We start from the raw sequence: 227,406 nt of genomic DNA on the forward strand, positions 1-227,406 counted from the left end.
CCTTGCCGGGCTCGCCGGGGTCCTCGCGTTCAGCGCCGTGCGCACGGACTCCCCGTGGCCGGGCCAGGGACCTGGCATCTGGCTCGCCGTCGTCGCGGTCGCGGCGGCAGTGACCTTGGGGACCGTCCTGTTCACGGCCCGCCGCACCCTGCGGACGCCGGCCGTGGCGGCGGTGACCCTGGTCGCGTGAGCGGGCGGCGGACTGTGGGTCCGTCTGTCGGGGCGGTATGCACTGGCACCTGTCCGGCCGAGTGGCCACGATGGACTCGAAGGACGACGGTTTCCGCCGCCAGGATCCAGGCCTCGGAGGGGACGATGACGTCAGACGCCCGTTCGGGAAGCGCCGAACCGTGCGACGCCCCGCAGGAGTCGGCCTCCGCCTCCGACACGGCGGACCGGATCGTCGAGCTGCGGGAAGAGGTCGACCAGCTGAAGGAGGCCGTCACCTCGCACGCCACGGTGGACCAGGCCATCGGCATGGTGGTCGCCCTCGGCCGGGTGTCACCCGACCAGGGCTGGGCCGTCCTCCGGGAAGTCTCGCAGCACACGAACATCAAACTGCGCACTCTCGCGGAAATTATTCTCGTCTGGGGGCGGCAGGGAGATCTGCCGCCCCGTCTGGGGGCGGCAGGGAGATCTGCCGCCCGATATTCGCGCGGCTCTGGAGGACACGCTCGACAAGTACGGGCCCGCGCAAATCCCCGACGGTCCCCCCGCGCCGTAGCCGCGGAATTTGTTTGGATCTGATCCACCCAGGTAGTTCAGAGAGAGGTGGCCCGCTGGCCAACCGCTCCCGGGAGGGTTCGGCAGTGAGCTCGCCTCCGACCGCCCGGACGGGGCAACCCCCCGGGCGGCCGGGTGTTCCACCCCGAAACCGCCCGGACACCGCCTAGGCCGCATCGGCGAGCACCTGTTCGCGCAGGGTGGCGCAGCAGTCGCTGAGGAGGCGGGAGACGTGCATCTGGGAGATGCCGAGCTGATCGGCGATGCAGCTCTGCGTCATGCCCTGGAAGAAGCGCAGGTAGAGGATGGTCCGTTCGCGCTCGGGGAGCTCGCATAGGGCCGGTTTCACCGACTCGCGGTCGATGACCAGGTCGAATCCGGCGTCGGGCGCGCCCAGCGCGTCGTTGAGCGCGTAGCCGTCGTCCCCGCCGGGCAGTTCGGCGTCCAGGGAGAGGGCGGAGAAGCTGTCCAGGGCCTCGAGACCGGTGCGCACCTCGTCCTCGCTCAGGTGCGCGTACGCGGCGATCTCGGCGACGGTGGGCCGCTGGCCCTGCATCGTCTGTGACAGGTCCTTGAGGGCCGAGCGGACCCTGTTGCGTACGTCCTGGACGCGGCGCGGGACGTGCAGGGTCCACATGTGGTCGCGGAAGTGGCGTTTGATCTCGCCGGTGATGGTGGGGACGGCGTAGCTCTCGAAGGCGTTGCCGAGCTCGGGGTCGTAGCGGTCGACGGCCTTGACGAGGCCGAGCGCGGCGACCTGGTTGAGGTCCTCGACGGACTCACCTTTGCCCCGGTAGCGGCCGGCGACACGTTCCGACATGGGCAGCCAGGACCGGATGATCTCCTCGCGCAGCGCCTCCCGCTCGGGCCCTGCGGGCAGGTCGGCGAGGCGGACGAAGGCCGCGGCGGTGTCGGGGGCGTCGTCGTGGGGGTGTCTCTTGGTGCCGGATGTCATGCGCATGGTGCTCACAACTCCCTCAGGGGTTGCCGACGGGGCAGTCCCCATGGGAGGGCGAGCACAAAGAACCGGACGGGAGACACCGGCGATCTGGCGAACCAGCTCCCACGGACGTGCCTCCTGTCCGAAGCACTGAGGTGACAATTCCCCCATATCGGTCAGCCAAACTATCCGGGAACAATCCCCGGAGGATCACCCAAAGAACGTGACGCCGGGCGAGGGGACGATTCTGGAGCGTCACGAACCGGCCGCGAATCCCTATTCGTACGCCATCCGTACGACATCCGTACGCAGTGAATTCACGGCGTGATCTCCGCGCGATCTCCACACCCGCCGCCCGGCAATTCACCATGCGATGCGCCGCGCGAACGAGCGATTTCGGCGCCGGATTCCCGATGCGCATCCGAGGCGGGGCACGCCGGTACAGGGGCTGGACACGCCGGCACAGGTGACGAGCCGGCGCGCCGGACGGGCTTCAGGACGGGCTTCGGGACCGGCTTCAGGGCAGGTGCACCGCAATAGCGGGGCGCGCTGCCGACATGCCCAATTCGGATGACCGGCCGGGGTGTTGCCGTCCGCGCGGCACCGGTCCCCGGCGGCCTGCACACCCCTCACCCCACCGCGACACGGGTTGACGGGGCAGCCGCGCCATGGAAATCTGATACTCAATGCGGAGAATACAGTTCTCGCCCGAGTGGCGCCCCGGTGCGCCGCTGGCCCGCGCCGAGGGCCGGGTGGCCATCGAGCGGCTCCTCGACCGCACGGCCGACATCAGGCTCCCCGAGCGCGTGCACGGCCCCGAGGGCGAGCGCCGGTACGGCTACATTCCGACGTACATCCTGCGCGGTCTGACCAACCTGAACGTCGAGTTCACCCTCGCCGCGGAGTCGGCGCGGTGAAGGCGAAGGTCGACGAGGACCGCTGCCGGGGACACGGGGTCTGCTGGTCGCTCTGCCCCGAGGTGTTCGACCTGACCGACGACGGCTACGCGGTGGTGCGCACGCCGGAAGTACCCGCCGAGTTCGAGAACACCGTGCGTACGGCGATGGGCAGTTGCCCCGAGCGCGCGATCACGGTGGAGTGGCCGGTTGTGGCCCGCGCGGCGTGTGGACGACCTCGCGGAAGCCGAAGTCGGCGAGCCGCGCCGGGCCTCACGTGCACTTGTACGAACTCACGTGCGGCCGGCTCGTGTCCGGACGGCGGCGCACAGACCGCCGTCCACCAGGAGGTCGATCCCGCTGAGGACCGCTTCGTCCAGCGCGAGGCGGTGCGTATCGGGCCGCTCGGCGCTCGTATCTGCTCGGTGTCCCCGGGGCGGATCGACACTCCTGCACCCCGCGCTTGGTCCACGCGTACGCGATGCCGGTGTCCTCGATGCCCGGCCCGACGGCCTCCTGGACGCGGTCGAGGAACCGCTCGTCGAGCGGCTCGTCCAGCACCGCGTCGACGCCGGATCGGGGTCGGTGCCGCCGAGCGGCGGGGCCATCGACGCGAAGCACACCAGGGCCGTGCCCTCGGTGGCGAGCGGGCGGAGCGTCCGGGCCGGCAGCGCGGTCCCGACGAGGTCGACGGTGAACACGCGACGCCAGTCGGCCACGGTGGGCGAGATGCCCGCGGCGTGGGCGACGGCGCGCAGGGTGCCCAGTTCGCCGACGCGTGCGGCGAGCCCGGCCAGGCCCTCGACGACCTTTCTTCGTACCATCGGATGCGTGCCGTTTCCCAATGGATCCGGGGGTTGCGGCGTGGGTGTTCAGGTTGTGTTCAGGCCCCTCGCGGGCCCTGGCAACTCCTGCACCAGAAGCACCAAAGCAATGGCAAAGACCCCTGTGGCCAGCGCTGTTCGCCATGTCATCGTGCGGGCATGAGCACAGAGCACCTCACCCGCCGTCGTCGCGCCGCCGGCCCCGCCCATCTGGCGAGCAAGGTTCCGGAAGTCACCGTCTACTTCTGGGTGATCAAGGTGCTGACCACCGGCATGGGTGAGACCGCCTCGGACCTGCTCGCCAAGAAGCTGGGGCCGATCCCCGCCGTCGGCCTCGGCGGGCTGGCCCTCGTGGTGGCGCTCTCCGTCCAGCTCAAGGCCCGTCGCTACGTCGCCTGGATCTACTGGACGGCGATCGTGATGGTCAGCGTGTTCGGCACCATGGCCGCGGACGTCCTGCACGTCGGCCTGGGCGTCCCGTACACGATCTCCACCCCCTTCTTCATGGCCGCGCTGGCAGCCGTGTTCGCCGTCTGGTACGCCAGCGAGAAGACCCTCTCCATCCACAGCATCCACACCCGCCGCCGCGAGCTCTTCTACTGGGCCACCGTGCTGGCCACCTTCGCGCTCGGCACCGCCGCCGGTGACCTCTCCGCCACGGTCGGCCTCGGCTACCTCGGTTCGGCCGTGCTGTACGCCGTCGCCATCGCCGTCCCTGCCGTCATGCACAAGTGGGGCGCCCTCAACGCGGTGGCCGCCTTCTGGACCGCGTACGTCATCACCCGCCCGCTCGGCGCCTCGGTCGCCGACTGGATGGCCCTGAGCCACGCCCGCGGCGGCCTCGACCTCGGGCTGGGACCGGTCACCCTGTCCTGGACCGTCGCCATCATCGGCTTCGTCGGCTACCTGGCCGTGTCCCGCAACGACGTCGCAGACGCCGAACGTCTCGCGTAGGACACCGGCCGTGCGGGTGTGACCGACGGGGTCGCCCGGGTGAGGAGGCACACGGGCGGCACCTCCGTCGACGTACGACTGTCCCGGGCGCGGCCCCGGTGGACCGCCACGGCCCTCCACCCGCCGCGCCCCGGTACCGCCGCAGCGTCACTCCCCGCCGCCGTCGCACAGCGGCCGGCCGGTGCTGCTGGCGGGCGGTCGGGCAATCAGTTCTTCTCGGACGACACCCACCACGACCACATCCACCGGGGGGGCACCACCTGACGCCCGCACCGCGCTCCCGCCACGCGTCAGCAGATCCTCGGCAGCTGTTCCCCGATCGGCAGGTCGACCACCCGGGTGCCGCCCAGCCCGGTACGTGCCACCACCATGCCCGGATGGGCGTCCACGACCTCGCCGATGATCCTGGACTCGGTACCCAGCGGGTGCGCCCGCATGGTGTCCAGGACGGCGTCGGCGTGCTCCCGGGGCACGAACGCCACCAGCTTGCCCTCGTTGGCCACGTACATCGGGTCGAGGCCCAGGACGGCGCAGGCGTTGGCGACGGCCGGCGGGACCGGGACGTCACGCTCCCGGATGACGACGCCGGTGCCCGAGGCCGCCGCGATCTCGTTCAGGGCGGCGGCCAGCCCGCCCCGGGTGGGATCGCGCAGCACATGCAGATCCGGGGTGACGGCGAGCATGGCGTCGACCAGACCACCGAGCGCCGCGCAGTCGCTCTCGATCTCCACCCCGAACTCCAGGCCCTCACGCACACTCATGATCGCCACGCCGTGCACGCCCATCGCGCCGCTGACCATCACGACATCGCCGGGCACGACCCGCTGCGGACGCAGGTCGACGCCCGCCGGGATGAGTCCGATACCGGCCGTGTTGATGAAGATCCCGTCGCCGTGCCCGGCCTCCACCACCTTGGTGTCGCCGGTCGCGACCTCGACGCCCGCGGTCCGCGCCGCCGTGCCGAGCGCCGCGGCGACGCGGGCGACGGTCTCCATCTCGACGCCCTCCTCCAGGATGAAGCCGCAGGAGAGGTAGGCAGCCCGGGCGCCGCTCATGGCGAGGTCGTTGACGGTGCCGTTGACGGCAAGGTCACCGATGCTGCCGCCGGGGAAGAACAGTGGCCGCACCACGAAGGAGTCGGTGGAGAAGGCCATCCGGACACCGCCCAGCGAGAGTGCCGCCGCGTCGCCCATCTGTGCGAGCACATCGCCGCCGAAGGCGGGCGCGAAGACGTGCTGGACGAGTTCGGCGGACAGCGCTCCGCCTCCCCCGTGGCCCATGACGATCCGCGGTTGGTCGCGCAGCGGGGCCGGACAGGTCCAGGCGGCGGGGTCGAGTACGGGCGTACGGAGTTCGGTGGTGCCGGTGGTCTCAGACAACGGGGGTCGCCTCCCGGGGCGCGGGGGTGAGGTCCAGGCGCCGGTACAGGTAGTACGCGGCGCAGGCGCCCTCGCTGGAGACCATGGTGGCGCCGAGCGGGGTGCGGGGGGTGCAGAGCGTGCCGAACGCCTCGCACTCGTGCGGCTTGAGCAGGCCCTGCAGGACCTCGCCGCTGCGGCAGGCGGCCGGTTCGCGGGTCTGGATGCCATCGACCGAGAAACGGTACTCGGCGTCGTAATCCCGGTACTTCGGGGACAGCCGCCAGCCGCTGTCGGGGATCACCCCGATGCCGCGCCAGGCCCGGTCGGTGACTTCGAAGACATCCTCCAGCATGGCCCGTGCGGCAGGGTTCCCTTCCGGGCGGACGGCACGGGGGTAGGCGTTGTCGACGGTGTGTTCGCCGCGCTCCAGCTGAGCCACGGTCCGGCGTACGCCTTCGAGGATGTCCAGGGGTTCGAATCCGGTCACGACGATCGGTACCCGGAAGCGCTCCGCCAGTTCCGGGTACTCCCCCACTCCCATCACGCTGCACACGTGCCCGGCCGCCAGGAAGCCCTGGACGCGGCAGGTCGGTGACTGCATGATCGCCTCGATGGCGGGCGGTACGCGGACGTGGGACACCAGCAGGCTGAAGTTCGGGATGCCGAGCTTGCGGGCCTGATACACCGTCATCGCGTTGGGCGGCGCGGTCGTCTCGAAGCCGATGCCGAAGAAGACGACCTCGCGGTCGGGGTTCTGCTGGGCGATCCGCAGGGCGTCGAGCGGCGAGTACACGACGCGCACGTCGCCGCCCGCGCCCCGCACCTGGAACAGGTCCCGTCCCGTGCCGGGCACACGGAGCATGTCGCCGAAGGAACAGAAGATCACCCCGGGCCGGGAGGCGATCTCCAGCGCCTTGTCGATGACCTCCAACGGGGTCACACACACCGGACACCCCGGTCCATGGATCAACTCGACCTGATCCGGCAGGAGTTGGTCGATGCCGTGGCGGATGATGGTGTGCGTCTGTCCGCCGCAGACCTCCATCAGCGCCCATGGCCTGGTCACCGTGGAGTGGATGTCGTCGAGCAGCCGACGTGCCAGGTCGGGGTCCTGGAACTCGTCGATGTACTTCACTTCCGCGCCTCCTCTCCCGCGGACGGCAGGGTCTCGCCCGCCTCCGCGGCCATCTCCCAGGGGTCGCCGAACTCCTCCTGCAACAGGCCGAGGGTCGCGAACAGTTCGAGCGTCTGCTTCGCCGACTCCTCGTCGAGGCGCTGCAGGGCGAATCCGACGTGCACGATGGCGTACTCGCCGACCTGGAGGTCGGGCAGGTACTCCAGGCACACCTCCTTGACCACACCGCCGAAGTCGACGTTGGCCATCCGGGTGCCGTCCCGTTCCTCGATGTCCAGCACTCTGCCGGGTACCGCCAGGCACATGGGCCTCTCCTCGCTGTTGGTCAGTCGTTGGCTCGGGTACGGCCCTCGGCGCGCGCGGCCACCACGAGCTGCCCGAGGGCCAGACCGCCGTCGCCCGGGGGGACCAGGTGGTGGCGCAGGACCGTGAACCCGTCCGCGCCCAGGGCCGCCGCGCAGGCGGAGGACAGCAGGGAGTTGGCGAACACCCCGCCCGTCAGGGCCACTGTCTCCACCGCGTGCCGTTCACGCGCCAGCACACAGACGCGGTGCACGAGCCCGGCGACGGCCCGATGGAAGCGTGCCGCGACGACGGCCGGTCCGGCACCCGCGCGCAGGTCCTCGACGATCGCCGCGAGCACAGGTGCGGCATCCGCGAGAACGGGACCCGGATCCGGATCCACCCGGCCGCGCGGACCGGGTGCATGTCCGCCGCCGCCCGGCGCGGAGCCCATGTCCGCGGGCAGCGAACGGCAGCCCGGTGCGGGCCCGGCCGCCGCCCATGGCGCACCACCGCCCGGCCCGGGAACACCGGCCGCCCGTGGCGGGCCGTCGCCCGGCTCCGGGCCGGTGCCCGCCGGTGGCGGGACGTCGGTCAGTTCTGCCGGCCGTAGGACGAACTCATATGCGACAGGGTCCCCGGCGGGAGCCTTCAACGCGGCCGCCTCCAGCTCCATCGCCGCCTGGGCCTCGTAGCCGGCCGCGTGGCAGACGCCCGCGAGGGAGGACACCGCGTCGAAGAGGCGGCCCATGCTGGAGGTCGGGACGCAGTTCAGGTCGCGCTCCAACTGCCGCTCCAGCACGCGCCGTTCGTCGGGCGGGCAGGCGCTCACACAGGCCAGCCCGTCCGACCAGTCGATCCCCGCCGCGCGCAGATGCGCGAGCGCCATCCGGTACGGCCGTCGCACCGCCGCGTCACCGCCGGGCAGCGGCACATACGCGAGGTGCCCGAACCGGGTGAAGCCGTCGTAGTCGGCGAGCAGGATCTCCCCGCCCCACACCGCCCCGTCGTCGCCGTAGCCCGTGCCGTCGAAGGCGACCCCGATCACCGGCCGGCTGCCGTCCAGCCCGTGTTCGGCCATCGCGGCGGCGACATGGGCGTGGTGGTGCTGGACGCGTACGACGGGCCGGCCCGCCGCGTTCCGGTCGGCCCAGCGCGCCGAGCGGTATGCGGGGTGCCGGTCGGCCGCGAGCAGTTCGGGGCGTACGGGGGTGATGGACTCCAGTTGGCCCACGGCGCGTTCGAATGCGTGCTGGGTGGCGAGGTCGTCCATGTCGCCGATGTGGGCGGACAGCCAGGCCCGGCGGCCCTCGCCGAGGCAGAGCACGTTCTTGAGGTCCCCGCCGACGGCGAGGGCCGGGCGCACCGGGACCGGAAGGGTCAGCGGCAGGGGCGCATGGCCGCGCGCGCGGCGCAGCGGCAACAACTCGCCGTCGCACACGCGCACCACGGAGTCGTCACACGGCACATGGATCGGCCGGTCGTGGGTGAGCCAGCCGTCGGCCAGCCCCGCCAGCCGCTCCAGCGCCTCCCCGTCGTCCGTGACGATCGGCTCACCGGACACGTTGCCGCTGGTCATGACGAGGAGCGGGGGCCCGTCGGGGTCACCGGGCAGTCCGAACAGCAGGTGGTGCAGGGGGGTGTACGGCAGCATGACGCCGAGGTCGGGGCTGCCGGGCGCGACGGAGTCGGCGGGCCGCGGTGCCCCTGCCACGGGTACCTCCCTGCGGCGGCGCAGCAGCACGATGGGCCGGGTGACGCCGGCGAGCAGGCTCCGCTCCTCGGCGCCGATCCGTACGAGGTGCCAGAGGTCGTCGAGGCTCCGGGCCATGACGGCGAAGGGTTTGTCCCCTCGGGCCTTGCGGCGGCGCAGCAGGGCGACGGCTTCGGGGTTCGTGGCGTCGCAGGCCAGGTGGTAGCCGCCGAGGCCCTTGACCGCGAGGATCGCGCCGGCCGCCAGGAGCCGGCGGGCCTCGGCGACCGGGTCCGCTCCGGCGACGGGCTCCGGAGGGCCGCTCACGTCCGGTCGGGGGACGAGCAGCCGCAGTCGTGGGCCGCAGGCCGGGCAGGCGACGGGTTGCGCGTGGAAGCGCCGGTCGGCCGGATCGGCGTACTCGCGGGCGCAGTCGGAGCACATCGGGAAGCCGGCCATGGTCGTGTGGGAGCGGTCGTAGGGCAGACCGGTGACGATGGTGAACCGGGGGCCGCAGTGCGTGCAGTTGATGAAGGGGTGGCGGTGGCGCCGGTCGGCGGGATCGGCGAGTTCGCGCAGGCACTCGGCGCAGGTGGCCGTGTCCGGCGGGATCAGGGTGCCCGCCGGTCCGCCGGTGCGGGAGGCGAGGATGGTGAACGCGGCGTCACCGGTGACGGGTACGTCGTCGTGGTGCACGGAGTCCACGCGGGCCAGCGGCGGTGCCTGGGCGGCGATGCGGTCGCAGAACCGGGCGACGGCCGAGGGGGCGCCCTCGACCTCCGCGATGACGCCCTCGGGGGTGTTGGTGACATGGCCGGACAGTTCGAGGCCGGTGGCGAGGGTGTAGACGTACGGGCGGAAGCCGACGCCCTGCACCACACCCCGTACGGTGACCCGCCGGCGCAGCGGTGTCCCGTCGGCGACGGCGGCCGGGGAGGGCGGACCGCTCACGAGTGGGAGCGCGCCATGGCGCCGGTGCCGTGCGGGTGCTCGTGGCCCTGAGGGTGCTCACGGCCTTGCTGATGCTCATGGCCTTGCCGATGCTCAGGGTCGTGCTGGTGGTCATGGTCGTGCTGGTGGTCATGGCCGTGGTGGTGATGGCCGGTGTGTGAGGCGCCGTCAGGTCGGCGTGCCATGACGGGCTCGTGGAGCGGGACGCCGTCCGCGGCCGCCAGCGCCCGGTCGAGCAGGGCGCCGACGCCCCGGTCCCGGCGGGCCGAGGTCAGCAGTACGTCCACTCCGGGGTTGACCCGCTGGACGTTCGCGCGGAACGCCGCCTCGTCGAACTCGACGGCCTCGGCGATGTCGGTCTTGGTGACCACCACCAGGTGCGCGAGGCCGAAGGCGGTGGGGTACTTGAGCGGCTTGTCCTCGCCCTCGGTCACGGAGGCGAGCACGACTCTCAGGGTCTCTCCGAGGTCGTAGGAGGCAGGGCAGACGAGGTTGCCGACGTTCTCGACGAACAGCAGCCGGGTGTCGTCGGGCAGCCAGCCCTCCAGGTGGCGGCCGAGCATCCCGGCCTCCAGGTGGCACAGCCCGTCCGTGAGGACCTGTTTGACCGGGACGCCCGAGCGGGCCAGCCGCTCCGCGTCGTTCTCGGTGGCGAGGTCCGCGGTGAGCGCCGCGACGGGCACGGACCGCTCGCGCGCGAGCCCCAGTTCCCGTTCCAGCAGGGCGGTCTTGCCGCTGCCGGGGCTGGAGAGCAGATTGACGACCGTGGTGCCGCGGGCCGCAAGGCCGGCGCGCAGGGTGTGCGCGGTCTCGTCGTTCTTGGCCAGGACGGCCTGCTGCAGGTCGACCACACGGCACATGGTTCAGCGCTCCTCGGAGATCGGTTCGCGGGGGTGTGCGTGCGTCGGGCCGTCCTGCCACTGCACGCTGAGGATCTGGAGTTCCCGGCCCGCCAGCAGCTCTGTGGTGGCTCCGCCGCACCGCGGGCAGGTCAGCACGGGTGGCATGCCGACGGCCCATTCGTGCGCGCAGGGTGCGCAGCGGGCGCGTCCCGGCACGGCTTCGGTGACCAGTTCGGCGCCTTCCAGCACTGTTCCGGCGCAGGCCAGTTCGAAGCAGAAGGAGAGGGCGTCGGGTACGACACCGGCCAGCTCGCCCACCTGAAGCCGCACCGAGCGTACGGCCGTGACATCACCGGCCCGCTGCGCCGCCTCTTCCACCTGGCCGATCACCGCCATCGCGAGGGACATCTCGTGCATCGATCGGTCTCCGTCTCGGGCAGGGCGTCCGCCGCCCCTCATTAGAGGGGAGGCGTCCGATGGCGGCGGACCGGCACGCCGTCGCCGGCCGGCCGCGTACGCCGTTCGCCGCAACAGCACGGCACGGCGCGCGTGGCAGGGTCGTACGACCGGAAGGGCGTCGGCTCACATGCTCCGGATCCGCAGGTAGCGTCTGAGGTCGGGCAGGATCTGCACGAGGACGGCGGCGAAAGCGGCGGCCAGCGCGCCGCCGACGAGGGTCTTGATCATGACTTCTCTCCTCACTTCGCGGCTTCGCCGACCGTGGCCCGCGGCGCGGACTCTCCCGGTTCGTCGGCCCGCAGCAACTCTTCGATCAGCCGGACGGCCTCCGGCACGGCGGCCGACACCGGCGGGCTGAGCCCGATGCCCTCCTCGACGGAGGCGGGTTCGCAGCCCACGACCAGCGTGCGGCGCGGCGGCTGCCCGCCGGTTGTGGCGCAGAGGGTCCCCAGCAGCGCGAGCACCGTGTCGGGGGTCATCCGGTGGCCGTCGAGCGGTACGCCGTGCGGCTCGCCCGCGTCGGCGCTGTCGTACTCGATGACGTACAGGGTGCCGGGGTGCTCGCCGCGCGCGGTGGCGTCCACCAGGATCAGGGTGTCGTAGCCGTCGAGGACCTGGTACGCGAGGTGCACGCCCCGTACGCCGATGTCCACGGCCTCGACGTGCGGGGGCAGTTGCCGCCCGGTGAGCGCGCGCACGGTTTCCACGCCGAAGCCGTCGTCCCCGAGGAAGATGTTCCCGATCCCGGCGACGAGTACCTTGCCGCGCTCCTGGCGGGGTGGGTCCACGGGCAGGCTCATGCCTCGTCCTCCAGCGGTTCGACCTCGTCGGGCTGGAAGTAGAGGAAGCGGCCCTGTTCGCGGCGGATGTCGGCGCCCGGATCGTCCTCGACCGTCACCGCCAGGTGCACTCCGCCGTCCACGTCGTGCAGCACGGCCTCGACCTTCGCCGTACGGCCCGCCAGGAACAGGTCCTGTGCGTCGGTGCGGCGCAGGCCGGGCCGCAGCAGCACCCGGCTTCCCGCGCCCAGCGAGCGGCCGTCGACGACGATCCGGTCCTGCCCCGGGTCGAAGCCGGCGTCGCTCGCCGGGTCCCACCACGGGGTGTCGGGACGCGGCACGCCGAACTCGTCGGGGAAGCCGCCCGCGGCCGCAGCGGACGCCGTTCCCGTGCCCTCGCCCGCTCCTGTCACCTCGCGCAGACTGCGTACCGCCCCGTGCAGGCGCTCCAGGACCTCGGGCGGCATGGTGTCCGCCAGGTCGATCACGGCGGCCGCCCGGTCGTCGGTGCCCCGGGCCTCGCGCTTCTCCTCGTCGGTGAGCGCGGCGGTGCGCAGGGCGAGGATCTCGTCGATCTCGGTGGCGTCGTACAGAGCCCCGGGGCTCTCCGGGGCGATCGCCGGGTGGTCCTCCAGGATGATCGGCGAGGACAGCACCACGTCTCCGCGCCCGGGTTCGCCGGCAAGGACCGGCCAGGTGTGCAGATTGCGGCAGGACGCGACCGCGCCCTTCGCCCACTCGGGGGGATCCGTCATCGACAGGAACGACCCCGCGCTGAGCCCCATGAGGAGGTGGGTGGCGACCAGGGAACGCGGGAGGGCCGCGTCCCGGTCGGCCGCCGTGCCGTCCGGGGGTGCCCAGGTGCTGGTGTTCTCGACGATCGCGGTCAGCCGCAGCACGCGGTAGGGCCCGTCGAGTTCGCTCGCGGACAACCGGAGTACGCCGCTCGTCTCCTCGTAGCGGCGGACCGTTCGGCCGACGACACGACCGGACTCGTCGAGGACGGGCTCGGTGTCCTCACCCGCAGGGCGGTCGAAGGGGACCCGCACACCGTCGCCCAGGAGTTCGTCGATGGGCACGACCGCCTCGACGCGCTCCTCCGTTCCCTCGTCCCAGGGGACCAGGGTCCGGTCGCCGAGCCGGAGTTCGGAGACCGTCTCGAAGCCGCCGTCCGGGCGCGTCTGTTGGACCGTGCGGCGCCGGGCGCGCAGGAAGCGCAGCTCGACCGCGAGGGTGGCGTCCGCCTTGGGTTCCATCAGGCATTCGGTGTGCTGGAAGTCGTACTCCTCGCAGTCGGCGCCCCAGGCGGGCGGGACGAGCACGCCGAACTGCCAGCGCAGCCGGTTCTTGGCCGCGGAGGCACGGTACGGGTAGAGCACATAGCCCTCGAAGAGGACGGCGTCGGCCACCTGCCGGGCGAGGGCGAGGCGGGCCTCGGTCTCCGGGGCGAACGTGGTCACGCTCACGGAGCGGTCCTCCCGGTGGTGCTGGTGCTGCCGGTGAGAGTGAATCTTCGGGGTGGTGCGGGAGCCGCCCCGCCGCTCTCGTCGAGCAGGGCCCGCACGGTCGCTTCCCAGGAGGGCAGGGCCCGTCGGGAGCGGAAGGCGAGCAGGGCGTCCATGGTGTCGCGGGGCAGCCGGATCCAGCCGCAGCCGGGGAAGTGCTGTTCGACCATCTCCCGCCAGGTGGCCACCGGCATCCGGAAGACCGCCTCCCGGTCCCATGGGACGGGTTCGACGCGGAAGCCGCCCGCTCCGGTGAACGCCGTGCCGGAGAACAGCATCAGCAGCGGCACCTCACCGCTGGTCAGCGCGGTGAAGTAGCGGGTCGCGGCGATGTCCATGTCGTATGTGCACGGTACGACGAGGTCCGTCTCGGTCTCCCCGGTGAAGGCGGGGACCATGACGGAGACCTGGGCGAACTGCACCGGCTGGAGGGTGCTGCCCCAGCGCGAGCGCTCGCCGAAGAGGTCGGCGAGCCCTTCGGCCTCCGCGGTCTCGTAGCCGCGTCTGGCGGGCTCGATACGGATCTGGCAGCGCAGGGCCATGGCGTGGACCGGTTCGTCGCCGGTCGCGGTGATGCGCAGCCGGAAGACCAGGGTCGGTCCGGCGGCGAACCGGTCCGCGCGCACGCCGGTGCAGGTGAAGGCGAACTCCGTCACGCCGGGCCCTCCTCGCGTACGGGGCGGGCGCGTCGCCCGACGTGTTCGAAGAAGGTGTCGAGGGCGGCGCGGGCCTCGGCGCCGCCGTCGAAGCCCTGCCACAACAGGCGCATCCGGCCGACCAGTTCGTAGCAGATGTCGACGGGCACGAGATAGCTCTCGCAGCGGCCCTCGTGGCGGCGCAGCAGCAGCGCCTCCACATCGGGTTCGAGCAGTTCGGCGAGGCGGCTGTCGCCGAGGACGGCGGTCCACGTCGCCGGATCGAGCTCGCTCTCGGTGGCCCCGGCGGGGCTCGGATAGAGGGCCACCAGCCGGTCGAGCGCGGCGTTGCGGAAGAAGAAGGCGACGCCGACCGGGATCTGCAGCGCCTCCCAGGCACCCTCGTCGAGGTGGTGGTCCGGGTCGGTGAGGTAACGGTCCGGAACCGCGCGGAAACGGCCGCGTGCGGCGCCCGGCTGTTCCATCAGCAGGGCGCAGGACGTACAGGCGCAGACGATGGCCCGGTGCTCGATGTCCACCAGGTGGCGGTGGCGTGCCTCGTCCACCGCCACCGCGCACAGTCCGCACCGCTCCGGCCGCGGTTCACGTCCGGTCAGGAACCGGCGCAGCCCGGAGCCGCGCGTGGCCGGGCGGGGAGCCGGGGGCGCGCTCATGGGGCTTTCGCCGGGGCCGGGCGGGCGGTGGTGCCGGCGCGGGTCCCGGGGCCGGTGCCGATCTGGAGCAGCGTGGGCTCCCCCGAGCGGCCGGCGGCCTGTACCTCGACCGCCGTGACCTCCGGCGCGAAGCAGGCGAGCGCGTCCTCGGCCGCCTGCTGGGCCGTCGTACCGCTCGCCGCGCAGCCGCATCCGCCGCCTCCGGCCGCCCGCAGCCGGAGGGTGCCCGTCTCCTCGTCGAAGTCCACGACGTCCAGTTCGTGGTCGCGGACGCTGTCGAGCGCGCGGTTGATACGGGTCGTCCGGTCCTCGGGGTGCAGGTCGTGCAGGACGAGGAGGCTCGCGACCAGTTCGTCGCCGAGCAGCCCCGCCAGGGGATCACCGGGGGTTCTGCGGCCCACGGGCGTGGACAGCAGGTGGAGCATCCGGGCCAGGCCCGCCCCGTAGAAGTCCATGAGGGCCTGGACGAGTTCCTCGGCCGCCGCGCGGGTGGCCGGGTCACCGGTGGTGGCGAGCCGGTCGAGTACGTCCTCGATCCGCTGCCCGGTGCGCACCGCGTCGACCGCCGGTGGCGCCTTCGTCGCGTCGACGGTCGTGCCCGCGCTCATCCGCCCAGTCCGCTCAGGCCGGTGGGCATGTGCATCTTCTGGACGGTCTTGCCGCCACCGACGTACATGTGCACGCCGCACGGCAGACAGGGGTCGAAGCTGCGGACGGCACGCATGATGTCGATGCCCTTGAAGTTCTCCGGGGAGTTCTCCTCGAAGATCGGCGTGTTCTGCACGGCGTCCTCGTACGGGCCGGGCGTGCCGTAGGTGTCCCGGGTGCTGGCGTTCCACGGGGTCGGCGGGTACGGGTGGTAGTTGGCGATCTTGCCGTCGCGGATCACCATGTGGTGGGAGAGCACACCGCGGACCGCCTCGGTGAAGCCGACGCCGATGCTCTCGTCGGGCACCTCGAACTTCTCCCAGGTCTGGGTGCGTCCGGCGCGGACCTCCTCCAGCGCCTTCTCCGCGAAGTGCAGGGCGACGGCGGCGGTGTAGGCCTGGAAGTAGGTGCGCGCGCGGTTGCGTTCCAGCGCGTTGCTCCAGCGCGGGATCTTCCACTCGAAGGTGGTCTCGGGCTTGGTCATGGTGCGCGGCAGGTTGATGACCACGCTGTGACCGGTCGCCTTCACATAACCCGTGTCGACGAGACCGGACAGGGCGGTGGACCACAGGCGGGCGATGGGGCCGCCGCCGGTGTCGAGGGCGAGGTGGTCCTTGCCGTCGAACCAGCGGGGCGACATGACCCAGCTGTACTTGTCGTCGAAGTTCCGCTTCTGCGGGGCGGGGATGGTGTGCTGGTTCCACGGGTGGCGCGGGTCGACGGGGTTGCCGAGCGGGTCGTGGGTGACGAACTGCTCCTGGCCCTGCCAGTCCTCGTAGTACGAACTGCCCAGCAGGATGCGGATGCCGAGGTTGATCTTGGTGAGGTCGTTGGTGACGAGCTTGCCGTCGACGATCACACCGGGGGTGACGAACATCCGCCGGCCCCAGTCCGTCATGTTGGCGTAGGTGAAGTCGCAGTACTCGGGGTCGTTGAGCGCGCCCCAGCAGCCGAGCAGCACCCGTCGGCGTCCCACTTCCTCGTACCCGGGCAGGGCCTCGTAGAAGAAGTCGAACAGGTCGTCGTGAAGGGGGACGACCCGCTTCATGAACTCCACGTAGCGCATCAGACGGCTGAGGTAGTCCGTGAAGAGCTGGACGGAGGCGATGGTGCCGACGCCCCCCGGGTAGAGCGTGGAGGGGTGCACATGGCGGCCCTCCATGAGGCAGAACATCTCGCGGGTGTAGCGGCTCACCTGGAGCGCCTCGCGGTAGAACTCGCCTTCGAGCGGGTTGAGGGACCGCATGATGTCGGCGATCGTGCGGTAGCCGTGCTCGGCTGCGTGCGGTGCCTCGGTGCGCTCGGCGAGTTCGAGGACGCCCGGGTTGGTCTCCTTGACCATCTTCTCGCAGTAGTCGACCCCGACCAGGTTCTCCTGGAAGATGTTGTGGTCGAACATGTACTCCGCGGACTCGCCGAGGTTGATGATCCACTCACCGAGGTGCGGGGGCTTCACGCCGTACGCCATGTTCTGCGCGTACACCGAGCAGGTGGCGTGGTTGTCCCCGCAGATCCCGCAGATGCGGCTGGTGATGAAGTGCGCGTCGCGGGGGTCCTTGCCGCGCATGAAGACGCTGTAGCCGCGGAAGACGGACGAGGTGCTGTAGCACTCCGCGACCCGCTTCTGCTTGAAGTCGATCTTCGTGTGGATTCCCAGGCTGCCCACGATCCTCGTGATCGGGTCCCAGGCCATCTCCATCAGGCCGCTACCGTCGCCGGCCGCCTTCGTCTTCGGTGCCATCGTGTGTGTCGTGCCCTTCTTCGCGCGGGTGGTCCGGGAGGGTGTGGACGGGGTGGTGGAGCTGCGTCTCAGGTGGGGCGGGGGTTCACCACGGCGGCCGGTATCCGGTGGTGATCTTGTCTCCCGTGTGGCGCCACTTCGGCTCCTTGTCCACGGTGTTGATCGTGAGCGACCTGAGTCTGCGGACCACGGCGCCGTAGGCGCCGCTGGCCTTGGAGGACAACTTCGCGCCCGGAGGTTCGTCCATGAACGGCATGAACTTGTCGGGGAACCCGGGCATGGTGCAGGCGATGCAGATGCCGCCGACGTTCGGACAGCCGCCGATGCCGTTCATCCAGCCCCGCTTGGGCACGTTGCACTTGACGACCGGGCCCCAACAGCCCAGCTTCACCAGGCACTTGGGCGAGTCGTAGGTCGTCGCGAACTCGCCCTGCTCGTAGTAGCCCGCGCGGTCGCAGCCCTCGTGCACCGTGGCACCGAACAGCCAGGACGGGCGCAGTTTGTCGTCGAGGGGGATCATCGGTGCGGAGCCGGCCGCCTGGTAGAGCAGGTACGTCAGCGTCTCGGCGAAGTTGTCGGGCTGGATGGGGCAGCCGGGGACGCAGACGATGGGGATGCCCGCGTGCGACTTCCACTCCCAGCCGAGGTAGTCGGGGACGCCCATCGCGCCGGTCGGGTTGCCCGCCATGGCGTGGATGCCGCCGTACGTGGCACAGGTGCCGATGGCGACGACGGCGAGCGCCTTGGGTGCGAGCCGGTCGATCCACTCGCTGGTCGTGATCGGCTGGCCGGTCTCGGGGTTGTCGCCGAAGCCGCACCAGTAGCCCTCGGGCTTGATCGACTCGTTGGGGATGGACCCCTCGACGACCAGCACGAACGGGTCGATCTCGCCCCGCTCCCCCTTGAAGAACCACTCGATGAACGTGTCCGCGCCGCCGACCGGACCGCATTCGAAGTCGATGAGGGGCCAGTGGACGGCGATCTTGGGCAGACCCGGCAGATCGCTGAGCGCGATCTGTTCGATGCTCGGCTGCATGGCCGCCGTCAGCGCGACGGAGTCGCCGTCGCAGCTCAGCCCGGCGTTGATCCAGAGGATGTGGATCGTGGGCGTCTCGTCGGCGGGCGCACCACCGGCGTTCGTCGCGCCGGCCGTACTGGGTGTCGCCGCTGTCATGGGACCGCCTCCTCGGGGAGGTGAGGGACAAAAGCCTGTATTTCGACCATCAGCTCTCTTGGTACCAGCCATCCGGCCGACGTGAGAGGTCTTCCTGGGCCGTTCCAGTGACAAGCGCCCGCGCGGACCGGCCGGCCTCCGGCTGTGTCCTGGCGGCTGTGGCGGCCGTGGTCGCCGCGAGGTCGAGGTGCGGCGGGGTGGATTCCGGTCGTCGCTTGTGGACGAACGCGCGGCGCAGGGCGTGATAGGAGGCGTCCGGGTCGTCGAAGGTGCGGCGCATCCTGGTCAGCTCCCGCTCGCGGAAGGCGGCCAGGGGCTCGCCGCACTCCTGGCGTTCGAGTTCGGCCTTCTTCGCGGCGATCCGGGACGGTGATCCCGGCAGTGCCGCCAGCCGGGCCGCGAGGCGGCCGACCTCCGCGGCGAAGTCCCCGGGAGCGCAGTCGACCACCCGGTCGACGAGCCCGAGGTCGCGGGCGCTCGCCGCGCTCATCGGCAGGGCCTCGCCCAGGAGCCGGCCGGCCGTCGTCGCTCCAACGCGGCGCGGCAGTGTGTACGTCCAGTACTCCGAGCCGTACAGGCCCATGAGCCGGTAGTGCGGGTTGAGTACGGCGCCGGCGCGGCACCAGACCTCGTCGGCGGCCAGGGCGAGCATCATCCCGCCCGCCGCGGCGTTGCCCGCGACGGCTGAGACCACGAGCCGGTCCGTGGTGGTCAGGACCGCCTCGACGAGGTCGTCGATGGCGTTGATGTTGGCCCAGGACTCGGCGGCGGGGTCCTCGGCGGCCTCGATGACGTTGAGGTGGATTCCGTTGGAGAAGAAGTCCCGCTGCCCGCCCAGCACCAGCACCGAGGTGGGCCGCGCACACGCCTGCCGGTAGGCGTCGAGAAGGCGTCGGCACTGCGTGGTGCTCATCGCTCCGCCGGGGAATGCGAACGAGAGAACTCCGACGCTCCCCTCCTCCCGGTACCCGATGTCCGTCCAGGTGCGCCGGCGCGGGTCCGCGCGATCCGGTGCGGCGAGCTCCGGCAGGGACGGCAGCCGGTCGCCGAGGGCCTGCACGGCCGGCAGTTTGTACGTGGGCGGCTGTCCCGGGAGGCGCCTGCGCCGCAGCTCGGGGATCCAGACGGCACCGTCCGTCGTGGCCCGGCAGATCGCCCCGGCCCGGGTGGCCAGCAACTCCCCCGGGGCGCCGCGCAGGCCGCCTTCGTGGTGGCCGCCGTGCAGATACCACTCGGCGCCGCACAGCACGTCCAGCACGCCGGGCTGCGAGTCCGCCGCGCGCAGCTTGCGCAGGACGGTCTCCGTGGAGTCGGCGTCCCAGTCGATCCGCCGGACGCTCTGGTCGAGGTACGGGCGGATGCGCACCGGGGTGTATTCGGCGTGGGCCGGACCCTGCGGGCGCGGGGTGTGCGTTCCGGAGGCGAAGCGTTCCACGGCGAGCAGGACGGCCGTGAGCGCGGCGTCGGCGATCTCACCCCGGTACAGGTCGCTCTTGCCCACCGGCGGGACCGCGCAGTCGACGGACGCCCAGACGTCCCCGGCGTCCATGTCCTCGTCCGCCTGAAGGACCGTCACTCCCCATCGGTCGGCGCCCCGCTGGATCGCCCAGTCCAGCGAGGACGGCCCCCGGTCCCCGAAGGGCCCCGGGTGGACGATGAAGCACGGGTACGCGGCCCACACCTCGCGGGGGATCGCCGTCTTCAGCATCGGCGCGAGCACGAGGTCCGGTGCGTGCCGTCGGACGGCCTCGGCCAACGGGCGCTCGGGCAGCGCGAGTTCCACCGCGACCGTGTGCCCGTGGTCGCGCAGTTCGACGTGGACGCGCTGGGTGAGGCTGTTGAAGGCGCTGGCCACGAGCAGGATGTGCACGGCGAGCTCCGGCGGCGGACGGTGCGGGCGGCGACGCCCCGGTCGACTGCGATGCTCGGACACGCCGAACCGCCGGGCCTCGACGACAGGCTGAGGGGTCACCCGAAAGCGGACGCCTACCCGCCACCCGGCGGCCCCACGGCCTGATCCGAACGACAGGACCTAGGCCCTGCGGTCTCCCGGACCAGGAGTCCATGCCGCGCGTACGGCCGGGCGACGAGGTGGGCGAGGTACGACAGGCCGGCCGAGAAGCCCACCAGGCTGCCGTGCCCGGCCCTCTGGTGGGCAGGTCCGGGTGGTGGCGGGTGGTGATCAGGCGCCCGCGGGGTCGTGTTCGTAGGGGCCGGTCAGGGTGCGCGAGCGGGCGACGGTGACCTGTGGACGAGGTGGAACGAGCCGTCCGCGTGGCTCAGGTTCGGCGCCCACACGCCGCCGGAGTCGGGGTACCCCCGGTCAGGTCGAGCAAGCGGGTGCTGTCCAGGTCGCCGCCCCGGGCACCACTCGAACGTAGAGGTCGCCAGGTAGAAATCGGCTCCCACGCGGAGGATGGACGGGTCCGGATGCGAGGCGGCGAGGACCGGGTTCCGGACGGTCTGCGCGGTCCGCTGCCGCATACGTCTCGTTAGACGGGCGATGGTCGAGAGCGGGTGAAGATCGAGAGCGGGTGGTCGAAGAGGACCGTAGTGTCGAACACGTTCGCAGGCAACGGTGGTTCTGCCGCCGAGCGCCCGTCCACACCGAAGGGATCGGAATCGATGAACGACGTCACGACCGAGAGCCAGGTCCGCTCGCTGAAGGAGGCCGTCGGGCGGTACGGCATCTGGAGCGTGGGCCTGCGCTCGGAGGATCCGCAGCGGCGTGGCGAGCGCGCCGAGGCCGCCGCCGAGCTGGAGCAACTCGGCTTCGGCGCCGCCTGGTTGGGCGGCAGCAGCACAGCAAAGAACGCGGCGCCGCTCCTCGCGGCGACCGAGCGGCTCATCGTGGGGACCAGCATCCAGAGCATCTGGACGCAGGACGCCTTCGCCAGCGCGGCGGCCTTCGCGGAACTGGAGACGGCCCACCTCGGCCGCTTCGTGCTCGGCCTCGGGGTGAGCCACGCCAAGATCACGGACCAGTACCGCCGCCCCTACGCGAGCATGGTCGCGTATCTGGACGCGCTGGACGCGAGGGGAGTGCCCGCGGGACGCCGGATGCTCGCCGCCCTCGGCCCGAAGATGCTGGAGCTCTCACGCGACCGCGCCGCCGGCGCGCTCCCCTACCTCGTGACGCCGGAGCACACCACGCAGGCCCGCGAGATCCTGGGCGAAGTCCCGCTGCTGGCACCGGAGTTCAAGGTCGTCCTGGAGACGGACCCGGACCGCGCCCGCACTCTCGCCCGGGGCGTCCTCGCCCTCTACCTGTCGCTGCCGAACTACACCAACAGCTTTCTGCGGCTGGGCTTCGCCGAGTCCGACTTCGCGGACGGCGGCAGCGACCGCCTCGTGGACGCGCTCTTCGCCTGGGGCGACGAGGACCGTATCCGCGCCCGTGTCGAGGCCTTCCACGCGGCGGGCGCGGACCATGTGGCGCTCCAGGTGGTGACCGAACAGACCCCCGACTCCCTTCCGCGCGAGGAGTGGCGCCGACTGGCGGGCATCCTGCTCTGACTCTTCCCCGCGCTTCCAGGGTCTTGCCGGCGCCTGGCGCCCTGCGTGGTGGCTCACATGGTGTAACGCGCTGCACCATCGATCCGGGGGCCGGTCCCTCGTGGCGGCGGGCGGCCGGCGGCCTCGTCGCCGGCCGTCGGAAGAAGCCGGTCCAGGCGGTCGACCAGCCCTGGTACTGACCGGTCGGCCACCCCGCTTCCTCTGCCCCTCGCCCAGTCGCGCCCGCATTCCTCTGAAGGGACCCTCCCATGGCCGCTGGCCTCCGGCGTGGACGCCGGACCGGACTGCCTGCGGAAAGCCGACACGATCGGCGACAAGCCTGCACGTCGTAACGGCGCCCCGACGGCCGCTCGGAACGCCGACCGCCCGGTATCCGGGGCGGCGAGGGTCAGGCGCGGCGTGCGGCCCACACCGTGCGTTCGGTGCGCACACCCAGGTCGATGCGGCGCACGATGCTGTGAGGGCTGTCGGTGTCGAGCAACCGGTCGAGAGCGGTCAGGTCCTCGGCCGTCAGGGCGGATGCCACGCTGCCGCGCATGCGACGCAGACCGCTGAGTGCGTAGCGGCCCGCCGCGTCGGTGCGGGGCGGGCCTAGGTCGACGGTGATGGTGCGTTCGCCCTCGACGGTGAAGCCGGCTTTCGTCAGCTTGGTCCCCCAGTCTGCGCCGCGGTGGGGGACCTGCTCGGCGTGGTGGTGGCCGAGTGCGGCATGGCAGCGCTCCTCCAGACCGGGAGCGTCTTCCGGCGCGCCTTCGGGCAGGAACCGGGGAAAGCCCGCCAGCTCGACGACGGCGAACAACCCGCCCGGTGCCAGCAGGTCGTGGATCCGGCGCAGGGCGCGGTCGGGGTCGGGCATGTGATGCAGGGAGGCCGATGCCCAGACCAGCTCCGGCGTGCCGAGTTCGGGCCACGCCGTCGCGTCGAGGTCGGCCCGCACGATGCGTACGCGGTCGGCCGCTCCGGCTGCGGCCGCCTTCTCCTGCAGGCGGTGCAGGTGGGCGGCCGAGAGGTCGACGGCCGTCAACTCCGCCTCGGGAAAACGCTCGAGCAGAGCGAGCGTGCCGGCTCCGGTCCCGCAGCCCAGATCCACGATGCGGCGGGGGCTGGTCCCGATGGGCAGCCAGGCGGTGATGGACGCGATGTGTTCGGCGAGTACTTCCGCGTCCAGGTCGAGGATCTCCGCCTGGTCGCCTGCGTCGTGCTCGTGCTCGTGAACATGGTGCGCGCCGTGGTGCGCTGTGTGCGGGGAGGGGTGGTTCATGCGCCCACGCTAAGCGGGTCGTCCGCGTGCGACCTGGCGGGTTGCCGAACGCGCAAGACGATGGCCGACTGGACTGCGGAACGCGCAAACGGTCACGATGACGGGCGGTTCGCCTTACCGACGGCCTCGGCGCGCTGGTGGCCGCGGCGGGCGTCGCGGTCGAAGATGCCCAGGATCTCGCACGGTCCGCCCTCGGCGCCGATGGCGTGCGGGAGCATCGTGGGGAACTCCGCCGCCTGGTTGGTCTCGATCCGGAAGCGCCGGTTGCCCAGGAGCAGGCTCGCGGTGCCGGAGAGGACGACGAGCCATTCGCGGCCCGGGTGGGCGCGCATGCGCGAGGGGCTGTCGGGCGGCGGGTCGGTCATGCGCTGGCGTACGACGGTCATGCCGGGTTCTGCCTTGATGGGCCAGCGCATCAGCCCATGGGCCGCGTCGATCATCGGGCTGGAGACGACGTCGTCCGCGGCGGTCTCGACCAGTTGGTCGAGGGAGGTGTCCAGGGCGCGGGCGAGGGTGACGAGCTGGTCCAGGGCCAGGCGGCGCCGGCCGTTCTCGATGCGGCTGAGCGTGGACTGGCTGACCCGGGCGCGGGCGGCCAGCTCCTCCAGGGACCAGCCCTGGGCCACGCGCAGGGCACGGATGCGTTTGCGTACGAGGCTGTCCAGCTCACCAGCGTCTTGCGTCATGGGCAACAGCGTATGCCTGCGCGGCAAGGACCCCGCCACCAGGGCGGGGCCCTTCACCATGCCGGTCGAGCCGCCGTACGGCTATACGGTCAGCGGCGGAACAGAATCAACGGCGGCCGCCGTGACCCTCACCGTGACGCCCACCCACGTCATGACGGTCACCAACGTCGTGACGGTCACCAACGTCGTGACGCCCGCCCACGTCGTGACGGTCACCAACGTCATGGCGGTCACCCACGTCATGACGCCCACCCACGTCGTGAAGGCCACCCACGTCGTGACGCCCACCCACGTCACGACGGTCACCAACGTCATGGCGGTCACCCACGTCATGACGGTCACCAACGTCATGGCGGTCACCCACGTCATGACGGCCACCCACGTCATGGCGGCCACGCACGTCGTGACGCCCACCAACGTCATGACGCCCACCCCCGTCACGACGGTCACCAACGTCGTGACGGCCACCCACGTCACGACGGCCACCGTGCTCGCCGCGGTACTCGACACCGCGCTCACCCCGATAGCCGCCGTCGCGGTTCCCGGCGTGACGGGCGCCCCAGGAGAAGGTGTCGACCAGGCGGCCGTGCTCGTCGCGCAGGGCGGCCGTGTCGGAGCGGTCGCCCCACACGGAGGCGCGGCGGTCCTGGTAGAGGTCGCGGGAGTTGTCACGACCCATGCCGGTGTGGACACGGACGACGGAGCGGCCGTCCAGCCGGTAGTGGTGGAAGGTGTACGTGTGACCGTCACGGTCCGACAGCGTCCAGCCGCTCAGGTTCACCGCACGGCGGGCGCTGTTGATGACCTCCACCCACTCGCTGTTCAGCGACCGGTTGGAGCGGACCCCGTGGCCCACGAAGCCGTGCTGCACGTCGGCGATTCCCACGGCAGCATGGTGTGGCGTGCGGTCGGCCGCGGACGCCGGCAGCGCCGCCGCCCCGGCCACCGCCACCGCCGTCAACGCGACGGCGGCAAGACGACGAACGCTCACAAACGCAGAAGCGGACACAAAGCCCTCCTACTGGGTGCTGGCATCCCGCGGCCGTCCGACGCGGTCCGTTCCGGGGTGCGTGTGCGGGTGTGCGGCCTGCTGGCCGACGCGCACACATTGCTCCCACCCCTGGACGATTCAGGCGATACATGAGTGCTGTTACCGATCATCCATATTTCCGTGACACTCACATGCATCGTCCATTTATGTCCTGAATGCGACGTTTTAGCGTTTCTTCAGAGGGCTTTCCCTTGCGGGCACACGCCTCGGACGAGTCCCCGTGACGCTCCGCCCCTCCACGCTCGACCGTGCCATCACCCGAAAGTGGATCACGACCCCCGGAGGGCATCCGGCCCCATCGGACAGGTTTGGGCTGAGCTTCCCAGGTCAGGCGTAGTCGTAGAGCGCAGAGGAGAGAGGCATGTGTGCGGAGCACCAGACGAACTCCCCCGACACCGCAACCGCCCCCGGCCGGCTGCGTTCACCCGGACCACGCAGTCCGGCCGAGGCACGCGAGGCGGTCAGGCACGCCCTCGAAGAAGGCGTACGACGGTCCGGCGGGCGCGGCAACGCGGGCGATGACCTCGCCGTCGGCGACGCCCTGCTCGTCGCCTCGGAACTCACCACCAACGCGATGCTGCACGGCGGCGGTGTCACCGAGTTCGAGGTGATGCTGGTCGACCGGGAAGTACGCCTGTCGGTGAGCGATCACAGCCGGGAACTGCCCACGCCGGCACAGCAGCCCGACGAGCCGGGATCCATGAGGATCGGAGGTCATGGCTGGCCGATCATCTGCCGCCTCGCCCGCGACATCACCATCGCGGAGCTCCGCGCCGGCGGCAAGCGCATCACGGCCGTCGTAGCACTCTCACCTCAGTAGGACTGGACCAGGACTGCGACTGGGACTGGGACGACAGGAAGACGACCCCCGTCGAACTCCTTTGGTCAGCCGCCGCCGGAACGAGTTCACGCGGTGAGGGCCTGCCGGGGCGTGCCTGTCGCGGAAGGTGCGCGTCGCACGACGGGGCGCACCGGATATGTGGTCTTCGCCGGATCCACCACCGGGTCGCCCAGCTCTATCCGGCCCGCCGCGTGCAACGCGTCGCACTCGTCCGTGGGCAGGGCCACGTAACAACCACCGCGCCCGGAACCGGAACTGAGGGGCTGCCAGTAGCCGTAGCGGCGCCGCCCGTTGGCATGCACGGTGAGGCAGACGGGAACACGCTGGACGGTGATCAGACGCAGGACCTCGGCACCGCCGGGGCCGAGTGGAGCGGGCGTACGCGGGAGGGATCGGAGCATCGTCAGCGGGCTCCGATCAGGGCTCGCGGCACGGCGCGGCGTCGGAGAGCGGGCGTCATGTGCGGGCGGCCTTTCGACAGGCGGGTTCGATCGCGTACCGCCGGGAGCGGTGACGTTCTCGCTGCTCGGCATTGTTGCCGAGGGCACTGACAATGCGGTCGGGCTGCTCCGGGGCACTCCCCCGGTCCCGTTCACCGCTGGTGCGGGAGAGTCTGTGCGCGAGCGTCCTGTTCGCCCTGGACGAAGGGGTCGTCGGCGGGGTCGTAGGGTCCGGCGTGGTCGGCGAGCGTCCCGGTGACCCGCTCCCACTCCTCGACCTCCGCCCGTGCGACGACCGCGTCCCGGCCGGTGAGCGAACCACTGTGAGCCGCCTTCCGTGCGGCGGCCAGCGCGGACCTCGCCTCGTGGTGCCCCATTCCCGTGGCCGAGCGGCGTACCCGCGCCCAGGCGGCACGCTCTTCGCCGGAGGGCTCCGGCACCTCGCCAACCATGTCGTCGACGGGACCGGACGCTCGGTGCTGCTCCAGGCTCACTGCTCCACCTCGTTCAGGTGCGGGGGCTGATGTGTCCTTCGGCAGTCCCGTGTGCCCCGGTCACGCGAACCGACACCTGCCGGCGGCGAAGAAGCGCTCACCAGGGCAGGAAGGCGTGCACGTCCTTGCCGTCGGGCCGCACCACGACGCTCACCTGATGGCAGAGCGCGTGGAGGAGGTGCCAGCCGATTCCGCCCGCGCCATGGGCCGGGTCTACGCGGCGAGGCGCGGGCGGCGTCGTGCTGCTGTCGCGGAGCGTGACATGCACGCCGTCGAAGGTGGGGCGGATCCGGAGTTCGAAGGGGCCGGGAGCGTACTGGACCGTGTTGGCGGCCAACTCCGTCACCACCAGCAGGATGTCGTCCCAGTGCTCGGCCGCTCCGGGCGGTGACGTCCGCGCGAGTTCGCACAGATATTCGTCCGCCACGAGGCGGGCGTCGGTCACGTTGCGCAGCTGTCCGGGGAAGGTGCTGGTGAGTCCCTGGGGCTCGTCGCCCGGCACCTTCTCGTCCCCGTTCGGGTCGCTTTCCATCGCGCCTCCCGGTCTCGTCGGCGGGATGTCTTGCTCTTCATCGCGCCACGCGTCGTCGCACAGGGCGTCCTCGCACCGCGCGGGCTTCGCCCACCCTTCGGGACCGCGTCCCTACGATCCGGCGTCCCGGGACCTGCGGGCGACCGTACGCCGCCTCAGCGCGCGTCGTTCGGTCTCACTCGTACCGCCCCAGACGCCGATGGTCTGCCCCGTGTCGAGCGCCCAGCTCAGGCACTCCTCACGGACGGGGCAGTGTCGGCAGACGGCCTTCGCCTCTTCGACCTGCGGCAGCGCGGGGCCCGTGCTGCCGATGGGGAAGAACAGATCGGGGTCGACGCTCCGGCAGGCCGCGGACTCGCGCCAGTCGTTCATGGGGGCCTCCTACGATCGCGATGGTCTTGCGCGATCTGTTGTTCGTGGGACTTCGGTCCTCCTTCGGGTCACCCTTGATCGCACCTGCGAAACAGCCGGTTTCGTGTGGACAGCACCGTTTGAGCGCGGAACAACGCGGACAGCCGTGTACGGGCACGGCGCCCCCACATGCCCGTTCGGCGCGGCGGGGACGCCCGAGTGGCAAGATGGGACCGCAGATGAGCAGCGTCGGCGCTTCGACGAACAAGCAGGTGGCACATGTCGCACGAGCCCGGCGAGGTCTGGGAGCAGTTCGCCGTCGCGCTGGCGGAAATGGCGCGGGATCTGCTGGCCCAGGAGTCGGTCCAGGACACACTGGACCGCATCGTGGAACATGCGACCGTTCTGATCAACGGTTGCGACGACGCCGGCATCCTCACCGTGCGGCGGGGCGAGGTGCATCCTCTGGCGGCGACGAGCGACGTGGTGCGACGTGCGGACCAGATCCAGCAGGACCTGCGGGAAGGCCCGTGCTTCGACGCCGTGACCGACCGTCAGCAGGTCTACACCATCGAGGACTTGAGCCAGCCGCACGAGCGTTGGTCCCACTTCGCCCCCGAGCTGAGGAAGCTGGGTATGGGGAGCGTGATGGGCTTCCTCCTCTTCACGGAGGACGACGAGCTCGGCGCCCTCAACCTGTACTCCCGCCGGCCGCACACCTTCGACGAGGCCGCGCAGCGGGCCGGCTGGATCCTCGCCTCGCACGCGGCCGTGGCCTTCTCCGCGGCCCGTACGCATCAGCAGCTCGGTGACGCCCTGGAGACCCGCCACGAGATCGGCGAGGCGATGGGCATCCTCATGGAGCGCTACAAGCTGTCCGAGGACTCGGCATTCAAGCTGCTCAAGAAGGCGTCCCAGGACCACAACATCAAACTGCGCGAGATCGCCCGCCGCATCTGCGAAACCGGCGAAAAGCCCCGCTGACCGCTCCGGGCGCAACGGGCCGCGATCCGGGACGAGCGACCCGGCGGAGGCCGCCGAAACAGTCGCCGACCTGCTGTGACTTCGGCCACCCCCTCTTGCCCCGGCAAAGAAGGCATACCTAAGTTTCGTTTCATGGCCCCACATACCCCCCCGCCTTCCGACGGCACCCCCGCGCTGGTCGACTTCCCCGTCGACCTCACCGCACAGGAGGTGCGACGACAGGCCCAGGTCCTGGCCGCCCTCGGCCCCGACTGGGACCCGATGGAGGTCATGCGCGGCGAGGAGGCCGCGTACGACCTGCTGTACTCCGGTCTCGACGAGGAGCAGCAACGCCTGTACGACGACCTGGTCGCGGCCGGCGTGCTTCCCCGGCGCGGAGGCGGCCATGCTGCCGCTTGACCCGCAGGCGGACCGCGGGCGCCGCGCCTGGGTGAGCTGCCCGAACTGCAACGACAGTCGCGGGTGCGCACCGTGCGAACAACGGCGCACCTGCTCCGACCACTGGCGCTATCTGCTCTCCAACACCGGCAGCCTGCTCCACCTGCAGTGCCCGTCCTGCACGCATGTGTGGGTCCATGAGAGCGGCTTCGGTGCCACCCGCTCCCTGTGGAACCGCATCACGAGCGGCCGCCCGGATCCTCGCTGATCGCTCCCGGTCACAGGGCGTGCGGGTCGGTGGGTACCCGCGGTTCGTGGGGGACGTAAGAGGCGATGAGTGCGGCTGTGTCGTCGTGGAGACGGTTGCCGCTGTAGGCGAGCAGATCGTGGTGGAGCCGGTCGAGGAGTTCCCGGGGCGGGAGGACGCCCCAGGAGCGGATGCGCTGGGCGAGCGGGTAGAAGGCGCCGTCCCGGTCGCGTGTCTCGGTGACGCCGTCGGTGTACAGCAGGATCTGATCGCCCGGCCGAAAGGGATGTTCGTCGGCGCGGTACGGCTCTCCTACGAGCACGCCGAGGTTGAGGGGCGGTGAGGACCGGTCCGTCTCCAGTTCGGTGACTTCGGCGGCGCTGATGAGCAGAGGGGGCGGGTGGCCGCAGTTGACGATCCGCACGACACGGTCGGGGGTCACGATTTCCGCGAAGACCGCGGTGACGAAGCGCTCGGCCATGTCGCTGGCGGCGTAGTCGGCGGCCCGGCGGCTCATGCTGGTCTCCACCCGGCCCGCCAGGGCTGCGAGGTCGGGTTCGTCGTGGGCGGCTTCCCGGAAGGCGCCGAGCAGGGCGGCGGCGGTCTCCACGGCGAACAGCCCCTTGCCTCGGACATCGCCGATCACGAGACGGAGGCCGTACGTCGTGGGCACCGCCTCGTAGAGATCGCCGCCGACGCGTGCCTCCGCGTCGGCGGAGAGGTAGAAGCTCTCCACCAGGATGTCGCCGACGCGGTGCGGAACGGGCCTGAGCAGGACGCGCTGGGCGATCTCGGCCACGAAGCGCACGGTGGCCAGGGTGCGCTCCCGTCTCATCCGGCTGACGGCCAGGATGGTTCCCAGGGTGCCGATGAGAGCGGTGCAGAAGTAGGCGGCCACGTAGTGGCGATCCCACAGGTAGCCGACGGAACGTCCGGCGCAGCACGGGGTACCGGCCAGAACCCCTTCGAGCGCCACGGCGAAGACGGTGACACAGACGACCATCACGGGGCCGTGGGCGAAGGCGGCCACCAACGGGAGAGCGATCAGCAGGAAGCTCACCGGCCACTCGACGGGCGTGATGGGTTCGATCGCCAGGACGGCCGCGACGTAGAACAGGGGTAGCCAGCGCATCCACAGGGGCGGTGCCGGCAGCGAGCGGCCCGTGCTGTTCGGGTGCGGTGCGGCGCTCTCCGCCTCCGCGCCGCGGCCCCGCCACCTCGTTTGATGCAGCCTGTTCACACGGAGCTCCCGGCACACGGTTTCGGCAAGACGCCCAGCCTGGTGGGCCTCGGCACGGCGTACCGGTCATTGCTCCACTCAACGGCATGTCAGGCATCGGATCGCCGACGACACACCCGTGACCGCCCCTGTCTCGGGGGCGTGCTTCAGAGTGCCTGGAGCTGGGTGAGCAGGCTCAGGGTGTCGGTGTTGACCCAGTACTCCGCGAACTTGCCGTCCCGCATGCGGAGTGTGTCGGTGCCGGTGAAGGTGACCACGGTCCCCGGCTGGGCCTTGGCGCCGGGGAAACCGCCGGCGTAGGTGCCGGTGGCTGTCCAGCGCACCGACGCGTAGCGGCCGTCGACCAGCGGCGGGACCTCCATGGTGAAGCGCAGGTCGCGGAATGCCGCGCGGGTCTGGCCGATCCAGGCCACCAGGCCGTCGACGCCCCGTATGGAGCTGCCGTCACCGCCGCCGAGGAGGGCGGCGTGGACCCGGAAGCCGGGAGAGATGATGCCCGGGGCCTGGGCGGAATCGCCGTTCCAGAGCCGCAGCCACGCGTCGAGCATCGCCTTCGGCTTCCGCTCGGCTCCGCGGCGGTCGTGGGCCGTGACCGTCCGGTCGGCCGCGGTGGTCGGTGAGGTGGCCGCGGCGGCCGTCGTGGCGGTGAAGGCGAGAGCGGCGATCGCCGCGGGGACCAGCAGCCGTGCCCGGTGGCGCCTCGGGGTCACGGGGGTGGCGGTCATGGCGGATCCTCGTGTTTCGGGTGGGAGAGGGATTGCGGGGGAAAGGTGTGCGCTCGGCGGCAAGGTGCGCGATCGGCGGTTACGGAAGGACCCGCTACGGGTTCAGCACGACCTTCCCGGCGACGGTGCCGGACTCGGCCAGCCGCAGGGCGTCGGCGACGCGGGTGAGGGGCAGTTGGGCGGCGATCTGGGCGGTGACGTCACCGCGCTGGAGGGCCTCGAAGACCTCGGTGAGGTCGGCGCGCAGCCGGGCCCGGAACCGGTCCTTGGCCAGGGCCCGCCCGGCCCAGACGTTGAAGAAGTAGGCGCGGCGGCGGTTGGGCAGCGTGTTCCACAGCCACACCCGGCCGAGCAGCTTGAGCACGGGCCACTGCTTGGACCCCTCGTCGTCCCGGGTGGAGGCGCTGCCGTACGAGACGAGCGTGCCGCCGGGCGCCAGGAGGTGCCAGGAGTCGACCGCGCTGCGGCCGCCGACGTGGTCGAAGACGGCGTCCACCCCGCCGGGAGCGAGCTCGCGAACCCGTGCGGCCACGTCCTCGGTGCGGTAGTCGACGGGGATGACACCCCGCTCCCGCAGCCCGTCGTGGTGGCGCGCGGACGCCGTGCCGATCACCTTCACGTCCGCGGCCTGGGCGAGCTGGACCAGGACCGAGCCGACGCCGCCGTTGGCACCGTGGACCAGAATGGTCTGCCCCGCACGGATGCGTGCCTTGCGGTGCAGCATCTGCCAGGCGGTGATGCCGTTGACCACCATGGTCTCCGCCTCCGCCGCGCCGATCCCGTCCGGCACCGGCACCACGTCCGCCGCGTCGACGAGCACGTGGCTCGCCCAGCCGCCGACCTTGACCAGCGCGGCCACCCGGGTGCCGGCCAGACCGGGCTCGACGCCCTCGCCGGTCGTGAGGATGGTGCCGACCAGGTCGTAGCCGGGCACGAACGGGAACGCCGGCTGGTCGTAGTACCGGCCGCGGCGCATCTGCTGTTCCGCGAAGGAGACCCCGGTCGCCTCCATCCGGATCACGACCTGGCCGGGGCCCGCGGCGGGGACGGCTCCGTGCCGGATCTCCAGCTCTTCCGGCTCCACCTTGCCCGGCAGTACGACCTCGACGAGTCCTTCGGCGTTCATGACGACCTCCACTGCGCTCCGCGTCGGTTACTCACTTTTGCGTTCGTTAGAAGTTATAACGCAGCAGGAATGAGAGAGTCAAGAATTTTCGTGATACCTTCTAACTGCATCTTGAATCTATAATCCTCCCGACTGCGGAAAGGTGGCAGGCCATGGCCGACACGGGCACGCAGACCCCGCGCGAGCGCTACCGCGCCCACGTACGTGCGGAGATCAGGGAACGCGCATGGGAGCAGATCGCCACGGCAGGGGCTTCCGCGCTCTCCCTCAACGCGATCGCCAAGCAGATGGGCATGAGCGGGCCCGCGCTCTACCGGTACTGCGCCGGGCGCGACGAGCTGATCACCGAGCTCGTCAGGGAGGCGTACCGAAGCCTCGCCGACACCTTCCGCGCGGCCTCCGCGTCCGGTGCCGACCTGGCCGCACTGGCGCATGCCCTGCGCGGGTGGGCCCTGGACGACCCTCAGCGGTACTTCCTCGTCTACGGCACGCCCGTCCCCGGTTACCACGCGCCCGACGACGTCACGGGGATCGCGTCAGAGATCATGACGACCCTGCTCGACGCCTGCGCCGCGCCGACCCCGGACGGCCCCGAGGCCCTGCGCCGGGCCCTGACCTTCTGGACCCGGCTGCACGGAGTGCTGTCCCTGGAACTCGCCGGCCACTTCACCGGGATGGGCTTCGACCCCGCCGTGATGTTCGCCGCCGAACTGGACGCCCTGCCGCCGCGCTGACGAGATGCCTGTTCGCAGGACCGCCGACGCCCCGCTCCTCGTACTCAGTCAGGCGCGACCTCCTCCGGAACGACCACCTGGTCGACCATGCGCTGGATCTGTTCCGCGGGGAGGGCCACCGCCATGGCCCAGTAGTAGATGGCGAGGCTGAGGACCGTGACCGCCGCCATGTCCCACCACAAGGGGAACCACGGGTGCTTGAGGGGGCCGAAGTCGCTGGCGTAGACGATGAGGCCCATGCCGATCAGATAGGCGGGGAGCCACTGGGCCGCACGCAGATCGAGTTGGGGCGTGAGCGGGTTCATCCTGAACACGCGGTTGGCGATGAGGATGACGTAGCCGATCAGGATCGCGATGCCCAGCTTCCAGTCCGTGGTCCAGCCCGACCACAGGATGAGGAAGTTGGCGACGACGAAGGCCAACGGGGACATCCAGCCGCCGCCGGGCAGCCGGTACGGGCGGTCGACGTTCGGGAGGCGGCGGCGGAAGACCCCGAAGGACAGGGGCGCCCCGGCGTACATCAGCACACTGGCGCTGGTGATCAGCCCCACCAGCGAGCGCCAGCTCGGGAACGGCAGGAAACACACACAGCCGACCACGAAGGCGGCGATGAGGCCGGCCCAGGGCACCCCGTTCCGGGTGGTCGCCTCGAAGGACGACGGCACATAGCCGTTGCGGCTGAGTCCGTAGGAGACCCGCGAGGAGCCCGTGATGTAGATCAGGCCGGTGCCTGCGGGCGAGACCACCGCGTCGAGGTAGAGGACCGCGGCCAGCCAGCCCAGACTGATGACCGTGGCGACCTGCGCGAACGGACCGGTCAGGGTGTTGAAGGCGGCGGTGGCCCAGGTGCCCTGGATCTGGGAGGCGGGAAGCGCGGCGAGGAACGCGACCTGAAGCAGGATGTAGATGATCGCGCCGATCACGATCGAGCCGATCACCGCGCGCGGGATGTCGCGTTTCGGGTTGGCGCTCTCACCGGCGAGCTGGTCGGCCTGTTCGAATCCGAGCAGCGCGAAGATGATGCCGCTGGAGGAGACCGCGGACAGGATGCCCTTCGCGCCGTAGGGGTTGAACCCGTCGGCGGCGGTGAAGTTGCCGACGTGGAACTGGGCGATGGCGAACACGAAGATCGTCAGCAGCGGGATGCCGACCTTCCACCAGGTCGCCGCGCTGTTGGTGCGGGCCAGCAGGCGGATGCTGAGGAAGTTGATCGCGGTGATCACCGCCATCAGCCCGACCGCGACGGCGATCCCGGAAGCGGTCAGGATGTGTTGGCCCCCCTGGGTCTTCAGCCAGCCGTTGGCCCATGAGTAGTGCTGGCCGTACGTGATCATGGCCAGCACCTCGATCGGTGCCACCGTGGCCGCCTGGAGCCAGGAGAACCAGCCGAACGACGCTCCCGCCGCGCCACCGAACGCGTAGTGCGGGAAGCGGGCCGTACCGCCGGACACCGGATACATGCCGCCCAGTTCGGCATGCACCAACGCCAGGATGAGGATCACGACGCCGCCGATCCCCCAGGAGATGATCGCGGCCGGGCCCGCCGCCGCCAGGGCGCCCTGCGCGCCGAACAGCCAGCCGGACCCGATGATCGACCCCTCCGAGGCCCAGATCAGCCCGATGAATCCGACTTCTCGCCTCAGGCCGGGAGGCCCGGCATGGGTGGCGGGTGCCGCTTCGGTAGCGCCCATGACCCTCACCCCCGCACCAAAGGGGACGTACGTCGCAATGCCGCGATATCGACACTTTAACGTCCGAGTGATACGAGCACGAGCGGCATGACGAGTCCGTATCGCGTCGACAACCATTGACATGCACGCAACACGTTTCCAACACTGAACCCCAAAGGTCCATACCTTCTAAGGCAGTTGAGAATGGAAGGGGTTCACCCATGCGACGTGTTACGCGTCTTCGCTGGGGCCTGTCCGTCCTGTTGGCCCTCGGCACCTGCACTCTGGGGCTGTTGCCCGTCGAGACGGCGACGGCACAACCGCCCAGTCCCCGCCCCCTCTCCCCCGGCCTGGTCACCGCCATGCAACGGGACCTCGGCCTCACCGCGTCGCAGGCCCGCGCCAGGGGCGCGCGTGAAGCGGCCGCCGCGAAGCTCGCACCGCGGGCCGAACGAGCGGCGGGGCGGACGTTCGGCGGTTCCTGGTACGACCCGGCGCGCGGCACCCTCGTCGTCGGAGTCACCGACACGGGCACCGCGGCCGACGCCGTACGAGCCACCGGCGCCACGGTCGTACGGGTCACGCACACCGCCCGGACGCTGGACACGGCCAAGGCCGCCCTCGACGACACCGCCACGTCGGACGGCGCCCCCACAGCCGTCCGCAGTTGGCATGTCGACCCCCGTACCAGCAGCCTGGTGGCCGAGGTCCGAAAGGGCGCGGAACACAGTGCCGCGGTGACGGCGTTCCTGGCGCCGGCGCGCGAGGCAGGTCTGCTCACGGTCCACACCTCCGCCACCGCGGAGGCGCCTCGCACGTTCTCCGCGGGCACCGTCGGCGGCGACCCCTACTACATCAACGGCAACACCCGCTGCTCCATAGGCTTCTCCGTGGTGGGCGGCTTCGTGAGCGCCGGGCACTGCGGCTCGGCCGGCAGTTCCGTGGCCGGCTGGGACGGCTCGGCGATGGGCACCTTCGCCGGATCGTCGTTCCCGGGCAACGACTACTCGTACATCCGGATCGGCAACGGCTGGTGGACCGTACCGGTGGTGCTCGGCTGGGGCACCGTCAGCGACGTACTCGTCCGCGGCTCGGCCGTGGCCCCCGTCGGCTCGTCCGTCTGCCGCTCCGGCTCCACCACCCACTGGCACTGCGGCACCGTGCTGACCCAGAACGAGACCGTCAACTACAGCCAGGGATCCGTCTACGGCCTCACCGGCACCAGCGTCTGCGCCGAACCCGGCGACTCCGGCGGCTCGTTCATCACCGGCGACCAGGCCCAAGGTGTGACCTCGGGCGGCTGGGGCAACTGCACGAGCGGCGGCCAGACCTGGTTCCAGCCCGTGAACGAGATCCTCAGTACATACGGACTCACCCTCGTCACCGCCTGACATCCACGGGCCGCGGGCCGAACGTTCCCCACTCGGCCCGCAGTCGGGGAGAAACGCTCCCGCGGACACCGGCAAGTCACTGCTGACGGAGATCCTTCACCCGGTGGAGCTTGCCCAGTGAGCGCTCCAGGGTCTCCGGGTCGACGATCGCCACCTCGACGGTGACACCCACGCCGTCCTTGACGCCCTGGGCGATCGCCTTCGCGGCCGCCTCCCGCTGCTCGGTCCCGGCCCCGGGACGCGCCTCGACGCGGACGGTCATGTGGTCCATCCGGCCGCGCCGGGTCAGCTGCACCTGGAAGTGCGGGGCGACACTGGGTGTGCGCAGCACGATCTCCTCGATCTGACTGGGGAAGACGTTCACACCGCGCAGGATGATCATGTCGTCCGAGCGGCCGGTGATCTTCTCGATGCGGCGGAAGGCGGGCCGGGCGGTGCCGGGCAGCAGCCGGGACAGATCGCGGGTCCGGTAGCGGATGATCGGCAGGGCCTCCTTGGTGAGGGAGGTGAAGACCACCTCACCCTCCTCACCCTCGGCCAGCACGGCGCCGGTGAACGGATCGACCACCTCGGGGTAGAAGTGGTCCTCCCACACGTGCAGCCCGTCCTTGGTCTCGACGCACTCCTGCGCGACACCCGGGCCGATCACCTCGGACAGGCCGTAGATGTCGACCGCGTGGATGTCCATGCGCTCCTCGATCTCACGGCGCATCGCCTCCGTCCACGGCTCGGCCCCGAAGATGCCCACCTGGAGGGAGGTCGTACGCGGGTCGACGCCCTGCCTCTCGAACTCGTCGAGCAGGGTGAGCATGTAGGACGGGGTGACCATGATGATCTCGGGCTCGAAGTCCTGGATGATCTGCACCTGGCGGGCCGTCATGCCGCCGGAGGCGGGGATCACCGTGCAGCCGGCACGCTCGGCGCCGTAGTGCGCGCCCAGGCCGCCGGTGAACAGGCCGTACCCGTAGGAGATGTGCACCTTGTGGCCCGCACGACCGCCGGCCGCGCGGATGGAGCGGGCGATCATGTCGGCCCACATGGAGAGGTCGTTCTCGGTGTATCCGACGACCGTGGGGCGGCCCGTGGTGCCGCTGGAGGCGTGAATGCGCCGCACGTCCGCCATCGGGACGGCGAACATGCCGAAGGGGTACGTCTCCCGCAGATCCGCCTTGGTGGTGAAGGGGAACCGGGACAGGTCCTCCAGGGAGCGGCAGTCGTCGGGCCTGATCCCGGCCTCGTCGAACTTCCTGCGGTACAGCTCCACGTTGTCGTACGCATGTCGCAACGTCGCCCGCAGCCGGTCGAGTTGGAGCTCCCTCAGCTGCTCGCGGGTGAGGCGCTCGCCCTCGTCCAGCAGATCCTGGGGAAGCGGCTCTCCCAGGCGGGCCGGGCGGGGTCCCGTGGCCGCGCCGGCCGTCTCTGCGGTCTTCATCGCGACTCCTTCGTCGTCGTGCCTCTGATACTGCGGCTGCGTCCGCGGAACTCCGCGATCACCTCGTCGCCGCGCAGCACGCTCACGTCGTAGATGCCGCTGCGACCGAACCGGGTGCGCTCCCGTGCCGTGGCCACCAGGACATCACCCTCGTACGCCGGGGCGACGAAGTCGATGTCCGCCCCGGCCGCGACGGTCACGGGTCCGTGACTGTTGCAGGCGCAGGCGAAGGCGGTGTCGGCGAGCAGGAACAGATAGCCGCCGTGGGCGATCCCGTGTCCGTTCACCATCGACGGCGTCACGGTCATCCGGAGCACGGCGGTGCCTTCACCCTGCTCGAGAAGCTCGATGCCCAGCGCCCGGGACGCCTCGTCCGCGGCGAACATCGCCTCGGCGGGCGTCGCCCCGGCCGATGTCGCTCCTGTGGCCTGCGTCACTTTTTTCACCACCTTGTGTCCCGACCGAACATTCGGTTAGCGTGCGGCACGGCCTAGTAATCCAGCATCACCACTGCCTGTCAAGAGGTGGAACGCATGCCCCAGAACCTCCCCGAGCGTCCGGACTTCTTCGCCCGTCACCGCGCCCTGCTGGAGCAGGCGGTCGCCGCCACCGCGAGCCGCGGCCACTGGACCCCGTATCCGGAGTCGCCCAGCAAGTCGGTGTACGGGGAGGACGCGGCGAAGGCCGGGGAAGCGGCCTTCCAGGAGCGGCTGGGCGGCCACTTCGAGCTGCCCGGCCACCCGGCGAGCGGCACGACCTCCGCCACGGAGACCTCCCCGTACGGCTTCCCGCTCGGTGTCACCTACCCCCGCCTCGCACCGGACGAGGCCGTGGCCGCCGCGAAGGCCGCCACCGGCTCCTGGCGTGCCGCGGGCCCCGACGCCCGGGCCGGGGCGGCGACGGAGATCCTGGCCCGGCTGAACGCCGCGAGTTTCGAGATCGCGCACGCCGTGCAGCACACCACCGGCCAGGCCTTCGTGATGGCGTTCCAGGCGGGCGGACCGCACGCTCAGGACCGCGGTCTGGAGGCGGTGGCGTACGCCTGGGCGGAGCAGAAGCGCCATCCGGGGGCGGCCCGCTGGAGCAAGCCGCAGCGCAAGGGCGGTCCGCTGGTCATGGAGAAGAAGTTCACGCCGGTCGGACGCGGCGTGGCGCTGCTGATCGCCTGCAACACCTTCCCGACCTGGAACGGCTACCCCGGTCTCTTCGCCAGTCTGGTCACCGGCAACCCGGTCGTCGTCAAACCGCACCCGGGCGCCGTCCTGCCCCTGGCGATCACCGTGCGGATCGCGCGCGAGGTGCTGGCCGAGGCCGGCTTCGACCCGAACCTGGTGATCCTCGCGGCGGAGAGCGCCGAGGAACGTACGGCTTCGGCGTACGCCCTCCACCCGGACGTACGGGTCATCGACTTCACCGGCTCCACCGCCTTCGGCGACTGGCTGGAGAGCCATGCCCGCCAGGCCTCCGTGTACACGGAGAAGGCGGGCCTGAACACCGTCGTCCTGGATTCGACGGACGACTACCGCGGGCTGCTGGGCAACCTGGCCTTCTCGCTGGCCCTCTACAGCGGGCAGATGTGCACCACCCCGCAGAACCTCCTCGTCCCCCGCGAGGGCTTCGCCACCGACCAGGGCGTGAAGACCGCCGACGAGTTCGCCGCCGACCTCGGCGCGGCGCTCGACAAGCTGCTCGGCGACCCCGCCCGCGCGGCCGGCACGCTCGGGGCCATCGTCAACGACGGGGTGCGGGAGCGGCTGGAGGAGGCGGCCGGGCTCGGTCGTACGGTGCGGGCGTCCGCGCCGGTCGAGCACCCCGAGCACCCGGACGCGGTCGTCCGTACCCCGCTGGTGGCCCGGCTTGACGCGGACGCCGACCGGGAGACCTACACGCGCGAGTGGTTCGGGCCGGTCTCCTTCGTGATCGGCACCGACTCCACCGAGCACAGCCTGCGGATCTTCCGGGAGACCGTGCGCGCACACGGCGCGCTGACCGCCGCCGTCCACTCCACCGACGAGGACGTACTCACCGCCACCGAGCTGGCGGCCCTCGACGCGGGAGTGCACCTGTCGGAGAACCTCACCGGCGGCGTCTTCGTCAACCAGTCCGCGGCCTTCAGCGACTTCCACGGCAGCGCCGCCAACCCGGCGGCCAGCGCCACCCTCTCCGACCCCGCCTTCGTCACCGGCCGCTTCGCCACGCTCCAGTCGCGTCGGCCCGCCACCGCCGAGGAACACACCGAGGAGTCCGCAGATGCCTGACGAGATCTTTCTGATCGACGGCGCCCGCACCCCGCAGGGCCGGTACGGAGGCGCACTGGCCTCCGTACGGCCGGACGACCTGGCGGCTCTGGTCGTCGGCGAGGCGGTGCGGCGCAGCGGGGTACCGGGCGAGGCCGTGGACGAGGTGATCCTCGGCGCGGCCAACCAGGCCGGTGAGGACAACCGGGACGTGGCACGCATGGCCGTGCTGCTCGCCGGCCTCCCGCACACCGTGCCCGGTTACACCGTCAACCGGCTGTGCGCGTCCGGGCTGACGGCGGTCGCGAGCGCGGCCCAGGCGATCCGGTCCGGGGAGGCCGACCTCGTCGTCGCTGGCGGTGTGGAGTCGATGACCCGCGCGCCCTGGGTGATGGCCAAGCCCGGCACCCCGTGGGCCAAGCCGGGCGAGGTGCACGACACCTCGCTGGGCTGGCGCTTCACCAACCCGCGTTTCACGGCCGCCGACCGGGCCGTACCGGCGGGCGCGGGCCCCGAGACGGCCAAGGTGACCCTGTCGATGGGGGAGACCGCCGAAGAGGTCGCCGCGCTCGACGGCATCACCCGCGCCGACTCCGACGCCTTCGCGCTGCGCAGCCATCAGCGGGCGGTGGCCGCGCAGGAGGCGGGCCGCTTCGACCGCGAGATCGTGCCGGTACGGGTGAAGGACGGCGAGGTCACACGCGACGAGGGTCCGCGCCCCGGCACGACCCTGGACAAGCTCGGCACCCTGCGGACCATCTTCCGGCCGGACGGCATCGTCACGGCCGGTTCCGCCTCGCCGCTGTCCGACGGCGCCGCCGCGCTGGTGGTGGCGAGCGCGGCGGCCGTCGAGCGGTACGGCCTCATCCCGCGCGCCCGGATCATCACCGCCGCCTCGGCCGGCGTACAGCCCAACCTGATGGGGCTCGGCCCCGTCCCCGCCACCGAGAAGGTCCTCGCCCGGGCCGGCCTGGAGAGCGGCGACCTGGACGCGGTCGAGCTGAACGAGGCCTTCGCCGCGCAGGCACTCGCGGTGATGCGGCGGTTGAAGCTCGACGAGGAGAAGGTCAACGTCGACGGTGGTGCCATCGCCCTCGGCCATCCCCTCGGCTGCTCCGGCGCCCGCATCCTGCTCACGCTGATCGGCCGGCTGGAGCGCGCGGACGCCCGCCGGGGCCTGGCCACCCTGTGCGTGGGGGTCGGCCAGGGCGTCGCGATGCTCGTGGAGCGCGTGTGAGCGCCGCGGACGAGTCCCCGCTGGTCGAGGAGCGCGTATGAGCGGCATGTACGAGACGTTGCTGGTCGAGGAGCGCGACGACCGGGTCGTCGTCACCCTGCACCGCCCCGAGGCCCGCAACGCCATCAGCGGGCTGATGATCCGCGAACTGCACGCCGTGTGCGACCTGCTGGAACGTGACCCGAAGCTCCTGCTGCTGACCGGGCACGGCGGTGTCTTCGCGGGCGGCGCCGACATCGCGGAGCTGCTGCGACGCGGCCGTGACGAAGCCCTTCAGGGCATCAACAGCCGCCTGTTCGAGCGGGTGCGCAGACTGCCCATGCCGACCCTCGCCGCCGTCGACGGCTGGGCGCTGGGCGGCGGCGCCGAACTCTCGTACGCCTGCGATCTGCGCATCGCGGGACCGGACGCGGTGTTCGGCAACCCCGAGCCGGGGCTCGGCATCCTCGCCGCGGCCGGGGCCTGCTGGCGGCTGCCCGAGCTGGTCGGCGAGTCCGTGGCCAAGCAGGTGCTGCTCGCCGGACGGAACCTGGACGCACGGGCGGCGCTGGCGGCCGGTCTGGTCATCGATGTCGTACCGGCCGACCGGCTCCTCGACGAGGCGCACACGCTGCTGGACCGGATGGCCCGCTTCTCGGCCGCGGCCCTGCGCCTGACCAAGCTCGTGGTCGACTCGCCGGGCGCCCATCCGATCGCCGACGACCTGGCGCAGGCCGTGCTGTTCGAGGGACAGGACAAGCGGGAGCGGATGACTCGCTTCCTGGAGAAGAGGAGCAGGGCATGAACACCGCCGCGACAGGCACCGCGTCCGCACCCTCCGTCGTCGGCGTCATCGGCGGCGGCCGGATGGGGGCCGGTATCGCCCAGTCGTTCGCGGCCGCGGGCTCGTCCGTGACCGTCGTGGAGAGCGGCGAGCACGCCGCGGCCGCCGCACTGGAGCGGGTCGCCACCGGGCTGAAGCGGGCCGCCGAGCGCGGCAGGCTCGACGCGCCCGCCCAGGACGTGCTCGGCCGGGTCTCCGTCGTGGGCTCGGTCGACGAGCTGCCGCGGACGTCCGATCTCGTCATCGAGGCCGTCCCCGAGGACGCCTCGCTCAAGGCCCGGCTGCTCGCCGCCGCCGAGCGGGCCCTGAGTCCGGCGACCGTCCTCGCCAGCAACACCAGCTCCCTGTCGGTCACCGACCTCGCGTCGGCCCTCTCCCGCCCCGGGCGCTTCCTCGGCATGCACTTCTTCAATCCGGTACCGGCCTCCGAGCTGGTCGAGATCGTCGTCGCCCCGGAGACCGAGGACGCGACGGTAGGGCTGGCGCTCGCCTGGACGCACGCCCTCGGCAAGAAGGACGTCGTCGTCAAGGACTCCCCCGGGTTCGCCAGCAGCCGCCTCGGCGTGGCGCTGGGCCTCGAGGCGATCCGCATGGTCGAGGAGGGGGTCGCCGGGCCGGCGGCCATCGACGACGCGATGAGCCTCGGCTACAAGCACCCCATGGGCCCGCTGCGCCTGACCGACCTGGTCGGACTGGACGTACGCCTCGCCATCGCCGAGCACCTGCACGCCACGCTCGGGGAGCGCTTCGCGCCGCCGCGGCTGCTGCGTGACAAGGTCGCGCGCGGCGAGCTGGGGCGGAAGACTGGGCAGGGTTTCTACACCTGGCCGTGAGGGCCCCGGCCGCGCCTTGGCCCCGGATCCGGCGCCCTGGTCCCGGGTTCTGGTCCCGTGCCCGGCCCCGGGCCCTGTCCGGCCGGACGAAGGTCTTGCCCGGCCGGACGAAAACCGTCACACTGAAACCGAACGAATGGTCGGTAGGGAAGCTGGTATCGATGACCACGACACACTCCGCCGCCACCGGCGCCGACGGCGTCGGGCCGGCGGCCGAAGAGCGGCTCCAGGAGCACTTCGACGCGACCGTCGCGCGTGACCAGCGGGTCGAGCCGCGCGACTGGATGCCCGAGGGCTACCGCAAGACGCTGATCCGGCAGATCGCGCAGCACGCGCACTCGGAGATCATCGGCATGCAGCCGGAGGGTGAGTGGATCACCCGCGCGCCCTCGCTGCGCCGCAAGGCCATCCTGTTCGCGAAGGTCCAGGACGAGGCCGGGCACGGGCTCTATCTGTACTCGGCGGCCGAGACCCTGGGCGCCGACCGCGCCGACCTCACCGAGCGACTGATCGAGGGCCGCCAGAAGTACTCGTCGATCTTCAACTACCCCACCCTGAGCTTCGCCGACGTCGGTGTGATCGGCTGGTTCGTCGACGGCGCGGCGATCTGCAACCAGGTGCCGCTGTGCAGGAGTTCCTACGGTCCGTACGCGCGCGCCATGGTGCGGATCTGCAAGGAGGAGTCGTTCCACCAGCGCCAGGGGTACGAGCTGCTGCTGACCATGATGCGCGGCACCGACGCCCAGCGGGCGATGGTCCAGGACGCGGTGGACCGCTGGTGGTGGCCCTCACTGATGATGTTCGGCCCGCCCGACGACAACTCCCCCAACTCGGCCCAGTCCATGGCCTGGAAGATCAAGCGCCACAGCAACGACGAACTGCGCCGGCGTTTCGTGGACATGACCGTCCCGCAGGCCGAGAAGCTGGGCGTGGTCCTGCCCGACCCCGAGCTGCGCTGGAACGAGGAGCGCGGACACCACGACTTCGGCACCCCGGACTGGGACGAGCTGATGCGGGTCATCAAGGGCGACGGACCGTGCAACGCCGAGCGGATCTCCCGGCGGCGGACGGCCCACGAGGAGGGCGCCTGGGTCCGTGAGGCGGCCACCGCCCACGCGGCCAAGCAGAGCGAGCGAGCCCGGAAGGAAGCGGCGGCATGAACGACATCGACGGCAAGAAGGACGGCTGGCCGCTGTACGAGGTGTTCGTACGCGGCAAGCGCGGGCTGAACCACGTACACGTCGGCTCGTTGCACGCCGCCGACGACGCGATGGCCCTGACCCACGCCCGCGATCTGTACACGCGTCGCAACGAGGGCGTGAGCATCTGGGTGGTGCGCTCGGAGCACATCGCCGCCTCCACCCGCGACGAGAAGGACCCGTTCTTCGCGCCGAGCGCCGACAAGGTCTACCGCCACCCGACGTTCTACGACATCCCCGACGACGTCCCACACATCTGAGGAGCAGGGCATGAGTGACGACCACGTCTACCTGACCCTCGCCGAGGGACACGAGGACGACACCCGCTGGGCGTACGGCACCGGCTTCGAGGACCCTCTGCACGGGATCGACACCACCGTGCCGGACGGGCTGGACGCCGGGGAGCTGGCGGCCTCCTGCGTCGCGCTCGCCGACGACGCGCTCGTGTGCGCCCAGCGACTGGCCGAGTGGACCACCCGTGCCCCCGAGTTGGAGGAGGAGGTGGCGCTCGCCAACATCGGCCTCGACCTGCTCGGCCAGGCCCGCCTGCTCTACGCGCGGGCCGGCCAGGTGGACGGCACGGGCCGCGACGAGGACGCGTACGCCTACTTCCGCGACGCCGACGACTTCCGCAACGTACGCCTGGCCGAACTCCCGAACGGGGACTTCGCGTTCTCCGTCGTGCGGCTTCTGGCACTGTCCAGCTGGCGGCTCGCGCACTTCGGGCGGCTCGCCGCGCACCCCGACCCTGTGCTCTCCGCCATCGCCGCGAAGGGCGTCAAGGAACTGACCTACCACCGCCAGTACGCGGCCGAGTGGGCCGTGCGACTCGGCGACGGCACGGCGGAGTCCCACCGCAGGATGCGTACGGCCCTGGAGGGGGTCGCCCCGTACCTGGGCGAGTTGTTCACGGCCTACGACGTACGCGACGAGGTCGTCGCCGTGCTGCGTCAGGTGACCGAGGCGGGCGGACTGCCCATGCCCGTGTACCGGCCACTGCCCGGCTCCGGACGCACGGGCGAGCACACCGAGCATCTGGCGCCCCTGCTGGCCGAGTTGCAGAGCGTGGCCCGCGCCCACCCGGAGGCGACATGGTGACCGTCCTGACCGACGTGCGACGGGCCCGGCACATCGCCGAACAGGTGCCCGACCCCGAACTGCCCATGCTCACCCTCGCCGACCTGGGCGTGCTGCGCGAGGTGTCGCTCGCCCCCGACGGCACGGTCGTCGCGAGCCTCACGCCGACCTACTCCGGCTGCCCGGCGATGGCGGAGATGCGTGCCGACGTGGCCGCACGACTTGCCGCCGCCGGATACGAGCGCGTCGAGATCCGTACCGTCCTCGACCCGCCGTGGACCAGCGACTGGATCACCCCGGCGGGCCGCCGCAAGCTCACCGAACACGGGATCGCCCCGCCCGGCGCCGCGCCTCGCCACCCGGCCGGACCGGTGCCGCTCGTACTGACCTCCCCCACGCTCGGCTCCGCTCGCGCGGGGGGACCCCCATCCCGGCGGGCCGCCGTGCCCTGCCCGCGCTGCGGCTCGGCGGACACGGAGGAGACGTCCCGCTTCGCCGCCACGTCCTGCAAGGCGCTCTGGCGCTGCCGCGCCTGCCTGGAACCGTTCGAGTACGTCAAGGAGATCTGATGGACGACCTGATGGAGTCGGCCGCCCCCGCCCCGGCGGTGCGCCCGCGCACCCGCCGTCGGCCGGCCTTCCACTCCCTGCGGGTCGCCGCCGTGCAACCCCTGTGCGAGGACGCGGCCACGGTCAGCTTCGACATCCCGGCGGAGCTGGCCGAGGAGTTCGCCTTCGCTCCGGGGCAGTCGCTCACCCTGCGGCGCGAGATCGACGGCCGTGACGAGCGCCGTTCGTACTCGATCTGCTCTCCGGCCGGATCGGTGCCGCGCATCGGGGTGCGGGTGGTGCCGGGTGGCCTGTTCTCCGCATGGCTGGTGCGGGAGGTGCGCCCCGGAGACACGGTCGAGGTCATGGCCCCGACCGGCGCCTTCACACCCGACCTCACCACCCCCGGCCATCATGTGCTGATCGCGGCGGGCTCCGGCATCACCCCCATGCTGTCCATCGCCGAGTCGGTCCTGGCCGCGGACTCCCGCTCGACGGTCACTCTGTTCTACGGCAACCGGCGCACCGACACCGTGATGTTCGCCGACGAACTGGCCGACCTGAAGGACCTCTACCCGGCCCGGTTCCAGCTCGCCCACGTCCTCTCCCGCGAGCCCCGCGAGGCCGAGGTGCTCTCCGGCCGGCTGGACGCCGAGCGGCTGTCGGCGCTCGTCGGCTCGCTGGTCGACGTGGCGGGGGCGGACCACTGGTGGCTGTGCGGCCCGCACGGCATGGTCCGCGACGCCCAGCGGGTGCTGGCCGGGCTCGACGTGCCGGACGACCGGGTCCACCAGGAGCTCTTCTACGCCGACGACGAGCCCGTGCGGGAGGTGCACCACCAGGACACGGCCACCGAGGGCCCGGTCAGCGAGGTCACCATCACGCTCGACGGCCGCTCCACGACCGCCGCCCTGCCCCGCGGCCGGAGCATCCTCGACGGCGCCCAGAAGACCCGCCCCGACCTGCCCTTCGCCTGCAAGGGCGGCGTGTGCGGTACCTGCCGGGCCCTGGTCACCGACGGCAAGGCCGACATGCGCCGCAACTTCGCCCTCGAACCCGCCGAGGTCGACGCGGGGTATGTCCTTACCTGCCAGTCGTTCCCGGTCACGGAGACGCTCGCCGTCGACTACGACAGCTGACGCGGTCGTCCATCACCATCGCCATCTCCATCCTCGGGAATGGTTGCGGCAGCTCGGCGTGACATCCGTCACGCCGAGTTCCCGTATCAACGTGGTGCGGTAGTACATGGCGCCTGGGCGATATAGCCAGACTTGCCACCCGCAATCCGACATACACGCGCATGTTCCTCTGGCATATGCCAAACGCGGTCGCGACACGTCGCCCTCCGGGCACATGAAGCATCCTGACGGATCGTCAGGTCATGCCGCGCTCCGGTCAGCCGGGTCTGCACACCCATGCGCCCGATTCAAGGACGTTCGGGGTCTACGAGGCCGGGTAGTAGTGGCGCTCGTTGCCGCTTACTCACGCAGCTTTTAACAATGGCGCCCGAAACGGCGTCACCACAGCTCAGGCACAGTGTCCGTGCGGAGCCGGCCCACCGGTGGCGCCCCCGCGACGACCGAGCGAGGCCCGCATGAGCAAGCACCGCAGGAAGACGCGCCACCGGCAGATCACCATCGCTGCCGTCGTGCTCAGCGCGCTGGCAGTACCGACCGCCGCCATGGCCTGTATGAACGACCAGAGCGCCCCAGGCGCCAAGTCCTCCAGTCAGTGGCAGGGCTGGAAGAACTGGCAGAACTGGCAGAACGCGTCCCTGCAGGAGCGGTGGAAGGGCGGCGGCTGGACCCCGCGGACCCAGGAGCCGACCTCGCAGGCCACCACCGCGCCCGCCGCACCTGAAGCGCCGGCCACGACGGAGCCCGCCGCGCCCGAGGCGTCCGAGGCTCCCGCCTCCACGACTCCCGCCGCACCGGAGGCTCCCGCCTCCACGACTCCCGCCGCACCGGAGGCTCCCGCCTCCACGGCACCCGCCGCACCGGAGGCTCCCGCCTCGACGGCACCCTCCGCACCCGAGGCACCCGCCAGCGCGTCCCCGAGCACCGCGGCCACGAAGGCCCCGGCATCCGCCGCCGTGGCCCGTGTCCTGGCGCTGGTCAACAGTGAGCGCGGCAAGGTCGGCTGCTCCCCGCTGACCCTGAACGCGAAGCTCTCGAAGGCCGCCCAGGATCACAGCGCGGACATGGCGAGCCACCAGAACATGTCGCACACGGGCTCCGACGGTTCGGATCCCGGTCAACGGATCACGACTGCCGGCTACAGCTGGAGTGCGTACGGCGAGAACGTCGCGTTCGGATACTCCACCCCCGAGGAGGTCATGGCGGGCTGGATGTCCAGTCCCGGCCACAAGCGCAACATCCTGGACTGCGGTTTCAAGGACATCGGCGTAGGACTCGCACAGCCCGGCAGCTACTGGACGCAGGACTTCGGCACGGCCCGCTGACCTACGCCTCGCGGCGGCCTCCGTCAGCCTCCCCCGTTGCCGCCGCACGGCGTGAAGGAGCCGAGCGGAACACCCTGGTCCGCCGTTTCGCCGACCCGCTCGGCGAACCGGATTCGGCTGCCCCAGGACGGGACGGCGCCGGGGCAGCCGCCGCGACCGGCCCCGGACGACGGTTCGGGAACGGCCGGATAGGGAGCGGCCGGGTCGGCAACCACCGGGTCGGCAACCACCGGGTCGGCAACCGCCGGCTTGTGGAGCAGGAGCAGCGCCGCGTCGTCGTGCAGTCGGCCGCCCACATGCGCCAGCAGTTCGTCGTGCAGCGCGGTGAGGGTGCGCGCCGGCTCGTCGCACAAGTGGCGCGCCAGTCCCTCGGCGAGCGGGTAGAACTCACGGTGGTGGTTGCGGGCCTCGGTGACCCCGTCGGTGTAGAGCAGCAGCTGATCCCCGTCGGCGAAGGGCAGCACCTGAAGGCTGGGAGTCTCGCCCGTGAGAGCGCGCAGCCCGAGCGGCGGGGCGGGATGGGTGGGATCCACCGGCACGACGTCCCCGGACGCACGCACCAGCAGCGGCGGCGCGTGCCCGCAGTTCACCACCTCGAGATGCCCTGCCTGCGGGTATCCGGCCACCACGGCGGTGACGAAGTCGTCGGTACCGAGGTTGCGCGCCAGGCTCCGCTCGATCCTGGCGACGACGGCGAGGAGGTCGGGCTCGTCGTAGGCGGCCTCCCGGAAGACGCCCAGGACGAGTGCGGCGGTACTCACGGCCGGCAGCCCCTTGCCGCGCACATCCCCGACGATCAGCCTGACGCCGTACGGAGTGGGCAGCAGCGCATAGAGATCCCCGCCGATACGGGCCTCCGCCGCCGCCGCGCTGTAGCGGACGGCCACCTGAAACGGCCCGACGGTCGCCGGTACCGGCCTGAGCAGTGCGTGCTGGGCGGCCTCCGCGACCGAGCGGACGGCAGCGAGCACCCGCTCACGACGCCCCCGCAGCGCGCCGGACAGGCCACTCGCGAGAGTGACGGCCGCCAGCGCGGACAGCACGGCCGCCACTTCGCGGCCCGGCATACCGTCCCGGATCCCGAGCGCGGCACCCAGCACCGCGGCGAGGAGACCGACGCAGAAGACCCCTCGCGGCCCGCTGGTGGTGGCGGCCAGCGCGGGCCCGGCCACGAGCAGGGAGAGCCAGATCATGCCCGCTCCACCGAAGAGGTCGACGAGCACGACGACGAGAACGATCAGCACGGACAGTACGGGCGTGCCGGAGGCCAGGTGTGCGGCGGCACGTGTCCGGGCCGATGCCCCGGGACCGGCCACGCGGTTCCTGAACGGCTCTATCGGCCAGGGGGCGCCACCGTGGTCTCGGGCCTGACTCATGTTTCGTCCGCAGTCCTCACCGTGCGTCGCCCGCACTCCGGAAATGTCTGTTTCATCCAGGAAACGGGTTCGACTCGGACGCGACAAGGACAGGGATTTCAGATAGTGAGCGACAGGCTCCTGGTCACGCGGTTCGCGGTCGGGATCAGCCGCTCCAGAACCTCCTCGAGCCGGGAGAGGCGGTTCACCGGCAGCGAGACTCCGAGCGAGCCGAGCGTCTCCCCGCTGTACACCGGCACCGCGACACACACCGTGCCCAGCGCGTACTCCTCCAGATCCGTGACGGCCGGATCCATCGGCGAGGAGTCCAGCCGCCGCAACAGCTCCAATGGACTCGTGATCGTCCGCGGCGTGAGATCCGCCAGGGAATGCCGCGAGAGGTACTCCTCGCGCGACTCGTCGTCCAGCTCCCGCAGCACACACTTGCCCAGCGCGGTCGCGTGCCCAGCGTCCTCGAACCCCACCCACAGATCCACCCGCGGCGCCCGGGGACCGTCGACGATCTCCGCGACCCGGATCTCGCCCTCCTCGTAGAAGGTGAGATACGCGGCGGCCGCCACGCCGTCCCGCAATGCCGCCAGCGTGGGACGCACCCGCCCCAGCAACGCCTGCCCGCGCCCCGTACTGTGCAGTGACTGCACCTTGTCCCCCAGCACGAAGCCGCCGTCGTCCAGCTTCCGCACATACCCGTCGTGCACCATTGTCCGCAGCAGGTGATACGCCGTGGCGAGGGGCAGCCCCGTCTCCCGCGCCAGCTGCTTGGCCGGCACACCGTTCTCGTGTGCGCCCACCGCCTCCAGCAGACGAAACGCCCGCTGCACGGACGTGATCAGCGTGGGGCCGTCACGAACACCCATACGACCAGCCTGCGCCGGACACGCCGCACGAGCAAGGCGGCACCGCCCCACCCGACTCCGCGCAGGGATCCGGCGTACGGCCGATGCCCTGGCTTGAGGGCGGAACGGCGCGGCGGGAGGCTGGAGAGGACGCCCGCGACGCGCGCCTGGTTCCCTCCGGGCGCTCCTCCGGGCTCTGCCGAGGCGAGGACGAGGGTAAGAACCCATGGACAGCGAGCACGTCGCATCCGGAGGAACGGTGCCGACGCCCGTGCCGGAGGACTCCGCGGTCGTAGTCGACGCCCGGGGATCGGTCATGGTGTGGAGTGGCGGAGCCACGCAGCTGCTCGGCTACGAACCCGAAGAGATCGTGGGCCGCCGCGCCACCGACCTGCTCGCCGCCGACCTGCCCGCCGCCGCGCGGCGCCGCATCGCCGACGGGCGCCAGTGGGCCACCGAGGTGGCGCTTCGGCACCGGGAGGGGGGTCGTGTCGTGGTGCGGCTGCGGGGCGCGCCGCTGGTGGACGCGGCGCGCCGGAGGCTCTGGCTCGTGACCGGCGCGGCCCTGACGAACCCTGCCGGACCGTCCGACCCGAACGCGGCCGCGATGTGGGGCCGCACGCTGGCGCAGCTCCCGCTGCCGGTGGCGGTCTACGACCTCGAGGCGCGGCTCGTGGCCGCCAACGAGGTCATGACGCGGGTGATGGGCAGGACCGAGAAGGAGATGCGGGGCCTGACGCTGTCGGAGATCGAGCCGAGCTGGCCCTTCGACGAGTACGACCGCCTCCAGCGGGAGGTGCTGCGCACCGGTCAGATGATCTTTCATGAGCAGCACGGCCAGGCTCCCGGCGAGACAAGGGAGCATGCGTGGTCGTTGTTCTTGTCGCCGTTGAAGGACGAGAACGGCAGGGTGCACGGTCTGTCGGCGGCCGTGTTCGACACCACCGAGCAGTACTGGGCCCGACAGCGCCTGGCCGTGCTCAACGACGCGAGCCTGCGCATCGGCAGCACCTTGGACGTGACCCGAACGGCCGAGGAGCTGGCCGAGGTGGCTGTGACCGGGTTCGCCGACTTCGTCACCGTGGACCTGCTGGAATCCGTGGCGCAGGGTGAGGAGCCCCAGTCGGTGCCGCCCGGCGAGCCGGTCACGGTCCGCCGCGCCGCGCAGCGGTCGGTGCTGAGGGGCTGCCCGGAGTCGGTGGTCGCCTCGGGCGGCACCACTCTCTACCCGGCGGATTCGCTGCCGGTGCTGGCGCTGGTCAGCGGCCGGGGCACCCGGCATCGGTCGGACGATCCGGCGCTGCGGGCGTGGGTCGAATCCTCCCCGGCCCGCGCCGAGACCGTGGGCAAGTACCTGATCCACTCGGTGATGATGGTCCCGCTGCGGGCCCGGGGCGTGACGCTGGGCATGGTGCACTTCCTGCGGCACCGGACGCCGGAGTTCTTCGGCGAGGACGATCTGCTGCTCGCGGAGGAGATCGCCGCCAGGGCCGCGGTCAGCGTGGACAACGCCCGCCGCTACACCCGTGAACGCCGCACGGCGCTGGCACTCCAGCGCAGTCTGCTGCCCGAGCGGCCACCGGCTCTCACGGCAGTGGAGGTCGCCTACCGCTATCTCCCGGCCGGCTCCGGCGCGGACGTCGGAGGGGACTGGTTCGACGCGATCCCGCTGTCCGGTGCTCGGGTCGCCCTGGTCGTGGGCGATGTGGTGGGCCACGGCATTCAGGCCTCCGCCACGATGGGGCGCCTGCGGACCGCCGTACGGACGCTCGCTGACGTCGACCTCGCCCCCGACGAGTTGCTCACCCAGCTCGACGATCTCGTCATCAGGCTCGACCGGGAGGAGGGTCCGGAGGCGCGCGGACGGGCGGAGGAGACGTCGGGGGAGATCGGGGCCACCTGCCTGTACGCCGTGTACGACCCCGCGTCCCGCCGCTGCACCCTGGCCCGCGCCGGGCACCCGCCGCCCGCCCTGGTCAGCCCCGACGGCACCGTACGGTTCCTGGACCTGCCCGCCGGTCCGCCGCTCGGTCTCGGCGGCCTGCCGTACGAGTCCACCGAGGTGCAACTGGGCGAGGGCAGCCTGCTCGCTCTCTACACCGACGGCCTGGTCGAAGCCGCAGACCGGGACATCGACGTCGGGCTCGAGCTGCTGCGCCGGGCGCTGAGCAGCCCGGCCGAAACGCTGGAGGAGACCTGTGACCAGGTGCTGGACACCGTGCTGACCGGCCGGCCCGCCGACGACACCGTCCTGCTCCTGGCCCGTACCTCCGCGCTCGACGCCCGGCAGGTGCGGACCTGGCACCTGCCGCGGGACCCCGCGGCCGTCGCCGGGGCCCGCAAGGTGGCGGGCGAACAGGTGGCCGCCTGGGGGCTGGATGAGACGGCGTTCGCCACCGAACTGATCGTCAGCGAACTGGTCACCAACGCCATCCGCTACGGCGAGGCGCCTATCCAGCTGCGCCTCATCCGCGACTCCACACTCATCTGCGAGGTCTCCGACGGCAGCAGCACCGCCCCGCACCTGCGCCGGGCCCGCGTCTTCGACGAGGGCGGGCGCGGACTGCTGCTGGTGGCCCAGGTCGCCGAACGCTGGGGCAGTCGCCAGACCCCCACCGGCAAGACCATCTGGGCCGAACAGCCACTGCCCGCCTGACACCAGGACGTCCTCGTGCCGGCACCGACCGTGGCGGTCGTGGCGGTCGTGGCGGGCTCACGGCACCGGTCGTACGTCGGGCGGGCGCCGCCGTGCGGAGTTCACGAGCCGGTCGGCGAGCGCCACGACGAGGTCGCGGAGCTCGTCCGGTCGCTCGATCACGAAGGGCCGATCGAGCGACGCGAGCACCGGAGGCAACCAGTCGAGCCGTTCCACACGCAACCGGACACGCAACCAGCGCTCGGAATCACCGTCCTCGCGGCCCGCTGCCGACGGCTCCTCGACGATCGCGACGCTTGCCGGCAGCCGGACGCGGATCTGCTCGACCGTCCCCCGGATCCGCAGGATCACTTCGTGCCGGTACGGAGCCTCGGCGAATCCCGACAGAACGCGCTGCGCCGGATCGAGACCAGCGGGCGCTTCGAAGGAGCCGGGCAGGGACCTCGCGTCCGCGATGCGGTCGAGCCGGAACGTGCGGTCCTCGCCGCTCTCGGGCTCCGCACCGGTTACGTACCACCGGCCCGAGTGGACGACGAGCCCGTACGGGTGCACCGTGCGAACGCTGTGCCTGCCGTCTCCGGCGGTGTACCGGATCGAGACCGGCCGGCGATGGCGGATCGCGTCGGCGATCGAGAGCAGGACCGTGCTCTCCGGTGCGGCTGCCTGGTCGGGCGGAGCGGTGAAGGCGAGGGAGTCGAGCACGGCGTCGAGCCTTCGGGCGAGGCGCTTGGGCAGGACCCGCCGGATCTTGGCCGTGGCCGTCTCCTGGGCGGTGCCCGCGGTCGTCGGCAGCCCGGCTCGGCGACCGGCGATCAGGCCGAGCAGCACGGCCAGCGCTTCGTCGTCGCCGAGCATGAGCGGAGGCATGCGGTGGCCGGGGGCGAGCCGGTATCCGCCGTAGCGGCCGCGCACCGATTCGACCGGCACGTCGAGGTCGACCAGGTGGTCCACATACCGCCGCACGGTGCGTTCGTCGACGTCGAGCCGCTCGGCGAGTTCGGCGGCTGTCCTGATGCCGCCCGACTGCAGGAGTTCCAGCAGGGTGAGCACGCGAGCTGTGGGCCGGGACATGCTCAGAAGTATCTCCGCAATACCGGGCGGAATGTGTCCGCTATCCCTCCTAACCTCCGGGAGTACGAATCCCACCGAACTCACCGGGAGATCACCGTGAACTTCGTCTCGATCCGTGTCATCACGGGCGATGTCGCACGCCTCGCCGACTTCTACGAGCGCGCGACCGGCACGCGGGCGAGCCGGCCCCACCAGGACTTCGCCGAGCTCAGGACGGCGTCAGCCACTCTCGCGATCGCAAGCACGCGCACCGTGCCGCTGTTCGCGCCTGACGCCGCCCGTCCCTCCGACAACCGTTCCGTGATCATCGAGTTCCTCGTCGACGACGTGGACGGCGTGTACGAGAACCTGACCGGCTTCGTGGAGGACTTCGTCAACAAGCCCACCACCATGCCTTGGGGCAACCGTTCGCTGCTGTTCCGCGACCCCGACGGCAACCTCGTCAACTTCTTCACCCCGGTCAGCCCGGACGCCGTCAGGAAGTTCCCTTCCTGACGACGCGGAGGCGGAGCCGTCAGGCTGGCCTGTCAGGGGCTGAGCTACGCCACGAAGGTGGCTTCGCGCACCGTGGTCATGAGCGACGTGCGCGGCGGGAGGCGTAGACCGCCCCGGCGCCGAGGGCGACCACCAGGGCCGCGCCGCCCGCGATGGTGCCGACCGGAGCGCTCGCACCCGTCTCCGCCAGCGGCGGCGCGCTGTCGCTGGGCGACGGCTTGGGGGTGGCGGGCGGTGTCGACTTCAGCGGGGGCACGTCCGGCGTCGTGGGAGGCGTGGTGGTGGGCTTGGGGCTGGTCGGAGGCGGGGTCGTCTCCTCGGCGGGAGGCTGTCCACCCGCGGGAGCCGTGGGCGTGCCCGGGGTGGCCGGGGTGGTCGGGGTCGACTCCGACGGCGTCGGGGTGGGCGAGTCCGACGGGCCGGGAGTGCACGGCTGTTCGCCCCCGTTCCACGCCGCTATGAGGTGGTAGGGGGTGACGACGTTGTCGGGCTCGTAGGGCACGGGGCCGTGCCCCTCCCCCGTCTTGCCGTCGTAGGTGATGTCATCGCCGTACAGGTCGATCTGGCCGTAGCAGTCCGGTGTCTTCACGGTCAGCTTCTGCCAGGTCCGCTTCGCGTCGTCCGCACCGGCGACATCGTCGGCGGTGAGGTAGACCGTGGCCTTGTCGACCAGGCTCTGGTGTCCGGAGACGTACCAGTTCGGCCCCTCGGTGGTGTACTCGGCGAGGGACACGGGGTACTTGCAGCCCTCCCCGACGGTCTGGCCCGGGGCCAGCCGGACCTGGACGCTCCCGGGAACGGTGTCCCATTGATGGAACCCGCCCTGCGAGGTCCAGTCGGCGCCCACGACGTTTCCGTCGGCGCCGACGATGCGGTACTGGACCGTGGCGGACTCGCACGCCCCGGCGGTCGTGGCACTGGCCACCCCCGTGCCGAGCACGGGCACGGCGGCGGTGGCGAATGCGGTTGCGGCGAGCACAGCCAGAGTTCTGGGGTGTTGCGAACGCGACAAGATGAGCCTCTGTGAAATCGAAAGTGTGGGAGGTGGTTGCGCACGAGTGACGAACGCGGACGGCAGAACTGGATGACCCGATGCAAGAACCGGCGCACGGACCAACGGAAGTACCGACGGAGAAACCGGCGGAAGGCATGTCGCCCAAGCCACTCGTGTCGCTTCGCTCACTTCAGACGCGGCGAAGCGAGCTGGATTCTTCCAACTTTTGACAACTCCCGTCAATCCTTCACGGGTTGAACACTTCCTCCATGGAACGCACCCCAGCTGTACGGGACTTACGAGATCGGGTCCGCACGGCTGCGACGGTTCAGGAAGCCAGGTCCCGGTGCCGACGCAGCAGTTCCGCTATCGAGCGGCGCAGGCAGCCGGCGTCCGAGTCCGCGTCCGCGTCCGCATCCGGCTCCGTGGCTTTGTCGGCGAGGCATGACGGCGAGCACACCGTCGGCGTCCTCCCGGTCTGCTCGCGGCAGTCCGCCGGGGCCCCGACCAGAGTCTCCAGGTCCTGGAGGAGCTGTGCGGTCCGCTTCGCCTCGTGGGCGAGCACGCGCACCCGAGCGCTCTGACCACCGATCTGCCGTCGGCTGGCGATCAGTTGCTCGTACTCCGCCACCGTGAGGGCGACCGCCTCACGGCCGCCGAGGGTGATGCGGCGCGGCTGGGGTCGTCCGGCCACTCGGTTCCTCCGCTCCTCGCCCGGGTGACGCCCGGACAACGCGAGAGGGCCCCCGGATGGTTCCGTGGGCCCTCACTCGTGTGTCGGGTCATGTCAGCTGGGAACGGCGACCCGTCGGCTCGCGGCGGCCGTCACCGGCTTGGGATTCAGCAACCGCTCGGCCAACTCGCCGAAGACCAGGCCGAATCCGCCCCACAGGACGGTCTGGATGGCCAGCGCGGAGAGACGGAACCGCCACAGCAGGGTGGCGGGGAAGTCCTTCGGCACCTCGTTGATGACCGGCAGGAACGCATACGCGAGACCTATCACGACGGCGAAGGCGGCCACCGCGGCGACGGTGGCGTACCAGGTACCGATCCTGGGTGCCAGCCGCTTGCCCAGGATGGTGGCGGCGATCGCGAGGAGCACGCTGAGCACCATCATCAGGAAGTACAGGGTGGTCCGCTTGCCGATGGTGTCGGGGTTGCCGACCGACGGCGGGTTGGCCGGGTACTTCAGGAACGGCACGACGTACACGGCCAGCAGCGCGCAGCCGGACAGCAGCAGTGCGGTCGCCCGCGGGCTGAAGCGGCCGACGCGGCCGAGCGCGAAGGAGAAGGCGAGCGCCGCGATGCCGCCGAAGGCGATGCCGTAGACCAGGACGCCGGTGGCGAGACCGGCGGTGGACTGCAGGGAGCGGGAGACGATCTCCATCTCGTGCTCGTGGGAGTGGGCTTCCTCGTAGCTGATCGCGCTGTCGACGTTCGGCTCACCGAGGAAGTAGGCGGCAACCAGGGCGAGCAGGCCGGCACCGAGGCCGGCCAGCATGCCCCGCACGAGCAGATTTCTTACCGTTGCGGAGTTCATGGAGGTACCGGGGTTCCCCTCGCTCAGTGGCAGGGGAAGCCGAGAAGGTGGCGGGCGTCGTGTACCCACTCATGGACGTCCGAGCCGGAGACGACGGAGGTGGCGCCCTGTTCGGCACCGACGAAGTACAGCAGGACGAGCATCAGAATGCCGAAGAAGACCGCCCACGGAGCTATCGCCTTGAGCGGCAGCTTGGCGGGAACAGCGGGGGTGGTGGTTGTCGGCTGAGCGACGGTCTGCGCCATGGCAGGACCTCCTCGGGAGTTCGCGTCCCATCTCGGTGGTGCACTGGACGACGGCTACGGGTCTGACTCACGAGAGGTCCCAGAAGGCTGGAGCCTCTCGTTCACAGTGGCGCGACCGTGCCGGTTTCCCACCGGCTTCCGTCTTGCCGTCATCGATATCGCACCGACCGTACCGCGTGTCGGGTGCTGGGCCAAGACCGCCCCACCTGGCGTGATCTTCCTCTCGCACCAGGTGCCCGATCCCGAGTGAACAGCGGATCAGCGGTGGCGAACCCCAGCCGAGTTCGGGGCCGGCCTCGCTCTCCCCCAGCGTGCGAGCCCCGCGGCGGGGCGAGCACGTGAGCCAGAAGGAGACGACGAGGTAGGAGACCCCGACGGCCCACAGGGCCGTGCCGGGTGACAGGGCGTCCGCTCGGCGGCCTCGTCGTCCACGCCATCGAACGCCACCTGGCCGCGCGGCCGGACACCGACCTGGTGCCGGCCCGGATCAGCTACGACATCCTGGGCCGTCTCGCCCTCGACGACTGCGAGATCCGGGTGGACACCGTCCGCCCCGGCCGGGCCGTACGACCGCCTGGATGTACCCCGGTGTCGACCTGACGGTCCACCTCCACCGCCAACCCGAAGGCCACTGGACCGGCCTGGACACCACGGCGTCCTCAGCGTCCGCCCCATACCGGACCGCGCTTCGTTCCGCCGTCACGGTGCGTCGGGAGCGGCTTCGGGGCAGCGCCCCGCGGGGCCGGGACGACGCCCGTCGTCGATCGAGCTCCGGGCGATCCGGCACGCACATGCCCACCTCGACGGAGATCGCGCCCGGTACACGCTCCCCCATCTGCACCGCAAGATAAATGACCGTAACATGAGAAAAGATCCAAATATCCAATACATTCCCGCACGGGCTGCGTATACAGATCATGACGTCAGAATCGAAGGTCACGTCAAACGCATCCGGAAGCACTGCCCGCCATGCCCGGGCAGGCGGCCGACCCGGCCTCGGCGAAGCTGAATTGCTCGCCTCTGATCTTCGAAGACCTGATCTCCGATCCACCTCGCCGTCGCACGACGGGCACCCCGCAGACCTCGACATGGAACACGCTCTCGCGGAGGTGCTGGCCGAGGTCGTGTGCATCGAGCGGGTGCCCGTCGACAGTCACTTCTTCGACGACCTGGGTGCCGATTCCCTTGTGATGGCGCATTTCTGCGCCCGGCTGCGGAAGAGGGCGGATCTGCCTTCGGTGTCGATGAAGGAGGTCTATCAACATCCCACCATAAGAGGCCTGGCGGCTGCGGTCCCGGCCCCCGCGGCCCCTCAGTCGGCGCCCGCACCGACCCCCGCCCGGGCCTCGCAGGCCATGGGCCCGCCCACCGACGCGACCGCGAGCACGGCGGAATACGTCCTGTGCGGATTCCTCCAGGCCATCGCCTTCCTCGGCTACACCTGTCTCGTGGCCGTGGCCACGGCATGGGGGTACGAGTGGATCTCCGCCGGGTCGGGCGTGTTCGATGTCTATGTGAGGTCGGTGCTGTTCGGCGGCGCTGGTTTCCTCGGGCTGTGCGCCCTTCCCGTCCTCGTGAAGTGGACGCTCATCGGGCGGTGGAAGCCGGGGCAGATCCGCATCTGGTCACTGACATACGTACGCTTCTGGATCGTCAGGACGCTGATCCGTTCGGATCCGCTGGTGCTGTTCGTCGGCTCGCCACTGTACGTGCTCTATCTCCGAGCGCTCGGTGCCGACATCGGGCGGGGAGCCGTGATCCTCTCCCGCAACGTGCCTGTGTGCACCGACTTGCTCACCATAGGTGAGGGCACCGTCATCCGGAAGGACTCCTTCTTCTCCTGCTATCGCGCCCAGGGGGGCGTGCTCCAGGTGGGCCCGGTCAGTATCGGGAAGTCGGTGCTCGTCAGCGAGGCCACGGTGATCGACATCCGGACAGCGCTGGGCGACGGAGCCCAGCTCGCCCATGCCTCGTCGCTGCACAGCGGGCAGGCCGTGTCCGACGGCGAGCACTGGCACGGATCACCGGCACAGCGCACCGAGGCGAACTTCCAGGTCGTCGGCGAGATGCCGCACGCCACGCTCCGCAGAGCCGTGCACAGTGTCCTGCAGTTGGTGGGCGCGTTGTTCTTGTACGTGCCGCTCGTCGTCGGTGGCACAGTCATGTTGCTGGTCGCGGTTCCGCAGCTCAACATGCTCATCGAGCCGGGGCCCTCGGCCCTCACCAGCGGCGCGTTCTATCGCGATGCCGCGGTGGCCGCCGCCGTGCTGGTCCTCGGCGGTGTGGCGCTCGGCCTCCTGCTCATCAGCGTTCTGCCCCGTGTGCTCCGTCGCGCGGTCGTACCGGGCCGCGACTACCCCTTGTACGGATGGCGTCACTCGGTGCACCGAGCTGTCGCGCGGCTTACCAACAGGCGGTTCCTCACCCGCTTGTTCGGTGACAGTTCCGGCATCGTCCACTATTTGCGCGGCATCGGCTACGACTTCTCCCCCATCGAGCAGACGGGGTCGAATTTCGGTTGCGATGTGCGGCACGAGAGCCCGTTCCTGAGCTCGGTCGGCAGCGGAACGATGGTGGCCGACGGCCTGTCGATCGTGAACGCCGACTTCTCCAGTACCGCGTTCCGGGTCTCCCGGGCAGCGATCGGGGCCCACAGCTTCCTGGGAAACCGCATCGCCTATCCGGCGCGGACACGCGCCGGCGACAACTGCCTTCTGGCGACGAAGGTCATGGTCCCCATCGACGGCGAGCTCCGCGAAGGCGTGGGCCTGCTGGGCTCACCCAGCTTCGAGATCCCCCGGTCGGTCCTGCGCGACAGTCGGTTCGACCGGCTGGCGAGCGGCGAAGAGCTCCGCCGTGGGCTCGCGGCGAAGAACAAGCACAACGCGGCCACCATGGGCTGGTACCTGCTGGCGCGGTGGATCTACGTTCTGGGTGCCGCGCTGCTCGCCGCCGGGGCCGTCGACACCTACCCGCGGCTGGGCGCGGCCGCTCTCGCGCTGGCCGATGTGCTTGTTCTGGTCTTCACCGCGGTGTACTTCGTGCTGGTCGAGCGTGTCCTCACCGCGGTGCGCCGGCCGGGCGCCCTGTACTGCTCGATCTACGATCCCCGGTTCTGGTGGCGCGAGCGCTACTGGAAGGTGCCGTCGGAAACCTATCTGCGCATGTTCAACGGCACTCCGTTCAAGAACGTGATCTGGCGATTGCTGAGCGTCCGGATCGGGCGCAGGGTTTTCGACGACGGCTGCTACGTGACCGAGCGGCCGATGGTGTCCATCGGTGACGCGTGCGCGCTGAACGCGGGAAGCATCATCCAGTGCCACTCGCAGGAGGACGGCACCTTCAAGTCCGACGGCATCACGCTCGGCCGCGGCTGCACGGTCGGTGTCGGTGCGCTGGTCCACTACGGCGTGACAGTGGGCGACGGCGCGGTGCTCGCCCCCGACTCCTTCCTGATGAAAGGGGAGGTCGTTCCCTCGCACTCCTGGTGGGGCGGGAATCCGGCCCGGGAACTGGATCAGGGCTGCGACCAGGCAGGAAGGTGCAGCTGATGACCATCGCACCCGACGTCGATGTGGTCCAGCCCGACGACGAGGACTTCTGGCGGTCCGTTCTCAGCCGCGGCGGTGTCACCGTCCTTCCGCGCTGGTCCCGCACGCAGGTGCCGGGCGTTGCGGAGCACGAGGTGACGATCCCGGAAGACCTCATGGCGGCAGCGCGTCGGCTGTCCGACGACATGGCCGTGCCGATCAGCTCGGTCCTGCTGGCGGCGCACGCCAAAGTGCTGGCCGCGTTGTCAGGCGAGCGCGAGGTCACGACCGTCTACACAGCCCGGCCGGGGGCCTGGCCGCTGCCGTGCAGGATGACGACAGACGCCCCGTCGTGGCAAGCGCTGGTACAGGAGGCCCGGCGGGTCGAAAAGGACCTGCTGACGCACCAGCAGGCCCGGGTCGAGGACCTGGAGCGTGAGCTGGGCCTGCCCGGACCGCTGAGCGAGGCCTCGTTCGTACCGTTCCCCGCCGTCCGCGCCTCCAGTGCCGGCCCGGGTCGAGACCTCCCCGCGGGCACCGTGTTGCAGGTCGTGTTCGCGGAGTCCGACAGCGGACCCGTCCTGCGGTTGCGCTACCGTCGCGATGCGCTGGACGCCCGGTGTGCCGCACGGATCGCCGGCTACCACCTGACCGCCCTGACCCTGATGGCCGCCGGTCCCGGCTCCCCGCACGGGCCGCAGAGCCTGCTGTCCGCCGAGGAGATCCGCTACCAGCTCGACGGGCTCGCCGGACCACGGCGCGAGCTTGCGCATCGCTGTGTCCACGCCCTGTTCGAGCAGCGTGCACAGGACCACGCGGGCACCGTGGCCATAGTGCACGGGGCCCGGCAGTGGACGTACACGGAGCTCAACGAGCGTGCCAACAGCGTCGCTCGGGCCCTGCTTCGGCGGGGGGCGAAGCACGAGGACGTCATCGCGGTGGTGACGGAGCGCAACCTGGACTGGGCGGCCGCCGTCCTGGGAATCTTCAAGGCCGGGTGTGTCTACCTGCCCATCGAGCCGCACTTCCCCGCCGAACGCATCGCGACCACGCTCTCCCGCGCCGGATGCCGGCTCGCGCTGACCGAGCTCGGCAGCACCGCCGCCCTCTCCCGAGCGGTCGCCGCACTGCCCGAGGTGCGGACCCTGCTCATGGACGCGGCTTACGACGAGATCCACGAGACCGGGAACCTCGACATGGACGTGGCCCTGGACCAGCTCGCCTACATCTACTTCACCTCCGGCAGCACCGGAGAGCCCAAAGGCGCGATGTGCGAACACGCCGGGATGGTCAACCACATCCACGCCAAGATCGGCGACCTGGGAATCGACGACGGGCAGGTCGTCGCCCAGACCGCGCCGCAGTGCTTCGACATCTCCTTGTGGCAACTGCTGGCGGCGCTCATGGTCGGCGGGCGGACGCTGCTGGTTCCCCAAGAGGTGATCGAGGACATCCCGCGCTACCTCGACACCGTTACCGACGGCCACGTCAACGTCCTGCAGGCCGTGCCGTCGTACCTCGATGCGGTGCTGTCCTTTCTCGAGAAGCGCCCGCGCGCACTGCCGGACCTGAGGTGCGTCTCGGTGACCGGCGAGGCGCTGAAGAAGGACCTCGTAGAGCGCTGGTTCCGCGCCCAGCCCGGGATCAGGCTCCTCAACGCCTACGGGCTCACCGAAACGTCGGACGACACCACTCACGAGGTCATGGACCGGGTGCCGGACACCGAGCGCATCCCGCTCGGCCGTCCGGTGCACAACGTGCGGGTCGGCGTCGTCGACGAGAACCTGTCGCTTGTGCCGCTGGGCGCACCAGGTGAGATCGTCTTCGCCGGAGTCTGCGTCGGCCGCGGCTACGTCAATGATCCCGAGCGCACGCGCCGGTCGTTCACCACTGATCCCTACGACGGCGAACGGCTCTACCTGAGCGGCGACTACGGCCGCTGGCTGCCCGACGGCAAGCTGGACTTCCTCGGCCGCCGGGACAGTCAGGTCAAGATCCGCGGCTTCCGCGTCGAGATCGAGGAAGTCGAGAACGTCCTGCTGAACGTTCCCGGCGTGCGCGCGGGCGCCGTCGCGGTCGCCCAGAGCGATCGGGGCGGGAGCCTGGTGGCCTTCTGCTGCGGTGAGCACCCGCTCGCGGACAGCGCCATGCGGGAGCACCTGCGGCGGAGGCTGCCCAGCTACATGCTTCCCTCGGCCTTCCACTGGCGTGCGGACCTCCCGCTGACCGCGAACGGCAAGGTCGATCGCAAGGCCCTGGCGTCGCTCGCCGGGGAATTCGGCAATACCGAGCCCCACCACGGCACCTCCGACGCCACGGCCGCACGGCGCGGCGAATCACCGCGCACACCGACCGAGGAGCGCCTGGCCGCTGCCTGGGCCACCGTGCTCGGCGTCCGGCAACACCAGATCGGCAGGAACACCCACTTCTTCGACGAGGGCGGCACCTCGCTCACGGCGCTCCAACTCGCCGTCCGGCTCGACCGGGCGGTGTCCCTCAAAGACCTCACCCGCCATCCGGTCCTCGCCGACCTGGCCCGGCTGCTCGATGCCCGAGCCGCGTCGTCGTCCTCCACCGTTTCGTGAACCACCATCGGAGGCAGAGCGAGATGTCGTCCTCAATGACCACACGACCGATCGGGGTGGACCTTGGGCCCGGCCCCATAGCGATACTGGCCACCGGCCCGACGGACGACCCGTCGCGCTGGGCGACCGAACACCGCGACCTGCTGCGCCGCCTTGTCACCGAGCATGGTGCCGTGTTGGTGCGTGGTCTCCGGCTCCATGACGTGTCCGGGACCGCCTCCGTCTTCGCACGGCTGGCCACCGGCCTGATGGACGAGAAGGAAGCATTCGCCCCACGACACACCTACGGCAACGGCGTGTACTCGTCGTCGAAGTGGCCGCCCACCCAACAGATGTGCATGCATCACGAGCTCAGCTACGCCCTCCGGTTCCCGGGCATGATGCTGTTCGCCTGTCTGAGCTCGCCCACCAGTGGTGGTGCGACCGCCCTCGCCGACTCGCCGACCGTACTCGCCGCCCTGCCCGACGAACTCGTAGAACGATTCGAGCACGAAGGCTGGCTGCTCACCCGGAACTACAACGACGACATCGGCGCCGACTGGACCGACGCCTTCGGCACCGAGGACCGCACAGCCGTCGAAGACTACTGCCGCGCCTCCGCGATCGAGCTCGCCTGGCAGCCCGACGGCGGCCTGCGCACCAGACAACGCCGAAGCGCCGTGATCCCACACCCCCTCACGGGCCGACGCTGCTGGTTCAACCAAATCGCGTTTCTCAGCGAATGGACACTCGATCCGGAAATTCGCGAGTACCTGGTGGATCTCTACGGCGCCGACGGCCTCCCGTTCAACACCCGCTACGGGAACGGCGACTCGATCTCACCCGACACCGTCGACCTCATCAACCAGGTCTACCAGGCCCACACCGTGCGCGAACCGTGGCAGGACGGCGACCTGCTGCTCGTCGACAACGTGCGCACGGCGCACAGCAGAGAGGCCTACGAAGGACCGCGCAACGTCATGGCCGCCCTGGCGGACCCGGTGCGACCGGCGGATGGTCCACCGACCGTGGAGGTGACCACTTCATGACCACCACCTACTCCCCCACCACCCGGCCCACACCGTCCTCCCGGATCATCAGCGCTTCCCGTACGGCCGTGTCGGCCGCGCCGGCGGCCGACTGGCTCAGCCGGCACCGCCCGCGCCCCGTTCATCACGGTTTTGTCGGAACGGATCGTGCTCCACATATCACTGCGGGACCTGGCACCAACGATCCTGCGCGGGGACACGTCACCGCACCTGACCGTACTCGGTCTGGCCGTCGGCAAGTACGTCTACGACCAGGTCGCCAACTCTGGATAACTGCACGTCGTCTACGACTTCTTCCACCAACTGAACCGCTACGGATGAGCGGCGCGGCAGCCCGCAGCGCGGCGCCGCTCATCAACCCACGGAGGCCATCGTGCCAGTCATCTCCGACCCCTACAGCTTCAACGAGGAGGACCTCTACGTCGACCTGCAGCCGATCTTCGGGCAGCCGTTGTTCCTGAAGTGCGAGGGCTTCAACTTCGCAGGCTCCATCAAGCTGAAGCCGGCCAGGGAGATGGTCAAGGCCGCGGAACGGGCAGGGGTCCTGACGCCCGAATCGATCCTGCTGGAGTCCTCGTCCGGCAACATGGGCGTGGCCCTGAGCGTGATAGCGGCCAGCAAGGGCTACCGGCTTCTGTGCGTGACGGACTCGCGCTGCAACCTGCAGACCCGGTTGTTGATGGAGGCACTCGGAGCCCAGGTCCACATCGTCACCCGGCCCAGCCCGCACGATGGTTTTCTCGGAGCTCGTCTCGACTATATCCGCAGGCTTTGCGTTCAGGACAAACGCTATGTGTGGCTGAGCCAGTACACCAACGCCAACAACTGGAAGGCGCACTACCTGACGACAGCACCGGCCATCGCGCGCACATTCCCTGCCCTTGACGTCCTGTTCGTCGGGGCGGGCACGACCGGAACGCTCATGGGATGTGCCCGCTGGTTCAGGCGTTGGCATCGCTTCGTGCGGATCGTGGCGGTCGACCCTCTCGGCTCGGTCTCCTTCGGCGGAGCACCCGGCCGCCGGATGCTCCCCGGCCTGGGCATGAGCATGCGACCGCCACTGCTCGACTCGTCGTACGTGGACGAGGCGGTACAGGTCGAGGAGGCCGACACCATCCGGACCTGTCATAGCCTGGCCAGACATGGTTTCCTCTTCGGCGGCTCCACGGGCACCGTGGTCAGCGGGGCGATCGACTGGCTGACCCGACATGACACGCCCTCCCTCACGACGGTGGCCATAGCCCCGGACCTCGGAGAGCGCTATCTCGAGACCGTCTACCAGGCCAACTGGATCCGTGATCTCTTCGGCAACGATGTTCTGCCGACCGCCACGCAGCCTCTCGCCGACGTCCACGAAGCGCGCGGTGCGCCGTCGGCGAGGTCGCCCGACAGACGGCGGTAGGCGTCGCACACGGAGTCTCCCGGCCTCAGAGGGGCCCTGACCTGCCTGGCGAGGCCAAAACGAAGGTCCAGGTTTTCACCACGTCACACGTGAACGGGGCACACTCGTCGCTCACCTCGGCGCAGCGCTCATGGGCCGCGCCTTCACCCGCGACGGGCACGCCGCGCGCGCCACTCGTCTTGGCTGCGCGCGAACACGGTCAGGGTCAACATCCCACCGCCCGCCCCGAGTAGCGGCGCCTCGGACCCTCGGCCCCTCGGACCGACTACTTGTCGATCTGGAGTACCGCCATCATCCCCGCGTCCTCATGGTTGAGGATGTGGCAGTGCAGGACCGTCTTGCCCGGATAGTCGAGGAACCGGATACGGATGACCATGTTTCCGCGTGGAGGGACGTCGGCGGTGTCCCGCAAGCCGTAGTTGACCTGCGGCTTGCCGTTGATGCTCATCACCTGGAAGTCGTTGGTGTGGATGTGGAACGAGTGGACCTCGTCGCTGTCGTTCCTGATCGTCCACTCTTCTACGGTGTTGAGCTTGGACCGGAAGTCGATGCGGTTGTGGTCGAACAGCTTGTGGTTGATGTAGAAGAGCGTGCCCGCCTTGTTCTCCGTGAAGATGACCGTCTTGCGTCCCGCGACGGCCTCCTTGGCGAGGTCGTCCACCGGGGCGAAGGCTGTGGGCAAGGCCGCGGGTCGCATCGGTTCGCCCCCGGACTGGACCGTGGCCAGTGTCGCCCGGGGGAACTGGTTCCCGGCCTTGCCCGAGTTGTACGGCAGGGTCCGCAGTTCCGACACGCCGGCCTTCGGGCCCTGTACGAGCACGTCGTACCGGGCACCGGCCGGGATGACCAAGGAGTCGACGGAGTAGACCCTGTTCACCGGGTAGCCGTCCTGGGCGACGATGTGGAACTTGGTACCCGGCAGCGTCACTTGGTAGAAGATGTTGGCCCCGATGTTCGCGAGCCGCCACAGCTGGGTCTCGCCGGGCCTGATCCGGATCCGTGGGTTGAGCTGCCCGTTGACGGTGCGTGTCGTGGGTGCACCGATCTTGAGATGCGCGGTCTTGATCTGGTCGCCCGCGAGTTGGAAGTCCTTGAGCGCGACGGCGTGTTCTGTGATCCCGCGGAGCGGCGCGGGCAGATACGCGTCGAGGCCGTCGACCACGATCAGGCCGGACATGCCGCCGGCGGTCTGGGGGGCGGAGAGCGTGTGCGGGTGCGGGTGGTACCAGTACGTCCCCGGCTCCAGGCTCTTGGGGAAGGTGTACTCGTAGGTGAACGTCTTCCCTGGCTCGACCTTGACGAAGACGTTGTCCGAATGACCGACGGGTGAGACGTGCATGCCATGGACGTGCAGATTCGTCTGATGGTCGAGCTTGTTCTCGAAGGAGATCTCCATCCGGTCCCCCGGCCGCAGACGCAGCGTGGGCGGCATGTACCTCCCGTTGTACGTCAGGGCCCACAGATCGCGGCCTGCCAGGCGCACCTTCTTGCGTTCGACGACGATCCTGGTCCTGAGCAGTCCGTTCCTGCTCACGATCTGCGCGGGGTCGCGCAGATCCTGCGTTGCCCGCGCGGTGAGTGCCGGCGACGGGGACACACTCCGCAGGGGAACCGTCGCCACTCCGGATGGCCGAGTGCGCTCATCTCGGTATGCGTGTTACACCCCGCTGCCAGTGCGAATGCGGCAAGTGCGGATCCGATGACGGTCCGGGTGCGACGGGCATGTGCGGACAAGCTGAACTCCCATGCACTGCACATGTGGAAATCGGGCGGCCGTGAGCCGCCATCATGCATCGGGAAATCTGGCGAAATCGGTCACGACCCCAAGGAACGGGTCGGCCATCACCTTGATGAGCGAGCCCGCCCCACAACGCGCCGGGCAACTGGATCCCGCCTCGCGACCCTCACAACACAAGGAGATCGCACTTCGATTCGCCTCTCTTCCCTCCGCGACCCCTCCCAGGCCCCTCCGCGCTGGAACCGGCAGCGGCCGCAGTAACGGGGGCGTGGCGGATGTACCACTCGGTAGCGAACAGCCGCTCCCGCGCATCCGGCGGAAGACCGGCGATCACCCCCGGCAGGGCTCCCCGCTCGACCTCGGAGCGATGCGCCAGTACGGCGGCGATCTTCTGCTCCAGCCAGGGGCCGACATCGACAGTTGCGGTGACCTGTTCGTCCGGAACGCTGTACACCGCCTTGCGTGCTCCGATCACGTCTCTCAGCGCCGGCACGGCCGAGTGCGGGTGCGTGGCCAGGTAGAGGGCACGCGGCTGCCAGGGGGCACCGGCATCCGGATAGAGCTGCCCGAGCCCCGCCGCTTGGGCCCCGAGCATGGTCACCCGATGGGTGTGGACGTGATCTGGGTGACCGGGCAGGCCGCCGTAGGCGTCATGGGTGACCATGATGTCCGGGCGGAATTCCCGGATGTGCCCCACCAGTCGCCGCACCGCCTCGTCGAGCGGCGCGTCGCAGAACCGTACGCAGCCCGGGGCCGAGTGCGGTACACGCGCATCGGCGTACCCGAGCATCCGCGGCTTGCCGGCGCCGAGGATCCGCAGCGCCTCGGCCAACTCCGCGGCCCGCGGGGTGTCCGCGGCCCAGGTCGCCGTGACAACCGCGGTGCGCCCGCCCACAGTTGCGTGACGGGCAAGCACTCCGCCGGCCGAGATCGACTCGTCGTCCGGGTGCGCGAAAACCGCGAGCAGACTCGGCACGGTCATCGACAGACCACCTTCCAGGACGAAGGAATCCCGATCGTACGTCCCTGCCGCAGGCGTCTGCCGCTGTGATCAGGGCGTGAGGCCCAGTGAGCGGACTGGTTCGCCTGCCCGGCGATGGAGGACGATGGAGGCGATGACCGCGCCGTCGGGACGGTCCGGGGGGCGGGCTGCGCTGCGTACTGGCTGTGCGCCGCGGCCCAGTGTTTCCAGTACTGCCGGCTGTTTCTCCCAGTTCCTCATCCACTCCCCCGACGGTGCGCGTCCGGACGCAGTCGCCGACCGTAGACGGCCGGGAAGGCCGGCCCATCGGCGCGCTCTCGGTCGAAGCCGGCGGATTCACGGCCCGGACGCCGAGGAGGAAGTGGCCGCTGCGACCGCCGACGTCCCTTGCGGCAGGCAGGCGATCATTGGTCTCGGGGCCGGGATAGTTGGCGTAGAGTGGAGGAACCGACGCGGGGTGGAGCAGCTCGGTAGCTCGCTGGGCTCATAACCCAGAGGTCGCAGGTTCAAATCCTGTCCCCGCTACTGAAACCTGAGGGGCCGGCACGATGTGCCGGCCCCTCAGGCGTGTCGAGCCCCGGGGCACGCGAAGGGGCGCCGGCAAGCAGGGCATCGCGCGGAGTGCAGCACGGACCGGCACACCTACGCGCGGGCCCCCATCACCGTGCGGTGACGCGGGCCCGGCTCATCCTTGACGGGTATCAGGTGCGGTCATCGAGGTCGTCCTCGATGTCGTCGAAGCCCTGTGCGCGAGACTGCTCGGCACGCTGCCGCAGGCGCTCCTGCTCTTCCCGTCCCCGCTGGGAAGCCTCGTCCTGCTTGCCCTGCGCCTTCTGCTTGGCCTGCTGGGCTTTCGCCTGCATCTCATCCTTGATACCCATGGCGCCGCTCCACTCCGGTGAGGGCAAATCGGTCCTCGGTCACCGTGACACGGAGGAGAGCGGAGTGCCTTCGCACAGGACTGATCGGGTGACGCACCTTCTGTCTTGAGGGAAGTGTGTCCGTGTCGGGACCACGGACGGATCGCGGCTCGGCACCCCGGTGCACTCGGCCGCCGCGTCCGCGTATACGGTCCGCGAAGCGGATTTGTCGCAACGCCTGTTGGGGCACATCGTCCGCAAAAGCACGTCACCGCCGACTCTCACGGAGTGGCTGAGAAACCACTCCGGATACGCCCGCCGCATCCGGCCGAACGAGAGGCCCTGTTGCACCAGTGGACGGAGAGCTCGCGACCAGCACCGGCGTCCGGCCGTCACCGCCGGTCCTCGCCCACGACGGGGACCGTGGCTTCTGCCAGGCATCCGTCGACCGGATCCGGGCAGTCGCCGCACCCACGCTCGAAGCGGTGCCGTGGCAGTTCCTGCCCGCAGAGTCGACCGCACCCCGCCTTGAGCGGCTGGACCGGGAGGTGCCGATTCTTCGGGGCGACGCGATCGTCGCGGGCGGGGCGGACGCGTCGGTCCGCTTCGTCGGTTCCTCGCCGTCTGATACGTATCGCGCGGCCGCGACTGTCGTCGATCTGCCCGGCGTCCGCACCTGCACTCGCGTGGTGTACCGCCCGGTGCCGCGCAACCGGCGGCCCATGCCCGGAAGCACAGCGGCGTGTGCGGCACCGCCCCTCTCCAGTTGACCGGCCCAGTCCTTCCCATCGCCCCATCGAAAGGCCCTATCGTGCGCCGCACCCCGACCTGCGTCCTGAGCGACGCGGCTCCCCCCGAGATCAGCAACGGTCATGCCGTGGACCGCTTCGTCGAGATCGGCTCGTTCACCAAGGTCGTCACCGGCACGGCGCTGACCCGCATGGCCGCGGCCGGGGTGCTCGCGCTCGACGATCCGGTCGAGCGGTGGCTGCCCGCGATTCCCGGAACCGGGATCACGCTGCTGCACTTGGCGCGGCACACGTCCGGCCTCCCCCGCCTGCCGCCCCGCCTCGCACGCCGGGACCCGTACGCGGCGTTCGATCGTGACGCGTTGCACCACTTGCTGAACCGGCTCGACACGCTCGCCACCCGTCCCCCGGGCCACGAGGAGGAGTACTCCAATCTCGGCTACGCGATCCTCGGCGAGGCCCTGACCGCCGCATCCGGCACCACCTACGAGGAGTTGGTGACCGAGTACGTCCTGCGTCCGCTGGACATAGCGGAGGTGACCGCGAGGCCCGACCCGAGCAGACTCCTGGCGACCCCGGGCCTCCTCGGAAGGCCCCGCAGACCGTGGACGATGCACGGCGCGATCCTGCCCGCGGGAGGCCTGTGGGCCACCCCCCGCGCGGCGGCCGATCTGCTCGTACGCCTGCTGGTGGAACACCGGTTGGGCAATCCCGCACCGTCCTGGCAGACGGCCGGCCCCCTGCACTGGCACAACGGCGCGACACGCGACGCCTCGCTCTTCGCCGGGGCGATGGACGACGGCCGCTGGGTACTGATCCACCGCCTCAACGGAGCATCGCAGGACACGGACCGGGCCGGCATCGAGGTACTCAAGCGGAGCCGTACCGACTCCTGACGCCGACACCCGTCATCAAGGGCCCACTACGACAAAGAAGATCGCGCAAGGCACGGTCCAGCTCGCGAGATCGGTCGCGGAAGACCGCGGGTTCGCGTGATCCGCTGAACTGCCCGCCCGCTCGCCATACTTGACGATTGCGTGTACACGACGAAGAATGATCGCACTCTGCGCTTGACAACGTTGTCCAGGCTTCGAGGAGGCATTCCCGCCCATGGGATGGACTCAACGGCTACGCAATGCGGGGATGCTGGTGGCGACCACCATGCTCCTCGGCGGCTCCCTCGCGATTCCGGCGGCTCGGGCGGCCGTCCCGCCGAGCGGCCCGCTCACCGATCTGGTCAACCCGTTCATCGGGACGGAGAACGAGGGCAACACCTACCCCGGCGCGGCCGTGCCCTTCGGCATGGTGCAGTTCTCGCCCGACACCGGCCACAACACCGGCTACGACTACTCCCAGAATCACATCCGCGGCTTCTCCCTCGTCCACCTCTCGGGCGTCGGCTGCGGCCTGGGCGGCGACCTGCCCGTGCTGCCGACCACGGGTGACGTCACCGAGACGGACTACGCCAAGTACGAGGCGGAGTTCAGCCACGACAGCGAGCGGGCGAGCCCCGGCTCATACCGGGTCGACCTGAAGACCGGCATCGAGGCCGAGCTGACCGCGACCGCCCGGACCGGGGTGCAGCGCTACACCTTCCCGGCCACGGACAAGGCCAACGTCCTGCTCAACGCGGGGCAGTCACTGCACAGGACGATCTCCTCCAAGGTCGAGATCCTCGACAACCGCACGGTGCGCACCGCCATCACCGGCAGCGGCTTCTGCCAGGACACCAAGCCGTACACCGTCTACACGGTCACCCGCTTCGACCGCCCGTTCACCACTTCGGGCACCTGGAACGGCGATACCGTCACCGAGGGTTCCAAGGAATCCGTGAGCACGGGACGGGGCGGCGCCTTCGTCCGCTTCGACACGACCAAGGACCGGACGGTCGAAGCGACCACCGCGCTCTCGTACGTGGACGCCCGCGGCGCCGCCCTCAACCTCCGCTCCGAGGGGGGCCGTTCGTTCGACGCCGTCCGGAGCGAGGCGCACCGCGCGTGGGAGGACCGGCTCGACGACGTACGCGCCCAGGGCGGCGGTGACACCCTGCGCCGCACGTTCTACTCATCGCTCTACCGGTCCTTCCTCGCGCCCAACATCGGCAGCGACGCCGACGGCCGCTACACCGGCTGGGACCAGCGGGTCCACCGCGCACAGGGCTTCACCTACTACCAGAACTGGTCGCTGTGGGACACCTATCGCACCCAGTCGCAGCTCCTCTCCCTGCTCGCGCCGTGTGAGGCCAGGGACATGGCGATCTCCGTCATCAAGATCGACGAAGACAGCGGCTGGCTGCCCAAGTGGGGCTACGGCACGGTCGAGACGAACATCATGACCGGCGACCCGGTCACCCCGTTCCTGACCAACGCCTACCAGCAGGGCCTGCTCAAGGGGGCCGACGGATACGCAGAACGGGCCTACCGCGCCCTGAAGAAGAACGCCGACGGGGTGCCGCCCGCCGATTCGCCCGCGGTGGGCCGCGAGGCCAACAAGGAGTACATCTCGAACGGCTTCGCACCTTACGTCAAGGACCGCCCACACGCGAAGCCCGGCGACTCGGACTACGACCACGGAGCCTCCGCGACCCTGGAGTACGCCCTGTCTGACGCCATGCTCGGCGCGATGGCACGGGATCTGGGCCACGACGCGGACGCCGCACGCTATGCCGCGCGGTCCCAGAACTACCGGAAGATCTACGACGGTTCGACCGGCTTCTTCCGCGCGCGGGATGCCTCCGGCACCTTCACAGGACCGGCGGACCCGGCCCTGAGCGAGGGTTTCCACGAGGGCACGTCCTGGCAGTACCAGTGGCTCGTGCCGCAGGACCTGCCGGGCATGGTCGACCTGATCGGCGGCAAGCAGACGGCCAACAACCGGCTGGACTCGTTCTTCGCGTACGAGCAGCTTCTGAAGGACCCGGCGAAAACCGCACGAGAGGTGTGGGTCAACGGCCCGTACGACTACTACAACGCGGACAAGTACAACCCGCAGAACGAGCCCGACCTGATCGCCCCGTACACATATCTGTCGACCGGTCAGCCGTGGAAGACGACCGATGTGGTGCACGCCGCGCTGACCTTGTTCACGGACGCGCCGACCGGCATGACCGGCAACGACGACCTCGGCACGATGTCCGCCTGGAACGTGCTCTCGTCCATCGGGATCTTCCCGGTGCAGCCCGGCTACGACACCTGGGGTCTGTCGACGCCCGTCTTCGAGCGGGTCGATCTGACGCTCGACCGGCGCTACTACCCGCGGGGCGCGCTGACCGTGACGGCGACGGGCACCTCGGACCGTGACCGGTACATCCAGTCGGCGAGGGCCGACGGTTCCTCCTACGGCCGTACGTATCTGACGACCGATTCGCTCCGAGGTCTGCGGTCGCTCTCCTTCACGGTCGGCGGCGAACCGTCCGGCTGGGGTACGTCCGCCGACGCCGCCCCGCCCGCCCTGGTACCCACGCGGTGAGGCGGTCGTTGGGCAGTGCGTCGAGCGGCGTACGTGGGTCGCGGTGTTCCGGACGGGTTGTGGGAGGACGCGTAGCTGTTGATCCCCCGGCCGGACGTCCGACCGCGGCACTTCGGCACACACCACACCCCTGACGAGACACGGTCGCGGCAATCGCCCATGCGTCGGTCGACTCATACGCATGGGCGGGCGCCGCGGCCGTCACTCGACGGCCACCGCCCACACCCCCTGCCACCCACCAACTGAGCCACCGAAGAAGCGAGATGCGCTCGACAGGTGAAATGTTGGGTTGGCATGAGCTGGGTGAAAGAGTGTCCCGAACAACGACAAGACGTTGAGGGGCTGGAGGCTGACGGGGTGGGACAGGCATGAACGCGCCGGACGACCAGAATGACGTCAGGGGACCGGAGGCCGGCTATTTGGCGGACGACACGGTCCCCCTGCGTCGTCCACCCGTCGACAGGATCTATGCGGCCGCGCCCCGCTACGACTTTGACGGCGTGGCACAGCCTCCGGTGACTCCTGACGTCCTTGGGCGAGAGGAGGCGCGAGCAGGGCGAAGGGCGGCGCTGCAGCAGTCTGCCCACCCAGGTGTGTGGAACCAGGCTGGTGAGTCGCCCGGCCCGCTCGCGCCCGGGACTCCGGAGCTGAGTCCCAAGCCGCAGCAAGCGGGGGGCACTTCGAGCCTGATGAAGTCCAGCGCCGTGATGGCGGCGGGCACGATCGTCTCTCGTGTCACCGGCTTTCTGCGCACTCTCGTCATGGCTGCGGCGATCGGTGTTGGCACACTCAACGACTCCTACCAGGTCGCCAATGTCCTGCCCACAATGATCTACGTCCTGGTCGGAGGCGGTGCGTTGAACGCGGTCTTCGTGCCGCAACTCGTGCGAGCCATGAAGAAGGACGACGACGGTGGTGAGGCATACGCCAACCGTTTGCTCACACTGATTGTCGTCGTCCTGGCGGGCGTCACGGCACTGTGCGTGCTGGCCGCTCCGCTCCTGGTGCACATGATGTCACCAGACATCGCCTCCCACCCGGAACGTATGGCCGTCACCGTGGCTTTCGCCCGGTACTGCCTGCCCACCATGTTCTTCATGGGCGCCCATGTGGTGCTCGGACAGATTCTCAACGCCCGTGGCCGCTTCGGCGCGATGATGTGGACCCCGGTTCTCAACAACCTCGTGATCATCGCGGCCTTCGGCAGTTTCATCTGGGTTTTCGGCTCCTTCACCGACTCCGGTGTCAGCCCTTCAACCGTCACCCCCGAGGGGGTACGGCTTCTTGGGCTCGGCACCTTGCTCGGCTTGGCCGTGCAGGCGCTTGCCATGCTCCCGTATCTGCGCGACGCCGGCTTCCGGCTTCGTTTCCGCTTCGACTTCCGGGGCCATGGCCTCGGCAAGGCCCTCGGCCTTGCCAAGTGGACACTCCTGTTCGTGCTCGCCAACCAACTCGGCATGATCGTCGTCACCCAACTCGCCACCAAGGCCGGCTCCCTCGCCGAACGGTCCGGGCACACCGGCTCCGGCATCACCGCCTACAACTACGCCCTGCTGCTGTGGCAGATGCCGCAAGCCATCATCACCGTGTCGGTGATGACCGCCGTACTGCCCAGGATCTCCCGCTCGGCTCAGGACGAGGACTCGGCAGCGGTCCGCGACGACATCTCCTACGGCCTGCGGACCTCAGCCGTCGCCATCGTGCCCTGCGCCTTCGCCTTCCTCGCGCTGGGCATACCGATGGCCACACTCCTCTACGCCGGCTCTGGCCTCGAGGGCGCCCGCGGCATCGGCTTCGTCCTGATGGCCTTCGGCCTGGGGCTCATTCCCTACTCGGTGCAATACGTCGTACTGCGCGGCTTCTACGCCTACGAGGACACGCGCACGCCCTTCTACAACACCGTCATCGTCGCCGCAGTCAACGCCGCAGCGTCCGGACTGTGCTTCGCCGTTCTCAACCCCCGCTGGGCCGTCGCCGGTATGGCCGCCTCCTACGGCCTGGCGTACGCGGTCGGTGTGGGAGTTGCCTGGCGCCGACTGCGCAGGCGTTTGGGCGGTGACCTGGACGGCGCGCGGGTCCTGCGGGCATACGCTCGTCTGGTCGCAGCCGCGGCTCCCGCTGCCGCGGCCGGTGGAGGCGTGGCCTACGCGGTCACCGAGGCTGTCGGCAGTGGCGCCTTGGGCTCGCTCGTAGCCCTGCTGGCCGGCGGGGGTGTCCTGCTCGGTGTCTTTGCGGCGATCGCTCACTTCATGCGGCTGCCGGAAGTCGCCGCCATGGTCGGGATGGTCCGGGGACGCCTCGGCCGCTGAGCTCCTGCAGACCGCTGTGCCTCTTGTCACCTGGTACGTTCCCGGCGAGCTCTCCGAGCGACACCAGGCGCCGAGCGAGCGCGGCACGGGCTTAAGGCTTCGTCCGTCGCCCGAAGAGACGTGACCTGCGAGGGACACGATCCTTGCGGACAGAACCTGGGGTCCGACACACCTCGGAGCGACGCGCCGTCCGCGTCGCGGATCAGTCCACGTCCCCGGCCTGCCATGTCAGGCGGACACGGCGGCCGCGGACAGCTCCCACAGCCGCTGCGCGGCCACCGGGTCGAGCGCGTACTGGGCGGCGCCCACCGGCTCGATGTCCGTCTCCAGCTCCTTCGGGTCGATGACCGGGGCCTCGGCGCTGTTCTGGAAGTACCGCCCGGTCACCCCCTCGACCAGCGGCGAGCCGGCCACCAGCACCGAGGTGGCGGCGCCCTGGGCGGCGGTGCGCCAGGGGTAGGCGTCGTAGACGGCCCGCGCCTCGTCCGACATGTCCTCCCCGAAGGCGTGCTGCTGCAAGGGCGTGCGGATGCCACCGGGCATCACCGCGTTGGCGGTGATGCCGTCCGCCGCCCAGCGCCGGCCGGCCTCCACGGCGAACAGCGCGATCGCCGTCTTCGACTGACCATAGGCCTCCAGTGGGACGTAGGGCCGATGGGTGAAGTTGATGTCGTCGAAGACCACCGGCGAGTACAGATGCGCGGTGGAGCTGAGCGCGGCGATCCGGCCGCCCTCGGCGGCGAGCGCGTGATGCAGCCCGTTCGCCAGGGCGAAGTGGCCGAGGTGGTTCGTGGCGAACTGAGCCTCCCACCCCTGCGGCGTGAGCCGCAGTTCCGGGAGGGCCATGATGCCGGCGTTGTTGACGAGGATGTGCAGCGGGCCTTGCCAGGCAGCGGCGAAGGCGCGCACCGAGTCCAGGTCGGTGAGCTCCAGCGGCGCGACCAGTACGGTCTGGTTGCCGGTTTCCGCGGTGATCTCCGCGGCGACCTTGGCCCCCTTGGCGCTGTCGCGCACTGCCGGGGTCACCTCGGCGCCGGCTCGGGCCAGTGCCCGTGCGGTCTCCACGCCGACCCCGGAAGAGCCGCCGGTGACCACCGCTCGCCGGCCGGTGAGGTCCACACCACGAAGCACTTCGTCCGCGGTGGTGTCGCGATGGAAAGGAGTACTGAGAAAAGCCATTGCCGTCCTTGCCGCTGTTGCCGGGGGGGTTCGGGGGAGGATCACCATCTACCGCTGGTGGCCCTCGAAGGGGATGGTCGTCGCGGACGCGGTGATGGAGGAGGCGCAGCCCTTCCACCTCGCCCCGCCGCCGCGCACCGGATCGGTGGACAGGGACGTCCGCAAGTGGGCGCACGCCCTCGCCCGGGACTTCGTCGACCCGATCCGGGCCGACCGGATCCGGGCCGTCACCTCCGCGGCGAGCGAGGACCCGGCCACCGCCGAGCGGCTCTACGAGCGCTTCACCCAGGTGCAGCGGACCGGGCTCACCGACCGCCTCCGCGTGGCGGCCGAGGCCGGAGAGGTGCGCCCCGACGCGGACTTCGGCGCGGTCGCGGACGCGATCCTCGGCTCCCTCATGTACTGGGTGACCGCCCGTCGCAGCGATCTGAGCATCGAGTCGGTGGACTCGCTCCTCGATGTGCTGCTGCGCGGCCTGCGGGCGGAGCCGGCCACCGGTTCATAGCCGGTCAGTAGCCCCGGTGCCCGGTCGCGAGGAAGACCACGCCCAGCCGCGCTGGCCCGTCCCCGTAGTTGTGCCACTCGTGGCGCGTGCCGTTCTGGACGAGGCGTCCGCCCCCCGTCCGCCGCGGTGTCCGTCATCGCGGGATCTCCTGTCGGGTCTAGATGGTGGTCCAACCGCCGTCACTGGGCAGGATCACGTCGTTTGACGTTGGGGGCGTCCTCGGAGAGCAGCCAGAGCAGCGGGTGGACGATGACCTCGGGGGCGACCGAGGCGGCCGAACAGTGCTCGAGACATACCTTGACGCCGGCGGTTTCCGCGCGCCGCCGAGCCCGGACCAGGGCGACTTCGCGGAAGGCGGTCGGAGAGTCGATCGTGCGGATGGCCAGCCCATCGGTGCTGGTGGACCGCAGTGCGAGGCGGTTGATGAGGCCGGTGCCGAAGGCGGAGCGGCGTCTCGTCAGCTCCCGCAGCACCGACGGAAGGTAGGCCGAACTGACACCCGGACAGCCGCCGCTACACACATCGCGGCGTTGTCCGTCGACGGACTTCGCAGGAGCGGTCGGCCCCTCGGGAAAACGGGGTGTCGAGCCGGGACAGCCGCGTCCCGCGAGAGGCCCGCACTAGAGCTGGAACCCCAGTTCAGCGCACCCTTCCGCGCGGTTTCAGTGGTACGGGCGGGAGTTCGGGAGCGCGCAGTGGAGCCCCGTCGTACCCCACCACCTCACCGAATCGGGAGCCCGTCATCCAGTCCGAACGGGCCTCCGCGATATCCTCGGTGGACCGGCCGATGAAGTTCCACCACATGACCAGCTCCTCCTCGAACGGCTCGCCACCCAGGAGCATGAGTGAGGCGTCCGACGTGGCGCGCAGGGGAAGTTCGGTGCGCCCGCAGCCGAGGTAGAGCATGGAGCCCGGGAGTACCGGTACGCCGTCGACGTGCGCCTCGCCGGACATGGACAGGACGGCGTACTCGAAGTCGGGCTCCAGTGGCAGTCGTACGTCGGCGCCGCTCGCGAGGGACAGGTCGGCGCCGACGATCGGGCTGTACGTCGTGCCGGGCGAGGCCGTGCCGTCGAGGGTGCCCAGGATGAGCGTGGCCTTGAGGCCGGCGGCCGTGACGAGGGGCAGCTCGGCGTGGTGCTCGAAGTGCGGGTCGGTGTGGCGGTGGCTGTCAGGGAGGGCGACCCACAGCTGCGCGCCGTGCAGGACGCGGGCGTGCGACTTGGGGCTCTCCTCGGAGTGGCTGATGGCCCTTCCGGACGTCATGAGGCCCAGTTCGCGCGGTCGGATCGTCTGCAGGCTGCCCGTGGAGTCGCGGTGCAGCACCTCGCCCTCGTGGAGCCAGCTGACGGTCTGGAGTCCCATGTGCGGGTGCGGCGGGACCTGCATACCGGGCTCGTCGGCGATGTCGTCGGGCCCGTAGTGATCGACGAAGCACCACGCGCCGATCATGCGGCGGCCCAAGTTGGGCAGCAGGCGGCGGACTTCGGTGGACTCGCCGAGCTTGACCCGACGGGGACTGAGGAGTTCACGCACCGGCTCGGCCACCACGAAACCGCGGCCTCCGCACAGCGCGGGAACTGCCTCGCGATCAAGATTGCTCATGGCCCACAACCTAGACCCGTCGGGGACCGTGCGTCAGGCCGTCCTCCCTCCCCCGGGCTCTCCCGGACTCCAGCGCGAAATAGTAGCCATAGACATAGTATCCATGTATGGTTTTCCTCATGAGTTCGACATCCGAGCACGCGACCCCCGGTTTTCTCGTCTGGCGCCTGTCCACGAAGTGGCGGGTGGCCGTCGATCGGGCGGTCGCGCCGCTGGGTCTGACCCACGCCCAGTACTCGCTGGTCGCGTCGCTGTACGGGATGCACAGGGCCGGGCGGCGGCCGAGCCAGCGTCAGCTCGCCGATCACACCGGACTCGAACCGCTCTACGTATCAAAGCTGGCCCGCGCCCTGGAGGCGGCCGGTGTCGTCGACCGGACGCGCGATCCCGCCGATCCACGTGCGATCCGGCTGTCGCTCACGGAGGACGGACGCGAGGTCGCACGGCGCGCGATCGGGGTGGTCCAAGGGCTGCTGGAACAGCTCCTGGAACCGCTCGGCGGGCTCGGCGGCGAGCGCACGAAGGCGTTCAGCCGCGAGCTGGCGACCCTGCTCGACGTACCGCTCGATACACCGCACGACACACCGAGCGATGCACATCTCGGCACACATCTCGATTCACATCTCGATTCACATCCTGACGAGGAGTAGCCATGAGCATTCCCACTCCCCCGGTCGGCGGCCAGGTCGTAGGACTGGCCCACTACGCGAGCCGAGCGGCCCTGGAAGCCGCGCTGGCGCGCATCGGAAGCACCTTCAACCAGTCGGTGGCCCTGAGGGCCGTCTCGGACCAGGGCGGCACCGTCGAGCGCGACCGGCTCGTGGGGCGGCTGACCGGGACACTGAAGGTCGAGGAGTCGGTGGCCGAGGAGACCGTCGCCGAGATGACGGCCCTCAAGCTGCTGACGGAGACGGACGCCTCGCTGGTCTCGCTCACCGAGCACGGCCGTGAGGTGTTCGAGAAGATCCGCACGGCCGGGAACGAGATCGCGGCCCGGCTGTACGCCGGCATCCCGGCCGAGGACCTGGCGACGGTAGGGCGCGTACTGACCCTGGTGACGGAGCGGGCCAACGCGGAGCTGGCCGGCGGATGAAGCCCACGGGCCGAGGTGGTGGAATATTCAACCATCGGGTGAGGTTCTGGGAGTCGAAGGAGGTCAGCAGTGGACACGAAGTACTACGACCAGGGGACGGCCGCGGAGCGCTGGGAGCGGGCGCAGCTGTTCTTCGACGCCAAGGACTACGCCGGAGCGGCGCGCGTTCTGGGCGGCCTTGTGGATGAGGTGCCGGAGCAGACCGGACCGCGGCTGCTACTGGCCCGCTCGTACTACCACTCGGCTCAACTGCGCCGCGCCGAGACCGAGTTGCGCGCGCTCGTCGAGCGTGACCCGGTGGAGCACTACGCCCGGCTGATGCTGGGGCGCACGCTCCAGCGCCAGGGGCGTCACGACGAGGCCGAGTCGCACCTGCGCATCGCCTCCGCGCTCGCGGGCGACTTCGAGCAGGTGTGACCGGTCCTGAGGGTGCGACCGCCCCTGAGGGTGTCACCGCCCACTGAGGACGTGAACGTCTCCCGAGGGCGTGAACGTCGCCGGAAGCTGGACGAAGAGCGGCGTCGTCGGAAGCAGGACGAACAGGGGCCGGGTGCCGGAGCGCCGTGGCTGGTCATCGAGGTGACCGGCCACAGCCACGGCACCCGGCCTCTGCCGTGTCACGCCGCGCGCGGCTCCATCAGCCGTGCCAGCAGGTCGTCCAGGCTGACCAGGCCGGTCAGCCGCCCCGCGTCGTCGCGTACGACGGCGAGGGAGGCGCGGTGCAGGCGGAGCTGTTCGACGGCGTGGGCGACCGTGTCGTGCGGTGACAGCTCCGGGACGGGGCGGGCCAGGTCGCGGGCGACCGCGGGCCGGCCCTGCGCGCGGGCGACCAGGGCGTCACGGGCGTGCACCGAGCCGAGGACCGTGACGCCGTCGCGGACCAGCAGGCGGGTGCGGTCACTGTCCCCGGCGACGCCCAGTACCGCGTCGATCGGCGCGTCGGCGGCGACCGAGGTGATCCGGTCGGCCGGGATCTGGAGGTCCCCGACCGGGTGCTGCGGTGCGGTCAGCGAGCTGGTGATCAGCTCGGAGTCCTCCTTGCTGATCAGCCCGAGCCGCTCCGACTCCTCGACGAGGTGGGTGAGTTGCTCGCGGTTGTGGACCGAGGCCAGCTCGTCGCGCGGAGTGACCCGGCAGAGCCGGACCAGCGCGTTGCTCACCTTGTTCAGCCCCACGATCAGCGGGCGCACCGCCCGGGTCAGGGCCCGGAAGGGCGGCGTCAGCAGCATGGCGGAACGTTCGGGGTGCGCGATGGCCCAGGACTTGGGCGCCATCTCGCCGACCACCATGTGCAGGAACACGACGACGAACATCGCGAGCGCGAAGGACACGCCGTAGCTCAGGCCGCTGGGCAGGCCCGCCTTGTGGAGCAACGGGTCGAGTTCGTGCGAGATCGCGGGCTTGGACACCGAGCCCAGGCCCAGCGTGCACACGGTGATGCCCAGTTGGGCGCCCGCGAGCATCAGTGACAGCTCGCGCATTCCGGCCAGCGCGGCCCTGGCACCGCGTTGCCCGGCCGCCGCGGTCCGTTCCAGCCGGTGCCGCTTGGCGGCGACCAGCGCGAACTCGGCGGCCACGAAGAACCCGCTGCCGATCAGGAGCAGTACGGTCACGAAGAGCGCCATCGAGAAACTCATGCCTGCTCCTGCGCACTGTCCACACGGTGGATACGGTCCGTGCCGCCGTCCACCCCGTCCACCCCGTCGACGCGGTCCACGCCGTCCGTGCGGTCCATCGCCGGCAGGCGTTCCAGGCGGACCCGTTCCGGTACGTGGCGGTCCAGGGCCTGTACGTCGATCGAGACGCGGCCTCCGTCGGACAGTTCGACGATGACGCGGTCCGCGATGGCGGGGAAGCGGCCGAGGCGGTCGACGATCAGCCCCGCCACCGTGTCGTAGTCGTCCTCCTCGGGCAGGTCGATGCCGGTTGCCTCGGCGATCTCGTCCAGTCGGCGGCCGGCGTCGACGGACCAGCCCTCGCCGTCGGCGACCGCGATCTCCTTGACGGTGTCGGTCTCGTCCGCGATGTCGCCCACGAGTTCCTCGGCGATGTCCTCGTAGGTGACGACGCCCGCCACGCCCCCGTGCTCGTCGAGGACGACGGCGAACTCGTCGTCGTGGGCCCGCATCTGTGCCACGGCCTCGGGCAGCGGCAGGGTGTCGGGCAGCAGCAGCGGTCCGCGGCCGAGCGCGCCGGCCGTCGTGCGGGTGAACCGGTCGGCGGGCAGCCGCATCAGCTCGCGTACGCCCAGGACGGCGGTGATGTCGTCCGGGTGGTCGCCGAGGACGGGGTAGTTCGAGTGTCCGTGCTCGGCGATCAACTGGACGGCCTCCGTGGCCGTCGCGTCCTTGCGGACGAAGACGGCGTCGGCGCGCGGCACCATCACCTCGTCAAGGGTGCGGTCGGAGAACTCCAGGGCGTGGTCGAGGAGATCGGCGGTCTCACGCGGCAACTGCCCGTGCTCGTGCGACTCACCGATGAGATGGCCGAGTTCCTCGAGCGTGGCACCGTGGTGGAGTTCCTCGACGGGCTCGATGCCGACCTTGCGCAGCAGCTTGTTGGCGGCGCCGTCGAAGAGCCGTACGACCGGGCCGACGGCCTTCAGATACGCGAGCGTGGAGCTCGCCAGGGCCTTCGCGAGGCGCTCCGGGACGGCCAGGGCCAGGTTCTTGGGGGCCAGTTCGCCCAGCACCATCTGGAGCACGGTCGCGAACGCGAAGGCCAGGACCACCGAGATGCCGGTGACCGCGCCGTCCGGGATGCCGATCCCGGTGAGAACGGGCTTGAGCAGGGCGGACACGGACGGCTCGGCGAGGAAACCGACGACCAGACCGGTCACGGTGATGCCGAGCTGGGCGCCCGACAGCATGAAGGACAGCCGCTCCAGCACCTTCAGGGCGCGGGTGGCGCGTCGGTCGCCGGCTGCCGCTTCCCGCGCGAGCGCGAGACGGTCGGCGGCGACGTACGCGAACTCCTGGGCGACGAAATAGCCGGTGCCGGCGGTCAGGACGAGGACGGCCAGCAGGCCGAGTGCGGCACTCATCGAACACCACCACGCCGTGTGCCGCGATCAAGAGAAATCAGGCGGGGTGGTTCGGGACTGTGTCCCGGGGGGTCCGTCGGTCTGGCGGACAAGGGAAGCGCTCCTCTGGGTCGGTCTGTGCCCTGGGAAACGATTCTGTTCGCAAACGAGTTCCCGTGCCACCGAAGGTCTTTCTACACGGCTGTAGGAACTCCGAGGGGTAGTGGCGGGCGGAGCCGCAGAAGAGCAGTGGCGGAGCTACAGGGGCGTGGCCGCGCGCAGGATCAGGACCATCGTCACGGCCGAGTTCGCCGACGACATCGCGGAGACGAGCGTGCCGACCGCGGCGCCCCAGGCGGCCAGCCCCACGGACGTGAACACGGACGGCCAGCTGCGGGCCACCGGCGCGGGGCGCAGCAGGGCGGCGACCCGGCGCGGCACGGGACCCGCGGAGGCGAACCCGGCGAAGCCGGTGAACGCGGCGAACGCCGGCACCGAACTCCCGCCCGCCAGCAGGGCCGCCTTGCCGATCGCCCGCGCCACCACCGTGCGGTTGCCGACCGTCCGGGCCGCGTCCTCGTCCGCCCACCGCTCCGTGGTGTAGACGACGGCCGTACGCAGCGGTCGCAGGAACGGATTGGCGCGCGCCGCGAGTCGTACGGCGAGCAGGTAGCGGTGGTGAGCGGCCGTCAGGTGGGCCCGCTCGTGCGCGAACAGGGCACGGCGCTCAGGCGAGGTGAGGCCGCGCAGCAGGGCCGTGGTGACCACCACGCGGGCGCCGCGTCCGCCGGGAAGGGCATAGGCGTAGGGCTTCTCCTCCGGGAGTACGACCACGGATCGGCTGGGCAGTCCGGCGAGCGCCCGCCGCGCGCGCTGGGTGACCCGGCGGTGGCGCCACAGGGTGCGCGCGCAGACCGCGAGGACCAGGACCAGCGCCGGGATCGCCGCCTTGCCCGCGATCTCGTCGTGCGGGACGGCCGCACGGACCTCCGCGTCCGACCAGCCGTCCGGGAGCGGGTTGCCGGGCAGTTGCGCGGTCCCGACGACCATCAGCAGGGCCAGGCAGAGTGTGCTGCACAGAGCCATGACGGTGGCGACCGCCGTCAGCAGCCGGGTGGCCGTACGCGGATGCAGATGCAGTTCGGCGAGACGCGCCACCGGCCAGGCAGTCAGCGGCAGGACGAGCGGCAGAAAGACGAAGACCCCCATGGCACGTCAGTCTTCCGGCTCGCCGGGCGCCCCGTCGGCCCCATCCACCACAGCGGCCACGTCCTCCGTATGAGCCCCGTCTGACGCGTCGCCCCCGTGTGACGCATCGACCCCGTCTGACGCATCGACCCCGTCCGTCGCGTGGGCCGTCTCCAGGAGCGCGCGCAGGACCTGTTCGTCGTCCGGCGGCAGGGCGGTGACGAAGCTGGCGAGGACGGCCTCGCGGTCGCTCTCGCCGTCGAGAAGCCGACGCATCTTGAGCGCGGCCAGGCCCGCGATGTCGGCGGTGGGCCGCCACACGAAGGAGCGTCCGCGTCGTTCGCGGGCCACCGCGTCCTTGGCGAGCAGCCGGGTCAGGATGGTGACGACGGTGGTGTAGGCGAGGTCACCGCCGAGTCGTTCCTGCACCCAGGCGGCGGTCACCGGGGCCTCCGCCTCGCGCAGCGCACCGAGCACCTGGCTCTCCAACTCGCCCTGCCCGCGGCGCCTGGAAGGCCGGTGCGGGTCCTCGCGGTTGCGCTGCGCCATGTCCGTCTCCCTCCGGCGTTCCCCTACCTGATCACGCTACCTGGCCTCCATGGGTGCGCTTGCCGCGGCGGTACGCGATCTCGCCGAGGACGACGTCCACGGCGACGAACACCGCGAGCGGGATACCGAGCAGCGGGACGAAGTAGCCGAGCACGGCGACGGCTGCCATGAGTGGGACAAGGATCTGCGGCGGGACCTGCTGCCAGGCCCCGCGGGGTATGGGGCGGCCGAACGCGGAGGCCCGGCCGCGCTGCCACCACATGCGGTAGCCCCACACGATGAGCAGGACCAGGCAGAGCGCGAGGGCCATCAGGACGATCTGGTTGACGAGGCCGAAGAGGACGCCGCTGTGGGCGTCGATTCCCCAGCGGGTCAGCTTGGCGAGCAGCGGGTAGTCGGCGAAGCGGAGTTCGTCGGTGACCTTGCCCGTCGTCGGGTCCACGGCCACGGAGTCCTGCTTCTCGGGCCAACTGCGCTGGACCTGCTTGACCACGTACGCGGTGGAGGCGTCGGCGGGTACGACGATCTCGACGGGGTCGCCGAGCCCCTCGGCGCGGGCGGCCGCGAGGATCTTGTCGAGGTCCTGGGGCGCGCTCGTGGTCGTGGTGCCGCCGGACCCCGTGCCGGTGTGGCCCGCGTGCTCGCCGCCGGCGGCCGCCGACGCGGACACCGAGGGGGTCGCCTGGCCGAGCGAGGTCCTGAGTTCGTCGATGTTGGCGCCGGCATAGGTCGACCAGGTGAGTCCGGTCGCCGAGAGGAAGAAGAACCCGGCCGCCACCCACACACCGACGGTGCCGTGCAGGCCGAGGGTGCGACGGCGCCCGGACGTGCCCCGCACCTTGCGCTGGGCGCGCCGCCGGGCGAACCACAGCACCAGCCCGCCGGCTGCGATGACCCACAGCCAGCTCGCGGCGAGTTCGCTGTAGAGGCGGCCGTTCTCGCCGAGGCGCAGGTCACGGTGGAGCTCGTCGATCCAGGTGCGCAGGGGGAGCGCGCCGGTGGAGCCGTACTGCTCCAGCGATCCGCGCACCTTCGCGGTGTACGGGTCGACGAACACCGCGAGCGTGTGCCCCTCGCCGACGCCAGGGACGCCGGAGAGCAGCACCCTGGTCGTCGCGTCCGCCTCCGGCGACGGCCGTACGGCGGAGACCACGCCCTGCGGGTGGGCCTTGCGGGCGGCGGCCACCTGTTCGGACAGCGGGAGCTTGTGGTCGCCGGACGGGACGGTCAGCTCATGCGCGTACATGATCTTCTCGGCCTGGTACGAGGCGGCGTACAGGAAGCCGGTCAGGGCCGCGACCAGCAGGAACGGGGCGACGAGTATTCCCGCGTAGAAGTGCAGACGCAGGATCAGGGGGCGCAGGGGTGCTTTTCTGGTGGGCGCCGGGGCGACGGGGTTGGGGGACGCGTCCGTCGTGGTCGTGGGAGCGGTGGACATGGGCGGGCTTCTCCGGTCGGACGGGGATGGGAATGCGGACAGCAGCGGGGGCGGGGACGGGGATGGACTCGGGTTGTGGGGCGGGGAGTTGGGCTTTCGGCCGGGAGTGGTCCGTGGCGGTCCAGAAGTCGGGGCGCGGAGGCGTCGAGTTCCCGGGGCGTCATGTGGTCTGAGTCACACGCGCGGACGCGGGGACCCGGGAGACGCCCCTGGCGCCGCCTCGCTTGGCGCGATCCGTCTTGGCATCCTGGCTCGATGGCATCCGAACGTGACCCCAGCGCCTCCCGCCCCCTGAGCGACCTGGTCGAGGAACTCCTCGCCCATGAAGGCCCGTTGCCCATCGTCGCCGCCGGGGACCCGGTGCTGCGCCGCCCCGCCGAGCCCTTCGCCGGCCAGCTCGCCCCGGGGCTCCTGACCCGTTTCGTCGCCGCCCTGCGCGCCACCATGCACGCGGCGCCGGGCGTCGGCCTCGCGGCACCGCAGGTCGGCGTGCCCCTGCGGATCGCGGTCGTCGAGGATCCGGCACCGGTCTCCGAGGAGGTGCGGGTGGTGCGCGGGCGGGTGCCGCAGCTTTTCCGGGTACTGGTGAATCCGTCGTACGAGGGGGTGGGCGCGGGGCGGGCCGTGTTCTTCGAGGGGTGCCTGAGCGTGCCGGGATGGCAGGCCGTGGTGGCCCGGCACGCCGAGGTGCGGCTGACGGCGCTGGACGAGCGGGGCCGGGCGATCGACGAGGTGTTCACGGGGTGGCCCGCGCGGATCGTCCAGCACGAGACGGATCATCTGGACGGCATGCTCTACCTCGACCGTGCGGAGTTGCGCTCGCTGTCTTCCAACCAGGCGATGGCGGAACGCTGGACGCAGCCGACGCCTGCGGAGGCCGCCGCGGCACTGGGCTTCGCCCTGCCCGGCTGAGGGCGCGCGCCGCGAGGGCCACTCCGGCGAAGGGTGTCCGGCAGCGGGAGCGACGGGGTGCCGCCTCGCGGGCGGCCCGGCGGTCCGGGGGCGACCGATCTGACTGAGAAGGGGACGCCCCTCCGGGCCCGGCGCCGGGGGCCGGCCCGGCTGATCCAGCCGGTCGAGCCGGTCGAGCCGGTCGAGCCGGGGGCGGTCGGCCCCGGAAAGCCCGGGCCCAAACCGGCCCGGAGCCCGAACAGCCGGAGCCGCCGGTCTCAGCCGCCCCGCCTCGGACGGCCCCGGGCCTGGAGCCACCGGGGCTCAGACGGCCGCCGTCGGCCCGTCAATCCCAGGCAGCCGACGCCCAATCCCCGGGGGCCGAACCGCCGAGGCCCGAACGACCGGTCCTGGCCGGTCAATCCAGCCGGCCCAACCGGAACCCGCCGGGGGCCCGAACCCCCGCCAAGCCCCCTCCAAGCCCCCGCCACCCGAACGACCGGGCCCAACCCGTCGATCCCGGACGGCCGCACCCCCACGCGGCCGAACCCCGAAGCCGCCGGGGTCCAAGCGGCGGACGCCAAACGAGTGAATCCAGCCGGTCAGTCCCGGAGGGCCGGGGCCCACGCCCTCGGCGCCTCAAGCCGTCGAAGCTCCAACGGCCGGTCCCGGCCCGTCGATCTCAAGCGGCCGTACCCGAATGACCGACGCCGGCTACGCGTCCCGGTACTTCTCCAGCAGCCGGAGCCATACCTCGCTCACGGTCGGGTACGACGGGACCGCGTGCCACAGGCGGCTGATCGGGACCTCGCCGGCGATGGCGATCGTCGCCGAGTGGATGAGTTCGCCCACGCCGGGGCCGACCAGGGTGAGGCCCACCAGGATCTCGCGGTTGATGTCGACGACCATGCGGGCCTTGCCGCGGTAGCCGTCCGCGTACAGGCCCGCGCCCGCCACGGAGGACATGTCGACGTCGACGGCGCGGACGCGCAGGCCCGCGCGCTCGGCCTCGGCGAGGGAGAGGCCGACGGCCGCGGCCTCCGGGTCGGTGAAGACGACCTGGGGGACGGCCCCGTGGTCGGCGGTCGCCGAGTGCGCGCCCCAGGGATCGGTCTCCAGGAGCGGCACCCCGGCGGCGCGGGCGGCGATGGCGGCGCCCGCGATCCGGGCCTGGTACTTGCCCTGGTGGGTGAGGAGCGCGCGGTGGTTCACGTCGCCGACCGCGTACAGCCAGTCGCTGCCGGTGACCCGCAGGCTGTCGTCGACGTCGAGCCAGGAGCCCGGCTCAAGCCCGACTGTGTCGAGGCCGAGGTCGTCGGTGTGGGGCACGCGCCCGGTGGCGAAGAGGATCTCGTCGGCCTCGATGCGGTCGCCTGTGTCGGTGAGCGCCACCACGGTGGAGCCCTCGCGCGTCACCGCGGTCACCGAGGTGCCGGTGCGGACGTCCGCGCCCGCCTCCTTCAGCGACTCGGCGACCAGCTCACCGGCGAAGGGCTCCATGCGGGGCAGCAGTCCCGTGCCGCGGACGAGGAGGGTGACCTGGGAGCCGAACGCCTGCCAGGCCGTGGCCATCTCGACGGCGACGACACCGCCACCCACCACGATGAGGCGGCCCGGCACCTCGTGTGCGCTGGTGGCCTCACGGCTGGTCCAGGGCCGGACCTGGTCGAGCCCCGGCAGGTCGGGGAGCAGGGCGCGGGTGCCGGTGCAGACGGCGACCGCGTGCCGGGCCGTGAGCACCTGCTGCTCGCCGTCGGAACCGTCGACGGTCACCTTGCGCGGCCCGGCGAGGCGCCCGTGTCCGCGGTACAGGACGGCGCCGATGCCGTCCAGCCAGCCGACCTGTCCGTCGTCCTTCCAGTGGGAGGTGTAGTAGTCGCGGTGGGCGAGGACCGCGGGGACGTCGAGGGGGCCCTGAACCGCCTGGCTGAGGCCGGGTACGTGGCGGGCGTCGGCGCGGGCGATGACCGGGCGCAGGAGCGCCTTGCTGGGCATGCAGGCCCAGTACGAGCACTCGCCGCCGACCAGCTCGCTCTCCACGACCGCGGTGGAGAGGCCGGCCGCGCGGGCGCGGTCGGCGACGTTCTCCCCCACGGGCCCGGCCCCGAGCACCACGACGTCGTACGCGATGGATTCCGTTTCCGTCATGGGCCCAGTCTGGTTGTTGGTGTGCGCGGTGGCCACACGGGTACGCGCGCGGAATACGCCGCCCAGGGACGGCGTTGTGAACAGCGGCTTCGCCCCGAGGCCCGAGGCCCGACATCAGGAAGAGGTAGTCACGCCATGAGCAGCACGATGGAGCTGACCAAGGAGAACTTCGACCAGACGGTCACGGACAACGAGTTCGTCCTGATCGACTTCTGGGCCTCCTGGTGCGGGCCGTGCCGTCAGTTCGCGCCGGTCTACGAGAAGGCCGCGGAAGCCAACCCGGACCTGGTGTTCGCGAAGGTCGACACGGAGGCGCAGCCCGAGCTGGCCGCCGCCTTCGACATCCAGTCGATCCCGACACTGATGATCGTCCGCGACCAGGTCGCGATCTTCGCCCAGCCCGGGGCACTGCCCGAGGCCGCCCTGACGGACGTCATCGGACAGGCCCGGAAGCTGGACATGGACGAGGTCCGCAAGTCCATCGCGGAGCAGCAGGCCAAGCAGACTCCTCAGGGCGAGTAGGTCCACAGGGCCGCAGGAACGAGTAGGTCCGCACAACCCTTCCGTCAGAACGGGTACGGCGCCACATCTCCGCGCACCGTCGTCCAGCGCACGTCGGTGAAAGCCTCCAGATTGGCCTCACCGCCGAAGCGGGCACCGGTGCCGGAGGCGGCGATCCCGCCGAAGGGGGCCACGGCCTCGTCGTTGACGGTCTGGTCGTTGATGTGGGCGATCCCGGTCGGGATGCGCTCGGCCAGGTCGAGGCCGCGCGCGGTGTCCCGGGTGACGATGCCCAGTGAGAGGCCGTAGGGTCCCGCGGCAGCGAGGGCCGCGGCCTCCTCGGCGTCCGCGAAGGATCGTACGGGCGCCACCGGGCCGAAGACCTCCTCGGTGTACGCGGGCGTCGCGTCGTCGACTCCCGCGAGAACCGTCGGGCGGTAGAAGAGCCTCTCGTGTGTGCCGCCGGCCGCGAGCTTCGCGCCGCGCGCCGTGCTGGACTCCACCAGCCCCTGGATCTTGGCGAGTTGGGCGCTGTCGATGATGGGCCCGAGGTGCACCTGCTCGCGGTGCGGGTCGCCGACGGCGAGCGAGTCGGCCTTGGCGGCGAGCCGCTCGACGTACTCCTCGTAGAGGGAGGCGTGGACGAGGTGGCGGCCCGTCGTCATGCAGATCTGTCCCTGGTGGAAGAACGAGCCCCACGCGGCCGTGGAGATCACCGCGTCGATGTCGGCGTCCTCCAGGACGATCAGCGCTGAGTTGCCGCCCAACTCCAGGTGGGCGCGCTTGAGGAGGCGGCCCGCCGCCTCGCCCACCGCGCGTCCGGCGGCGGTCGAGCCGGTGAAGGAGATCACCGGTACGTTCGGGTCGGCGACCAGCGCCTGGCCCGCCTCCGGACCGCCGGGCAGCACGTGCAGCAGGCCCTCCGGGAGTCCCGCCTCGGCGAAGGCGGCGGCGAGCGCGAGACCGCCGCAGACGGCCGTGCGCGGGTCCGGCTTCAGGACGACGGCGTTGCCGAGCGCGAGCGCCGGGGCCACCGAACGGATCGAGAGGATCAGCGGGGCGTTGAAGGGGGAGATCACGCCCACCACACCGACCGGGACGCGTCGGGTGTACGACAGGCGCGGCGCCTCGGAGGGGAGGATCTGCCCGCTGGGGCGGGAGGCGAGGGCGGCGGCCTCGTAGCATTCCTGGGCCGCGACGTGCAGTTCGAAGTCGGCCTTGCCCGGGATGGAGCCGGACTCGCGCACGAGCCACTCGCGCAGTTCGTCGGCGTGCGCGGCGAACAGGTCGCCGGCCTTGCGCAGTACGGCGGCGCGGACGAAGTGCGGCGCCTTCGCCCACTCGGCCTGGGCGGCGCGGGCGTCCCGCGCGGCCGTGGCGACGTCCTCGGCGGCGGCGAGCGTGACCGTGGCCAGCGTCTCGCCGGTGGCGGGTTCGGTGACGGCGTACTCACCGCCCGCCAGGGTGCGGGACTGCCAGGTCCTGGGGTCGAGCAGCGGCATGTCGGCTCTCCGATCGTTCACTGTTCACCACCGGGACTCACGGTTCACGGTCCCAGCGGCAGTCCCGTGTAGTTCGCGGCGAGTTCGGCGGCCGCGTGGCGGGATGCCGTGATCCGGCGCAGCCGGGCGAGCTGGATCCGGTGGTCGAAGACATCCCCATTTGGTTGAGCATGCAACATCCTAGTCATGTCGTACGAGAAGCGGGTGGCCTGCCACACCCGCTCGAGACACAAGTCCGAGTAGCGGTCGAGGAGTTGGGTTGATCCCGTGCGATGCGCCTCGATGAGTCCGCGGGCCAGCACCCGTACGTCGGAGACGGCGAGGTTGAGACCCTTGGCACCGGTCGGCGGCACGATGTGCGCGGCGTCCCCGGCGAGGAAGAGCCGGCCGTGACGCATCGGCTCGTGGACGTGACTGCGCATCGGCGTGACCGACTTGGAGGTGATGGGGCCGCGTCCCAGGCGCCAGTCGCCGTCGACCGCGAAGCGCGCGGCGAGTTCGTCCCAGACGCGTTCGTCGGGCCAGTCGGCGACATCGGTGCCGTTCGGGACCTGTAAGTAGAGCCGGGACACGGCCGGCGAGCGCATGCTGTGCAGGGCGAAGCCGCCGGCTCCGCGCGCGTAGATCAACTCCTCGCCGGAGGGCGGCACCTCGGCGAGGATCCCGAGCCAGGAGTACGGGTAGTCGTGCGCGTACGTACGGCTCCCGTCAGCGGGGAAGGCGCTCCGGGAGATACCGTGGTGACCGTCGCAGCCCACCACGTAGGCACAGCTCAGGGCCTGTTCACGGCCCTCGTGCACAAAGCGTACGACCGGCGCGTCGCTCCGCGGGCGCTCGACCACGAGGGCCTCGGCCTCGAACAACAGCGGTGGTCCTGCGGCGAGTTGGAGGGCGATCAGGTCCCTCACGATCTCCGTCTGGGCGTAGATCGTGACGGTGCGGCCACCGGTGAGGGCGGGAAAGTCGATGTGGTGGCGCTCGCGGTCGAAGCGCAGCTCGATGCCGTGGTGGATCAGGCCCTCGGCGTCCAGACGGTCGGCGGCTCCGCACGCGCGCAGGGCGTCGACCGTGCCCTGCTCCAGCATCCCGGCGCGCTGGCGGTGCTCGACGTAGGCGCGCGACCTGCTCTCCAGGACGGCGCAGTCGATGCCCTCGCGGTGCAGCAGCCGGGCCAGCAGGAGCCCGGCGGGGCCGCCGCCGATGATGCCGACCGTGGTCCGCATGGCGCACCTCCCGTACCCGATCAGGCCGCACCGGGACGGAAAGGGTCGGATGCGGCCGGGGACCAGCTACAGCCTCTCTCAGGTCGAGTCGCGGTGCACCACCCGCGCGCCCAGTACCTCGTGGCTCTCGGGCGCCGCGCCCGGTTCGCGCACCACACGGTCGACCAGTTCCGCGAGGTCGCGCCCGGACGGCAGCTCGATGTGGACGGTGCTGAGGCGGGGCCGCAGCAGCCGCCCGAGCATGAGGTCGTCGGCGCCGATGACGGCCGTCTCGTCCGGGATGCCGACGCCCTCCTCCTGGAGGGCGCGCATCAGCAGCATGGCGTACTCGTCGTTGTAGGCGAACACGGCGTCCAGGCCGAGCGAGCGCCAGCGCGCCGCCAGCCGGGCGGCGGCCCCCTCCTCGTACGCGAGCGGCAGCGCGGTCGCCGTGGCGTCGGTGCCGGCCAGGGACCGGCGTACGCCGTCGAGCCGGGACTGGGAGAAGATCTCCAGGCCGGGTTCCTCGGGCACCACGACGCCGATCCGGCGGCGGCCGCGGGCCAGCAGGTGGACGCCCGCGCTGTGGCCGACCTTGTCGTGGTCCATGAGCAGCGCGTGCGCGCCCTCGACACGCTCGGGGCCGAGCGTGACGACGGCCCGGGCTCCGGAGCGCTTGAGGACGGCCACGCCCTGCGGGCCGAGGTCGCTGCCGGGCACCAGCACGGCGACCGGTCGCAGCTCCGCCCAGGCGCGGGCGGCCTCGTCGCCGTGCAGGCCGACACTGCCGTACTGCACGACCGTGTAATCCAGACGGCCCAGCGCCCACTGAAGTTCGTTGAGGAACTGGCTGTAGAGCGGTCCCACGGGCACGCTCGGCGTAGGCATCAGGACCATTCGGCTGTGTCCGGCGCGCAGGGAACGGGCGGCGGCGTGCGGAACGTACCCGAGTTCCTTGGCCGCCTCGTGGACGCGGCGGCGGGTGGGCTCGCTGATCCGGACGGCGCTGGTGTTGTTCAGTACGTACGAGACGGTGGCCCGGGAGACGCCCGCCAGGCGTGCCACATCGGCACTCGTCGGCACGGGTCGTTGCGCGGGCGTCGGCGGGACGGGCTGCTTCGGTATCTGCACCATGACGTCCCGCATCCTTGCAGAAACCCCGGGCGCCGCTTCGCGCCGGGGGAACCTCGTGGGCCCGTCACGCCGGAACACCCGCTCGCGCGAGGGAACTTCCGCATCTCGTGCGGGATGGCCCGTGGTGCGGTTACCGTGCGGTAGACGACGTGCTCCGGAGGTGGTCACGTATGACTCACGACCGTGCCGCAGGTCTGGCGGAGTGTGCGCGCGCCCTCGCCCACGGGGAGGTGAGCGCACGCGAGCTGGTCGAGCGGGCGCTGACGCGCATCGAGGCGACGCAGCACTCCCTGAACGCCTTCCGGGTGGTGCGCGCCGAAGCGGCCCTCGCCGAGGCCGACGCGGCGGACAGGGAACTCGCCGCCGGAGTGCGCAGGCCGCTGCTCGGGGTGCCGGTGGCGGTGAAGGACGACATGGACGTGGCGGGCGAGCCGACCGCGTTCGGCTGCCGGGGTGTGTTCCCGCCCGAGGCCGAGGACGGGGAGGCGGTACGGCGACTGCGCGCGGCCGGCGCGATCGTCATCGGCAAGACCAACACCTGCGAGCTCGGCCAGTGGCCGTTCACCGAGGGGCCCGCCTTCGGTGCCACCCGCAACCCCTGGCACGCCGAGCACACCCCGGGCGGCTCGTCCGGCGGCTCGGCGGCGGCGGTCGCGGCGGGCCTCGTCCCGGCGGCACTGGGCTCGGACGGCGCGGGCTCGGTCCGCATCCCGGCCTCCTGGACCCACCTCATCGGCATCAAGCCGCAGCGCGGCCGGATCTCGACCTGGCCGCGCGCGGAGTCCTTCCAGGGCATCACGGTCAACGGCACCCTCGCCCGTACGGTCGCGGACGCGGCCCTGCTCCTGGACGCGGCGAGCGGCAACCACGACGGCGATCTGCACCGCCCGTCCGCGCTGCGGGTGTCCGACGCGGTGGGCCGCGAGCCGGGCCGGCTGCGGATCGCGCTGTCGCTGAAACCGCCGTTCACGGCGCTTCCCGCACGCCTTGACCCCGTCGTACGGGCGCGGGTGGTCGCGCTCGCGGAGCGGCTCGCGGCGCTCGGCCACACGGTGGAGGAGGCCGAGCCGCGGTACGGGCAGATCGGGCTCACGTTCATCCCGCGCGCGACGGCCGGGATCGCCGAGCGGGTGCGCGACCTGCCGCACCCGCACCTCCTCGACCGGCGGACCCTGGGCGCGGCCCGGCTCGGCCGACTGCTCGGCGGCGCGCCCCTGCGCGTGGCCCGGCGCGCCGAGGCGACCCTGCACCGGCGGATCGGCGCGCTCTTCGACACCTACGACGTCCTGCTCGCGCCCACGACGGCCGCTCCCCCGCCGCGCATCGGCTCGATGGCGAACCTGAGCGGCCTCGGCACCGACCGGGCCATGATCGCCGCCTGCCCCTACGCCTGGCCGTGGAACATCCTGGGCTGGCCTGGTGTGAACGTCCCCGCGGGTTTCGTCGACGGCGGCCTGCCGGTCGGCGCCCAGCTCCTCGGTCCGGCGAACAGCGAACCGCTGCTCATCTCCCTGGCCGCCCAGTTGGAGGCCGACCAGCGCTGGCACGAACACTGGCCGCCGCACGGGGCGCCCGCGGACTCCCCAGCGGTGTAGACGAGTTCACTGCGCGTGCCGGTGAGCGAGTTCGGGGCACGTGCCGGTGAACGAGTTCGGCGCGAAGGCACTGACCAGGGAATTCCGGCCGTACGCTGGGCCCATGGACGATGCGTCGATGGTCGGGTTGATGGGACGGGTGACCGGCACGGTCGGACCCGGGCTCGTCGGTGAGGTGATCGTCCGGGTCCGCGGCGGCGCCGAGCATTTCCTCGCGTACCCGGCCGCCGCGAAGGAGCGGATCGAGCGCGGCACGGTGGTGATGGTGGTCGAGTACCTGCCGCCGCGCACGGTGTACGTATCGGCCGCGTACGACAGTTGACGGCTCGTCTGTGCACGCTCCACCCCAGGTGAGAGCGGTATGCGTCAAGATTGCAACAAGGATCCGTCAGCGTCTGTACCCCGGTCTTGCGCAGGAGCACACTCCCTTCGTTCGGTGCCGATAGGGCACCATGCAAAGGGGGCGTATGCCGATGGTTGTCGGCGTCGTGGCGGGGGCGGTTGTCCTCGCACTGATCTTCATCGTTGTGGTCTTCAAGCTCATGTGGCGTGTCGCGGAGCCCAACGAAGCACTGATCATCTCCGGTTCGAAGCATCGGACCGAAGGCCTTGAAGAGGGCATGGGATTCCGCATCGTGACGGGGCGCGGCACGCTGGTGCTGCCGGGTGTTCAGGCGGTACGGAAGATCTCGCTCGACCTCAACGAGACCGAGCTGCACGTGGACTGCGTGACCACCCAGGGCATTCCGCTGAAGGTGCGTGGCGTGGTCATCTTCAAGGTGGGCGACGACTTCGTGTCGATCGCCAACGCGGGGCGTCGCTTCCTCGACCAGCAGAAGATGATGTCGGAGCGGGTGCACAACGTGTTCGCCGGTCATCTGCGGTCCATCGTCGGCGGGTTGACCGTCGAGGACATGATCCGCGACCGGGAGAAGCTGACCGGCCAGACCCGGGCCGCGTGCGGTACGGAGATGGAGAAGCTCGGTCTGATCGTCGACTCGCTGCAGATCCACGAGATCGAGGATCCGACCGGGTACATCAAGAACCTCGCGATGCCGCACGCCGCCGCCGTGCAGCGGGACGCGCGCATCGCGCAGGCGGAGGCGAATCGTCTCGCCACCGAGGCCGAACAGAAGGCCGCGGCACGGATGTCGGAGGCGACCCGGGACAGCGAGATCCTCCAGGCCGGCTACCAGGCCGAGCGCGACAAGGCGGCGGCGAAGGCGCGACAGGCCGGACCGCTCGCGGACGCCGCGGCCCGGCAGGACGTCGTCGTACAGGAGACCCGGATCGCCGAGCTCGACGCCCTCCGTCGCGAGCAGCAGCTCCAGGCGGACGTCCGCAAGCCGGCGGACGCCCAGGCCTACGAGACGCGGGCCCGTGCCGAGGCCGAGCGTGACGCGCGTATCTCGGCGGCTGAGGCCAAGGCCAGGGAGACCGAGCTCGCGGCCGCGGCCGAGGCCAACCGGGTCAAGACGGCCGCCAACGCGGAGGCCGAGGCGACGAAGGCCCGGGGTGCGGCCGCCGCGACGGCGACCAGGGCCACGGGTGAGGCCGAGGCCGCGGCGGCTCAGGCCAAGGGTCTCGCGGCAGCCGAGGCGACCCGGGCGCAGGGTCTCGCGGAGGCGGAGACCATCAAGGCGCGGGCCGCGGCCCTCGCCGAGAACCAGGAGGCGGTGGTCGCCCAGCAACTCGCCGAGAACTGGCCGGAAATCGTCCAGGCGGGCGCCAGCGCGTTCGGGAACGTCGACCACATGGTGCTGCTCAACGGCGCCGACGGCATGTCGGACATGTTCGCCAAGGCGCTCACCATGGGCGGCACGGGCCTCGGCCTCGCCCGTCAGCTGCTCTCGTCTATGAACCAGGACGGGACGGCCGGCAACGGTACGGGGAGCAACGGCGCCGCCGGACTCAACGGGGTCGTGCCGCCGCGCACGGAGAAGGTGCCGGTGGAGGGAGACGGCAAGGCGTGATGCCGAAGGAGAACGCCGGGGACTGATCCCGGCGGGGCGACGAGGGTGTTCCAGGCCCTCGTCGTCCGCGCTCCGCGGACGGTTCAACCCGCCCGCGGAGCCTGCGCCCTCGTCGGCGGTCCTCGATGGTTCCGCCGCCTGCTGCTCGACCGCGGCACCATCTCGGCCACCCGCTCGGCGGGTTGGACGGGGCAGGCTCTAACGTGGGCCGCGTGACTGCCTTTACCGATGACACCGCCGAAGACGTTCCCGGCCGTTACGGCCCTTCCGCGACCACCGAGGCCGAACCCCGCGAGGTGGGCCGGGTGCGGACGCACTACGCGCCCGCGCACGACGGCGACCCCGATCCCGGCGAGATCGTCTGGACGTGGGTGCCGTTCGAGGAGAACGACGGGCGGGGCAAGGACCGTCCGGTGCTCGTCGTCGCCCGCGAGGACGCCGGCACGCTGCTCGCCGTCCAGTTGTCGAGCAAGCGGCACGACGGGGACCGGGAGTGGGTGCCGATCGGGAGCGGGCCGTGGGACCGGTCGGGGCGGGACTCGTGGGTGGATGTGGACCGGGTGCTGCGGCTGCACGAGGACGGGATGCGGCGGGAGGCCTGTGCGCTGGACCGGATGCGGTTCAACTCGGTGGTGCGCCGGTTGCAGGAGCGGTACGGGTGGCGTTGAGCGCCCGCACGTCGGCTGCGGGTGCGTTGCGGCCGGGCGCGCGGTGGCGCCGGACGGTGTCTCGGTCCCGCGCCTAAGCGGGGCCCGGCGCCGACCTCCGGAGCTCAGATGCGAACGTCTGCTCGAATGAACCTCGCGTCGCCTGATCCCTCGTGCGGTCCAGGACCCCGAACACGACATGGCCGAAAGCACCCTCGAAGCGGCCCTTGACCAGCACGTCGTGGAACGCGCCCGCCACCTGCGCCGGATCGTTCCGGAAGACACCGCAGCCCCACGCACCCAGCACCAGCCGGCGGTAGCCGTGGGCCGCGGCGGTCTCCAGGACACGCTCGGCGCGTACGGCCAGGGCGGGTCCCAGCTCCGGCGCGCGCTGCGGGGCCGTGCGCAGGACGACTCCGGCGTTGGGGGCCGCGGCGGTCAGGAATCCGACCGTGTACGGCTCGTCGAGCAGACCTCCGCGGTCGTCGCGGAAGACGGGCACGGCGGGTGAGTGGATGACACGGTCCGTGTAGAACGGATCCCGGTGGGCGCGGTGGTGGTCGTAGAACTCCCGGGCCCGCAGCAGACACGTGTACAGCGCGGAGGCCCGGCACAGGGCCTCCTCCTGAGCCTGCGCGCCGTTCAGGAAGCCGCCGCCCGGGTTGCGCGCCGAGGCGAAGTTCAGGACGGCGACCGGGTCCGCCGGGCGACCTCCGTCCTCGCGCACGAGCCGCACGAGACGTCGAGCGGCCTCCAGACTGCTCTCGCCCGTCACCTCGAACAGCGTGCTTTCACGCGGCGCGCTCGCGGGGCCGCCGGCCGGCGCTCCGACCGGTCCGGGGCCGTACACGCGCGTTCCCGCCCGCGCGGCCTCGACCGTCGCGGCGATCGACACCGCGCGTCCGTCGGACGCGCGGTACCCGCCCGCCGCGACGATCTCCTCCGTCTGCCGCGCGTGCGCGCGCAGGCGCGCGCTCATGGCGCGACCCCCGTGCGCGCCACGAGGACGCCCCTCGCGATCTCCCCCGTCATTCCCCCGCAGATTCCCCCGTCGTGCTCATGAACGCATCGTGAGCGATGCTGGTCCTACGGCGCAACGCAATTTCCCAGCCTCGTAAACAGCGCCTCGCGGCCCGGCAAACAGCGCCTCCGGAACCCGCGAGCGACGATTTGCACCCTTGTGCGAACCGCCAAGAGGGTCTTGGGTGGGACGAGCGATGCCGGTCCGGCACCACAGACGACGGGCCGGCGGCATGGTGGAATCTCAGGAGGATCCCGACATGTCTGATTCGGTGAGTGACTGTACGGAGCGCCGCTCCGCCGTCACCGAGGCCGAGGTGGAGGCGCTGGTCCGAGGCATCTGCTTCAAGACCGGACCGCCTCGTACCCTCGGTGTCGAAGTGGAATGGCTCGTCCACGAGCTGCGGCAGCCGCAGCTCCCGGCATCACCCGAACGACTCCGAGCGGCGTACGCCGCACTGCGGACCCTGCCCCTGCGTTCGGCGCTCACCGTCGAACCCGGCGGACAGCTGGAGCTGAGCTCCCTTCCCGCCGCCTCCCTGATGGAGTGCATCGGGTCCGTCTCGGCCGACCTCGACGCGGTACGCGCGGTACTGCGCGAGGCGGATCTGGGCCTCAGCGGGTACGGCCACGATCCCTGGAACCCCCCGAGCCGCTTTCTCCATGAGCCGCGCTACGACGCCATGGAGCGCTACCTCGACCGGGCGGGCCCGGAGGGGCGGGCCATGATGTGCTCCTCCGCCTCCGTCCAGGTGTGTCTGGACGCCGGGTACGAGGAGCCCGGCCCCCTGGGGCACGGTCGCCGCTGGTGGCTGGCGCACCAGCTCGGCGCGGTCCTGGTGGCCGCGTTCGCGCACTCGCCGGTGGCCGGTGGCCGGTACACGGGCTGGCGCTCCACGCGGCAGTCCCTGTGGGCGGCCATGGACCCGGGACGGTCCGCCGCGCCCCCGCTGGGCGGCGATCCGCGCGCCGCCTGGGCCCGGCGCGTCCTGGACGCGCCGGTGATGTGCGTCCGGGCGCCCGACGGCCCCTGGGACGTACCGGAGGACCTGACCTTCCGGGCGTGGACCAGGTCCAAGACACCGCCCGACCGGGCGGATCTCGACTACCACCTGACGACGCTGTTCCCGCCGGTCCGCCCGCGCGGGCATCTGGAACTGCGCATGATCGACGCGCAGCCCGGCGACGACGGGTGGATCGTGCCGCTGGCGGTGACGGCGGCACTGTTCGACGACCCGGAGGCCGCGGAGGTCGCCTACCGGACCGTCAAGCCCCTCGCGGAGCGCGCCGAGGCACGGCCCGCTCCGTGCAACCCGCTGTGGAACGACGCCGCGCGGTACGGCCTGACCGACCCCGAGTTGCGTGAGGCCGCCGTCACCTGTTTCGCGGCCGCCGCCGAGGCGTTGCCGCGCCTGGGCGCCACCGCCGAGGTGCGGGAGGCCGTCGCGGAGTTCACGGACCGCTATGTGGCCCGGGGCCGCTGCCCCGCCGACGATCTGCTGAGCCGCTTCCACAGCCAATTCCATGGTCAGACCCATGATCAGGCCGATGGTGATCAGGACCATGACCAGGCCGGCGGTCACCACGGCCGGTCCCACGGTCAGCTCGACGGGAAGGACAGCAGCACATGACCGCCCCCGCATCACCCACGGACCCGGAGTCGCTCCGGGAGCGCGCGCTCGACGCGTTGACCACGGCCCGCGACCGCACCGCGCTCCTGACCTCCTGCGTAGAGGAGCCCGAACTGACCGCGCAGCACTCGCCGTTGATGTCCCCGCTGGTCTGGGACCTCGCCCACATCGGCAACCAGGAGGAGCTGTGGCTGCTGCGCGCGGTCGCCGGGCGGGACGCGATGCGGCCCGAGATAGACGGGCTGTACGACGCGTTCGAGCATCCGCGCGCCGAGCGGCCCTCGCTGCCACTGCTGCCGCCCGCCGAGGCCCGTCAGTACGCCGCCGAGGTACGCGGACGGGCACTGGACGTCCTGGAGAGCACCGCGTTCCGGGGCACGCCGCTGACCGAGGCGGGCTTCGCGTTCGGGATGATCGCGCAGCATGAACAGCAGCACGACGAGACGATGCTGATCACCCATCAGCTCCGCAGGGGACCCGCCGCCCTCACCGCGCCGGACCCCGCTCCCGCGCCGCCGTTCACCGGACCCGCCGAAGTCCTGGTCCCCGGCGGCCCGTTCACCATGGGCACGTCCACCGAACCGTGGGCCCTGGACAACGAGCGTCCCGCCCACCGACGCGAGGTCCCGCCCTTCTACATCGACACCACTCCGGTGACGAATGCCGCGTACCAGGCCTTCATCGAGGACGGCGGCTACGACACCGAACGCTGGTGGAGCCCGGAGGGCTGGTCCCACATCCGCTCGCACGGCATCGAGGCGCCGCTGTTCTGGCGCCGCGAGGGCGGGCAGTGGCTGCGGCGTCACTTCGGCGTCACCGAGGTCGTACCGCCCGACGAACCCGTGCTGCACGTCAGCTGGTACGAGGCCGACGCGTACGCCCGCTGGGCGGGGCGCCGGCTGCCCACCGAGGCCGAATGGGAGAAGGCGGCCCGCCACGACCCGGCGGCCGACCGCTCCACGCGCTATCCGTGGGGCGACGCCGACCCCACCCCCGAGCACGCCAACCTCGGTCAGCGCCATCTGCGTCCGGCCCCGGCGGGCAGCTATCCGGCGGGGGCGTCACCGCTCGGCGTACGGCAGTTGATCGGTGACGTGTGGGAGTGGACGTCGAGCGACCTGCACCCCTATCCCGGGTTCGCGGCGTTCCCGTACAAGGAGTACTCGGAGGTGTTCTTCGGTCCGGAGTACAAGGTGCTGCGCGGCGGTTCGTTCGCCGTGGACCCGGTGGCCTGCCGGGGGACGTTCCGCAACTGGGACTACCCGATCCGGCGGCAGATCTTCTCCGGGTTCCGCACGGCCCGCGACGGGAACGCCTGATGTGCCGTCACCTGGCCTACCTGGGACCGCCGGAGCCGCTCGGCCGACTCCTCGTGGAACCACCGCACAGTCTGTTCCGGCAGTCGTGGGCGCCGCGCCGGCAGCGGCACGGGACGGTCAACGCCGATGGTTTCGGAGTGGGTTGGTACGCCGAAGGGGATCCGGTGCCAGCGCGCTACCGGCGCCCCGGGCCGATCTGGGGCGACCAGTCGTTCGCGGACCTGGCCCGGGTCGTCAGGAGCACGGCGCTGCTCGGCGCCGTACGGGACGCCACCGTGGCGGGAGCGGACGGGGAGGCCGCGGCGGCGCCGTTCGCCGCGGACCGCTGGCTGTTCAGCCACAACGGCGCCGTACGGGGCTGGCCGGGCTCCCTCGCCCCGCTGGTGACAAGCCTGCCCCCGGCCGAACTGCTGTCCCTGGAGGCCCGCTGCGACTCGGCGCTCGTCTGGGCGCTGCTCCTGCACCGGCTGCGCTCCGGTGACAGCGAGGGCGAGGCGCTGGCCGACACCGTCCTTGAGGTCGCCGAGGCGGCCCCCGGGTCCAGGCTCAACCTGCTGCTCATCAACGGCGACACGATCACCGCGACGGCCTGGGGCGACACCCTCTGGTACCTCGCCGAGCCCGGCCGCCGCACCGTCGTGGCGTCCGAGCCGTACGACGACGACCCGCACTGGCAGGAGGTGCCGGACCGCACGCTGCTCGCGGCGAGCCGCACCGACGTCCTGCTCACCCCGCTCAAGGACCCGCACGCGCAGGAAGGCGCGCACGCCCCCTTGGCATCCGCACGCACCAAGGAGCCCCGCACGTGAGCCCGTTCCTTCTCACCCGTACCCTGCCCGAGGACGCCACGGACGCCGCGCTGCGCGCCGACGTCCTGCACGGCCTCACCCACACCCCCAAGACGCTGCCGCCGAAGTGGTTCTACGACGCCCACGGCAGCGAGCTGTTCGACCGGATCACCGAGCTGCCCGAGTACTACCCCACCCGGGCGGAGCGCGAGATCCTGATCGCCCGGGCCCCCGAGATCGCCGCGACGACCGGTGCGCGCACCCTCGTCGAGCTGGGGTCCGGTTCGTCCGAGAAGACCCGCCATCTGCTCGACGCGCTGCCGGGGCTGCACACGTACGTGCCGGTCGACGTCAGCGAGAGTGCCCTCACCCAGGCCGGGCAGGCGCTGATCGACGAGCATCCGGAGCTCGGCGTGCACGCGCTGATCGCCGACTTCACGGGCGGCCTCGCGCTGCCGGGGACGCCGGGGCCGCGGCTCGTGGCGTTCCTCGGCGGCACCATCGGTAATCTGCTGCCCGCCGAACGGGCGACGTTCCTGGCGTCCGTTCGGGCGTTGCTCTCCCCCGGCGACACGCTGCTGCTCGGTACGGACCTCGTCAAGGACGAGTCGGTGCTGGTCGCCGCGTACGACGACGCGGCGGGGGTGACGGCGGAGTTCAACAAGAACGTGCTGCACGTCGTCAACCGCGAGCTCGGCGCCGATTTCGACCCCGACGCGTTCGCCCATGTCGCCCTCTGGGACGACGAGCACGAGTGGATCGAGATGCGGCTGCGGTCGCTGACCGAACAGACGGTGAAGATCCCCGCGCTCGACCTCGCGGTCGAATTCGCCGACGGCGAGGAACTGCGCACCGAGATCTCGGCGAAGTTCCGCGAGGAGGGGGTACGTCGCGAACTCGGCGCCGCCGGGCTCGACCTGGCCCATTGGTGGACGGACCGCGAGGGCCGTTTCGCCCTGTCGCTCAGCGTGGCCCGCTGACACCCGCCCGGGTGGCCCACCTCGACGGTGGGCCACCCGGGTGAGAGCCTGTCGTCCGGATCAGGTCGTTTCAGGAGACGGCGCTTGATCGGTTCCGGTGAGCGGGGTCAGATGCGCGTGCCGGACCCCGCGGCCCAGGCCTGATCCGAACGACAGTCCCTGGGTCACCCACGGCGCCCCGACATCTCGCGCACCGCCGCGCCGTGAGGCACCGTGGAGTGACGCGTGGCACCCCCGCCACGGCGGAGAGGAGCACCCGCATGTCCGACCACACGTACCGGGTCACCGAGATCGTCGGCACCTCCCACGAGGGCGTCGACAAGGCCATTCGCAACGGGATCGCCCGGGCCTCGCAGACCCTGCGCAACCTGGACTGGTTCGAGATCACCCAGGTCAGGGGGCAGATCGTGGACGGGGAGGTCGAGCACTACCAGGTCGGCCTGAAGGTCGGCTTCCGCCTGGAGGACGGCGCCTGAGCCCCGTCCGGCATCGGCATCCGCCGCACCGGGTCCCCCTTCTGGCGCCCCGGGAGGTCCCGCGGCCCGCCCTGCCTGGGGCCCCTCGAAAGCGGGGCCCCAGGCAGGGCGGCCCATTGGGGAGCGGTATCTCGGGCGGACCAGTCCGCGTCACCGGACGGGCCGAACCCGGCCGGCCTGCGGTGCCCCCAGCGGCGCCGCCGCACGCCGAAGCCCCGGCCGGAGCAGTCGGCCAAGCCGTGCGCGGCCCCGGACCGGAAGCCTTCGGCTTCGCCGAGCCGCGTCAACTGCTCCGTCTCCTCTCCGCGGAGGAGGCCCCGGCCCGCCCAGCCCACCGTGGGGCAACTTCTGGGCACGCCCTCAACTCCCCCCGACAGCCCCCCAGGGCCTGTCGTTTGGATCATGCCTGGGCCGCGGGGCCCAGCACGCACATCTGCACTCATCAGACGCCGCAAGCGAGGCGACCTGCTCCACACGACAGGACCTAGTGCCGCAACAGGCAACGTTCGCCCCGTCGCGACGGGGCGAACGTTGCCTGCCGCGGCACTAGGTCCGTCCCTCCCGCTCCTGTGCGTCCTTCAGTGCCGCGGACGCCGTGGCCCAGCGGGCTCGGACGACCCGGAAGCCGGCCCGTTCCGCCTCGTCGCAGACGAGTTCGTCGTCGTCGACGAGGACGTGGATCTCGCGGTCGCGCGCGAGCCGGCGCAGGACATCCAGCTTGGTGCGGCGGGCGGGCCTGCGGTCGTCGTCGCGTCGCATCCAGACGCGCCCCTCGGGCAACCCCTGCGCGGCCAGCCACTCGACGGTGTCGCGGCGGCAGCGCTCGGGACGGCCGGTCAGATAGACCACCTCGCACTCCTCCGTGCTGCGCAACGCCAGGGCCACCCCCTCCGCGAGCGGCGGATCCTGCGGCGCGGCCGCGAAGAACGCGTCCCAGTCCCGCGGCTTGCGCTCCAGGAACCGCTGCCGGTGCGCGCTGTCCGCGAGCGTGCCGTCGAGGTCGAACACGGCGAGCGGTCTGCTGGTCTTCTCCCTGGTCTTCTCCGTCACGCGGAACACCCTAGACAGGGCCGCCGACACCCGGCACACCACGGCCGCCGCCCGCCCCTGTGAGCCCGTAGTCCCCTCGCACCAACTTCCTTCATCACAAGCACTATTCACATCACCCAGCAAGCCCTTACCGTGATGCCTCGCACCGCATTTTGCACAGCATGTCGCACAACATTCGGTATTTCGAACGAGAGTAGGGCGGTGAAGGGACACCACCGCCCGGTTCTTCGGCATGCGGAGGTCTTTGTGAACCCCCCATTCGGCAGACGTCACTTCCTCACTGTCACCGGCACGTCCACGGCCGCCATGACCCTGGCCGCGGCCGGCGGCGGCACGGCCCACGCCTCGACCGGGACCAACACCTCGGGCGCCCCGGTCGCCCACGACGCCACCGCTCCCGTCCAGCCGTTCCCCCTCGGCTCGGTGACCCTCCTGGACAGCGCCTTCCGGGCCAACCAGCAGCGCAATTCCGCCTATCTGCGCTTCGTGGACACCGACCGGCTGCTCCACACCTTCCGTACGAACGTCGGCCTGCCCAGCAACGCCCAGCCGTGCGGTGGCTGGGAGGGCCCGAGCGTCGAGCTGCGCGGCCATTCGACCGGCCATCTGCTCTCCGGGCTCGCCCTCGCCTACGCCAACACCGGGGAACGGGCCCTGCGCGACAAGGGCCACCGGCTCGTCGCGGCGCTCGCCGAGTGCCAGGCCGCCTCCCCCGCCGCGGGCTTCGGCGCGGGCTATCTGTCCGCGTTCCCGGAGAGCTTCTTCGACCGCCTCGAAGCCGGGACCGGCGTATGGGCGCCGTACTACACGATCCACAAGATCATGGCCGGGCTGGTCGAGCAGCACCGGCTGACCGGCAGCGGGCAGGCTCTCGACGTCGTGCTGCGCCAGGCCGAGTGGGTCGACCGGCGCACCGAGCCGCTGTCGTACGAGCAGATGCAGCGGGTGCTGGAGACGGAGTTCGGCGGCATGAACGACGTGCTCGCCGATCTGTACGCCCTCACCGGCGACGACAAGTGGCTTGCCGTCGCCGAACGCTTCACGCACGCCCGCGTCTTCGATCCGCTGGCCAGGAACGAGGACAGGCTCGCGGGGCTGCACGCCAACACCCAGATCCCCAAGATGGTCGGCGCCCTGCGTCTGTGGGAGGAGGGTCTGCCCGACCGCTACCGCGCGCTCGCCGAGAACTTCTGGCGGATCGTCACCGACCACCACACCTATGTGATCGGCGGGAACAGCAACGGAGAGGGTTTTCACGCACCGGACGTCATCGCGGGCCAGTTGTCCGACAACACCTGCGAGAACTGCAACAGCTACAACATGCTGAAGCTGACCCGGCTGCTGCACTTCCACGCACCTCAGCGCACCGATCTGCTCGACTACTACGAGCGCGCCCTGTTCAACCAGATGCTCGGTGAGCAGGACCCGGACTCGGCGCACGGCTTCAACATCTACTACACGGGCCTGGGCCCCGGCGCCTTCAAGCGGCAGCCGTCCTTCATGGGCACCGACCCGGACGCGTACTCGACCGACTACGACAACTTCTCCTGCGACCACGGCACCGGCATGGAGACGCAGGCGAAGTTCGCCGACACGGTCTACTCGCACGACCGGCACCGCCTGCTGGTGAACCTGTTCATTCCGTCGCAGGTCAACTGGCGGGACAGAAACATTACTTGGCAGCAGAACACTTCCTTCCCGGACCGGTCGTCGACCGTGCTGACCGTCACCGCCGGACGGGCCGCGCACCAGCTCCTCGTCCGTATCCCGTCCTGGGCCGCGGACGCCCGGGCGACGCTCAACGGCCGCCCCCTGCCCGACCGTCCGGAGCCCGGCAGTTGGCTGACCCTCGACCGGGAGTGGCGCGCCGGGGACCGGGTCGAGGTGTCGCTGCCCCTGCGCACGGTCATCGAGCCCACGCCCGACGACCCCGACGTACAAGCCGTACTGCACGGCCCGGTGGTGCTGGCAGGGGCGTACGGGAACCGGGCGACGCCGTGGCTGCCGCGCCTGGACACGGGATCCGTACGGCTGGAGTCGCAGGACCCGCTGCGGTTCACCGCTCGCGCCGACGGCGAGGACGTCTCACTGCTGCCGATCTCCCGGGTGCACCATCAGCACTACTCCGTTTACTGGCAGACCGGCGAACCACCAACCCCGCCACCGGAGTTCGCCGCCTGGCACCGTTTCGACGAGACCTCCGGGACCACGGCCGCCGACGCCACCGGTAACGGGAAGGCGGCCCAGCTCGTCGGCGGTGCCGCCTGGACGACGACCGGCGCCGACGGCGGCGCGGTGACGCTCGACGGCACGGACGGACACATACGCCTGGCCGAGGACCTCCTCGCGGGCGCCGCCGTCTACACGCTGGCCACCTGGGTACGGCTGGACGGCCAACCCGGCGTCTGGAGCCGGGTGTTCGACCTCGGCACCGGCGTCACGGCCAACATGTTCCTCACCCCGCTCAGCGGCGACGGCACCCTCCGCTACGCCATCACCGCCGGGGGCGCGGGCGCCGAGCAGCGCATCGACGCCGCGCCGTTGCCCACCGACCGCTGGGTGCATGTGGCGGTGACGTACGGCGGCGGGACCGCCGTCCTGTACGTGGACGGGCGGGAGGCCGGAAGGAACACCCAAGTCAACGTGGAGCCACGCTACTTCGGCAACCACATCCGTGTCGGGTACCTCGGCAGGTCGCAGTACGCCGACCCCCTCTTGAGGGGTGCGGTCGACGACTTCCGCGTGTACGGCAAGACCCTCACGGCCGAGGAAGTCGCCGCGCTGGCCCAGGCCTAGGCGACGCCACCTCGACGGCGCGCAGGACGGATGGGGACGCGGAGCCGCCGCCCCCATCCGGATCACCAGAAACAAGGAGAGCCGCAGAAATGACCACCCCCGACCGGAACACGTCCTCGACGCCGCTCAACCCGTCCCGCCGCAGTCTGCTGCGCGCGATGGTCGCGATACCCGCGACCGCACTCGTGCTGGGCGAACTGCCCGGCCTGCTCGGCTCGGCCGCCGCGGCGGCTCCCGCCCACGGCTCGGCGACCCGCTACACCATCGTGCCGTTCCTCAACAGCGACGACGGCACCGTGAACGTCTACCAGTCCGACGACGCGACCGACTTCCGGCTCGTCAAGTCCTCCGCCTACACCCCGCCCAGCAACCGCATCCGCGACGCCAGCGTGTTCAAGCACACCGACGGCTACTACTACATCACCTACACCACGCACACCTGGCAGGACGTCAGCACCACGATCGGCTTCGCCCGCAGCTCCGACCGGGCCAGCTGGACCTTCCTGTACGACTACACGGTCCCGATCACCAGTCTGTCCCGCGCATGGGCCCCCGAGTGGTTCGTCGACAGCGACGGCAGCGTGAACATCATCGTGTCCTGCTCGACCACCGACGACGAGTGGATCTTCACGCCATATGTGATGAGGGCCGTCAACTCCACGCTCACCGCCTGGAGTTCGCCCGTCGCCCTGTCCGGCATCGGCACCAACCACATCGACACGTTCATCGTGAGGATCGGCTCCACCTACCACGCGTTCCCGAAGAACGAGACGACGAAGTACATCGAGTACGCCACCGCCTCCAGCCTGGCCGGGCCGTACACCGTCACCCGGACCGGCGACTGGGCCGGCTGGGGTGGCACCCGTGAGGGTCCCTCGGTGATCCAGCTCGACAACGGCGCCTGGCGGATCTTCTTCGACGGCTACGGCGACGGCAGTTACTACTACAGCGACAGCTACGACACCTTCGCGACCTGGACCGCCCCGAAGAAGCTGCCCGGTATCTCCGGCACGGCCCGGCACTTCACCGTGATCAAGGAGACGGTGTCCGGCGGCGTGAACCTGGCGACCGGTGTCACCCGTTCCTTCCGGTCGGGCAACTACTCCACCCGCTCCTGGCAGGAGCAGTCCGCGCTGCTCAACCTGCCCGTGGTCACCAGCTCCAGCACCACCGCCGAGAAGCAGGCATCCACCTTCACCGTGGTGCCCGGCCTCGCCGACGCGAACGCGTACTCCTTCCGGGACGCGGCCGGCGACTACCTGCGCCACTGGGACTTCCGGGCCCGCTTCGACGCCAACGACGGTACGTCGACGTTCGCCAGGGACGCCACGTTCGTCATCCGTACCGGCACCCCCGACGGCGCCGTCCGCTTCGAGTCGTACAACTACCCGGGCCACTACCTGCGCCACTACAACTACCAGCTCCGCGTGGACGTGTCGGACGGCACCGACCTCTTCCGTCAGGACAGCTCCTTCGTTCCCGCGACGGCCTGGGCATGAGCGCCACATCCACATCCGCAGCCGCACCCACAGCCACAGCCACAGCCGAGAAGAGAGGGAGAAGAAGCTGATGAGCGACCACCCCAGCCCCCTTCAACCGTCCCGCCGCACCGTGCTGGGCGCGATGGCCGCCCTCACCGCCTCCTTCGCGATCGGCGCCCCGTCCGCCCGTGCCGCGACCGGATCCGCGTACGTGATGGGCTACTTCACCGAGTCCCCGAACGGCCTCGGCGACGACTACGGCCTCCACCTGGCCGTCAGCACCGACTCACTCCAGTGGATGCCGCTGAACCAGAACAACCCGGTCGTGACGCCGACCGGGGGCACCGGCGGCCTGCGCGACCCGTTCATCCTGCGCAAGCGGGACGGCACGTTCGTCGTGCTCGCCACCGACCTCAAGGGCACCGACTGGAGCCTGCAGAGCCAGTACATCCACGTCTGGGACTCCACCGATCTGCGCTCCTTCACCGGCTACCGGCGACTGAAGCTGCACGACATGGCCACCCACAGCTGGGCTCCGGAGGCGTACTGGGACGCGGGACGCGGCCAGTACGGGATCATCTACTCGGCCGTCAACTCCACGGGCCACAACGTCATCATGGTGAACTACACCACCGACTTCGTGACCGCGTCGACAGCGCGGGTCTTCTTCGACCCCGGCTACGACATCATCGACGGCGACCTGGCCGTGGGCGTCGGCGGAGTCAACTACCTCTACTTCAAGAAGGACCAGACGCTGGTCGGCGCCAGGTCGGCCTCCCTGGATCCGGGCAGCTTCACCGTGTTCAGCACGCCCGTCGCGCACGGCGGCACCGAGGCCCCGATCCTCGTCAAGTCGCAGACGTCGGCCACTTGGTACCTCTGGGGAGACACCTACACCCCGAACGGTGTCTTCTACGCCTGGCAGGCCGACGACCTCGCCGCCGGCACCTGGACCGCGGTCGACCAGCGGCTCTACACCCAGCCGGTCAACTCCAAGCACGGCACCATCCAGCCGATCACCGCCACCCAGTACGACAACCTCGTGGCGGCGTACGGCAAGCCCAGCTGGAACCGCGTCAAGTCCTACAACTACCCGGACCGTTACCTCCGCCACGCGAACTACGTCGGCCGCATCGACGCCTACCCGTTCGACCCGTACACCGACGCGGAGTGGAAGCTCGTGCCGGGGCTCGCCGACAGCTCCGGGGTGTCCTTCCAGTCCGTCAGCCATCCCACGCGCTATCTCAGGCACTACGACTACCAGCTGCGGCTGGACGTCAACGACAGCACGACGACGTTCGCGCAGGACGCCACGTTCTACCGGACCGCGGGCCTGGCCGACACCTCCTGGTCATCCTTCCGCTCCTTCAACTATCCGGACCGTCACATCCGCCACGCAGACTTCGTCCTGCGCATCGATCCCATCTCCACCAGCACCGAGAAGGCCGACGCCACGTTCTCGGTCGGCTACTGACGCCTCGTCATCCCCTGTCCCCAGCCCTCAGGAGACACCCCCATGTCACCTCTCCGAAGAGTCCTCGCCACTCTGGCCGCGGCCGCCGCGGCCCTCAGCGGACTCACGGCGACCGCCCCCGCCGCGGCGGCCGCCGACTCGGGCACCTTCAACGTGCTCAGCTACAACGTCGCCGGACTCCCCGAGAGCCTCTCCAGCGCCTCGACCCCGCGCGACACCAGCACCACGGCGATAGGGCAGCGGCTCGGCCCTTACGACATCGTCCACGTGGAGGAGGACTTCAACTACCACGCCTATCTCTACGCGGGTGACACCACGCATGCCTACCGCACACCCACCAGCGGCGGCGCCGGGATCGGCAGCGGGCTCAACACCCTGTCGAAGATCTCCTACGACACCGACGACTTCGAGCGGGTGCACTGGAACTCGTGCCAGATCGACTCGGGCGACTGCCTGACCCCCAAGGGCTTCACGTTCATGCGGGAGCGGCTGGCCGAGGGCGTCTACGTCGACTTCTACAACCTGCACACCAACGCGGGCACGAACGACGGCGACCTGGCCTCGCGGGCGGACAACCTCAACCAGCTCACGGCCTTCATCCGGAGCCACTCCAAGGGCAACGCCGTGGTGGTCATGGGTGACACCAACACCCGCTACACGCGCACCGGCGACACGATCGCCGAGTTCGGCGCGGCCAACGGCCTGACCGACGCCTGGGTCAAGCTCATCCGCGGCGGCACCCCGCCCACCAAGGGCAGCGACGCGCTGGTCTGCGACCAGACCGGCGCCACCGTGCCCAACACCTGCGAGGTCGTGGACAAGATCCTTTACCGCGGCAGCAAGCTGGTCACGCTCGACGCCACGAGCTACAACAACGAGCACGCGAGCTTCCTGACCTCGGACGGGCTGATGCTCTCCGACCACGACCCGATCACCGCCAAGTTCACCTGGTCGCGCAACGCCGCGTTCCAGCTGAGCGACCAGTTCGGCGGCCCGCACGGGGACTACTTCAACGACATCGACAGGGTGCCGGCCGGGGCCAGGGCGACCGCCCTCACCCTGCGCAGCGGCTCGCGCGTCGACCAGATGGGCCTGACGCTGAGCAACGGCGCAACGCTGACCCACGGCGGCACGGGCGGCACCGCCTCGTCGCTCACGCTCGGCAGCGGCGAGTACGTCACCTCGGCGCAGCTGTGCCAGGGCGTGAAGGACGGCAACACCCGGATCTTCTATGCCAAGTTCACCACCAACCTCGGCAACAGCCTGGCGGGTGGTACGACGACCTCGGACTGCGTGACCCGTACGGCGGCGTCGGGCTGGCAGATCGCCGGGTTCCACGGCCGCACGGGCGACGAGGTCGACAAGATCGGTTTCATCTACACCCAGCGCTGACCGGACACGACCGAGCCCGTGGCCCCTGGTGTACGCGCACCAGGGGCCACGGGCTCACTTGCTCACTCACTCACGAGGCCCGGCTCACTCACGAGGAGAGCCACTCGGTGGCGTTCAGCGCGAGCGCGGCGTTGGTGGCGCCGGTGTCGTTCCAGCCGTCGTACAGCGTGTTGCCGGACTGACCGGTGCCGTCGTCGATCGGCGAACTGTCGCCCCAGAAGGCGACCTTGCCGCTGCCGAAGGTGCTGGTGGCGAAGAAGGCCCCGGTGTTGCCCGAGTAACCGGAGCGGTAGAGCAGGCCCTTGACCGCCGAGTTGTCGGCGGGCTTCAGCGTGGCCGTCGTACCGTTGGCGATCAGGCTCTTGGTGACGGTGCCGAACGAGCCGTGCAGGACCGCGTTGGTGCTGTCGCTGATCGCCGCGGGGTAGCCCGAGCTGATGTTCAGCGAGTCGATGGAGAAGCCGAACGGGTCGGTGGAGTCGACGCTGTTGTTGGTCATCAGGTCGTTGAGGATCTTCACCGCGTCGTAGCCGTCGCTGTTGCGGTCGGCCCCGGTGTGGTCGGAGATCATGAACAGACCGCCGCCGTTCTTGACGAACGTCATGATCGCGGTCTTCTCGGCCGTGGTGAAGAGCGTGTTGGGCTCGGGCAGCACCAGCGTGTCGAACTTCGACAGGTCGGTGGCCGAGGTGCCGCCGTACGTGAGCTTGGAGCCCGAAGGCAGCGTGTCCAGGCTGTAGTCGCCGGTCTTCTGCAGGGCCACGCCCCACGAGGAGAGCGCGCCGGTCCAGTCGGTCTCGGAGGACGGCGAGGAGTCCTCGCTCAGCGGGTTCGGCTGGCTGGTGGAGATGATCCAGTCGGCGTTGCCCGCCGTCTCCGCGTGGCCGTTGTCGAACAGGACGCGGTGGGTGGTGGCCGCGTGCGCGGGGGCGGCGGTGGTCGTCTGGAGCGCGGCTCCCGTGAGCAGCACGCCGAGCGCGGTGAGGGCGACGGCGAGTCTGTGGCGGGGCCTTGTGGGGGTGAGCATCCGGCATTCCTCCATGGGTGGGGGCGGGGGAAGGGGCGGTGCGGGGCGCCGATCTGCGCGCGTAGAACGGTCATTGAACGACTGCCGTTCGACACAACGGTGGACAGTACAGACATGATCAAGGCCGGCGGGAGACCCTGCCGCGACTTATCATCAACCTCTTACCTTGCGCCACAACCGGCGCCGGATTCGGGCCAGTTGGCGACTCGCGCGACAGCTGACCGCGACCGGTGGCCGGTGCCCCGTCAGGACGCGTCGACCAGCCAGGGTCTGACCTGCCTGCGTGCCTCGTGCAGCCGGGACTTGAGCGTGCCGAGCGGAATGCCGACGCGCTCGGCGACCTCGGCGTATTCCAGCTGGCAGATGTCCCGGTAGACCAACGGCGCGACCAGATGCGGGTGTTCGCGCTCCAGGCGCTCCAGCGCCTCCAGGAGGTCGATGCGGGAGCCGGCGATCACGCTCGTGGTGCGCGGGTCGACGTGCTGCGAGGCGTCGATGACGTCCGGCTGCTCGGCGGCCCGCCGCTTCAGCTCGCGGTACTTCTGACGGGCGCAGTTGGCCACGACCGTGTAGAGCCAGGTGCTGAACCGGCTGCGCCCCTCGAACGAGGTGACCTTCCGCGCCACCTGGAGGAGGACGTCCTGTGCTGCCTCCTCGGCGTCCTCGCGGCAGGGCAGGAAGCGCCCACAGCGCCGCACGACCTCCGGCCGGATTCCCTGGAGCAGCAGGTCGAGGGCTGCCGGATCGCCCGAGGCCGCGCGCAGCGCGAGCTCCTCGGTCGCCGCCGCGTCCTGCACTGAGTGCTCCCCTCGGTGTCGATCAGAGGCCAGGCATCATAGTTGCATGCGCTCGCCCGGCGGTGTTCGAAGGGCGGACGGGCGCGACGTGCCCCGGGACCGGTTCGTCGAACGCGGGCCGCCCCCTCGGGTCCTGGAAGGTCTCTGTCAACCCCGGGGCGGTTCGGGTTCCCCGGGCTGCAGCGCGTACAGCTGTGGGAGGTTGACCACGATCGCCTCCTGCGTGCTGCGGGCGATGACGACCACGGCCTCTTCGGCGGGGTCCGGGTTCTCCTCGCGGTGCGGCACGAACGGGGGGACGAAGATGTAGTCCCCGGGAGACGTGTGCAGGCGCACCTCTCGCGACTGCGGGCCCGAGTCGTCGAGGAAGACGAACTCGGGGTGACCGCTCACCACGTAGATGGCGGTCTCGGACTCGCCGTGATGGTGGTCGGAGGAGGAAGTGGAGGGGGCGACGTGGGTCTGGCCCATCCACAGCTTCTCGGAGCCGACCGACCTGCCGCTGACGGCGGCGAACCTGCGCGTGCCTCCGCTCTGTGCCGTGTCGCCGTCGAGAGCGTCGGCGCGGATGTGGTGCAGGCGGGTGTGCAGGGGCGCCACCGGATGCCCGGCGGTGTCGTGGAGATGGGGGTGGAATCCTTCGCCGGGGGTCGTCAACGGCTCGCTCATGGGTGGGGACGCTAAAGTCGCCCGGAAAAGGATGTCAAGAGGTGTCCATTGTCCTTCACCTGCGGCAACGTTCCTGCAATGCGGGAGGGGGACCGATGGAAGCCCTCGTGACGGGCGCCTTGTCGGGCATGATGTGCGCATGCATATCTCCGCGAAGGCGGACTACGCCATGCGGACCCTGTTGGAGCTCGCCCGCGAACCCGCCCGGCCGCTCACGTGCGAGGCCGTCGCCTCTTCCCAGCAGATCCCCTTCCGGTTCCTGAAGTCGGTGGTGGGCGAGTTGCGGAAGGCCGGTCTGGTGCGCAGTCAGCGCGGCTGCGAGGGCGGGTACTGGCTCGGCCGGCCGGCCGACGAGATCACGCTCCTGGATGTCGCGCGCGCCGTGGACGGCGAGTTGATCACCTTGCGGGGTGAGTCACTGGCCGGGCTCGACTACCCCGGCCCCGCGTCCGGTCTGCCCGGGGTGTGGCGCCAGGTCGAGGCGGACGCCGCCGCGGTCCTGGGCGGGACGACCCTGGCCGCGCTGCTGCCCGCCGAGGCGGGCGCGGGGCTGGGCGGAAAGGGAACCGCGTGACGGTCGTACCGGACCGCCCCGCGGTGGAGGTGGTGGAGTACACCGACCCGATGTGCCCCTGGGCCTGGGGGGTCCGAGCCCGTCTTCCGCCGCCTGCGTGCGGCGCTGGACGGCCGGGTCCGCTGGCGCCGCGCGTACCGCATCCTCTTCGACCACGACGACCCGCCGCCCGACCCCGCGGCGGAGACCGCCTGGTACGCGCGCTACGTCGAGGACATCAGCACCCACACGCAGGCGCCGCGGGCGCTCCGGCTGAGCCGCGTGGCGGCGAGTTCGTGGCCGTCCTCGCTGGTCGCCAAGGCCGCCGAACCGCAGGGCGCCGAAGTGGCCGAGCGAGTGCTGCGGCGGCTGCGGGAGAGCGTCTTCGTCCTCGGGGAACCTGCGGACACCCCCGCGCCGGCGCTGTCGGCCGTATCGGGCACGCCTGGCCTGGATCGTGAGCGGCTGGCCACCGGCGGCAGCACGGACCATGTCCTGGCCATCGACTACGCGTTGCGTCCGGTGCTGAGTTCCATGGGCGCCTCGCACATCGTGCCCGGCTGGTTCACGCTCGACAAGGACGTCACCGTCGGCGACGACGGCGCACTGACCGTCGCGCCCGCTGCCGCCACGGCACTGGAGCAGGTCACGGACCACTTCTCCGCCACGCTGGGAGGCCGCACGACCGTGCTCGCGCCCACGGGGTGATCCGACACCGGAATCACCATCGGCGAAAGCCAGTCGGCCCAGCTTCGCCACAACTCCCGCGGATTGCTCTCCGATCCTCTCCCGTCCCCCGGGTGTTGGCCGTCGGCGAGACCCCGACACCGAGGAGGAGCGCCCTCCACACGGTGGCGCGTGCTCGGCGGCCGATGTGACCGGTAGGCTTCAACAGCCCGACCGTTGCCAGGAGCAGCAACCCGTCCAAGGACAGCGGCCACAGCGCTGCGCTCGTGGCATCCGCCCCGCCCTGGAGAGCAAATGCCCGCTGGTGAACAGATACCAGGCCATCCCGACCGTGGTCGAACCCACCGGCTCACGGTCCTTCCGGCGGGTTGTCCATGCTGAGGGATCCCCTCGATCGGATCGGCCGCTACCGTCTGGACCGGCGTCTCGGCGCGGGTGGCTTCGGCGTCGTCTGGCTCGCCCACGACGAGGTGCTCGAGGCAGTCGTAGCCCTGAAGGTACTGTCCGACAACTGGGCCGACCACCTCGACGTCCGGGAACGTTTCCTCTCCGAGGCCCGGCTGCTGCGCAAGGCCGACTCGAACCGGGTCGTCCAGGTCTACGACATCGGTGAACTCCCCGACGGCAGGCCCTACTTCGTGATGGAGTACGCCGACGGAGGCACCCTCACCGACCGGATCGAGGCCGGTCCGCTGCCCATCGCCGAGGCGCTGCGGCTGACGGCCCTCGCGGCGCGGGGCGCGGCCGCGCTGCACGAGGCCGGGATCGTGCACCGCGACATCAAGCCGTCCAACGTACTGCTGCGCACCTCGTCCGGCGGCGCCGACCGCGTCCTGCTCGCCGACCTCGGGCTCGCCAAGAGCCTGGCGCAGGCCTCCGGGCTGACGATGGCGGCGGGTTCCGCGGGTTACACCCCGCCCGAGCAGGCCCAGCCCGGTTCGGGCATCGACGCGCGGGCCGATGTGTACAGCCTCGGCGCCCTGGGCTACCACCTGGTCACGGGGTCGGTCCCCGGGCCGCCCGGCAAGGTCGTACGACCCGAGCGGCTCCGTACGGATCTGGCCCCGGACGTGCGGCGGGCGCTGCTGCGCGCCATGGAACCCGACCGCGAGCGGCGCTGGCCCACGGCGCTGAGCCTGGCGGTGGAGTTGGAACGGCTGGCCGAACAGGTGTCGATGGGGACGGTCCGCGTGCCCCGACGCCGTCGGCGGACCGTGCTGGTGGCCGTGGCCGCCGCGGTCGTGGTCGGCGCGGCCGGTGTGACCACCGCACTCATGACACGGCGGTCCCACGCCCCGTCCGTGACGGTCGAGGACGCCTCCGGACAGGTCTCGGTCGAGGTTCCGGACGGGTGGGGCCGCCAACTGCGTGACTCCGGGTGGAATCCGCGGACCGTGGGCCTGTCGGACACACACGAACCGGGTCTCGCCGTCGCGGACGACCTGGCGAAGTGGCAGGACCTGGCCTCGGACGTGGACGGGGTGTTCGTCGGCCTGAGCGAACACGGCGACGTGCGCGGCAGGGTCGGGGCGATCGCCCACGCCGACTGCCACTACGAAGGCAGCCGTACCTACACGGGCACGCGCTGGCACGGGCTGATCCGGACCTGGAACGCCTGTCCGGGCAGCCATGGCTCGCTCACGGAGGCGGGGCTCACCTCAGCGGGCGGGAATCAGCAGCCACAGCTGTACGTCCAGATCCGCCAGACCGCCGGCAACGGCGCGACGACCGACCGGGTACTCGGCTCCATACGGGGCGGAGGCCGACCCGCGGGAAGCTGACGCGCCGAAGGCTGACGAGTGGGAGGCTGACGAACGGCGCCGGGGCCCGGATCGCGGTCCCCGTCCCGGCATCCGCGGAAATCGCGCCTCCAGTCCGCGAACTTTTTCGCCTGCCCGAGCATCGGAAACTGGTGACGGCGCACAGAGCGCCGTTCGCACGCCGATTCAGGGCGCGTGCGGTGAATTCCAAGGAGTGTTGACATGGCGACCTTCCGGCCCGGCGACGCGGTTCCCGTCCGCCGTCCGTCCTCCCCCACCCACAGGGCAGCGCTGGTCGCGGGTGTCGCGCTGCTCGGCCTCCTCACGGCCTGCGGCACCGACCACGGCGCCGCCAGTCCTCCGCAGAAGCTCTCCGGGACGGCCGAGCCGGCCTCCGGCGACAAGACCACGGACACCACCGGTACGGGCGCCGCCCCGACCGGTTCCGCCACGCCATCGGCGGCGGCCTCGAATTCGTCGTCGACCTCGAACTCGTCCTCGTCCTCGACCGGGAGCGGCTCGTCCGGCAGCACCCGGTGCCACACCTCGGAGCTGCGCGCGACGGTCGGCGCCAACGATCCGGGCGCCGGTCAGGAGAACTTCCCCGTCGTCCTCACCAATATCTCCCACCGCACCTGCACCCTGCGCGGCTTCCCCGGAGCGGCGTTCGTCGACGCGTCGGGCAACCAGCTCGGACCCGACCCGAAGCGCTCCGCCGGTACGCCGACGACGGTCACGCTGACGCCGGGGCGGAGCGCGTGGGCGGGGCTGACGTTCTCCAATCCGGAGATCAGCGGCGCGAAGACGGCGACAGCCGCCACGCTGATCGTCACGCCGCCCGACGAGCGGGACCCGCTCGAGGTGGCGTGGAAGGGGGGCGAGGTACCGGTGTCCGGAAACGCCTCCTCGGTGTCCCTGACGGTCGTCCGGTCAGGCACCGGCGCCTGACCCCGCCGGTCCCGCTCTCCTCCGGCCCGCGCTGACCCGGTTGGCTGGGAACGGTTTGTCACGGAACAGCAACACGTGCCGGTCCCGGCGACCTTTCCCGACCATCCACGCATCACACCGTTTGACGCACCCCGCAGAGCGGCGCGTCACAGGAACGGAAGCTCCCGCCCGCGGGCGGGAGCCGGACCAAGGACATCGGGGGTTCATCATGACCGGCATCTCACGCAGGCGTCTGCTGGCCGCGACGGCATCGACGGGCGCGCTGGGCGGCCTGGGCGCGCTCACCGCCTGCTCGGCGAACGACTGGTCCGTCGGCAGCAGCGCCAAGGGGGACACGAGCGGCAAGTCCCCCAAGCCGAAGCTGATCGGCGACGGCTCCACCGCCGACACCGGGGCCCAGCCCAAGCAGCCGAAGGCCGAGCGGCTGAAGCCGGGCGAGCGCCCGCCGCAGTTCGTGGTCTTCTCCTGGGACGGCGCGGGCGAGCTCAGCAACAAGCTGTTCTCCCGCTTCCGCAAGGTCGCCGCCGACCACGGCGCCTCGATGACGTTCTTCCTCAGCGGCATCTACACGCTGCCCGAGTCGAAGAAGCACCTCTACAGCCCGCCCCAGCACCCCGTGGGCGCCTCCGCGATCGGCTACCTCTCCGACCGGCACATCCACTCCACGATCCAGCAGATCCGGGCCGCGTGGCTGGAGGGCCACGAGATCGGCACCCACTTCAACGGCCACTTCTGCGGCGCGGACGGGGTGCGCCGCTGGTCCCCCGCCGAGTGGCGCAGCGAGATCGCGCAGGCGAAGAAGTTCGTCACCGAGTGGAAGACCAACACCGGCTTCACCGACCTCGAACCCTTCCCCTTCGACTACGAGAAGGAGCTGATCGGCGGCCGCGCCCCGTGTCTGGAGGGCCAGTCCAACCTGCTGCCGACCGCCGCCGCCCTCGGCTGGAAGTACGACGCCAGCAGCCCCGGCGGCCTGCAGATGTGGCCCGGCAAGGTCCAGGGCGGCAAGGTCTGGGACTTCCCGCTGCAGTCCATACCCTTCCCCGGCCACTCCTTCCAGGTCCTGTCGATGGACTACAACCTGATGGCCAACCAGTCCCACGCCAACCCGCTCGGGGACAAGTCCATGTACGACGCCTGGCGCGCCCAGGCCCGCGACAGCTACCTCGCCGGCTTCCGCCGCGCCTACGAGAGCAACCGCGCCCCCTTCTTCATCGGCAACCACTTCGAACGCTGGAACGGGGGGATATACATGGACGCGGTCGAGCAGGCCATCGAGCAGATCGCCGGGCACGACGACGTGCGCCTGGTCTCCTTCCGCCAGCTCGTCCAGTGGCTGGAGGCCCAGGACCCGGCCGTACTGCGCAAGCTGCGCACCCTCAACCCCGGACAGTCGCCCCTCGGCGGCTGGTCGGAGTTCCTGGGCACGGCGGCCTCGCAGTCGGCCACGGCGAGTTCCTGACGCCTCCGACGCCGACCACCACTCCGAAAACGACCGCGGCCAGGCACGCGTGGCCTGGCCGCAGTCGGGGTGAGCGTCCCGGACGGGTCAGCGGTGGCCACCCCGGCCGCCACCGTCTCCATAACCGCCGTAACCGCCATGGCCATAACCGCCGTAGCCGCCATAACCGCCGTAGCCGTACCCGTAGCCGTACCCGGGCGCGCCGTACTGTCCGCTAGGTGGCGCGCAGTAGTAGTACGGGGAGCAGCTGTGGGCGGGTGACGAGGCCGAGGGCGTCGGCTCGGGTGCCGAGGGCCGGGGCGACGACTTGGGCACGGTCGGCGACGGTGACTTCGACGGCTCGGGAGGGGCCTGACCCGACGATGTACTCGTCTGTCCGGCGGAGTCCCAGTTGACCGACTCCATCTGGAGCGAGGGCGAGGAGGTGTCCATCGTCCAGTGCTGGTCGGACTCCTCCTTGCGGACCTTGAGGACCAAGGACGCCTCGCCCTTGGCGGAGGCGGGGGTGAGGGCCAGGTCCTGGTTCCAGCGGGGCACCACCGTGCCCTGGAGGGTGAAGTCGTAGCGCACGTTCTTGGTGCCCGGTTGCGACTCGCCGGTGCAGGGCGCCAGTTGGACCGAGTAGCCGAGGTGGGAGTCGAGGCAGAGGTCGGGGGCGGCCAGGTCGCGCAGCAGTCCGTCGTCCTCGTACGACCATTCCTGGCTCGCCGCCGAGGAGCACGGCGTGAGCGCGGCCTCCGTGCCCTTCACGGGATTCTTGCCCACGATGCCGACGCACAGGCCGGTCTCGGTGTTGCGCAGCCGGCCGCGCACGCCGCCCTTCGACGTGTCGCCGGCGCCTATCCAGGACGGGTTCGATCCGGGCGCCTTGGCCGGGCCCGAACTGGGCGAGCCCGAGGGACCGGCGCCGTCGGCCATGCCGGGCGCGCCGTCCGAGTTCTGGGTGACCCACAGGACCAGCGGGACCAGGATCATTCCGCTCACGGTCAGCGCGGCCAGCGCGATGTTGTTGCGGCGCGGGGCGCGGCGGGAGGAGCGCCGGGGCGCCCTGTGCGCCCGCGGGCGGGAGTCACCGGAAGCGCGGCTGAGCGGCGCGGGGCGCGGGGGCTCGCCCGGAACGAGCGGCGCGTGGCTGGGAAGGGGAGGGATTCTGTGCGCGGCCGGGACGGTGTCGTGGGCTTCGGTCACTTCCACGATCGCGTCGACGCGTCCGGGACGGGAGTCGAGGTACGCCGCGGCGCCCCAGCCGAGCAGGGCCTCGGCCAGCGGCAGCGCGAGGTCGCCGTTGAACCGGCTCAACTGGTCGGCGGTGTGACGGCAGTGCCGGCACCGGCCCATGTGCCTGCTCAGATCGGCGTCGAGGTCGACGCCGCCGCGGCGCAGGGACACATCGAGCATCCGGTGGAAGCGACGGCACTCCTCCTCCGGGGCCAGTTCGCGGTGGATTTCCAGGCAGCCCTCGCGCAGGCGTGTCCGGGCCCGCCGCAGTTCCACCAGGGCGTCGTCGTCACCGATGCCCAACAGCCCGGCCGGGATGGCGAGTTGCTCGGCCTCGACCTCGGTGTGCCACAGCAGGCAGCGGGCGGGCTCGGGAAGCCGCTGGAACGCGCGGGACAACTGCCGTCTGTTCTCCGGAGGCAGAAGCCGCGCCATGACCCGGTCGCGGCTGTCGGAATCGGCCAGCAATTCGGGATGGAGCATCTCGCGCCGCTGGTCCCCGAGCCATTCGGCGGTCATACGCCGTACGGTGACCAGCAACTGCGGCCGCCAGGCGGCCGTCGGCCCGGTCTGCCGCAGCGACTCACCGAACAGCCGGGTGAAAGCGGCCGTGGTGAGCATTCCGGCGGGACGCACACCGTTGGTGCACAGGCGCGCGTAAGCGAAGACCGCTTCCCAGTGGCGGTCCAGGAGTTCCCCGACGGGATGGTGCGCGGGCGTGTTCCCCGAGCTCTTCTTCAGGTCCGCCGCGAGCCGCTCATCCGAAACCTCGAACAAGCGACCGGGCGTTGGGGAATGAGACAGCGCTGCGTCATTCACGTCCGCTTTCCTCCCAAAGGTAACGCAGGAATTAGTCCATACCAATGGGTATGTAGCCCGCCCGCCGAAGCGGAGGGACTACCCATGGGGGGTTGTTACCGCAATCGCCCGCAATCGCCCTCCCCGACGGCTCTTTTGAAGGGAGGGGCGCGCGGGCACTCCGTGCGCGCACAGAAGGAAGCGAATTGTCTGCACGCCAACAAGGCACACCTTTGCACAGCGCGCCGAGCCGAAACAAGAGATCTCGCCAGCTTCCCCTTTCCGTGGAGCGCGGGCGGATTGACCGAACGTCAGCAGGGGTCTTCACAAAGGAAATTCAGAATCCCCCACAACCATCGCCGAGCCGCCATACACAAGCCCCCGACCAGGCCTCCGAAGCCCGGAAAGGCCTTCACGGACCCGTTGACGGCCTGGCATGCCCATGCAATGCTCAATATTGGGAGCGCTCCCATTCTCCGTCGTCCACCTCTCGTGGCCGCGGCACAGGATTCACTTCACCCGCTGGGAGCCGCTCATGTCCGCATTCCCGTTGCCCCGCCGCCGCCAAACACACCTGGCGGCCGCCTTGCTCGCGGGGACATTACTCGTCGGCGGCCTCGCGACCGCCCCCTCCGCGAAGGGGCTTTCCACCACCGCCACGGCGACAACCGCCGTACGGGTCAACCAAGTCGGCTATCTGCCGGACGGTCCCAAGCGCGCGACCGTGGTCACCTCCGCGGCGCGGCCGCTCGCTTGGCGGCTGCGCGCCGCCTCGGGCAGGGTGGTCGCCTCGGGGTCGACCGTCGGCCGGGGCACGGACGCGGCCTCCGGGCAGCCGACCCAGGTCGCCGACTTCTCCTCGTACGCGCGGACCGGTTCGGGTTACGTCCTGACGGTCGACGGAATGGTCAGCGATCCCTTCGACATTCGCACGGATCTCTACGACGGGCTGCGCTCCGACGCGCTGGCCTTCTTCTATCACCAGCGCAGCGGCATCCCGATCGAAGCCTCCCTGGTGGGTCCCGCCTATGCGCGGCCCGCCGGGCATCTCGGAGTCGCGCCCAATCAGGGTGACACGAACGTGCCCTGCCAGTTGGGAGTGTGCGACTACACGCAGGACGTCAGGGGCGGTTGGTACGACGCGGGAGACCAGGGCAAATACGTCGTGAACGGCGGCATTTCCACCTGGCTGCTCGTCAATTCCTTCGAACGGGCGAAGAGAGCGGGCACCGCGTCCGCGCTCGGCGACTCGACGCTGCGCGTTCCCGAGCGCGGCAACGGCGTGCCCGACGTCCTGGACGAGGCGCGCTGGGAACTCGACTTCCTGATGCGGATGCAGGTGCCGGACGGCAGACCGTACGCGGGAATGGCGTTCCACAAAGTCCACGACGCCGCCTGGACCGGGCTGCCGACCCGGCCCGAGCAGGACGCCCAGCCACGTGAGCTCCACCCGCCGTCCACCGCCGCCACCCTCAACCTGGCGGCGACGGCGGCCCAGTGTGCCCGTGTCTTCCGGCCCTACGACACCACGTTCGCGGACCGGTGCCTGACCGCCGCCCGCAAGGCCTGGACGGCGGCGCGGGCCAACCCGGCGATGTACGCGCCGGATTCCGACAGCACCGGCGGTGGGGCCTATGGCGACACGCAGGTCACCGACGAGTTCTACTGGGCGGCCGCCGAGTTGTACGCCACGACCGGCGAGCGCGCCTACCGGGACGCGGTGACCTCCTCGCCCTGGCACACCGCCGCGAACGCCTTCACGCCCGGCGGCTTCAGCTGGGCCGACACCGCCGCGCTGGGCAGGCTGACGCTGGCGACCGTACGCACCGGGCTGCCCGCGGCCGACCTCGGGCGGGTGCGCGCCTCGGTGACCGCCGCCGCGGACGGCTATCTGTCCACCATGGCCGGGCAGGGATACGCCGTCCCGATCCCCGCCACCGGGTACGTCTGGGGCTCCAACAGCGCGGTCACCGACAACGCGATCGTCATGGCCGCCGCCCAGGAACTGACCGGGGACCCGCGCTACCGCGCCGGCGTGCTGGAGTCGATGGACTACCTGCTGGGCCGCAACGCCCTGGGTCAGTCGTACGTGACCGGATACGGACAGCGGTACTCCGACAACCAGCACCACCGCTTCTGGGCGCACCAGTACGACCCCTCGCTGCCGCACCCGCCGGCGGGCTCCCTCGCGGGCGGCCCCAACAGCGGGTTGCAGGACCCGGTCGCGCAGGAGCACCTGCCCGGCTGCGCGCCCCAGGCCTGCTACATCGACGACATCGGCTCGTACTCGACGAACGAGGTGGCCATCAACTGGAACGCGCCGCTGGCGTGGCTGGCCGCCTACGCCGCCGAGGACGACTGCGCGGGCGGCCGCGCGGGGCGCCTCGGCTGAGCGCGCTCCCCGCCCGCCACTGGATGGTGGAGCCGTCCTCGGCGGTGACCCTCACCGAGGTGAGGCCGCCGCCGCGGACGGAGAGCACGCCCTCGACGGCCGTGTTCGCCGCGCCGGTCTTGGGCGCGACCGTGCCGCGGGCGGTGGCAATGGCCGACGCGGAAGCCGATTCGGACGTGACGACAGGGCCTAGTGCCCACTGATCGCGCGGGGCGTGTACGGCTCCTCCAGCTGTTCGATCTCCTTCTCCGAGAGCTCCACGTCGAGGGCGGCCACCGCGTCGTCGACGTGCCCCACCTTGGTGGCACCGATGATGGGCGCGGTCACGGTGCTCTGGCGCAGCAGCCAGGCGAGGGCGATCCGGGCACGCGGGACGTCACGCTCGGCGGCGATCCTGGCGACGGCGTCGACGATCTCGCGGTCGCCCGGCTGGTAGAGCCTCTTGCCGTACTCGTCGGTGCGGCTGCGCTCGGTGGTGGTGTCCCAGTCACGGGTGAGCCGACCGCGGGCGAGCGGGCTCCAGGGCAGTACGCCGACGCCTTGGTCCGCGCAGAGCGGCAGCATCTCGCGCTCCTCCTCGCGATAGAGGAGGTTGTAGTGGTTCTGCATGGACACGAACCGCGTCCAGCCGTTGAGCCGGGCCGTGTACTGGGCCTTGGAGAACTGCCACGCGTACATCGAACTCGCCCCGATGTAACGGGCCTTGCCCGCCTTGACCACGTCGTGCAGGGCCTCCATCGTCTCCTCGACGGGAGTGGCGGGGTCGAAGCGGTGGATCTGGTAGAGGTCCACGTAGTCGGTGCCCAGGCGGCGCAGGCTGTTGTCGATCTCCGTCATGACGGCCTTGCGGGACAGCCCGCGCCCGTTGGGGCCGTCGTGCATCGCGCCGTTCACCTTGGTGGCGATCACGATCTCGTCGCGGCGCGCGAACTCCGCCAGCGCGCGGCCGACGATCTCCTCGCTCGTGCCGTCGGAGTACACGTTCGCCGTGTCGAAGAAGGTGATCCCAGCGTCCAGCGCGCGGCGGATCAGGGGGCGGGAACCGTCGTCGTCGAGCGTCCACTCGTGGGGCCCCCGGTCGGGCAGCCCGAAACTCATGCAGCCCAGGCAGATCCGGGACACGTCCAGGCCCGTCGAACCGAGCTTCACGTACTGCATGTTCACTCCTGCTTTCCGTGGGGTGGAAGGGCGCCCGCCGACCCGGCCGCGGCGAGCCGGGGACAAGAGCTCCGGGAAAGCCATTCCCGATCGCCGTTCGCTTAGTCGCGAGGGCGCGGCACAGTACTTGCCTCCGAGGAGTTCGTACGACGGTCGGCGGGCGCGGGTCGACTCCCTGGCGGTAGGGGTATGGGATGCGGGCTGAGCTGTGGTGATGCCTCGGACGTATCGCCGAATGCGAAACGGGTCTTGGACCCGGAGCACTTCCCGCGCACAAGGTGGAGTCACCACCCCGGTGCCGCATCGGGGCGGCCCCTGTTCGTCCTGTCGAAGGAATGCACCATGCGCGTATTCGTCACCGGCGCGACCGGATTCATCGGTTCCGCCGTCGTCCGTGAACTCCTCGAAACGGGGCATCAGGTCCTCGGCCTCGCCCGATCGGCCGCAGCCGCCTCGGCGCTGACGGCCGTCGGCGCCGAGGCGCACCGCGGCTCCCTCGACGACCCGGACAGCCTGCACGAGGGTGCCGCCGCGGCGGACGGCGTGATCCATCTGGCCTTCAACCACGACTTCTCGGACTACGTCGCCAGCGGCAGGCTGGACCTGCGTGCCGTCGAGGCTCTCGGAGCGGCGCTCGAAGGGACCGGCAAGCCGCTCGTGGTGACCTCGGGAACCCTGATGCTCACCATGATGGCGCCGGGTCGCCTCGGGACCGAGGAGATCGCGCCCGATCCCGGGTCGGGGGCACCCCGGATCGCTTCGGAGAGCGCGGCCATGGCCCTGGCCGCGCGCGGGGTGCGCGCTTCGGTCGTGCGGCTCTCGCCGACCGTGCACGGCGAGGGCGACAGGGGCTTCGTCCCGGGCCTGATCGACATCGCCCGCGAGACCGGTGTGTCGGCCTTCGTCGGTGACGGATCCAACCGCTGGCCGGCCGTGCACCGGCTCGACGCGGCTCACCTGTTCCGGCTGGCGGTGGAAGCCGCCCCGGCCGGCTCGATCCTGCACGGGGCCGCCGAAGAGGGTGTGCCCTTCCGTGACATCGCCGAACTCATCGGCCGCCGGCTGAAGCTGCCGGTCGCCGGGATCGCGGCCGAGGACGCGAGCCGGCACTTCGGCTTTCTCGCCGCCGCCGTGCCCCTCGACAACCCGACCTCGAGCGTCCTGACCCAGAAGCTGCTCGGGTGGCATCCCGAGCACCCCGCACTCGTCCCGGACCTCGAAACAGGCCACTACTTCAACGACTGAGCGAGCCGCTCGAGCGGGTCGAACCCGGCGACTTCATCACCCTTCCGTGCCGGGCCGGGATGCGCTGCCCGGAACCGTCGTGTCCCATGAAGTCAGGATCTTCCCACCGGTGGAACCCCGTCCCCGGCCATTCCCTCTAGCAGGGCGACGAGGAGGTCGGTATGGAAGACGGCCCCCAGACGGTGAGCGGCAGACCCACGCGGCAGCTCGTGCCCGCGGCGCCTGCCGCCTCGCCCGAGGTGTGGCGCTGGCGGCCCGAACTGAAGCGGGCGCTGCCCGCGCTGTGGCTGTTCGCCGCCGTGCGGCTGACAGGCGTGGTCATGGTGACCGCCTGGTCGCTGCACCTGGGCCGGCACCCGCGCAATGTGCTCGGTCTGGAATGGGACGGCGGCTGGTACTGGCACATCGCCCGGTACGGCTACGGCACGATCGTCGTCGCCAAGTCCGGCCACGGGGTCATCTACAACGACCTGGCGTTCTTCCCGCTCTTCCCCGGACTGATCCACGGCCTGAACACGGTCCTGCCGATCGGCCCGGTCAACGCGGCGCTCGTCATCTCCTGGATCGCCGCCGCCGTGGCCGCCTGGGGCGTGTACGCGGTCGGCGAGCTGCTGTACGGACGACGGGTCGGCCTGGCGCTCGCGGCCCTGTGGGCGCTGCTGCCGCACGCCGTCGTACTGACCATGGCGTACACCGAGTCCCTCATGACGGCCTTCGCCGCCTGGGCGCTCTACGCGGCGCTGACCCACCGCTGGCTGACCTCCGGGGCGCTGGCGGCGCTGGCCGGGCTGTGCCGCCCCAACGGTTTCACCGTGGCCGCCGCCGTCATCACGGCCGCCGCCGCCCATCTATGGCAGCGCCACCGCGACGGGAGACCCACCGTCCCGCGCGCCTGGGCGGCGATGCTCCTGGCGCCCGCCGGGTGGCTCGGGTACGTCGCCTGGGTGGGGCTGCGTACACACGACCTGACCGGCTACTTCCGGGTGCAGAGTCTGTGGGGCTCGCGGTTCGACTTCGGTCACTACACCGCGCACATGTTCAAGCACCTGGTCGTCGGGCACGACACCCTGGTCGTCTATCTCTCCGCCGGAATCGTCCTCGGCTGCCTCCTGCTGTTCGTCCTCGGCGTCCTGGACCGACAGCCGCTGCCGCTTCTCGTGTACTCGGGGATTCTCCTCGTCATCGCCCTCGGCGACGCCCACTTCTTCACGAGCAGACCCCGACTGCTGCTGCCCGCCTTCCCCCTGCTGCTGCCGTTCGCCCTCTCCCTGGCCCGCGCCCAGCGGCGCACGGTCGTCGTCCTGCTCATCGGCCTGGCCGGATTCTCCCTCTTCTACGGCACCTATCTGCTGACCGTTTCCCACGAGGCCCTGTGACCGCAGGTGCGGCGAGGTCCGTATGATCCGAAGAGTGACGCGTTTCTCCGTCCTCGACCGCTCGCGCACCCGCGAGGGGCACGACGCCGCCGAGGCCCTGCGGGACACCGTGCGCCTGGCCCAGGAGCTGGAAGGGCTCGGGTACCACCGGATCTGGGTCTCGGAGCACCATGGCGTGCCCGGGGTCGCCGGGTCCGCGCCCACCGTGCTGGCCGCCGCGGTCGCCGCCGCCACCCGGACGATCCGGGTCGGCACCGGCGGGGTGATGCTGCCCAACCACCAGCCCCTGATCGTGGCCGAGCAGTTCGGTGTGCTCGAGTCCCTGTTCCCCGGGCGGATCGACATGGGGCTCGGGCGTTCGGTCGGCTTCACGGACGGGGTGCGCAGGGCGCTGGGGCGGGACAAGGACGTCGCCGACGACTTCGCGGGACAGCTCGACGAACTGCTCGGCTGGTTCGGCGGCCCGTCGTCGACGGGGGTGCACGCGCGCCCCTCGGAGGGGCTGACCGTGCCGCCCTTCGTACTCGCCCTGAACGAGGGCGCCACGATCGCGGCGCGGGCGGGCCTGCCCCTGGTCATCGGGGACATCAGGAACCGGGAGAAGATGCGGCGCGGGATCGACCACTACCGCGCGACGTTCCGCCCCTCCGTCTGGGCGGCGGAGCCGTACGTCGTCGTCTCCGGCGCCGTCGCGGTCGCCGAGACGCCGGACGAGGCGATGCGGCTGCTCCTCCCCGAGGCGTGGTCGATGGCGTACGCCCGCACGCACGGCACCTTCCCGCCGCTGCCGCCCGCCGAGCGGGTCGAGGAGCTTGCGATGAACGGCAAGGAGCGGCATTTCTACGAGTCGGCGCTCGCGGGGCAGATCTCGGGCACCGAGAAACAGGTCGAGCACGAGCTGGAGATGTTGATCGAGGAGACCGGCGCGCAGGAGGTGCTGGTCACGACCAGTACGTACGACCGCGGGGCCCTGCTGGACTCCTTCCGGAGGCTCGCCCGGGTCGCGGGACTGACCGCCGCCTAGAATCGTGGGGTTTGCCCCGAGCCCCCCGCCAGGAGTCCCGTCGATGTCCGACCCGTACCGCCGCCACGACTCGTACGTCCGTGTGCGGGGCGCCCGCGAGCACAACCTCCAGGGCGTGGACGTCGACATTCCGCGCGATGTCCTCGTGGTCTTCACCGGGGTCTCGGGCTCGGGCAAGTCCTCGCTGGCGTTCGGCACGATCTACGCGGAGGCCCAGCGCCGCTACTTCGAGTCGGTGGCGCCGTACGCGCGACGGCTGATCCACCAGGTGGGGGCGCCGAAGGTCGGGGACATCACCGGGCTGCCGCCCGCGGTCTCGCTCCAGCAGCGCCGCTCGGCGCCCACCTCACGCTCGTCCGTGGGCACGGTCACCAACCTCTCCAACTCCCTGCGGATGCTGTTCTCGCGTGCGGGCGACTATCCGCAGGGCGCCGAACGCCTCGACTCGGACGCCTTCTCGCCGAACACGGCCGCCGGGGCCTGCCCGGAGTGTCACGGTCTCGGCCAGGTCCACCGTACGACCGAGGAGTCGCTGGTCCCGGACCCGTCGCTGTCGATCCGCGAGGGCGCGATCGCCGCGTGGCCCGGTGCCTGGCAGGGCAAGAACCTGCGCGACGTCCTCGACACGCTGGGGTACGACGTGGACCGGCCGTGGCGCGAGCTGCCGGCCGAGCAGCGGGAGTGGATCCTGTTCACGGACGAGCAGCCGGTCGTCACCGTGCATCCGGTGCGGGACGCGGACCGGATCCAACGCCCCTACCAGGGCACGTACATGAGCGCCCGGCGCTACGTCATGAAGACGTTCTCCGATTCGAAGAGCCCGACGCTGCGGGCCAGGGCCGAGCGGTTCCTGACCAGCGCCCCGTGCCCGGTGTGCGGCGGCAGCCGGCTGCGTCCCGAGGCGCTGGCCGTGACCTTCGCGGGCCGCACGATCGCCGAACTGGCGGCGCTGCCGCTGTCCGAGCTGGCCGGGACCCTGGAACCCCGGGGAGAGGCGGCCCGGGTCCTCACCGACGACCTGCGGGCACGGATCGCCCCTGTCGTCGAACTCGGTCTCGGTTACCTCAGCCTCGGCCGGCCCACCCCGACCCTCTCCGCGGGCGAGCTGCAACGACTGCGGCTGGCCACGCAGTTGCGCTCCGGTCTGTTCGGTGTCGTGTACGTCCTCGACGAACCGTCCGCGGGTCTGCACCCGGCGGACACGGAGGCCCTGCTCACGGTCCTGGACCGGCTGAAGGCGGCGGGCAACTCGGTGTTCGTGGTCGAGCACCATCTGGATGTCGTGCGGGGTGCCGACTGGCTCGTCGACGTCGGTCCGCGGGCGGGTGAGCACGGCGGGCGGGTGCTGCACAGCGGTCCGGTGGCGGAGCTGGCCGGGGTGGCGGGGTCGGCCACGGCCCGCTTCCTCTTCGACCGCTCCCCCGCACCGCAGCATGAAGTCCGTTCCGGGCGGGGGCAGTTGAGGGTGGGTCCGGTGAGCCGCCACAACCTGCGCGGGGTGAGCGCCGCGTTCCCGCTCGGTGTGTTGACCGCCGTCACGGGCGTCTCCGGCTCGGGCAAGTCCACCCTCATCGGCGAGGTGACGGAGGAGCTGGAGGGGGTGGGACGGCTCGTCTCCGTCGACCAGAAGCCCATCGGCCGTACCCCGCGCTCGAATCTCGCCACGTACACGGGGCTCTTCGACGTCGTGCGCAAGGTCTTCGCCGACGCGGAGGAGGCGCGAAGGCGCGGCTACGGGGTGGGGCGCTTCTCCTTCAACGTCGCGGGCGGGCGCTGCGAGACCTGCCAGGGCGAGGGGTTCGTGAGCGTGGAGCTGCTGTTCCTGCCGAGCACCTACGCTCCCTGTCCGGACTGCGGTGGGGCGCGCTACAACCCCGAGACGCTCGAAGTGACCTACCGCGGACGGAACATCGCACAGGTCCTGGACATGACGGTGGAGGCCGCGGCGGAGTTCTTCGCCGACACCCCGCCCGTCGCACGCAGCCTCGCCACGCTCCTCGACGTGGGTCTGGGCTATCTGCGACTCGGCCAGCCCGCCACGGAGTTGTCCGGCGGCGAGGCCCAGCGCATCAAGCTGGCCGGCGAGTTGCAGCGGGTCCGCCGGGGTCACACCCTCTACCTCCTCGACGAGCCGACGACCGGGCTGCACCCCGCCGATGTCGAGGTGCTGATGCGCCAGTTGCACGGCCTGGTCGACGCGGGACACACCGTCGTGGTCGTCGAGCACGACATGTCGGTGGTCGCCGGCGCGGACTGGGTGATCGACCTGGGGCCGGGCGGCGGGGACGCGGGCGGCCGGATCGTGGCCGCGGGCCCCCCGGCCGAGGTGGCGCGGACGGAGGGGAGCACGACGGCTCCGTACCTCACCCGGGCACTCGCTCGGGGCCGGTAGCCCCGTACCGCCGACCACCGGCCCCTGTCCCTTCAGGTCGCCTCGTCCTGATACGTCAGCGATGTGCGAGGACCGACGCGCGCGGGCCCTGGGAATGCAACCCCCCTTGCGCCGCGCGGGCCAGCTCCCGTCGATCCGGGTGGTTGCCCGGGGCCAGCGTGGGCCGTACCTCGACCTCCGCCACCAGCCCGCGTGCCGAGGCCACCCGCCACAGGGAGGCGAGCAGCGAGTCGTTTCCGACGAAGGCGGGCGCGGTGCTCGCCACTCCCCCGGCCAGCCGGTAGTGGATGTGCACCGGCTGGACCGGCACCCCCGCGTCGAGCGCGGCCTGGAAGACGGCCCGCCGGAAGTGTCCCTGCGCCCTGCCGCACCAGGTGCTGCCCTCCGGGAAGGCCACGACGGCCGCCCCGTCGCGCAGCAGCCCGGCGATCCGCGCCACCGTGTCCGGCAGCGCGCGCAGCCGGTCGCGCTCGATGAACAGGACTCCGCCGCGCGCGGCCAGCGGTCCCGCCACCGGCCACTGCCGTATCTCGGACTTGGCGAGCATCCTGGCCGGCCGGACGGCGGCGAGGAGCGGGATGTCCAGCCAGGAGATGTGGTTGGCGACGATCAGCAGCCCGCCGGTGGGGGCTGCGGGGCCGGTGACGCGGACGCGGACGCCCGCGGCCCGCACGATCGCCCGGCACCAGCGCCGTACCGGCTCGGCGGGGATCCGCCCGCCGAGCGGCAACAGCACGACCCCGGTGGCGACCACGACCAGGACCGCCGCGAGCCGCAGCACGGCACGCGGTACGGCCGTGGCGGACCCCGTCGCCTCGACGCACGCCCCGGGGGTGCAGGGCGCGCTGGGCAGCCAGAGGCTCATCAGGCCGGGACGAGCGAGAGGAAGTGCCGCAGATAGCGCGGGTTGACCCGGCGCATCGACAGCAGCACGAACAGGTCCGCGACCCCGAAGTCCGGGTCGTGCGCGGGTGCGGCGCAGACCCAGGCGCCGAGCCGGAGATAACCGCGCAGAAGCGGGGGCAGTTCGGTGCGGGGCCGGCCGGTGACACCCTCCGCGGTCCAGGGCAGCAGCGGTCGTACCTGGTACTCCGCGGGTGCCAGGTGCTTGGCCCGCACCCGGTCCCAGGTTCCGGCCGCGAGCTCGCCGCCGTCGGCGAGCGGGATCGAGCAGCAGCCCGCGAGCCATTCGTGGCCGCCCTCGACCATGTAACGGGCTATCCCGGCCCAGATGAGGCCGATGACGGCGCCGTCGCGGTGGTCGGGGTGTACGCAGGAGCGCCCGACCTCGACGAGTCCCGGGCGGATCGCGTCGAGCGGGGTCAGCTCGAACTCGCCCTCCGAGTAGAGCCGGCCGGCGATCGCGGCGCGCTCCGGGGGCAGCAGGCGGTAGGTGCCGACGACCTGGTCGGTCAGCGTGTCACGGACCAGCAGGTGATCGCAGTAGGCGTCGAAGGCGTCGATGTCGAGCCCCGGCTGCGGCGTGGTCAGCAGGGCACCCATCTCCCCGGCGAAGACGTCGTGCCGCAGCCGCTGCGCGGCCCGGACGTCGTCCTCGCAACGGGCGAGGGAGACGGTGTAACGGGTGGGGGCCAGGGGCTGCGGGGGGCTGTCGAGGGTGGAAACGCCGGTCATGGCACTCTCCTGGTCACGGGCCGGTTCGGCACAGCGGCGGCAGACCGGTTCGGTACGGCCCGCGCGCTCCTGTTCTTCCGATGCCGGTTGGCGTGCGCGTGACCTGTGCCAGGAGCCAGGATGTGGGGATGTTGAATGCCAGATGATTGCCCCCAATGCGAGACGGGACCGGGGATGAGCACCACTCCCGGCCCCGCCCGTCCGCACAGATCCGGCGAACGTCTTCTGAACAATTCAGCTCAGCACGAGCGCCCCGAAAGGGGCGCGGGGAACTGCGCGATCGGCCCCCACCGACCCGCAGTCGAACCACCGCCTCAGCGACGCCCTGACCTACGAGCGGCTCGCAGCCACTCCTTGTTCATCCCGGTGATGGAAACCAGCGGAATCCCCTTCGGGCAGGCGGTGGCGCACTCCCCGGCCAGCGTGCACCCGCCGAACCCCTCCTCGTCCATCTGCGCCACCATGTCCAGCACCCGCGTCTCCCGCTCGGGCGCCCCCTGCGGCAACACGTTCAGATGGTTGATCTTCGCCGAGGTGAAGAGCATCGCGGCCCCGTTGGGACAGGCGGCCACACACGCACCGCACCCGATGCACTCGGCGTGCTCGAACGCGAAGTCGGCGTCCGGCTTCGGTACGGGCGTCGCGTGGGCCTCGGGCGCGGCGCCGGTCGGGGCGGTGACGTACCCGCCGGCCTGGATGATCCGGTCGAAGGCCGACCGGTCCACGACGAGGTCCTTCACGACCGGGAAGGCGGAGGCGCGCCACGGCTCGACGTCGATCGTGTCGCCGTCCCGGAAGGACCGCATGTGCAGCTGACAGGTGGTGGTGCGCTCGGGTCCGTGGGCGTCGCCGTTGATGACCAGGCTGCACGCGCCGCAGATCCCCTCGCGGCAGTCGTGGTCGAAGGCGACGGGGTCCTCGCCCTTGAGGATGAGTTCCTCGTTGAGGGTGTCGAGCATCTCCAGGAAGGACATGTCGGCCGAGATGTCGTCCACTTCGTACGTGGACATCGCTCCGTCGGCGTCGGCGTTCTTCTGGCGCCAGACGCGCAGGGTGAGCTTCATGCGTAGCTCCGCTGGGTGGGGTGGACGTACTCGAAGACCAGGTCTTCCTTGTGCAGGACGGGCGCGGCGCCGGTGTCGGTGAACTCCCAGGCGGCGGCGTACGAGAACTCCTCGTCCTTGCGGGCGGCCTCGCCGTCCGGGGTCTGGGACTCCTCGCGGAAGTGCCCACCGCAGGACTCGGACCGGTGCAGCGCGTCGAGGCACATCAGCTCGGCGAGCTCCAGGTAGTCGACGACGCGGTTGGCCTTTTCGAGGGACTGGTTGAACTCCTCGCCGGTGCCCGGGACCTTGATGCGCCGCCAGAACTCCTCGCGGATCTGCGGGATGCGCTCCAGGGCCTTGCGCAGACCCGGCTCCGTACGGGCCATGCCGCAGAACTCCCACATGAGTTCGCCGAGTTCGCGGTGGAAGGAGTCGGGGGTGCGGTCGCCGTCGACGGCCAGGAGCAGCCGCAGCCGGTCCTCGGTCTCGGCCAGCACCTCCTGGACGGCGGGGTGTTCGTCCGTCACCTCGGCGTGGTGCGGGTTGCGGGCGAGGTAGTCGTTGATGGTGGACGGCAGCACGAAGTAGCCGTCGGCGAGGCCCTGCATCAGTGCCGAGGCGCCGAGGCGGTTGGCGCCGTGGTCGGAGAAGTTCGCCTCGCCGATCGCGAACAGGCCGGGGATGGTGGTCTGGAGGTCGTAGTCGACCCACAGTCCGCCCATCGTGTAGTGCACGGCCGGGTAGATCCGCATCGGCACGGTGTACGGGTCCTCGGCGGTGATCCGGGCGTACATGTCGAAGAGGTTGCCGTACTTCTCCTCGACCTTCGCCCTGCCCATGCGCCGGATGGCGTCGGCGAAGTCCAGGTAGACGCCCTGTCCGCCCGGGCCCACTCCCCTGCCCTCGTCGCAGACGTTCTTGGCGGCGCGCGAGGCGATGTCGCGCGGGACCAGGTTGCCGAAGGAGGGGTAGATCCGCTCCAGGTAGTAGTCGCGCTCGTCCTCGGGGATCTCGTTCGGCGGGCGGGTGTCACCCTGGGCCTTCGGGACCCAGATGCGGCCGTCGTTGCGCAGCGACTCGCTCATCAGGGTGAGCTTGGACTGGTGGTCGCCGGTGCGCGGGATGCAGGTGGGGTGGATCTGGGTGAAGCAGGGGTTGGCGAAGTAGGCGCCGCGCCGGTGCGCCCGCCAGACGGCGGTGGCGTTGGAGTTCATGGCGTTCGTCGAGAGGTAGAAGACGTTGCCGTAGCCACCGCTGGCCAGGACGACGGCGTCCGCGTAGTACGTGTCGATACGGCCGGTGACGAGATCCCGTGCCACGATGCCGCGCGCCCGTCCGTCGACCACGATCAGGTCGAGCATCTCGGTGCGCGGATGCATCTCGATGTTGCCGGCCGCGATCTGCCGCGACAGGGCCTGGTAGGCGCCGAGCAGGAGTTGCTGGCCCGTCTGGCCGCGGGCGTAGAAGGTGCGGGACACCTGGACGCCGCCGAAGGAACGGGTGTCGAGGAGACCGCCGTACTCACGCGCGAACGGCACGCCCTGGGCGACGCACTGGTCGATGATCTCGACCGAGATCTGCGCGAGCCGGTGGACGTTGGACTCGCGGGCCCGGAAGTCGCCGCCCTTGACGGTGTCGTAGAACAGCCGGTGGACGGAGTCGCCGTCGTTGCGGTAGTTCTTCGCCGCGTTGATGCCGCCCTGGGCGGCGATCGAGTGGGCGCGCCGGGGCGAGTCCTGGTAGCAGAACTGGACGACGTGGTAGCCCTGTTCGGCGAGCGTGGCGCCCGCCGAGCCGCCCGCGAGGCCGGTGCCGACGACGATCACCGTGTGCTTGCGGCGGTTGGCGGGGTTGACGAGCTTGGCCTCGAAGCGGCGGGTGTCCCAGCGCTCGTTGACCGGGCCTTCGGGGGCCTTGCTGTCGACGACGGGCGCACCGGTCGTGTACGTGGCGTATTCAGAGGCTGCGGTCATGTCAGCTCACCAATCCGGTCATGACACCGACGGGTATGGAGATGAAGCCCACCGTCAGCACCAGCGCGAGGACGTTGGCGACGGTCTTGAGGACGCGGTCGCGGGTGCGGCTGCCGGCGCCCAGGGTCTGTGCGGCGCTCCAGAAGCCGTGCCGGATGTGAAGGCCGAGCGCGAGCATCGCGACGATGTAGATCACGTCGCCGTACCAGGTCGAGAAGGTGTCGATCACGTTCTGGTACGGGTGTCCGGACTGGAAGCCGCCGGGGTGCACGGTGCCGGTCGTCAGGTCGAGGATGTGCCAGACGATGAACAGGCCGAGGATGATCCCGCCCCAGCGCATCGTGCGGGTCGCGTAGCTGGACCTGGGTTTCTTGTGGACGTACTTGCTCGGGCGCGCCCTGATGTCGCGGCGGCTGAGCTGGTACGCGGCGGTGGCGTGGGCGACGACGGCGACGACCAGGACCACGCGGACGAGCCACAGGGCCCACTCGTAGTGCAGGAAGGGCTCACCGAGAGTGCGCAGCCAGTGGGCGTAGTGGTTGAAATCGCCCGAACCGAAGAAGATCTTCAGGTTTCCGAACATGTGCACGACCAGGTACAGCAGCATGATCAGGCCGCTGACCGCCATCACGGTCTTCTTCCCGACGGAGCTGTCCCACACGGTGCGCGTCATCGACGGTCGTCGGTCCGTCCGCGTTGCCAGAGCCATGTCTCAGAAGCTAGGGGCACGGGTGCCGATCGGTCCAAGACATGGTCCGGCTGGTTTCAATAGCTGAAGCCTATGATGGGTGGATGCAGTTCCAGCAGCTCCAGTACTTCGTGGCGGTCGCCGAGACCCGGCACTTCACCCGGGCCGCCGATCTGGTCCATGTCGCCCAGCCGTCCCTGTCCCAGCAGATCAAGGCGCTGGAACGGGAGTTGGGGGCGGATCTCTTTCTCCGCGCGCGGGGCAACATCACACTGACGGACGCGGGCGAGGCGCTGCTGCCGCTGGCCCGGCGCATCCTGGCCGACGCGGACACGGCCCGGCACGAGGTGCAGGAACTGGCCCAGCTGCGCAGCGGCCGGATCCGCCTGGGCGCGACGCCGAGCCTGTGCACCGGCCTGCTTCCGGACGTCCTGCGTGCCTTCCACGACCGCTATCCCGGCATCCGGCTGCTGATCGAGGAGGGCGGCTCCCACGATCTCGTACGGGAACTCGCGCGCGGCGCGTTGGATCTCGCCCTGGTCGTCCTCCCGCTGCCCACCCCCTCCCCCGCGCTGACGACGGTGGAGCTGCTGCGCGAGGATCTGGTCGTGGTGTCGTCACCGGATGCGCCCGCGCCGGGGACCGGCCGCACCGTGCGCATCCCCGACCTGGAGGGCGAACGCCTTGTGATGTTCCGGCACGGCTACGACCTGCGGGAACTGACCGTCGCCGCCTGCCGCGCCGAGGGCTTCGAGCCGGACTTCGCCGTCGAGGGCGGCGAGATGGACGCGGTGCTGGGTTTCGTCAGGGCGGGACTCGGCGTGGCCGTCGTCCCGCGCATGGTCGCGACGCGCTCGGGACGCGGCCTGCGGGTGACACCGCTCGCGCGCCCCGGGCTCCACCGCACCATCGCCCTGGCCCACCGCAGCGATGTGGCTCCGCCTCGCGCGGCCCGCGAACTCCAGCGGATGCTGCTGGAACGCTGACCGGCGCAGGGGGCTTCGGAGGTCGGTCGCCGCGTCACCAGGTCGGGATGAAGCCGCCGTCGATGACGAAGTCGCTGCCGGTGATGTTGCGGGAGTGGTCGCCGGCGAGGAAGAGGACCAGGTCGGCGACCTCGGGCGGCTGGGAGAAGCGGCCCGTGACCGTGGCACCGGACGCCCGGGCGACCACGTCGTCCGGGGTGATCCCGGCGGCTGCCGAGACCGTGGCCGCCACCCCGTCGCCGCCGAGCCACAGCTCGGTCTCCACCGGTCCCGGGCTGACGGTGTTGACCCGGATGCCCTTGGACCCGACCTCCTTGGACAGTGCCTTGGAGAAGGCGACCAGGGCGGCCTTGCTCGCGCTGTAGTCGATCACCATCGGGTCGGGCAGGGTGGCGTTGACCGAGGCGACCGTCACGACCGAGCCCTGCCCGGCGGTCAGCATCAAGGGCAGGGCGGCGCGGGTGACCCGTACGGCCGTGAGGAGGTTCAGATCGACCGTGCGCAGCCAGTCCTCGTCGGTCACCGACAGGAATCCGCCCATCCGGGCGGGGGCCGCGCCGACGTTGTTGACCAGGATGTCCAGCCGGCCGGCCGCCGCCGCCACGAGGCGCTCGGCGGCGCCGGGTTCCGCCAGGTCCACCGGCACCCAGGAGACACCGCCCCGCTTGACCAGCGCGTCGAGACCCGGCGTCGTGGTACGCGACCCGGCGATCACCGTCGCCCCCGCTCCGGCCAGCGCCTCGGCGACGGCCAGTCCGATGCCCTTGCTCGCGCCGGTGACGACGGCGGTCCTGCCCTGGAGTTCCGTGCTCATCCTTCTCAGCTCCTTCAGTTGCTTCGATCGATGAAATGCGGCGTGCGACGAGGTAGGCGTTCGGTGACCGCCGGCGAGTCGCCGTGGAGCTTGTACGCCGAACGGGTCACGGCGTCGGGAACGGTGTGGTCGGCCCGGCCGGAGATCAGCAGGAGCGGCCCGCGTCGCCGAAGCCGGAGTGGCCGATGAGCACCGGCGGGCGGTCGAGGGAGGGGTGGCGCCGGGCCTCGGCGACGGTTCCGGCCTCGCCGGGCCGACCGTGTGCCGGCGGCGCATAGCCGTGGGGCATGGCCTGCTCCTGGATTGCTCGGGGCCGCCCCTGGGGTGGCGCGACGAGTCCGGACTCCCTACGCAGTCGTGCACGCCGAATCGGTCGGATGACCGCGGTGAGCGACGTAGGGCGGTGTCTGTGCGGGTCGGGACTCATCCACCTTCGGTGGAATGCCCCGCCTCCGCCAGCGCGTCCCGCAGCGACGCCCGAGAGGAGAGATGCCCTGGGCCATCACGCAGGGCGCCACGCTCTTGCCGACGACCGGCTCGCCGCGCAGCGGCAGGGCCCCTCCGCCGGGCGACGCGGCCGGCCGGTGGTCACGGGAGCACGGACAGCGGCGTGGCCTCCGTTCCAGAAGACCACGCCGCGCCCGAAAACTCAGCCTGTGGCGTCCACCAGCGCCAGCTCGTGCAGCCGCTCCGGTGGACCCGGGCGGGCGTAGTACCAGCCCTGGGCCGTGTCGCAGCCCAGTATCCGCAACTGCTCGGCCTGTGCGCCCGTCTCGACGCCTTCCACGGTGACCGCGAGGTCGAGGCTGTGGGCGAGTGAAACGATCCCCTCGACGATCTTGAGGTCGACGGGGTCCGCCGGGAACTGCTGCATGCCCTGGGTGAAGGAGCGGTCCAGCTTGAGGATGCTCACGGGCAGGCGGCGGAGGTTGGCTAGGTTGGAGTAGCCGGTGCCGAAGTCGTCGAGGGCGATGTCGACGCCCATCTCGGCCAGGCGCCGCAGCGGCTTCAGTAGATCGTCGTCGGCGCCGATCAGCGCGGACTCGGTGACCTCCAGGCACAGCGCCTCGGCGTCGAGACCTTCACGCTCCAGGATGTCGACCGTGTCCTGGACCAGACCCGGGTGGGTCAGCTGGCAGGGCGACAGGTTGACGTTGATCCGCAGCGGGCCCGCGTCGGAGTGTCGCTCCTGCCACTGGCGGGCCTGGCGGACCGACTGCTCCAGGACCCAGCGGCCGAGCGGCACGATCAGCCCGGTGTGCTCGGCGAGCGGGATGAACCGGTCGGGGCCGAGGACCCCGTGCTGCGGGTGCAGCCAGCGCACCAGCGCCTCCGCGCCGTGCACGCTGCCGTCGCCGAGGTGCACGAGCGGCTGGTACTCGATGAAGAACTCGCCCCGGTCCAGGGCCGCGGGCAGTGCCGTGGTGAGCCCGTGCCGGGTGATGGCGCGGGCGTCGGCCTCGGGGTCGGCGAGCTCGAAGCGGTTGCCGCCCGCGGACTTGGCGCGGTACATCGTGATGTCGGCGCTGCGCAGCACCTCCGCCGGGCCGCGCTCGCCCGCCGGGCCCTCCACGATGCCGATGCTGCCGCGGACCGTCAGTTCCCGGCCGTCGATGCGGACCGGGGTGACGAGGGCGTTCATGATGCGGTCGGCGAGCGCGTCCACCTCGCGCTCGGTGTCGGGCCCGGTGGTGAGGGCCACGAACTCGTCGCCGCCGAGCCGGGCGACCATCTCGCCGGGTGCGGTCGCGCAGGACTGCAGCCGGTCGGCGACCTCGACGAGCAGCCGGTCGCCGGCCGCGTGCCCGAGGCTGTCGTTGATGGTCTTGAAGCCGTCGAGGTCGAGGTAGCACAGGCCGAAGCGCTGGTCGTTGCCCGCGGACACCGCCTTCTCCAGGCGTTCGAAGAAGAGGGTCCGGTTGGGCAGGCCGGTGAGCGCGTCGTGGGTGGCCTCGTAGCGCAGCCGCAGATTGAGCAGCCGCCGCTCGGTGGTGTCCTCCATCAGCGCGAGCTGGTACTGCGGCCGGCCATCCGCGTCGCGCAGCAGGGACACCGTCAGGTTGGTCCACAAGGCGGTGCCGTCGGGCCGGTAGAAGGCTTTTTCGACGTGGTAGTGCTCGCGCTCGCCGCGTACCAACTCCTCGTACAGCCGCCAGACTTGGGGGGCGTCCTCCGGATGCGTCCACTCGGGGACCTTGCGGCCGCGCACGCCCTGCTCGGAACCGCCGAACATACGCAGCAGGGCTCCGTTGACCTGCAGTATGTTGCCTTCGAGGTCGGCGATGCCGATTCCTATGGCCGCGCCCTCGAAGACCGCGCGGAACCTGGCCTCGCTCGCGTGCAGTGCCTCGGCCACCGTGCTGCGCGCGTTCAACGCCGCCTGGGAGATGGCCTCCTGCTCGGCGAGCGTCCGCTCCCGCAGTGCCCCCGCGTAGCCCGCCGCCATGGCGTGCTGCAGGCGCGCCGAGCGGGTCCGCAGGGCCTCCTGGGGCCCGCCCTCGCCGCAGTAGAGCACCAGATAGGCGTCGACGCAGTCGAGGCTGCGGCTGAGCGCCTCGGGGTCGGTGCAGTGTGCGGCGACGAGCGCGGCGCCGACCGTCTGGCCCGCGGCCGCGTCGAAGGTCCTCGCCTTCAGGGCGTCGCTCAACCGCCGGGCGAGCGGCAGGAGTTGCTGCTCGAGCTCTGGCCGGGTCAGCGACGTGGAGGTGACCGGGAAGACCGCCCGGCTCCAGATCGTCGCGAACCTGTGCAGTCTGTCCTCCGGCCCGTCCGGTTCGCCCGTCACGCCGTGCGCCCCACACCGGCGAACCCCGAGAAGGAATAGGGATCCTCGTCCTCGGGTGCCGTGTCGGGCCGCCAGATCGGCATCGGCACCAGACCGGGTTCCACCATGTCGTACCCCTCGAAGAACCGCGCGATCTCCTCGCGCGAGCGCATGATCAGCGGGTTTCGGATGTCCTTGTACACGTCGACCGCGCCCTCGGCCCGCTCCGGCGGGAGCGGGATTCCCTCGTACGCGGCATGCGTGAGCACGAGCAGGCTGCCCGGCGCCAGCGCGTCGCGCAGCTCCGCCACCGCACCGTACGGGTCGTCCGCGTCCTCCACGAAGTGCAGTATGGCAACGAGGAGGAGGGCCACCGGACGGTTCAGGTCGATCAACCGCTGCACCTGGGGGGTCGCCAGGATCTCCTGGGGCTTGAGCAGATCGGCCGCGACCACGTCCGCGTCCTCGTTGTCCCGCAGGACGGCCTGGCTGTGCGCCACGGCCACCGGGTCGTGGTCCACGTACACGACGTGCGCGCCGGGCCTGGCCGTCTGGGCGATCTCGTGGACGTTGCCGAAGGTCGGGATGCCGGAGCCGATGTCGAGGAACTGGTCGATGCCCTCGGCGGCCGCGAAACGCACGGCGCGGCGCATGAACGCCCTGTTCGCCTGCATGACCTTGGGCAGTCCCGGCATGAACTCCATCGCCTTGCGCGCGGCTTCCCGGTCGACCTCGAAGTTGTGCGAACCGCCCAGGTAGTAGTCATAGATACGGGACACGCTCGGCACCGAGATGTCAATGCTGCGGGGGGCCCAGGCGGGACGCTCCATCTATCTCTCCAAGGCGTAGTCGACGACGTAGGCGATCCAGTGTTCGAGCTGAGGCTACTGATCGTCCGCCAAAGGAGCGAGCCAAAACGGAAATTGACCGTCCGTTCACCGTCACTGCCTCGGGCATGTGCCGAATTGGCGCCCGGTGCAGGTCAGTCGGACACGCCGTCCGCTGTCACCGCGAAATCGATGCGAAGCATTCCAAAAAGTTCGCGGGAGTTACGAAGCGTCGCGACGGTATCGGGGGGTCGGGTATCCCCGGTGTGGAAAACTTCCGGGCGTTCGTACGGCAAGTGAACCGCGCCCGTGATCCGCGCGCCCCGCGTGATCCGATCCGCGCGCCCCGCGCGTTCCGGGCACGCCAAGAGGTCCGCCCCCTCCGTGCGGTGCGGAGGGGGCGGACCCAGGTCGTACGCGTTGTTCCGGGCGAGATCGATCAACCCTGGGGAGGTGATCCTCTACTTCGGCGCGCCGACCGGCTTTCCGTTGGGGGCGACGGCGTACCAAGTACCGCCCACTCCCTGACCGTTGGTGTCCCCGGCGGCCTTGTCACCGGAGAAGGTGTAGATGGGCCAGCAGTTGACGGTCATCTGCTTGGCACCGTCCGGGCGGGTGAAGCCCATCAGGCCCTTCTTCTGCACGCCCTTGGTGTCACTGGCGGAGACCGGGGCCACGACGGGCCACTTCTCCAGGCAGGCACCGGTGCAGGCGGACTTCGGGACGGGCCAGGCCTGGTCCTTCAGGAAGCGGTAGACCGTCCGGCCGTTCTTGTCGACGATGATCTCGCCGAGCTTGGGGTCGTTGCGGGTCGACAGCCCCGGCAGGGAGGCCAGGGTCGCCTTCTTGCCATCGGGGGCGGAGGCGTACCAAGTGCCGCCGACGGCCTGGCCGTTGGTGTCACCGGCCTTGGTGTCCTTGGCGTACCGGTACATCGGCCAGCCGCCGATCGTCAGCTGCTTGGTGCCGTCCGAGCGGGTGACCTCGCCGAGCAGGGCCTTGTCCACACCGGTGGCAGCCACGGCGCCGTCGGCGGGAACGGGCGGCCAAGCGGTCGCGCAGTCACCGTCGCAGTTCGACTTCGGCGGCTCGGCGGTGTCCTTCTCGAAGCGGTACAGGGTGAACCCGGCGCTGTCGGTCAGCACCTTGCCGAGCGTCGTGCTTTCCGCGACGGCCAGCTGACCTGCGGATTCCGCCTTGGGGGCGGCGCTCTGCTGGTCGGCGCCGTAGCCGTTGGGAGAAGTGGTGCTGCTGCTGGTGGCCTGACCGTAACCGTTGGCAGCCGCGGCGGCGCCCACGTTCTGGCTCCCCGTCGACTGGGTGCCCGATTCCTGACCGCACGCCGTCGTGAGCGCCAGCACGGCCGCAGCTGTCGCTACGAGTGAGGCGCTCCGCCAGGAGGTCTTCATTGGGTAACTCCCACTGTTCGCGTTAAGGGTTGCAGCGCCCTGCTGCGCCGCGCATGGCCCTAGGTACGGGTGGGAGTGGCGGATGTGTTCAACGGCCGCACAAAAAACTTTCGGAACGCTGTGACACACCCCACGCCGGCATGTATCTCGCGCATCTGTTCCCACCCCGGTGGCCGTGTCCCGAGGCGGCGTCAAACCGGTCCGAGCCGCACGTCCTTCGTTCGGGGGCAATACCCGTCAGCTCCGGCGTGCGCGGGCGCCGAACGCCTCATGATCTCCGTCGTGCATGGACCACAGCGGACCCGGTCCGCCCTAGTCATACGGGTGTTGGCGCTGCTGACGCTGACCTGGATCATCGGCGGCGCGCCGGCCTCGGCGGCGGTCGCCGACTCCTGCGCGTACGCCTCCATCGGCCCGGACGGCACGGACGCGGTGGCGGTGGCCGGCGGCGACCTCTGCACCATCAGTCCGCCGCCCCCCTCGCCCACGCCCCCACCCGCTCCGAAGCCACCGCCCCCACCACCCCCTGCGCCTCCGCCCAAGCCCAGGCCGAAGCCACCGCCCCCGGCTCCACCGCCTCCGCCCGCCTCGCCGACCCCGCGGCCCCCCGCCGTGGCGCCACCACCGAGGCCGGCACCCCCACCGGCGCCGAAGCCGAAGCCCACACCGACACCGACGCCCTCGCCCACGCACAAGGCTCGGCCCAAACCGTCGGCGACGCCGGTGAGTTATCCGGCCTACCGCGCCCCGACGCGCAAGCACTCGCCCCGCAGCGGACCGTCCCTGGTCTCGCTCACCCTGCTCGTCACCGTGCCCGCGTTGCTCGCCGTCGCGGCGCTGCGTCCGCGCTGACCCCTGGAGGCAACCTTGTCGGAATGGCTTGTTCTCGTCCTCGCGATGGCGGCGGCGTGTGTCGTCGTCCTCGTGGTGTCCCTCGTACGCACCCGCCGGGCCCCCGAGGACGAGGACCCGTCCGAGACCCCGGACGTGATCGAATACATGACCATGATGATCGGCGTGGTCTACGCCATCGTCCTGGGACTGGCCATCGCCGGTGTCTGGGAGGCCCGCAGCGCCGCCCAGGACCATGTGCAGGCGGAGGCCCAGGCCCTGCACGAGATCTCGGAGCGGGTCCGCGTCTACCCGCCGGACGTGCGCGACCGTATCCGCGGCGACGTCGACGCGTACGTCGGATACGTCGTCAGAACCGAGTGGAAGACCATGGCCGACCACGGCCATGTCACCGCCGAGGGAGGCCGGCTCTTCGAGGTCGTCCGTCAGGACGTCAGCGACTACAAGCCGAGGTCGGATTTCGAGGCCCAGGCCTACCAGCCGCTGGTCGACCAGGTGACCGCGGCCGACGCGGCACGCAACGCCCGCGCCGACTCGACGGACGCGACCATGCCGGGCGTGGTGTGGTTCGGGCTGATCACCGGAGCCGTGGTCACCATCGGGATGGTGTTCGCGCTCCAGATCCGGCGCACCAAGCGGGAACTGATCCTCGCCGGGCTCTTCTCCGCCCTGATCGCGTTCCTGCTCTTCCTGATCTGGGACTTCGACGCGCCCTACAGCCGGGGGATCGCAGCCTCGGCGGAACCGTTCACGGCGCTGTTCCCGCACCTTCCGAAGTGACGGACCTCGTCTAGGAACCGGAGGATCGGGGGACGGACGCCACGCCGCGTCCGTCCCCCGATCGCGCATGCACATTCCCCCGTACGGCCCACACGGTTACCCCATTCGCGCTACTGCGATCGCGCCGCCGAGCACGTCTTCCTAGCGTTTCGAACATCGAGGCGCATTTCAGACGCAGGCGGAAGGTCCGCAGCAAGGCTCCTCGGGGACCCGGAGGCTCACCATGCACGCGATACGCGTCGCTTCGGCCGCACTGCTGGGCGTGAGCGCCCTCACCCTTTCCGCAACCGCCGCTCTCGCCGGAAACGGCGACGGAAACAGTGACGGCGGCCGTGGCAGTGGACGTGACAGTGGCCGGGGCAACAACAACATCACCTCGTTCGGCTTCAACGTGCAGCCGCAGAGCATCGCGGCGGGCGGCCGTCTCCGGCTGACCGCGGAGAGCTGCGACTCCGTCGCCAGGGTCTCCTCGGAAGTCTTCGACACGGTCACGATCCCCAAGGGCCAGTCGTCGGCGACGGCCCTGATCAACGGGGACGCCAGAGCGGGCTCGGTGTACCAGGTGACGTTCCAGTGCGGCAACGAGAGCGGCCACACCGAGCTGACCATCGCCCCCGGCCGCTCCGGCACCAACTACTCCGACCCGACCCAGGTCCAGCTCCCGGCCTCCGTGCAGCGAGGCGTCAAGGCCGGTGTCGGCGGAAGCTCCGGCGGTGGCTTCGACCTCAAGGAGATCGGCCTGGGAACCGCGCTCATCGCCGGCTGCGTCGGCACCGCGTGGTCCATGACGCGCCGCCACGGCACGGACGAGGAGTCTTGACCGCTCGCCGCTCACAGCGCCGCTCGCCCCGGATCTCGGCGAGAAGGTCCGGGGCGAAGGCCTGTCACACACGCGCTCCGCAGGGGACTGCCAAGGGTGACGGCACCGATCAGATCCGCCGCTCGGACCTGCGGCGCAGCCAGAACAGCCCACCGCCGACGACGCCGGCGGTCAGCAGTCCGCCGCCGATCGCGATGTCGGCGGGCGCCGCTCCGCCGACGCTGCCACCGAGACCACCGCTGACCCCGCCGATGACGGTGAAGGCGGCGGGTCGGGTCAGCCGTCGGTTGTCGCAGCGGGCCGTGATGTCGTACGACCCCGGGTGCGCGTCACGGTCGACGGTGACCGTCGCGATGGACGTGTCGCCGCCCACCCGGCGCAGCAGGGTGGTGCGGAAGGCCCGCGAGGAGACCGTACTGCCGGGCCTCTCGCACGCTTCACCGTCCACGGTGATCGACAGCTGGCCACCCCGCGCGATGACACGGGGCCGGACGAGGATGTTCCGCACCTCGAAACGGCCGAAGTCGTCGAAGCGGTCGTTGTCATGGAACCGGCCATTGTCGTTGAACCGGCCATTGTCATTGAACCGGCCGTTGTCGTTGAACCGGCCGTTGTCATTGAACCGGCCGTTGTCGTTGAACCGGCCGTTGTCGTTGAACCGGCCATTGTCGTTGAACCGGCCGATGTCACCCGGGCGGCCGCCACCGACCACGCCACCGCCACCGATCACCACGCCACCGCCGCCGACCACCCCGCCACCGCCGACCACGCCACCGCCACCGACCACGCCACCGCCCACCACGCCACCGCCGCCGACCACCCCGCCACCGCCGACCACGCCACCGCCGTTGTTCAGCCCTGTGCCGTTGCCCGGTCCACCGGGGTTGCCCAGTCGCTCGTTTCCGCTCGACTCGTTGTTGCTCGTGTCGTTGTTGCTCGGCTCGTTGTTGCTCGACTCATTGCTGCCCGGTTCGTTCGATGCCGTCGCCGCCGGGGCGGCGAGCCCCACCGCGGCGACCACGGCGGCAGAGACCGCCAGGGCACGAGTTGTACGCATGTGATCCTCCGCGGAAGACGCCCCGGGAACCGTCCCCGGTCGATCGGCGAGAAAGCGCCTCCCATACAGACCCTCAGATGCGGTGCACGGGGACGCATTTCGAGAATGGTCCGTCCTGGTGAGAAGACACGCCGAAGGATTTCCATACAATTGGATATTGCCGCAGGTCACGGACCGTCAGAAATTTCCTGCCCTCGGCAACTCGGATGGCTCACCACGCGGGTGCCCCGACACCCGTTCGCCCGCGTCCCGTCGCCTGCCGGGCATGCTGCACTTAGCGTTCTGGTATGCGCGACGGACGCGGCGACGGCCGCGTCGAGAGGGGATTGCGAATGTTTGCGTCCGAGGTGGCCGAAGAGGAGGAGCGGCAGAAGAAGCGCGCCCCGTGGGGCGTGATAGCGCTTGTTCTGCTGACCGGCCTCGCACTCATTCGGAATGGTTCCGGGGAGTTCGACGTGGGCCCTCCGCAGCCCGCGACGGCGGCGGCAGCGGACAGCAGGATGCCCGTCGCCACCTTCTCCAACGGGCCCGCCGCCTTGCCGTACTCCGTGGTGGACCGGGTCAGGATCCCGGCGATCCAGGTGGATGCCCCGGTCGTGCCGGTGGGTCTCGACTCGGCTGGCTGGGTCGACGCGCCACCGCCCGACAATGCCAATCTCGCGGGCTGGTTCACCGGTGCGGTGTCGCCCGGCGAGAAGGGCACGGCCGTGATCGTGGGGCATGTGGACAACATGCGGGGACCGGCCGTCTTCTATGGGCTCGGTTCCCTCAAGAAGGGAAACAGGGTCGAGGTTCGGCGAAAGGACGGCAAGACCGCCACATTCGAGATCTACGGCGTCGACGTATTCGCGAAGAACAACTTCCCCGGTGACCGGGTGTACGGCAGCAAGGGCACCCCGGAATTGCGGGTCATCACCTGCGGAGGCGGTTTCTCCAAGCAGCACGGCTACGACGGGAACGTCGTCGTGTTCGCCCGCCTGGTCGAGGTCCGCTGAAACTCCCCGCCGAAGGGCCTGGGCCGTGTTCCCGGGCCCTTCGGCGGAGTCGGGGGGCGACCGCGCCCGCTCAGCCCCCGGTCAGGAGTTCTGGCGGTGCGGCACCGTGAGGTGGTAGCCGGAGTCGAGGAGTTCGGGCAGGTAGTCGCGCAGGGCGCGGACGGTCTGGGAGCGGTCGCCGCCCGCGTCGTGGGAGAGGACGACGACGCCGGGGGCGGCGCCCTCCTCCACCCGGTCGACGATCGTCTCGGTGCCCGGGGTGGTCCAGTCGAGGCTGTCGACCGTCCAGGCCATCGGTTCCATGCCGAGGTCGGCGCCGATCTGGAAGGTCGCCCGGTTCCAGGCCCCGTAGGGCGCGCGGAACCAGACAGGCCGTTCACCGTAGGCGTCCTCGATGACGTCGCTGGTGCGTGCGATCTCGGAGCGGATCTCGGAGCGCCGGAGCTCGGTCAGCAACGGGTGCGTCCAGGTGTGGTTGCCGACGACGTGCCCGTCGTCGGCCATCTCGGCCAGCAGGTCCTTGTTGTCGACGGCCATCTCCCCGCAGACGAAGAACATCGCCCGCACATCGTGCTTGCGCAGGAGGCGCAGAATGCTCGGGGTGTAGCGCGGATCGGGTCCGTCGTCGAAGGTCAGCACCATCGTGCGGCCGCGCCCGCTCACCCGCATGATCGGCTCGCGCCGGACAGCGGGCTTGCCGGGCGTCCGGCGCGGTGGGGCGAATCCGGTCATGGGCTCGAGGCGGTAGGCGGAGGGCTTGAGCACCTGACGCGCCTGCGGGCCCCCGGCCGCCGGTGCGCCGCGCACCGGGCTCCCGGCCGGATCTGCGGTGAGGACGCGGGCCGTGCCCGCCGCCCCCGCCGCCCCCAGGACGGCGGCACCGGCGATCAACGCCCGGCGCCGTGTGAGCAGCTGATCCTTTTTCATGCCTCATCAGTCGCCCAACGGAGGCACGGCGCGGCTGAGAAACACCGGTGCGGACCCAGGAAAGCACCCGTTGGGACCAGCTCAGCGCCGACGCACCAGGGGGAACGGCAATGTCTCCCGAATCGTCAGCCCCGTGAGGAACATGACCAGCCGGTCCACGCCGATGCCGAGCCCGCCGGTCGGCGGCATCGCGTACTCCAGCGCGTCGAGGAAGTCCTCGTCGAGCTCCATCGCCTCGGGATCGCCCCCTGCGGCCCGCAGCGACTGCGCGGTCAGCCGTCGCCGCTGCTCCACGGGGTCGGTCAACTCCGAGTAGGCGGTGCCCAGTTCGGTGCCGAAGGCGACGAGGTCCCAGCGCTCGGCGAGGCGCGGGTCGGTGCGGTGCTGCCGGGTGAGCGGGGAGACGTCGGTCGGGAAGTCCTTGTAGAACGTGGGCAGCAGGGTCTTCTCCTCGACCAGTCGTTCGTACATCTCCAGTACGACGTCACCCTGTCCGTCGTCCGGCCGATACGGCACTCCCGCGCCGTCGCACAACCGGTGCAGGGCCGGCACGGACGCGCCGGGGTCCACCTCCTCCCCCAGGGCCTCCGAGATCGCGCCGTACACCGTCTTGACCGGCCACGGGCCCGAGATGTCGTACTCGGTGCCGTCCTTGCGCGCGAGGGGCGCGCCGAAGGCGGCGGTCGCGGCGCACTGGATCAGTTCGCGGGTGAGGTCGAGCATCACGTCGTAGTCGGCGAACGCCTGGTAGGCCTCCAGCATGGTGAACTCGGGGTTGTGCTTGGAGGAGACGCCCTCGTTGCGGAAGGTGCGCCCCATCTCGAAGACCTTCTCCAGGCCGCCCACGCACAGCCGCTTGAGGTAGAGCTCGGGGGCGATACGGAGATACATGTTCAGGTCGTAGGCGTTGATGTGGGTGGTGAACGGGCGGGCGTTGGCGCCGCCGTGGATCTGCTGGAGCATCGGCGTCTCCACCTCGAGATAGCCCCGGTCCAGCAGGCCCTGGCGCAGCGCCTGTACGGCGGCGGAGCGGACCCGCAGGACCTCGCGGGCGTCGGGGCTGGACACCAGGTCGAGATAGCGCCGGCGCACCTTCGCCTCGGGGTCGGCGAGGCCCCGGCGCTTGTCGGGCAGCGGGCGCAGGCACTTGCCGGTGAGCTGCCAGGAGGAGACGAAGACGGTCGGTTCGCCCAGGTCGCTGATGCCGACGAGGCCCTCGGCGGTGATGTGGTCGCCGATGTCGACGTCCTGGCGGAAGCGGATGAGCTCGGGTCCGGACTCCAGCCGGGTGAGGGCGAGCTGGAGGTCGCCCGACCAGTCGCGCAGGACGGCGAACACGATCCCGCCGAAGTCCCGTACGAGGATCACGCGCCCGGCGACGGTCACGCGCTGTCCCGCCGGTCCCGCACGGACCTCGGCGAGGGTGTGGGTGCGGGACGGGACGCCCACCGGATAGGGGTCGATTCCGCCGGCGCGCAGCCGGTCGAGTGTGCGGTGGCGGAGGCGGATCTGTTCGGGCAGGGCCGCGGCCGGATCGGTGGCCGCCGCCTCCTCACCCTCGTCGAGGCCGAGAGCCGACAGCGAGGGCAGGCCCACGGTGCTCGCGGGCTGGGGTCCGGTCCTCGGGTGCCCCTTGCCCCAGAGCTTGCGCAGCGAGGGCACGGAGACGAAGCCCTCGGCGATGCCGGACGCCAGGCCGATGCGGGCGAGGGAGCCGGCGTCGCCGTAGCAGATGAAGCGGGGGTACCACTCGGGCTTGAATTTGGCGTTGGACCGGTAGAGGGCCTCCAGCTGCCACCACCGGGAGAAGAACAGCAGCAGTCCGCGCCAGAGCCGGAGCACCGGCCCGGCGCCGATCCGGGCGCCCTCCTCGAAGACCGACCGGAACACCGCGAAGTTGAGGGAGATGCGCCGTACGCCGAACGTCCCGGCCGCCGCGCACACCTCGGCGACCATGAACTCCATGACGCCGTTCGGGGCGCTGCGGTCGCGGCGCATGAGGTCGAGCGAGATGCCGTCCTTGCCCCAGGGCACGAAGGACAGCAGCGCGAGGAGCTTGCCCTCGGGCGTCAGGGCCTCGACGAGCAGGCAGTCGCCGTCCGCGGGGTCGCCGAGCCGGTCCAGGGCCATGGAGAAGCCGCGCTCGGTCTCGGTGTCGCGCCAGGCGTCCGCCTTGTCGATGAGCTCCTCCATCTCCTCGTCGGTGAGGCTGGAGTGACGGCGTACCCGGCAGGTGGCGCCGGTGCGCCGTACGCGGTGCACGGCCTGGCGGGTGACACGCATCTCGCGGCCGTCCAGGTCGAAGCCGGCGACGTGCAGGATCGCCTCGTCGCCGAGCTCGAGCGCGCCGAGCCCGGCACGCGCGAAGACCTTGGCGCCGTCCTCGGAGGCGCCCATGACGGCGGGCGCCCAGGCGTAGCGGCGGGCCAGGTCGAGCCAGGCCTCGATGGCGTGCGGCCAGGCCTCGCGGTCGCCGACGGGGTCTCCGCTGGCAAGGCAGACGCCGGCCTCGACGCGGTAGGTGACGGCGGCCTTGCCGCTGGGTGAGAAGACGACGGCCTTGTCGCGGCGGGTGGCGAAGTAGCCGAGGGAGTCGTCGGCGCCGTACGCCCGCAGGAGGGCACGGATGCGGGCCTCCTCGTCGCCGCGCAGGGCCGCCTCCAGGCGCTGGGAGCGGAAGAGGGTGGCGACGGCGTTGAGCTGGGCGAGGGCACCGAGGAGGCCGAGGACGAAGAAGAGCTTGCGGGGTGGGCGCCCGCTGAACGAACTGCTGGGGACCAGCCCGCCGCACACCCGGCTGGCCGCCCACAGCAGCCGTTCTCCGGATGCCAGCGTGCCGGGGAACCACTCGACCAGGCCCCAGCCGATCAGGATCGCCACGGCGAGTCCGACGAGCAGTACGGCCAGGGCGCGCCATACGGCGCCGCGCCGGGAGTCGGCGTAGAACTCGCGGCGCGCCACGAGCAGGAGCACCAGCAGCAGTCCGCAGGCGATGAAGGACGGCAGCGACTCGGCGTACAGGCCCATCGACAGGCCGACGATGTCGAAGAAGACCAGGACGCCGAGGTAGACGACGACCAGCCACCAGGCGACCTTCTTGCGGGCGGCGGTCGCGGCGGCGAGCAGGAAGAGGAAGACGGCGTAGGCGAGGTTGGCGCTGACCGGGACGATCAGCAGGTCGAGGAAGGTCACGACGGGGCGCAGCAGGCGGCGCAGGGGGGCGATGAAGGCCAGCAGGACGCACAGCAGCGAGAGGGCGCCGAAGAAGGCCGCGAAGCCTTCGGGCACCTTGCTGAGGAAGCCGGCCCGGGACGGCGGTATGGGGCCCGCGACGTCCCTCGGTCCGTGGGCCTCCACGGTGGCGCTCATGGTGTCGACTCTAGGAAGCCCCGGCCGGACCCGCCCGTCGAGCACCGTGCCGCTCGTCGCCGGCGCTAAGGGCGGTCGTCCCGGGCCGTGGCGGCGGACACTTCACCCGTTCCGTCCCATGCGGGGCACCGCGGGCCCGCCCTGCTCCCGACCTGCGGCTTCCGATAGCCTCAGTGGTGTGGCGGAACAGCAACCCTCGCATCGGTTCGAGCGTGGCACGGACGGTCCCAAGGTCATCGTCGTCGGCGTGGACGGCTCCGACTCGTCGCTGCGCGCGGCGTCCTACGCCGGCGGGCTGGCCAGGCGGCAGCACTCGCTGCTCGCCGTCGTGTACGTGCAGCCCGTCATGGCCGCCGGAGCGGCACTCGGGGCGCCGGTCGCGGAGACGACCGACCAAATCGCCGAGGACCTCGTCACGCAGATCCGGGACGCCGCCGAGCGGGTCAAGGACATATTCGCGGTGCGCTGGGAGTTCCACACCTTCCGCGGCGATCCTTACAACGGTCTGGTGACGGCGGCGGACGAGCTCAAGGCGGACGCCGTGGTGGTCGGGGCCTCCGAGCAGGCGGGGCACCGGATCATCGGGTCGGTGGCGATCCGGCTGGTGAAGGCGGGCCGCTGGCCGGTCACGGTCGTCCCATAGACCCCAGGGGCCCCATAGACCCCATGGGCTCCGCGGGTCCTACTGCCCCATCATCAGGCCGTCGTGGGCCGCGCCGCGGCTGAGCACCACGTCACGGATGCGGTCGCGTACGCCGGCCAGGTCGGCGCCCTGGGCCAGAGCCGCGTTGATGTCGACGACCCGCCCGGCGTCGATGTCGAACAGCTGCGGCACGAACTCCGCCTTCGTGACCTCCCAGCGGTCCCCCTGGTGCGCGGGCGGGGCGAAGGTGAAGCGGGCGAGGGTGCTCTCGTTGCCCCGGGAGTCCTGGAGGCCTTGGCGGTTGAACATCTCGCCCGCGATCTGATCGCCCATTCCGTAGACGACCCACGTGCCGTTGACCTTCTCGTACGCCTGCGGGACATGCGCGTGAGTGCCGAGGATCAGGTCGATGTCGGGCCGTCCGTCCGTGCGGGAGGCGGTGAGCTCCCGGCTCAGCGCCATCTGCTGGGTGTCGGGCTGCTCCTGCCATTCGGTGCCCCAGTGCAGGGACACGACCACCACGTCGGCGCCCGCCTTCCTGGCGGCCCGGGCATCAGCGAGGATCCGGTCGCGGTCGATGAGGTTGACGCTCCACGGCTGCCCCTGAGGCATCGGGGAGCCGTCCGTGCCGTAGGTGTAGGCGAGGTGGGCGACCGTCGCGCTGCCCGCGCGCAGGAGGGTGGGCACGTAGGCCTCCTGCGCCGTGCGCGCCGATCCCGCGTGCCGTACGCCCGCGAGATCGAGGGCGTCCAGAGTGCGCCGTACGCCCGCGGCGCCGTCGTCCAGGGAGTGGTTGGAGGCGGTGGAGCAGGCGTCGTACCCGGTCGCCGCGAGCCCGGCGGCCACCTGCGGTGGAATCTTGAAGGCCGGGTTGCCGGTGTGGTCGCCGTCGGATCCGTACACGGTCTCCATGTGACAGATCGCCAGGTCGGCTCCGGAGACGAGCGGTTTCACCCCTTCGAACATCGGCAGGAAGTCGTATCCTCTGCCGCCCGCGTCGGCGTTCGCCCGCTCGGTGACCGAGGTGTGCGCCAGCACGTCGCCGGAGGCGACGAGGGTGAAACCGTGGGGGGTGAGGGGCGCGCCGGGGTGCCCGGTGCTCCGGGCCGACGGCTCCTGGTCGGCCCGGCAGCCGGCGCCCACGACAAGTACGGCCGCGATGGCGATGGCGGCCAGTCGACTACGTGTGATCATGCCCAGCCTCGATGCAGTCATATTTACGTAGGAAGTGAGGCAAATCCACCCAATCGAGAGGATGGAGTCAAGGAGCGACGCGCACCCTTAGCCCGTCCGGCCCTCGGGGAACTGCCCGTTGGGACGCCACCGGGCCCCCGCTGAACCGTTCACCGCGCCGTTCACCGACGGCATCGACCGCCCACCGCAGACCCGTGCCCCGGCCCTGTCCCAGCGGAGCGGCACCCGCTGGCATACAGGCCATGACGGCCGGAACCACCACCAAGACGACCGCCGAGCACGAGTTGGCCGCGCTGCAGCGCGAGCACGGCCGGCCTCTCTTCGCCCTGCTCCTGCGGCTCTCCGACGGCGACCGCCAGCGCGCCGAGGATCTGCTGCAGGAGACGTTCGTCCGCGCCTGGCAGCACCCCGAGGCGCTGCGCGCCGACGACTTCGACTCCGTACGCCCCTGGCTGCTCACCGTGGGACGGCGGCTCGCGATCGATGCGCGGCGGGCCCGCCAGGCGCGTCCGCCGGAGGTCGGGGACGCGGTGCTGGAAAGCGCGCGGGTCTGCGCGGATCACGCCGAAAGGTCGGCGGCGACGCTCGATGTGCGGGAGGCTGTGAAGACACTCACTCCCGAGCACCGTGAAGTCCTGGTGCTGGTGTACTTCCAGGGGGCGAGTGTGGCGGAGGCCGCCGCGGCGCTCGGGATTCCGCCCGGTACCGTGAAGTCTCGTGCGTACTACGCGCTGCGCGCCCTGCGCCGGGTTCTTCCGGGATACGCGGCCGACCTGCGGTGAAACCGAAGGCCGAGTCAAACCTCCGTAAAGCGCCTTGCTGAGGACCATGGTTGAGCAATCAGCTGTCCTCATCCGTGTTCCGGATTGGGGGGAAACCCCCAAGGGCTCGGGATCGGGCGACGCGCACGCAAACCGGAGGAAGGCAGGAAGGGATGCTGCACAGAGGCCAAGAGAGCACGGACGGCACCGGCGGTGGGGAACTCACCGTCCCCATGGCGTGGTTGTACGCCGAGTACATCGCCGACGAGTTGCTGCGGACCGGCGACCTGATGCCGCCCACGTCCTTCGAGTTCCGCGCCGGGCGTGACGCCCTGGCACTGACCATCTTCCTCTCCGACACCGACGGCGAGCTCTCGGGCATCCGGGTCGTCTCGCAGTTGGAGACCTGGCTCTCGCTGACGGCGTACGACCAGCCGTGGCAGGACTGGGTGCGCGAGCACATGGCGCGGCGAGCGGCCGAGGCGGCCGAGTCCGGCGGCCCCGCCCCGGACCTGGAACTGGCGACGGCGGCCTGGCGCTGGCTGGAGGAGACCGAACTGCTCGCCCCGGACCTGGACGCCGTGCCCGGCGGCGGCCCGATCCCGGGCGAGGACGACGGTCCGAAGGTGTGGACACCGGCCTGGCGGCTGGGTCTGCCCCTGGGACATCTGGCGATCCATCTCTTCTGATCGCCACGACCGGGCGGACCGCCGGTAACCCCTGTTCAGGACTCCGCGCTCCGCCAAACAAGTTTTTCGCACAACTTTTTTCGGGCTCGCACCAATCCGCGAGCCCACCTGCTCCGAATGTCTTGCCGCGATTCCGAACGAGTCTTGAGTGATTCGACGGTCTGGTGCGTACCCGTGGGCAACAGCAACACCACTCCCACCCCCGCACCATCGCCACGAGGATTCGGTATTCGGTATGAGGTCCCTGGAACGGCATCGCGACGTCGGCGCCTACGCGCTCGGCGTGCTGGACGAGGCGGAGGCGTTCCGCTTCGAGGATCACCTCATGGAGTGCCCCCAGTGCGCGGCGCACGTGAGTGAGTTCAAGCCCGCCACGCGGCAGCTGATGCTGTACCGGCATGCCACCCCGCGCTCCGTGCACCCCTTCGCCGCCCCCGGGCCGCGCCTGATGGACAGACTCCTCAGCGAGGTGGCGACCCGGCACCGGGCCGGGCGCAGGCGCTGGCTCTACGCGGTGGCCGCCGCCGTGGTGCTCGCGGCCGGCGGGCCGGCGATCGCGATGGTCACGTCGCACGGTTCCGGGTCGCAGACGGCCGCGGTCGCGTCGACGGACGCGCAGACCGGAGTTTGGGCCAAGGTCACCACCGCGGACCGGATCTGGGGCAGCCAGGTCCAGGTCGAGGTCAAGGACGCCGGGGGCCCGCGCCCCTGTCAGCTCGTCGCCATCGGCAAGGACGGTTCGCAGCAGACGGTGACGAGTTGGATGGTGCCCGCGCACAACGGCGAGGCGACCACCCTGCAGGGCGGCGCCGCGCTCAAGTCCGACGAGATCAGCCGGTTCGAGGTGCGTACGGCGGACGGCAAGCACCTGGTGACCGTCACGCCCGACTGATCCCGGGCTGTACCCCGCTGCTCCCGGGCTATTTGAGCAGCCGGGACAACCGGCGGTCCGCGAGTGGCTTGCCTCCCGTCTGGCAGGTCGGGCAGTACTGCAGCGAGGAGTCGCTGAAGGAGACCTCGCGGATGGTGTCGCCGCACACCGGGCAGGGCTCACCCGTTCTGCCGTGCACCCGCAGCCCGCTCTTCTTCTCCGCCTTGAGGCGGCCCGCGGCCAGCCCGTGGGAGCGCTCCACGGCCTCGGTGAGCGTGGACCGCAGCGCCTCGTAGAGACGGGTCGTCTCCTCGGGGGTCAGTGCGGCGGCCAGCTTGAAGGGGGACATCTTGGCGGCGTGCAGGATCTCGTCGCTGTACGCGTTTCCCACGCCGGCGATCAGGCTCTGGTCCCGGAGTGCGCCCTTGAGTTGGCGGCGCTCACCCGCCAGCAGCCGGGCGAACCGTGCCTCGTCGAAGTCGGCGACGAGCGGGTCGGGGCCGAGGCGCGCCACGCCGGGGATCTCCGCCGGGTCCCGGACGACGTACACCGCGAGTCTCTTCTGTGTGCCGGCCTCGGTGAGGTCGAAGCCCTCGCCGGTCTCCAGGGCGACTCGCAGCGCGAGCGGGCCCTTGCCGGGGCGGGGCGGGCCGTCGGGCAGCGTGTCCTTCCAGTGCAGCCAGCCCGCACGGGCCAGGTGGGTCACGAAGTGCAGTCCGCCGGCCTCGATGTCGAGGAACTTGCCGAGCCGGCGCACTGCGGTCACCTCCCGGCCCTCGAAGGCGGTGACGGGCGGGTCGTAGGTCTTCAGGACGCTGATGGCGACGGGCAGCACGCGCACGACCTCGCGGCCGACGAGATGGTCGGCCAGGAAGTCCTTGAGCGCTTCGACCTCTGGCAGTTCCGGCATAGCTCCAGAGTGCCACCCCCCACCGACAACACCGTCCGAACCACTCACCTCACGAGGCGACGCCGGCCGGTCCCCCGCGACATCCGGTCAGTCCCGTTCCGGGACCAGGAACTCGCACCACACGCACTTGCCGCCGCCGCGCGCCTCCACGCCCCATACGTCGGCGAGGCGGTCGACCAGGAGGAGCCCGCGGCCGGAGACGCCGGACTCGCCCGCCTCGCGGCGGCGCGGCAGGGCGCTCGAGGAGTCCTCGACCTCCGCGCGCAGCCGGCGGCCCGGGCCGCTGAGGACCCGCAGGGTGACGATCGCGGCGCCTTCGGTGTGCATGAGGGCGTTGGTGATCAGCTCGTCGGCGACCAGTTCGACCTCGTCGGCGCGCTCCCCACCGCCCCAGGCGCGGACCGCGGCCCGGATCATGTGCCGGGCCTCGGTGAGCGCCTCGGGGTCGCCGGGCGCGACATGCTGCTGGAGCCGCCCGCCGGACTGCTGGGGCCCGGGGCCGCGGCGGCGCAGCGCCAGGAGGGCCACGTCGTCGTCGCCGCCGCGTTCCTCGGCCACGTCGATGAGCCGGTCGGCGAGGTCGCGTACGTCGTCCGGGCCCGAGCGGATCAGCTCGATGAGGGTGTGCATGCCTTCGTCGAGGTCGACGCCGGGCTGCTCGACCAGGCCGTCGGTGCACAGCACCAGGGTCTGCCCCGGGTCCAGTTCGACCGTGTCGACGGGGTATTCGAGGCGCCCGAACAAGGCGGACAGGCCCAGCGGCAGGCCCCCTTCGACGGACTGCCGGCGGCAGGTGCCGTCGTTCTGCCGGATCAGCGGGTCGATGTGGCCGGCCCGCACCAGTTGGACGACTCCGGTGGACAGGTCGGCCTCCGCGTACAGACAGGTCGCGAAGCGGTCGGTGTCGAGTTCGTGCAGGAAGACCGAAGCGCGGGCCATCACGGTGGCGGGGGTGTGTCCCTCGGCGGCGTAGGCACGCAGCACGATCCGCAACTGGCCCATGACGGCGGCGGCGTGGGTGTCGTGGCCCTGGACGTCCCCGATGACGGCGCCGACGCGGCCCCCGGGCAGCGGGATCACGTCGTACCAGTCGCCGCCGATGTCCCGGCCGAGGGAGGCGGAGCGGTAGCGGACGGCGATGTCGGCGCCGGGCACGTTCGGTATGGAGCGCGGCAGCATGGCCTGCTGGAGGCCTTGCGCGAGGTCCTTCTCCTGCTCGTAGAACATGGCCCGTTGGAGGCTCTGGGCGATGCTGCTGCCGAGCGCGACGAGCACGTTGCGCTCCTCCGACGAGAAGCCGCGCCGGTCGTTGTAGAGCAGCCCCATCGCGCCGATGGGGCGGGCCTGCGCGATGAGCGGCAGGTAGGCGGCCGAGGTGATCTCGAGGTCGGTGATGTGCGGCCACAGCAGCGGATACGAGTCGGCGAAGTCCTCGGGCGACTCGATGAAACGCGGGGCGAGGGTACGTACGACCTCGCTCATCGGGTACTGCTCGTCGATGCGGGTGACCATGGTGCCGGGGACGAAGCTGCCCGCGGGGCCCTCGGCGACCAGCCGTATGCGTCCGGCCTCGACCAGGCCCATGACCAGGCTCGTCGCGCCGAGGTGGGTGAGGCCGTGGGAGTCCTTGAGGACGTCGATGACGTCCTGGACCGTGCGGGCGTGGGCGAGGGCGGCCGTCGTGATCTGCACGACGTTCGTCTGCTGACGCCGCGCCTCGTCCTGGGCCGCCTGTTCGCGGCGCGCCGCGCTCTCGCCGAGTTCCTGCGTGGCGTCGCGCACGATGCCGATGATCCGGCGCGGCCTGCCCGTCCCGTCGCGGCGGATGTAGCCCTGGGTGTGGGTCCACCGCAGTGAGCCGTCGCGGCAGCGGATGCGGAAGTAGGCGCCGTAGTTCTCGCTGCCGTCCTTGAGGGCGTGGGAGACCAGCGTGTCGAGACGGATCCCCTCGGTCGCCGGCACCCGCAGGGACAGGGTCTCGGGGCGGCCGTCGTACTCCTCGGGACGCACGTCCAAGACTTCGTGGGCCTGGGCGTCCATCTGCATGAGACCGGTGTCCAGGTCCCAGTCGAAGCTGCCCATGCGGTTGAGCGCCAGGATCGGATCCGGGTGGGCGGGCCAGTCGTCCGGGAGTGACAGGGCGCTCGCTCCCCGATCAACCATGCGCCCACCTTGCCAGCATTCGGCCGATTATTCGACTTCTGGGGAGTCCGGATTCGGGCTCCCCCGGCCCCTCGGCGCTCAGCCGTCGAAGACGTCGGTCGGGGCGTCGAAGACCGTGCCCGAGTCGGGCGACTCATCGGGGATCAGGCCACCACCGTCGGGCAGGTCGGGGATCTCCGGAACGGTGTCGGGGCCGATCTCCTCCTCCGAGGGGTCCAGCGGGGCGAGGGGGTCCTGCGGGACGTTCCGGTCGATCTCCGTGGAGGTGGGAGCGGGGGTCCACGGCGTGAGGGGCGGCAGGGAGATATCGGGCCGCGGGGTCGGCGTGACGGTCGGCGGGTCGGTCGTGGTGGGCGGGAGACAGTCCGACACCGCGGCCACCGGAGCCTCCGTCAGCGCGCCACCGTCCGCCATGCCCGGGGTTCCGTCCGGGGTGACGGTCAGGGTGGGCGTCACGCAGTCGGAACGCGGCTCGTCCGCGAAGGGGCCCGTGCGCGGGCTCTGCTCCGGGATCGTGCTCGGGCTTGTACCGGGGCTCGCACCGGGGCTTGTGCCGGTGCGACGGCTGAGACTCGAGGTCGAGGCCGACGGCCGTACGACGACGTCCCGGTGGCCGTCGTCCCCGATCCGCCGTTCGATCCACCTGTTGTCGACGATGTCGATGACCGTGATGTTCCTGATCGCGGTGGACGCCGGGGTCACGACGACAACGTTGCCAGAACGGAATCCGGACCAGGGCTTCCCCCGGGTGGCCGGGGTCGCGCTGGACACGACGGGCGGGTTCAGCGGGTTGCCGCAGGCGCAGCGCACGCGCGGCACGCCCCGGTTGTCGACGAGGACCGCGGTCCCCCGCTGGAGCACCGCCTGGAAGCTGGTCGCCCGGCCGTCGCGGAAACCGTGGTCGGTGACCTGGGTGTCGGCGCGCAGCACGACCGAGGTCAGACCGCGCAGGAAGTCCGGGACGGCCGCCTGGGAGACGCCCTCGGCCCGCGCGAAGGAGCGCGCCCTGCCGGGGTCCGAGGCGAGGAAGCCGATCTGCTTCTCGACGTCACAGCTGCCGACGGCCCGGGTGCCGCCGTAGAGGCCGGGTGTGGAGCCGGGGAAGGAGCGCACGCCCTGCGGGGCGGAGCCACGGTTGGTGGGGGCCGCCGGGTACGGCATTCGGGTGACGGACGGCGAGTCGACGGCCGTGGATGCGGTGAACGGGTCGGGACCGCCGCCCGCGGCCGACTGCAGGAGGACTTCATCGCTGCCGGCCCCGGGCGCCGCGCTCTCGCCGCCTCGGCCGCCGCACCCGGCGACGAGGAGCGCCGCCGAGAGCGCCCAGGCCAGGACGAAGGCTCGAATGGGTATGTGCACCACGCTGTTCTCCTGTCGCACCACGTTCTCCCGTTGCACTGCTTCCTCCCGTTGCACCACGATCTCCCCGTCACTCGGGGTATTTCGTCCACTATTGTCTGCGTCGCCCAGTTGACGCACGCAAGCGGAGACGGTCACCCAGCGTCACAATGGAAGCCAAGGGAAGAGGAGTAGCTCGCGTGGAGTGGTTCGTCGCCCCCGACTACTGGCTGAGCCGGCTGGTCTTCCAGCGGGCCCTGGCCGTGCTGTACCTCGTCGCCTTCCTGGGCGCGGCACTCCAGTTCCGTGCGCTGATCGGCGAGCGGGGGATGCTTCCGGTGCCGAGGTTCGTGGCGCGGATCGCGTTCCGCGACGCGCCGAGCGTGTTCCACCTGCGCTACTCGGACCGCTTCTTCGCGGCCTGGGCCTGGACGGGCTGCGCGGTGTCGGTGGCACTGATCGCCGGCCTGGACCAGCGGCTCCCGCTCTGGGGGGCCATGGTGCTGTGGCTGGCGCCCTGGGCGATGTATCTGTCGATCGTCAATGTGGGCCAGACCTGGTACTCGTTCGGCTGGGAGTCCCTGCTCCTGGAGGTCGGCTTCCTCGCCGTGTTCCTCGGCAACGACGAGGTGGCCCCGCCGGTCGTCGTCCTCTTCCTGCTGCGCTGGGTGCTGTTCCGCGTGGAGTTCGGCGCCGGGCTGATCAAGTTGCGCGGGGACCCCTGCTGGCGGGAGCTGACCTGCCTCGACTACCACCACGAGACCCAGCCGATGCCGGGACCGTTGAGCTGGTTCTTCCACCACCTCCCCAAGCCCTTCCACCGGGTCGAGGTGGCGGCGAACCACTTCACCCAGCTCGTCGTGCCCGTCCTCCTCTTCGCCCCGCAGCCGATCGCGACCGCGGCCGCGTCGCTGATGGTCCTCACCCAGCTCTGGCTGGTCCTGTCCGGCAACTTCGCCTGGCTTAACTGGACCACGATCGTGCTGGCCCTCTCCGCGATCGAGTTCCCCGCCACTCCCCCGCACGTGGCCGGCCCGCCCCTCTGGTACGAGATCGTGGTCCTCGCGGTCGCCACGGGCCTGCTGGCCCTCAGCTACCGCCCCACCCGCAACCTGATCTCCCGGCGCCAGGTCATGAACCGCTCCTTCGACCCGCTGCACCTGGTCAACACCTACGGCGCGTTCGGCAGCGTCAGCCGGGTGCGCCACGAGGTGGTCGTCGAGGGCACGGCGGACCTCATGCCGCGGGAGGACTCGGAGTGGAAGGAGTACGAGTTCAAGGGGAAACCGGGCGATCCCCGCCACTGGCCGCGCCAGTACGCGCCGTACCATCTGCGGCTCGACTGGCTGATGTGGTTCGCGGCACTCTCCCCCGCGTACGCCGCATCCTGGTTCACGGGCCTGGTCGAACGGCTCCTGGAGAACGACCGCGACACGCTACGGCTGTTGCGCCGCTCCCCTTTCCCGGCGGACGCCCCACCCCGGTACGTCCGCGCCCGCCTCTACCGCTACCGCTACACGACGTGGCATGAGCTGCGGGAGACGGGCGCGTGCTGGCACCGGACATATGTGCGGGAGTTCCTGCCGCCGATGCGGCTGGAGTGGGTGGATCAGAGCCGGTAGACACGGGTGGCCGTGCCACCGAAGACCTCGGCGCGTTCCTCCGCTCCCAGACCCCCGGTCAACTCATCGGCCACATCGACCACTTGGCCGTACGACGCCGCCAGCGTGCACACCGGCCAGTCGGAGCCGAACATCAGCCGGCCGGGCCCGAAGGCGTCCAGGACCGTGTCCGCGTAGGGGCGCAGCTCGTCGACCGTCCACTTCGCGAGGTCCGCCTCGGTGACCATGCCGGAGAGTTTGCACACGGTGTTGGGGAGCGCGGCCAGGGCCCGGACGGCCGTCGCCCACGGTTGCAGCGCTCCCTTGGCGATCGGCGGCTTGCCCAAGTGGTCGAGGACGAAGGTGAGTCCGGGGTGGTCGGCGGCGGCCCGGACGCAGGCCGGCAGCTGGTGCGGCAGCACGATCAGGTCGTAGACGAGGCCCGCCTCGGCGACGGCGCCGAGTCCGCCTCGTACGTCCGGACGCAGCAGCCACTCCGGGTCGGGCTCGCCCTGCACCTGATGCCGGATGCCCTTGAGGTGGCGGCCGCCCGGCAGCTCCCGCAGCCTGGCCAGCTCGTCGGCGGCGTCCGGCCGGGTCAGATCGGTCCAGCCGACCACGCCCGCGATCAACTCGCTCTCCGCCGCGAGGTGGAGGAACTCCGGGGTCTCCTCGGGCACGGTGATCGTCTGCACGAGGACCGTACGGTCGACCCCGGCGGCCCGTGCCTGCGGCGCGAGGTCCGCCACGCCGAAATCGCGCCGCAGTGAACGGAGTTCGGGCCCGGTGATCCAGTCCTGGTCGCGGACCGCGAGGTCCCACACGTGGTGGTGCGCGTCCACCCTCACGGCAGCTCCCACACGACGGGCAGTCCCGCGGCCGCGCCCTCGTCGGAGTAGTCGTGCACGACGTCGAGGAGTTCGGCCATGCCTGCCTGCCAGGCGACGTTGACCGGCAGTTGCTCCAGTTCGGCGAGCAGGCGCCCGTAGTCGTCGCACTCCAGGACGTGGAAGAGGTCGGTGCCGCTGCGCCAGATCGTCCAGGAGGTGGCTCCGGCGGCGCGGATGGCTGTGGTGAGCTCTTCGGGGACCTCCCGGTGGGCGGCCTCGTAGGCGGCGGTACGGCCGGCGCGGACCTTGGTGTGCAGGGCGACTCTCATGACGGGTCCTGTGGGGGTACGGGTACGGGGGCGTCCTCGGGCAGCAGCTTCGCCTCGTGCAGTTCCCGCCAGAAGTCCTCCGGCACCGGAGTCGCGAACTGCGCGAGGCAGTCGCGGACTTCGTGCGCCGAGCGGGCGCCGACCAGGACGCTCGCGACGGCCGGGTGGGCGGCGGGAAAGGCCAGCGCGGCGGCGCGCAGGGTGGTGCCGTGCCGCTCCGCGATCTCCTTGAGTCGCAGGGCGCGGTCCAGCAACTCCCCCGGAGCCGTTGCGTAGTTGTACGTCGCTCCGGGTCTCGGGTCGGCCAGTAGACCGGAGTTGAAGGCGCCGCCGATGACCACCGAGGTGCCGCGCTCCTGGGCGGCGGGCAGCAGCTCGGTGAGCGCGGCATGGTCGAGCAGGGTGTAGCGGCCCGCGCACAGCACCACGTCCACGTCCGTGTCGCGGACGAAACGGGTGAGCATCCCGGCCTGGTTCATGCCCGCGCCGATCGCGCCGACCACGCCTTCCGAGCGCAGCCGCTCCAGGGCCGGATAGCCCTCGCGGAAGGCCTGTTCGGCGTGGTCGTCCGGGTCGTGAAGGTAGACGATGTCCACGCGGTCGAGGCCGAGGCGTTCGAGGCCGGCCTCAAGGCCGCGTCGTACGCCCTGCGCGCTGAAGTCCCAGACGCGGCGGTGCGTGGCGGGCACCGCGAAGCCGTTGGCCAGGTCGTCGCCGCCCGCGTCCGCGCTCGTGGGTTCCAGGAGACGGCCCACCTTGGTGGAGATGGTGTAGTCGGAGCGGGGGCGATCGCGCAGGGCCGCGCCGAGACGGCGTTCGGAGAGGCCGATGCCGTAGTGCGGGGCGGTGTCGAAGTAGCGGATGCCCCCGGACCAGGCGGCGTCCACGGTCTCATGGGCCTGTTCGTCACTGACGCCGGTGAACAGGTTGCCGATGCCCGCGGCGCCGAAGGACAGGGCGCTGACCTCGACGCCGCTCCTCCCGAGCGTGCCGCTGCCGAGCGTGCTCACTGGCCCGCCGACCTCAGTCGCAATCCCTGCATGCCGCCGTCCACGGCCAGGGCGATGCCGGTGGTGGCACCGGACAGCGGACTCGCCAAGTAGGCGATGGCGCCCGCGACCTCGTCCGCCGAGACGAGGCGGCCGGAAGGCTGGCGGGCCTCCAGCGCGGCCCGTTCGGCGGCCGGGTCTGCGGCGGCGTCGAGGAGACGGCCGACCCAGGGGGTGTCGGCGGTGCCGGGGTTCACGCAGTTGACGCGGACGCCCTCGCGGAGGTGGTCGGCGGCCATGGCGAGGGTGAGGGAGAGGACGGCGCCCTTGGTGGCGGAGTACAGGGCGCGCTGCGGCAGCCCGGCGGTGGCGGCGATGGAGCAGGTGTTCACGATCGCCGCGTGGGCGGATTCCCGCAGGTGGGGCAGGGCGGCGCGGGCGGTACGGACCATACCGACGACATTGACGTCCAGGACCCGGTGCCACTCGTCGTCGGCGTTGTCCTCGACGGTGCCCTGGGCGCCGATCCCCGCGTTGTTGATCAGCACGTCGAGTCCGCCGAGGTCCGCGACGGCCGCGGTCACGGCCCCGCGTACGGAGGCGTCGTCGGTGACGTCGGCGCGGAAGCCGAGCAGGGGCTTCTCGACCGTCGAGGGGTCCAGGTCGAGGACCGCGACCTGCGCTCCACGGGCGGCGAGCAGCTCGGCGGTGGCGCGGCCGATGCCGGAGGCGCCACCGGTCACCAGCGCCTTGAGTCCTTCGAAGTCGGCACTCACGCGGCTTCCCCCTTCTGCTTTTCGCTCGTCTGACTGTGGGACTTCTGCTGGGCGAGGTCGGCGGCCCAGAAGGTGCCGCCGGGGTAGGTGAACTCCGCGATGGACTGCGGCCGCATGGTCGCGGAGAAGCCCGGCGCGGTGGGTGCCGTGTAGTGACCCTGCCTGATCACCACCGGGTCGAGGAAGTGGTCGTGCAGATGGTCGACGTATTCGATGACCCGGTCGTCGGTGGTGCCGGAGAGCGCCACGAAGTCGAACATCGACAGATGCTGGACGAGTTCGCACAGGCCGACCCCGCCGGCGTGCGGGCAGACGGGCACGCCGAACTTGGCCGCAAGGAGCAGGATGGCGAGGTTCTCGTTGACGCCGGCGACGCGGGCGGCGTCGATCTGCAGGACGTCGATGGCGCCGGCCTGGAGAAGCTGTTTGAAGACGACACGGTTCTGGACGTGTTCGCCGGTGGCGACCTTGACGGGGGCGACGGCCTCGCGGACGGTGGCGTGGCCGAGGACGTCGTCGGGGCTGGTGGGCTCCTCGATCCAGTAGGGCTCGAACTCGGCGAGGGCCTTGGTCCAGGTGATCGCCTCGTCCACGTTCCAGCGCTGGTTGGCGTCGATGGCGATCCGGATGCCGGGGCCGACCACCGAGCGGGCGACCCGGCAGCGGCGTACGTCGTCCGCGAGATCGGCACCCACCTTCAGCTTGATCTGCCGGAACCCGTCGGCGACGGCCTCGGCGGCGAGGCGGGTGAGCTTCTCGTCGCTGTAGCCGAGCCAGCCGGGCGAGGTGGTGTAGGCGGGGAAGCCCCGCTCCCGGAGGATCACGGCGCGCTCGGCGGCGCCCTCCCGGCCACGACGGAGCAGTCCGAGCGCCTCCTCGGGGGTGAGGGCGTCCGTGAGGTAGCGGAAGTCGACCTGGCGGACCAGCCATTCCGGTTCGGCGTCGGCGAGCAGCTGCCACAGGGGCTTCTGGGCGCGCTTGGCGGCCAGGTCCCACACGGCGTTGACGACGGCGCCGATCGCCATGTGCATCACGCCCTTCTCGGGCCCGAGCCAGCGCAGCTGACTGTCCCCGATCAGGTCCCGGGCGAGGGAGCCCGGGTCGGCGCACAGCTCGTCGACCGAGCGTCCGACCACGTGCCCGCGCAGCGCCTCGATCGCGGCGACCTGGACGTCGTTGCCCCGCCCGATGGTGAAGGTGAAGCCGTGCCCCTCGGGACAGTCCGCCGCGTCGCCGCGCAGCACGACGTACGCCGCCGAGTAGTCGGGGTCCGGGTTCATCGCGTCGGAGCCGTCGAGCTCGCGCGAGGTGGGGAAACGGATGTCGTAGGTGTCGACCGCGGTGATACGGGCGGCAGTTGGGGACACGGGAGGCCTTTCGGTCCGGGACAGGGGCGTACGGAGGGATTCCGCGGATCCGTGGGTCCTTGGATCCGTACGAAGACGAAGGGAGGTCAGTCCTGGGCGCGGCCGGTGGTCACGCGGGCGATCATCAGGGCGACCAGGATGATTCCGCCGTAGATGGCCTGGATCCAGAAGGACGGCACCTGGGCGAGCGTGAGCAGGTTCTGCACCACGCCGAGGAGGAGTACGCCGGTCAGGGCGCCGAACATGGTGCCCTTGCCGCCGTCCAGGCTGATGCCGCCGATGACCGCCGCCGCCATCACCGTGAAGATCATGTTGTTGCCCTGGTTGGCGCTGATCGCGCCGACGTACCCGGTCTGCATGATCCCGCCGACCGAGGCGAGGACGCCGGCGACGACGGAGACGCCGAGCACCATCCGGTCGACGCGGATACCGGCGGCGCGGGCCGCCTCCGTGTTGCCGCCGATGGCGTACAGGGCGCGCCCGACCCGGTGGTACTTGAGGATCAGTCCGGCGACGCCGAAGGCGACCGCGGCCAGCCACACCGACAGCGGGACCCGCAGGAAGGTGGAGGTGGCCAGCTGGAAGAAGGCGTCGGGCATGCCGAACAGTGTCTTGCCCTTGGTGGCGCCGACCAACAAGCCACGCAGGACGATCAGCATCGCGAGGGTGACGATGAAGGCGTTGAGCTTGAACTTCACCACGAGGATGCCGTTGAAGGCGCCGATGACTCCGCCCACGACGAGGATCGCGACGAGGGCGAGGGCGGCCGACCACTCCGTGCCCCAGCCGGACTGCGCGGACGGCAGCACCAGCAGGGCGCCGACGGCGGGCGCGATGCCGACCACCGACTCCAGCGACAGATCGATCTTGCCGGTGATCAGTACCAGCGACTCGGCGAGGACCACCATCGCGAGCGCCGCCGAGGCGCCCAGGATGGAGATCAGGTTTCGTTCGGTGAGGAACGAGTCGTTGACGATCGCGCCGAGCACCAGGAGCACCAACAGGGCCGGTACGAGGGCGAGTTCGCGGGCCCTGCGGAGCAGTACGGTCTTGGCGGCCCGTGCGTCGGGGACGCGCGCGGAGGTGGGCGACGAGGCCGACGGGGCCTTCGTGTCAGCCATGGTCCACTCCTTCGATGGAGGCGATCAGCTCGTGGTCGTGCCAGCCCGCCGGGTGCTCGGCGACGACACGGCCGTGGAAGAGGACGAGGACGCGGTCGCAGCGGCGCAGGTCGTCGAGTTCGTCGGAGACGACGAGCACGGCGGTGCCGTCCTCGCTGGCGCTGTCCATCCGGGACAGCAGTGACTCCTTGGACTTCACGTCGACGCCCGCGGTGGGGTTGATGAGGACGAGGAGGCGGGGGTCGGAGGCGAGGGCGCGGGCCATGACGACCTTCTGCGCGTTGCCGCCGGAGAGGTCGGAGACGGGCTGTTCGGGGCCCTCGGTGTGGATGTCGAGGCGTTCGATCAGCTCGGTGGCGAAGCCCCGCTTGCGGGCGGCGGAGATGAAGCCGTAGCGGCCGAGCCGGTTCAGGACGCTCATGGTGGTGTTGTCGCCGATGGTCATCCCGGGGACGAGACCCTGCTCGTGCCGGTCGCGCGGGACACAGGCGACGCCCGCCTTGAGCGCGGCGCGCACATCACCGAACGGGAGCCCCGCGCCCTCGAGTTGAGCCGTTCCACCGGTCGGGGTGTGCAGTCCGGCGAAGGACTCGGCGAGCTCGATCTTGCCGCTGCCGCTGGAGCCGGCGAGGCCGACGACCTCGCCACGGCGGACGGTGAGGTCGATGTCCTCGTACGCGTCCGAGGTGAGCCCCCGGGCGTCGAGCAGCACCGGGGCGTCCGCGGCGACGGACTGGTGCGTGACGGACTGCTCGGCGATCGACTCCCCCGCCATGGCCTCCACCAGTGCCGTGCGGGGAAGTTCGGCGACCGGCGCGGTGGTGATCCAGCGGGCGTCGCGCAGCACGGTGACCGTCTGGCACACCTCGTACACCTCCTGGAGGTGGTGCGAGATGAACAGGAAGGTGACACCGGACTCCTGGAGCGCGCGCATCCGGGTGAAGAGCCGCTCGATCTCCCGGTTGTCGAGCTGCGCGGTCGGTTCGTCGAGGACGATGAACCGGGCGCCGAAGCTGAGCGCCCGCGCGATCTCCACCATTTGGCGGTCCTCGACCTTGAGGTCGGCGGTGCGGGCCTCCGGGTCGACGCGCACGTCCCAGGTGTCCAGGACCTGCGCCGCCTCGGCCCGCAGTCTGCGCCAGCTGATGAGGCCGCCACGCCCGACGGGCCGCCGGTTGATGCTGTGTTCTTCCGGGGGACAACCCCCGGACCCCCGGCCGGACCTGATGCCGTGCCCGGTTCGCCTGCGGGCGTGGATATCGGCGATGAAGAGATTTTCGGCGACCGTGAGTTCCGGTACGACGGTGGGCTTCTGGTAGACGCAGGCCACCTTGCGGCGCCAGGCGTCGCGGTCGGTGAGCGCGGGCGCGGGCTCGCCGTCGAAGCGGACCTCGCCCTCGTCGGGGGCCTGGAGGCCGGTGAGGATCGTGACGAGGGTGGACTTGCCCGCGCCGTTGCGGCCGACGAGGGCGTGGGACTCACCGGGGAGAACGGTGAGCCGGCCGTCTTGGAGGGCGACGGTGGGGCCGTACCGCTTGGCCACCCCCCGCGCCTCCACCAGTGGGGTGCTCATTTGACCGTGTTGCCCCAGAGCTTGGGGTCGTCGACGTTGTCCTTGGTCACCAGCGGCGCGGGCAGCTGGTCCTCCAGGATGCCGCTGGGCAGCTTGACGATCTCGGAGTCGTGGTCGGTCGGGCCGGTCTTGAACGTCTTCCCCTGCATCGCGGCCTTGATGTAGTACATGCCGTACTTGGCGTACGCGTCGGCCGGCTGGGAGACGGTGGCGTCGATCTCGCCCTTGCGGATGGCGTCGAACTCCTGCGGGATGCCGTCGTTCGAGACGATGGCGATGTGGCCCGCCTGGCCGGCCTTCTTCAGCATGCCCTTGGACTTGAGGGTCTGGAGGGTCGGCGCGAGGTAGACGCCGCCCGCCTGCATGTAGATGCCCTTGATGTCGGGATTGGCGTTCAGCAGGGTGTCGAGCTTGGAGGCCGCGGTGTCGGACTCCCACTTGGCGGGGATCTCCAGGACCTTCAGCTTCGGGTAGTTCTTCTGCACACAGGTGCGGAAGGCCTCGGAGCGCTCCCGGCCGTTGACCGAGGCCAGGTCGCCCATGATCTGCACGACCTTGCCGGAGGGAATCTGCTTGCCGAGGTACTCGCAGGCCTTCTCCCCGTAGGCGACGTTGTTGGCGCGTACGACCATGGCGACCTTGCCCTTCTCGGGCGCCACGTCGACGGCGACCACGGGCACGCCCTTGCGCTCGGCCTGGTCGAGCCCGGCAGCGATCGCGGCGCTGTCCAGCGGGGCCACGACGAGGCCCTTCACGCCCTGGTTGAGCTGGTTGTTGATGTCGGTGATCTGCTGGGACGGGTCGCTGTTGGAGTTGACGGTCTTGAGGGCGTCGACCCCTTCGGACTTCGCCATCTTCGGCACGTAGTCGTTGTAGGACTGCCAGAACGGCGAGGTCAGCAGGGGCAGGATCACCCCGACCTTGCCGGTGCCTCCGCCGCCCGACGACACGGAGTCCTTGGTGCTGCCGCATGCCGCGAGCACGAGGGTCGCGCAGGCGGCCGCAGCCGCCGCACGCACTGCCCGCGACGCAATTCGCGTGTTCCGCACGTTTCTGCCGGCCATCTGACGGCTCCTCGTTGAGCGAGATCGATCGGGGGTGTGACGGTGCGTGGCCGAGCGTCCCGCTCAACCGGGACGAATATTTATCAGACCACTTCGCCTCCGCAACACCCCCGTGCGCCATAATTTCCGCGTTATCAGCCGTAGTGGTCCGACCACTCCGGTGGTTAGACTGCGGCGCACCCGGCAACAGGAGGAGACGGCGTGGACGAGTCGGCCCCGCAGAAGGGCACCGTGACACAGCGCGCCATCGAGCGGATCAAGGCGATGATCGGCGAGGGCCGGCTGGAGCCCGGGCAGCGGCTGCCGACCGAGCGTGATCTGGCCGCTCAGCTGGGCATGTCCCGCAGCTCGATGCGCGAGGCGATCCGCGCGCTCACGGTCCTCGGTGTGCTGGAGGCCCGGCACGGCTCGGGCATCTACGTCACCCAGCTGGAGGCCGGGGACCTGCTGGAGACCTTCGGCGTGGTGGCCGACCTCTCGCGCGGGCCACAGCTGGTCGAGCTGCTGGAGGTGCGGCGGATCCTGGAGTCGACGGCGACCGCGCTGGCCGCCGCGCGGATCACGGCCGACCAGCTCGCCGAGGTCGAGAAACACCTGTTGGCGATGAACGCGACGGACGACCCGGAGGAGATCCTCGCCCACGATCTGGCCTTCCACCGCGAGATCGCGGCCGCCGCGGGCAACGAGACCATGGCCGCCATCCTGGAGGGCCTGTCCTCACGCACGTTCCGTGCCCGGGTCTGGCGGGGCTACGAGGAGGAGGGCGCCTTCGAGCGCACGCGCCGCGAGCACGCGGCGATCCACCGCGCGCTGGTGGCCCACGACCCGGAGGCGGCCAGGGCCGCCGCCGCCGCGCACGTGGGCGAAGTGGAGCAGTGGCTGCGGACCCAGCTCACGCGGTAGCCGGATCCGCAGCCCCGTAAGGGGTCGGGCACGCAACCGCTCAGGCGCGCGTCAGCCGCAGGGTGACCAGCTCGAAGGGGCGCAGCGACAGAGTGACCCGGTCACCGTCGCGCCGCGGCTCCGAGGCGTCCGCGAGAGGCCGCTCCAGCAGGTCGGTCACGGTGACGTCCCCGACCTCGAACCCGGCCGTCAGCGTGGCCTTGGTGCGCCCGCCCCGGGACTCGTGGAAGCGTACGACCACATCACCGCTGCCGTCGTCGGCGAGCTTGACCGCGGTCACCACCACCGCGTCCTGCGCGACCTCCACCAGCGGCTCGACCTCACGCTCGCCGCTCAGCCGCCGCTCCGGCAGATTGATCCGCCACCCCTCGCGCACCGCGTCCCCGATGCCGGCCCCCGGCACCAGCGCGTGCCGGAAGCGGTGGACGCCCTGGTCGGTCTCGGGGTCGGGGAAGCGCGGGGCGCGCAGCAGCGAGACGCGCACCGTGGTGGTCGTACCCGAGTCGCTGTCGCGGACGGTACGGGTCACGTCATGGCCGTACGTCGAGTCGTTGACGATCGCGACACCCCAGCCCGGCTCCTCCATGTGCACGAACCGGTGGTTGCACGCCTCGAACTTGGCGGCCTCCCAGGACGTGTTGGTGTGCGTCGGCCGGTAGAAGTGCCCGAACTGCGTCTCGGAGGCGTACCGCTCCGCGTGCACGTCGAGCGGGAAGGCGAGCTTCAGGAACTTCTCCGTCTCGTGCCAGTCGACCTCGGTGTCGATGCCGAGCCGCCGCTCCCCCGGCGCGAGCGACAGCACCTGGGTGACCCGCGACGCGCCGAAGGACCGTACGACCCGCACCGACACACCGTCCTCACCAGGCACGACCTCGTCGGCGTCGACCAGGTCGGTGACCGTGTTGCGGTAGAACTCGTCGACGTCCCAGGCGTCCCACATGTTCGGGAAGTCGGGGTGGATCTGGAGCAGGTTCGCCGCGCGTCCCGGGGCGATCGTCTCGCGGTCGGCGTCGATGTCGTAGGCGGAGACGACCAGGCCCCGGGCGTCGATCTCGACCCTCAGGAGGCCGTTGTCGAGGACGTGGCCGCCGCCTACACGCGGCGCGAGCGCCACCTCGCTCGCGAGGGCGGCGGGCAGGGCCCCGCCCGCCGGGACCCCGTCCCTGCGGTGCGGGGCGGAGTTGAACACGAGCTCCGTGGTGCCTTCACCCGCCAGCGCGCGCTGCGCCGCGTCGATGATGCCGGTCAGCTCCTCGGCGACCCGCTCGTACGTCCTGCGCGCCTCCCGGTGCACCCAGGCGATGGACGAGCCGGGCAGGATGTCGTGGAACTGGTGGAGCAGGACCGTCTTCCAGATGCGGTCCAACTCCTCGTACGGGTAAGGGAATCCGGTCCGTACGGCCGCGGTCGCCGCCCAGAGCTCGGCCTCGCGCAGGAGGTGTTCGCTGCGCCGGTTGCCCTGCTTGGTCTTCGCCTGGCTGGTGAGCGTGGCGCGGTGCAGTTCGAGGTACAACTCGCCGACCCATACAGGGGCGTTGGGGTACTCGGCCTCGGCCTTCTTGAAGAACTCCGTCGGGGTCTCCCACACCACGGTCGCGGAGCCTTCGAGGTCACGGACCCGAGCCGCCTTGGCGACCATCTCGCGGGTGGTGCCGCCGCCTCCGTCACCCCAGCCGGTGGGGGCGAGGGAGTGCCGGGCGACGCCCTTGTCCTTGAAGTTCTTCGCCGCGTGGGCGAGTTCGCTGCCCCGCATGGAGCAGTTGTAGGTGTCGACGGGCGGGAAGTGGGTGAAGACGCGGGTGCCGTCGATGCCCTCCCACTGGAAGGTGTGGTGCGGGAACTTGTTGGTCTGCGACCACGAGATCTTCTGGGTGAGCAGCCACTTGGAACCCGCCGCCTTGATGATCTGCGGGAGCCCGGCGGCGAAGCCGAAGGTGTCCGGCAGCCAGGCCTCGTCGTTCTCGATGCCGAACTCGTCGAGGAAGAACCGCTTTCCGTGCACGAACTGACGGGCCATCGCCTCCGACCCCGGCATGTTGGTGTCCGACTCGACCCACATACCGCCCGCGGGCACGAACCGCCCCTCCGCGACCGCCTTCTTCACCCGCGCCCACACCTCGGGCCGGTGCTCCTTCACCCAGGCCCACTGCTGGGCCTGGGACATCGCGAAGACGAACTCGGGCTCGTCCTCGATGAGCGCGGTCATGTTGGAGGTGGTCCGCGCCACCTTGCGGACGGTCTCGCGCAGCGGCCACAGCCACGCCGAGTCGATGTGCGCGTGCCCGACGGCGCTGATGCGGTGCGCGGACGGGACGGCGGGCTCGGCGAGCACCCCGGCCAGCCGTTCGCGGGCCGCTGCGGCGCTCGCGCCCACGTCCTGCAGGTCGACCGCGTCGAGCGCCTTCTCCACCGCGCGCAGGATGTCCCAGCGCCGCGCCGACTCCACCGGCAGCTCGGCCATCAGCTCGCCGAGGACCTCCAGGTCGAGCACCAGCTCCCACACGGTCTCGTCGAGGACGGCGAGGTCCATCCGGGTGAGGGTGTACTGCGGCTCGCTGCCCGCGGTCTCCTTGTCGCCCAACTGGGTGGGCAGGAAGGGGTGGTAGTCGAGGATCACCGGGTTGGAGGCGGCCTCGACATGCAGCCGGACCTCCTCGCCGCCCTCGACGGGGGCACCGATGCGCACCCACTGGTTGCGCGGGTTGAGGCCCTTCACCGGAGTGCCGTCGGGCCGGTAGACGAGCCCCTCGCACTGGAAGCCGGGCATGTTCTCGTCGAAGCCGAGGTCCAGCAGGGCCTCGACGGTCTTCCCTGCCCACGCCTCGGGGACGGTCCCGGTGACCCGGAACCAGCTGGTGCCCCACGGAGCGCCCCAGCGCGCACCCACCTCGATCGGCTCGGGTGTGGCCGCAAGCCCCTCGGCGACGGGCACCGGCTCACCGGGAGCGTGCCACACCGCGACGTCCAGCGGCACGGACTCGGGGTACACGGCGGGTCGGATGCGCTCGTCGAGGACGCGCTTGAGGCGGGCTTCGACCAGGGTGCGGTCGTCATGCATGGGGTGCTCCGTGGGGTGAAGATGGTGCGGGAAGGTGGTCCTGCTACCAGGTGTGGGTGGTCGTGGCGGCGGTCGAGACGGTGAACAGCTCCCCCACCGCGCGTACTTCGAACCCCCCGGACGACTCGCCCTGCTCGGCGGTGAGACCGCCGACGTAGAACGCGCTCTGGCAGGTGCCGCCGAGGAAGCGGCGCGTGCCGTCGGGGAGCGTCCGGTACAGCTCGTAATGGCGTACTTCGCCGGGGGCGCCCTGCCAGGCGAAGCGCAGGTTGCCTCCGTCGGCGCCGGTGACGCGCAGGTCGGTGGGTGCGGCGGGGGTGAGCACGGCATCGCGGACCGCGAACCCGCCAAGACGCCAGCGCACCGGCCCGCTGCTCGCCGTCAGCCGCACGCCCAGCGCGTGCACGGTCCCGCTCAGTCCGGACAGCCGCACGGTGGCGGTCCCCCAGCCGTCGCCCGAGGACGTGACCGGGAAGTACGTGTACGGGGGCGCCCCGCCCGCCGCGCCCGGCTCGGCGGTGGCGACGGCCAGCTCCACGGCGGCGGCGCCCGCGTCCGTGCGGTACGTGAGCTCGACCACCGTGTCCGCGGTGAGCGGCAGCCTCGTCGCGTACAGGTCCAGCGTGGTGGGCGCGTCGAGGGCGCCATCGACGAGCAGGCTGCTTCCGCCCCGCCAGGCGTCCGCGAAGTCGAAGGTGACGGCGGGGCGCTGTCCGGTCGTCCGCACGACCCAGCGGCGGGAGGGCAGCCGGTCCTGGAGGCCGAGGTGGTTCCAGGCCGTCTCCGAGGTGGCCTCGCCGTCCTCGTACCACTTCAGCCCGTGGCCGGTGTTGAAGACGGTCGCGAACGGAAGCGAGGCGACCGTCGAGCGGTCGGCGACGGCGACGGCCGGGGCGCGCCAGCTCGCGCTCGTGCTGGGCTTGGAGGGGTCGAGGGAGGAGCCGGTCCAGAACAGGTCGTCGGCGGCGTGGAAGTCGCCGGGGGTCCGGCTCGCGGGCAGGTGGTTGCGGGTCCACTCGGGCCGGTAGAAGCCGAGCGAGGTGACGTGAGCCTTGGTGCTCGGCACGATGGCGTCCCAATTGACGGACGCGCCGGTGCCGCTCGCCTCGACGTCGACCCCCGCCCACAACTCGTAGGGACTGCGCGCGAGTTGCCGAGCCGTCGTCGCGGAGGAGGCCAGGCTGCTCTGGGACCAGCGGAAGTCGACGAACATGGAGTCGGCGGCCTGGAAGAACGCCTTGTTCTGGTTGTTCAGGGCGCCCTGCCAGCTCACCGAGCCGCTCACGGTCATCGCGTCGTACCAGGTGACGCGCTGCCCCTGGGCCGTCCCGAGCGTCTTCAGCTCGTTCATGAAGCCGCGCATGTCCGTGGCGAGCGCGGTGTTCCCGCCGCTGGTCTCGGCGTTGATGAACCAGCCGTCGAAGCCGTACGCCGCCGCCACCGCGACGAGCTGCGCGGCGAGCGGGTAGTGCCCGGTGGAGTCCTTCTGCACCAGGTCGCGGGTCCACTGGAGCTGTCCGCCGTAGGCGACGGGCGGCAGGAAGACGTTGCCGAGGACGGGCACGCCGTGGCGGTGGGCCGCGTCGACGATCGGGGCGTTCGGCGCGAGGATCAGGCCTTCACCCGCCGAGCCGCCCCAGAAGACGAGTTCGTCGAGGTACGCCCAGTGGGTGAGGGCGTAGTAGTCGGCGGTGGCGGCGCCCTGCGAGGGGTTGCTCGACGTGGGGCCGAAGGAGACGAGGGACTGGATACGGGCCTGGCCGCTGCGGGCGGTGGTGTTGGCCGGGGTGGGTGTGAAGCGGGCGGCGAGCGGCACGGTCGACGCGTTGAACGCCAGGTCGGTGTCGGTGGCGGCGCTCCAGGCCTTGAGGCTGCGCCAGGTGATGCCGGTGCCCGGGGTGCCCGAGGGCAGCGAGTCGGGGTACCAGTAGGAGGCGTACGGCGGCGCCGCGGTCGCGGCGGCACCGGTCGCCGCGACCGCGGGCAGACCGGGCAGGGCGGGCAGCAGCGCGGCGGCCGCGCCGGCGAGCAGGACGGTGCGTCTGGTGGGGTTCACGAGCGGGTTTCTCCTTGTGGGATGGGGAGTACCTGATCGGGACTGACGACTTCGGTGATGCCGCGCGCGGCGAGGTGTTCCTTGTCGTCCGCGCGCGCGTCGAGGACGGTGGTCGGGCGGGCGCCGTCGGCGGTGAGCCGGAAGAACGCCTCGAAGACGGGGCCGCCCGGGGCACAGAGCGAGCGGACGGCGGGGTCGGCGGGGACGATCAGCGCCGTGGTGCGGGGGGCGGGCGTGTGATGGAGCTCGCGGGCGGCGCGGGCCAGCGCCCGTGCGCTGTCCTTGGGGCGCCGGTCGTTGGTCAACAGGCCGAGCCCGTATTCGAGTTCGGGGAAGTCGGCGAGGTCGCGGGAGACATCGTGGGAGCACCACCAGGTGATGCCCCACAGGTCGGGGCAGTCCAGCGCGGCCGCGACGGTGGCCTCGGTGAAGGCCGCGGCGTGCTCGGGCGGGATCAGGGGGGCGGGTGCGCCGACCTCCTGGAGCCAGACGGGGCGGCGCGGGTCGTCGGCCCAGGCCTTGCTCAGCTCGATCAGATACGCGGCGTGGTGTTCGGTCGGCACGGAGGTACGGCCGTACCGCTGGGCGGTGCCGTTGAAGACCCAGGAGTGCACGGCCGTGACGGCGCCGCGGCGGGCGGCCTGGCCCGGGGTGAACGGCATGTCGTCCTGGTACCAGGTGGCGTCGTACTCGGCGTGCAGATGCAGCCTGCCGGGGGCGCCCTCCTCGCAGGCGGCGAGCATCCGCTCCAGCCAGTCGTCGATCTGGGCGCTGCTCGCCCGGTCGGGGTCCGGATGGGGCGGGCCCGCCGAGAACTGGTTGACCTCGTTGCCGAGCGTCATGCCGAGGAAGCGGGGGCGGTCGGCGAGGGCCGCGGCGAGCGTGCGCAGATAGGCCGCCTGGCCGTCGAGGACCTCCGGGTCGGTGAACAGGTTGCGCCGGTGCCAGGTCCGCGTCCACGCGGGCAGGAAGTCGAAGCTCGACAGGTGCCCCTGGAGACCGTCCACGTTGACGTCGAGCCCCCGCTCCCCGGCCGCGTCGACGAGCTGGAGCAGCTGCTCGACGGCGCGCGGGCGGATCAGCGCGCGGTTGGGCTGGAAGTAGGGCCACAGCGGGAAGACCCGGATGTGGTCGAGGCCCAGCGCGGCGATGGAGTCGAGGTCGGCGCGTACGGAGTCGAGGTCGAAGTCGAGCCAGTGGTGGAACCACCCCTCGCTTGGGGTGTAGTTGACGCCGAAGCGCACGGCAGAAGGCATGCGGGATCCTTGCGAAGCGAATCGGGACAGCGGGAGGTCAGCCCTTGACGGCGCCCTCCCCCACCCCGCGGAAGAAGTACCGCTGGAGGCAGGCGAAGAGGGCGATGAGCGGTGCCACGGCGATGATCGTGCCCGCGGCGACGAGCCGTTCGTCGTTGGCGAAGGTGCCGTGCAGATAGTTGAGGCCGATGGTGAGGGTGAACTTCGAGGGGTCGCTGAGCACGATGAGGGGCCACAGGAAGTCGTCCCAGGCGCCCATGAAGGCGAAGATCGCGACGACGGCGAGCGTGCCCTTCACCGAGGGCAGCGCGATCCGCAGGAACCGCTGCCAGGTGTTCGCGCCGTCCACGAAGGCCGCCTCCTCGATCTCGTACGGCAGGTTCAGGAAGGCGCCTCGCATCAGCAGGACGTTCATCGCGCCGATGCAGCCGGGCAGGACGACCCCGATGAGCGTGTTGTTCAGGCCGAGCTCACGCATGGTGGTGAACTGGGCGATGATGATGCCCTCGACGGGGACCAGCATCGCGAGGATGAACACGAGGGTCGCCACGCGGCGGCCGCGGTAGCGCAGGCGGGCCAGGGCGTAGCCCGCGAGGGCCGAACCGACGCAGTTGGTGACGACGTTGGCGCCCGCGACCTTCAGGGAGTTGAAGGCGTAGTCCCACACGGGGATGGTGTCGGCCACCCGCTTGTAGTTGTGCAGCGTGGGATCGCCCGGCAGGAACTTCGGCGGTGAGCTGAAGATGTCCTCGGTCGGGCCCTTGAGCGAGGTGGACAGCTGCCACAGGAACGGGCCGACGGTCAGGGCGAGAACGGCGAGCAACAGCAGGTAGCGCAGGGCGAGTTCCCAGCCGCGGACACGGCGGCCGTGCTCGTCGGTGATGCGGCGGCGACGGGGCCCGCGCTCGGCCGGCGGACGCCGCTCCACGTCGCGCTCCTTCTCCAGCACGCTCACACGTCCTCCTTCCCGCACGCTCACGCGTCCGCCTTCCCGTACGCTCACACGTCCTCCTTCCGGCGCGCTCACGCGTCCTCCTTGCGGTCGGCGCGCAGCACGAGCAGCATCAGCGCGACGGTGACGACGAAGACGACGACCGAGATGGCGGAGGCGTAGCCGACCCGGCCGGTCAGCCCGGTGCCGGTGCGCTGGACGAGCATGACGAGGGTGGTGTCCTCGCCCGCCGGGCCGCCGTCCGGACCCGCCATCAGGTACACCTCGGAGAACACCTTGAAGGCGGCGACCGAGGAGAGCGCGGCGACCAGCACCATGGTGGAGCGGACGGCGGGCACGGTGACCGTGAGGAAGCGCCGGACCGCGCCCGCACCGTCGACCGACGCGGCCTCGTGCAGCTCGCGTGGCACATTGGCGAGCGCGGCCAGATAGATGATCATGTAGTAGCCGAGGCCCTTCCAGACCGTGACGGCCATGGCGCTCAGCAGGAGCAGCCACTGGTCGCTGAGGAAGCCGACCCTGCCGACGCCGATCGACTCCAACAGCGAGTTCACCAGGCCGCGTTCGTCCAGGAGCCACACCCAGATCAGGCCGACCACGACGATGGACGCGACCACCGGGGTGTAGAAGGCCGACCGGAAGAAGGTGATGCCGGGGATGTTCTTCTGAACCAGCAGCGCGAGCAGCAACGGCAGCAGCACGAGTGCGGGGACGACCCCGAGGACGTACAGCGTGCTGTTGCGCAGCCCGATCCAGAACATGTCGTCGTGCAGCAGCTCGCGGAAGTTGGCGAGGCCCACGAACGTGCCCGGGATCAGGGTGCGGCGGTCGGTGAAGGCGTTGACCACGGTCGAGACGAACGGATAGAGGATGAACACGCCCACGACCAGGAGGCCGGGGGCGGCAAGCAGCCAGGGGCTGGCCGGCAGTTGGCGCCGTACACGGGCGGTGCTGGAGGAACTCGCCATGGCCCCGCTCAGCCCTGCTGCTTGAGCAGCGTGTCGCAGGCCCTGACAGCGTTGTCAAGAGCCGTCTTGGGGCTCTCCTTGCCCTGCAGGGCCTTCGCGACCTCGTTGCGCAGCGCGGTCTTCATCTGCTCGCTGAAGAGGACCGGCGTGTAGTTGACCGCGTTCTTGAGGGACTTGGCGGCGGCGATCCGCACGCGCGTCTCGTCGGTGCCGTCCTCCTTGGTGAAGTACGGGTCGTCGAGCGAGCCGGCGGTGCTCGGGAAGATCGCGACCTTCTTGGCGAAGGACATCTGGTTCTGCGCGTCGGTGACGAAGTGCGCGAAGGCGACCGAGGCGGGGGTGTGCTTGGTGCGCGAGTTGACCATCACGCCCATCACGTACATGTTCACCTTGCCGGTGCTGGTGATCTGGTCCGTGATGCCGATGTTCTTGTAGAGGTTCGGGGCCTGCTTCTTGAAGTTGCCGAGGTCCAGGGCGCTGCCGGGGTTCATGGCGACGGCCTCGGTGAGGAACTTCTTGCCCGAGGACTCCGGGGTCGCGGTCAGCGCCTGTGGGTCGAGCGCCTTCGCGTCGTACAACTCCTTGTACTTGGTGAGGAGTTCGACTCCCTTGGCGTCGTTGAAGGCGAAGGCGGTGCCTTCCTTGTTCATCAGCTCGACGCCGTAGCGGCCGAAGTCCTCGATGGTGGGCACGTTGGCGAGCGTGGCGACCTTGCCGTCGCTCTTCTTCGCCAGTTGCAGGGCGTCGGCGAAGAGTTCGTCGTACGTCGTCGGCGGCTTGGAGGCGTCGAGGCCGGCCCCCTTGAAGAGCGACTTGTTGTAGAAGAGCGGGCCGGTGTTGAGGTACCAGGGGAAGGCGTACGTGCCGGTCATGCCCGGTATCTGGTGGCTGGCCCAGGCGCCGTCCAGGTACTCCTTCTTGTACTGCGCGGCGGACTTGTCGAGGTCGAGGGCGAGGCCCGCCTTGGCGAGGGGGGCGACGAGGTCCGGCGAGACGTTGACGACGTCGGGCAGGGTGCCGCCGGCCGCGTCCGCGCTGATCTTGTCGGCGTAGCCCTCGGCGGGCTGGTCGACCCACTTCACATGGGTGCCGGGGTACTTCTTCTCGAAGTCGGCGATCACGCCCTCGAAGTACGACTTGAAGTTGGCCCTCAGGTTCCAGGTCTGGAAGGTGATGTCGCCCTCGACCTTGCCGGAGGCGTCCGTCGAGCCACTGCCGTCGCTCCCGGAACCGCAGGCACTCAGCGGCAGGAGAACGGCGACGGTGGCAGCGGCGGCGAGAGCTCTGCGGGAGATGCGCACGGATGGGGCTCCTCTTGCAGCAGGGGTAACGGTGCCGGGGCAGACCTTGCAGCCAACTCGCGTGGCAAGTCAATGGATTTGGCCCAGCTAAATTCATTAGTGCCGCAACTTAGCTGGTCACAGACGTTCCTCCAGCCTCTTGCAATCGATCACTAATGCGCTTTAGATTGCCTCAGCTCAAGCGCATTAGTACGCCAGCTCAGCAGAACGGGGAACAGGGTTGCCAGCCAAGCGGTCACCCGCGCGCCGACCGACGATGAAGGACATCGCGCAGCGCGCAGGCGTCTCCGAGAGCGCGGTCTCCTTCGCGCTCAACGACCGGCCCGGGGTCTCCGAGATCACCCGTGACCGGGTCCGCCGCGTGGCGGAACAGCTGGGCTGGCGGCCGAGTACGGCGGCGCGTCAGCTGTCCGGCGAGGGCGCGGCGACGGTCGGTCTCGTGGTGGCCCGTCCCGCCGACACCCTGGGCGTGGACTCGTTCTTCCTGCAGCTGATCTCCGGCATCCAGGAAGTGCTGGCCGAGCGTCATCTCGGCCTGCTCTTCCAGGTGGTGGAGGACGTGGCCGACGAGTGCGGGGTCTATCGGCGCTGGTGGGCCGAGCACCGCGTGGACGGAGTCATGGTCGTCGACCCGCGGACCGACGACCCGCGTCCGGGGCTGCTCGAGGAGCTGGGTCTGCCCGCCGTGGTGATCGGCGGCGTACCGGACGCGGGACATCCGGGGATCTCCACCGTCTGGGCGGACGACGCGGGCGCGATGGCCGCGGTGGTGGACGAGCTGTACGCGCTCGGCCACCGCCGGATCGTGCACATCGCGGGCCTGCCGGGGCTCGCCCACACCGAGCGCCGGATCCGCACCCTGCGGGCGGAGGCCGAGCGGCGGGGTCTGACCGAGGTGCGCTCGGTCCCCACGGACTACTCGGACGCGGAGGGCGCCGCCGTCACCCGCCGCGTCCTGGAGAGCGACACCCCGCCGACCGCGCTGGTCTTCGACAACGACGTGATGGCCGTCGCCGGCGTCGCCGCCGCCACAGAACTCGGTTTCTCCGTACCGGGCGACGTCTCGGTCGTCGCCTGGGAGGACTCGCCCCTGTGCCGCATGGTCAAACCCTGGCTGTCCGCCCTCTCCCGCGACACCGTCCAGTTCGGCCGCACGGCCGCCCAGGAACTCACCGCCCTACTGGACGGCGGTCCCGCCCGGACGGTGCGGGTACCGGTGCCGCGGCTGATCGAACGGGAGAGTACGGGGCCCTGCGGGGCTTGAGAGAGTGAGGGGTGGACGCGGAGCCGGCGCCGGTGAGGGGTGGACGCCGTACGGGGGCATCCACCCCCGTACGCGTCAGATCCGTGAGCGATGGAGCGCGAACTCCGCGATCCGCGCGGTCCGCCGGGACCGCGTCACCCGAAGGCTCCGGAGTAGGCGGCATTCATCAACGGGTAGCCCGGGGCGATGAGTCGACTTGGTCTCATCGCCACGTTCAGCCAGCGCTCGACCGTGGTCAGCCATGCCATTGCACCTTGAACACCCACGCGTACTGCCCCGCCTTGCGGGCCGCTTCTGGTACGTCGATGACCAGCGACCCGCCGTTCACCGTCCAGGTCAGTGGCCGGTCGTGACCGAGCATCGTCACCTTGTCCCCGCCGCGGATCGGCACTGGCGCCTCGACGGTCAGTCTGGCGCCGGGTGCGGTCAGCGAGTGGATGTAGAACGCCTCGTTCTGCCGGACCGTGAACCGCAGGTCCTCGCCGAGCTGCGCCATCCGCGACCAGTACGTGGTGTCGTAGATCGCCTCGCCGTTGGTCCTGAGCCAGCGGCCGGTCTCGCGCAGCCGGGTCCGCATGATCTCCGGGATGGTGCCGTCCGCGCGGGGGCCGATGTCCAGCAGGAAGTTGCCGTTCTTCGACACGATGTCGACCAGGCTGTGGACGACCTCCTCGGCGGTCATGTAGGCGGCGTCGGGTGTCGCCTTGTTGTAGCCGTAGCTGAAGGGATCGAGTCCCCGGCTCGACTCCCACTTCGCGACGACCGTGTTCTCGTACGTCGTGTACTCGGGGGTGGTGAAGTCGTGGAAGCCGATCCCCGAACGGTTGTTGACGGTCACCTCGTACGGCTTGGGCCTGTTCTTGCCGTGGTTGAAGTACTCGGCGAGGACATGGAGGCTGTCGTTCGCGCCGCCGATGTCGCACCAGATGAGGGACGGGTCGTAACCGTGGATCAGTTCCAGCATCTGCTGGGCCTGATAGTCCTTCACATAGTCCTTGCCCGCTGTGTATCCGGTGTACGGGAGCGGCTCCAGGGTGTACGGATTGCGCGGGGCGTGGCCCATCCACGGATTGTCGGGGTTGAACCACTCGGGCATGGAGAAGTACAGGCCGCGGTGCAGCTCGGGCGTGAACTTCTTCGAGGCGTCGAAGAGTTCACGGATCAGATCGCGTTTGGGGCCCATCTTCACGGCGTTGCGGTCGGAGACCTTGGTGTCCCACAGGGCGAAGCCCTCGTGGTGCTTGGACGTGAGGACGTGGTACTGGGCTCCGGCGTCACGGAAGAGTTCCACCCAGGCCCGGGGGTCGAACTTCTCCGCCGTGAACATCGGGATGAAGTCGTCGTAGGCGAAGCTCTCGCCGTAGGTGTCCCGGTGGTAGGCGTACACCGCGTTGTCCGGGCTCTGCAGGTGGTTCCAGTACCACTCGGCGTACTGCTTGCCGACCGGAGACCAGGCGGGTACCGAGTAGACGCCCCAGTGGATGAAGATGCCGAACTTGGCCCGGTGGAACCAGTACGGGGCCTGGTGGCCGGAGAGAGAGCTCTCGGTGGGCTGGTAGTCGGGCACGCCGAGGGTCAACTCGCGCCCGGTGGAGGTGACTTGCTGCCCCCTTCCGGTGACGGTCACCTTTCCGGGCCGCGCGCTGCCGGGTGCCGTGCCCACGCGGTTGCGGATGCCGACCCGGACGCGCGCCTGCTCGCCGGGGTCGAGGCGGATGACGCGCGCGGGCTCGACGGTACGGGCGCCCGGCACGTCGACGCCGACCGACACCCGGTCGCCGGCGAGGACGGCGACCGTGCCCGCGTTGACGACGGTGGCCTCCACGCTCTGCGCGCCGCTCGACTCCAGCAGGGAGAAGGTGGAGTGCGCGTCCCGCAGGGCCAACGCCCGTCCCTGGGCCGCCGGTTGGAGGGAGAGGGCGAAGATGTGGAGGGAGGCCTTGCCGGCCTCGGCGGGGTTGGTGGTCGGCAGGGTGAGGGCGACCGCCTCACGCTGGGGGTCGATCCAGACCTCGGCCGTGCCGATCCCCACGCCGTGGTCGTCCTTCGTGCCGTCCGGCCGGTAGCGGAACGGGGCCGACAGCGACCCGCCCGTCGCGTACCAGTCCGCGCCGCCGAGCCCGGCGGTGGTCGTCGTGCCGTCGGCGTAGTGCACGGTGGCCCGGCCGGAGGCGTCGCCGTAACTGCCCGCGGTGAGGAAGTGGGCCGAGAGATAGCGTCCGCTCGGGAGGTCGACGCGCTGGCCGAGGGCGACCACGTTGTTGCGGGCGCCGACGGCGGAGGAAGGGAAGACGAACGCGACGCCGTCCACCTCGACGGGGCCCGCCGGGAGCTCCTCGCCGGGGAACGTGTACCCCGAGCCGTCGAAGCTGCCGCCGGGGGCGGCCGCGGTGTCGATGCCGTCGTTGTCGACGTACGCGTCGAGCGGCACGGGGATCGGGTCGGGGACGGCGACCCACTGTCCGTGCGGCTCGACGACCGGTCGTGCTTCGGCTGTGGTCGCGAGGGGAAGAGTGGCCGCGACGGCCACTCCCGCCGCGGCGCCCAGAACCTGACGTCTTGGATACGTGCTCATAGCGGCTCCAATTCATCGGATGTTTGATGATTGAGGCGCCACCGGATCCTGTCAATGGGGCGGGTAGGCACAATAGTTGAGCAAGTGATCGGATGATCTGCGACTCTGCGTAGATACCGGAAAAGCGTGAACGCGAAAGTCCGAGAAGACCGATCCGGATGTCCAAGGGCGACGGCTCTCGACGCGGCACCCCGTCGCCGGGCACAGTGCTCCTCGTACTCACCAGTAATCCCCTGTCCCCGAGGAGCACCCGTGAACAGCTGGGCCGGCCGGACCGCCACCGAGATCGCCGCAGCCGTACGCGAGAAGCGGGCCACGCCCCGCGAGGTGGTGGCCGGACACCTCGCGCGGATCGAGCGGCTCGACGCGCGCGTGGGTGCCTTCCGTGTCGTGCGGTCCGAGGCCGCGCTCGCGGAGGCCGACGAGTTGGCCGGCCGCGCGGATCTGGCCGAACTCCCCCTCGCGGGGGTGCCCGTCGCCGTCAAGGACAACCTCGCGGTGCGCGGCGAGTCGAACCGCAACGGATCCGCCGCGACTGCGGACACCCCCGCCGATCACGACCATCCGACGGTGGCGCGGCTGCGGGCGGCCGGCGCCGTGGTCGTGGGTCTGACCAACGTGCCCGAGCTCTGCGTCTTCGGCACCTCAGAGGGTGTGCACGGCACGGCCCGCAACCCCTGGGACACCTCGCGCACGGCCGGCGGCTCCTCGGGCGGCAGCGCGGCCGCGGTCGCCGCCGGGATGGCGCCGATCGCGCTGGGCAACGACGGGATGGGCTCGTTGCGTATCCCGGCCGCCAACTGCGGCATCGTCGGCCTCAAGCCGGGCCACGGCACGATCCCGGCGGGCATCGGTCACGGCGACTGGTTCGGCATGTCGGAGAACGGGCCGCTCGCGACCACGGTCGAGGACGCCCGCCTGATGTTCGCGGTCCTGGCGGACACCGAGGCGATACGCCCCTCGGGCAACCTCGTCCGCAAGGTCGCCGTCTCCGTGCGCAGTCCGCTGGTCGGCGTGAGTGTCGGCCGCCCCTACGCGAACGCGGCCCGGGAGGCCGCCGAGTTGCTGGCCGGGGCGGGCCACGAGGTGCGGCCCGCCGACCCGCCGTACCCCTACTGGCTGGGCACCGCCGCGCTGATGCACTGGACGGCGGGCACCGCGGTGGACGCCGAGGACCTCGACCCGCGCCGGCTCACCCGGCGGACTCGGGTGCACGCCGCCGTGGGGCGCCGTTTCGTGGCCGGGGTGCGCACGGCTGAGCGCCGCGAGCGGCTGCGCGGGCGTCTGGAGCCGTTCTTCGCGGAGCACGACGTGCTGCTGACCCCGGCCCTGGCACGGCGGGGGCCGGCCGCCGCGCCGTGGCACGAGCGGGGCTGGGTGCGCAATGTGCTGGTCAACACCAGCTACTCGCCGCTGACGCCGCCGTGGAACCTGACCGGGTGGCCCGCGATGGCGGTGCCGTTCGGGACCCTGCCGAGCGGGGCGCCGGCGGCCGTACAGCTGGTCGGACGGCCTGGATCCGAGCTCGAACTCCTGGAGCTGGCTGGGCAGTTGGAGAGGCTTCGGCCGTGGCGGCGGACGGCTCCACTGGACTGAGGAACGGCGAGACGCCCTAGGAGCGCGGGGGGTTTCACAGCGCCTTGTCCCTGTAGGGGCTTCACAGCGCCTTGTACATGATGTGCAGTCCCACCCGCCCGTGCCGGGGGTGCTCGTAGGCGTCCGGCACGGTGCCGAGGATCGTGAAGCCGAGCGCGGTCCACAGCTTGACGGCGGGATTGGTCTCCACGACGGCGTTGAAGACCATGCCCCGGTAACCGTCGGCCTTCGCCGCGGCGAGGACGTGCTCGGCGAGCGCGCGGCCGATGCCGAGTCCGGCATGGTCGGGGTCGACCATGAATCCGGCGCCCGCGAGGCGGGCGGCGGGACCGCCGTAGTTGGGGGTGACGTAGGCCGAGCCGACGACCGCTCCGGTGGCGTCCTCGGCGACGTACACACGCTTGCCCGGTGCCATCCACAGGGCCCGGGCCGCCTCCTCGGAGGTGCCCGGGTCCCAGGTGTAGGTCTCACCCGCGGCGACGATCCGGTGCCAGAAAGGCCAGATCCGCGGCCAGTCGTCGGCCGCGGCTTCTCTGATCAGCATGGGCGTGAGTCCGGCACGCCCATGCCGTCGGCGATCGCGATGAGTCCCGCCGTGAGCGGTCAGTCCACGCTGGGCAGGATGTGGGGCTCGGCGAGGTCGTCCTCGTATCCCGCGAGCCGGATCGGGGCGGACCTGGCCCACACGTCGAGGCTGCCGAGCTTCTTCTCGGGCCGGCCTCCGCGCTCCGTGCGTTCCTTGGGGCGCTGATCGCGATTCGTCTTCTCCGGTGTCACCGCGCACTCCTTATGTGTCGGGTCACCCTCGGGACGTACAGGGCCAGTCTGCTTCCGGTCGCCTGACATCCCCTCGGGTCTGAGTCGAAGGCAGTTAAGGACGCGGTGGCGCCGGTAACTCGTGTGAGAGCAGTCCGTGGTGACCGGCTGTCCCGGGACGGACCTTGGGTGTGGGTGGAACCCCTGCAGGCTGTCCGTCCGGTACAGGGTAACCAAATGAGCGGGTGCCCGCTCGATGGGGCTGAAAACACGAGGTAACCGTCTTGCGTCGTTCAGTGTCCGTCGGCCCTCGATCTGGGTCTATTTGATGATGTATCCCCCGTCGCGCGCCACCCGTTCGGCATAGCGCCACACCTCCCGCGACCAGGGTGGGAAGACTCAACCCGGCGCCCGGACAGGGGTGATGGTCCGACCCGCGGAGCCCCGGCCTCCCTTTGGGGCGACCCTCCAAAGTCTTTACGGAAGCTTGAACCGGCGTGACCCGCCCGACCATCACCCGGCATCCGATACCCCTAGGGGGTATAGTCCCGATGAAATCGGGGAAGCCGGACGGGAAAGAGTGAGGCCGATGCACGCGATCCTGCACGCACTGTCCATCACCGGGTCGATGACCTGGGAGATCACCTGGGCACTGATCCTCGGATTCGGCCTCTCCGCCGTCGTCCAGGCCGTGGTGCGCCGCGCGACGATCGTGCGGCTCCTCGGCGACGACCGGCCGCGGACCCTCACGCTGGCCGCGGGGCTCGGCGCGGCGTCCTCGTCCTGTTCGTACGCGGCCGTCGCGCTCGCCCGCTCGCTGTTCCGCAAGGGCGCGAACTTCACCGCGGCGATGGCGTTCGAGATCGCCTCCACCAATCTGGTCGTCGAACTCGGCGTGATCCTCGCCCTGTTGATGGGCTGGCAGTTCACGGTCGCCGAATTCGTCGGCGGCCCGATCATGATCGTGGTGCTGGCCGTGCTCTTCCGGATCTTTCTGCGCGAACGGCTGCTGAGCGAGGCCCGGGAGCAGGCGGAACGGGGGCTCGCCGGGTCGATGGAAGGGCATGCCGCGATGGACATGTCGATCCAGGCGCAGGGCTCGTTCGTGCGGCGGCTGCTCTCGCGCGACGGCTACACCTCCGTCGCGCACGTGTTCGTCATGGAGTGGGCGGCGATCCTGCGCGACCTGGTGATCGGCCTGCTGATCGCGGGCGCGATCGCGGCCTGGGTGCCCGACGCGTTCTGGCAGTCCCTCTTCCTGGACGGCCATCCGCTCGCCGCGAAGCTGATCGGTCCCCTGGTCGGCCCGCTCGTGGCGATCGCCTCGTTCGTCTGCTCCATCGGGAACGTGCCGCTGGCCGTCGTGCTGTGGAAGGGCGGGATCAGCTTCGGCGGTGTGGTCGCGTTCATCTTCGCCGACCTGCTGATCCTGCCGATCCTGAACATCTACCGGAAGTACTACGGGCTCCGCATGACCGGCTTCCTCCTGGTCACCTTCTACGCCGCCATGGTGCTCGCCGGATACGTCGTGGAGTTCCTCTTCGGCGGCCTCGGGCTCATCCCCGACCAGGCGGACGCGAAGATCCCCATGGAGGGCGTCTCCTGGAACTACACGACCTGGCTCAACATCGTCTTCCTGCTGCTGGCCGCGGCCCTGGTGTGGCGGTTCCTGCGCACGGGCGGCCCGGCGATGCTGCGGATGATGGGCGGGGAGCCGGAGCCGGAGGGTCACCACCACGAGGCCCCCGGGGCGGACGGCCACCATCACGGGGCACCGGCGCCGGACGGCGGCAGCCACGGGCACGGAGCTGCGGGGGCGGAGGACCACGGGCACCACTGAACACGGCGCGCAGTTCAGGTCCCGTTGGCCGATTCGCAAGGCAGCCATGATCTGCTGGCGCCCGGAAACGGCTTTTTCCCGCGGGAGGACTCGGGAGGACTGACGCATGGAGCTGCGCAGCGTCGAGGAGCTGATGGATCTGCTGCACGCCTGCCGGGGCGCCCGGGACAGCCCGGGCCGCTGTGGCGGCCGAGTCGATCTGCACGACCACGCCCTGCAGACCGCCGCGCTCCTGCGCCGAAGTCGTCCCGCGGACAAGGAACTCCAGGTGGCGGGCCTGGTCCACGCCGTAGGGCACCTGCTGCGGCCCGGCGACACGGCCGGACACGCCGACTTGGCGGCGGATCTGGTCCGGCCACTGCTCGGCGAGCGGGTCTCCCGGCTCGTCCGCCTGCCCGCCGGCGGATGGGCCGACGACGCGGACACCGACGACGTGCTGAGCCTGCGCCACGCGGACGAGTCGGGCAGGGTCGCCGGTCTCGATGCCGGGGTCCTGGAGGACTGGCGCACGGTGCTGGAGCTGGTGGCGGCGCAGCACTCGCGGCTCGGGGCTGTCGACTGACGGTCCGTCATGAGACGGTACGCGGATGACGACGCCGTACGGGCTTGGGGGCAGGGCCACCGACAGGTTTCCGGGCGGGACCGCCCAGGGCCTCGAGGGCAGGAGCGCCATCGTCACCGGAGCCTCGCGCGGGATCGGTCTCGCCGTCGCCGAGGAGCTCTCCCGGGCGGGAGCGCGGGTGTGTGTGACGGCCCGGGACCCGGACGCGGTGGGCCGGGCCGCCGAACGGCTCGGTGGCGTCGGACTCGCGGGCTCGGTGGCCGATCCGGCGCATCTGCGGGAGCTGACCGAGCTGGCGCTGCGGGAGTTCGGGCGCATCGACGTCGTGGTGAACAACGCCGCGACCAACCAGCCGTACGGGCCGCTCATGGACACCGATCCGGACCGCTGGCGCGAGGCGTTCACGGTTAACGTCGAGGCCCCGCTGCGGTTGGTGCAGTGTGCCTGGCGGGCCTGGATGGGCGAGCACGGCGGCGCGGTCGTGAACGTGTGCACGGAGGGCGCGGGGCATGTGGGGCCGAACGTGGGGGCGTACGGCACCAGCAAGGCGGCCCTCCTGCACCTCACCCAGCAGCTCGCCGGCGAGCTCGCCCCGAAGGTGCGGGTGAACTCCGTCTCCCCGGGGCTCGTGCGCACCGAGATGGCCCGGTTCGTCTGGGAGAACGCCGAGGACGAGCTCGGCGCGGGACTCCCGCTGGGCCGGATCGGCCGGCCGGAGGACATCGCGCGGGCGGTGGTCTGGCTGGCCTCGGACGCGGCCGGGTGGATCACGGGCGCCGATCTGCTGGTCGACGGAGGGACCCGGGTCCGGTCCGCGCACTCCCCCGCCGACACCGTCCACGAACGCCTGCGGACCCGCGCGCCCGACGCGTAGCGGCCATCCCGGCTCCCACCGGCTTCGGGCCCGGCTCCCGCAGGGCTCCCGTACGGCCCCCGCCCGACTCCGCAGGACAAAGCCTCACAGCGCGCGTTCAATGGTGACCATGGGTGTGCGGCGACGGGCGGGACACCACCGAAGCACGGCGCTGATCGCGGCCGCCGCGGCGTCCCTGCTCAGCGCGGGGTGCACCGCCTCCGGCTCCGCCGTCGCGGCGGCCCCGCCGGCCCAGCTGCCGCAGCGGCTCACCCAGGCCCAGGTGGACGATGCCGTCGGCAAGCTCGACGGCATCGTGCGGGACGCCATGAAGAAGACCGGCGTTCCCGGCGTCGCCGTGGCCGTCGTCCACAAGGGCCGCGTGGTCTGTCTCAAGGGCTTCGGCGAGCGTCGGGTGGGACGGTCCGGGGCCGTTGACCCGGACACCGTCTTCCAGCTCGCGTCCTTGTCCAAGCCGCTGGCCTCGACCGTCGTCGCGGGGGTCGTCGGCGGCAGGACGCTCGCCTGGGACGACCCCGTCGCCGCGCATCTGCCCGGCTTCACCCTCAAGGACCCCTGGGTCACGGCACACGTCACGTACGCCGACCTCTTCTCGCACCGCAGCGGCCTGCCCGACCACTCCGGTGACCTCCTCGAAGACCTCGGCTACGACCGGACGTACATCCTGGACCACCTGAAGTACCAGCCGCTCGGCCCGTTCCGCGCCAGTTACGCCTACACCAACTACGGGGTCACCGCCGCGGCCCAGGCGGTCGCGAACGCGAAGGACACCTCCTGGGAGAAGCTCTCCCAGGACACGCTGTACGGCCCCGCAGGCATGAAGAACACCAGTTCCCGCTTCTCCGACTACGACCGGGCCAAGGACAAGGCCGTCACCCATGTGAAGAACGCGGACGGCACCTGGCAGCCAAAGTACGTCCGGGACGCCGACGCCCAGTCGCCCGCGGGCGGCGCGAGCTCCACCGCCCGTGACATGGCCACCTGGATGCGACTGCAACTGGCGAACGGGAAGCTGGACGGCAGGCAGATCATCCCCGCCGCACCGCTGGAGCGCACCCACCTGCCCGAGATCGTCGCCCAGCCCCCGCAGGCCCCGGCGGGCCGCGCGGGCTTCTACGGCCTCGGCTGGAACGTCGGCTACGACGACCAGGGCCGGCTGCGCCTGAGCCACTCCGGCGCCTTCGAACTCGGCGCCAACACCAATGTGACGATGCTGCCCGGCGAGCAGCTCGGCATCACCGTCCTGACCAACGGGGCGCCGGTGGGTCTCGCCGACTCGGTCGCGCTGGACTTCTTCGACACCGCCCAGTACGGGAAGCCCACGACGGACTGGCTGCCCCTGATCGACCGGGTCTACCGGCAGCAGGAACAGCGGGACCGCTCCCCCACCGACTACGCCAGACCCCCGCGGAACGCGTCCGCGGCCCGTGCCTTCGACACGTACACGGGCACGTACGACAACGCCTACTACGGTCCGCTGACCGTCACGGCCGCGAACGGCGAACTCAGTATGAGCCTGGGCCCGAAGCACACCAGGTTCCGGCTCACCCACTACGACGGCGACAGGTTCAGTCTCCGGACCGTCGGCGAGAACGCGACCGGATCCTCGGGGGTGACCTTCAAGGTCGGTCCGGCTTCACCGGGGTCCGGTGGCTCCAAGGCGTCGCGGGTGACCGTCGAGGCCTGGGACCACGACGGCCTGGGCACCTTCACCCGTGGCTGAGCGTGCGGTCACCACTTGCCGGGCGCGTAGTCCTTCATGAAGACGCCGTACAGGTCCTCGCCCTGTTCGCCGCGCACGATCGGGTCGTACACCCGGGCCGCGCCGTCGATCAGGTCGAGCGGGGCGTGGAAGCCCGCGTCGGCGAGACGCATCTTGTCGGGGTGCGGGCGCTCGTCGGTGATCCAGCCGGTGTCGACGGCGGTCATCAGGATGCGGTCCTTCTCGAACATCTCCTGGGCGCTGGTGCGCGTGAGCATGTTCAGGGCGGCCTTGGCCATGTTGGTGTGCGGGTGGCCCGCGCCCTTGTAGCCGCGATTGAAGACGCCCTCCATGGCGGAGACGTTCACGATGTACGTGCGGTCGGCCCCGGAGGCCGCCATCGCCGCGCGCAGCCGGCTGATCAGGATGAAGGGGGCCGTCGAGTTGCAGAGCTGGACCTCCAGCAGCTCGACCGGCGTGACCTCCTCGACCGACTGGATCCAGCTGTTGGTGTCGTGCAGGTCGGGCACGAGCCCGCCCGCGTCGATGGCCGTACCGGCCGCGATCCGCTCCAGGGAGGCCGAGCCGGACACCAGGGCCAGGTCGGTGACGTCCTGCGCGGTCAGCGCGCCGCCCCCGGCGACCGGGAGCGCGGCCACCGCGCCGGAGCCGAAGGTGCCGATGACCTCGGCGGGCGGCAGCTCACCGGCGGGCAGCGGGCCGGACTCGGCGGCGAGCAGCTCGCTGTAGGCCCCCGGGGAACGGCGTACGGTCTGGGCAGCGTTGTTGATCAGGATGTCGAGCGGGCCCTCGGCGGTGACCGAGTCGGCCAGGGCCACGACCTGCGCCGGGTCGCGCAGGTCGATGCCGACGATCTTCAGACGGCCGATCCACTCGTCGCTGTCGGGCATGGCCTTGAAGCGGCGGATCGCGTCGTTCGGGAAGCGCGTGGTGATGGTGGTGTGCGCGCCGTCGCGCAGCAGCCTCAGCGCGATGTACATGCCGATCTTGGCGCGGCCGCCGGTGAGCAGCGCGCGCTTGCCGGTGAGGTCGGCGCGGGCGTCGCGGCGGGCGCGGTTCTCGGCGGCGCAGTCCTGGCAGAGCTGGTGGTAGAAGTAGTCGACCTCGACGTACCGCTTCTTGCAGATGTAGCAGGAGCGCGGGCGCTGGAGTATCCCCGCGATCTCGCCGGCGTCGGTGACGGACGAGGGCAGGATGCCCTCGGTCTCGTCGTCGATGCGCTGGGCGGAACCGGTCGCGGTGGACTCGGTGACGGCCTTGTCGTGGGCGGTCTTGGCGGCCCTTCGCTCCTGGCGGCGGCGCTGCTTGACCGTGCGGTAGATGCCCGCGGTGGCGCGGCGCACGGCGATGGCGTCCGGGTGGTCGACCTCGATCTTGTCGAGCTCGTCGAGCACGCTGAGGCAGACGGCCAGCCGCTCCGGGTCGATGCCCGGCCCGTGGGAGACCGCCTCCCCGTCCACGGCGAAAGCCGCCCGGTCGTCCTCAGCCGTGTCCACGGCGAGAGCCGCCTGGCCGTCCTCTGTCACCGTCATCGCGTGTGCCGTTCCTCGGGTCTCGCGCCGCGCTCGAACCGCGCTCGCTTTCGAAGGCGGAATTTTACGGAGCAAGGGGGCAAGGCGCCAAACCCGAGATGATCAACGGGTCCCCGCAGGCCGTTTTCAGGGGCCGCAGGCGATGATCAGCGTCTCCACCTCCTCGGACAGCGCGCGGGCCAGCCGGTTCAGGTCCGGCACGGCCTGTGCGTCGGCGACGAGCCCGTAGTGGACCCGTCCGCGGTACGTCGACACGGCCACCGCCAGCGCCTGGCCGCGGGCCAGCGGGGCGAGCGGATAGACCTCGGTGAGCGGGCAGCCGCCGAGCTTCAGGCCGAGGCTGGGCAGCGGCACGCTGGTGACCAGGATGTCGAAGAGCAGCCGGGCCGCCTGGCCGACGACGGGACCGCCGAGGCGGTGGCCGAGCGGCGGCACATGGTCGGCGAGCAGCGCGACGGCGCCCGCTCCCCGGTTGGGTCCCGCGTCCTTGTTGGCGTCCATCGCCGTACGCACCGAACGGAGCCGGCCGAGCGGGTCCGGGTCGTCGACGGGAAGCCGTATCAGGTAACCGGAGAGCCGGTTGCCCTGAGGTTGCGCGGTGCGCGGGCGGCGCCTGGAGACGGGGATCAGGGCGCGGGGCGCGACTCCCTCGCTGCCGTCACCGCGTTCGTCGAGCCAGTTGCGCAGGGCGCCCGCGACGACGGCGATCAGGACGTCGTTGACGGTGCCGCCGACGCTCTTGCGGATGCGGTGCACATCGTCCAGGTCGAGGGCCACGCCCGCGATCCGGCGGGTGCCGGTGGGCTGCGAGGTGAGGGCGGGCGAGGAGCGGACGCCGAGAGTGGCACGGGCGACGGAACTGCCGATGTCGAGGGCGCGGCCCAGGTCGGACAGGGTTCCGCGGACCAGGTCGGGCAGTTTGCGGACGTCCGGGAAGAGTCCGCGGGGCGGCTCCGCGGGGCGCGGGCGGGGCTCGGGCAGGTCCAGCGGGTCCATGAGGGCGGCGGCGAGCATCAGCGCCCGCAGGCCGTCGGCCAGCGCGTGGTGGAACTTGAAGAACACGGCGAACGAGGTGCCGTCCTCGCCGGGCAGGACGTGCGCCTCCCACGGTGGCCGACCGCGCTGGAGCGGGCGTTCCATGAGCCGGCCCGCGGCGGCGGGGAAGTCCGCGGTCGGCGCGTGCAGCCGGACGTGGTCGAGGGGTTCGAAGTCCGGCGCGGGTTCCCGGGCCGCGCTCCCGAAGTTGGGCGGGAAGGCGAGGGGCTGCCAGACGTCGCGGATCCGCATGCGCAGCCCGGACACCCCGGCCGCGCGGACGGCGAGCAGTTCGGCGGCGTGCGCGCCCGCGGTCGGCGAGTGCGCGGAGAAGACACCGAGGGCGCCGAGGTGCATCGGGTGCTGGGCGGACTCGATGTTCCAGAACGCCAGGTCGAGTGGTGCGAGGAGATCAGGAGTCAAAGGCTTGCTCTCGCGTCGACGACAGGGTGAGCAAGCAGTCAAACCCCGACAGGCGATTACGGTCAAGTACGATCAAGCTACGCTCAGTTAACAGCAGATTAAGTCCCGCCCCCCGCGAAAGGGGCGGGACACAAGGGGCACGTGAGGTCGGCTCAGGATAGGCGTCCCGACCGCGGCACGCGCGCCGACGCGCGGCCACGTGAAGGACCGGAAGCGCCGGGTCGCCCGAAGGACCGCGAAGGCCCTCGAACGACCCGAGGCGTCAGGTTGCCGGGCAGCCCGTGGGGGTCGCCCGGGACGCGTCCGCGATCAGCGCCTCGTGCGCCGCTCTCAACCTCCCCACGTCCGGCTTCACGACCTTGCGGTCGTAGGTGAGGAGCCCGTTCAGCTCGCCCTCCACGTCCGAGATCTGGGTGTAGACGGCGCCGTTGCTCCCCCGGCACGCGAGCGCCCGCACCTCGGCGAGACGGGCGAGGTAGTCGTCGGTGTACGTCGACGGGTCCACGTCCACGTACGACTGCTGGACCGACCAGGCGTGCCCGGGCACGGCGAGCCCCAGGCCGCCGTACTCGCCGCTGACGAGCGCGCGTCTGCCGTCGGGAGCCGGGGGCAGCGCGGGGCTCGGATAGCCGTGTTCGTCCATGATGTCGCCGGTGCCGCCGTCGGCCCCCAGGTTCAGCCCGGACATGCCGTTGACGAGCCGGGTCGGGTCCCAGGCCTTGGCCTGGTCGGCGATGCGGCCCTCGTCGTACTGGCCCCAGCCCTCGTTGAAGGTCACCCACATCACGACCGACGGACTGCTGATGTGCTGGTCGATCACCAGTTTCATCTCGCGCTCGTACTCGGCGCGGGCCGCGGCGCTCGGGTTCACCCCGGCGGTCATGGCGGGCATGTCCTGCCAGACGAGCAGGCCGAGCCGGTCCGCCCAGTAGAACCAGCGGTCGGGCTCCACCTTGATGTGCTTGCGCACCGCGTTGAAGCCCATCTCCTTGTGCATGCGCAGGTCGTACGCGAGGGCCTTGTCCGTCGGCGCGGTGTACAGGCCGTCGGGCCAGAACCCCTGGTCGAGCGTGGCCATCATGAAGACAGGCTTGCCGTTGAGGACGGTGCGCGGGGTGCCGTCGACCTTCTCGACGGAGATCGAGCGCATCCCGAAGTAGCTGCCGACGCGGTCGCGCCCGACGCTCACCCTGAGGTCGTAGAGGAACGGGTCGTCCGGCGACCAGAGGCGCGGGTGGGCGATCTTCAGGGTCAGCGGCTGTCCGGTGCGACCGGTGACGGAGGCGACCTTCCGCCCTCCCTCGTACGCCGTCGCCGTGACCGGCAGCCCGTCGCGCACGCCCTTCGGTTCCACGGTGAGCCGACCGCCGTCGACGTCCGGCGTGAGCTTGAGCGAGTCGACGTGGTCCGGGGCGACCGGCTCCATCCATACCGTCTGCCAGATGCCGGAGGTCGGGGTGTACCAGATCCCGCTGGGGTCGAGTCGCTGCTTGCCGAGCGGCGGGTTCTCACCGGACGCGGCGTCGGTCGGGTCGTACACGCCCACGATCAGTTCCTGGGTGCGGCCGGGCTTCAGCGCGTCGGTGACGTCGGCGCCGAACTTGTCATAGCCGCCTCGGTGTTCGGCGACCTTGACCCCGTTGACGTACACCTCGGACTGCCAGTCGACGGCACCGAAGTTGAGCAGGAGCCGCTGGCCCGAGCCGATGTGCCAGTCGGCCGGGACGGTGAAGGTGCGGCGGTACCACATGCGGTCCTCGTGGCGTTCGACGCCGGACAGCTGGGACTCCACGGGGTACGGGACGAGGATGTGCTCGCCGAGCGTCTTCCCGACCGGGGGCTGCTCCCCCGCGGTGGCGGCGGCGAACTGCCAGCGCCCGTTGAGGTTCCGCCAGGCGTCACGCGTGAGCTGGGGGCGGGGGTATTCCGGCAGGGCGTTGTCCGGCCCGACCTCGTCGGCCCACTTCGTGCGCAGCTCGTACGTGGAGCGGTTGGGGCCGCTGCTCCAGAAGGCGCCGATCGCCTTGCCTGCCCCGGCGGCGACGAGGCCGCCCGTGCCGTCGTAGCGCAGTTCGGCGGTGCCGCGTGCTGTGCCGGTCTTGTTGCCGACGACGGGTTCCTTGAGCGTGACGAGGAGGGATCTGGAGTCGGCGGGGTCCAACTCGACTGTCCTCAACGGCCACTTGGCGCCGCCGATCACGGCCTGGAGGTGGTCGACGACGGCGGCCGGGGGCACGGACAGTTCCCTTGCGAAGTCGAGCTTGAGGGTGCGGCCGTCCGGCTGGACGGTGGTCGCGAGGGCGCCGTCGTAGTCGTAGCCGTCGGGCAGCAGGAACGCCGACTGCGGGATCGCCACCTTGCCGCCTCCCGGTTCGGTCCAGCGCAGATGGAGGTTGGAGCCGCCGTAGTGCTCGAAGTACTCGAGCTTGAAGTCATAGGCGTGACCCGCCGTCAGATCGACGGGCTCGGAGGTCTGTTCGCGGTCCCAGTCGTCCACCCAGTGGTCGATGACGGGCCTGCCGTCGATCCAGAGGCGGAAACCGTTGTCGCCGATGATCGAGAAGGTGGTGGGTCCGCTCTTCTCCGGTACGAGTTTGCCGGTCCAGCGCACGCTGACATCGTTGTCCTGCCCCGTGGCGAAGCGCAGCCGGGGTTCGAGGTCGTCGAAGTCGAGTTGCGGGTCGAAGCCGGTGGCCTTGAGTTCGTGGAAGTCGAAGGCGCCTGGGGCGGACTGGGTGTAGTAGTCGCCCTTCAGTCCGTGGACCGGGACGGGATCGTCGGCCGCGGCGGGCACGGAGGCGAGTCCCGCGGCGCCGAGGGCCGCGGCGAGCAGTAACGCGAGTCGGTCTCTGAGTCGTCCGAAACGCACGGATCCTCCTCTTTGAGGACGGGTGGGAGACGGTGGTGAGGACGGTTGCCGGATGGGCCCGGGATGGGCGTGGGGCGGAGTGGCGCGGCTCTTGCTCGGATGGAACAACGTTGTCACCAACGGCAGTTGGCATGACAACACGGGGTTCCACTTTCTGTCCAGGGACATGACAACGGCCCCGGTGCACATGGCCGCACCGGGGCCGTCGTCGGCCACCGCCGGCCGCCAAGGCTTGTCCGACGGATCGGGTCAAGAACAGGGGGCTGGGCCTAGGGCACGATCCGGCCCTTTCCCAGCGCGATCACCCCGCCCTTGGAGACCGTGTAGAGATCCGCGTCCCGCTCGGGGTTGACGCCGATCGTCGCGCCCGGCGGCACCTCGACGTTCTTGTCGAGGACCGCGCCGCGCACCACCGCTCCCCGCCCTATGTGGACGTTGTCGTGCAGGATCGAGCCCTGGACGACGGCTCCGGGGTCGACCACGACACCCGGCGAGAGCACGGACCGCGTGACCTGACCCCGGATCAGACTGCCCGCGCTGACGATCGACTCGCTCGCGATGCCCCCGGCGTTGAATCGCGCCGGGGAAAGCTGTCCGGAAGTGGTGTAGATGGGCCAGCTGCGGTTGTAGAGGTTGAAGGCGGGGCGTTCGGCGATCAGGTCCATGTGGGCGTCGTAGTAGGCGTCGAGGGTGCCCACGTCACGCCAGTAGCCCTGGTCGCGGGTGGTCTCGCCGGGGACGTGGTTGTCGCTGAAGTCGTAGAGCTGCGCCTCGCCGCGGTCGGTGAGCATCGGCAGAATCGATCCGCCCATGTCGTGCACCGAGTGCACGTCCTCGGCGTCCCGCTGGAGCGCCTCCACCAAGGCCTTGGTGGTGAAGATGTAGTTGCCCATCGAGGCGAAGACGCACTCGGGGTCGTCGGGCAGGCCCGGCGGGTCGGTGGGCTTCTCCAGAAAGCCCTCCACGGTCTGCCCGTCGGAGCCGGGGCTGATGACCCCGAAGGAGGAGGACTCGGCGCGCGGCACCCGTATCCCCGCGACGGTCACACCCGCGCCGCCCTCGATGTGCTGGGCGAGCATCTGCCGCGGGTCCATGCGGTAGACGTGGTCGGCGCCGAACACCGCGATGTAGTCGGGCCGTTCGTCGTGCACGAGGTTGAGGGACTGCAGGATCGCGTCCGCGCTGCCCAGGTACCAGCGCGGGCCGAGCCGCTGCTGGGCCGGGACCGGTGTGACGTAGTTGCCGAGCAGGCTCGACATCCGCCAGGTCGTGGTCACATGGCGGTCCAGGGAGTGCGACTTGTACTGCGTCAGGACGCAGATGCGCAGGATGTCGGCGTTGACGAGATTGGAGAGTACGAAGTCCACCAGGCGGTAGGTCCCGCCGAAGGTGACCGCGGGTTTCGCGCGGTCCGCGGTGAGGGGCATGAGCCGTTTGCCCTCTCCACCCGCAAGTACGATTCCCAGCACCGAAGGTCCACCGCGCCGCATGCCGCCGCCCCTCTAAGCCCGGTCGAGCCGCGCCCGCTGTGCCGGGCCGGCCCGTCGCTTGAACTACACCTGTCCGATGGTTACCCCGGTTTGAGGACTTCCTCGTAAAGCTGGACGGTCCGCCGGGCCACCGCGTCCCATCCGAACTCCCCCACCGCGCGCTCCCGTCCGGCCTCACCCATCCGCCGGGCCATCTCCGGGTCGGCGAGCACCGAGTCGAGGGCGAGCGCCAGATTGGCCTCGAAGTCCCCCTCCACCTGCACGAGAAGGCCCGTCACGCCGTGCTCGACCACCTCGGGAATCCCACCGACCCTGGAGGCCACCACGGCCGTTCCACAGGCCATCGCCTCCAGGTTGACGATGCCGAGCGGCTCGTACACCGAGGGGCAGACGAAGACGGCGGCGTGCGTGAGGAGTCGGACGACGTCGGGGCGGGGCAGCATCTGCGGGATCCAGTGCAGTCCCTGCCGTACGGCACTCAGTTCCTGGAAGAGATCACGGAACTCCCGGTCGATCTCGGGGGTGTCGGGGGCGCCCGCGCACAACACCACCTGCACGGCCGGGTCGATGTCGCGTACCGCGCGCAGCAGGTGGGGCACGCCCTTCTGGCGGGTGATGCGGCCGACGAACAGGACGTAGGGGCGGGCGGTGTCGATGCCGATGCGCTCCAGGACGTCCGTGCCGTGGTCCGGCCGGTACAGGGCCGTGTCGATGCCGTTGTGCACGACCCGCACCTTGGCCGGGTCCAGGGCGGGGTAGCAGGTGAGAATGTCCTCGCGCATCGCGCCGGAGACGGCGATGACGGCGTCGGCGGCCTCGACGGCGGTGCGCTCGGCCCAGCTGGACAGGGCGTAGCCGCCGCCGAGCTGCTCGGCCTTCCAGGGGCGCAGCGGCTCCAGGGAGTGAGCGGTCATGATGTGCGGGATGCCGTACAGCAGCTTGCCGAAGTGGCCGGCGAGGTTGGCGTACCAGGTGTGCGAGTGGACGAGTTCGCGGCCTTCGAGGGCGGCGGCCATGGCGAGGTCCACGGAGAACGTGCGCAGCGCGTCGTTGGCGCCGTCGAGCGAGGACCAGGACCGGTGGCGTACGACGCCGCCCGCGGCGCCCTCGCCCCAGCAGTGCACGTCCAGATCCGTGAGGGTCCGCAACTCCCGGGCGAGGAACTCGACATGGACGCCCGCGCCGCCGTACACGTCCGGCGGGTACTCCCGGGTCAGCAGTCCCACTCGCACGCAGAGCCCCCCGTCGTACCGGATACCGGCTGGTGCCCTTCATGGTCACCCAGAAGGGACGCTTGGGGAAGACCGCGGTTCTCAGCGGCGCCCCGGAGCCCCGCCCCGCGACCGGCCCGGCGGGCGGTCGAAGCAGCAGTCGCCGCAGAGGCCGCCGCCGGGGAGGCGGTAGTAGAGGCAACAGCTGCGGCGGCGCAGGGTACGGGGGTCGACAGTCGCGGACAGGTCGGGATGCGTGAACAGATCGGCGGCGAGGGCGCGGGCCCGATCGGCCACGTCCGTACGGCCGTTGGCCTCGGCCCAGCGGTGCAGCTGGCGCCAGGCACCCGCGAGCGCCGAGCCCGCGTTCCCCCACAGCAGGCCCTCCGACATGCGGTGCCGGGTACGCAGAGCCGCCGCCAGCGGGGCCAGGTGGCCGTCCCGTACGACCTCTCCGATCACCGCCACCGGCAGTGCGCGTACCTCGGACAGCCACAGGTCGTCCGGGGCACTGCCGTCCGGATCCCACCGCAGCAGCCCCGGATCGAGGTCCGGCAGCCGTCCGTACAGCGCGGCGGCGCCGAGCGAGACCGACCACAGACGGGCCGCGAGGCCCTGTTGCGCCACCGAGACCGCGATCCGGGCCTCGGGCGCCCGCAGACTCGCCGCGACCTTCCGGACGCGAAAATTCAGAGGATCCGACCAGACATCTCTGGGATCATCATCTCGGGGAGACGCGTACGCATGTGCGAGCGTCGGCAGCGGTGCACGCGGCGGTACGCCGGTGCGTAGTACGAAGAAGCCGCCGAGCGAGCCGAGCGCCGCGAGTTCCGGGTCGAGGTCCACGAACAGCAGTAGTACCAAGCCCCCTAGGGGTTCTCACCGGAGGGTCTCCCCCTCATGTCGCCCACCCAGGGGAGGACATGGGGCGAGTCGTACTCCATCGGCAGTACTACTCATTGCCTGCTCAGGTACGACGACGTGAACGGATGCGCGAGGCATCGTAGCGGGTATGAAGGCCGATCGTTCGCCGCGCCGGGCACAGCGCCCCCGCCGCACGCAGAGGAGGGACTCATGAGCGCGCTCGCGCTGTCCGTCCTGCTCTCGTTCGTCTCCGCCGTTGCGTACGCGGGCGGCGCGATCGTCCAGGAGCAGGTCGCGCTGACCTCTCCCGACCAGACGTACGCGCCGTTGCGCCGCCCCGGCTGGTGGGCGGCGGTCGCCCTGAGCGGCGTCGGCGGGGTGCTGCACGTGGTGGCGCTCGCCTACGGCCCGCTGAGCCTGGTGCAGCCGCTCGGCGCGCTGACCATCGTGTTCGCGCTCCCCATGGCGGCCGTCTTCGTCGGCCGCAAGGCCGGGGCGACCGCCTGGCGTGGCGCGATCATGGCCACGGTCGGCCTCGCGGTCCTGCTCGCCCTGGTCGGCTCGGCGGATTCGCAGTCCCTGAGTGACACCCAGATCACGGTGCTGGCCGTGGTGTCGGGCGGCGCGGTGGCGGCCTTCATGGTGGCGGGGCGCGCAGCGCACCGGCACCCGGCCGTGCGCAGCGTGATGCTCGCCGTGGGGTCCGGCATAGCCTTCAGCATGTCCTCGGTGTTCACCAAGACCGTCGCGGTGGACTGGTCACACCAGGTCTCGCTCTCCGACCTGCCGAGCCTCGCCCTCATAGGTGTCTTCGCGACGGCCGGCATGCTGCTGTCGCAGGCCTCCTACCGGGGCGGCGGTCTCGCGGCGCCGCTGGCCACGCTGACGGTCGTCAACCCCGTCGTGGCGGCCGCCGTCGGCATCACGATGTTCGGCGAGACCTTCCGCTACGGCGAGACGGGCACCGTGCTCGCGCTGGCCTGCGGAGTCGTCGCGGCGGGCGGTCTGATCCTGCTCACGACCGAGCAGATCGGCAGCGCCCGGAACACCGCGGAGGTCGCCGCACCCGCCCTCGCGGAGACCGAGCCCGAGCCGGAACCGGCCACGCCGGACTCCGCGTTGGAGGCGCTGCTGCTCGCGGCGCTGCCCGAGCAGTCCACAGGACCGGACCACGAGGACGAGCCGGCCACGGACCGCGGGGAGACGTTCGGTGCGAGGGTCGGGGAGGCGTTCGACACCGGGCTCGGCGCGGGGCTCGGGGAGGCGTTCGACACCGGGCTCGGAAGCGGGCTCGGCGCGGGGCTCGGGGAGGCGTTCGACACCGGGCTCGGAAGCGGGCTCGGCGCGGGGCTCGGGGAGGCGTTCGACACCGGGCTCGGGAACGGACTCGGAGCCGCGCTCGGAGACGGATTCGACGCCGGGCTCGGAGACGGGTTCGGCGTGGACCGTGGCGAGGACCTCTTCGTACCGGCTCCGGCGATGGTGGGGGCCGCGGAGAGCGCGCCCCACTCGGCCTCGGCCGACTCGCCCGAGTCGGCCGAGGAGGACGCGCCGCCCGCGCTGGCCTATTTCGGCCCCATGTGCGGGCCCTACGTAGTGGCGACACCTCTGCTGGACCACCACCACCACCGCACGCGCGTCAAATCCTGACGCCGCCCGCCCTCAGGTAGGCGACCGGGTCGATGTCCGTGCCGAAACCGGGCCCCGTCCGCACCTCGAAGTGCAGATGCGGGCCCGTGCTGTTGCCCGTGGAACCGGAGCGGCCGATGCGCTGTCCGCCCACCACGCTCTGCCCGTCCTTCACCGAGATCGCCGACAGATGGGCGTACTGGGTGTAGCGGCCGTCGGCGTGCCGGATCACCACCTGGTAGCCGAACGAGCCGCCCCAGCCGGCGCTGACGACCTGGCCCGCGGCGACCGCCTTCACGGAGGTGCCGGTGGGCACCGGGAAGTCGACGCCCGTGTGGTAGCCCTTCGACCAGGAGGCACCCGCGGCGCGGTAGGGCGTGCCGGTCGCGGCGTGCACGGGGGCGACGAGCGTGTCGGTCTTCCTGGCGGTGTCCGAGGACGTCTTGTGCGAGGAGGGCTTGTGCGGGGACGTCTTGTGCGTGGACGGCTTGTCGGGGGTCTTCTGCTTCTTCGACGCGGACGAGGGAGTGCTCTCGGTGTGCGCCGGGGTCTGGCCCTTGCCCCGCAGGTTCAGCCGCTGGCCCGGGAGGATCAGGTCCGGGTCGGAGCCGACGGTGCTGCGGTTCGCGTCGTACAACCGCTGCCAACCGCCCTGGACGTGGCGGGATCCCGCGATGCCGGAGAGCGTGTCACCGTGGACGACGGTGTACATCTCGGCGGTGCCGGCCCGCGACTGGGGTGTGGTCTGCGGCTGGACGTCGCGCACGGAGCGCTTGGTGGTCTGGGGCGAGGTGCCGGACCTGGTGCCGGTCCGCTCGGCGGCCGGGGTGATGTCGGGGGTGTCCCCACCCCGGGTGAGACCGGCGCGCACCGAGCAGACCGGCCAGGCACCGGGTCCCTGGCCCTTGAGCACCTTCTCGGCGATGGCGATCTGCTGGTCCTTGGTGGCCTGATCCGCGCGCGGGGCGTAGACCTGCCCCCCGTACGCCTCCCAGGTGGACTGGGTGAACTGCAGTCCGCCGTAGTAGCCGTTGCCGGTGTTGATGCTCCAGTTGTCGGTGGACTCGCAGGCGGCGACCTTGTTCCAGGTGTCCACGTCGGCCGCGTGTGCGACGCCGGTGCCGATCAGCGGGAGTGCCATTCCGGCGCCGCCCGCCGTGACGGTGAGTGAGGCGCGGTTGATCCTGTTCGGCTGATACCGGCGGTGCCGGCCGCGTACGGCCATGTGGGAGCCCCCTCGACATGCGTCAGGAGCGGCAAAAGTAAGCGCCGCGAACAGGCCATGACAAGGGCGCAATCGGCCGTGCTGTGCGCCCCGGGCGCCGCTCCCTCGCCCGGGGAGACAGCGGGTCGTTCTTCTGCGTACACGTCGCCGACGCGTCAGGATGGCCGGAGGAATACAGACGAACAGGAACGACAGGATCACCGGCAGCGGCGATACCGACTGATACCGACGAATACCAGGACCTCTTACCGGATCTCTTAGGAGCCAACCGTATGAGCAACTCAGCCCAGATCGGCGTCACGGGTCTCGCGGTCATGGGGCGCAATCTCGCCCGTAACTTCGCCCGCAACGGCTACACGGTCGCCTTGCACAACAGGACCGCGGCCCGGACGCACGCGCTGGTGGAGGAATTCGGCGACGAGGGCGATTTCGTGTCGACGGAGACGGCGAAGGAGTTCGTCGAGGCACTGGAGCGGCCGCGACGTCTGATGATCATGGTGAAGGCCGGTGAGCCGACCGACGCGGTGATCCAGGAGTTCGCCCCGCTCCTTGAGCCCGGCGACATGATCATCGACGGTGGCAACGCGCACTTCGAGGACACCCGGCGCCGGGAGCGCGACCTGCGGGGCCAGGGCATCCACTTCGTCGGCACGGGCGTCTCCGGCGGCGAGGAGGGCGCGCTGAACGGGCCGAGCATCATGCCGGGCGGCTCGAAGGAGTCGTACGCGTCGCTCGGTCCGATGCTGGAGAAGATCTCCGCGAAGGCGCCGGACGGCTCGCCCTGCGTGACCCACTGCGGTCCCGACGGCGCCGGGCACTTCGTGAAGATGGTGCACAACGGCATCGAGTACGCCGATATGCAGCTGATCGGCGAGGCCTACCAGCTGCTGCGCGATGTCGCCGGGTACTCCCCCGCGCAGATCGCCGACATCTTCCGCACCTGGAACACGGGCCGGCTCGACTCCTACCTGATCGAGATCACGGCGGAGGTTCTGTCGCACGTGGACGCGGCGACGGGCAAGCCGTTCGTGGACGTGGTCCAGGACCGCGCGGAGCAGAAGGGCACGGGCCGCTGGACCGTGCAGATCGCGCTGGACCTGGGCGTTCCGGTGTCCGGCATCGCGGAGGCGGTCTTCGCCCGCTCGCTGTCCGGACACGCCGACCTGCGCGCCGCCTCCCGGGAGCTCGAGGGCCCCAAGGCCAAGCCGCTCGGGGACGCCGAGGCGGCGGCCTTCGCGGACCGGGTGGAGCAGGCGCTGTACGCCTCGAAGATCGTGTCGTACACGCAGGGCTTCCACGAGATCAGCGCGGGCAGCGACCAGTACGACTGGGACATCGACCTCGGTGCCATCTCCGCGATCTGGCGTGGCGGCTGCATCATCCGGGCGGCGTTCCTGGACCGGATCCGCGCCGCGTACGACGCCCGGCCCGACCTGCCGAGCCTGCTGTCCGACGAGACGTTCGCGCAGGAGATCGCGGCGGCGCAGGACGACTGGCGTGAGGTCCTGGTGGCCGCCACCCGCCAGGGCGTGCCCGCACCTGGTTTCTCCGCGGCCCTCGCCTACTACGACGCGCTGCGCGCCGAGCGGCTGCCCGCCGCCCTGACGCAGGGGCAGCGGGACTTCTTCGGGGCGCACACCTATCGGCGCGTCGACCGGGAGGGCTCGTTCCACACGCTGTGGGGCGGCGACCGGTCCGAGGTCGAGGCGTAGGCAGACGCAGGAGTATCAGGCGTACGGGAACCCGGCGTACGGGTATCAGGCAGGCGTGCATGTACCAGGCAGGCGTACGAGTACCAGGACGCGTACAGGTACCCAGACGTACGGCTATTCCGCGGCGCCGAGGCCGTCACACCCTGGAACCCGGGGTGTGACGGCCTCCGTCGTTCACCCATTCAACCGTTCACCCGTGGGCCCGGCTGTTCACGTGAGCGGGGGTCCAGGCTCCGGGTTAGGTACCGGCTCGGGGCCCGGCGGCACCGGGCCGGGGCTCGGCGGGGTCGGCTCGGGGCCGGGTGGGGTCGGCTCGGGCCCCGGCGGCTTCGGCACCGGGGACGGCGGAGGACTGGGCTTCGGCGCGGGGTGAGGACCCGGATCCGGGGCCGGGTCCGGGAAGGGGTGGGGGTCCGGGAAGGGCTGCGGGCGGTCGGGGCCCGGCCCGGGCGTGGGACCCGGTTGCACCGGATCGGGATTCGGATGCGTCATGGTGTCCTCCAGCCAGTCGATACGTCGGCCCTGGACTTGTCCCACGCGTACCCTCCCACCGCTCCCCCAGTCACCCCGTCGCGCAGGGCGTGCGGACCAGTTGGACCAGACGGATCCGGCCGGCCGGTCCACCGGTGGCGCGTCCGCCCACGGCGCGTCTACCCGTGGCGCACCACGACCGCGCCGGCCGCGAGCCCCGGGCGGGGGCTGGACAGCACCGGGACCGCGGTCGTCGTCAGCCGCTGGGCCGGGGCCATGGACGCCTGGGCGAGGACGATCGCGTCGGCGTCGGCGACCGAGTCGGCGGCCGCCGCCACACTGCGGACGTACCCGTCGGTGTCGCCCGCCCCGAAACGGGCCCAGGCCCCTTCGACCAGCAGCGTACGAACCTGGACGGAGCGCCCGGCCGCGCGGGCCTCCTCCTCGACGAGGGCGACCGTCGGCTCCAAGGTGCTCTCCGACGTCGCGACGACCACCACACGGGGGCCCGCTGCGACCGCGGCGGCGGCCATCGGACGGTCCACGCGGAGCACGGGTACCCCGGCGCCCGCCCCCTCGGCGACGGCACCGATGGTCGAGCAGGTGCACAGCACGGCACGCGCCCCGTCGGCGACGGCCCGGTCGAGTGCCGCCCGCACCTCGCCGGCCACCGCGGCCGGGCCCTCGCTCCGGGCCCGGGCCAGCAGTTCCTCATCCACCATGTGCCGCAGTTCCAGCCCCTGGTGGTCCTCGTCGCGCAGCGCGTCGAAGACGGGGATGTGCAGGGGCGAGGTGTGCAGCAGGGCGAGGGGACCCGAGCGGTTCATCAGAAGCGCCCGGGGTGCGTCCTGAGCCACTCCACCGCCGCCCCGAGCAGCTCCGGGTCGGCCGCCGGAGCCTCCTCGGGGTGGCGCGCCGCCCACTTCACGACGTACGGGCACAGGGGCGCGACGACGATGCCCTCGCGCGCGGCGATGCCGTACAGCTCGCGGGCGAGGGAGCCCGCGATGCCCTTCCCCTCGTGCTCGGGTTCCACGATGGTGTGCACGGGGACGAGGGCGCGCGCGGGGGCCTCCAGGACGAAGTACTCGATGTGGCCGACGACTTCGTCCCCGGCGAAGGCCTCGAGGCGGCCGCCCGCTCGGTCGTCGCGGATCTCTACGTCGCTCATGGCCAACTCCTCGCGTCCTCAGGTCATCTGCTTGCTCAGCCGCTGCCCCGGGCCCGGGCTTCAGACGATGGCCGCCTGCGGGCTGCGCTCCTGGTCCGAGCCCGGCACCGGTTCGGACGGATCGGCGCCGAGGGCCACGATCCGGTTGTCGTGGTCCACGTGCACGACCCTCGGCCGCAGTGCCCGCGCCTCGGCGTCGGAGACCTGAGCGTAACTGATGATGATCACCAGATCTCCGGGATGCACGAGATGGGCCGCCGCCCCGTTGATCCCGACAACCCCGGAACCGCGCTCTCCCTCGATGACATACGTCTCCAGGCGGGCGCCGTTGGTGACGTCGACGATGTGCACGAGTTCACCCGGCAGCAGATCCGCGGCGTCGAGCAGATCGGCGTCGATGGTGACGGACCCGACGTAGTGCAGGTCGGCCTGGGTGACGGTGGCACGGTGGATCTTGGACTTGAATACGGTACGAAACATGAAGAAACTCCCGATATGCCTGCTCCCTGCCTGTCTTTGCAGGTCAAGGGCCGTCTCCGGAGGCTACATCGTTTCTCCTGTCTGGTCAGCTGTTGCCAGGTGTTGGAGGACTCACACTGACCCATTGCCGACGTTCAGGACGTGTTCATCGCGCACGGTGAAGTCCATCTCCTGGAACCACAGTTGCCAGGCAACTTTCACATTCGGGCGCCCGACCGGAACGGGCTGGTGATGCCGGTAGCGTCGGTGATCAGGTGCTGTTCGGTGCCTGTCCTGCCCCGCTCGACGGTGCTTCGTCCGGACCATCGGGCTGTCGCAGGCACGCGCTGCTCACCCGATGTGCGTAGCCACCCACCCCGCCGTCGTCTGCCGGTCCCAGGGCACCAGGGGCAGCAGCTTGGCCGCCCATGACGGCCAGCGTTGCTCCGGGAAGGGTACGAAGGCGACAGCTGTGCACTGCGCGTACGCGAGGGTGCGTACCAGCCGCTCCCATTCGGCCCTGGTGCCGCGGCGCGCGTTGAGCCTCGGTCCGCCCATCCCCAGATCGCTGAGGATCAGGATCCGGGTCCCGGGTGCCGGGGGTACGTACTCTCTCCAGGTCCAGCGCGGCCCCGGGCCGGCACCGCGGACGGGGCAGTGGTCGAAGTAGGCGACTTGCGTGTGTTCGTGTCCGACGGTCGCCCGGACGTGGTGGACGGTTTCGTGCACATCGCGGCTGAAGGGTTCCATGCCGACGCCCAGATCCGCCAGCACCTGTACACCGAACCGCACCGTACGGACGGGGCGGCGCGGCAGACTTTCCAGCGGAAGGCCCTGGGAGAGCTGTTCGACGACTCGCTCGACGTCCAGTTCGCCCTGGTCCACCTGCTTGGAGAGCGCCAGGTGCAGCAAGGCGGAGGTGGAGCGTGGGGCGAGCAGCGGGTCGTACGAGAGGGGAGCCTGAAGGCGGCTGCGATCCGGTGGTGGCAGTGAGGGCGCGGTCCACTCGAACGGGAGAGGGGATTCCTCGCCAGAAGGGTCCAGCAGGGGAAGTGAGTTGTCCTCACCAACGCTGCCGTTGGCCATGAGGCCCGGCGTACGCGGATGAGAGGCGAGGTCGTCCGGGCTCGGCTCCTCCGGCACGAGGCCGGGGAGGTTGGCGTCTCCGGTCGCGGGAAAGACGGCGCTGCCCGGGGCGACGTCCTGACCGCCGGTGCCCGGGGCGGTGATGTCGAAGCCCAGGAGTCTCGCGATCGCCCGCTCGGCCTCCTCGCCCTGCCCCTGGGCCAGAGGGAGGGCCCGAAGGAGATCCCGGATCCACACATCGCTTCGCATCGGTCACTCGTCCGGCTGCTGAGGCTTAAGCAGCACCAGCCGCTTCAGCAGTTCCCAGCGCTCGTCCACGGGGCTGATGCCGATGCTGCGGCAGGCACGGAAAGCGTCCAGGAACTCCGCCGTGCTCGGTGGCCTCAGCCCCTGCTTCTTCGCCGCGCCGCGGGCGCGGCTCAGCTCTTCGGCAAGCATCTCGGCCAGTTCCCGGTCCGACTCTGTGAACCCCTCGTCGTAGTGTGTGAAGTGCTCCTGTGCGATCCGCACGAGGCGGCCGGAATCGGGCTGCGGCAGCCAGGCGACGACGCAGCGGCGCAGGAACGCCTGCGGAAGTTCCCGTTCCTCGTTCGTCGTGATGATGATGAGATGGCGGTTCTCGGCGCTCCGCGCCTCCCCGGGGGGACGCTCCTTCCTGATCTGCTCGCCCGTGTCGGCGACAGTGAACTCATTGGAGCCGAGCGGCACGAGAAGGCTGTTCGGCATGTCCGGCTCAGCTTTGTCGATCTCGTCGATGAGTACGACGGCATGGTGCGGCGAACGCGTGTCGTTGATCTCGCGGAACGGATCTTCCCGGTGGCCGTGCCCCGGTCCGCTGCGGGTGGCTTCGCCGGAGCGTGCCGCAGATCCGGGCGCGAAGGCCCACCACAGCGGGCCAGGCGTGACATAGCGGTGGTCCGCCAGCGACTCGCCCGGCGCGCGCACCTGGGCGTCGCTCAGGCGGCGCACATGGTCATAGGTCCACAGCAGATCGGTGGCCCGGGTACGGGAGGTGACAACGTGCTCGTAGTAGCGCCAGCCCCGTCGGCGGGCGATGTAGGGGGCGAGGGATGACTTTCCCGACCCCGGATCGCCGCGCAGCAGCAGGGGGCGGCCGGTCGCCAGGGCAACATTGACCGCCAGCATGACCTCGTCGAGCATGACGTACACCCGGCCGTCCCGGCGGTCCGGGGAGTCGAACGGCTGTGGGGCGCCGGCCAGGCCGGCCGTGCGGACCGGGCCGGTCTGTGCGGGGCTGTCGTCGGGCATGAGCGGTTACCTCCAGCAGCCGTTTAACCGATCAGGAATGGACCGGAGATCGTGAGCCAGTTGATAGCCGAGGGTTTCTTCATCCGGCCCCAGTGGCGGTGACAGGACGATCACCTGGTCCAGGCGCCACTCTCGCAGAGCCTCCGCGGTCGGGGGGGTGTCCCCGGTGAGCAGAATGATGATCAGCTGCGGAACCACCCGGTGCAGCTCAGCGACGACTTCAGCCACGATCTCCGGCCTCAGCCGATGCATCGTGAGAATAAGGAAGTGGAAGCAGCCGGGCCTGAACATCAGCTTTTCGAGCGGCCAGCCCGGGGGCAGCCCGAGGAGATGTCTGACGGCGCCGAAGCATTGATCGAGAGTCTCCTGCGCCAGATCCTCACCCACCGCCACACCACCGGCAGCACCGATCCAATAGTGCCCGAAGTCCAGGCACATAGCGCGGTCGACGAATTGATGCGCTGTCCGGCTCTCGCACGCGTTCAGCGCCACGGTCCGTCGCTGCGAGGTGTCCCCTGCCCCGGACGGCAGAAGGTGGCGGGCCACCTCTCCGCTGATCCAGGCCGGGGTCACCTGGGTGATGAGCCGCTCCAGCGAGTCTCCGTCCAGATGGGGCGCGATCTCCAGGATGGCGTTCATGAGCTGTCCGCCCGGCGCCGCGTCCAGCATCTGCTGGGCGATGAACTGACCGACGCCTGCCTGAGCGTCCATGTTCGGCAGGTATTCGTCGGCTATGCCAAGAGCGCGGACCGCTTCGGTCAGAGCCTTCTTCTTGCGCGTACGTCCGAGGTAGTCGGCGACCAGCCCGATCCACTTCCGCATGCTGTCGGATTCTGTGCTGAGGTCGGGCAGTTCGGCGAATTCTTGGAGGACCTGTTTCACGAGGCCCTCGATGGCGGATTCGTCCTGGACTTCGGCCGGCGTACGCGCGAACTCCACCGGGAGAACGTCGCTGAAGCCGTTGTCCTTCAGGTCCGCCGTCTTCAGGCCGCCGATCAACACCGGAATAACCAGTAGCCCAGGGTTCAGGGCCCGGCGCCACATGAGGATGTTGACCTCACGTCTGACCCAGAAGGAGCCGAGTGCCTCCTGGTTGAACAGGATGACCGCCGCGTCGCACTCCGCCAGCCACTGGTACAGCGTTGGGCACCAGTCCTCCCCCGGCTTGAGGGCGTCGGTGTCCACCTTGACCTCGTAGTGCTTCGTTCCGAGGCCTGCCGCGATGCGCTCGCGCACCTGCCGGGCGAGAGGATCCGCCCGGGAGCTGTGACTGATGAACACCTGGGTCACGGCAGCGGTACCCCGTCCAGCGCTGTCTGGGCCCTCGTTGCGGTTCCGCCCCCGTCTGCCTCCACGCCATGATTCTGACTGACGGCAGAGCCACTAGGCAAAGTCCGTATGAGGGATGGGAGTTAACGCCGCGTCATACGATGGCTGTGTCCGCAGAGCGGAGCACGCGATAAGGGGGGTGGGCGGACCATGGTGAGTGACCCCGCCCGGGAGCGTGTCGCCGTGGTGCTCGCTGGTGACCTGCAAGGCAGCGGTTATCTGATCTCCCCGCGGCTTGTTCTGACCGCCGCGCATCTCGTACGGGGCGGCGGGGACATCCGGGTCGCAGTCCCGGGTCGGCGCGGGCAAGTCGCCTGCGCGCTCATCTGGTCGGGGGACGAGGACGATTGCGACGCCGCCTTGCTGCGCCCACTGGAAGACTTGATGCCGCCAGGGCTCATGGCCGACTCCCGGTCCGTGAGCTGGGCGAAGCCCGGCTCTCTCGCGCCCGTGCCGGGCTGCCAGGCAATCGGATTTCCATCCATCCAGCGGAAGGACAACAACCGCTTCGACACCGAGCAGGTGACCGGCACTTTGCATCCGGGGTCGGGGCTGCTCAGCGGCAGTCATGTCCTGTCCGTCCATCACGCGCCGCCGCCGCATCTCGACGGTGGCTCAGCCTGGGCCGGGATGTCTGGCGCCGCCGTCTTCGTGGAAGACGTCCTGGTCGGCATCGTCACAGGCAGCCAAGCGCGACGACCGGACGCACTGAACATTCTCTCCGCGGGCGTCCTGCTCGATCAGCCCGCCTTCGTCTCGCAACTCGATGGGCGGGCGCCCCTCCTGACGCTCTCACCCGACCTCGCATTCGAACGCCAGTACACCGCCTACCTCGCGAAGCGGCACAACCACCTCAGGATCTTCGGCATCGACTTCCGCGACCGTTCCCTGTCCGACTGGCCACTCGACGCGACTTTTCTGCGGCTGGACGTCACGCGGTCAGCCCGGGTCTCCGGCGATGCCCCCCCGGCGGCTACCGTCCGGGTCCCGGTCGAGCAGGCGGTGGCCGGGCACGATCGCGTACTACTGCGTGGCGAGGCCGGATCGGGCAAGACGGCACTGCTGCAGTGGCTCGCGGTATCCGCCGCCCGGCAGGACCTGCCCGAACGCCGCCTGCGGGACCGTATGCCGTTCATGTTGCCTCTGCGCACCCTGGTCCGGAACGGCGAGTTGCCCCGGCCGGAGGACTTCCTGTCCGCCGCCGGATCTCCACTGGCCAGCTCGCAGTCGGCCGGTTGGGCGGGACGTGTCCTGTCCGCGGGCCGCGGGCTGCTGCTGATCGACGGTGTCGACGAACTCCCGGAGCGCGACCGGGGACGGGTGAAGGCGTGGCTGACCGATCTACTGACCGCCTTTCCGGACAATCGGTGGCTGGTCACCTCGCGCCCTTCGGCCGTGGCTGAATCATGGCTCTCCGACGCCGGTTTCACCGAGTTCGTCCTCGCCCCCATGAGCGATGACGACATCGACGTCTTCATCGGGCGCTGGCACGCGGCGGCTCGGGAAGCGATCGACGAACCGGATCGCCGGGCAGCCCACGACGCGTACGAGAGGTCGCTCCGGACCGCCGTACACACCAGGGCGGAACTGCGCGGACTCATGACGAGCCCGCTCATGTGCAGCCTCGTCTGTGCCCTGCACAGTGACCGCCGGGGCTTTCTTCCGGCGAGCGGGACGGAATTGTACGGAGCGGCGCTCTCCATGCTGCTGTCGCGACGGGACAGGGAACGGGCCATCGGGCTGCCCATGCAGCTGCGCGAGGAGACACAGTCGTGGCTTCTTTCGCGGCTCGCCTACTGGCTCCTCCGCAACGGCCGTATGGAAGTGGATTGGGACACGGCGATCCGGATCGTCGACGAGGCTGCGCCCGGTATGCCGGAGCTAGCCGCTGCAGGTGACGCGGCGGGTGTCTTCCATCACCTTGTGGACCGCACCGGTCTCCTCACCTCGCCGACCGAGGGCACGGTGGGCTTCATCAACCGCACCTTCCAGGATTTTCTGGCCGCGAGAGCCGCTGTGGAAACGGATGACCTCCCCGACCTGGTGCGGAACGCCCACGACGCCCAGTGGGAGGACGTACTCCGGTTCGCGGTGGCGCACTGCCGGCCGCGTGAGCGGGCCACGCTTCTGACAATGCTGTTGTCCCGGGCCTCCGACGCGGACCGGGACCTCTCGGCCCGACTCACGCTACTCGCCCTCTCCTGTCTGGAGTACGCAGTTGAGCTGGATCCGGCGGTGCGCCAGGAGGTGGAGCGTCGCGCGGCGCTTCTCCTGCCACCCCGTACCGGTAGCGAGGTGAATGCCCTGGCCCGGGCCGGCCCGGCCATTCTGAACCTGCTGCCCAGCCCCAGATCCGTCACCCGAAGGGAAGCGGCGACGCTGGCGGAACTGGTCCGGCGGGTGGGCAACCCAGTGAACGAGCCTTTGGCCCAGGCGTTCGTGACACGCTCCAGGGCGCCGGTGCCAGCCTTCACTTCACCGTTCCCCGTGCCCACGGATCTCCCTCCCGGAGCCCGTGAACTGGCCGTGGCGCTCAGTCCGGCCGCGCGGATCGAGCCGGAGTTGATGCGTGCGGTACGGCTGAACGTGCTGCCGTATCTGGACGTCGGCGCCGAGTCAGACCTGTGGTTCAGCGACTGGGTGGGCTCGCGCACACCCACTGCGATCGCGCTCCGTCCCAGTGTGCTTCCCGGCCTCCGTTCCCTACTCGCGGAGAAACTCGCCACGAGCCCGGCAGACGATCCCGTCCATACCCTGTGGGAAGTAATCTCCCGCGTGCACGTCGGTCTTTCGCCCGCCCTGATCCTGGAGGAACGGGTCGCCTGGCTCCACGTCCAGGGCGACCGGGAACCGGCTGAAAGCGTCGACCAGGCGTTGCAGCCCGCCCTCCGGGCACTTGTCGCCGAGGGGCGCGGCGGGGTGGCCGACTGGCTGGCAGGGGCCTGGGAACGATTGCCGGAGCCCGTCCGGCGCACCAGGACGGCCTGGCAGCTCGCCACCGCCGCCGTGACGCGGGCGCCCGGACTGGCCCTCGCGGCCCTGGAGCCACCGGACGACCTGAGGATCGGCGATGTGGCCCTGGTCGCGTCGGCCTTGGACGACGTACCCCTGCCGGTATCGCTGACAGGTGAGGAACTCGTGGTCGGCACCGGCGCGGGCCCGCACCCGGTGGCAGTTCCGGTTCCCGACACCCACCCCAGGGTGATCGAGGTGATCCTGGACGGCGGCGGTCCGACGGACGGCTCGGTACGCACGGTGACGGTGGACGACGGCCGGTCGGTGAGCGTGCCCGTCGGGGACCGCCGGCGGATCCGCCTGCGCACCGCCCGGGGCCTCATGTACGAGCTCCGCGATGCCCGGGTATCGGCCGGAGCCGGCACCCAGGCCCCCCTGGAGCACCCCGGACCCATCGCCCTCAACACGCTCCCGCCGGCGCCGGCGCCTTTCACCGGCCGCGAGGAGGAGTTGGCGCGCCTGATGGACTTCCTGGCGCCGGATCAGCCCGATGGCGGGAGGGTCACCGCGGTGTCCATGTCGGGGCTGGCCGGCACTGGCAAGACTTCCTTGGCCCTGACGGCCGCACATAGTGCTGAGCAGCGGGGCTGGTTCCCCGGGGGCACGATCTTCGTCGACCTCCGTGGCCATGAGGCGCGGCCACTCAACATCGACGAGGCCGCGCTCACCCTGCTGCGCGCTCTCGGCGCGGACGAGTCCCGTATTCCCGTGCGAAGTGACGACCGCCTGGCCATGTACCGGTCAGTCCTGGACCACCGAGCGCGATCGCACGGTCCGGTCCTGATCGTGGCGGACAACGCTGCCAACGCCGCCCAGGTCAGTCCGCTGATCCCCGGGGGGACGCACCGCATCGTCATCACTTCGGGCCCCGTCCTGCCCCAGCTCGACGCCCCGATATTCCGCGTCTCCCGGCTGAGCAACCTGGATGCCCGCACGCTTCTGTACGAGGCCCTGCGCATGGCCGACCCGGCGGACGCCCGGCTGACCCAGGAGCTGAGCGCGCTGGGTCGGCTCGCCGAGCTGTGTGACGGCCTGCCGCTGGCCCTGCATATCGCCGCCGCGCTCCTCATCGGCGATCCAGGCATGACCGTGGAGTCGCTCATGGCCGAACTGGGCGATCCTGATACCCGTGTCGACCGTCTCGATGACGGGGAACGCAGCGTCCGTGCGGCCTTCGAGTCGTCCTACCGTGGGCTCACCGATGATCAGGTGCGGCTGCTCCGGCTGTTGGCCGGTGCTCCAGCCCCTGAGCCGAACGACACGGCTGTCTCGCTCCTCCTCCCGGGCCGCGGCACGAACAGGTTGTTGAGCGGCCTGGTCCGCCGGTCCATCATCGACAGCCCAGGGGAGGATGGTCGTTGGCGGCTGTCCGACCTGGTGCGTGCCTTCGTGCTCACGCGCACGGCTGGAGAGGCAGAGCAGGACGAGGCGGCCTGGCGGCGCCTGCTCGACTACTACGCCCACGAGACGGAGACCGCCGTCAAACGCATGTTCTCCGAACCGGACGTACCGGTCCCGGGGCCCTTCCCTGGCCCCGAGGAAGCACGGGCCTGGCTGGACAAGGAACGGGTGAACCTCATCTCCGCGGCACTCTGGGCCGAGCGCCCGCTTCATACGCCGACCGCCATGCGTCTGGGCCTGTCACTCGCGGACTACCTGCGAGAAACCCGCGATTTCCACGCACTCACGGCAGTGAGCCAGGCCGCCCGCAACGCGGCGTCTCGCACAGGTGACGCGGCCCTCGAGGCCGAGGCGTTGGGCAACGTGGGAGTCGGGCTGCGCGGGACGGGTAACGTCACCGAAGCGATCGCCGCTCACACCGGTGAACGCGACATCTACCGGCGCGTCGGCGACCGGCACGGTGCAGGCCGTGCCGGTTACCGGCTGGGCGAGGCTTTGGTTCAGGCGGAGCGGTTCGTGGAGGCCATTCAGGCGCTCGATCAGGCACTGGAGCTGTACGTGTCGCTTGACGACGCGTACGGCGAGGGCTTGACCTGCGCTGCCAGGGCCGAGGCTCTGCGGGCGACCGGACAGGAAACCGAGGCCAAGGCCATGTGGGCACGGGCCGCTGACGCCTTTGACCGCGCCGGCGCACGGGAGGAAGCGGCTTCGGCGCGCCGTCGCCACGGCGGCAGTCACTCTCCCAGCCCGGCTTTCGCGCGCAACTGGTCCTGGGAGCAGGAGGAAGCCTCCGCCGATCCAGCCATTGTGGAATCGTACAACCTGGTGCGAGGCCACCTCGTCCAAGCCCTTCCCGACATGTACCGCGGCACCTACGAGAGGGAGGCAGGCCGCCTACTGCTAGCGCTACTGGCTTTCGCGACGGACTTCATGGACGGGGATACGCAGGCCGACAGCCAGGCGACACTGGCCGATGCCGTCCAGCACTTCCTCGACCGCCGGGGGCTCTCCACGGAACGGGAGGTCCGCCACGAGGAACGAGTCGTGGATGTCCTCTGGCGTTCGGAGGCCGGTGTGTTCGCGGTCAACGTCTCCGACCGATACTCTCCTCTCTGGAAATCCGTCTCTTCGGTGAACTTCGAGCTTCTGCTGGAGCGAGAGGCACGGGCAGAGACACCCAGCCTCCTCGACTGTGTCTCCACGGCCGTCGGAGACCTCGAGAGCCACACATCCTGTCTCGTGACGATCCGTCTGCCTGCCCCCCGACCCTCCACGCCGGACCCACTGTCCGCCAAGGTGAAGTCGGCCTGCGAGGAACTCTTCGGCGCATCCGTCGCGACCTCCGACGACGACATGTCGGAAGGCTGGACGCTGAACCGCGTGGAGCTACCCCACGGACTCACGGATCTGACCATCCAGGAGGTCACCCCAGACCCGAACTCGATCGTCTGGGACACCGTGGAGGAGTACGAACACGGCTTGGTTCTGGGGCAGGTGACGGTGGACGCCGAGCTCATGCTCGAAGGTGTCATGCACAAGAGCGACTATTACCTCGCCGAGTCCGACGTGCGGCTGTCGGAGGAACTCAACGACCACATGGTCGAGGTGAGCTTCTACCGGAGCGCTCAGCTGCTCTTTGACGCCCGACGGGACTCCGAGCAGATCGAGCTCGAGTTCCGTGGCACGAACGCCCCTGAGTCCCGCCCGCACGAAGGAGACTGACGGCGAAGGACGCGTCTCGTGCATCGGTCCAGCCATGCTGCGGCATTCAATGAGAGTCCGCATGACGAACCCCCGCTTCCGCATGAATAATCGGCCCATGCAGCCCGCTCGTATATCGCCCCTGGTGTCCGACTCCTGGAGCCAGCAGGCCAGTTGGTCGAAGGCCGCGGACCGTCAGAAGCGGCTGATCGGCAGGGTACGGGGCGCGTCCCTCCTGTGTGGTGTCCTCATGGCGGTACTGGGAACGGCGGCGGCGCAGGCCGGCTCCGTGCACCCCCACGCGGCTCAGTGGCTGGCTTTCGGCGCCGCGGTCGCCGCGGGGGCCGTGCCGCTGCTGAACGGTCAGGTGGGACCGCGGCAGATCCAGGACTGGACTCGGCTGCGTTCGGTGAGTGAGGCGTTCAAGGCCGAGATGTACGCGTTCCTTGCTGGAGTGGGCCGTTACCGGACTCCGGACGCGGCGGCCCAGCTGCACAGTGCCGTGGACGACATCCGGCGAGATGCGGCGGACTTGCTACATCACCTGGCGGACGTACCGGTCGTCTCCTCCCGTCCCTTGCCGGACGTCCACGACGTCGACTCCTATCTGCAGGTCCGGGTACGTGGTCAGATCGACGGCTACTACCGGGCCCGAGCCGCCGAAATGCGGACCCGGCTGCGGGCGGTCCGGTGGGTTCAGCTGGCGCTGGGGGCTCTCGCGGTGCTGTTGGGTGCGGGAAGCGGAGCCTTCCATGCCGAGCAGGCCGCTGCCTGGGTCGCCGTGGTCGCCACCGTCTCGGCCGTCGTCGTCGCCTATTCCACTTCGGCCAAGTACGAGTACCAGGAGCTGGAGTTTCTTCGCACGGCTGATGAGTTGGAGCGGATCCTGGCAGATTGGCGGCTGTCCGCGGACCGGACCGAGCAGGCCGAGGACAACTTGATCAGCCGGTGCGAGCAGGTCATCTCGGTGCTCAACGACACTTGGATGGTCAAGTGGACTTCCGAGTCGTAGCTGTCGGGGCGGGTGATGCCGGTGGCGGTTCGTACCCCACCCAGACGCTGAAGCGGCTCGAGAGCCCATCGCTGTGGCAGCGGATCAACCTCGCCCGCAGCGGATTCCCCTTCCAACCCGCAGAGGCTCCGCCCCGAGACCCGGGGCGGAGCCTGCGTGGCCGCTATCGCAGGCCAGACGCCTGGGCACCGGCTATCGGCCGGTGACGGACTTCACCAAGGCGAGCTGTACGGCCCGGTTCGATACTGGAGCCCATCCCGGGCGGATGACGGGGAGCAGGACCAGGCGTGGCCGCGCGCGACATGGGCCCGAGGTCAATCCCCTGCACGGAAGGCAGACGTCGACCAGGCCTGCCGGGACCACGGTGTGACCACCCCTAACGCCGCCTGAAACACGCAAGGTCGGACGCTACGAAAAACAGGGCTGCCAAGCCGCCTCCTTCTGGATCCTCGGCTGTTGAAGCTCAGCGCCGCCCCAGAGTGTGGAGAAGCAGCGAGCCGCCCCGAGCACGCCGGAGTTTCCGACTTGCCCAGGGCGGCCCGGTCGGCAAGCAGCCACGCCACCTGCAGCGCCTCCCTGATGGAGAGCACCCTCAGCGGTACAGCCTCCTGCGCGCCCACAGGAACCCGATCACGCCGCCCACAACGACCATGTACGCCGTCAGAGGTCCATCGTTCAGGATGAGTCCGGGCATGGCGATGACGGCCACGATCAGGAGCCAGCCGCATCCGGCCACGACGAGGTCCGCCGAATCAGGGCGGCGTCGTTCGTTTTCCACCCGTTCCCCATTCACTGGCTTGCGCCTGGTCGGTGCGTAACGCCTACTGTTTGCATGCGCGATATCACTGCTGTAAACCGTACGCCGCTCGATCCGCTTCGGTACAGCGACGGCGGTCCGTCACCGGCGTACCGTTTGGAAGCGGACAGCGTTAGGGAACAGCGATCTACGCGCAGTGGATCGTAGCCGTCTCGGAATGGACGTTGTGGTCTCCCCAGTAGCCGTTGGCGTTGCGCAGCGTCGCGTTACCTATGTCGCTCCGGTATACCCAGCCACTGGTGGTGAGTCGTGAGCACTCGAAGTGCAGGGTGACCGGGAAGTTCTGGCCCTGCTCGTTGGTGTAGCCCGCGACGTCCTTGGTCTTCCAGATACCGAGCCCCTGGTACTGGCGCAGCGAAGACTCGAAGTTCCCCTTGCCCCTCTGGTCGCAGAGCATCGCGGCCTCGGCCTGGATGTGCGTGTACCCCCCGTGCAGGTAAGGCTTCCTGCTCTTGGTGAGCTGGCAGTGAGGCTCGGCCCTGGCAGCGGTGAGACCCGGCGAGCGCGAAGCCGTGATTCCCTGCTCGTCGACCGTCGTGGCCCAACGCACCAGGTCCTCCGTGCTGTAGGTGTTCTGCGCGGCGGTGAGCGGCGCCTCCCACATCGTCAGCAGGCCGTCCTTGGACAGGGTGCTGACCCTGGTGCCCTCCTTGCCCACGGCGGTCAGCAGTTGGCTGCCGTCGGGCAGTGTGGTCGTGCTCATCTCGTCACCCTCGGCCGAGAGCACCGACGACGGCACGTCCCCGTGGACGGTCAGGCGGGTGATGTTGAGCGGGTGCTCGACGTTCCCGTCGCCGAGACTGAACGTGAGCGTCTGACCGACCTTTTCGTACTCCTCCACGCCGGGCGCCTGGAAGAGGTCCAGCCGGGTCGTCTTGGTCAGCAGGTCAGTGAGCTTCTCCACGCCGGTCCCCTGCGCGGGAGCGATTTCCCCGATGGGCGCCATGGACTGAGGATCAACACCGCCTTCCTTGGCATACTCGGACGAGCTGACGATCTGCGGTCCGGTGCCCGCGCCAGTCGTCGGTGCGCCGTTGGCCGCGAACCCGCCGGTAGCGGTACCGGCCACAACTGCGGCAGTGAGCAGGGCTATAGCGCCCGTCCGGGCAGCGCGACGGACAGTTTTTCTCTTCAACTTGAATTCCCCACCGTAGACTCCGGCCGCCCGTCATCAGGCGCTGGTCAGGCGCCGACGGTTCGGCCAATCGGAGGTAACTTATGTGATCATTCTGGTCAGGTCCACTGAATTGATCACGTCGGAGTGTCGAGCTCCCACTCATCCACGTCAAAGTGCCCAGGCTGGGACATTCGTCGCTCTCTGGTTTCTGGAGGCTGCTTGCGGCCATTGGCACGGGGCTGTTGGCACCCCTTCCCTCTCCTGACGAGAGCGGACCGACCGACCGCCTCAAAGCCCACCACGGCCGACCCGACGGCGATTCAGCCAAGCGAGGCGGAGCCACGCGGGCGGTCCTTCCGTTTCTGATGGCGGGTCTCGTGGAGCCTCTGCTGGGCCGGCCTCTAGGACTTGTCCCTCAACCAGGCCTTCGAGTCCCTGTGCCAGCACGCCCGGCACCACCACATCCTGCTCGCGGGGTGGCCTGGGACGTCATCGACAACGGCCTTACCCCCGCGCAACCTTCGGTGTCTCACATGGGACTCCTGTGAAGGTACGGGCTTGCGGGGCCAGCGACACCTTCCGGTGCGACGGCCCCGCGGTCAACCCCTCTGCATGCGTGGGTGGTTACCAGCCGACGGCGACCAGCAGCCACTGCGGGTTGCTGTGGGAGATGAAGGAGGATTGCCCGGCCACGTCGTCGTAGGGGAAGCCGTAGGCCAGGTGGTTGATGGCGTTGTCGTGCCAGAACTTGGCGTAGTAGTTGGCCGGGGCGGCCTTGTAGTACTGGCTGGGGTCGGACTGCTGGGAGGCCGGCAGTGTGGCCACATGGCGGTTGAGGGCCGCGCACATGTCGGGGTTGGCTGCCAGCGAGGCGGCGCAGCCGAAGATGTCGGAGGTGGCCGCGTTCACGCCCACGGACTGGGCGTAGGAGGTGCAGTAGTTGGCGTTGGCGCCGCCCGCGCGGAAGCTCGGGTCGCTGCCGGGCGCGATGATCCGGTACGGGGTCTGCGTCTGGGCCAGCACCTTGAACTGGTCCGGCACCGCGTTGCTGAAGCGCTGGAACGTGGCGGCCCGGTCCTCGGCGAAGGTCTGCCGGTTCTCGCCGACCTCGACGTCGTAGCCGTCCTTGGCGTGCAGCCGCATGGCCAGTTTGAGGCCGAAGGCGTCTACGCGTGTGGTGTTGCCGTTGAAGACGTTGTTGCCGACCGTGAACTCGATGAAGTCGTAGTAGGAGCTGTTGGGCGAGCCGAGGTAGAAGTACATGCGCCCTGCGGAGTTCGCCGGCATGTCGAGGTAGGGCTGTTCGGCGATGGAGTGCACCTGGCCGTTGAAGCTCCAGTAGACCTGGCTGTCCGGGTACTTCCCGTTGGTGCGGTTGAGGATCTTGACCTCGACGGCGTTCTGCGCGGGCGGAATGTCGCTGGTGCTTCCCCAGAAGTCGTCCGGCGGGGTGGTGCCGCCGCCGGGGCCGTAGACCTGGAACTCCCAGAGGGAGTAGCCGTATTGGGTGGCTCGTGCGGTTCCGTAGAGGCGGATGTAGCGGCCGCTGCCGGTGACGGTCAGGTTCTGGGTACCGCCGGTGGCGGTGGTGGTGGAGTAGACCGTCGTCCAGGTGGCCGCGTCGGTGGAGGTCTGAATCTGGTAGGCCTTGGCGTAGGCGGCCTCCCAGGTGAGGGTGACCCGGGTGATCTGCTGGACGGAGCCGAGGTCGACCTGGAGCCATTGGGGATCGGCGAAGCCCGAGGACCAGCGGGTACCCGGGTTGCCGTCAACCGCTGCGGCTGCGGGGAAGGAGGCGTTCTCGGTCGAGGACGCCGTGACGGGCCGCCCTTGGGACAGCAGCTGGTCGTCGGCCCGTGCGAGCGAGGGCGTCAGGGCGACGAAGCAGGCTGCGAGCAGGGCGATGACCAGGCACAGAGCCGTGCGGGAGAGCGCCACACGGGCCGTTGGTCTGCGCGTGAGCACACTGAGAGAAGTCTGCATGGGGGTCTCCGGATGCCGAGTGGGCGGAGCGTGGGGGGCGGGAGGAACAGCAGGCGTGAGAGCGCTCTCGGGGTTTGTACTCTCGCCTCTGCTCGACGTCAACAACTGAAGGTGAGGCGGGCGGAGTTCACAGGAAGGGGATGGGCGCACACCTGCGCCTATTGCGAAGAGGTCACGCACAGCACTGCGGGACCTCTTCGGGACCCGATCAACTGGCCGATCCCAAGCCCTCTCCACTGTTCACGACTTGACGTGTCTGGTACAGACCTTTAGGTTCCGGCCGACGGGCTTCATGAACGCACCCACGCTTTACACCAGTTGTACTGGTGTGCCGTTCCCGTGCCCCTTTGTTCACGAAAGGCTGTGATCGTTCTCCATGGCCGGACAACCCCCCACACATTTCACCGCGTTACGGTGCAGCCTCGCCGTGGCCGCGCTCGCACTCTCGGTCTGTCTTCCGACCGCCTCCGGCGCAACGGCCGCCCCCCGGAAGGCAGACGCCCAGTGCTGGGCCACGCACTACGGGCCCCAGCCACCGGGCGCCCTCACCGCCGACGGAGAACTCTTCGACAACAACGCGGACACCGCCGCGACTTCCGTCAGCCGGCAGCCCCAGTTGCCGTTCGGCACCCGGGTCCAGGTCACCGATGTCGGCAACGGCAGGTCCCTGGTCGTACGCATCAACGACCGGGGCACCTTCGTCCAGACGCCCCAGGAACCCAAGTGCCTCGACCTGACCGACGGGGCCTTCGGGCGGCTCGGGGGAAGCCTCGATCCTGACGCCGCTCACATCGTCGTCACCCAACAAGTTCTGAACTGAGAGCGCCGTTCACCGCACCTCGCCAAGGCAGTCGCGCTCGCCCCCGGTCCATCCCGCGCCGTACCCGACCGTCACCCCTCACCCGTCACCCGTCACCCGTCACCCGTCACCCGTACGACAAAACCAAGGAGCGATCTCACCATGTCCACCTCCCACGTCAGACGGCTCTTCTCCGGGCGCATGGCTTTCGGCCGGCTCGCGGTCGGTGCCCTTCTCGCCGCGGTTCTCGCCGCACTCTTCACCTCCGCGCCCGCCCACGCCGCCGACGGTCAGATCACCGGACTCGCGGGAAAGTGCGTCGATGTGGCCGGGGCGAACAGCGCCAACGGCACGTTCGTCCAGCTGTACGACTGCAACGGCACCGCTGCCCAGCAGTGGTCCAACCCCGGTGACGGGACTCTTCGGGCTCTCGGCAAGTGTCTGGACGTCGTCGACCGCGGCACGGCCGACGGCGCGGCCGTCCAGTTGTGGGACTGCTCGGGAGGGACCAACCAGCAGTGGGTGGTCACCGCGGCCCATGACATCGTCAACCCGGCCGCGAACAAGTGCCTCGACGTGCGGGACAACAACAGCGGCAACGGCACCCGTCTGCAGATCTGGAGCTGCACAGGTGCGGCGAACCAGAAGTGGAACGCCCCGGCGAGCGGGGGTGGCAACACTCCGTCTGGATTCGTCGTCTCCGAGGCCCAGTTCAACCAGATGTTCCCGAACCGGAACGGCTTCTACACCTACGGCGGCCTCGTCCAGGCCCTCGGCGCCTACCCGGCCTTCGCCAACACCGGCAGCGACACCGTGAAGAAGCAGGAGGCCGCAGCCTTCCTCGCCAACGTCAGCCATGAGACCGGCGGATTGGTGTACGTCGTCGAGCAGAATACCGCCAACTACCCCACCTACTGCGACTGGAGCCAGTCGTACGGCTGCCCGGCAGGCCAGGCCGCCTACTACGGCCGCGGCCCCCTCCAGCTCAGCTGGAACTTCAACTACAAGGCCGCCGGCGACGCACTCGGCATCGACCTCCTGGACAATCCCTGGCTGGTGCAGAACGACGCCTCCGTCGCCTGGAAGACCGGCCTCTGGTACTGGAACACCCAGTCCGGCCCCGGCACGATGACCCCGCACAACGCCATGGTGAACCAGGCCGGCTTCGGCCAGACCGTCCGCTCCATCAACGGCTCTCTGGAGTGCGACGGCAGGAATCCCGCCCAGGTGCAGAGCCGCGTCGACGCCTACCAGCGGTTCACGTCGATTCTCGGCGTCAGCCCCGGCGGCAATCTGTACTGCTGATCAGACCCCGGTCACTTGGCGCTCTGAAGAGATCCGGCGCCGGGGACATCCTCCGGTGCGGTCTCGGTGAACGACATCTCCGGCGGCGGGACGCGGAACATCCGGGTCAGGTAGGCCAGGTACACCACGCCGAGGCTCAACCAGACCAGGCCCAGGGTGAGCGCCCTGCCGTCGAGGTGGAACAGCAGGTAGAGGTCCACGACCGCGCCGACCGCGGGGGCGACGACGTACGACAGCGGGCTGGGGGTCTCGCCGGCGCGGCGGGCCCGTACATAGGTGGCGAGCACGGAGACGTTGACGAAGGTGAAGGCGGTGAACGCGCCGAAGTTGATGAAGGATGTCGAGGTGGCCACGTCCAGGCGCAGCGCGATCAGGCCGACCGCGCCGGTCAGCAGGATGTTGAGCGCGGGGGTGCGGTAGCGCTCGTGAAGGCGGGCGAAGACCTTGCGCGGGAGGGCGCCGTCGCGGCCCATCGCGTACAGCAGGCGTGAGGTGCTCGCCTGCGCGGCGATGCCGGACGCGAACTGCGCCACCACGAGCCCGGCCAGGAACACCGAGGAGAACAGGTCGCCGCCGATGGTCTTCGCGATCTCGAAGGCGGCGGAGCTGGGGTCGTCGAAGGCGCTGCCCGGATGGGCGAGCTGGGTGGTGTAGGCGACCAGGACGAAGATGCCGCCGCCGATCAGCGCGGTGAGCAGGATCGCGCGCGGCATGGTGCGCTTCGGGTCGACCGTCTCCTCCGTCAGCGTGGTGACCGCGTCGAAGCCGAGGAAGGAGTACGCGGCGATGGCGGCACCCGCCGAGATGCCGACGGCGGTCGTCGCGCCGTTGGCGAAGGGTGTGCTGCTCACCAGCGCACCGGCGCCGCCCGTGTGGAAAACGTGACGCACCGAGAGGACGACGAAGATGCCGATGACCAGCACCTGGAAGACCATGAGCAGGTCGTTGACGCGCTCGGCGGCCTTGATGCCACGGATGTTCAGCGCTGTGGTGACGGTGACGAAGCCGATGATCCATGTCCAGTGCGGCACGCCCGGGAACTGGGCCTGGAGGTAGGCGCCGCCGATCAGCCAGATGACCATCGGCAGGAAGAAGTAGTCGAGCAGGGTCGCCCAGCCGACGAGGAAGCCGAGCCGCCCGTCGATCGCCTTGCGGACGTAGGTGTAGGCGGAGCCGGCCACGGGATACGCGGCGGCCATCTTGCCGTAGCTGTGGGCCGTGAACAGCATCGCGACCAGGGCGAGCAGGTAGGCGGTCGGAACCGCGCCGCCGGTCTCGGCGGCGACGACGCCGAAGGTGCCCAGCACGATCAGCGGGGTCATGTAGGCGAGACCGAACAGCACGACGGCTCTGAGGGTGAGGGTGCGCGCGAGGACGGGCGCGCCGGTGGCGTCGTTGGCCATGGAGGGGCTCCGGGGAGATACGGGCGGGGACGGAGAGCAGCGGGTGAGAGCCGAGGTGTCAGGCTCCCGGACGCCAGGTGCGCGGGTCGATGCGGCCGCCGTACAGCGGCAGCTCGATGGGGGCGTCGGTGTCCGTGAACTGGTCCCACATGCGGTTCACGCCTGCGGTGCCGTACGTCCGGACGCGGGTCACGTCGTCCAGGTCGATCACGTCGGTGAGGATGGTGCTGCCGCCACCGGGCACCTCCGCCCGGATCCGGCCCTCGGGGTCGACGACCAGGCTGTGCCCGCTGCCCACGGGGCCCGCGGTGTTCACGCTGACCACGTGCACCTGGTTGACGATGGCGTTGGCGCGGGCCAGGACGACCTCCTGCGCGCGGTCGGCGGTCGTGGTCATCACGGGGTTGACGATGACCTCGGCGCCCTGCCACGCCAGGTGGCGGGCGACCTCCGGGAACCAGGCGTCGTAGCAGATCGCGAAGCCTATCCGCCCCGCCTCGGGGACGTCGAAGACCACGAACCGGTCGCCGGGATCGTAGGGCTCGCTCGGCCGC

General features: G+C 70.7%; 195 protein-coding genes, 1 tRNA gene, 4 pseudogenes and 1 riboswitch (2 of these 201 running past the window's edge). Of the genes and pseudogenes, 87 read left to right on the forward strand and 113 right to left on the reverse strand.

The window, feature by feature from the left end; genetic code table 11:
• Both ACIQTP_RS04720 and ACIQTP_RS04725 read left to right on the forward strand, forming a co-directional pair.
• Window positions 1–190, forward strand: partial view of an FtsX-like permease family protein gene (locus tag ACIQTP_RS04720; protein ID WP_403396278.1) — the final stretch only. The gene continues 1,121 nt to the left of window position 1, outside the view; the window shows 190 of its 1,311 coding nt (coding positions 1,122–1,311); its start codon lies off the left edge, out of view; the stop codon is at window positions 188–190.
• Between the two features lie 125 nt (window positions 191–315).
• Window positions 316–747, forward strand: a complete 432-nt coding sequence (locus ACIQTP_RS04725; RefSeq protein ID WP_403396280.1) for an ANTAR domain-containing protein — start codon at window positions 316–318, stop codon at window positions 745–747.
• Between the two features lie 142 nt (window positions 748–889).
• On the opposite strand, the gene ACIQTP_RS04730 is transcribed toward ACIQTP_RS04725, so the two are convergent.
• A complete protein-coding gene (locus ACIQTP_RS04730) occupies window positions 890–1,684 on the reverse strand; it encodes a SigB/SigF/SigG family RNA polymerase sigma factor (protein ID WP_403396282.1) in 795 nt (264 codons plus the stop codon).
• A gap of 665 nt (window positions 1,685–2,349) precedes the next feature.
• On the opposite strand from ACIQTP_RS04730, the gene ACIQTP_RS04735 reads away from it, so the two are divergent.
• Together ACIQTP_RS04735 and ACIQTP_RS04740 are read left to right on the forward strand one after the other, a co-directional pair.
• Window positions 2,350–2,580 (forward strand): hypothetical protein, encoded by a 231-nt coding sequence (locus ACIQTP_RS04735; RefSeq protein ID WP_403396284.1) that lies wholly within the window; start codon window positions 2,350–2,352, stop codon window positions 2,578–2,580.
• Window positions 2,577–2,747: pseudogene (locus ACIQTP_RS04740) on the forward strand (ferredoxin); the annotation flags it as partial. The gene ACIQTP_RS04735 and the pseudogene ACIQTP_RS04740, both read left to right, overlap by 4 nt.
• A 105-nt stretch (window positions 2,748–2,852) precedes the next feature.
• On the opposite strand, the gene ACIQTP_RS04745 reads toward ACIQTP_RS04740, so the two are convergent.
• Window positions 2,853–3,383: a hypothetical protein gene (locus tag ACIQTP_RS04745; RefSeq protein WP_403397312.1), complete on the reverse strand. Its 531-nt coding sequence runs from the start codon at window positions 3,381–3,383 to the stop codon at window positions 2,853–2,855.
• A gap of 159 nt (window positions 3,384–3,542) precedes the next feature.
• Between ACIQTP_RS04745 and ACIQTP_RS04750 the strand changes: the two genes are divergently transcribed.
• A complete protein-coding gene (locus ACIQTP_RS04750; RefSeq protein ID WP_403397253.1) occupies window positions 3,543–4,337 on the forward strand; it encodes a hypothetical protein in 795 nt (264 codons plus the stop codon).
• Between the two features lie 290 nt (window positions 4,338–4,627).
• Here ACIQTP_RS04750 and hypE read toward each other — a convergent pair whose 3' ends face one another.
• The 16 genes from hypE to ACIQTP_RS04830 all read right to left on the reverse strand — a co-directional run bounded on the left by hypE (window position 4,628) and on the right by ACIQTP_RS04830 (window position 20,700).
• On the reverse strand, window positions 4,628–5,716 hold the full coding sequence (hypE, locus tag ACIQTP_RS04755; RefSeq protein WP_403396286.1) for a hydrogenase expression/formation protein HypE: 1,089 nt from the start codon (window positions 5,714–5,716) through the stop codon (window positions 4,628–4,630).
• Complete coding sequence (gene hypD / locus ACIQTP_RS04760) at window positions 5,709–6,833, reverse strand: hydrogenase formation protein HypD (RefSeq protein WP_403396288.1); 1,125 nt, start codon at window positions 6,831–6,833, stop codon at window positions 5,709–5,711. Before hypD ends, hypE begins: the two co-directional genes overlap by 8 nt.
• On the reverse strand, window positions 6,830–7,138 hold the full coding sequence (gene hypC / locus ACIQTP_RS04765; RefSeq protein WP_388122063.1) for a HypC/HybG/HupF family hydrogenase formation chaperone: 309 nt from the start codon (window positions 7,136–7,138) through the stop codon (window positions 6,830–6,832). Before hypC ends, hypD begins: the two co-directional genes overlap by 4 nt.
• 20 nt (window positions 7,139–7,158) lie before the next feature.
• Complete coding sequence (hypF, locus tag ACIQTP_RS04770) at window positions 7,159–9,759, reverse strand: carbamoyltransferase HypF (protein ID WP_403396290.1); 2,601 nt, start codon at window positions 9,757–9,759, stop codon at window positions 7,159–7,161.
• Complete coding sequence (gene hypB / locus ACIQTP_RS04775; protein WP_403396292.1) at window positions 9,756–10,619, reverse strand: hydrogenase nickel incorporation protein HypB; 864 nt, start codon at window positions 10,617–10,619, stop codon at window positions 9,756–9,758. Before hypB ends, hypF begins: the two co-directional genes overlap by 4 nt.
• A gap of 3 nt (window positions 10,620–10,622) precedes the next feature.
• Entirely contained in the window at window positions 10,623–11,018 is a 396-nt protein-coding gene (hypA, locus tag ACIQTP_RS04780) for a hydrogenase maturation nickel metallochaperone HypA (RefSeq protein WP_403396294.1), read from the reverse strand.
• Between the two features lie 165 nt (window positions 11,019–11,183).
• Window positions 11,184–11,288, reverse strand: a complete 105-nt coding sequence (locus tag ACIQTP_RS04785; RefSeq protein ID WP_373306485.1) for a DUF6893 family small protein — start codon at window positions 11,286–11,288, stop codon at window positions 11,184–11,186.
• Window positions 11,289–11,299: 11 nt separating this feature from the next.
• On the reverse strand, window positions 11,300–11,860 hold the full coding sequence (locus ACIQTP_RS04790) for a hydrogenase maturation protease (RefSeq protein WP_403396296.1): 561 nt from the start codon (window positions 11,858–11,860) through the stop codon (window positions 11,300–11,302).
• On the reverse strand, window positions 11,857–13,305 hold the full coding sequence (locus tag ACIQTP_RS04795) for a hypothetical protein (RefSeq protein WP_403396298.1): 1,449 nt from the start codon (window positions 13,303–13,305) through the stop codon (window positions 11,857–11,859). The genes ACIQTP_RS04790 and ACIQTP_RS04795 overlap by 4 nt, the downstream gene beginning before the upstream one ends.
• Entirely contained in the window at window positions 13,302–14,000 is a 699-nt protein-coding gene (locus ACIQTP_RS04800) for a DUF6084 family protein (RefSeq protein ID WP_403396300.1), read from the reverse strand. The genes ACIQTP_RS04795 and ACIQTP_RS04800 overlap by 4 nt, the downstream gene beginning before the upstream one ends.
• Window positions 13,997–14,653, reverse strand: a complete 657-nt coding sequence (locus ACIQTP_RS04805; RefSeq protein ID WP_403396303.1) for a DUF5947 family protein — start codon at window positions 14,651–14,653, stop codon at window positions 13,997–13,999. Before ACIQTP_RS04805 ends, ACIQTP_RS04800 begins: the two co-directional genes overlap by 4 nt.
• Window positions 14,650–15,261: a hypothetical protein gene (locus ACIQTP_RS04810; RefSeq protein ID WP_403396305.1), complete on the reverse strand. Its 612-nt coding sequence runs from the start codon at window positions 15,259–15,261 to the stop codon at window positions 14,650–14,652. Before ACIQTP_RS04810 ends, ACIQTP_RS04805 begins: the two co-directional genes overlap by 4 nt.
• Window positions 15,258–17,042: a nickel-dependent hydrogenase large subunit gene (locus ACIQTP_RS04815; protein ID WP_402033385.1), complete on the reverse strand. Its 1,785-nt coding sequence runs from the start codon at window positions 17,040–17,042 to the stop codon at window positions 15,258–15,260. The genes ACIQTP_RS04810 and ACIQTP_RS04815 overlap by 4 nt, the downstream gene beginning before the upstream one ends.
• 85 nt (window positions 17,043–17,127) lie before the next feature.
• Window positions 17,128–18,216: a hydrogenase expression protein HypE gene (locus ACIQTP_RS04820; RefSeq protein ID WP_403396307.1), complete on the reverse strand. Its 1,089-nt coding sequence runs from the start codon at window positions 18,214–18,216 to the stop codon at window positions 17,128–17,130.
• Between the two features lie 49 nt (window positions 18,217–18,265).
• Window positions 18,266–20,086, reverse strand: a complete 1,821-nt coding sequence (locus ACIQTP_RS04825) for an enoyl-CoA hydratase-related protein (protein WP_403397255.1) — start codon at window positions 20,084–20,086, stop codon at window positions 18,266–18,268.
• A gap of 347 nt (window positions 20,087–20,433) precedes the next feature.
• The gene (locus ACIQTP_RS04830; protein WP_403396309.1) at window positions 20,434–20,700 is read right to left on the reverse strand and encodes a family 43 glycosylhydrolase; all 267 of its coding nucleotides are present in this window, start codon (window positions 20,698–20,700) and stop codon (window positions 20,434–20,436) included.
• A 141-nt stretch (window positions 20,701–20,841) separates the two neighbouring features.
• On the opposite strand from ACIQTP_RS04830, the gene ACIQTP_RS04835 reads away from it, so the two are divergent.
• On the forward strand, window positions 20,842–21,732 hold the full coding sequence (locus ACIQTP_RS04835; RefSeq protein ID WP_403396312.1) for an LLM class F420-dependent oxidoreductase: 891 nt from the start codon (window positions 20,842–20,844) through the stop codon (window positions 21,730–21,732).
• 388 nt (window positions 21,733–22,120) lie between these two features.
• Here ACIQTP_RS04835 and ACIQTP_RS04840 read toward each other — a convergent pair whose 3' ends face one another.
• The 3 genes from ACIQTP_RS04840 to ACIQTP_RS04850 all read right to left on the reverse strand — a co-directional run bounded on the left by ACIQTP_RS04840 (window position 22,121) and on the right by ACIQTP_RS04850 (window position 24,688).
• Complete coding sequence (locus tag ACIQTP_RS04840; protein WP_403396315.1) at window positions 22,121–22,993, reverse strand: class I SAM-dependent methyltransferase; 873 nt, start codon at window positions 22,991–22,993, stop codon at window positions 22,121–22,123.
• A 92-nt stretch (window positions 22,994–23,085) separates the two neighbouring features.
• Window positions 23,086–23,679, reverse strand: a complete 594-nt coding sequence (locus ACIQTP_RS04845) for a helix-turn-helix domain-containing protein (RefSeq protein ID WP_403396317.1) — start codon at window positions 23,677–23,679, stop codon at window positions 23,086–23,088.
• Window positions 23,680–23,785: 106 nt separating this feature from the next.
• Complete coding sequence (locus ACIQTP_RS04850) at window positions 23,786–24,688, reverse strand: lamin tail domain-containing protein (protein WP_403396319.1); 903 nt, start codon at window positions 24,686–24,688, stop codon at window positions 23,786–23,788.
• Between the two features lie 403 nt (window positions 24,689–25,091).
• On the opposite strand from ACIQTP_RS04850, the gene ACIQTP_RS04855 reads away from it, so the two are divergent.
• Complete coding sequence (locus ACIQTP_RS04855) at window positions 25,092–25,550, forward strand: ATP-binding protein (RefSeq protein WP_403396321.1); 459 nt, start codon at window positions 25,092–25,094, stop codon at window positions 25,548–25,550.
• An 86-nt stretch (window positions 25,551–25,636) separates the two neighbouring features.
• On the opposite strand, the gene ACIQTP_RS04860 is transcribed toward ACIQTP_RS04855, so the two are convergent.
• The 4 genes from ACIQTP_RS04860 to ACIQTP_RS04875 all read right to left on the reverse strand — a co-directional run bounded on the left by ACIQTP_RS04860 (window position 25,637) and on the right by ACIQTP_RS04875 (window position 27,409).
• Window positions 25,637–25,972 (reverse strand): hypothetical protein, encoded by a 336-nt coding sequence (locus ACIQTP_RS04860; RefSeq protein ID WP_402033406.1) that lies wholly within the window; start codon window positions 25,970–25,972, stop codon window positions 25,637–25,639.
• Between the two features lie 191 nt (window positions 25,973–26,163).
• Window positions 26,164–26,505: a hypothetical protein gene (locus ACIQTP_RS04865; RefSeq protein WP_403396324.1), complete on the reverse strand. Its 342-nt coding sequence runs from the start codon at window positions 26,503–26,505 to the stop codon at window positions 26,164–26,166.
• 97 nt (window positions 26,506–26,602) lie between these two features.
• On the reverse strand, window positions 26,603–27,037 hold the full coding sequence (locus ACIQTP_RS04870; RefSeq protein WP_402033412.1) for an ATP-binding protein: 435 nt from the start codon (window positions 27,035–27,037) through the stop codon (window positions 26,603–26,605).
• A 111-nt stretch (window positions 27,038–27,148) separates the two neighbouring features.
• On the reverse strand, window positions 27,149–27,409 hold the full coding sequence (locus ACIQTP_RS04875) for a WhiB family transcriptional regulator (protein ID WP_403396327.1): 261 nt from the start codon (window positions 27,407–27,409) through the stop codon (window positions 27,149–27,151).
• 258 nt (window positions 27,410–27,667) lie between these two features.
• On the opposite strand from ACIQTP_RS04875, the gene ACIQTP_RS04880 reads away from it, so the two are divergent.
• The 3 genes from ACIQTP_RS04880 to ACIQTP_RS04890 all read left to right on the forward strand — a co-directional run bounded on the left by ACIQTP_RS04880 (window position 27,668) and on the right by ACIQTP_RS04890 (window position 29,018).
• Entirely contained in the window at window positions 27,668–28,372 is a 705-nt protein-coding gene (locus tag ACIQTP_RS04880) for a GAF and ANTAR domain-containing protein (protein ID WP_403396330.1), read from the forward strand.
• A gap of 132 nt (window positions 28,373–28,504) precedes the next feature.
• The gene (locus ACIQTP_RS04885; RefSeq protein ID WP_403396333.1) at window positions 28,505–28,771 is read left to right on the forward strand and encodes a DUF6400 family protein; all 267 of its coding nucleotides are present in this window, start codon (window positions 28,505–28,507) and stop codon (window positions 28,769–28,771) included.
• The gene (locus ACIQTP_RS04890; protein ID WP_054232522.1) at window positions 28,758–29,018 is read left to right on the forward strand and encodes a hypothetical protein; all 261 of its coding nucleotides are present in this window, start codon (window positions 28,758–28,760) and stop codon (window positions 29,016–29,018) included. The genes ACIQTP_RS04885 and ACIQTP_RS04890 overlap by 14 nt, the downstream gene beginning before the upstream one ends.
• Before the next feature lie 10 nt (window positions 29,019–29,028).
• Here the strand turns inward: ACIQTP_RS04890 and ACIQTP_RS04895 are convergent, their stop codons facing one another.
• The 3 genes from ACIQTP_RS04895 to ACIQTP_RS04905 all read right to left on the reverse strand — a co-directional run bounded on the left by ACIQTP_RS04895 (window position 29,029) and on the right by ACIQTP_RS04905 (window position 32,088).
• Window positions 29,029–30,237, reverse strand: a complete 1,209-nt coding sequence (locus ACIQTP_RS04895) for a PP2C family protein-serine/threonine phosphatase (protein WP_403396337.1) — start codon at window positions 30,235–30,237, stop codon at window positions 29,029–29,031.
• 146 nt (window positions 30,238–30,383) lie between these two features.
• Window positions 30,384–30,962, reverse strand: coding sequence for an ester cyclase (locus ACIQTP_RS04900; protein ID WP_403396339.1), 579 nt, complete (start codon window positions 30,960–30,962; stop codon window positions 30,384–30,386).
• Window positions 30,963–31,056: 94 nt separating this feature from the next.
• Entirely contained in the window at window positions 31,057–32,088 is a 1,032-nt protein-coding gene (locus ACIQTP_RS04905; RefSeq protein ID WP_403396341.1) for a medium chain dehydrogenase/reductase family protein, read from the reverse strand.
• 152 nt (window positions 32,089–32,240) lie between these two features.
• On the opposite strand from ACIQTP_RS04905, the gene ACIQTP_RS04910 reads away from it, so the two are divergent.
• Window positions 32,241–32,822: a TetR/AcrR family transcriptional regulator gene (locus ACIQTP_RS04910; RefSeq protein WP_403396344.1), complete on the forward strand. Its 582-nt coding sequence runs from the start codon at window positions 32,241–32,243 to the stop codon at window positions 32,820–32,822.
• A gap of 44 nt (window positions 32,823–32,866) precedes the next feature.
• On the opposite strand, the gene ACIQTP_RS04915 is transcribed toward ACIQTP_RS04910, so the two are convergent.
• The gene (locus ACIQTP_RS04915) at window positions 32,867–34,513 is read right to left on the reverse strand and encodes an APC family permease (protein ID WP_403396347.1); all 1,647 of its coding nucleotides are present in this window, start codon (window positions 34,511–34,513) and stop codon (window positions 32,867–32,869) included.
• A 200-nt stretch (window positions 34,514–34,713) separates the two neighbouring features.
• On the opposite strand from ACIQTP_RS04915, the gene ACIQTP_RS04920 reads away from it, so the two are divergent.
• The gene (locus ACIQTP_RS04920) at window positions 34,714–35,883 is read left to right on the forward strand and encodes a S1 family peptidase (RefSeq protein WP_403396349.1); all 1,170 of its coding nucleotides are present in this window, start codon (window positions 34,714–34,716) and stop codon (window positions 35,881–35,883) included.
• A 76-nt stretch (window positions 35,884–35,959) separates the two neighbouring features.
• On the opposite strand, the gene paaK is transcribed toward ACIQTP_RS04920, so the two are convergent.
• Complete coding sequence (gene paaK, locus ACIQTP_RS04925; protein WP_403396352.1) at window positions 35,960–37,315, reverse strand: phenylacetate--CoA ligase PaaK; 1,356 nt, start codon at window positions 37,313–37,315, stop codon at window positions 35,960–35,962.
• The gene (paaI, locus tag ACIQTP_RS04930) at window positions 37,312–37,701 is read right to left on the reverse strand and encodes a hydroxyphenylacetyl-CoA thioesterase PaaI (protein ID WP_403397257.1); all 390 of its coding nucleotides are present in this window, start codon (window positions 37,699–37,701) and stop codon (window positions 37,312–37,314) included. The genes paaK and paaI overlap by 4 nt, the downstream gene beginning before the upstream one ends.
• A gap of 147 nt (window positions 37,702–37,848) precedes the next feature.
• Here paaI and paaN point away from each other — a divergent pair, with 147 nt between their 5' ends.
• The 10 genes from paaN (at window position 37,849) to ACIQTP_RS04980 (ending at window position 47,730) form a co-directional block, all read left to right on the forward strand.
• A complete protein-coding gene (paaN, locus tag ACIQTP_RS04935) occupies window positions 37,849–39,573 on the forward strand; it encodes a phenylacetic acid degradation protein PaaN (protein ID WP_403396355.1) in 1,725 nt (574 codons plus the stop codon).
• Window positions 39,566–40,789 (forward strand): thiolase family protein, encoded by a 1,224-nt coding sequence (locus ACIQTP_RS04940; RefSeq protein WP_403396357.1) that lies wholly within the window; start codon window positions 39,566–39,568, stop codon window positions 40,787–40,789. The genes paaN and ACIQTP_RS04940 overlap by 8 nt, the downstream gene beginning before the upstream one ends.
• Window positions 40,790–40,826: 37 nt before the next feature.
• Window positions 40,827–41,573 carry an enoyl-CoA hydratase/isomerase family protein gene (locus tag ACIQTP_RS04945; RefSeq protein ID WP_403396360.1) on the forward strand — a complete coding sequence of 249 codons (747 nt, stop codon included), beginning with the start codon at window positions 40,827–40,829 and terminating at the stop codon, window positions 41,571–41,573.
• On the forward strand, window positions 41,570–42,445 hold the full coding sequence (locus ACIQTP_RS04950) for a 3-hydroxyacyl-CoA dehydrogenase family protein (protein WP_403396362.1): 876 nt from the start codon (window positions 41,570–41,572) through the stop codon (window positions 42,443–42,445). The genes ACIQTP_RS04945 and ACIQTP_RS04950 overlap by 4 nt, the downstream gene beginning before the upstream one ends.
• Window positions 42,446–42,606: 161 nt before the next feature.
• Entirely contained in the window at window positions 42,607–43,605 is a 999-nt protein-coding gene (paaA, locus tag ACIQTP_RS04955) for a 1,2-phenylacetyl-CoA epoxidase subunit PaaA (RefSeq protein ID WP_403396365.1), read from the forward strand.
• A complete protein-coding gene (paaB, locus tag ACIQTP_RS04960; protein ID WP_067360480.1) occupies window positions 43,602–43,904 on the forward strand; it encodes a 1,2-phenylacetyl-CoA epoxidase subunit PaaB in 303 nt (100 codons plus the stop codon). The genes paaA and paaB overlap by 4 nt, the downstream gene beginning before the upstream one ends.
• A gap of 10 nt (window positions 43,905–43,914) precedes the next feature.
• Window positions 43,915–44,742: a 1,2-phenylacetyl-CoA epoxidase subunit PaaC gene (gene paaC, locus ACIQTP_RS04965; RefSeq protein ID WP_403396368.1), complete on the forward strand. Its 828-nt coding sequence runs from the start codon at window positions 43,915–43,917 to the stop codon at window positions 44,740–44,742.
• A complete protein-coding gene (paaD, locus tag ACIQTP_RS04970) occupies window positions 44,736–45,290 on the forward strand; it encodes a 1,2-phenylacetyl-CoA epoxidase subunit PaaD (RefSeq protein ID WP_402033450.1) in 555 nt (184 codons plus the stop codon). The genes paaC and paaD overlap by 7 nt, the downstream gene beginning before the upstream one ends.
• Entirely contained in the window at window positions 45,290–46,408 is a 1,119-nt protein-coding gene (gene paaE, locus ACIQTP_RS04975; RefSeq protein ID WP_403396370.1) for a 1,2-phenylacetyl-CoA epoxidase subunit PaaE, read from the forward strand. Before paaD ends, paaE begins: the two co-directional genes overlap by 1 nt.
• A 455-nt stretch (window positions 46,409–46,863) precedes the next feature.
• Window positions 46,864–47,730 (forward strand): CAP domain-containing protein, encoded by an 867-nt coding sequence (locus ACIQTP_RS04980; RefSeq protein ID WP_403396373.1) that lies wholly within the window; start codon window positions 46,864–46,866, stop codon window positions 47,728–47,730.
• Between the two features lie 23 nt (window positions 47,731–47,753).
• On the opposite strand, the gene ACIQTP_RS04985 is transcribed toward ACIQTP_RS04980, so the two are convergent.
• Both ACIQTP_RS04985 and ACIQTP_RS04990 read right to left on the reverse strand, forming a co-directional pair.
• On the reverse strand, window positions 47,754–49,106 hold the full coding sequence (locus ACIQTP_RS04985) for a PP2C family protein-serine/threonine phosphatase (protein ID WP_403396374.1): 1,353 nt from the start codon (window positions 49,104–49,106) through the stop codon (window positions 47,754–47,756).
• Window positions 49,107–49,204: 98 nt separating this feature from the next.
• On the reverse strand, window positions 49,205–49,963 hold the full coding sequence (locus ACIQTP_RS04990; protein ID WP_403396376.1) for an IclR family transcriptional regulator: 759 nt from the start codon (window positions 49,961–49,963) through the stop codon (window positions 49,205–49,207).
• Window positions 49,964–50,168: 205 nt separating this feature from the next.
• On the opposite strand from ACIQTP_RS04990, the gene ACIQTP_RS04995 reads away from it, so the two are divergent.
• On the forward strand, window positions 50,169–52,598 hold the full coding sequence (locus tag ACIQTP_RS04995) for a SpoIIE family protein phosphatase (RefSeq protein WP_403396378.1): 2,430 nt from the start codon (window positions 50,169–50,171) through the stop codon (window positions 52,596–52,598).
• 57 nt (window positions 52,599–52,655) lie between these two features.
• On the opposite strand, the gene ACIQTP_RS05000 is transcribed toward ACIQTP_RS04995, so the two are convergent.
• Complete coding sequence (locus ACIQTP_RS05000) at window positions 52,656–53,669, reverse strand: helix-turn-helix transcriptional regulator (RefSeq protein WP_403396381.1); 1,014 nt, start codon at window positions 53,667–53,669, stop codon at window positions 52,656–52,658.
• A 96-nt stretch (window positions 53,670–53,765) separates the two neighbouring features.
• Here ACIQTP_RS05000 and ACIQTP_RS05005 point away from each other — a divergent pair, with 96 nt between their 5' ends.
• Complete coding sequence (locus tag ACIQTP_RS05005; RefSeq protein WP_403396383.1) at window positions 53,766–54,164, forward strand: VOC family protein; 399 nt, start codon at window positions 53,766–53,768, stop codon at window positions 54,162–54,164.
• A 76-nt stretch (window positions 54,165–54,240) separates the two neighbouring features.
• On the opposite strand, the gene ACIQTP_RS05010 is transcribed toward ACIQTP_RS05005, so the two are convergent.
• The 4 genes from ACIQTP_RS05010 to ACIQTP_RS05025 all read right to left on the reverse strand — a co-directional run bounded on the left by ACIQTP_RS05010 (window position 54,241) and on the right by ACIQTP_RS05025 (window position 56,943).
• Entirely contained in the window at window positions 54,241–55,143 is a 903-nt protein-coding gene (locus ACIQTP_RS05010; protein WP_403396386.1) for a hypothetical protein, read from the reverse strand.
• Between the two features lie 343 nt (window positions 55,144–55,486).
• The gene (locus ACIQTP_RS05015; RefSeq protein WP_403396388.1) at window positions 55,487–55,852 is read right to left on the reverse strand and encodes a hypothetical protein; all 366 of its coding nucleotides are present in this window, start codon (window positions 55,850–55,852) and stop codon (window positions 55,487–55,489) included.
• Window positions 55,853–55,945: 93 nt separating this feature from the next.
• Entirely contained in the window at window positions 55,946–56,698 is a 753-nt protein-coding gene (locus tag ACIQTP_RS05020; RefSeq protein ID WP_403396390.1) for a CbtA family protein, read from the reverse strand.
• A gap of 23 nt (window positions 56,699–56,721) precedes the next feature.
• Window positions 56,722–56,943 carry a CbtB-domain containing protein gene (locus ACIQTP_RS05025; RefSeq protein WP_351693051.1) on the reverse strand — a complete coding sequence of 74 codons (222 nt, stop codon included), beginning with the start codon at window positions 56,941–56,943 and terminating at the stop codon, window positions 56,722–56,724.
• 34 nt (window positions 56,944–56,977) lie between these two features.
• A riboswitch (cobalamin riboswitch) is annotated at window positions 56,978–57,126 on the reverse strand.
• A 225-nt stretch (window positions 57,127–57,351) separates the two neighbouring features.
• Here ACIQTP_RS05025 and ACIQTP_RS05030 point away from each other — a divergent pair.
• The 6 genes and pseudogenes from ACIQTP_RS05030 to sbnA all read left to right on the forward strand — a co-directional run.
• Window positions 57,352–57,510, forward strand: a pseudogene (locus ACIQTP_RS05030) (acyl-CoA thioesterase domain-containing protein); the annotation flags it as partial.
• A 521-nt stretch (window positions 57,511–58,031) separates the two neighbouring features.
• The gene (locus tag ACIQTP_RS05035; RefSeq protein ID WP_403396393.1) at window positions 58,032–60,494 is read left to right on the forward strand and encodes a Pls/PosA family non-ribosomal peptide synthetase; all 2,463 of its coding nucleotides are present in this window, start codon (window positions 58,032–58,034) and stop codon (window positions 60,492–60,494) included.
• Window positions 60,494–63,058 (forward strand): amino acid adenylation domain-containing protein, encoded by a 2,565-nt coding sequence (locus ACIQTP_RS05040; protein ID WP_403396395.1) that lies wholly within the window; start codon window positions 60,494–60,496, stop codon window positions 63,056–63,058. The genes ACIQTP_RS05035 and ACIQTP_RS05040 overlap by 1 nt, the downstream gene beginning before the upstream one ends.
• Window positions 63,059–63,093: 35 nt before the next feature.
• Entirely contained in the window at window positions 63,094–64,086 is a 993-nt protein-coding gene (locus tag ACIQTP_RS05045) for a TauD/TfdA family dioxygenase (protein ID WP_403396398.1), read from the forward strand.
• 147 nt (window positions 64,087–64,233) lie between these two features.
• Window positions 64,234–64,359 (forward strand): hypothetical protein, encoded by a 126-nt coding sequence (locus ACIQTP_RS05050; RefSeq protein ID WP_403396400.1) that lies wholly within the window; start codon window positions 64,234–64,236, stop codon window positions 64,357–64,359.
• 100 nt (window positions 64,360–64,459) lie between these two features.
• A complete protein-coding gene (gene sbnA / locus ACIQTP_RS05055) occupies window positions 64,460–65,488 on the forward strand; it encodes a 2,3-diaminopropionate biosynthesis protein SbnA (RefSeq protein WP_403396403.1) in 1,029 nt (342 codons plus the stop codon).
• Window positions 65,489–65,753: 265 nt separating this feature from the next.
• On the opposite strand, the gene ACIQTP_RS05060 is transcribed toward sbnA, so the two are convergent.
• Together ACIQTP_RS05060 and ACIQTP_RS05065 are read right to left on the reverse strand one after the other, a co-directional pair.
• On the reverse strand, window positions 65,754–67,085 hold the full coding sequence (locus ACIQTP_RS05060) for a multicopper oxidase family protein (RefSeq protein WP_403396405.1): 1,332 nt from the start codon (window positions 67,083–67,085) through the stop codon (window positions 65,754–65,756).
• Between the two features lie 307 nt (window positions 67,086–67,392).
• Window positions 67,393–68,208, reverse strand: coding sequence for a PIG-L family deacetylase (locus tag ACIQTP_RS05065; protein ID WP_403396407.1), 816 nt, complete (start codon window positions 68,206–68,208; stop codon window positions 67,393–67,395).
• A gap of 451 nt (window positions 68,209–68,659) precedes the next feature.
• Between ACIQTP_RS05065 and ACIQTP_RS05070 the strand changes: the two genes are divergently transcribed.
• A tRNA-Met gene (locus ACIQTP_RS05070) sits at window positions 68,660–68,733 on the forward strand.
• A gap of 176 nt (window positions 68,734–68,909) precedes the next feature.
• On the opposite strand, the gene ACIQTP_RS05075 is transcribed toward ACIQTP_RS05070, so the two are convergent.
• Complete coding sequence (locus tag ACIQTP_RS05075; protein WP_403396408.1) at window positions 68,910–69,089, reverse strand: hypothetical protein; 180 nt, start codon at window positions 69,087–69,089, stop codon at window positions 68,910–68,912.
• A gap of 332 nt (window positions 69,090–69,421) precedes the next feature.
• Here ACIQTP_RS05075 and ACIQTP_RS05080 point away from each other — a divergent pair, with 332 nt between their 5' ends.
• From ACIQTP_RS05080 to murJ, 4 genes are all read left to right on the forward strand, one after another.
• The gene (locus ACIQTP_RS05080) at window positions 69,422–69,838 is read left to right on the forward strand and encodes a DUF393 domain-containing protein (protein ID WP_403396410.1); all 417 of its coding nucleotides are present in this window, start codon (window positions 69,422–69,424) and stop codon (window positions 69,836–69,838) included.
• A 41-nt stretch (window positions 69,839–69,879) separates the two neighbouring features.
• Window positions 69,880–70,713, forward strand: coding sequence for a serine hydrolase domain-containing protein (locus ACIQTP_RS05085; protein ID WP_403396412.1), 834 nt, complete (start codon window positions 69,880–69,882; stop codon window positions 70,711–70,713).
• Window positions 70,714–70,927: 214 nt separating this feature from the next.
• A complete protein-coding gene (locus ACIQTP_RS05090) occupies window positions 70,928–73,285 on the forward strand; it encodes a GH92 family glycosyl hydrolase (protein ID WP_403396414.1) in 2,358 nt (785 codons plus the stop codon).
• A 368-nt stretch (window positions 73,286–73,653) separates the two neighbouring features.
• A complete protein-coding gene (gene murJ / locus ACIQTP_RS05095) occupies window positions 73,654–75,594 on the forward strand; it encodes a murein biosynthesis integral membrane protein MurJ (RefSeq protein WP_403396417.1) in 1,941 nt (646 codons plus the stop codon).
• 228 nt (window positions 75,595–75,822) lie between these two features.
• Here the strand turns inward: murJ and ACIQTP_RS05100 are convergent, their stop codons facing one another.
• Window positions 75,823–76,773: an SDR family NAD(P)-dependent oxidoreductase gene (locus tag ACIQTP_RS05100; protein ID WP_403396419.1), complete on the reverse strand. Its 951-nt coding sequence runs from the start codon at window positions 76,771–76,773 to the stop codon at window positions 75,823–75,825.
• A gap of 73 nt (window positions 76,774–76,846) precedes the next feature.
• Between ACIQTP_RS05100 and ACIQTP_RS05105 the strand changes: the two genes are divergently transcribed.
• On the forward strand, window positions 76,847–77,278 hold the full coding sequence (locus tag ACIQTP_RS05105; protein WP_403396421.1) for a TetR-like C-terminal domain-containing protein: 432 nt from the start codon (window positions 76,847–76,849) through the stop codon (window positions 77,276–77,278).
• Between the two features lie 179 nt (window positions 77,279–77,457).
• On the opposite strand, the gene ACIQTP_RS05110 is transcribed toward ACIQTP_RS05105, so the two are convergent.
• Window positions 77,458–77,751, reverse strand: a complete 294-nt coding sequence (locus ACIQTP_RS05110; RefSeq protein ID WP_403396423.1) for a hypothetical protein — start codon at window positions 77,749–77,751, stop codon at window positions 77,458–77,460.
• Between the two features lie 166 nt (window positions 77,752–77,917).
• Complete coding sequence (locus ACIQTP_RS05115; RefSeq protein WP_403396425.1) at window positions 77,918–78,883, reverse strand: pirin family protein; 966 nt, start codon at window positions 78,881–78,883, stop codon at window positions 77,918–77,920.
• 119 nt (window positions 78,884–79,002) lie between these two features.
• Between ACIQTP_RS05115 and ACIQTP_RS05120 the strand changes: the two genes are divergently transcribed.
• From ACIQTP_RS05120 to ACIQTP_RS05130, 3 genes are all read left to right on the forward strand, one after another.
• On the forward strand, window positions 79,003–79,533 hold the full coding sequence (locus ACIQTP_RS05120) for a MarR family winged helix-turn-helix transcriptional regulator (RefSeq protein ID WP_403396427.1): 531 nt from the start codon (window positions 79,003–79,005) through the stop codon (window positions 79,531–79,533).
• Between the two features lie 2 nt (window positions 79,534–79,535).
• Window positions 79,536–79,976 carry a MarR family transcriptional regulator gene (locus tag ACIQTP_RS05125; RefSeq protein ID WP_403396429.1) on the forward strand — a complete coding sequence of 147 codons (441 nt, stop codon included), beginning with the start codon at window positions 79,536–79,538 and terminating at the stop codon, window positions 79,974–79,976.
• 69 nt (window positions 79,977–80,045) lie between these two features.
• Window positions 80,046–80,393, forward strand: coding sequence for a tetratricopeptide repeat protein (locus ACIQTP_RS05130; RefSeq protein ID WP_403396431.1), 348 nt, complete (start codon window positions 80,046–80,048; stop codon window positions 80,391–80,393).
• Between the two features lie 200 nt (window positions 80,394–80,593).
• Here the strand turns inward: ACIQTP_RS05130 and ACIQTP_RS05135 are convergent, their stop codons facing one another.
• The 5 genes from ACIQTP_RS05135 to ACIQTP_RS05155 form a co-directional block, all read right to left on the reverse strand.
• Complete coding sequence (locus ACIQTP_RS05135) at window positions 80,594–81,613, reverse strand: hemolysin family protein (RefSeq protein WP_403396433.1); 1,020 nt, start codon at window positions 81,611–81,613, stop codon at window positions 80,594–80,596.
• On the reverse strand, window positions 81,610–83,019 hold the full coding sequence (locus tag ACIQTP_RS05140; RefSeq protein ID WP_403396435.1) for a hemolysin family protein: 1,410 nt from the start codon (window positions 83,017–83,019) through the stop codon (window positions 81,610–81,612). The genes ACIQTP_RS05135 and ACIQTP_RS05140 overlap by 4 nt, the downstream gene beginning before the upstream one ends.
• A gap of 237 nt (window positions 83,020–83,256) precedes the next feature.
• Window positions 83,257–84,207, reverse strand: coding sequence for a M56 family metallopeptidase (locus ACIQTP_RS05145; protein WP_403396437.1), 951 nt, complete (start codon window positions 84,205–84,207; stop codon window positions 83,257–83,259).
• A 6-nt stretch (window positions 84,208–84,213) separates the two neighbouring features.
• Window positions 84,214–84,735, reverse strand: coding sequence for a BlaI/MecI/CopY family transcriptional regulator (locus ACIQTP_RS05150; protein ID WP_403396439.1), 522 nt, complete (start codon window positions 84,733–84,735; stop codon window positions 84,214–84,216).
• A 31-nt stretch (window positions 84,736–84,766) separates the two neighbouring features.
• Window positions 84,767–86,173 carry a PepSY-associated TM helix domain-containing protein gene (locus ACIQTP_RS05155; RefSeq protein WP_403396442.1) on the reverse strand — a complete coding sequence of 469 codons (1,407 nt, stop codon included), beginning with the start codon at window positions 86,171–86,173 and terminating at the stop codon, window positions 84,767–84,769.
• Window positions 86,174–86,428: 255 nt separating this feature from the next.
• Here ACIQTP_RS05155 and ACIQTP_RS05160 point away from each other — a divergent pair, with 255 nt between their 5' ends.
• Window positions 86,429–87,085 (forward strand): peptide deformylase, encoded by a 657-nt coding sequence (locus tag ACIQTP_RS05160; protein ID WP_403396444.1) that lies wholly within the window; start codon window positions 86,429–86,431, stop codon window positions 87,083–87,085.
• 693 nt (window positions 87,086–87,778) lie between these two features.
• On the opposite strand, the gene ACIQTP_RS05165 is transcribed toward ACIQTP_RS05160, so the two are convergent.
• Window positions 87,779–89,212, reverse strand: coding sequence for a dihydrolipoyl dehydrogenase family protein (locus ACIQTP_RS05165; protein ID WP_403396446.1), 1,434 nt, complete (start codon window positions 89,210–89,212; stop codon window positions 87,779–87,781).
• Between the two features lie 135 nt (window positions 89,213–89,347).
• Here ACIQTP_RS05165 and trxA point away from each other — a divergent pair, with 135 nt between their 5' ends.
• Complete coding sequence (gene trxA, locus ACIQTP_RS05170; RefSeq protein ID WP_403396448.1) at window positions 89,348–89,734, forward strand: thioredoxin; 387 nt, start codon at window positions 89,348–89,350, stop codon at window positions 89,732–89,734.
• 44 nt (window positions 89,735–89,778) lie between these two features.
• Here trxA and ACIQTP_RS05175 read toward each other — a convergent pair whose 3' ends face one another.
• The 3 genes from ACIQTP_RS05175 to ACIQTP_RS05185 all read right to left on the reverse strand — a co-directional run bounded on the left by ACIQTP_RS05175 (window position 89,779) and on the right by ACIQTP_RS05185 (window position 93,551).
• Window positions 89,779–91,215 carry an aldehyde dehydrogenase family protein gene (locus tag ACIQTP_RS05175; protein WP_403397259.1) on the reverse strand — a complete coding sequence of 479 codons (1,437 nt, stop codon included), beginning with the start codon at window positions 91,213–91,215 and terminating at the stop codon, window positions 89,779–89,781.
• A gap of 44 nt (window positions 91,216–91,259) precedes the next feature.
• Window positions 91,260–92,438 carry a 4-hydroxybenzoate 3-monooxygenase gene (locus tag ACIQTP_RS05180; RefSeq protein ID WP_403396450.1) on the reverse strand — a complete coding sequence of 393 codons (1,179 nt, stop codon included), beginning with the start codon at window positions 92,436–92,438 and terminating at the stop codon, window positions 91,260–91,262.
• Between the two features lie 78 nt (window positions 92,439–92,516).
• Window positions 92,517–93,551, reverse strand: coding sequence for a LacI family DNA-binding transcriptional regulator (locus ACIQTP_RS05185; protein ID WP_403396453.1), 1,035 nt, complete (start codon window positions 93,549–93,551; stop codon window positions 92,517–92,519).
• 170 nt (window positions 93,552–93,721) lie between these two features.
• Between ACIQTP_RS05185 and ACIQTP_RS05190 the strand changes: the two genes are divergently transcribed.
• The 4 genes from ACIQTP_RS05190 (at window position 93,722) to ACIQTP_RS05205 (ending at window position 97,787) form a co-directional block, all read left to right on the forward strand.
• Window positions 93,722–95,146 (forward strand): amidase, encoded by a 1,425-nt coding sequence (locus tag ACIQTP_RS05190; RefSeq protein ID WP_402033765.1) that lies wholly within the window; start codon window positions 93,722–93,724, stop codon window positions 95,144–95,146.
• Between the two features lie 103 nt (window positions 95,147–95,249).
• Window positions 95,250–95,468 (forward strand): hypothetical protein, encoded by a 219-nt coding sequence (locus ACIQTP_RS05195; RefSeq protein ID WP_095857581.1) that lies wholly within the window; start codon window positions 95,250–95,252, stop codon window positions 95,466–95,468.
• Window positions 95,469–95,613: 145 nt separating this feature from the next.
• Entirely contained in the window at window positions 95,614–97,119 is a 1,506-nt protein-coding gene (locus tag ACIQTP_RS05200) for a flotillin family protein (protein ID WP_402033771.1), read from the forward strand.
• A 212-nt stretch (window positions 97,120–97,331) separates the two neighbouring features.
• Entirely contained in the window at window positions 97,332–97,787 is a 456-nt protein-coding gene (locus ACIQTP_RS05205) for a type II toxin-antitoxin system PemK/MazF family toxin (protein WP_403396456.1), read from the forward strand.
• 73 nt (window positions 97,788–97,860) lie between these two features.
• Here the strand turns inward: ACIQTP_RS05205 and ACIQTP_RS05210 are convergent, their stop codons facing one another.
• Window positions 97,861–98,745 carry a TIGR02452 family protein gene (locus ACIQTP_RS05210; RefSeq protein WP_403396458.1) on the reverse strand — a complete coding sequence of 295 codons (885 nt, stop codon included), beginning with the start codon at window positions 98,743–98,745 and terminating at the stop codon, window positions 97,861–97,863.
• Window positions 98,746–99,046: 301 nt separating this feature from the next.
• On the opposite strand from ACIQTP_RS05210, the gene egtA reads away from it, so the two are divergent.
• The 5 genes from egtA (at window position 99,047) to ACIQTP_RS05235 (ending at window position 103,980) form a co-directional block, all read left to right on the forward strand.
• On the forward strand, window positions 99,047–100,417 hold the full coding sequence (gene egtA, locus ACIQTP_RS05215) for an ergothioneine biosynthesis glutamate--cysteine ligase EgtA (protein ID WP_403396459.1): 1,371 nt from the start codon (window positions 99,047–99,049) through the stop codon (window positions 100,415–100,417).
• Window positions 100,414–101,736, forward strand: a complete 1,323-nt coding sequence (gene egtB, locus ACIQTP_RS05220) for an ergothioneine biosynthesis protein EgtB (RefSeq protein WP_403396462.1) — start codon at window positions 100,414–100,416, stop codon at window positions 101,734–101,736. The genes egtA and egtB overlap by 4 nt, the downstream gene beginning before the upstream one ends.
• Window positions 101,736–102,545, forward strand: a complete 810-nt coding sequence (gene egtC, locus ACIQTP_RS05225; protein ID WP_403396464.1) for an ergothioneine biosynthesis protein EgtC — start codon at window positions 101,736–101,738, stop codon at window positions 102,543–102,545. The genes egtB and egtC overlap by 1 nt, the downstream gene beginning before the upstream one ends.
• Window positions 102,542–103,504 (forward strand): L-histidine N(alpha)-methyltransferase, encoded by a 963-nt coding sequence (gene egtD / locus ACIQTP_RS05230; RefSeq protein WP_402033783.1) that lies wholly within the window; start codon window positions 102,542–102,544, stop codon window positions 103,502–103,504. The genes egtC and egtD overlap by 4 nt, the downstream gene beginning before the upstream one ends.
• A gap of 260 nt (window positions 103,505–103,764) precedes the next feature.
• Window positions 103,765–103,980, forward strand: a complete 216-nt coding sequence (locus ACIQTP_RS05235; RefSeq protein WP_067360726.1) for a dodecin — start codon at window positions 103,765–103,767, stop codon at window positions 103,978–103,980.
• Between the two features lie 546 nt (window positions 103,981–104,526).
• Here the strand turns inward: ACIQTP_RS05235 and ACIQTP_RS05240 are convergent.
• Window positions 104,527–105,039: a hypothetical protein gene (locus ACIQTP_RS05240; RefSeq protein ID WP_403396466.1), complete on the reverse strand. Its 513-nt coding sequence runs from the start codon at window positions 105,037–105,039 to the stop codon at window positions 104,527–104,529.
• 237 nt (window positions 105,040–105,276) lie between these two features.
• Here ACIQTP_RS05240 and ACIQTP_RS05245 point away from each other — a divergent pair, with 237 nt between their 5' ends.
• The 4 genes from ACIQTP_RS05245 (at window position 105,277) to ACIQTP_RS05260 (ending at window position 112,173) form a co-directional block, all read left to right on the forward strand.
• Entirely contained in the window at window positions 105,277–107,826 is a 2,550-nt protein-coding gene (locus tag ACIQTP_RS05245) for a beta-L-arabinofuranosidase domain-containing protein (protein ID WP_403396469.1), read from the forward strand.
• An 89-nt stretch (window positions 107,827–107,915) separates the two neighbouring features.
• On the forward strand, window positions 107,916–109,325 hold the full coding sequence (locus ACIQTP_RS05250; protein WP_403396471.1) for an AbfB domain-containing protein: 1,410 nt from the start codon (window positions 107,916–107,918) through the stop codon (window positions 109,323–109,325).
• Between the two features lie 70 nt (window positions 109,326–109,395).
• Complete coding sequence (locus ACIQTP_RS05255; RefSeq protein WP_403396473.1) at window positions 109,396–110,781, forward strand: glycoside hydrolase family 43 protein; 1,386 nt, start codon at window positions 109,396–109,398, stop codon at window positions 110,779–110,781.
• 42 nt (window positions 110,782–110,823) lie between these two features.
• Window positions 110,824–112,173 (forward strand): jacalin-like lectin, encoded by a 1,350-nt coding sequence (locus tag ACIQTP_RS05260; RefSeq protein ID WP_403396476.1) that lies wholly within the window; start codon window positions 110,824–110,826, stop codon window positions 112,171–112,173.
• An 88-nt stretch (window positions 112,174–112,261) separates the two neighbouring features.
• Here ACIQTP_RS05260 and ACIQTP_RS05265 read toward each other — a convergent pair whose 3' ends face one another.
• The 3 genes from ACIQTP_RS05265 to ACIQTP_RS05275 form a co-directional block, all read right to left on the reverse strand.
• A complete protein-coding gene (locus ACIQTP_RS05265; RefSeq protein ID WP_402033795.1) occupies window positions 112,262–113,200 on the reverse strand; it encodes a hydrolase in 939 nt (312 codons plus the stop codon).
• 245 nt (window positions 113,201–113,445) lie between these two features.
• Window positions 113,446–113,997 (reverse strand): RNA polymerase sigma factor, encoded by a 552-nt coding sequence (locus tag ACIQTP_RS05270; RefSeq protein ID WP_402033797.1) that lies wholly within the window; start codon window positions 113,995–113,997, stop codon window positions 113,446–113,448.
• A gap of 147 nt (window positions 113,998–114,144) precedes the next feature.
• Window positions 114,145–114,666, reverse strand: a complete 522-nt coding sequence (locus ACIQTP_RS05275) for a cupin domain-containing protein (RefSeq protein ID WP_403396478.1) — start codon at window positions 114,664–114,666, stop codon at window positions 114,145–114,147.
• A 139-nt stretch (window positions 114,667–114,805) separates the two neighbouring features.
• On the opposite strand from ACIQTP_RS05275, the gene ACIQTP_RS05280 reads away from it, so the two are divergent.
• Complete coding sequence (locus tag ACIQTP_RS05280; RefSeq protein ID WP_403396480.1) at window positions 114,806–115,240, forward strand: RrF2 family transcriptional regulator; 435 nt, start codon at window positions 114,806–114,808, stop codon at window positions 115,238–115,240.
• Window positions 115,241–115,684: 444 nt separating this feature from the next.
• A pseudogene (locus tag ACIQTP_RS05285) lies at window positions 115,685–115,927 on the forward strand (FMN reductase (NADPH)); the annotation flags it as partial.
• 13 nt (window positions 115,928–115,940) lie between these two features.
• Here ACIQTP_RS05285 and ACIQTP_RS05290 read toward each other — a convergent pair.
• A complete protein-coding gene (locus tag ACIQTP_RS05290; protein ID WP_403397261.1) occupies window positions 115,941–116,225 on the reverse strand; it encodes a DUF2637 domain-containing protein in 285 nt (94 codons plus the stop codon).
• A gap of 55 nt (window positions 116,226–116,280) precedes the next feature.
• Between ACIQTP_RS05290 and ACIQTP_RS05295 the strand changes: the two genes are divergently transcribed.
• From ACIQTP_RS05295 to ACIQTP_RS05305, 3 genes are all read left to right on the forward strand, one after another.
• Window positions 116,281–117,687, forward strand: a complete 1,407-nt coding sequence (locus ACIQTP_RS05295) for a serine/threonine-protein kinase (RefSeq protein WP_403396482.1) — start codon at window positions 116,281–116,283, stop codon at window positions 117,685–117,687.
• A 201-nt stretch (window positions 117,688–117,888) separates the two neighbouring features.
• The gene (locus ACIQTP_RS05300) at window positions 117,889–118,614 is read left to right on the forward strand and encodes a DUF4232 domain-containing protein (RefSeq protein ID WP_403396484.1); all 726 of its coding nucleotides are present in this window, start codon (window positions 117,889–117,891) and stop codon (window positions 118,612–118,614) included.
• Window positions 118,615–118,822: 208 nt separating this feature from the next.
• Window positions 118,823–120,076, forward strand: coding sequence for a hypothetical protein (locus tag ACIQTP_RS05305; RefSeq protein WP_403396487.1), 1,254 nt, complete (start codon window positions 118,823–118,825; stop codon window positions 120,074–120,076).
• An 87-nt stretch (window positions 120,077–120,163) separates the two neighbouring features.
• Here the strand turns inward: ACIQTP_RS05305 and ACIQTP_RS05310 are convergent, their stop codons facing one another.
• The gene (locus tag ACIQTP_RS05310; protein WP_403396489.1) at window positions 120,164–122,071 is read right to left on the reverse strand and encodes a ricin-type beta-trefoil lectin domain protein; all 1,908 of its coding nucleotides are present in this window, start codon (window positions 122,069–122,071) and stop codon (window positions 120,164–120,166) included.
• 556 nt (window positions 122,072–122,627) lie between these two features.
• Here ACIQTP_RS05310 and ACIQTP_RS05315 point away from each other — a divergent pair.
• Window positions 122,628–124,484 (forward strand): glycoside hydrolase family 9 protein, encoded by a 1,857-nt coding sequence (locus ACIQTP_RS05315; protein ID WP_403396492.1) that lies wholly within the window; start codon window positions 122,628–122,630, stop codon window positions 124,482–124,484.
• Window positions 124,485–124,673: 189 nt separating this feature from the next.
• Here ACIQTP_RS05315 and ACIQTP_RS05320 read toward each other — a convergent pair whose 3' ends face one another.
• The gene (locus ACIQTP_RS05320) at window positions 124,674–125,642 is read right to left on the reverse strand and encodes an aldo/keto reductase (RefSeq protein ID WP_402033809.1); all 969 of its coding nucleotides are present in this window, start codon (window positions 125,640–125,642) and stop codon (window positions 124,674–124,676) included.
• A gap of 342 nt (window positions 125,643–125,984) precedes the next feature.
• Here ACIQTP_RS05320 and ACIQTP_RS05325 point away from each other — a divergent pair, with 342 nt between their 5' ends.
• The 4 genes from ACIQTP_RS05325 to ACIQTP_RS05340 all read left to right on the forward strand — a co-directional run bounded on the left by ACIQTP_RS05325 (window position 125,985) and on the right by ACIQTP_RS05340 (window position 131,679).
• A complete protein-coding gene (locus tag ACIQTP_RS05325; RefSeq protein WP_403396494.1) occupies window positions 125,985–126,887 on the forward strand; it encodes an SDR family oxidoreductase in 903 nt (300 codons plus the stop codon).
• A gap of 161 nt (window positions 126,888–127,048) precedes the next feature.
• Window positions 127,049–128,263 carry a glycosyltransferase family 39 protein gene (locus ACIQTP_RS05330; RefSeq protein ID WP_403396495.1) on the forward strand — a complete coding sequence of 405 codons (1,215 nt, stop codon included), beginning with the start codon at window positions 127,049–127,051 and terminating at the stop codon, window positions 128,261–128,263.
• A 34-nt stretch (window positions 128,264–128,297) separates the two neighbouring features.
• A complete protein-coding gene (locus tag ACIQTP_RS05335; protein ID WP_403396497.1) occupies window positions 128,298–129,287 on the forward strand; it encodes an LLM class flavin-dependent oxidoreductase in 990 nt (329 codons plus the stop codon).
• A gap of 43 nt (window positions 129,288–129,330) precedes the next feature.
• Entirely contained in the window at window positions 129,331–131,679 is a 2,349-nt protein-coding gene (locus tag ACIQTP_RS05340; protein ID WP_403396500.1) for an ATP-binding cassette domain-containing protein, read from the forward strand.
• A 55-nt stretch (window positions 131,680–131,734) separates the two neighbouring features.
• Here ACIQTP_RS05340 and ACIQTP_RS05345 read toward each other — a convergent pair whose 3' ends face one another.
• From ACIQTP_RS05345 to ACIQTP_RS05365, 5 genes are all read right to left on the reverse strand, one after another.
• On the reverse strand, window positions 131,735–132,544 hold the full coding sequence (locus ACIQTP_RS05345) for a lysophospholipid acyltransferase family protein (protein ID WP_403396502.1): 810 nt from the start codon (window positions 132,542–132,544) through the stop codon (window positions 131,735–131,737).
• Window positions 132,544–133,314 (reverse strand): GNAT family N-acetyltransferase, encoded by a 771-nt coding sequence (locus ACIQTP_RS05350; protein WP_403396504.1) that lies wholly within the window; start codon window positions 133,312–133,314, stop codon window positions 132,544–132,546. The genes ACIQTP_RS05345 and ACIQTP_RS05350 overlap by 1 nt, the downstream gene beginning before the upstream one ends.
• 314 nt (window positions 133,315–133,628) lie before the next feature.
• Window positions 133,629–134,378 (reverse strand): succinate dehydrogenase/fumarate reductase iron-sulfur subunit, encoded by a 750-nt coding sequence (locus ACIQTP_RS05355; RefSeq protein ID WP_403396506.1) that lies wholly within the window; start codon window positions 134,376–134,378, stop codon window positions 133,629–133,631.
• Window positions 134,375–136,333 carry a fumarate reductase/succinate dehydrogenase flavoprotein subunit gene (locus tag ACIQTP_RS05360; RefSeq protein ID WP_403396509.1) on the reverse strand — a complete coding sequence of 653 codons (1,959 nt, stop codon included), beginning with the start codon at window positions 136,331–136,333 and terminating at the stop codon, window positions 134,375–134,377. The genes ACIQTP_RS05355 and ACIQTP_RS05360 overlap by 4 nt, the downstream gene beginning before the upstream one ends.
• 1 nt (window position 136,334) lies before the next feature.
• Window positions 136,335–137,006: a succinate dehydrogenase gene (locus ACIQTP_RS05365; protein ID WP_403397263.1), complete on the reverse strand. Its 672-nt coding sequence runs from the start codon at window positions 137,004–137,006 to the stop codon at window positions 136,335–136,337.
• Between the two features lie 119 nt (window positions 137,007–137,125).
• On the opposite strand from ACIQTP_RS05365, the gene ACIQTP_RS05370 reads away from it, so the two are divergent.
• A complete protein-coding gene (locus tag ACIQTP_RS05370; protein ID WP_389600172.1) occupies window positions 137,126–138,007 on the forward strand; it encodes a LysR family transcriptional regulator in 882 nt (293 codons plus the stop codon).
• A gap of 34 nt (window positions 138,008–138,041) precedes the next feature.
• Here ACIQTP_RS05370 and ACIQTP_RS05375 read toward each other — a convergent pair whose 3' ends face one another.
• The 5 genes from ACIQTP_RS05375 to ACIQTP_RS05395 all read right to left on the reverse strand — a co-directional run bounded on the left by ACIQTP_RS05375 (window position 138,042) and on the right by ACIQTP_RS05395 (window position 143,821).
• Window positions 138,042–138,821 carry an oxidoreductase gene (locus ACIQTP_RS05375; protein ID WP_403396511.1) on the reverse strand — a complete coding sequence of 260 codons (780 nt, stop codon included), beginning with the start codon at window positions 138,819–138,821 and terminating at the stop codon, window positions 138,042–138,044.
• 145 nt (window positions 138,822–138,966) lie between these two features.
• Window positions 138,967–139,110, reverse strand: a complete 144-nt coding sequence (locus tag ACIQTP_RS05380) for a hypothetical protein (RefSeq protein WP_403396513.1) — start codon at window positions 139,108–139,110, stop codon at window positions 138,967–138,969.
• Window positions 139,111–139,470: 360 nt separating this feature from the next.
• Entirely contained in the window at window positions 139,471–141,606 is a 2,136-nt protein-coding gene (locus tag ACIQTP_RS05385; RefSeq protein WP_403396516.1) for a putative bifunctional diguanylate cyclase/phosphodiesterase, read from the reverse strand.
• Entirely contained in the window at window positions 141,603–142,415 is an 813-nt protein-coding gene (locus ACIQTP_RS05390; protein ID WP_403396518.1) for an SAM-dependent methyltransferase, read from the reverse strand. Before ACIQTP_RS05390 ends, ACIQTP_RS05385 begins: the two co-directional genes overlap by 4 nt.
• A gap of 458 nt (window positions 142,416–142,873) precedes the next feature.
• A complete protein-coding gene (locus ACIQTP_RS05395; protein ID WP_403396520.1) occupies window positions 142,874–143,821 on the reverse strand; it encodes an SCO0930 family lipoprotein in 948 nt (315 codons plus the stop codon).
• A gap of 282 nt (window positions 143,822–144,103) precedes the next feature.
• On the opposite strand from ACIQTP_RS05395, the gene ACIQTP_RS05400 reads away from it, so the two are divergent.
• The 3 genes from ACIQTP_RS05400 to ACIQTP_RS05410 all read left to right on the forward strand — a co-directional run bounded on the left by ACIQTP_RS05400 (window position 144,104) and on the right by ACIQTP_RS05410 (window position 146,273).
• The gene (locus tag ACIQTP_RS05400; protein WP_403396522.1) at window positions 144,104–144,673 is read left to right on the forward strand and encodes a hypothetical protein; all 570 of its coding nucleotides are present in this window, start codon (window positions 144,104–144,106) and stop codon (window positions 144,671–144,673) included.
• 15 nt (window positions 144,674–144,688) lie between these two features.
• On the forward strand, window positions 144,689–145,453 hold the full coding sequence (locus ACIQTP_RS05405; protein ID WP_403396524.1) for a hypothetical protein: 765 nt from the start codon (window positions 144,689–144,691) through the stop codon (window positions 145,451–145,453).
• Between the two features lie 223 nt (window positions 145,454–145,676).
• A complete protein-coding gene (locus tag ACIQTP_RS05410) occupies window positions 145,677–146,273 on the forward strand; it encodes a hypothetical protein (RefSeq protein WP_403396526.1) in 597 nt (198 codons plus the stop codon).
• A 109-nt stretch (window positions 146,274–146,382) separates the two neighbouring features.
• Here ACIQTP_RS05410 and ACIQTP_RS05415 read toward each other — a convergent pair whose 3' ends face one another.
• Window positions 146,383–147,330, reverse strand: a complete 948-nt coding sequence (locus tag ACIQTP_RS05415; protein WP_403396528.1) for a hypothetical protein — start codon at window positions 147,328–147,330, stop codon at window positions 146,383–146,385.
• 332 nt (window positions 147,331–147,662) lie between these two features.
• Here ACIQTP_RS05415 and ACIQTP_RS05420 point away from each other — a divergent pair, with 332 nt between their 5' ends.
• Window positions 147,663–148,325: a class F sortase gene (locus ACIQTP_RS05420; RefSeq protein ID WP_402033848.1), complete on the forward strand. Its 663-nt coding sequence runs from the start codon at window positions 147,663–147,665 to the stop codon at window positions 148,323–148,325.
• Between the two features lie 81 nt (window positions 148,326–148,406).
• Here the strand turns inward: ACIQTP_RS05420 and ACIQTP_RS05425 are convergent, their stop codons facing one another.
• Together ACIQTP_RS05425 and lysX are read right to left on the reverse strand one after the other, a co-directional pair.
• Window positions 148,407–149,252, reverse strand: a complete 846-nt coding sequence (locus tag ACIQTP_RS05425; protein ID WP_403396531.1) for a polysaccharide deacetylase family protein — start codon at window positions 149,250–149,252, stop codon at window positions 148,407–148,409.
• 81 nt (window positions 149,253–149,333) lie between these two features.
• Window positions 149,334–152,621, reverse strand: a complete 3,288-nt coding sequence (gene lysX / locus ACIQTP_RS05430) for a bifunctional lysylphosphatidylglycerol synthetase/lysine--tRNA ligase LysX (RefSeq protein ID WP_403396533.1) — start codon at window positions 152,619–152,621, stop codon at window positions 149,334–149,336.
• Between the two features lie 178 nt (window positions 152,622–152,799).
• Between lysX and ACIQTP_RS05435 the strand changes: the two genes are divergently transcribed.
• Window positions 152,800–153,264, forward strand: a complete 465-nt coding sequence (locus ACIQTP_RS05435) for a universal stress protein (RefSeq protein WP_403396535.1) — start codon at window positions 152,800–152,802, stop codon at window positions 153,262–153,264.
• 39 nt (window positions 153,265–153,303) lie between these two features.
• Here the strand turns inward: ACIQTP_RS05435 and ACIQTP_RS05440 are convergent, their stop codons facing one another.
• Window positions 153,304–154,458 (reverse strand): CapA family protein, encoded by a 1,155-nt coding sequence (locus ACIQTP_RS05440; RefSeq protein ID WP_403396537.1) that lies wholly within the window; start codon window positions 154,456–154,458, stop codon window positions 153,304–153,306.
• 242 nt (window positions 154,459–154,700) lie between these two features.
• Between ACIQTP_RS05440 and ACIQTP_RS05445 the strand changes: the two genes are divergently transcribed.
• The 3 genes from ACIQTP_RS05445 (at window position 154,701) to ACIQTP_RS05455 (ending at window position 156,800) form a co-directional block, all read left to right on the forward strand.
• Entirely contained in the window at window positions 154,701–155,240 is a 540-nt protein-coding gene (locus ACIQTP_RS05445; RefSeq protein ID WP_266580368.1) for a sigma-70 family RNA polymerase sigma factor, read from the forward strand.
• A gap of 152 nt (window positions 155,241–155,392) precedes the next feature.
• The gene (locus tag ACIQTP_RS05450) at window positions 155,393–155,908 is read left to right on the forward strand and encodes a hypothetical protein (RefSeq protein ID WP_168498520.1); all 516 of its coding nucleotides are present in this window, start codon (window positions 155,393–155,395) and stop codon (window positions 155,906–155,908) included.
• 235 nt (window positions 155,909–156,143) lie between these two features.
• The gene (locus ACIQTP_RS05455) at window positions 156,144–156,800 is read left to right on the forward strand and encodes an anti-sigma factor family protein (RefSeq protein ID WP_403396540.1); all 657 of its coding nucleotides are present in this window, start codon (window positions 156,144–156,146) and stop codon (window positions 156,798–156,800) included.
• Window positions 156,801–156,828: 28 nt separating this feature from the next.
• Here ACIQTP_RS05455 and ACIQTP_RS05460 read toward each other — a convergent pair whose 3' ends face one another.
• The 3 genes from ACIQTP_RS05460 to ACIQTP_RS05470 form a co-directional block, all read right to left on the reverse strand.
• A complete protein-coding gene (locus ACIQTP_RS05460) occupies window positions 156,829–157,689 on the reverse strand; it encodes an Fpg/Nei family DNA glycosylase (RefSeq protein ID WP_403396542.1) in 861 nt (286 codons plus the stop codon).
• Window positions 157,690–157,776: 87 nt separating this feature from the next.
• The gene (locus ACIQTP_RS05465; protein ID WP_403396544.1) at window positions 157,777–159,852 is read right to left on the reverse strand and encodes a SpoIIE family protein phosphatase; all 2,076 of its coding nucleotides are present in this window, start codon (window positions 159,850–159,852) and stop codon (window positions 157,777–157,779) included.
• Between the two features lie 78 nt (window positions 159,853–159,930).
• The gene (locus tag ACIQTP_RS05470) at window positions 159,931–161,214 is read right to left on the reverse strand and encodes a DUF6777 domain-containing protein (RefSeq protein WP_403396546.1); all 1,284 of its coding nucleotides are present in this window, start codon (window positions 161,212–161,214) and stop codon (window positions 159,931–159,933) included.
• A 176-nt stretch (window positions 161,215–161,390) separates the two neighbouring features.
• On the opposite strand from ACIQTP_RS05470, the gene ACIQTP_RS05475 reads away from it, so the two are divergent.
• Window positions 161,391–162,812 (forward strand): lipase maturation factor family protein, encoded by a 1,422-nt coding sequence (locus tag ACIQTP_RS05475; RefSeq protein WP_403396548.1) that lies wholly within the window; start codon window positions 161,391–161,393, stop codon window positions 162,810–162,812.
• Here ACIQTP_RS05475 and ACIQTP_RS05480 read toward each other — a convergent pair.
• From ACIQTP_RS05480 to ACIQTP_RS05515, 8 genes are all read right to left on the reverse strand, one after another.
• The gene (locus ACIQTP_RS05480) at window positions 162,800–163,639 is read right to left on the reverse strand and encodes an amidohydrolase family protein (protein WP_403396550.1); all 840 of its coding nucleotides are present in this window, start codon (window positions 163,637–163,639) and stop codon (window positions 162,800–162,802) included. The two genes, ACIQTP_RS05475 and ACIQTP_RS05480, sit on opposite strands and share 13 nt — an antisense overlap.
• Window positions 163,636–163,950 carry an L-rhamnose mutarotase gene (locus tag ACIQTP_RS05485; RefSeq protein ID WP_403396553.1) on the reverse strand — a complete coding sequence of 105 codons (315 nt, stop codon included), beginning with the start codon at window positions 163,948–163,950 and terminating at the stop codon, window positions 163,636–163,638. The genes ACIQTP_RS05480 and ACIQTP_RS05485 overlap by 4 nt, the downstream gene beginning before the upstream one ends.
• Window positions 163,947–164,960, reverse strand: a complete 1,014-nt coding sequence (locus ACIQTP_RS05490; RefSeq protein WP_403396555.1) for an aldo/keto reductase — start codon at window positions 164,958–164,960, stop codon at window positions 163,947–163,949. Before ACIQTP_RS05490 ends, ACIQTP_RS05485 begins: the two co-directional genes overlap by 4 nt.
• Window positions 164,957–165,715, reverse strand: coding sequence for an SDR family NAD(P)-dependent oxidoreductase (locus ACIQTP_RS05495; RefSeq protein ID WP_403396558.1), 759 nt, complete (start codon window positions 165,713–165,715; stop codon window positions 164,957–164,959). Before ACIQTP_RS05495 ends, ACIQTP_RS05490 begins: the two co-directional genes overlap by 4 nt.
• Window positions 165,712–167,082: an L-fuconate dehydratase gene (locus tag ACIQTP_RS05500; protein WP_403396560.1), complete on the reverse strand. Its 1,371-nt coding sequence runs from the start codon at window positions 167,080–167,082 to the stop codon at window positions 165,712–165,714. The genes ACIQTP_RS05495 and ACIQTP_RS05500 overlap by 4 nt, the downstream gene beginning before the upstream one ends.
• 86 nt (window positions 167,083–167,168) lie before the next feature.
• Window positions 167,169–168,203, reverse strand: a complete 1,035-nt coding sequence (locus ACIQTP_RS05505) for an ABC transporter permease (protein ID WP_403396562.1) — start codon at window positions 168,201–168,203, stop codon at window positions 167,169–167,171.
• Window positions 168,196–169,776: a sugar ABC transporter ATP-binding protein gene (locus ACIQTP_RS05510; RefSeq protein WP_403396564.1), complete on the reverse strand. Its 1,581-nt coding sequence runs from the start codon at window positions 169,774–169,776 to the stop codon at window positions 168,196–168,198. The genes ACIQTP_RS05505 and ACIQTP_RS05510 overlap by 8 nt, the downstream gene beginning before the upstream one ends.
• Window positions 169,773–170,840 carry a sugar ABC transporter substrate-binding protein gene (locus ACIQTP_RS05515; protein ID WP_403396566.1) on the reverse strand — a complete coding sequence of 356 codons (1,068 nt, stop codon included), beginning with the start codon at window positions 170,838–170,840 and terminating at the stop codon, window positions 169,773–169,775. The genes ACIQTP_RS05510 and ACIQTP_RS05515 overlap by 4 nt, the downstream gene beginning before the upstream one ends.
• Before the next feature lie 201 nt (window positions 170,841–171,041).
• Between ACIQTP_RS05515 and ACIQTP_RS05520 the strand changes: the two genes are divergently transcribed.
• The gene (locus ACIQTP_RS05520; protein WP_402033888.1) at window positions 171,042–171,743 is read left to right on the forward strand and encodes a FadR/GntR family transcriptional regulator; all 702 of its coding nucleotides are present in this window, start codon (window positions 171,042–171,044) and stop codon (window positions 171,741–171,743) included.
• Between the two features lie 40 nt (window positions 171,744–171,783).
• Here ACIQTP_RS05520 and ACIQTP_RS05525 read toward each other — a convergent pair whose 3' ends face one another.
• From ACIQTP_RS05525 to ACIQTP_RS05550, 6 genes are all read right to left on the reverse strand, one after another.
• Window positions 171,784–174,801 carry an alpha-mannosidase gene (locus tag ACIQTP_RS05525; RefSeq protein WP_403396568.1) on the reverse strand — a complete coding sequence of 1,006 codons (3,018 nt, stop codon included), beginning with the start codon at window positions 174,799–174,801 and terminating at the stop codon, window positions 171,784–171,786.
• A gap of 43 nt (window positions 174,802–174,844) precedes the next feature.
• Window positions 174,845–176,857 (reverse strand): endo-beta-N-acetylglucosaminidase, encoded by a 2,013-nt coding sequence (locus ACIQTP_RS05530; RefSeq protein WP_403396570.1) that lies wholly within the window; start codon window positions 176,855–176,857, stop codon window positions 174,845–174,847.
• Window positions 176,854–178,113 (reverse strand): glycosyl hydrolase, encoded by a 1,260-nt coding sequence (locus tag ACIQTP_RS05535; RefSeq protein WP_403396572.1) that lies wholly within the window; start codon window positions 178,111–178,113, stop codon window positions 176,854–176,856. The genes ACIQTP_RS05530 and ACIQTP_RS05535 overlap by 4 nt, the downstream gene beginning before the upstream one ends.
• 37 nt (window positions 178,114–178,150) lie before the next feature.
• Window positions 178,151–179,068: a carbohydrate ABC transporter permease gene (locus tag ACIQTP_RS05540; RefSeq protein WP_382004009.1), complete on the reverse strand. Its 918-nt coding sequence runs from the start codon at window positions 179,066–179,068 to the stop codon at window positions 178,151–178,153.
• 68 nt (window positions 179,069–179,136) lie between these two features.
• Window positions 179,137–180,033: a carbohydrate ABC transporter permease gene (locus tag ACIQTP_RS05545; protein WP_403396576.1), complete on the reverse strand. Its 897-nt coding sequence runs from the start codon at window positions 180,031–180,033 to the stop codon at window positions 179,137–179,139.
• A gap of 8 nt (window positions 180,034–180,041) precedes the next feature.
• Window positions 180,042–181,334 carry an ABC transporter substrate-binding protein gene (locus ACIQTP_RS05550; RefSeq protein ID WP_403396578.1) on the reverse strand — a complete coding sequence of 431 codons (1,293 nt, stop codon included), beginning with the start codon at window positions 181,332–181,334 and terminating at the stop codon, window positions 180,042–180,044.
• A 220-nt stretch (window positions 181,335–181,554) separates the two neighbouring features.
• On the opposite strand from ACIQTP_RS05550, the gene ACIQTP_RS05555 reads away from it, so the two are divergent.
• Window positions 181,555–182,598, forward strand: coding sequence for a LacI family DNA-binding transcriptional regulator (locus tag ACIQTP_RS05555; protein WP_403396580.1), 1,044 nt, complete (start codon window positions 181,555–181,557; stop codon window positions 182,596–182,598).
• 235 nt (window positions 182,599–182,833) lie between these two features.
• On the opposite strand, the gene ACIQTP_RS05560 is transcribed toward ACIQTP_RS05555, so the two are convergent.
• Entirely contained in the window at window positions 182,834–185,173 is a 2,340-nt protein-coding gene (locus tag ACIQTP_RS05560; protein ID WP_403396582.1) for an alpha-L-fucosidase, read from the reverse strand.
• A 252-nt stretch (window positions 185,174–185,425) separates the two neighbouring features.
• Here ACIQTP_RS05560 and ACIQTP_RS05565 point away from each other — a divergent pair, with 252 nt between their 5' ends.
• Window positions 185,426–186,769, forward strand: a complete 1,344-nt coding sequence (locus ACIQTP_RS05565; protein ID WP_403396584.1) for an amidase — start codon at window positions 185,426–185,428, stop codon at window positions 186,767–186,769.
• A 61-nt stretch (window positions 186,770–186,830) separates the two neighbouring features.
• Here the strand turns inward: ACIQTP_RS05565 and ACIQTP_RS05570 are convergent, their stop codons facing one another.
• Complete coding sequence (locus tag ACIQTP_RS05570) at window positions 186,831–187,313, reverse strand: GNAT family N-acetyltransferase (protein WP_403396586.1); 483 nt, start codon at window positions 187,311–187,313, stop codon at window positions 186,831–186,833.
• A gap of 59 nt (window positions 187,314–187,372) precedes the next feature.
• The gene (locus ACIQTP_RS05575; protein WP_165853954.1) at window positions 187,373–187,546 is read right to left on the reverse strand and encodes a hypothetical protein; all 174 of its coding nucleotides are present in this window, start codon (window positions 187,544–187,546) and stop codon (window positions 187,373–187,375) included.
• Between the two features lie 568 nt (window positions 187,547–188,114).
• On the opposite strand from ACIQTP_RS05575, the gene ACIQTP_RS05580 reads away from it, so the two are divergent.
• The 4 genes from ACIQTP_RS05580 (at window position 188,115) to ACIQTP_RS05595 (ending at window position 192,524) form a co-directional block, all read left to right on the forward strand.
• Complete coding sequence (locus ACIQTP_RS05580) at window positions 188,115–189,365, forward strand: permease (RefSeq protein WP_403396588.1); 1,251 nt, start codon at window positions 188,115–188,117, stop codon at window positions 189,363–189,365.
• 106 nt (window positions 189,366–189,471) lie between these two features.
• Window positions 189,472–189,927, forward strand: a complete 456-nt coding sequence (locus ACIQTP_RS05585; protein ID WP_402033913.1) for a hypothetical protein — start codon at window positions 189,472–189,474, stop codon at window positions 189,925–189,927.
• A gap of 25 nt (window positions 189,928–189,952) precedes the next feature.
• The gene (locus ACIQTP_RS05590; RefSeq protein WP_403396590.1) at window positions 189,953–190,801 is read left to right on the forward strand and encodes an SDR family oxidoreductase; all 849 of its coding nucleotides are present in this window, start codon (window positions 189,953–189,955) and stop codon (window positions 190,799–190,801) included.
• Window positions 190,802–190,910: 109 nt separating this feature from the next.
• Window positions 190,911–192,524, forward strand: a complete 1,614-nt coding sequence (locus tag ACIQTP_RS05595) for a serine hydrolase (RefSeq protein WP_403396592.1) — start codon at window positions 190,911–190,913, stop codon at window positions 192,522–192,524.
• An 8-nt stretch (window positions 192,525–192,532) separates the two neighbouring features.
• On the opposite strand, the gene ACIQTP_RS05600 is transcribed toward ACIQTP_RS05595, so the two are convergent.
• The 6 genes from ACIQTP_RS05600 to ACIQTP_RS05625 form a co-directional block, all read right to left on the reverse strand.
• A complete protein-coding gene (locus ACIQTP_RS05600; protein ID WP_402033918.1) occupies window positions 192,533–194,056 on the reverse strand; it encodes an SDR family NAD(P)-dependent oxidoreductase in 1,524 nt (507 codons plus the stop codon).
• 126 nt (window positions 194,057–194,182) lie between these two features.
• Window positions 194,183–195,514 carry a wax ester/triacylglycerol synthase family O-acyltransferase gene (locus tag ACIQTP_RS05605; protein ID WP_403396594.1) on the reverse strand — a complete coding sequence of 444 codons (1,332 nt, stop codon included), beginning with the start codon at window positions 195,512–195,514 and terminating at the stop codon, window positions 194,183–194,185.
• 262 nt (window positions 195,515–195,776) lie between these two features.
• Entirely contained in the window at window positions 195,777–198,383 is a 2,607-nt protein-coding gene (locus tag ACIQTP_RS05610; protein ID WP_403396596.1) for a PA14 domain-containing protein, read from the reverse strand.
• A gap of 269 nt (window positions 198,384–198,652) precedes the next feature.
• Window positions 198,653–199,873 carry a glucose-1-phosphate adenylyltransferase gene (gene glgC, locus ACIQTP_RS05615; protein WP_403396598.1) on the reverse strand — a complete coding sequence of 407 codons (1,221 nt, stop codon included), beginning with the start codon at window positions 199,871–199,873 and terminating at the stop codon, window positions 198,653–198,655.
• A gap of 80 nt (window positions 199,874–199,953) precedes the next feature.
• Window positions 199,954–201,105: a glycogen synthase gene (glgA, locus tag ACIQTP_RS05620; RefSeq protein WP_403396600.1), complete on the reverse strand. Its 1,152-nt coding sequence runs from the start codon at window positions 201,103–201,105 to the stop codon at window positions 199,954–199,956.
• Between the two features lie 81 nt (window positions 201,106–201,186).
• Window positions 201,187–201,948, reverse strand: a complete 762-nt coding sequence (locus ACIQTP_RS05625) for a (2Fe-2S)-binding protein (RefSeq protein WP_403396602.1) — start codon at window positions 201,946–201,948, stop codon at window positions 201,187–201,189.
• 210 nt (window positions 201,949–202,158) lie between these two features.
• On the opposite strand from ACIQTP_RS05625, the pseudogene ACIQTP_RS05630 reads away from it, so the two are divergent.
• Window positions 202,159–203,139, forward strand: a pseudogene (locus ACIQTP_RS05630) (DMT family transporter); the annotation flags it as partial.
• Between the two features lie 448 nt (window positions 203,140–203,587).
• On the opposite strand, the gene ACIQTP_RS05635 reads toward ACIQTP_RS05630, so the two are convergent.
• Window positions 203,588–204,802 (reverse strand): transglycosylase family protein, encoded by a 1,215-nt coding sequence (locus ACIQTP_RS05635; RefSeq protein WP_403396604.1) that lies wholly within the window; start codon window positions 204,800–204,802, stop codon window positions 203,588–203,590.
• A gap of 272 nt (window positions 204,803–205,074) precedes the next feature.
• Here ACIQTP_RS05635 and gndA point away from each other — a divergent pair, with 272 nt between their 5' ends.
• Entirely contained in the window at window positions 205,075–206,514 is a 1,440-nt protein-coding gene (gene gndA, locus ACIQTP_RS05640) for an NADP-dependent phosphogluconate dehydrogenase (RefSeq protein ID WP_403396606.1), read from the forward strand.
• Window positions 206,515–207,164: 650 nt separating this feature from the next.
• Here gndA and ACIQTP_RS05645 read toward each other — a convergent pair.
• The 6 genes from ACIQTP_RS05645 to ACIQTP_RS05670 all read right to left on the reverse strand — a co-directional run bounded on the left by ACIQTP_RS05645 (window position 207,165) and on the right by ACIQTP_RS05670 (window position 212,260).
• Window positions 207,165–207,812, reverse strand: a complete 648-nt coding sequence (locus ACIQTP_RS05645; RefSeq protein ID WP_403396608.1) for an aspartate/glutamate racemase family protein — start codon at window positions 207,810–207,812, stop codon at window positions 207,165–207,167.
• On the reverse strand, window positions 207,812–208,156 hold the full coding sequence (locus ACIQTP_RS05650; protein ID WP_403396610.1) for a GNAT family N-acetyltransferase: 345 nt from the start codon (window positions 208,154–208,156) through the stop codon (window positions 207,812–207,814). The genes ACIQTP_RS05645 and ACIQTP_RS05650 overlap by 1 nt, the downstream gene beginning before the upstream one ends.
• 60 nt (window positions 208,157–208,216) lie before the next feature.
• Complete coding sequence (panD, locus tag ACIQTP_RS05655) at window positions 208,217–208,636, reverse strand: aspartate 1-decarboxylase (RefSeq protein WP_403396612.1); 420 nt, start codon at window positions 208,634–208,636, stop codon at window positions 208,217–208,219.
• 330 nt (window positions 208,637–208,966) lie between these two features.
• The gene (locus tag ACIQTP_RS05660) at window positions 208,967–209,950 is read right to left on the reverse strand and encodes a hypothetical protein (protein ID WP_403396614.1); all 984 of its coding nucleotides are present in this window, start codon (window positions 209,948–209,950) and stop codon (window positions 208,967–208,969) included.
• 3 nt (window positions 209,951–209,953) lie between these two features.
• Window positions 209,954–210,970, reverse strand: coding sequence for an AAA family ATPase (locus ACIQTP_RS05665; protein ID WP_403396616.1), 1,017 nt, complete (start codon window positions 210,968–210,970; stop codon window positions 209,954–209,956).
• A 6-nt stretch (window positions 210,971–210,976) separates the two neighbouring features.
• The gene (locus ACIQTP_RS05670) at window positions 210,977–212,260 is read right to left on the reverse strand and encodes a toll/interleukin-1 receptor domain-containing protein (protein ID WP_403396618.1); all 1,284 of its coding nucleotides are present in this window, start codon (window positions 212,258–212,260) and stop codon (window positions 210,977–210,979) included.
• A gap of 189 nt (window positions 212,261–212,449) precedes the next feature.
• On the opposite strand from ACIQTP_RS05670, the gene ACIQTP_RS05675 reads away from it, so the two are divergent.
• Together ACIQTP_RS05675 and ACIQTP_RS05680 are read left to right on the forward strand one after the other, a co-directional pair.
• Window positions 212,450–218,437 carry an NACHT domain-containing protein gene (locus tag ACIQTP_RS05675; RefSeq protein ID WP_403396620.1) on the forward strand — a complete coding sequence of 1,996 codons (5,988 nt, stop codon included), beginning with the start codon at window positions 212,450–212,452 and terminating at the stop codon, window positions 218,435–218,437.
• A gap of 97 nt (window positions 218,438–218,534) precedes the next feature.
• Window positions 218,535–219,428, forward strand: a complete 894-nt coding sequence (locus ACIQTP_RS05680) for a DUF4231 domain-containing protein (RefSeq protein WP_403396622.1) — start codon at window positions 218,535–218,537, stop codon at window positions 219,426–219,428.
• Window positions 219,429–220,020: 592 nt separating this feature from the next.
• Here the strand turns inward: ACIQTP_RS05680 and ACIQTP_RS05685 are convergent.
• The 3 genes from ACIQTP_RS05685 to ACIQTP_RS05695 form a co-directional block, all read right to left on the reverse strand.
• On the reverse strand, window positions 220,021–220,206 hold the full coding sequence (locus ACIQTP_RS05685; protein ID WP_382118070.1) for a hypothetical protein: 186 nt from the start codon (window positions 220,204–220,206) through the stop codon (window positions 220,021–220,023).
• Between the two features lie 166 nt (window positions 220,207–220,372).
• Window positions 220,373–221,191 carry a hypothetical protein gene (locus ACIQTP_RS05690; protein WP_403396625.1) on the reverse strand — a complete coding sequence of 273 codons (819 nt, stop codon included), beginning with the start codon at window positions 221,189–221,191 and terminating at the stop codon, window positions 220,373–220,375.
• 795 nt (window positions 221,192–221,986) lie between these two features.
• On the reverse strand, window positions 221,987–223,345 hold the full coding sequence (locus ACIQTP_RS05695; RefSeq protein WP_403396628.1) for a beta-1,3-glucanase family protein: 1,359 nt from the start codon (window positions 223,343–223,345) through the stop codon (window positions 221,987–221,989).
• Window positions 223,346–223,772: 427 nt separating this feature from the next.
• On the opposite strand from ACIQTP_RS05695, the gene ACIQTP_RS05700 reads away from it, so the two are divergent.
• On the forward strand, window positions 223,773–224,165 hold the full coding sequence (locus ACIQTP_RS05700) for a septal ring lytic transglycosylase RlpA family protein (protein ID WP_403396630.1): 393 nt from the start codon (window positions 223,773–223,775) through the stop codon (window positions 224,163–224,165).
• 180 nt (window positions 224,166–224,345) lie between these two features.
• On the forward strand, window positions 224,346–225,449 hold the full coding sequence (locus tag ACIQTP_RS05705; protein ID WP_403397265.1) for a glycoside hydrolase family 19 protein: 1,104 nt from the start codon (window positions 224,346–224,348) through the stop codon (window positions 225,447–225,449).
• Between the two features lie 11 nt (window positions 225,450–225,460).
• Here the strand turns inward: ACIQTP_RS05705 and ACIQTP_RS05710 are convergent, their stop codons facing one another.
• Together ACIQTP_RS05710 and ACIQTP_RS05715 are read right to left on the reverse strand one after the other, a co-directional pair.
• The gene (locus ACIQTP_RS05710; protein ID WP_403396631.1) at window positions 225,461–226,852 is read right to left on the reverse strand and encodes an APC family permease; all 1,392 of its coding nucleotides are present in this window, start codon (window positions 226,850–226,852) and stop codon (window positions 225,461–225,463) included.
• 58 nt (window positions 226,853–226,910) lie between these two features.
• A protein-coding gene (locus tag ACIQTP_RS05715; protein ID WP_403396633.1) for a carbon-nitrogen hydrolase family protein crosses the window boundary here: on the reverse strand, window positions 226,911–227,406 show its 3' portion. It continues 374 nt past the right edge of the window; the window shows 496 of its 870 coding nt (coding positions 375–870); the start codon falls outside the window, past its right edge; it ends in the stop codon at window positions 226,911–226,913.

This window comes from Streptomyces sp. NPDC090798, from assembly GCF_044768965.1.
Taxonomy (GTDB): domain Bacteria; phylum Actinomycetota; class Actinomycetes; order Streptomycetales; family Streptomycetaceae; genus Streptomyces.

What these genes read in the sequence shown, in the direction of transcription:
- ACIQTP_RS04725 (WP_403396280.1), top strand. Translation starts at nt 316, where the DNA reads ATGACGTCAGACGCCCGTTCGGGAAGCGCCGAACCGTGCGACGCCCCG.
- ACIQTP_RS04730 (WP_403396282.1), bottom strand. Translation starts at nt 1,684, where the DNA reads ATGCGCATGACATCCGGCACCAAGAGACACCCCCACGACGACGCCCCC.
- ACIQTP_RS04735 (WP_403396284.1), top strand. Translation starts at nt 2,350, where the DNA reads ATGCGGAGAATACAGTTCTCGCCCGAGTGGCGCCCCGGTGCGCCGCTG.
- ACIQTP_RS04745 (WP_403397312.1), bottom strand. Translation starts at nt 3,383, where the DNA reads ATGGTACGAAGAAAGGTCGTCGAGGGCCTGGCCGGGCTCGCCGCACGC.
- ACIQTP_RS04750 (WP_403397253.1), top strand. Translation starts at nt 3,543, where the DNA reads ATGAGCACAGAGCACCTCACCCGCCGTCGTCGCGCCGCCGGCCCCGCC.
- hypC (WP_388122063.1), bottom strand. Translation starts at nt 7,138, where the DNA reads ATGTGCCTGGCGGTACCCGGCAGAGTGCTGGACATCGAGGAACGGGAC.
- hypB (WP_403396292.1), bottom strand. Translation starts at nt 10,619, where the DNA reads ATGTGCCGTGTGGTCGACCTGCAGCAGGCCGTCCTGGCCAAGAACGAC.
- hypA (WP_403396294.1), bottom strand. Translation starts at nt 11,018, where the DNA reads ATGCACGAGATGTCCCTCGCGATGGCGGTGATCGGCCAGGTGGAAGAG.
- ACIQTP_RS04785 (WP_373306485.1), bottom strand. Translation starts at nt 11,288, where the DNA reads ATGATCAAGACCCTCGTCGGCGGCGCGCTGGCCGCCGCTTTCGCCGCC.
- ACIQTP_RS04790 (WP_403396296.1), bottom strand. Translation starts at nt 11,860, where the DNA reads ATGAGCCTGCCCGTGGACCCACCCCGCCAGGAGCGCGGCAAGGTACTC.
- ACIQTP_RS04805 (WP_403396303.1), bottom strand. Translation starts at nt 14,653, where the DNA reads ATGAGCGCGCCCCCGGCTCCCCGCCCGGCCACGCGCGGCTCCGGGCTG.
- ACIQTP_RS04810 (WP_403396305.1), bottom strand. Translation starts at nt 15,261, where the DNA reads ATGAGCGCGGGCACGACCGTCGACGCGACGAAGGCGCCACCGGCGGTC.
- ACIQTP_RS04815 (WP_402033385.1), bottom strand. Translation starts at nt 17,042, where the DNA reads ATGGCACCGAAGACGAAGGCGGCCGGCGACGGTAGCGGCCTGATGGAG.
- ACIQTP_RS04820 (WP_403396307.1), bottom strand. Translation starts at nt 18,216, where the DNA reads ATGACAGCGGCGACACCCAGTACGGCCGGCGCGACGAACGCCGGTGGT.
- ACIQTP_RS04830 (WP_403396309.1), bottom strand. Translation starts at nt 20,700, where the DNA reads ATGCGGCAGCGGACCGCGCAGACCGTCCGGAACCCGGTCCTCGCCGCC.
- ACIQTP_RS04835 (WP_403396312.1), top strand. Translation starts at nt 20,842, where the DNA reads ATGAACGACGTCACGACCGAGAGCCAGGTCCGCTCGCTGAAGGAGGCC.
- ACIQTP_RS04840 (WP_403396315.1), bottom strand. Translation starts at nt 22,993, where the DNA reads ATGAACCACCCCTCCCCGCACACAGCGCACCACGGCGCGCACCATGTT.
- ACIQTP_RS04845 (WP_403396317.1), bottom strand. Translation starts at nt 23,679, where the DNA reads ATGACGCAAGACGCTGGTGAGCTGGACAGCCTCGTACGCAAACGCATC.
- ACIQTP_RS04855 (WP_403396321.1), top strand. Translation starts at nt 25,092, where the DNA reads ATGTGTGCGGAGCACCAGACGAACTCCCCCGACACCGCAACCGCCCCC.
- ACIQTP_RS04860 (WP_402033406.1), bottom strand. Translation starts at nt 25,972, where the DNA reads ATGCTCCGATCCCTCCCGCGTACGCCCGCTCCACTCGGCCCCGGCGGT.
- ACIQTP_RS04870 (WP_402033412.1), bottom strand. Translation starts at nt 27,037, where the DNA reads ATGGAAAGCGACCCGAACGGGGACGAGAAGGTGCCGGGCGACGAGCCC.
- ACIQTP_RS04875 (WP_403396327.1), bottom strand. Translation starts at nt 27,409, where the DNA reads ATGAACGACTGGCGCGAGTCCGCGGCCTGCCGGAGCGTCGACCCCGAT.
- ACIQTP_RS04880 (WP_403396330.1), top strand. Translation starts at nt 27,668, where the DNA reads ATGTCGCACGAGCCCGGCGAGGTCTGGGAGCAGTTCGCCGTCGCGCTG.
- ACIQTP_RS04885 (WP_403396333.1), top strand. Translation starts at nt 28,505, where the DNA reads ATGGCCCCACATACCCCCCCGCCTTCCGACGGCACCCCCGCGCTGGTC.
- ACIQTP_RS04890 (WP_054232522.1), top strand. Translation starts at nt 28,758, where the DNA reads ATGCTGCCGCTTGACCCGCAGGCGGACCGCGGGCGCCGCGCCTGGGTG.
- ACIQTP_RS04900 (WP_403396339.1), bottom strand. Translation starts at nt 30,962, where the DNA reads ATGACCGCCACCCCCGTGACCCCGAGGCGCCACCGGGCACGGCTGCTG.
- ACIQTP_RS04905 (WP_403396341.1), bottom strand. Translation starts at nt 32,088, where the DNA reads ATGAACGCCGAAGGACTCGTCGAGGTCGTACTGCCGGGCAAGGTGGAG.
- ACIQTP_RS04910 (WP_403396344.1), top strand. Translation starts at nt 32,241, where the DNA reads ATGGCCGACACGGGCACGCAGACCCCGCGCGAGCGCTACCGCGCCCAC.
- ACIQTP_RS04915 (WP_403396347.1), bottom strand. Translation starts at nt 34,513, where the DNA reads ATGGGCGCTACCGAAGCGGCACCCGCCACCCATGCCGGGCCTCCCGGC.
- ACIQTP_RS04920 (WP_403396349.1), top strand. Translation starts at nt 34,714, where the DNA reads ATGCGACGTGTTACGCGTCTTCGCTGGGGCCTGTCCGTCCTGTTGGCC.
- paaK (WP_403396352.1), bottom strand. Translation starts at nt 37,315, where the DNA reads ATGAAGACCGCAGAGACGGCCGGCGCGGCCACGGGACCCCGCCCGGCC.
- paaI (WP_403397257.1), bottom strand. Translation starts at nt 37,701, where the DNA reads ATGTTCGCCGCGGACGAGGCGTCCCGGGCGCTGGGCATCGAGCTTCTC.
- paaN (WP_403396355.1), top strand. Translation starts at nt 37,849, where the DNA reads ATGCCCCAGAACCTCCCCGAGCGTCCGGACTTCTTCGCCCGTCACCGC.
- ACIQTP_RS04940 (WP_403396357.1), top strand. Translation starts at nt 39,566, where the DNA reads ATGCCTGACGAGATCTTTCTGATCGACGGCGCCCGCACCCCGCAGGGC.
- ACIQTP_RS04945 (WP_403396360.1), top strand. Translation starts at nt 40,827, where the DNA reads ATGAGCGGCATGTACGAGACGTTGCTGGTCGAGGAGCGCGACGACCGG.
- ACIQTP_RS04950 (WP_403396362.1), top strand. Translation starts at nt 41,570, where the DNA reads ATGAACACCGCCGCGACAGGCACCGCGTCCGCACCCTCCGTCGTCGGC.
- paaA (WP_403396365.1), top strand. Translation starts at nt 42,607, where the DNA reads ATGACCACGACACACTCCGCCGCCACCGGCGCCGACGGCGTCGGGCCG.
- paaB (WP_067360480.1), top strand. Translation starts at nt 43,602, where the DNA reads ATGAACGACATCGACGGCAAGAAGGACGGCTGGCCGCTGTACGAGGTG.
- paaC (WP_403396368.1), top strand. Translation starts at nt 43,915, where the DNA reads ATGAGTGACGACCACGTCTACCTGACCCTCGCCGAGGGACACGAGGAC.
- paaD (WP_402033450.1), top strand. Translation starts at nt 44,736, where the DNA reads ATGGTGACCGTCCTGACCGACGTGCGACGGGCCCGGCACATCGCCGAA.
- paaE (WP_403396370.1), top strand. Translation starts at nt 45,290, where the DNA reads ATGGACGACCTGATGGAGTCGGCCGCCCCCGCCCCGGCGGTGCGCCCG.
- ACIQTP_RS04980 (WP_403396373.1), top strand. Translation starts at nt 46,864, where the DNA reads ATGAGCAAGCACCGCAGGAAGACGCGCCACCGGCAGATCACCATCGCT.
- ACIQTP_RS04985 (WP_403396374.1), bottom strand. Translation starts at nt 49,106, where the DNA reads ATGAGTCAGGCCCGAGACCACGGTGGCGCCCCCTGGCCGATAGAGCCG.
- ACIQTP_RS04990 (WP_403396376.1), bottom strand. Translation starts at nt 49,963, where the DNA reads ATGGGTGTTCGTGACGGCCCCACGCTGATCACGTCCGTGCAGCGGGCG.
- ACIQTP_RS04995 (WP_403396378.1), top strand. Translation starts at nt 50,169, where the DNA reads ATGGACAGCGAGCACGTCGCATCCGGAGGAACGGTGCCGACGCCCGTG.
- ACIQTP_RS05000 (WP_403396381.1), bottom strand. Translation starts at nt 53,669, where the DNA reads ATGTCCCGGCCCACAGCTCGCGTGCTCACCCTGCTGGAACTCCTGCAG.
- ACIQTP_RS05020 (WP_403396390.1), bottom strand. Translation starts at nt 56,698, where the DNA reads ATGAACTCCGCAACGGTAAGAAATCTGCTCGTGCGGGGCATGCTGGCC.
- ACIQTP_RS05025 (WP_351693051.1), bottom strand. Translation starts at nt 56,943, where the DNA reads ATGGCGCAGACCGTCGCTCAGCCGACAACCACCACCCCCGCTGTTCCC.
- ACIQTP_RS05035 (WP_403396393.1), top strand. Translation starts at nt 58,032, where the DNA reads ATGGAACACGCTCTCGCGGAGGTGCTGGCCGAGGTCGTGTGCATCGAG.
- ACIQTP_RS05040 (WP_403396395.1), top strand. Translation starts at nt 60,494, where the DNA reads ATGACCATCGCACCCGACGTCGATGTGGTCCAGCCCGACGACGAGGAC.
- ACIQTP_RS05045 (WP_403396398.1), top strand. Translation starts at nt 63,094, where the DNA reads ATGACCACACGACCGATCGGGGTGGACCTTGGGCCCGGCCCCATAGCG.
- ACIQTP_RS05065 (WP_403396407.1), bottom strand. Translation starts at nt 68,208, where the DNA reads ATGACCGTGCCGAGTCTGCTCGCGGTTTTCGCGCACCCGGACGACGAG.
- ACIQTP_RS05075 (WP_403396408.1), bottom strand. Translation starts at nt 69,089, where the DNA reads ATGGGTATCAAGGATGAGATGCAGGCGAAAGCCCAGCAGGCCAAGCAG.
- ACIQTP_RS05090 (WP_403396414.1), top strand. Translation starts at nt 70,928, where the DNA reads ATGGGATGGACTCAACGGCTACGCAATGCGGGGATGCTGGTGGCGACC.
- murJ (WP_403396417.1), top strand. Translation starts at nt 73,654, where the DNA reads ATGAACGCGCCGGACGACCAGAATGACGTCAGGGGACCGGAGGCCGGC.
- ACIQTP_RS05100 (WP_403396419.1), bottom strand. Translation starts at nt 76,773, where the DNA reads ATGGCTTTTCTCAGTACTCCTTTCCATCGCGACACCACCGCGGACGAA.
- ACIQTP_RS05105 (WP_403396421.1), top strand. Translation starts at nt 76,847, where the DNA reads ATGGTCGTCGCGGACGCGGTGATGGAGGAGGCGCAGCCCTTCCACCTC.
- ACIQTP_RS05115 (WP_403396425.1), bottom strand. Translation starts at nt 78,883, where the DNA reads ATGAGCAATCTTGATCGCGAGGCAGTTCCCGCGCTGTGCGGAGGCCGC.
- ACIQTP_RS05120 (WP_403396427.1), top strand. Translation starts at nt 79,003, where the DNA reads ATGAGTTCGACATCCGAGCACGCGACCCCCGGTTTTCTCGTCTGGCGC.
- ACIQTP_RS05125 (WP_403396429.1), top strand. Translation starts at nt 79,536, where the DNA reads ATGAGCATTCCCACTCCCCCGGTCGGCGGCCAGGTCGTAGGACTGGCC.
- ACIQTP_RS05135 (WP_403396433.1), bottom strand. Translation starts at nt 81,613, where the DNA reads ATGAGTTTCTCGATGGCGCTCTTCGTGACCGTACTGCTCCTGATCGGC.
- ACIQTP_RS05140 (WP_403396435.1), bottom strand. Translation starts at nt 83,019, where the DNA reads ATGAGTGCCGCACTCGGCCTGCTGGCCGTCCTCGTCCTGACCGCCGGC.
- ACIQTP_RS05145 (WP_403396437.1), bottom strand. Translation starts at nt 84,207, where the DNA reads ATGGGGGTCTTCGTCTTTCTGCCGCTCGTCCTGCCGCTGACTGCCTGG.
- ACIQTP_RS05150 (WP_403396439.1), bottom strand. Translation starts at nt 84,735, where the DNA reads ATGGCGCAGCGCAACCGCGAGGACCCGCACCGGCCTTCCAGGCGCCGC.
- ACIQTP_RS05155 (WP_403396442.1), bottom strand. Translation starts at nt 86,173, where the DNA reads ATGTCCACCGCTCCCACGACCACGACGGACGCGTCCCCCAACCCCGTC.
- ACIQTP_RS05160 (WP_403396444.1), top strand. Translation starts at nt 86,429, where the DNA reads ATGGCATCCGAACGTGACCCCAGCGCCTCCCGCCCCCTGAGCGACCTG.
- ACIQTP_RS05165 (WP_403396446.1), bottom strand. Translation starts at nt 89,212, where the DNA reads ATGACGGAAACGGAATCCATCGCGTACGACGTCGTGGTGCTCGGGGCC.
- trxA (WP_403396448.1), top strand. Translation starts at nt 89,348, where the DNA reads ATGAGCAGCACGATGGAGCTGACCAAGGAGAACTTCGACCAGACGGTC.
- ACIQTP_RS05175 (WP_403397259.1), bottom strand. Translation starts at nt 91,215, where the DNA reads ATGCCGCTGCTCGACCCCAGGACCTGGCAGTCCCGCACCCTGGCGGGC.
- ACIQTP_RS05180 (WP_403396450.1), bottom strand. Translation starts at nt 92,438, where the DNA reads ATGCGGACCACGGTCGGCATCATCGGCGGCGGCCCCGCCGGGCTCCTG.
- ACIQTP_RS05185 (WP_403396453.1), bottom strand. Translation starts at nt 93,551, where the DNA reads ATGGTGCAGATACCGAAGCAGCCCGTCCCGCCGACGCCCGCGCAACGA.
- ACIQTP_RS05190 (WP_402033765.1), top strand. Translation starts at nt 93,722, where the DNA reads ATGACTCACGACCGTGCCGCAGGTCTGGCGGAGTGTGCGCGCGCCCTC.
- ACIQTP_RS05195 (WP_095857581.1), top strand. Translation starts at nt 95,250, where the DNA reads ATGGACGATGCGTCGATGGTCGGGTTGATGGGACGGGTGACCGGCACG.
- ACIQTP_RS05200 (WP_402033771.1), top strand. Translation starts at nt 95,614, where the DNA reads ATGCCGATGGTTGTCGGCGTCGTGGCGGGGGCGGTTGTCCTCGCACTG.
- ACIQTP_RS05210 (WP_403396458.1), bottom strand. Translation starts at nt 98,745, where the DNA reads ATGAGCGCGCGCCTGCGCGCGCACGCGCGGCAGACGGAGGAGATCGTC.
- egtA (WP_403396459.1), top strand. Translation starts at nt 99,047, where the DNA reads ATGTCTGATTCGGTGAGTGACTGTACGGAGCGCCGCTCCGCCGTCACC.
- egtB (WP_403396462.1), top strand. Translation starts at nt 100,414, where the DNA reads ATGACCGCCCCCGCATCACCCACGGACCCGGAGTCGCTCCGGGAGCGC.
- egtC (WP_403396464.1), top strand. Translation starts at nt 101,736, where the DNA reads ATGTGCCGTCACCTGGCCTACCTGGGACCGCCGGAGCCGCTCGGCCGA.
- ACIQTP_RS05235 (WP_067360726.1), top strand. Translation starts at nt 103,765, where the DNA reads ATGTCCGACCACACGTACCGGGTCACCGAGATCGTCGGCACCTCCCAC.
- ACIQTP_RS05250 (WP_403396471.1), top strand. Translation starts at nt 107,916, where the DNA reads ATGACCACCCCCGACCGGAACACGTCCTCGACGCCGCTCAACCCGTCC.
- ACIQTP_RS05255 (WP_403396473.1), top strand. Translation starts at nt 109,396, where the DNA reads ATGAGCGACCACCCCAGCCCCCTTCAACCGTCCCGCCGCACCGTGCTG.
- ACIQTP_RS05260 (WP_403396476.1), top strand. Translation starts at nt 110,824, where the DNA reads ATGTCACCTCTCCGAAGAGTCCTCGCCACTCTGGCCGCGGCCGCCGCG.
- ACIQTP_RS05265 (WP_402033795.1), bottom strand. Translation starts at nt 113,200, where the DNA reads ATGCTCACCCCCACAAGGCCCCGCCACAGACTCGCCGTCGCCCTCACC.
- ACIQTP_RS05275 (WP_403396478.1), bottom strand. Translation starts at nt 114,666, where the DNA reads ATGAGCGAGCCGTTGACGACCCCCGGCGAAGGATTCCACCCCCATCTC.
- ACIQTP_RS05280 (WP_403396480.1), top strand. Translation starts at nt 114,806, where the DNA reads ATGCATATCTCCGCGAAGGCGGACTACGCCATGCGGACCCTGTTGGAG.
- ACIQTP_RS05295 (WP_403396482.1), top strand. Translation starts at nt 116,281, where the DNA reads ATGCTGAGGGATCCCCTCGATCGGATCGGCCGCTACCGTCTGGACCGG.
- ACIQTP_RS05300 (WP_403396484.1), top strand. Translation starts at nt 117,889, where the DNA reads ATGGCGACCTTCCGGCCCGGCGACGCGGTTCCCGTCCGCCGTCCGTCC.
- ACIQTP_RS05305 (WP_403396487.1), top strand. Translation starts at nt 118,823, where the DNA reads ATGACCGGCATCTCACGCAGGCGTCTGCTGGCCGCGACGGCATCGACG.
- ACIQTP_RS05315 (WP_403396492.1), top strand. Translation starts at nt 122,628, where the DNA reads ATGTCCGCATTCCCGTTGCCCCGCCGCCGCCAAACACACCTGGCGGCC.
- ACIQTP_RS05320 (WP_402033809.1), bottom strand. Translation starts at nt 125,642, where the DNA reads ATGCAGTACGTGAAGCTCGGTTCGACGGGCCTGGACGTGTCCCGGATC.
- ACIQTP_RS05325 (WP_403396494.1), top strand. Translation starts at nt 125,985, where the DNA reads ATGCGCGTATTCGTCACCGGCGCGACCGGATTCATCGGTTCCGCCGTC.
- ACIQTP_RS05330 (WP_403396495.1), top strand. Translation starts at nt 127,049, where the DNA reads ATGGAAGACGGCCCCCAGACGGTGAGCGGCAGACCCACGCGGCAGCTC.
- ACIQTP_RS05340 (WP_403396500.1), top strand. Translation starts at nt 129,331, where the DNA reads ATGTCCGACCCGTACCGCCGCCACGACTCGTACGTCCGTGTGCGGGGC.
- ACIQTP_RS05345 (WP_403396502.1), bottom strand. Translation starts at nt 132,544, where the DNA reads ATGAGCCTCTGGCTGCCCAGCGCGCCCTGCACCCCCGGGGCGTGCGTC.
- ACIQTP_RS05350 (WP_403396504.1), bottom strand. Translation starts at nt 133,314, where the DNA reads ATGACCGGCGTTTCCACCCTCGACAGCCCCCCGCAGCCCCTGGCCCCC.
- ACIQTP_RS05355 (WP_403396506.1), bottom strand. Translation starts at nt 134,378, where the DNA reads ATGAAGCTCACCCTGCGCGTCTGGCGCCAGAAGAACGCCGACGCCGAC.
- ACIQTP_RS05360 (WP_403396509.1), bottom strand. Translation starts at nt 136,333, where the DNA reads ATGACCGCAGCCTCTGAATACGCCACGTACACGACCGGTGCGCCCGTC.
- ACIQTP_RS05365 (WP_403397263.1), bottom strand. Translation starts at nt 137,006, where the DNA reads ATGACGCGCACCGTGTGGGACAGCTCCGTCGGGAAGAAGACCGTGATG.
- ACIQTP_RS05370 (WP_389600172.1), top strand. Translation starts at nt 137,126, where the DNA reads ATGCAGTTCCAGCAGCTCCAGTACTTCGTGGCGGTCGCCGAGACCCGG.
- ACIQTP_RS05375 (WP_403396511.1), bottom strand. Translation starts at nt 138,821, where the DNA reads ATGAGCACGGAACTCCAGGGCAGGACCGCCGTCGTCACCGGCGCGAGC.
- ACIQTP_RS05380 (WP_403396513.1), bottom strand. Translation starts at nt 139,110, where the DNA reads ATGCCCCACGGCTATGCGCCGCCGGCACACGGTCGGCCCGGCGAGGCC.
- ACIQTP_RS05390 (WP_403396518.1), bottom strand. Translation starts at nt 142,415, where the DNA reads ATGGAGCGTCCCGCCTGGGCCCCCCGCAGCATTGACATCTCGGTGCCG.
- ACIQTP_RS05395 (WP_403396520.1), bottom strand. Translation starts at nt 143,821, where the DNA reads ATGAAGACCTCCTGGCGGAGCGCCTCACTCGTAGCGACAGCTGCGGCC.
- ACIQTP_RS05410 (WP_403396526.1), top strand. Translation starts at nt 145,677, where the DNA reads ATGCACGCGATACGCGTCGCTTCGGCCGCACTGCTGGGCGTGAGCGCC.
- ACIQTP_RS05415 (WP_403396528.1), bottom strand. Translation starts at nt 147,330, where the DNA reads ATGCGTACAACTCGTGCCCTGGCGGTCTCTGCCGCCGTGGTCGCCGCG.
- ACIQTP_RS05420 (WP_402033848.1), top strand. Translation starts at nt 147,663, where the DNA reads ATGTTTGCGTCCGAGGTGGCCGAAGAGGAGGAGCGGCAGAAGAAGCGC.
- ACIQTP_RS05425 (WP_403396531.1), bottom strand. Translation starts at nt 149,252, where the DNA reads ATGAAAAAGGATCAGCTGCTCACACGGCGCCGGGCGTTGATCGCCGGT.
- lysX (WP_403396533.1), bottom strand. Translation starts at nt 152,621, where the DNA reads ATGAGCGCCACCGTGGAGGCCCACGGACCGAGGGACGTCGCGGGCCCC.
- ACIQTP_RS05440 (WP_403396537.1), bottom strand. Translation starts at nt 154,458, where the DNA reads ATGATCACACGTAGTCGACTGGCCGCCATCGCCATCGCGGCCGTACTT.
- ACIQTP_RS05445 (WP_266580368.1), top strand. Translation starts at nt 154,701, where the DNA reads ATGACGGCCGGAACCACCACCAAGACGACCGCCGAGCACGAGTTGGCC.
- ACIQTP_RS05450 (WP_168498520.1), top strand. Translation starts at nt 155,393, where the DNA reads ATGCTGCACAGAGGCCAAGAGAGCACGGACGGCACCGGCGGTGGGGAA.
- ACIQTP_RS05455 (WP_403396540.1), top strand. Translation starts at nt 156,144, where the DNA reads ATGAGGTCCCTGGAACGGCATCGCGACGTCGGCGCCTACGCGCTCGGC.
- ACIQTP_RS05460 (WP_403396542.1), bottom strand. Translation starts at nt 157,689, where the DNA reads ATGCCGGAACTGCCAGAGGTCGAAGCGCTCAAGGACTTCCTGGCCGAC.
- ACIQTP_RS05465 (WP_403396544.1), bottom strand. Translation starts at nt 159,852, where the DNA reads ATGGTTGATCGGGGAGCGAGCGCCCTGTCACTCCCGGACGACTGGCCC.
- ACIQTP_RS05485 (WP_403396553.1), bottom strand. Translation starts at nt 163,950, where the DNA reads ATGAGAGTCGCCCTGCACACCAAGGTCCGCGCCGGCCGTACCGCCGCC.
- ACIQTP_RS05505 (WP_403396562.1), bottom strand. Translation starts at nt 168,203, where the DNA reads ATGGCTGACACGAAGGCCCCGTCGGCCTCGTCGCCCACCTCCGCGCGC.
- ACIQTP_RS05510 (WP_403396564.1), bottom strand. Translation starts at nt 169,776, where the DNA reads ATGAGCACCCCACTGGTGGAGGCGCGGGGGGTGGCCAAGCGGTACGGC.
- ACIQTP_RS05515 (WP_403396566.1), bottom strand. Translation starts at nt 170,840, where the DNA reads ATGGCCGGCAGAAACGTGCGGAACACGCGAATTGCGTCGCGGGCAGTG.
- ACIQTP_RS05525 (WP_403396568.1), bottom strand. Translation starts at nt 174,801, where the DNA reads ATGCATGACGACCGCACCCTGGTCGAAGCCCGCCTCAAGCGCGTCCTC.
- ACIQTP_RS05535 (WP_403396572.1), bottom strand. Translation starts at nt 178,113, where the DNA reads ATGCCTTCTGCCGTGCGCTTCGGCGTCAACTACACCCCAAGCGAGGGG.
- ACIQTP_RS05545 (WP_403396576.1), bottom strand. Translation starts at nt 180,033, where the DNA reads ATGGCGAGTTCCTCCAGCACCGCCCGTGTACGGCGCCAACTGCCGGCC.
- ACIQTP_RS05560 (WP_403396582.1), bottom strand. Translation starts at nt 185,173, where the DNA reads ATGAGCACGTATCCAAGACGTCAGGTTCTGGGCGCCGCGGCGGGAGTG.
- ACIQTP_RS05570 (WP_403396586.1), bottom strand. Translation starts at nt 187,313, where the DNA reads ATGCTGATCAGAGAAGCCGCGGCCGACGACTGGCCGCGGATCTGGCCT.
- ACIQTP_RS05580 (WP_403396588.1), top strand. Translation starts at nt 188,115, where the DNA reads ATGCACGCGATCCTGCACGCACTGTCCATCACCGGGTCGATGACCTGG.
- ACIQTP_RS05585 (WP_402033913.1), top strand. Translation starts at nt 189,472, where the DNA reads ATGGAGCTGCGCAGCGTCGAGGAGCTGATGGATCTGCTGCACGCCTGC.
- ACIQTP_RS05590 (WP_403396590.1), top strand. Translation starts at nt 189,953, where the DNA reads ATGACGACGCCGTACGGGCTTGGGGGCAGGGCCACCGACAGGTTTCCG.
- ACIQTP_RS05595 (WP_403396592.1), top strand. Translation starts at nt 190,911, where the DNA reads ATGGGTGTGCGGCGACGGGCGGGACACCACCGAAGCACGGCGCTGATC.
- ACIQTP_RS05600 (WP_402033918.1), bottom strand. Translation starts at nt 194,056, where the DNA reads ATGACGGTGACAGAGGACGGCCAGGCGGCTCTCGCCGTGGACACGGCT.
- glgC (WP_403396598.1), bottom strand. Translation starts at nt 199,873, where the DNA reads ATGCGGCGCGGTGGACCTTCGGTGCTGGGAATCGTACTTGCGGGTGGA.
- ACIQTP_RS05635 (WP_403396604.1), bottom strand. Translation starts at nt 204,802, where the DNA reads ATGGCCGTACGCGGCCGGCACCGCCGGTATCAGCCGAACAGGATCAAC.
- gndA (WP_403396606.1), top strand. Translation starts at nt 205,075, where the DNA reads ATGAGCAACTCAGCCCAGATCGGCGTCACGGGTCTCGCGGTCATGGGG.
- ACIQTP_RS05645 (WP_403396608.1), bottom strand. Translation starts at nt 207,812, where the DNA reads ATGAACCGCTCGGGTCCCCTCGCCCTGCTGCACACCTCGCCCCTGCAC.
- ACIQTP_RS05650 (WP_403396610.1), bottom strand. Translation starts at nt 208,156, where the DNA reads ATGAGCGACGTAGAGATCCGCGACGACCGAGCGGGCGGCCGCCTCGAG.
- panD (WP_403396612.1), bottom strand. Translation starts at nt 208,636, where the DNA reads ATGTTTCGTACCGTATTCAAGTCCAAGATCCACCGTGCCACCGTCACC.
- ACIQTP_RS05660 (WP_403396614.1), bottom strand. Translation starts at nt 209,950, where the DNA reads ATGCGAAGCGATGTGTGGATCCGGGATCTCCTTCGGGCCCTCCCTCTG.
- ACIQTP_RS05665 (WP_403396616.1), bottom strand. Translation starts at nt 210,970, where the DNA reads ATGCCCGACGACAGCCCCGCACAGACCGGCCCGGTCCGCACGGCCGGC.
- ACIQTP_RS05675 (WP_403396620.1), top strand. Translation starts at nt 212,450, where the DNA reads ATGGTGAGTGACCCCGCCCGGGAGCGTGTCGCCGTGGTGCTCGCTGGT.
- ACIQTP_RS05680 (WP_403396622.1), top strand. Translation starts at nt 218,535, where the DNA reads ATGCAGCCCGCTCGTATATCGCCCCTGGTGTCCGACTCCTGGAGCCAG.
- ACIQTP_RS05690 (WP_403396625.1), bottom strand. Translation starts at nt 221,191, where the DNA reads ATGGCGCCCATCGGGGAAATCGCTCCCGCGCAGGGGACCGGCGTGGAG.
- ACIQTP_RS05695 (WP_403396628.1), bottom strand. Translation starts at nt 223,345, where the DNA reads ATGCAGACTTCTCTCAGTGTGCTCACGCGCAGACCAACGGCCCGTGTG.
- ACIQTP_RS05705 (WP_403397265.1), top strand. Translation starts at nt 224,346, where the DNA reads ATGGCTTTCGGCCGGCTCGCGGTCGGTGCCCTTCTCGCCGCGGTTCTC.
- ACIQTP_RS05710 (WP_403396631.1), bottom strand. Translation starts at nt 226,852, where the DNA reads ATGGCCAACGACGCCACCGGCGCGCCCGTCCTCGCGCGCACCCTCACC.